Source organism: Roseobacter weihaiensis (genome assembly GCF_020622345.1).
GTDB lineage: Bacteria > Pseudomonadota > Alphaproteobacteria > Rhodobacterales > Rhodobacteraceae > Roseobacter > Roseobacter weihaiensis.
The window spans coordinates 1-226,117 of the sequence record NZ_JACNMO010000003.1; the positions used below are offsets into that span (position 1 = coordinate 1).

Genomic DNA, 226,117 nt, shown 5'->3' on the forward strand with positions numbered 1-226,117 from the left:
CGAACAGGCGATTGACGACTTCGTCGACCACTACAATCACCGCCGCTATCACGAAAGCCTCGGCAATCTGACACCCGCCGATGTCTACTTCGGTCGCAGCGAAGGCATTCTAAAGGAAAGGAGAAAAACCAAGGAAAGAACATTGAAACAGCGACGCTTGCTCAATCTCGGGCGCGCCGCATAAGATCACAATCGATGAGCCAGGCCGTCCTCAACGCAGTCAGCTCAATCGGACCACTTCATTTGATGACGGACACGTGTCGGTGGAAAGGGGGGGTGTTGGTCCCCGGAATAGAACCACAGTTCAATCCAAGTCTCTCTCTTCAAGCTCCTTAATTCTGACCCGGCTGGTTCAGCGCCAAGAGACAAAACTGATGCGCTCGCTTGATTGCGCCTTCTGGTGACATGCGGCTCGGGTTCATACAACACTCAAGCCACAGCCCGTCGATCACGGCCTGAACGGCATCTGCAAGAACCGGCAAATCTTTTCTGTCACCAAGATGAAACCGCATCATATCCGTCAGATGTCGGTGAAACCCCAGATTGGTTTCAGCCTGTACCTCTGCAAACTCCGCAGTCGTGAGAACAGCGCCCCAAAACGCGACAAGGACGCGCATCTGATGCACATCGCGCAAGTCCTCGGGAAAGAACGCCTTAAGCGTCCGCATCAGATCATCCGCGAGTGATCGGTTCTCCGACATCATGCTTTTTGACATGCGCGACAGGGCCAGAGTGTTCAGGCTGCGGTAGCACTCCGCCAGCAGCTTATTCTTGTTGCCGAAATGATGCCGGACCAGCCCGGGTGTCACTCCCGCATATTCTGCGATACGGCGCACCGATGAACCGGCAATGCCGTTTTCGGCAACGCAGTCGATAGCCCCCTGGACGAGCCGCGTCTTTCCGTCAGCATTGACGTCCATTTTCGATGAATCATTCATCGCTTTGATCTCCGGCTCCCGTGTTCGCCCACCAGGACGCTTGCAATCTCGCAGACTATACACTTGTATAGTAGCGAAACCCGCTGTTGTTGATAGCGCGCTCAAACCGCCTGACCGGTTCCGAAATGACATGACGACATCATCCTATGCAATTGAATTGCGGCAACTTCGAAAGTCGTTCGGGTCTGTTGAAGTGCTGAAAGATGTTTCGCTCGCGGCGCGAAAGGGAGAGGTTATTTCGCTGATCGGATCAAGTGGATCAGGCAAAAGCACGCTGTTGCGCTGTATTAACCTACTTGAGAATCCGACCGCAGGCGAAATCCTTTTGAACGGTGAGACGTTGCTGCTGCGCAAAGGAAAGAGCGGCCTCGAAGCAGCGAACAGACGGCAGGCAGAGCGTTTTCGCAGTAAGCTGGGCATGGTGTTTCAATCGTTCAATCTGTGGCAGCACATGACCGTCCTGCAAAATGTCATGGAGGGGCCGGTGCGTGTCCTGAAGCGGACCAAAGCGGACGTACACAAGGAGGCTGTCGCACTTCTGGAACGTGTCGGGCTGGGCGAGAAACTTTATGCCTATCCGTCGCAAATGTCGGGCGGGCAACAGCAGCGTGCCGCGATTGCGCGGGCTCTCGCAATGCAACCGGATGTCATGCTGTTTGACGAACCGACATCAGCGCTTGACCCCGAACTTGTCGGCGAGGTTCTGCAGGTCATCCGCGCCCTTGCCGATGAGGGCCGCACCATGTTGTTGGTCACGCACGAGATGCGTTTCGCGCGCGAGGTATCTGACCGCGTGATTTACCTGCACAATGGTCAGATCGAAGAAGAAGGCACACCAGACCAGCTTTTCGGGAACCCCAAAAGTGACCGATGTAGGACGTTTGTCAGCTCAATTCATTCATAAAACCAACCGGGAGAGACCTATGAAAAACTTGATCAAAACGACGATTGCGACAGCCGCAATCGTACTAACCACAACGGTGGCGAATGCCGACGTCAAGATCGGCATCGCAGCGGAGCCATATCCCCCGTTCTCTGAAAAGGGCGCAGACGGGACATGGCAGGGCTGGGAGATTGAAATCATCGGCGCTGTCTGTGCCGCGATGGAAGAAGAGTGCGAGATCGTTCCCGTGGCGTGGGACGGTATCATTCCCGCGCTGCTGGCCGAGAAGTTCGATGTGATCATGGCCTCGATGTCGATCACTGAAGAGCGGATGAAAACCATCGACTTTTCAGATCGCTACTACAACACCCCTGCGGTCATCATCGGGCCGGAGGGGTCTGACATCTCGGGTGATCCAGCGAGCCTTGACGGCAAGATCGTTGGCGTTCAGGTGGCCACGACCCACGCCAATTATGTTGATGCCTATTTCGCCGAAACCGCAGAGGTGAAGACTTATTCGACTTTTGATGAACATAACCAAGACCTGTTTGCAGGCCGCGTGGATGCGGTTGTCGCCGACAGCCTTGCGATGCAGGCTTTCTTGTCCAGCGATCAAGGCGACGGCTTTGAGATCAAAGGGGAACTGAACGATGCGGCCATCTTTGGCCCCGGTGTCGGCGGCGGCATGCGTAAGGGCGAGACAGAACTTGCTGAAAAACTGAACGCCGCAATCGCGCAAATCCGTGCGGATGGGACCTATGATGAAATCTCATCCAGGTACTTTGACTTCGACATCTATGGCGGCGAATAAGATATCCTGATTGGTGCCGGGCCATTCCGGCACCACTTGCATGCCGCATCCATGGAAAACGCACTTGACCTGCTTGCTTTGCAGCCGCCCGGATGGGGCGGTAACCTGTTGCGCGGGCTTCTTTCGACGATTCAGATAGCACTTGGAGCCTATGCCCTTGGGCTTTGCATTGGGTTTTGCGGCGCACTTGGCAAGCTTTATGGCGGGCCAGTGCTGCGCTGGTCCTTGGAGTTCTACACAACGCTGATCCGTGCCGTTCCGGAACTGATCCTGATTTTGCTGTTGTATTACGCGGGCACGGATCTTTTGAACACAGTCCGCGGCAGCATGGGATGGGACCGTGTGGACATTGATGGCCTCTGGGCCGGTATCTACGTCATCGGTTTTGTCCAGGGAGCCTATTCCACCGAAGTATTTCGCGGCGCAATGCGGGCCGTGTCAAATGACCAGGTCGAAGCGGCCAAATCAGTGGGGATGTCACCGGTCATGATGCACCGCCGGATCATCATTCCGCTGATGTTGCCCTTCGCTTTGCCCGGGCTTGCGAACCTTTGGCTGATCACCACAAAAGACACCGCCCTCCTGGCGGTTGTCGGCTTTAGCGAACTGGCGCTGGAAACGCGGCAGGCCGCCGGGGCCACAAAGGAATATCTGTTGTTCTTCCTTGCAGCCGGCACCCTTTATCTGCTGCTAACACTGGTATCAAACCTGTTGTTCGGCTTGCTTGAAAAACGCCTGCGCCGGGGCGAGGCACGGGTGACCTGATGGTTTGGGACTGGTTACCCGAATATGCGCCACGGTTTGTCGAAGGCATTTCGATCACCCTGCAATTGTTGGGGCTATCAATCTTTTTCGGCATGATGCTCGCGATTCCGATTGGTCTGGTGCAAGTGACGGGTCCCTGGCCGTTGGCATGGCTGGCCCGCGCTTTTTGCACGGTTATTCGGGGCACACCGCTGCTAATCCAGCTTTGGCTCATTTATTACGGTCTGGGGTCACTGTTCCCCTTTATCCCCGGCATCCGGGAAAGCATGTTCTGGCCCATCCTGCGCGATGCCTTCCCCTATGCGGTCTTTGCCTTCACGCTCAGCGTTGCGGGCTATGAGGGCGAGATCATGCGCGGTGCGTTCAAAGGCGTCCCCAAAGGCGAGCTTGAGGCGGCCCGCGCGATTGGCATGACGCCCTTTCAGGTGCTGCGCCGGGTCTGGTTGCCCCGCGCCCTGCAGAACGTATTTCCGACCTTGGCAGGCGAGTTCATCCTGACGCTAAAGGCCACGCCGCTGGCTGCCACCATTACCGTGTTCGAAGTTTACGGGATCGGCACAATCGTCCGGCAGGAAACCTACCGCATTTACGAGCCGCTCTTGTTCGTCGCGGCGATCTACGTGTTCCTGACGATCTGCCTTGTCGTTTTTTTCCGCTTTCTCGAAAACCGGCGCGCGCTTCCGCGCATCTGATCCTCATCCTAAATACACAGGCCACCGACATGACTGCAAAAAGCTACACTTTCTCACATGCGATCTGCCGTGCACCCTCCCGCAGCAGTTCTGATGGATTGCGCGCTGTTGATACCGGGGCGCCTGATCTGGCGGTGTTTGAACAGCAGCACGCCGATTATGTGGCAGCCTTGCGCACGACCGGGGCCACCGTCACCGTGCTTGACGCGATGGAGGCATATCCGGATTCCGTTTTTGTAGAGGATGCCGCATTGTGCCTGCGCGAAGGCGCGGTGATCATGCGGCCCGGCGCGCCCACCCGTTTGGGCGAAGCGGCAGAAATGATCCCGCATCTTACCGCGCTCTATCAAGAGGTGCTGCAGGTCGAAGGGCCCGGGTTTGTCGAGGGCGGTGACATCCTGACGACAGAGCGTGAGATCCTTGTGGGATTGTCGGCGCGCACCGACCACGCGGGAGTGGAAGAACTCCGCCAACTGGTTGACCGCTGGGGCTACACCGTGCGAATCGTGGAAACACCACCAAACGTGCTGCATTTCAAGACCGATTGCTCCTTGCTGGATGAAGACACGGTTTTGGCCACAAAACGACTGGACGCATCGGGCTGTTTTGAAGGGTACAAAGTGATCCACACTGCAGAGGGGGAAGAGGCCTGCGCAAACGCCATCCGGTTCAACGAACTTGTCGTAATGCCCGCAGGCTTTCCCAAGACACGAGATGTTTTGGCCACAGCAGGCTACACCATCCGCGAGGTCGGCAATACCGAAGCGGCCAAACTTGACGGGGGGATGTCCTGCCTGTCGCTGCGCTTCACCCCCAGATGAAAAGCGTTCTGCCGGATATCGCAGCTTTTGCAGATGAGATGACCGCGTGGCGCAGGCATCTGCACCAACATCCGGAACTGGACCTTGCCTGTCACGCGACCGCGGCCTTCGTGGCCGAACGCATGACCGAATTTGGCGTTGATCACATCCATACAGGCTTTGCGCAAACCGGGATCGTCGCGATCATCGAGGGCCGCGGTGCCGGCCTCACAATCGGCCTGCGCGCCGATATGGACGCGCTTCCGATTATTGAGGCGACAGGGGCACAATGGCAGTCAAAGACCACCGGCATCATGCCTGCCTGCGGTCACGACGATCACACCACTATGTTGCTTGGAGCAGCACGATATCTGTGCCAGACAAGGAATTTCTCAGGTCGCGTTGTGTTGATTTTTCAACCCGGAGAAGAGCTGAGTGGCGGCGGCCAGATCATGGTCGCACATGGCATCTTTGACCGGTTCGATATTGCCGAGATCTATGCCCTGCACACCCTGCCCGGAGAGACGGCGGGCACCTTTCACACACGCCCCGGTCCGTTTTTGGCATCAGTCGATGATTTTTCCTTTACGATCACAGGCCGCAGCGGTCACGTCGCCTACCCAGCGCTGTGTCGCAACCCGATCAACCACTTTGGTGCTGTGATCGCTGGCGTCGCCAGTATTTAACACCTGCTCAACGCACAGCAGCGCTTGGGCGTGATGGCGGTGACAGTGGCACAGGCGGGCAATGCAACCAATGTGGTGCCGGATCAGGCGGTTTTGAGCGGGTCCGTCAGAACCTTATCGGCTGCGTTTCGTCATCAGGCCGAAGAGCGCCTGATGACATTGGCTGCCGAGGCGCCAGAGGGGCTGAGCGTCGCGATGCAGTATACGCGCTACTATCCGCCCCTCGTCAATGATGATGCCGCCACCGCATTTGCCTGCAAAACAGCAGCCGGGCTCACCGGGGACACACGGGTCGATGGACAGTCCGCACCCCATTTTGTCGCAGAGGATTTTTCCTATATGCTGCGAGCATGCAAGGGCTGTTTCCTGTTTTTGGGCCAAGGCGATGGCCCCGCGCTACATAACGACAGGTTCGATTTAAACGATGCTATTGCGCCAGCCGGAGCATCGTTTTTTGCAAAACTGGTTGAGGACCGTCTCAACCGTTGATGAAAAATAACGACATTCTACGCCGCCCAAAAACTGCGTGGCACATAACAAGGAGGAAACCAGATGTGTGATGTTTGTGTGATGAACGCCGTGAAGGACAAAATGCTCTCACGACGCAGCTTTTTCAAAGGCACGGCAGCGGCGGGTGCGGCGGCTGTGACCGGATCGGCACTGGCAACACCGGCCATGGCCGCAGGCCACGGCGCGGTCGAGGACATGACCCATACGCTGCATGAAGACTTCCCAACCTACTTTGGCGAAAGTCAGTTTTCGCGCGAGCAGATCTACACCTATGCCGAGCACGCGTTCAATCTGTTTCAATACACCGTTAACGAACATACCGGTACGCATATCGACGCGCCGCTTCACTTTTCCGAAGATGGCACCTCGGTCGACGAAATCCCGCTTTCGTCGCTGATTGCGCCGCTATGTGTTGTCGATATTGCCGCCCGCGCGGCGGAAGACGCGGACACCCAGGTGACACCCGATGATCTCAAGACATGGATCGCGGCAAACGGTGATATTCCAGATGGGGCCTGCGTGGCGATGCATTCCGGCTGGGCACCCAAGGTGGACACCGACGGGTTCCGCAACTTTGACGGGCAGGCACAGCATTATCCCGGCTTCCATATCGAAGCGGCGCAGATGCTCCTGGAAACCGGCGCGCAGTCCATTGCGGTGGATACGCTTTCGCTTGACCACGGGATGTCAGCGGATTTCGCCACTCATTATGCCTGGTTGCCGACAGGGCGCTTTGGTATCGAAAACATCGCGAACCTCGACAAGGTTCCTGCGGCGGGTGCAACACTTGTCATCGGCGCGCCAAAATATCGGGGCGGCACTGGCGGCCCTGCACGCATTTTTGCGATGGTCTGAATAGAAACGGAGGCTCCTCATTGCCACGGAGCCTCCTACCTCGATGCTGGCCCGGTGCGACGGGGTTGCATCTGCAAGCAAAACAGCACCTTACCTTGCCGGCTTTCGGAGACGTGGAATTTCGGGCTGCATCTCGTCCAGCGCGGTGACGGTTTCAGTTGTCAGCGGGCCATTCCAAGGTGCGCCATCATTTTCGATGTGAATCGCTGTGAGACCGGTGGGATCGATATTTGTGTTCAACCCAATACGTATCACCTGTTTCACAAGTTCCCGTCCCACATGGCAGAGGCAAGAAGCGTTTCCTTTGCATGGCGCAGGTGGACGTTCATCGCGGCTTGGGCGGCCATGGGATCTTGTGCTTCCAGAGCGGAAATAATATCGAGATGTTGGATCACCGCGTGATGATTGCGCTCCAGCTCGTCCTGTTTTCGCCATCTGTAGTGGTAATGGAAAACCAGCGAGATCAGTTCGAAGAAATCCCGTACAAAGCGGTTCCCGAAGGCATCAATCCAAACCCTGTGGAACTTTTCATCAAGCCGGGGAAACAAGACATAGTCGGATGCGATGTTATCGAGGATAGCCTCGTGTTCCGCCCTCTGCTGGATCGCAAGCTGGTGCGCCTTGGGGCCGGATCTGAGGAACGCATCGAATGCAGCGCGTTCAAACATTTCGCGCACCGTGAACAGTTCTTCGGCAAAATCACGGGTAAAGCCGTGCAGGACCCAATGGCGGTTTGTCTTCTTTTCGATCAAACCAAAGCGGGAGAACCGGATCAAAAACTCACGCACAGCGGTTGAGCTGACGCTGAATGTCTTGGCCAACTCGGTCTCGCGCAAGGTGGTGCCGGGGTTCAATTCCCCTGCAAAGACATGTTCCATGAACATCGACGGTATCTTTTCGGCGACGGATTCGGTTTCGTCAGCCGGGAAGTATTCAGCCTTTCGGGGCTTGCGCAACACGGTTTTCGACCGCCCTGACCATGCGATGATGCCCGCGTCCTGCAACCCATTCAAAATGCTGCGTACGGTTGTGCGGCTGACAGCCCACTGCTTTGCCAAGGCAACTTCGGTTGGCAGTTCGCGCCGGATCTCGCCCGACACGATCATATCGAGCGCGCGGTTATAGCTTTCCTTATAGGTGCTGCTATGGCGCGACATCGTTCAAACCATCCCCTACATCACGCCAAACTTTTCAAACGCCTCCTGCGTGCTCATACCGGCCCTGATGGCCGTGGCAACAGCGTTTTCGGTGGCGACCTTTTCGTGAGCTGCGGCAATCACCTCGCCCTCGACAGCCTGCGGGACAATCAAGACGCCCTCCTCATCGGCCACGATCAGGTCGCCGTTGTGGATCAGTACCTGACCGATCTGGAGCGGCATCCGGTAGTCGATCACCTTGCCGCGCACCCCCTGATCCTGTGCATAAGCGCCGCGCGAAAAGACAGGAAAGCCAAGCTGCCGGATCTCGGGCGTGTCGCGGACATACCCATCAAGGATCGCGCCTGCGGCCTTCAGATACATGGCGCGCGTGGACATTAATCCCCCCCACAAGGCGCAGTTCAGTGCAGTGCCGGTGGTGATGTAGATCTCATCGGCTTTCAGATCGTCGAGCGCTTCGAACATCATACCGAAGGGTTTGTGGGATAAAGGGCCACGTCCTGTTCCCTCGGGATAGGGCGTTTCCAATACCGGCATCGCGCGCCCCACGATGCGGGTGCCTGCGACAAGTGGTGCGATACCGGGGGGCAGAAACTGATGCCGGTGACCCATCCGGTCAAGGATGTCGCCAATGACGGCTGTAAACAGCGTCTCGCGGATGTGTTCGAAATCAAGTGCCATGCGGCGTCCTCCCTAAAAGCCGGTCGCGCCACCACCGTCGACCAGTACGACCTGTCCGGTGATGTATTTCGCGGCGGGTGACGCCAGAAACGCGCAGCACCATCCGATATCATCCGTCTCACCCAGATAGCCCATTGGTATCCGGCTCATGATCTTGTCCTTACGGGCCGGATCACCCTTGGTGGCATTGCGGAAAATGTCGGTGTCGATCCAACCGGGTGCGACGCCATTCACGCGAATGCCACGCGCGGCGAATTCGGCTGACAGGCCACGCACCACGCCGTTGATCGCGGTTTTTGAAATTGTGTAGCCAGCAACCATCGGCTGACCGATATAGGCCGTCATTGAAGACAAAAACTGGATGTTCCCGTCGCGCCCGTCCGTCAGCATGCGGCGGATCACACAGCGACTCAGCTCAAGCGCGCCGCGTACATGCACGTCAAAGACCTGATCGAATTCGTCGAGGGTTTGGTCCTCAAACGGTTTTTTCAGCGTATTGCCCGCGTTGTTGACCAGAATATCAACAGGGCCAAGGGCGTTTTCAAAAGCAGTGATCTCACCGGTCTTGGTGATGTCGAGCGCTGCTGTCCGGCATCCGTGGCCGATCTCTGTCGCGGCCGCTTCCAGCACATCCAGCCTGCGCCCGGCAATCACGACTTCCGCCCCACTATGCGCAAGACACATGGCAACAGCCTTCCCGATCCCGGTGCCGCCCCCGGTGACGAGCGCCCGTTTGCCGTGCAGGCCATAAACATCTTGCAAACTCATGTGGCCCCTTCCATGTCGATCATGATTTTGAACACCGCGTCCCGGTGATCGCGCCAATAGTCAAAGGCCTGGTCCGCATCCGCCCAGGGCATCACGCGCGTGATCAATTGGTCAGAAATAGCCGGGGTCGCTTCCAGATAGGCGATCACCGCCTCGAAATCGCTGCGAACAGCGTTACGCGACCCGAAGATATCCAGCTCCTTTAGATTGAAAAGCTTGGTGTCATAGCTGACCTCGGACTTTGCGTAGCCCACGTACACGATTCGGCCTGCAAACGGGGCAAGATCTACCGCCGCGCGAAAGGTCTCGGGGGCGCCGACCGCTTCGACAATCACATCCGGTCCGGTGTTGTCTGTCAGTGCCGCGATATCTGCGGCCAGATCACCGGCGTCCGGCGACAGCACGGCCTCGACACCGAGCGCCTGCAGGGTCTTTGTTTTCCGGGCGGACACTTCGCTGACGATCACCCGTGCGCCGCGCGCTTTTGCGCCCAGAATGGCCCCGACACCGATCATGCCCCCGCCCAACACCAGCACGGTGTCATAAGCGGTGACATGTCCTCGCGCAACGGCGTGAAAGCCGACGGACAGCGGCTCTACCAGCGCCATCTGGCGCGGCGTGAGCGTATCGTTCAGGATCAGGCGATCCGTTTTCAGAACGATCTGCTTGCGCAAGCCACCGTCCTGCTGCACGCCCAGCGTCTTGTTTTGCTGGCAGGCATTCACCCGTCCCTTGCGGCAGGCGGTGCAGGACCCACAGGTGGTATAGGGGATCACGATCGCGCGTTGACCAATGGCAAATTCCGGGGCCACGTCCGTGCCGCAAGCGGCGATGGTCCCGCCAATTTCGTGGCCCGGAATGCGTGGCAAAGCCACAAGCGGGTTCAAACCCTCAAAGGTATTCAGATCACTTCCGCACAGGCCGACGAAAGCCACATCGAACAGCACTTCGCCTGATCCGGGGACCAGATCCTCGGTGTCCTGAAAGGCCGTGTGGCCAACTTTATCGATAACGAGGGCGCGCATAAATTTTCCCGGCAGCGGTGCGGCAGGCGGAACGATCCCGCCTGCCAGGTCTGGCTTACTTGTACTCAGCCACGTTGGCATCGGTGATCAGAATGCCATCAATCGGGACCACCGCGGGGGCCTCTTCCCCTTTGATGATGTTGAGAAGGTTCTGCACGGATTCCACGCCCATGCGGGTGTTGTCCTGCTTGATGGTCGCGGCCTGCTCGCCCTCTTCGATGGCAACGAGGTTGGCGGGGTTGCCGTCAAAGCCCACGATGACCAGATCGTCCAACTTGCCCAGTGCCTTGGAGGCGGACACCGCCGCAAGCGCGCCCGGGTCCCAGGCCGAGAAGATCGCCTTGATGTCGGGGTTTGACTGCAGGAAGTTCGTCGTTGTTTCAAACGCACAGGCATCCTGCCAATCGCAGATCTGGAAGATGACTTCATGGCCAGCCGCCTCTGCTGCTGTCAGCACACCGTCGCGCCGGGCATTGCCCGTCTGGTGACCGGCAGAGCCGCCCAGGATCAGCACAGTGCCCTCACCTTGCAACTGCTCAACAATATACTCGCCCGCGACACCCGCCGCAGCAAGGTTATCCGTCTGGACAAGGCTGGAGATATGCGAATGGTCGATGCCTGTATCCACGGCAACAACCGGAATGCCCTTTGCGGCAGCGTTATCGAGTGACGCGTCAAACGCGCGGTTATCGACCGACCCGATGATGATCCCGTCCACGCCCATATCAATCGCGCGATCCACGGCGTCCTTTTGCGCGGCAGAGTCAGGCGATGACGCCGTCATGTCGATAAATGCGACCCCTTGCGCCTCGGCCTCGGCGGCGGCGGCAGTCGCGACACCGATCCAGAATGTGTTGTCCGTGGAATAGCCGGTGTAGGCGATCCGCATGTCTTCGGCGTAGGCCGCGCTGGCAAGGCAGATGGCGGTGGCGGTCGCAAGGACGGCGGTTTTCAGTTTCAATGTCATATTTCCCTCCCTTGGGGTCTTAGGTGGCCCTTTGGGGCCATTGGTTGCGCGGCACAAGTCACCGCGTCGAACGTCGCCAGACATCCCAATAGACGGCGACAATGATGATCGCCCCGATTGCAATGCGCTGGTATGAGGTGCCGACGCCCATATAGGACAGACCGACAATGATGGTTTGCATGATGAACATGCCCAAAAGCGTCTTGCCGACGCCGCCGCGTCCGCCAAACAGGCTGGTGCCGCCGATCACAACTGCGGCGATGGCGTAAAGCTCGTAGCTCTGGCCGCGCGCTGGCATTGCAAAGTTCAGCTTTGCAACCTCCACGATTGCCGCCAACCCGGCCAGCAGACCGCCCAGCATGTAATAATAGATGCGGCTCTTGGCGACTGGCACACCGGAGAGGCGCGCGACCTCTTCGTTGCCGCCGATCGCAAAGGCACGGCTGCCAAGGCGTGTCTTGGTCAGGAACAGCCCTGTCAGGAGTGCGACGGCAAACATAATCAGCATCGGGACAGTGTTCCCTGTCCCCAGAAATTTGAAACTTTCGGGAAACCGCGACAGGTCGCGCCCACTTGCTAGGATTTCCGCCAACCCCTTGTAAGCCGTCAGCCCGCCCAGTGTGACGATAAACGCAGGCACTTTGGTCAGGACCTGTATGGTGCCATTCAACGCGCCAAGAGCGGCCCCCATACCCAATCCCAGCCCGACCGCCAGGACAGGCGGCAAACCCCATTCAGCCATGAAAATCCCAACCGTCACACCGACAACCGCAAAGATTGAGCCGACAGACAGGTCCAACCCGCCAGAGATCAGGACGATAGTTGTTCCGCAGGCCAGAATCGCGAGGATTGAGGCCTGACCAAAGATCGACAGTAGCGTGTCAAAGCTGCGAAAGGGTTCTGACATCAGAAAAAAGAACCCGTAGATCAGCGCCAATGCGGCCAGCACCTGCCAGATTTGCATGAAGTTGTGTTTTAGCACGTCCAGCGCACCGGCAGAGCTGCCCGGACTGGATACGGCGGTTTGGCTATCGGCTTGGCTCATGCGGTGGCCCCCGCATCGGTGGCCCCGGTGATCAGACCCACAAGCGCGTCGCCGTCCACGTCTTTCACGTCACACACAGCGACCAATTTGCCCAGCCGCAAAACCATCACCCGGTCGCAATAGTTCAGCACATGCTGCATGTTGTGGGTGATCATGATCACCGACAGACCGTGATCCTTCAGCGACCGCACCAAATCCATCGCCATCTTGCTTTCGCGCACACCCAGGGCCGCTGTCGGCTCATCCAGAATGGCAACGCGCTTGCCGAACATCACGGTCTTGGACAGGGCGACAGCCTGGCGCTGCCCGCCCGAAAACGCTTGTGCCTCACGGTAAATGTCGGCAATCCTGACATCAAGCTTGCTGAACAAGTCGCGGATCTCGCCATCCATCTTCTTGAAGTCCAGCACACCAAACCAGCGGCCCAACCAATCGTCGCGCAGGATTTCGCGGCCCAAGAATACGTTCTTCGTGATCGAGATTTCGTTCACCAGCGCAAGGTCCTGATACACCGTTTCGATCCCGGCGGCCTTGGCGTCGGTCGGCGTGTCGATCTGGGTCTCGACCCCGTCGAATTTCACCACGCCGGCGGTCTTGGGGATGGCCCCTGTCAGCGCTTTGATCAGGGTGGATTTGCCCGCACCATTGTCACCCACAACGGCCAGTACCTCGCCCTCATGCAATGTCAGGTCGACATCATCAAGCGCGACAATACCGCCATAATGCTTTGAAATTCCTTGTGCTTCCAGCACTAGCGGGCGCTGTACACTGTCCCCTTGAGGTGTCATTGGCTGCCAGTCCTCCCCGACTTCTGCTTAATATGCGTAAAAAACATTTCCTGTTGCCGTCAATTGTTTTTTTTGCAAGATGTACATTTAAAGGGAGGATGAAGTGATGGCAGAAACTGCGAAACTGCTGCATTTACACGCCAGAGACAACATCGCGGTGCTGGCGCAGGACACTGCTGCAGGGGCAGTTGCAGCGCTTGGCACGGCGCAATTTCGCATCGTGGCAGACCTTTCCATGGGCCACAAAATCGCGATCCACCCGATCCCCGCGGGGGCAGACATCCTCAAATACGGCTGCCCGATCGGCTTTGCCGCGCAAGACATCGCGGCGGGCGAGCACGTGCATCTGCATAATCTGACGAGCCGCTACACTGTCATCGAAGATATGGAAGCGGCGGGAACATGAAGGGGTGGCAACGCAGCGACGGCCGCAAGGGTATCCGCAATACAATCCTCGTCGCCTATACCGTCGAATGTGCGCACCACGTCTGCACAAAGATCGTACAGGATTGCGCGGATCAGGACGCACAGGTCATTGGTTTTTCTGGCTGCTTTCCCAGCCCCTACGGTCAGGATATGATGGCGGCCCTGTGCACCCATCCCAACGTGGGTGCCGTGCAGCTTGTTTCGCTTGGCTGCGAGAACTTCCGCAAAACGGACCTGGTGCGCGCAATCGAAGCCACCGGTCGCCCCGTCAATCTGATCACGATTCAGGATGCAGGCGGCACCCGCGCTGCCATCGCCGCGGGCAACGCATGGGTCCGCGCACAACGCAAAGTGTTGGATGCACTGCCGACGGTCCCGATGTCCCCTTCCGAGCTGGTGATCGGTACCATTTGCGGCGGTTCCGACGCGACATCGGGCCTGACCGGCAATCCGGCAGCGGGTCGCGCCTTTGACCGTTTCGTGGCCGAAGGGGCAACTTGCATTTTTGAAGAAACCGGTGAACTAATCGGCTGCGAAAGCGTCATGGCCACCCGCGCCGCGACGCCTGCACTCAAAGAAGAATTGGTCTCTACCGTTGAGAAAGCGGCACGCTACTACGCCGCGATGGGCTATGGCTCCTTCTCGCAAGGCAACGCCACGGGCGGGTTATCTACCATCGAGGAAAAGTCACTCGGCGCCTATGCCAAATCCGGGGACAGCAAGATCAACGGTATCGTCAGGCCCGCCGAAAAGCCTGCTGCTGGTGGCCTCTACCTGCTCGACGTGGTGCCGGAGGGGCCTCCCAAGTTCGGCTTTCCCAACATCAACGACACTGCAGAGATTATCGAGCTTATCTCCTGCGGCGCACATGCGGTTATCTTCGTCACCGGGCGCGGATCTGTGGTGGGTTCGGCCATTTCGCCGGTGCTGAAGGTCTGCGCCAACCCGCAGACCTATGCGTGCATGGCCGACGACATGGACGTGAACGCGGGCCGTATCCTGGACGGGGCCGCAACGCTTGATGAGGTCGGCGATGAGATCTACCAAAAACTGATCGCCCTCGGCGCGGGCGGCACCACCGCCTCCGAAGACCTCGGGCATCAGGAATTTGTGCTGACATATAAAAACACCACGCGGCCCGAACCCGGCTGCCATACCGCAGCCTGAGGTCCCGATGATCCTGACACCAGACCACACACTCTCCTTTGGCACCGCCAGCATCGGCGGTCTTTACAAACCAGTCTCATCCGATGAGGCCCACGCAGTGCTACAAAGCGCATGGGACGCGGGCATCCGCTATTTTGATACGGCCCCCCACTACGGCAACGGATCATCCGAACACAGGGTGGGGGATTTTCTGCGCGACAAATCCGGCTGGGTGCTGTCAACCAAGGTGGGCCGTGTCCTGACGCCGGACGCCAACCCACCGGACGCAATCAACGGTTTTTACAGCGCCCTGCCCTTCAAACAGCACTTCGATTTCACTTACGACGCGATCATGCGATCGGTCGAGGACAGCTTTCAGCGGCTGGGCCTCAACCGGATCGACATTCTTTACGTGCACGACATCGGCGATTCCGGCGCGGGGACAGATACCATCGAACACCGCGCTCAATTGCGCGACAGCGGCGAGCGGGCGCTGCGCGACCTCAAGCAACAGGGTGTCATCTCGGCCGTGGGCCTTGGCGTGAATACTGTTGAGATCTGCGAAGAATTGCTGGGCGAGATCGAGATTGACCTGATCCTGCTTGCGGGGCGTTACACACTTCTCGAACAGACCGCGCGCGACTGGCTGTTCCCGCTGCTTGACCAACAAGGGGCGAAACTGGTGATCGGCGGCGTCTTTAATTCCGGCATCCTGGCAACAGGCCCTGTCGAAGGGGCGCGATATAACTACGCTCCGGCGCCGAAAGCCATCATGGAGCGCACCGCCAAGATAGCCACGATCTGTGCCCGCCACGATGTGCCCATGGCCGCCGCCGCGATCCAATACCCGGCGCAAAGTGATCATGTCGTCTCTACCCTGATTGGCACATCGAAGCCCAGCTCGCTCTTGCGCAATGTCGCGCAGTTCCGGGCGGACCTTCCTGCCGCCATCTGGGATGACCTGCGCAACGCGGGCATCATCGCATGAGCCGGGCATGATCATCGACGCGCATCAGCATTTTTGGACCCTCGCGCGCGGTGATTACGCGTGGCCAAATGAGACGGTCGCACCGATCTTTCGTGACTTTACGCCAGACGACCTGTACCCGCTCCTCAAACAGGCAGGTGTGGAAAAGACAATCCTGGTACAGGCGACCGACACAGTCGCCGAAACCGAATTCCTGCTCACCATCGCGGCCCAAACCGACTTTGTCGCAGGCGTCGTCGGCTGGGTTGATCTGACCGCGCCAGATGCCATTGCAACCATCGACCGCCTGCGCCGCAATCCGATGCTAAAGGGCCTCCGGCCGATGTTGCAAAGCATCCCGGACACCGACTGGATCCTGCAGGACGCGGCCCAGCCCGCGCTCGCCCATATGGCAGCGGTCGATCTGTCATTTGACGCGCTGATCCAGCCACGCCACCTGTCCGTGATTGCAAAACTGGCGCAGCGCTATCCCAGTCTGGGTATCGTGGTTGACCATATCGCAAAACCGCAAATTGGGGCTGGGCAGGGATCGGACCAGACCTTTCAAGACGGGATCAGGCAGGTTGCATCCTGTGAAAACGTCCTGTGCAAGCTTTCGGGGATGGTGACAGAGGCCGGGCCGGATTGGACGCCCACAGACCTGACCCCCTATGCGCAAACTATCATTGATCGCTTTGGAGCCGAACGTGTGATGTTCGGCAGCGATTGGCCGGTGGTCAATTTGGCCGGCGACTATGGGAAATGGATCAGCTACGTGCAGGCTTTACTCGCGCCCCTCCGGGCCAGCGCAAGGCACAATATCCTCGCGGGAACCGCCCAACGGTTCTACCGCGTCTAAACACCAACGGAGGCACATATGGCAGAACGCATGGGCATGGTCATCGGGCTGAAACCGGAAACTATTTTAGAATACAAGGCGCTGCATGCTGACGTCTGGCCTGCCGTCCTTGACCGGCTGCGCAAATCCAACATCACGAATTACTCGATCTATCTGCGCGAGCCTGAGAATATCATGTTCAGCTATTGGGAATACACAGGCACCGATTTTCAGGCCGACATGGACGCCATTGCCGCTGACGACACGACCAAGGAATGGTGGAAAGTCTGCGGACCTATGCAAGAACCCTTACCCACACGCGCTGACGGGGAATGGTGGGCCAGCATGGAGGAAGTGTTCCACCTCGATTAAGGCACGTTACACTCGTTGGCCAAATGCTAGACGGGACTGTTGCATTAACAGCGCGTAGTTGAACATCTCCGGGTTTTGCCCATGCGGTCACGCGGCGGCGTTGAACAGCCGAAGGAGGAATTCGATCTCGCCTCGGACCCCTGGTTGCTTGTGATGAATATGGCCGCGTTTGATGGTTCGGATGGTTTCTATCCCTGCGAGGGTCGCTTTGGCTGGTCGCAGAGATCTCAAGCTCTGGCGGTATCCGAGCAGCCGTTTCATCGCGGCATGGTCGCTTTCGATAAGGTTGTTGCGCCACTTTCGGTCGATATGCCGGATGCTTTCGACATGCGGGTCATACCGATGATTGATGTCCCGGATGACGCATCGATAGGCATGGGCTTTAGCCGTGCAAATCGTGACCGGGCGGTGCAGCCGCACACGCTCAATCGCCTTGTTTAGAAACGCCTTAGCGGCCTTGGCATCTCGCCGAGCTGTGAGCCGGGAAGCGACCATTTGCCCATTTGCGTCGATGGCTCGCCATAGGGAGCGCTATTTTCCGCCCACGCGGATGTAAGTCTCGCCCCTCGCCCGGCAGGACATTGCTCACAATGCCCAAGAGGGGGCATGCCAATTGATACTGGCACGCCGCAGGTGTTTCTCGGTCCGCCTGGCCAGCTGTGGCGCGCACTTCTGGACCCAGCGGAAGACTGTCGATCGGTCAACCGTGATACCGCGCTCTTCCAGCAAATCAGCGACATCCTGGTAGGACAAGGGATAGCGCAGGGACCAGAGCAGAGGATGATCTCACGCGGGAAACGAGGAGGCTTGAACGGCGACTTATGCGGCACAAGCAACCCCAAAGGTGGCCAAATGGCCCGGTCAATGCAACAGTCCATTCGGGCCTGAGACAGCGGCAATCGCGGAGTAACTGACAAGACCGCCCGCCAGGGTCAATACCTTCGGGAAATGCCTACTTCACCTCGGCGATCGTCGTTGCTGCCAGCCTCTCGATCAGGCTCCGCTCAATGTCTTCCATGACCGAAGACACCTTACGATGCAGCGCATGCTCTACTGAGCAGTTTGGCGCATCTTCCTCCGCCATCGTTGCGATCAAGCTTTCATCTAGCGCAAGGTAGACATCGGCCAGTGTGATGTCCTGCGGCGGTCGCGCCAGCCGCCAGCCGCCGGAATGGCCCTTTTCCGCATCCAGCAGTCCGGCCTTTCGCAACCGACCGAGGACACGTCGCACGACAACCGGATTGGTTCCTGCATGCTCGGCAATATCGGCAGACGTGCGCATGCGATCAGGGTCCCCTGCCATATGGCCAAGCGTATGGAGCGCCAGGGACAGTCGGCTGTTGCGTTTCATAGGCGAGACTCCTCCATCCTGGCGTCAAGTAACAATTCCGGTTGCGAATATCTAGTAACTTCATTAGTTACTTGTTTTGAGCAGAATCGAACTCGGGGCCTTTCTATGCAGGATGTCACAGTCATTGGGGGTAGTTTCGCCGGTTTGACGGCTGCTTTGCAACTGGGTCGCGCCAGCCGGACCGTTAGCGTGATCGATGCCGGTGCTCCGCGCAACCGGACATCGCCAGCAGCACATGGTGTGCCGGGCTGGGACGGGACAGCGCCAGCCGATATCCTTGATGGGTTTGGGAAAGACGCAAGCGCCTACTCCACGGTTGAATTCCTGTCGGACACGGTGGTCGGTGTTTCGGTAGAACAAGACGGCTTTGTCGTGTCTCTTGCCACGCACGCACCGCTCAAGACCCGCCGCGTTCTTCTGGCTCATGGTGTTGTCGATACGCTTCCCGACCTTCCAGGCATCGCCGAGGTCTGGGGAAAGACCCTTCTGCATTGCCCCTATTGCCACGGGTTCGAAGTTCGGAACCGTCCGTTGGCTGTCCTGGCCAATCACGCGATGTCAGGTCATCAAGCCCAGCTTCTGCACGCTGATTGGAGCAGCGATGTCACGGTTCTGACCGGCACCCAAAGCAGCTTCGATCCGTCAGATTTCGCACGCGACGGCTTCAAGATGGAAACGCGACCTGTCATCGGTCTGTCGCAGGCGGGTGACGGGATTTCGGTCAGCTTCGAAGGTGGCTCTTCCACCGAATTCGCAGCAGTCTTTACGGCGCCCCTGGTAAGTCTGTCCGGCACGCCCGCGGAGATGCTGCGTTGCGCCACGACAGAGGGTCCGCTCGGCCCCTTTTTGCAGGTCGGCCCGATGGGCCAGACCTCCGTGCCGGGCGTCTTTGCGGCAGGTGACTGCGCAAGACCCGCACATAACGTGACTTCCGCGATCGGCGACGGGGCAATGGCTGGAATCGGCTGCCACCAATCGCTGGTCTTTCCCGGCATGATCCAACCAATTGAGGCAGCCGCATGACCGATACCCGCCTTCCCGTCACTGTGCTGTCCGGTTTTCTCGGGGCTGGAAAAACCACGCTTCTCAACCGGGTCCTGAACAATCGCGATGGCCGTCGTGTCGCCGTCATCGTGAATGACATGTCCGAGGTGAACATCGACGCCGATCTGGTGCGGGCCGATACCGAGCTCAGCCGAACCGACGAGACGCTTGTCGAGATGTCGAACGGCTGCATCTGCTGCACGCTGCGCGATGACCTTCTGGATGAGGTCCGACGCTTGGCAACCGAAGGCCGCTTCGACTATTTGCTGATTGAGTCCACCGGGATTTCAGAACCGCTGCCCGTGGCGGCAACCTTTGATTTTCGTGACGCGTTTGGGGATGGCCTGTCGGATGTCTCTCGCCTCGATACGATGGTGACGGTCGTCGATGCCGCGAACCTGCTCAATGACTATGCCAGCCATGATTTCCTGCGCGACCGCGGTGAAACCATGGGCGAGGAGGACGACCGCACGCTGGTGCATCTACTGACCGACCAGATCGAGTTCGCCGATGTCGTGGTCCTGAATAAGGTGACCGATGCCGGACCCGAGAAGGTCGCCGCCGCACGCAAAATCATCCGCAGCCTGAATGCCGATGCGCAGATCATCGAAACCGATCACTCTGAGGTCGACGCCGCCAAAGTCCTCGACACCGGGTTGTTCGACTTTGAAAAAGCGCATGAGCACCCGATGTGGGCCAAGGAGCTGTATGGCTTTGCAGATCATACGCCCGAAACCGAAGAATACGGCGTGGCGTCATATGTCTACCGGGCGCGCCTTCCCTTTATTCCTGAGAAAATCCTCGACGTCCTGAATGGCGATCTGCCCGGCGTGATCCGGGCCAAGGGGCATTTTTGGATCGCCACCCGCCCCGGTTGGGTCGCCGAGTTTTCGCTGGCCGGTGCACTCTCCAGCGTGAAACCGCTTGGCACCTGGTGGGCCTCGGTCCCAAAGGATCGCTGGCCCGAGCATGAAAGTGCAAAAGCCTACATGCAGGCCCACTGGCAAGAACCCTGGGGTGATCGTCGGCAGGAGCTGGTCTTTATCGGTGCCGGTATTGACTGGCCTGCGCTAGAGGCGCGGCTGGATGCCTGTCTGATCCCCGCCTTGGCCGCAACGGGACCGGAAGATCTGCCGAACTATCCTGACCCTTTCCCGGTCTGGCGGCGCGCGGAAGAAGCCGCATGACGCTGGGGCGCGATATGCTCCGGGACGCTGCGATTGGTGTGGCCGTCGCCGACAGGCCTGAAAACCTGACAGCCTTTCGCAGGCCGGGCTGCGTTGCTGCCATTTGGCGGCAACGTCCTGAATCCGGCTTTCAGTCCTGGGTCGATGCGCTTGCCCCTGCAAATCTTCCGAAAGGACGGTTTGTCTTGCGGCCTGACGCCATCCGACATGCGCTGATCCAGCTCTGCGAGATTGCAGACACGCCGAAAGAATCCAAACGTGAACGGCTGATTGATAATGCAACGACCCTGGCTCATGTTTTTGTGAGGCTGATGAACGCGCAGTATCTCCTCCTGCGGCTGCAAGCGATCACGACCAATGCCTGCCGCAAGCTCCACATCGACGAGATAACAGTGCGGCTGGTCTGTACCTATCGCGGGCAAGGCACGCAATACGGCATCTCGACCGATGCCCCGGAAGGCGAGCTGTGAGCCGCAATCTCGGAACAACGTCTTTGCGCCGCAAGCGCCGGTCCGCTGATCCCATGCGCAGTTTTGACGCCTTGCCCGCCCCCTTGCGCCAGTGGCTGGCGCAAGCAACGCTGCCCTGGTCACCCGCCTCGGTGCGTCGGGTCTGGAACCGCGCCCGGGAAAACGGCCTCAATGCCGAGGACGCGCTTTCGCTTTTGTCACGGGCCGAAGCACGCTCGCTCGCGCGAGACTGCTTTGCGACACCCAATCAGCTATCAACGAACAACTAAAGGAACACGTATGTCTCTGTTCACCCGAATTGCTGCCGCCGCGCTGATTGCGCTTGGCACAACGCTACCCGCCGCTGCGCAAGAAGAGACGCTGACCATCTCCGTCACCTTCGGGCCAACCGCCGAGGTCCCTGATCCGCGCGCGGGTTATAACGGTTGGATGTCGAACCAGACCGGCGTGACCGAAACGCTGATGGGCATCGACTATGATCTCAACCTCTATCCCCGATTGGCTGAAGGCATCGAGCAAGTCGGTCCAACGACATGGCGTTTGACGCTGCGCGACGGTCTAACGTTCCACGACGGCACTCCCGTGACAGCGCAAGCCGTCATTGACGCAATTTCACCGATCTCGGACGAGAGCCACCCGGCCCATAACGCCCGCATCGCCAATGTACTCGACCTGGCGGGCATGTCCACCGACGGCAACCAGGTTGTGGTGTTCGAGACGAACAGCCCGAACGCTGCTTTCCAATGGAGCCTCTCTGATCCGGGCGTTGCCATTCTGGGTGCGTCGTCAGACGCCTTCCCGATCAATGCGACCGGCCCCTACATCTTCCGCGAGGCCGTGCCGGAGCAACTTTACCGCGTCGAGGCAAACCCGAACTATCGTCTTGGCACACCCGGCTTTGACGAAATCCGGGTCGTTGCCGCGCCAGACCCCGCCACGGCCGCACTGGCCTTTGAAGCAGGTGATGTCGACATGGTCATCAACTACCCGGAAAGCGACTTCGAACGCATTCAGGATACCGGCGCACTCGGGTTCAGTGCCCCCACGGCCCGGCTTTATTTCTATTCCATGAACACGGCCTCGGGTCCGCTTGCCAATCCGTTGATCCGGCAGGCGGTTTCGATGGCCATCGACCGCGAAGGCATCGTTGATGCCGTTCTGTCCGGTGTGGGCGGTGTCCCTGCCGGCACCATCTATCCTGCGGGCAAAAGCTGGGCGGCTGACATTGCGCCTGTTTATGATCCCGCCCGCGCAGAGGAACTGCTGGCAGAGGCCGGCGCAGTCAAGGAAGGCGGCAGGTGGACGCTTGACGGCGCGCCGCTTGAGATCGAGATCCTGACCTATTCCTCGCGCGCCGCACTGCCGCTGACCGCTGAGATCACCCAAGCCTTTTTGCAGCAGATCGGCATCACGGCGACCGTCCGCGTTGGCGAGTACGCCGCCAGCAACGACGCTTTGATGGCAGGCGATGGGGACATGTTCCTGCAAGCCTGGGTGATGCTGCCACAAGGCGATCCTGCCTCGATACTCGGGTTCCTGCTCGCCAGCGATGGCGGATCGAACGCTAGCCGCTACGCGAACCCTGCGATGGATCAACTGCTTGTCCAGGGTCAGACGACCTTTGATCAGGCAGAGCGCGAGGCGATCTATGACGAGGTCCAGCAGATCATCGCCACGGATGTGCCGCTCATCCCTGTGTTCCATGTCAGTCAGGCCAATGTGGCGCGGGCGGGCCTGACCGGGTACGCAGTACATCCGACAGAAACCTACTGGATCACACACGAGACAGCCTTCAGCGAATGACGATTATCGCCACCGGCCTGAGTGCTGCGCGCTCGGGCCGCATCATCCTTCATACCACGGACGTGGAGATCAGGCGCGGCGAGCGCATCGGGCTTGTCGGCGCTTCCGGCTCCGGTAAATCGACCCTGGGTCATGCGCTGATCGACAGCTTGCGTGCCCAAGGTGCAAGCGTTGCCCATGTGCCGCAAAGTCCCGATGAAGCGCTGGACCCGCTGCGCTCCATGGCGTTCCACTGGCGTGAGGCGGAACAGGCCTTGGGTCTGGCGTTAGACCCCTCACGAAAGCAGAAACTATTCGCAGCCCTGCGGATCGAAGACGGTGATTTGCGCAAGCGGCCCTGGGGCTGGAGTCGGGGCATGCAGCAACGCTTTGTTATTGCCATGGCCCTGATCGGAACGCCCGATTTGCTGGTGATGGACGAGCCGACGTCGGCGCTGGATCCGGTTGTGGCAGCAGGCATGATGGATCTTCTCGACCGCTATCTGTCCGATCGACGGACGGCTTTGTTGCTGATAACCCACGACCTTGGCCTTGCCGCCGCCCGCGTCTTGCGTCTGATGGTGATGGCGGAGGGTCGCATCGTGGAGGACGCGCCGACGCCGGACCTTCTGAGGGTGCCAAGAACCGAAGCAGCTCGCTCCCTTTGCGCCCACCGGAATTGGCTTGCGCTGCCATGCTGACCGTTGACGGCATTTCGGTCGCGCGCGGTCGGACCGACGTGCTGAGGGACATTTCGTTCACCCTGGCACCCGGCCGCACGCTCGCTGTCGTCGGCGAAAGCGGGGCGGGCAAGTCGACACTCATTGCGGCAGTCCTTGGGCTCGTGGCACTTTCTAAAGGCGACATCACCTGGATGAACCGCCCGGTCCGTCATTGTCGCCCAGCACTGGTCATGCAGGAGCCGCGAAGCGCCTTCAATCCCGCACTCACCCTGCACCGCTCGGTCATGGAACCCTTGCGGGCAGGCCGGTTACCCGGTGATCCCGTGCGCTTGACACGTCTCTGCGACGGGCTGGAACTCTTGCCCGATCTTCTGGAGCGCCGACCCTCCGAAGTTTCCATAGGTCAGGCACAACGCATAGGCATCCTGCGCGCTCTGATCGCCACCCCCCCACTGGTTCTGTTCGACGAGCCATTGTCTGCGCTGGATGCCGTGACGCAGAAACACACCGCGCGTCTGATCGCGGATCTGCAACGCGAAGAAGGCTTTGCCGCACTGATCGTAACGCATGATCTGGGTTACGCAGCGGCCTATGCCGATGAGATTGCCGTGCTGCAAGCCGGGCAAATCGCGGAAATGGGACCTGCGCAGGACTTCGTGACCTCACCCAAAACCGCCTACGGCTTGACCCTGCGCGAGGCGGCCTTTGCCCTTGGGGCATTGGAACATGTCGCGTGATGCGGGTCATCCTGAGCCTCTTGCTTCGTGCAGCTGTCGTCCTCGCGGGCACCGCGCTTGCAACCTTCACGCTTCTTTGGCATGCGCCCGGCGATCCCGCCTTGGCCATTGCACTGGCGCGCTTTCGATCGGTTGTCCCTGACGCCGTGATCGAACAGGTCAGGGTCGAGGCCGGGTTCGATGCGGGCTTCTGGCCCGCTTTCCTGTCCTGGCTCGGCCCGATCCTGTTGGGTGATTTCGGGCAGTCCTCTGTCACGGGGCGCGATGTCTGGCCAGAATTGGTAACGGCGATGTCATACACGTTCCCGCTGGCGCTGAGCGGTCTGGCCATCGGCGTGGCCTTGTCGATCCCCCTGGCGCTGCTCGCCACCCGGCACCCTGGCGGATGGCTCGACCGTTTCGCTGTGGCGCTGGCCTCCATCGGCGTGGCCATTCCGCAATTCTGGTTGGGGCTGCTGCTGATCCTGCTCTTTGCGGTTCAGCTGGGCTGGCTGCCAGCCATGGGGGCACGCACCCCGACACATCTGATCCTTCCCGCGCTCACACTTGGTCTTACTGTTTCCGCGTCCCTCACCCGTATCCTGCGCTCAGGTATCCTGGAGGCGCGCGGGCGCCCCTTTCTGCCTGCTTTCAGGCGGCGTGGGGTGTCTGAGGCACATCTTACCCGTAACCACATCGCACCCCATGCGGCCATTCCCGTGGTGACTGTCTTTGGTCTGGAATTGGCGTTCCTGCTCGAAGGCGTGGTGATGGTCGAGGTCATCTTCGCCCGTCCGGGTCTCGGCATCTTCCTTGTGGGCGCAATCGAAGCGCGCGATTTCCCGAAGGTACAGGCTGTGGTGATCCTCGCTGCGCTGCTCTTCGTCACTGTCAACCTGCTGATCGACCTGCTCTATCAGGTCATCGATCCGCGGATCGGAGACCGGGATGCGTAGTGTGATTGTCCTGGCGGGGGTTTTCGTCGCTCTGGCGGTATGCGGACCACTTGTGGCGCCGCATGACCCGACAGCGATCAACATTGCCCAGAGACTGAGCCCACCGGGCCCGGATTGGATCTTGGGCACAGATGCTCTCGGACGGGACATTCTTTCGCGCCTTCTGCACGGCGCGCGCTGGTCGCTTGGTCTTGCGTTTCTGATCTCGGTCATCGGGCTGTGCATGGGCACGCTGATGGGTCTCCTCGCAGCCCAAGGTGGCAAGCTGGCAGACTGGATCGTGATGCGCACGACAGACACGTTCCTCGCCTTTCCCGATCTTGTTGCAGCCGTCGTGATCGCTGGCGTCCTCGGCGCAGGCACCGGCAGCTTGATCTTTGCGCTGACCGTGACAGGCTGGATGCGCTATGCGCGGGTGGTCCGTGGTATCGGGCTGTCCCTGCAAACCCGAGGCTATGTCGTGCAGGCAAAGCTGGCCGGGCTTTCGCCCCTGGCCATCGCAAGGTGGCACTATCTGCCCGCGCTCATGCCGTCCCTCACCGTCGTCTGGACCGGCATGTTTGCCCGTGCGATCCTTGGCATCTCCGCGCTTGGCTTCCTTGGGTTTGGCGTACAGCCTCCGATGCCGGAATGGGGCACGATGCTGCTGGATGCGCGCATCCACATGCGCTCCACGCCCTTACAGATGATCTGGCCCGGACTGGCGGTTGTGATCTGCGTGTTGGCGATCAACCTGGCCGGAGACGCCTTGCGCGACAGGCTGGCGGGTCAGGAAGAACAGGCATGACGGCGGACCGCCCAACACTGGCGATCACTTTGCGCGTTCTGTCAGGCATGCTCTTCACGGGTATGGTGATCTGTGTCAAAGCGGTCAGCGAAACGGTGCCTCTGGGCCAGACGGTGTTTTACCGATCCTTCTTTGCGCTCATCCCCTTGGTAATCTTTCTGGCACTCCGCCGCGAATTCCCCGGTGGTCTGCGCACCGGACGACCGGTGGGCCATCTCGTCAGGTCCACCTTCGGTGCGCTGGCCATGTTCACATCCTTTGCTTCGGTGGCGCTGCTGCCCTTGGCGGAAGCGGTTCTGCTTGCCCAACTGGCTCCCGTTCTGACAGCCCTCGCCGCCGTTGTGTTCCTGTCCGAGCGCCTGACCCGGTGGCGCGTCGCTGCGCTGGCGTTCGGCTTTTGCGGCGTGATGGTGTTGGTCTGGCCCGACCTCGGTGGCGGAGCATTTGACGCCGGACGCCTCATTGGGATCGGTCTGGGGCTTCTCACGGCAGTGTTGACCGCCTTTGCCCTCATCATGGTGCGCAGCCTGAGCCACACCGAAAGCCCCGGGGCCATTGCTTTCTATTTCGTCGTAGCATCCATGATTGGAGGCCTGCTGACCTTGCCCTGGGGCTGGCCGGTGCTCAATGCACCTACCTTGTCGCTATTGGTGCTAGCCGGGTTGTTCGGCGGTTTTGCACACATCGCAATGACCCTGTCGTTCCGATACGCCGAAGCCTCCTATCTGGCCCCCTTCGAATACATCACTCTTGCTTGGCCAATCCTCGCAGATCTGTTGATCTTCGACCTGCCCTTGTCGACCAGCTTCCTTCTGGCCCTACCCCTCGTGCTGGGCGGTGCTGTTCTGGCGGCAGCCGAGCGCAGGAATCCGGTCAGAGCACAGCGGTGAGAACGTGACGTATAGAGGTCTGATAATCATCACCGGGCCCGGCGGCGGATCTTTATGCGGTTTTCAACCGCGATGCCCTTTTTCGCTAAGATCACGTGAACGGTTGAATATGGCCCCATATAACAGGACATCGCTCTTTAGTTCTCCCAAATCCTGGATTGCGCCACCAGCTTTCATTTTGATATATCATGTTGTTTTTCTTGTCTGGTCAGGTACGCAAGCGCAGAATCCAATACTCGAAACCTAAGCCCATCTCAAATGCATCTATGTGTCATTATTCGACTCTTGTTCGCTTTGCCCTTCGAAATAGGCCAGCAACCTGCGCAAAAGGTCCGGATCCGAGAATTCTTGAGCAACATCTGCTTCCTGTCCTGCGCCGATGCGGTAGATGGCGATGACAAACCAGATGCCGAAAACAAAGATGATACCAGCCCAGAGGGCCTCGGCCCCGGCGATTGGCGCGACGGACGTGACGTCGGCAAGGCTGTTATCCCATTCGTTCACGGGACCTATGGACATGATCTAGGGCCTTTCCTGGAATTCTTCACGGACATAACGGTCTTCGCGCATATAGGCTGCGCTTGTCGTGTCCTCGACGTCCCGCAGCACCTCTAGATCGTGACCTACCAATTCCAGAGTACGATCAATGCGGAGGCCACCGGCATAGCGCAGAATGCGCGCCGCAATGTTGCCGGGAATGAAGCCAAGCACCCAGAACAAGATCATCGCTGCGGTGGTGTTGCCGAAGGGGTTGATATGCACATACGCTGGCACAGTTGAGACCGGGATGCCCCAGAGAAGTATTCCGGAAATGACCAGCCCCCAGAAACCGGAAAAGCCGAACAGAGCCACCGAGCCCGTCACATCGTCGAGGTTGAACTTGCGCTCGAGCCAATCCCGTGCGTTGCCGCAGACCCAGGCAAAGAACATGGCCAGAAGGACGGTTTGCAAGGGATTGAAGAAATCCGACGCCGGCAGGGTGCCGATCACGCTGGCGATGGTGAGGGTCATCGTTCGGGTGATATCGGCATGGGTCAGGATGGAGCCGATCATCAGGCCGCCCATCACGGCGGCGATAAGGTTGAGTACCTGACCAGCGGGATCGGTGGGGGCACCATAGACGGTGGCGGCTACATATTGCGTCACTTCGCCAAGCTGAACCGGGGCGGCCAGTTCGACTGAAGCCAGGATCATGCCGATGAGGCCCAACAGGAACAGCGTATGCCCAGCCAGAACGAGGCCCGCGCTGTTGGGGCCGATGCCATGGGTCTGCCCGCTGTCATCCACGCTTGCTATTCTCGGCCCGAGGATACGTAGCACCCCCAGCGCAAAACCGCCCGCCAACGTGGCGATCGTGGTGGCACCAACCGGGTCATGATAGCCCATTAGGGCAACCATCCAGCCACGTTCTGACCAGCCCCAGCCCACCGCCAGAGAACCGCAGAAGCCTGACAGAAGGGTCGCCAGCAACAGCAGACCACCGATCTTGATCCGCTCCAATACGGCCCCGGCCAGAATTACGCAGGCCAGCCATCCAAGCAGGACGAAGCGGATAAAATCCTGAGTGTCAGTGCTGAAGGCACCACTTTCAGTCTGGTGAAACCCTGGCCCCAGCCTGTCGCCCCAAGGCGCGGCATGCCATGCTGACTGGAATCCGCCAGTAAAGCCTGGCCCAGATGCAAAAGCGAAGGAAAACATCCAGCCGAAAAGGTAGCTGACCACGAAGACGAACGGGAACAGCAAAACCGACGCGCCGAGATTGGCAAAGCGGTTGCGGAAGCGGCCACAGCCCATCGTCACCAGGCTGAGACCCAGCGGGGCCATGAGCGCCAGCACCAGAGCCAGGATGCCGATCCCTTCGACAAGCAGTATACGCGTTGCAGCGATCTCGTTGTCCATAGCGGCCTACCCGTTGTTCCTTGCCGTGCCAAAGGGCGTCTTCTTGGGGTTGCGCAGGCGTTGATACTCGCGGAAGTCGAACCGTTCCTCGCCGCCCTCGGCCCCGTCTTCCCAGCGACTGCGCGGGCGCCAGCGGAAGATGTCATCGACCAGCCCAACGAGGCCACGTGGCAGAAAGATCATAACCAGCAGGATGATGAGCGACAGGCCCGCCACTCGAATCTGGCCGAAATCGCGTAAGGTGGTATCCACCAGCATCAGCGCACCCGCCCCCAGGATCGGCCCCCATTTGGTGCCGCGCCCGCCCACCACCATCATCGACAGCAGGAAGAGCAGCAGGGTGGTCGACAGCATATCGGGCCCGATGGTGCGCTGCACTCCGGCATAGACCCCTCCTGCCAGCCCGGTAAAAATCCCTGACAGGGCAAAAACAAGAAGCTGGCTGCGTACGCGGTCCACGCCACGTGCCTCGGCGCAAATCTGATTGTCCCGCAAGGCGCGGAAGGTGGCCCCGAGCGGTCCATAGATAATGAAGAGCGAAAACAGCATGCCCAGGATCAGCAGAACAAGGCTCAGATAGTAATCGCCCCAAATCCGGTACTTGAAGCCAAGCAGATCCCTGAAGCCGAAATCGCCGTATTGAATCAGCCCCTTGGAGCCGCCAGTGAAATTCAGGCAAAGCCTGCCCTGGTATATGAAGCATTCCACATCCGTGATGATCAGCGAGTACATCACCTGCGCGATGGCCAGGGTCATGATCGCCACGTAAGGCCCGCGCAGGCGCAGGTTGGCCGCACCGATGAGCAGGCTGGCAATCACTGCGGCCAGCGCACCGATCGGCAGGGCGGCCCAGAGGTTCCAGCCTGCGTAAAGCCCCATCATGCCCGTCGCGTAGCCGCCAACAGCAAACACCGCCATGTGAGCCAGCGAATAGACGCCCGCCACGCCAAAGACGAGGTTCCACTGTGTGACCACTGCCGCCCAGATGAAGAAAAGGGTGATCTGCGACAGAACGTAATTGCCCGGATCGAAAAGCGGGATCAGCACCGCGATGGTGACAAAACCGAGGCCGATCCAGAAATCGCGCCAGATCTCGCGCCGCTTGGCCTGTTTTGCAGAGCTGCTCATACCCTGTCCACCGTTGCTTTGCCGAAGAGCCCGTTCGGACGGATGATCAGCACCACGATCACCAGGCCCAGCATCGCCGGAAACCCGTAGCGCTGGCCGAATATGTACTGCACGGCGACCTCAAAGAGTCCCAAGACGAAGGCCATAAAGATGGCACCCCGCAGATTGCCCAGACCGGCAATGATGCAGATCACCAGCGCCTTAATCGTCGTGTCGAACCCGACCGAGGGGAAAAGCTGTGTCGCGCCCGTCACCAGCACACCCGACACCGCAGCAATGCCGCCCGCCAGCATCATCGCCTTGGCAAAAGCGCTGCGCGTGTTCACACCCATCAAGCGCGAGGCGGTCTGCTGCTGCGAGATGGCGCGGATCACGATGCCAAGCTTGGTGTGGGTAACGATGTAGAACACGACGATCAGCAGGATGATCGCGATCACAACGGTCAGGATCGTCTGATAGGGCAGAACGACGTCACCAATCCTCAAGCCACCCGACAACGCGAAGGGCTGGCGTTTGGCCGACGGCCCGGCGATGTTCAGTAACCCATTTTCCACAAGGGCCGCAATGGCGACCGTGGCGATGATGATATCGACACCGAATTCCTTGCGCTCGAACATCCAGCGCACCACAAGGTGATACATCAGGTAGCCGCTCAGCATGCCCCCAGCCAGCGCCAGTGGCAGCACGAAAATCCAGCTCGCGCCCAGCACCGTCATGCACCAATAGGCCAGATAGCCACCAATGGCGATGAACCCGCCATGGGCGAGGTTCATCATGCCCATCGTGCCCCAGAGCAGCGACAGGGCGATCGTTCCCACGGCATACATAGCCCCAAGGGACAGGCCGCTGATAAGGATTTGCAGGAAGATGTCCATGGATCAGGTTCCCAGATAGGTGGCGATCAGATCGCTGTTGCGGCTTAGCTCGCCCGGGGTGCCGTTCCAGACAAATTCTCCGTTATCCATCAGATAGATGTGGTCGGCGATCCCTTGCAGCCTGACGGGGTTTTCCTCGACAATCAGCAAAGTTGGCGAGACGCTGCGCAGCTTGGCGAGCACGTCATAGACCATGTCGATCACCTTGGGGGCCAGCCCCAGCGATGGCTCGTCGATCAGCACGACTTGGCCCTCGCTCATCAACCCACGTCCGATCCCCAGCATCCGCCGCTCGCCCCCCGACAGGGTCCGGGCGATCTGCGGGCGGCGTTCGGCCAGACGCGGAAAGAGGTCATAGACCCGCTCCAGCCGGCGCTCAATTTCGCTGCGGCCTTGCGCCAGATATCCACCCATGAAGAGGTTTTCCTCGACAGTCATATCGGGAAACACCAAATCGCCCTGCGGGATCTGCACCAGCCCCTGTTCCACACGGCCATGGGCGGACAGACCGTCCATCGAAATGCCACCCATAAAAACCTGCCCCGAGGTGACCGGCACCAACCCGGACAGCACCTTCAAAAGGGTCGATTTGCCATGCCCGTTCGGCCCGATGATGCCGACAACCTGGCCTTCCTCGATGTCGAGAGAGACATTGTGGAGCACCTGCCTGCGCCCGTATCCGGCGGTCAGATTCGAGACCTGCATCGCATGGGTCATTGTGCCTGCCCCCCATCAGGGTTCGGCGATCTGTTCAATGCGATGTCCCACATCAAGGCTGCGCGGAGCGCTTTTAGGTCTTCGTCGCTGAGCGACTGGCCATCCTGCGCATCGATCAGGCGGCGGGCGGCGGTTTCGATGAGATCGGCGCGGCGTTGTTCAAGACCTTTCAGGGCCTCGGGCTTCGGCGGTTTGACCCGTGTCTCGTGAGCCTCGTCCAGCATCCGTTCCAAGAGCTCGAAATGCTGCTTCAGCGGCGCTCCCTTGGCCCGGGCCTCCAGCAGCCCACGCGCGGCCCGGGACACCCGGGTGGATTTCTCTTCCGCCGACCGGGCCTCCAGCAACTTTTGCAGGCTCAGATAGTCAATTGGGTAGAGCTTGCCGCTGCGATGCATTCGTAAGACCTGACGCGCGGCCTTGGTCACATCGTCGGACCACTTGTCGCTGATCTCGTCCTCACCGGGGTCGGTGAGCACGGTGTCTATGGCTTCTGCGTCCTGCCCATTCCCTTTTTTCTTGTATTGCGCTGAGGCCCCGTGGCCCAAATAGACCTCAACCACCTTAGTGTCCTCGGTCAGCCCTTCGGCGCTGCCCTGATAGAGCTTCTCGCCGTAATTCATGATCATGACTTCATCAGAGAGGCCAATGAGGAACCGCATCACATGTTCGATCAGGATCACCGACATGCCGCGGGTCTCGGTCAGGTGGCCGATCAGATTTTCGACATGGCCAATCTCGCGTGGGATCAAGCCACCCACGGGTTCGTCAAGCAGCAAGAGCTTCGGTCGCGTTGCGATGGCCGAGGCGATCATCAGCAGCTTCTGCTCCATCAGGGTCAGAGAGGATACGATGGCGCCCTGCCGGTCCTGCAACCCCACAAGTTCAAGCGCCTCAAATGCATCGTGTTGTTCGCCCTGACGAAACACCACTGAGGGGATTTCATGAGGGTCATGACCGTGATGAGTGGAGATCAGCACATTCTCCAGCACGGTCATCGTCTCAAACGCGGCGTTCAGCTGAAAGGTGCGGGCGATCCCGGCATGGCAAATCTCATGCGGTTTCTTCTGGGTGATCACCTGCCCGTCAAACAGGATTTCGCCGCTATTCGCGGGCTGCACGCCGGAAATGACATCGAACATCGTTGTCTTGCCCGCGCCATTCGGCCCGCCGATCCCAAACACCGTGCCGGGGGAGATGTCAAAACTCATCTTGTTGACGGCAACAAGGGCCCCGAAAGACTTGGTCACACGCCGCACAGACAACAGCGCTGGCGCGCTGCCGTCGTCTGACGTGGTGGCCACCCTGTGCAGCGACAGGTTGGCAAGTCCTTTCCGGGGCCATGGCATGTTTGCGTATCCCCCAGCCCTTAGGTGAACCAGGGCGGCAGAATGAAATTGCCGTCTGTATAGGGTTCGGGATAGATCACCACCGGCGGTTTGGTCTTGTCCTGGATCTGCTGATGCAGATGCGGGTGGCCGAGCGACGGATCGCGCGTGTAAGTGGGATAGGGAAGCGTCGCCTGGAACTCGGGGTGGTACCAGTAGGATCCGGTCGGCCCGCGGAACGTGAACCGCTTAAGCGCCCAGGCGATCTTGCGGTTCTGATCGTAATTGCCCGGCTCGCCCGTGCCCCCGGCCACGGCAGCTGCCATCGCGTAGTGATGCATCGGACCGTAGGAAAGCGCTCCGGGCTGCGGATCACTGTCCTCACCGTATTTGGCCGCATGCGCCTCTACATAGGGCTTCGCAAAATCATCCGGCAGCAGACCGTCGACCGACCCCGTCAAGGCCCCGACCGAGGCGTCGCCCGCAATGTCGCGGAAGTCTTTCTGCAGCGCGCCATACTGGTAATAGAACAGACTGTTGGTCGGGTTTTCCACGAATTGCAGCTGACATTGCGCGATATCACCGGCAAAGAAATGCGTATTGGCAATCGCCGCCGGATCGACCTGACGGACCTTGGCCAGAACCGGACCCCATTCGGTCGTGGGGGTCTGGACAACCTCGGAAAACGCTACCTCGAAGCCTTTCTCGACAGCGGCTTCCTTCATCGCATCGGCAATCACGATCGAATAGGGAATCGAGCCAACGATGATCGCAATCTTGTTGTTGGGCGGTGTCCATACGCCCGCATCCCGCAGATCGGCCAGCATGGTGATGTAGCCGCCACCATACCAGTATTCCGCAGGGTCAGCCATGAAACAACCGAAATAGCGGTCAGGATCAGAGGCGACCGTTTCATGATGTTGGATTGCCGTGTTTACATGCATGTAGATGATGCCCGCATCGGCAATCGGTTCGTACTCGGCATCGTTTGGTCCGATATTGTAGCCATTGATAATGGCATGGACCTCGTGGCGGTCGATCAGGAAGTTCGCTGCGGCGACAACCTCGGAGGCGCTCATATTCTTGGTGTCCACGTAATGCGGTTCAAGCGGGCGACCCAGAATGCCGCCGTAATCGTTGATCTCTTCAATCGCCAGTTCAACGCCGCGCTTGTATCCCTGCCCGTCAGTGGCTGCCGCGCCTGTCAGCGGATACATCGATCCGATCGGGATGGGCTCGTTTGATTGCGCTTTGGCTTGGCTATTCATCAGCGCCAGCGCGCCCATGCCCAGAACACTGCCGCCGCCCAATTTCAGCAGATTTCGGCGCGCATCGTCGAAGAGCTCATTGCCGTCCGAGGTTTCAGCAAGCCTGGCCTTGCCGTCCTTAGTCGCCGCCAGCTCCGCCGTGTTGTGAGACCGATTGACCTTTGGCCAAAGTGGGTTCGTCATTTTCCTTCCTCCTTGTTGCTGGCCGCCTTTTTGCTGGTGGCCTGAGTATTGAGAGCGGTCGGGTCACCCGCCGCCTCTTTTTGTGTCTGTCCTGTCTGCTGGTTCTTCTTGGGCCTGGCAGACCGGGAAAATCCGGACAAGCGGGCATTGTACTCCCGCTCAAGCGCGATGGTTTCGGCGGTCCGGCGTTCGACCGGATTGCCGACCGGCATTTCGCCCGCAAGCCGGATCGCACCGGGGTTCTGCAGGCGCAGCTCGGCAGCCTTGTTCACGGCCTCATCCTCGGTCTCGAAGACCAGATCCGAAAAGAGCTGCAGCGGATGTACCGTGTCAGCCCGCAGCTGGCCCACCGCCCAGGCGATTTTCTCCTGCACGCAGACCACCACGTACCACCCCTTGACAGCACCCGGACGATATCCGTTCAGCTTGTAGAGCACCTGAGCGAAGTCGGCGAAATCACCGAGCCCGACCGGCATGCAGGCCTCGGCGCTTTCCATGGCGTTGGGGTCCACCTCGTCCGAGCGGACCCAGATTTGGCTGCCCTCGGGGAAGGATCCGGCGCTGGTCAGATCGAATGCCCCTTTGCCCTTATAGGCATGGTGCACCCACCAGAATTCGTCTTTGGTAGCGTTCAAATCCTTGACCAGCAGGTCCTTGGGGCGGACGGTCTTGTCGGGTTGGTTTGGGGTTGCACTCATGGCAAGGGCCCTTCCTTCACGAACCCGTCGATCACGTTTTCCATAATCTGCGAGACGTTGTTGTCGTAATTATTGTGACTGAGAGAGCCACACCAGGTCATTGATCCAACAGAGAAAACGGCACCGTCATTGGGCGTTTTATAATACACGATGTCGGCACGAGTATTGGGGTTATTCTCACCCGTCCCGGCTGAGAAATAGCCGCGTGCGTGGAAGGTTGATTCCTCAGACACAGTCACGAACATGTCGTTATGCCCTTCGGAATGCGCCAGCAGATAGGCACGATGCGGTGTGCCCAACTCAATATCGTAGCGGTCAAGCTCCAGTCCGGCCGCCCCGTCCCCGATCAAGCCGAAGTTCCCGATGGGTTCGTCGAGGCCGACGCCTTCCATAATCCACGAACACTCGGGCAATTCACTGTCGGGCGCACGCCGGTAATAGGACGAGTAGGTCAACCCGAAGCTGGTGAAGGACACGCCCAGGAGCTTGGACATGGCGCGCCCGCGCACCCGCCACAGCCCGCCGTGTTTGCCGTCAAAGGCGTTGCAGTACTCACCCGGCGCGATGGTCCAGGCGCGGGTGCCATTGTCGCCCTTGCGTACCTCGATGATGTTGGAATTGTCGGGATGGGCTGCGGTGATCCAGTAGAACCCGTTCGCAGCCAGATACATGAAGCGGCCCCCCTGCATCTGATAGTCGTGGTAGGCGTCCATCATCTGTTCGGTGGGGTATTCGGGGTGGTGCGGTGTCATCACCACCCGATACTTGTTCAAAAGCTCCACACCTTCGGCCTGCAGGTCCTGATCGCAATGGATATCGACCGGGTAATCCTTCTGATCCAGCCAATCGACCAAATGCAGATCCGCATTCAACTGCCACAGGGAGGGGGACAGAATGTGAATGTATTTGGGCCGCATGTTCAGAATTGGCCGAAGGCGTGAAGAGACGTTGACACCCCACCCGTCACGATAATGTGCATAGGTGCCAAGGCCATAGCCTTTCTCCTGATTGAGCAGCAGGTCTTCGGGCTGCAAGAGCGGCACGCGGCCCGTAAGAAGTTGGGCAATCACCGAGTTCACAGACAGGTTGTCATTGGCATAGGCCATATAGCTGAAGGTCGGGATGATCAGGGCGATCTTGGCACCCGACCCCTCTTTCGGCGGACGCACGAAGAAGGGGATGTAATCCTCGGTCTCGGGGCTGGCGATCCGGTTGACGCGCATCCGGGCGGCATAAACGCCACTGGGCAGCCCTTGCGGCACGGTGAAGGCAAAGGATTCTTCCCACCGGGCATCATCAACGCTTTCGTCGTGGAAATGGATGGCGCCGAATTCCTGCGGACCATGTTTGAAACTCATGTAATCCGAGGACCAGTTGAACCCAGTCACCCCGCGCACCGGCATGTTGATGCCCTGCCCGTGTTGCAGGCAGAGGCTCTTGTCGATGATCGTGGGCGAGGCGGCATTTTCCGATATATTGGCCGCAAAGTCCCAGGCACCGATCACCGCCGCACGCAACTCATTACCGACATTCTCCAGACCTGGCGCACCCAACAGCAACTCGATCTCCGCATCGCTCAGCGCGCGTTTGGCCAGTTTGGGCCGTTCAATCTTGCCGTTGAAATTCAACGTGTTGACCGGAATTTCAATCGGCTCATGCACGTCCTTGAAATGCGCACCACCAATGAACCGGCCCGAACGGGCCTTTTGACTGGCCGCCGCCATCAGGAAGGGTGCGTCATTGGCCGCGGGCCCGCCCATATGCGACGAGCCGCGATAGGCGCCTTGCGTGTCGTCCAGCGGATGCAGCATCGACATGCCATGCCCGCCATTCGTGTTGGTGAGATAGGGCCGCTGCGCGACGCGCACTTCGCCTGTCCTGGCATCGTAAGTCGCCGACACCTTATACCAGACCTTGCGGAACAGCGGTTTGCCGGTTGAGAATTCCTCAACCCGACCCGTGCCATGGCCGATGCGCAGGCTCAGCTCGCCATGTTCGTTGATGAAGAGGCCATAACCCGTCTGCGCCGCGTCATCCCATTTCGACAGGATCGCCTGAGGACCCACCTCGACCCCTTCGATGTCCACATAGGGCGTGGTGGGATAGATATAGGCGCAAAGCGTAAAGCTGCTGACGTTCAGGATCTCGTTATGCGGCACCAGGATATAGCTGCCGGCATGCATCGGCTGGTTCTTGCCGGGATACATGTCGCTGACATGGGTATGGATCAGCTCTTCCTTATAGCCTGGTCCTTCAGGGTTGGTGTCGCCATGGATCAGGCGAACGATGTCGGCCTGAAACGGCTCGTTGTACTCCGAATGTACGTGAAACCGGATGGTCTCGCCCGGGCGGGCGGAAAACCGGTCTGAATAGCCGGTGATCTGCAGCAGATGGTCTTGAACGTCTTGTGTCACTTTGACTTCCTGTAATCTTGTCGTGCGGGGGGCCGCCGATCACATTTCGATGCCGTAACCGGCCAGAAAAACTTCGAGCCGCTTGAGAAAGATTGCGTGTTCCGCATCCTCTCGGGTTGGGTAGGTTTCAGCCGATATCTCGACACGCCCGCCGCGCTGGCCGGGCAGGAAGCCGATGGCGTATTCTTCCCACGGTTTGACTTCGACGATGGTGTGTTTGCCCCGCATCGGCACGGTTCTGAGCTTGTCGATCAACTTGGTGAGCACATCGGAATACATCGGCGCAGGCTCCCCCGGTTGGGTGGCGGCGTAGACCGGCAGCGCACGGTGTTCGGCGATGATGGCGGCCCGCCCTTCCGGGTCGAGAAGCGTCGGCAGCACATACATCCGCATGTCGTAATCATCGACCGCCGCGAAACCATAGTTTCCCTGCAGGGCCGTCTTGGGGTCTTTGTGCTTTCGTGCCATGCTCGTGCTCCTGAAGCGCATCCGGTTAAGTTCTGCTCTCCCCCGGAAAGCTATCTAGCTGATTTCAAATACGTTTCTTAGGACCAATTGGTTTGCCTGATGCCAGTGACGACTTGCCCGAAACCAGGCTTGTCAAGGTTTCGCTACCCTGGACCAGGCCTACCTCTTGGATCAGGCTGTCCAGGATCGGCGCATGGGTGCGGTAGCGCAGCGCACCTGACACCGCCCGGTCCACCAGATTGCCATCGTCACCCCCGGCGGGCCGACCCGCACCTGATCCGTCATCGCCATTACCGGATGTGGTGCTTTCACCATTGAGCCCGCCCACATCGATGATCTTGATGCCGTCGATGTTCTCGATTGGTTTGACGCTTTCGCGAATGATGTCCGGCAGCGCCTTGATCGTGTCGAGCTTGACCTGCATGTCAACCTGCTCGGAAGATAGGATATTGGCAGCTTCGTTGATCCGCTGTCGGCCTTCGGCTTCGGCCAGACGCCGAACACGCTCGGCAGCGGCCTCGGCATTGGCAATGACTTCCTTGGCGCTGGCCAGGTCCTGCGCGGCGAGCTTCTCAGCTTGTGCCGCGATCTTCGTGGCAATGGCCTTCTCCTGCGCGACGCGCTGTGATTTCAGCTCAGCCACCGCTTTCTCGCGCTCGGCCCGCGCCACCTCGCGGGCAGTATCGACCTGCTCCTCGGCGGTGGCTGCCTTGGCCTCGGCCGAGCGTGTGGCCTCCGAGACCTTGGCGCGTTCCTGCTGCTTGGCCAGCAGAGCGATCTCGCGTTCCTGCTCGGCGATTTTGAGGGCGCGCTGACGGTCAATCTCCATCACTTCTAGTGTCTTCGACTTCTCAAGCTCGGCTTCACGGAGAGTGCGTTCGGTGGCGATCCGTTCCATCGAAACGGTCTGCTCTGATGCCAGGCGCAGCTTCTCGACAGTCTCGGTCTCAGCGATTTCCGCTTCGGAGGATTGCCGCGTGCTTTCCGCCTGCGCCTTGGCGATGTCGGCCGCTTGGGAGGCGCGGCGCTGCGCGATCTCATAATCGGTCTGCATCCGCGCGTATTCGGACTGACGCTTAACCTCCAGGCTCTTCTCTTCCGCCGCCAGGTTGGTCTGTTCGATCTTCAACTCGGACGCGCGTTCGATCTCATTGCGGGTTTTGCGGCTTTCCTCGGTTTCCCGGGTGATCTTGATCAGGCCTTCGGCGTCAAACGTGTTGTTGGGGTCGAAATACTGCTTCTCGGTCTGATCCATGTTGGAGAGGGAAACGGATTCCAGCTCCAAACCGTTCATCGTGACCGCACCGTGGATCATCTCGGCCACCCGATCAGTAAAACCCTTTGCATCGGAATGCAGCTCGTCCAGCGTCATCTCCGCAGTGGCGGCGCGCATGGCATCCACGAATTTACCGCTCATCAGCTCCTGAATGGATTGCGGATTAAGCGTGCGCGGGCCGAGGGTCTGTGCGGCCAATGCAACGCCTTCCCTGGTCCCGGCGACACGGACGTAGAACGCGGTTTCTATGTCCACGCGCATCTTGTCTTTGGTGACGAGCCCCTTCTCGCGGGCGCGCTCCACGACGAGCCGCAGTGTGGACATGTTCACTGGCGTGGTTTGATGGATGATCGGGATGGCCAGCGCGCCACCGGTCAGAACGATCCGCTCACCGCCAAAACCGGTTCTGACAAAGGCCACGTCTTTGGAACTGCGCTGATAGAATTTGGCATAGATCACGATGAGGATCAAAAGGATGACCAGTCCGATGAGGACCATGTTTGCCGTGATCATAAGTTTTCCCCGTTGTTTTTGCCGCGCGGTGCGTCCGTTGGCCACACCAGATTTGCGGATGAGCCCAACGATTCGAGTTATGAAATTTTGTTTACTATGAGTAATCATTTTGACTAGTCAAGCGCGATAAAGTGACGCGAAACCTTGAAAGCGTGTCAAATTCGAGGAATTTTCCGTTCGAAAGTGCTTAGTTATAGCGATTTAAACTAAACAATACGTGGTGTCGAAAGTTGCCGGCTAACTTGCTTCCGGTTGCCGGAATGCCCAAATCAACTTAGAAACACGGAAAATGTCAGTTTGTAGTAATCGAGAGCGGGTTCATGAAAATTCTCTTTGCGGATGACCATTGGATCGTTCGGGCGTCTCTGCGGCATGTTTTTGAACGCCTTGGCATCAAGCTCGAAGCGTTGGAGGCGGGCAGCTATCAGGAGGCCATGGAGCTGCTTGAGGCAGAGGCCTCGGTCGGGCTCGTTGTCGTTGACCTGATCATGCCCGGGTTTCATGACTTTGAGGGTTTACAGGTGCTTCGGGCAACCTACCCCGAGATTCCCGTCATCGTTCTATCGGTTCATGAAGACCGTAAATCCGTTATGCGCTGCATCGAGCTTGGCGTGGTTGGATATGTGCCCAAAACCACAGATGCCAAGGAGCTGTCCCGTGCGTTTGAGCGGGTACTGGCAGGCGATGTTTACTTCCCGCGCGATATCCTCGCCCGCGATATTCCGGTCGAGGTTGAAGGGGCCGCAGCGTCAATCCAGGACCGGGTGGGTGTGGACTGGAAAGTTCTGACCAGCCGCGAAAAAGAAGTGATGTCCTGGCTGGGGCGCGGCATGTCTGACGCCAAGATCGCCGATATCCTACGGCTCAGCCCGAACACGGTGCGCGTTCATGTGAAGAACATCATGAAGAAGCTTGGCCTGTCTGACCGCGCGGAGACAATCCACTTCGCCGTTACGAATGTCCGGAACCTTCTGCCGGATAACGCGGAGTGAACGCGCCGGAAGGGAACAGTATGGCATTTGAAATCCCGGTTACGCCAAACACGGATCGCTATGCCATCGCTGCGGGCCTGCTGAATTGCTTTTCCTACGCGGTTCAATTCAGGAATGACGCGCCCACACTGATCTGGCATTCCGGCACATTGAGCAACCTGACAGTGCCACCCATCGTGCTGCACGCCAATCCAAACAACACGATCAAAATTGCCGATGCCGACGTAAAGCGGTTCGAAGACCATATCGACCGACTGACAACGGGCAATAAATCCGAAGTTGAGTACCGCCTGATCCTGGCCGATGGCAGTTTGCTCTGGTTAAGAGAGGCGGCCACGCCCATTCACGGCCCCCAGGGCAACGTGATGGAGATCGTCGGCTCCATTCAGGACATCTCCAAGACACGGGCGCCGGCAGGCGGCGGCACTGATGAGGGTCTTTTCCGCAAGGCTTTCCACCAGTCAGAGTTTGGTCTAGCGATCTGGGATGCCGAGGACTGCCTCGTGACGTGGAATCCCAAATTCGAAGAGCATTTCCTGGCAGTGGCAGCCATCCTCTCGCCGGGTATGACAAGCGAGGCGTTCTTCGATGCGCTTGCGGCGAACAAGGAGATATACTCAGGCAGTGAGCCCGAACTTTGGGCGAAGCAGCAGCTATCTGCCCATCGCGGAGGCCGCTCTTCCGAGTTGACCCTGCCGGACGGGCGTTTTTTCGCAATGAACGAAAGACCGATTGCGCGCGTCGGCTGCGTCACAATCGTCAATGACGTATCCTCGCAAAGACGGGGTGAACGGGCACTGCAACAAGCACGGGAATTGGCGGAACTGGCCAATGCCACCAAGTCCCGTTTTTTGCGCGCGGCCAACCATGATTTGCGCCAGCCTTTGGCGACCATCAAGATCCTGACCTACAACTGCATCGAGGAAGAGGATATCAGCAAGACACAGGAGATGCTGCATGCGATTGATGTCTCCACCAGCATCATGGAAGATATTCTGAGCGTCTTGCTGCAGGTGGGCCAACTTGACGCGGGCAAGGTCGTGCCTATGGTAACCAATTTCCAGATCGCACCCTTTCTGGAGCGGGTTCGTACGCAATTCGAGTCTCAAGCCAGAGAGAAGGGCCTTGAGCTCCGCATCATTTCAAATCAGGCAACCATCCAGAGCGACCACGCCATGCTGGAACGGATCGTCAGCAATTTCGTGGCCAATGCGATCCGCTACACCGCTCAAGGCAGAATTCTCGTCGGCTGCCGCAAGCGGGGCAACACGCTGCGGATCGAGGTGCATGACACGGGCTGCGGGATAAAACGCGAAAACCTCAGCAGTATCTTTGAGGAGTTCTTTCAGGTCAGGGCCAGGGAGGAATCCAAGAAGATGGGTCTTGGGCTGGGCCTGAACATTGCCGCACGCATGGCACAGATGTTAGAGCATAAGATTTCCGTGGACTCAGTGCCTGGCAAAGGGTCGGTGTTCTCGATCGATGTCCCACTCGGCAATGTCTGGCAAAGCGATATCGGTGTGCCCGAAGTGTCCGAGGCGATTGGTGGCCAGTTCGCGGGCATTTGCGCCATCGTACTGGAAGACGATGACATCCTGCGCGGCACCATCAGCACGCTGCTGGAGCGCTGGGGTATAGAGGTCACCAGCACGGAAAGCCGCGCCGCATTTGACCGGCTTGTCGTCGACACAAAGTTAGAGGCCGACATCCTCCTGGCCGATTACAGGCTTGGCGTTAGCGACACCGGCACACAAGCCGCGAAAGACCTGTCGCAGCTCTATGGACGCCCGGTTCCGACGGTGATCATGACCGCCGATACCGACCCCAAACTGGTTGAGGAGATCAAGGCAGACGGCTTTCCGCTCCTGATCAAACCCATCAGCCCACCGCAGTTACGCGTACTGATGCACAACCTGCTGTTCGAACCCGACCTGCTCAACATACAAGGCTCCTGATGTCCCAGAATCCCCCGATACCCATCGGTTCCATGTTGCCTCTGTCCGGGCCATCCGCTGCGGACGGGGGCGAGTTCCATCACGGCACCCGGCTCGCCGTTGAAGAGGTCAATGCAAGCGGTGGCATCTGTGGTCGGCAGATTGAGTTGATCCCCATCGATACCTGCACGCAGACAGCCGGAGAGGTTATTTCGGCCGCCCAAAAGCTCATTCACGAGCACGGCGTGCACGCCATCATCAACGGCTACAATATCGGCCCACAAAACTCGGAATACGACCTGATAGCCGATGCAGGCATCATCTATATTCACCACAACACATCGCTTCAGCATCACGATACCGTCGCGAGTGATCCGGACCGCTATTTCGGCTGTTTCATGGGAGATCCCGCCGACTACTGGTATGGTCAGGGCTTCATCAAGTTCATCTCATGGCTACGCGACACCGGCGGCTGGACACCGCACAACAACCGGCTGGCGATCATCTCGGGTTCCAAGCCTTACTCCATCGTGGTGGCCAATGCGATGAAGTCGGTGGCCAAGGATTTCGGCTGGAACCTGGTTTTCGGCCCCGAGATTGTTCAGACGCCCACAACCAATTGGCGCGATGTACTTAACAGGGTGCGCCCGCTCGATCCCGCGGTTTTGGCGAACACGCATTTCTATGCGGTGGATCTGGCCGCCTTTCAAAAGCAATTCATGGAAAGCCCAATGAACGCGCTGGTCTATCTGCAATATGGCGCGATGCACCAGACCTTTCGCGAGATGACCGAGAAGGACGGCGAAGGCATCGTCGTGGGCACGGTCATCGGCCTGCTTGATGATGAGGCCGGTCGCGCTTTTGCCGCGCGTTACCATGCGAGGTTCGGCGAGAATTCCACGCCGTTCGTGGGGTGCCTTCCCTATAGCTCGGTGCATCACTACGCGATGGCTGCGTCGTTGGCGGGCGGCACAGGCGGCCCTGGTGATTTCGACCAGAACCGTCGCATCGCGGCCAAGCTGCATGACACCATTTATCGCAGCGTCGCAGGCACGATCAATTACCATCCGGTCTGGCAATCAGCGATCCCGTTTCCTGATGCAACATCGGACCCGTCTCTGGGTGTCCCCCATCTGTTCTATCAGATCCAGGATCACAAGGCCCCTCTGACACTGATCGCACCGGAGCCCTACAACAAAGGGAGATACAAGGCACCACCGTGGATGTTGAGCGTCGCGCGAACCGACGGCAGCTGAAAGCGAAGCCATCTCCGATGGGTAAAGAAACAAAATCCAGTTTTGTCGAAGCTGTATCTTGTCCTGAACATATTGATGGCCGAATTGGCAGCCTCACTATAAGACGCCTATGTGGGCGTTATACTGGTGACATCAGTCTGAATGAAGCCGCCGTCACTTTTGGTGTCCAGGTTCCCGAACCAGATCGCCGGGAGAGGCCGTCGCTCAAATCCATTTCTTTGTAAGCTGGCCCGCCTCGCGGTTTATCTCCATCCGCACCGAACCGCCGCAGGTCAGTGCTGCCGCGTCACAGTTGAACGCCTTTGGTCAACGCCCCATCAATCACCAGGTTGGTTCCCGTCGTAAAGCTGGAACAGGGCGCCGAGAGGAAGGCGACGCCGGTGGCGACCTCCTCGGGCGTGCCCATGCGACCCATGGGGTTCAGCGACATGGCTTCGGCAAAAAGCTCCGGATTGCCTTCCTCAATCTGCGCCCAGATGCCGCCGGGGAAATAGGTGTTACCGGGGGAGACGGTATTGGCCCGAATGCCCTGCCCCGCCAGCTTGTAGGCCAGACCCTGCGCGTAATGCACCAGCGCGCCCTTGAACGCGCCGTAGGCCGGGCCGGTGAAGTCGATCTCGCGCCCCGAGACCGACGAGATCAGCGTGATCGCCGCGTGATCGGATTGCTCCAGCCAGGGCATCGCCGCGTTCACCAGCCGCACGGAATGCATCATGTCCGTCTCGAACCCCGCCTGCCAGGCGGCCTCGTCATCGCTGACGGCGAGTGCCGAGACATTGGCGATCACGATGTCGATGCCCCCCAGCGCCGCTGCGCTGTCGCTGACCCAGGCCTCCAGCGCATCCTTGTCGGCCACATCCACCGGTGCCCCAAAGCAAGCAGTGCCATGGGTTTTAAGGCTCTCGACCACCGTGTCAATCTCGGCCGCCTTGCGCGCGCAGATCGATACATTTGCGCCCTCGCGCGCCATCAGGTCGGCGCAACGCTGCCCGATGCCCTTGCTGCCGCCGGTGATGAGGACATTCAGCCCCTTCAGTCCCAGATCCATTGTCGTCTCCTCTTCAAACCAGATAGCGTTTCAGGATCGAGGCCCCGACCGAGTACTTCGGATCGACCATATTGCCCAGGCGCACCTTGCCGCACATGGTCAGCAGCATATAGGCATCCTCCTGCGATTGGCCGGTCTGCGCCGCGACCCATCGTACCAACTCCCGGTAGGCGATGCGCGAGGCATCCTCCAGCGGGCGGGCGCTGCCGATGAACATCATCGCCTCTTCCGTCTCCAGTTGCGGCCAGGTATTGCCATATTCCTTGATGAGGTCGATCTGCAAGACCACCGTGGCCGGAATCTCCAATGCAACCCCACAGAGCTCGCCATCTCCCTGGATCGCATGGCAATCGCCCACGTAGAGGTAGCCGCCGGGCGTGTTCACCGGCAGGTAGATGATCGCCCCCGGCGCCACATCCGGCAGGTCCATGTTGCCGCCGTAGTAGTCGGGCTGCAGCGAGGAGATCGCCTCGATCTCGGACGCTGTTCCGATGGTGCCGATGAAGGGTTCGTAGGGCAGCGTCAGCGTATCGGACCAGTGCACGCCTGCGTCATCGACCACGACCTTCTTTACGATCTCCGGCAAAGGGGCGTTCAGCATCGCGGTCTGGCCGGTGGAGACAAGCCCGCCGAATTCCGGGATCAGGCAGGTGGTGCCCACCGGCTGCGGCCCGCGCGGACTGACGGAGATGATCCGTACCGCCAGCGCGTCGCCCTTTTCCGCGCCGCGCACATGAATGGGTCCCGACTGCGGATTGAGGAAGGGAAACTGCAAAATGTCGGACGGTTTATCAGCTTCACTGCGGATCTTGCCTTCAAAGGCGTCATGGGTTTCCACCGTGACAACGGCACCGGGATCGATCTCCAGCACCGGATCGGCATAGGGGCCGTAGACATAGTGAAACGTCTTCTGATCTTCGATTGTCAGGCTGTGCGCCGCCCCGGCAACCCCTGCCGCGACGCCCTTTTGGCCCATGATCGAGTGTTTAAGCCAGTCCATAGGCCCGCCTCTCCTGCTTGGTCATCATACCATCATACGCCTGCGAATTGCGCCCGTCGACAGGACCATCGCCGCGCGGCGATCTCTCGCGCGCTCTCACCCGGGCTCCATGGGAAAACGTTCCCCCGCCAAAGGCGCCCGATCGGGCAGCCATGTTTCGTGAATGTAGGACCATGCAACACCAAGCGGCGCCGCGTCATCGGCCGTATAGAGCGCCGTTGACAGCCTGGCAGAGCTCTGATCGCCCAGATCATGCCATTCCTCGTAGCTGACCAGCGCGTGGTCCTCCCACTGCTGCAGTACGACGGTATTTTCGACGCGGATCACGAAGGCATCGCCTTGTTCTGCTAACACGCCGTGCGTGGCTTCGAACTCGCTGAGCAGTGCGGCACGTTCCGTGACGGTGCCAAGCGGGCTGACAACGCGGCAAGGGTCGGCCAAAGCGTCGGCAAAAGGCGCAAAACCCTGCGCGGTGCGTGGCAGTGTGCCCCGCAACCAGTCCTGCAAAAAGACGTGCAGCCGGCTGGCCTCCTCGACGCAGCGCCCGGCGAAATCATCCATGGCCCGTGACCTCGCGACAGGTATGTAGCACCGCTTCGCCCTCGATCAGCGCCTCGGCCCGGGCAAAGAACCGCGCGACGGCCTCCGATCCATTGTGAAGATCCTTGGCGGCTTCCGTCGCGAAACGCTCGTAGGTGGTGAAAACAGCGGGGTCATCGAGGCTCTGTGACACATGGAATCCAATCGTATCCGGCTCATGATCTATCACATGGGCCGCCACGTCGAGCAGGGCGTCGCGCAACCCGTTCTCCTGCCCCGCTTTCGCGCGGATGATGGCCGTGATGGTGATCATAAGGGATCTCTGCCGGTGCCGGAACGGAGCCAACCACCGTGGTGGCCAGCCCCTCGGTCCTTCTCTTATTGCGCGGGCGTCAGTTCCGGCTCTGCGGCGGCGGGTTTTGCCACCGTGCCCGTCCAGTCCACCGTCGCTTCAAAGGCGGCCGCAGCAGCATAGATCGTGCTTTCGGTGTAATCCGCGCCGGTCAGCATCAGCCCCACGGGAAGACCATCGACCTGACCACAGGGGATCGACATCGACGGATGGCCTGTCACATCGAACTGTGACGTGTTGGCGATCATCTCGAAAGCCCGGGCAATCACTTCGGCGATGGGCGCGCCCGGTTCGGGCAGTTTCGAGGCGGTGATCGGCAGGGTTGGCATCAGCAGCAGATCATAGTCGGCAAAGACCGCATCATAGGCGGCCTTGACTTTGCGCGAGAGATTCTGCGCCTTGGCATAATAGCGGCCATTGTAGTGGTCGATGCCGTATTGGCCGATCAGCATGCAGATCTTGAGGCTTTCGGACAGATCATCCGCCTTGCCGCGCCAGTTCGCGTGGAAATCCATAAGGCCCACGTCATAGGCGCCCTTCCAGTTCATGCCCATGCCGTTGCCCTGCATCATCTGCCATTGCAGACCTTCGATGGCAATCGGGCCCCAGACCGCAGCGGCGAGCAGATGTTCGGGGACCGAGATTTCCTCGACAGTGGCGCCGAGCCCGCGGTAGGTCTCTGCGGCTTCCTTTACCGCATCCGCCACACCCGGCATCATGTTGCCTGCAACGAACCCCTCCTTCAGCACGCCGATCTTCATGCCCGAGACCCCGCGGTCCAGCGCATCGGTGTAGCTGTCGACCTTGGGCGCATACTGGCGCGGGTCCAGCCCGTCGGCCCCGGCCAGCACCTCCAGCATCAGCGCGTTGTCGGCAACGGACATCGTCATCGGGCCTGTGTGATCGATGGTGCTCTCGATGGGCATCACACCGGTATAGGGCACCAGCCCATGGGTCGCCTTCATTCCGGCGATGCCACAGTAGGAGGCAGGCATGCGAATCGAGCCGCCCTGATCGCCGCCGATGGCCATATCGACCTCGCCCGCGGCCACCAGCGCCGCGCTCCCCGAAGACGAGCCGCCCGCCGAATAGCCCATCCGCCGCGGGTTATGCACCATCGAGGGTTTCGAAGTATGGCTGCCGCCCGACAGGCAGAAGTATTCGCAGACCGCCTTGCCCGTGATGGTGGCCCCTGCGTCCAGCATCCGTGTGACGATGGTCGCATCCGCCACCGGCACGAAACCTTCGAGCGTTGAGGCGCCGTTCGTCATCGGCACGCCCGCCAGCGCCACATTGTCCTTCAGTGCCACCGTCTTGCCCTTGAGCTTGCCCTCGGGCGCGCCTTTTACCTCGACCTTGCGCGCCCAGGCGCCATAGGGGTTTTCACCCGCTCCGGGCGCATAGCCTGACGTGCGCGGGTAAGCGACCGGCGGGGTGAAATCGGGTTCGGCATCGATGACATCATAGGCATCGAGGTTGGGCTGCATCAGCGTGTGATACTCCTCCGCCTCGGCTCGGGTCAGGTTCATCCCCAGCCCCGTCGCTATCTCGAGAAGTTTTTCAACGCTTGGTCTTGTGATGGACATGGATCGTCTCCTCTGGATCGGTTTCGGTGTGGTGCAGCGCATCTCCCGCTGCGGATGGGTTGGGTTCAGGCCGTTGTCATGCCAACGAATTCGGCCACGGTTTCAGGGTTCTTGAGGTCTTGCGGCGACAGCTCGCCCGTGATTGCGCCCTTCTGGATGATCAGCACACGGCCTGACAAAGCAGCGATAAAATCGAGGTTCTGCTCCACCAGCACCAGCGACAGACCGCGTGCGCGAAGGGCTTTGAGCGTGTCCACGATCTCTTCCAGGATCGAGGGCTGAATGCCTTCCGTCGGCTCATCCAGCAGCATCAGCTTGGGCCGGGCGCAGAGACACCGTGCCAGCGCCAGCAATTGCTGCTCACCTCCCGAAAGCGCGCCGCCACGCCGGTCGAGCAGCCTTTGCAGACGCGGAAACAGGCTCAGGATGTCATCGAGCAGTGCGGCATCCTCCGCCGCACTACCCGCCATGCCCATGCGCAGGTTTTCATGCACGCTCAGATCGGGAAAGATCTGCCGCCCCTGCGGCACCAGCCCCAGACCGGCCAGCGCGCGTTTATGCGGTGGCAGATGCGTGATGTCCTGACCGCCAAAGCGGACGGTCCCGCCCGTTGCGGGCAGATGCCCCATCAAGGTCTTCATCAGGGTGGTCTTGCCCATGCCGTTGTGTCCGAGGATCCCGAGGAATTCGCCTTCGGCCACGCCGAGCGTGACGCCCGCGAGGATCGGGATGCGGCCATAGCCAGAGCGGAGCGCATCGACTTCCAAAATCATGCCGCCAACCCCTTGCCCAGATAGACGTCGCGCACCCGGGCGTCTTCGAGAACGCGGGCCACATCGTCTTCGATCAGAACCGCGCCCTGATGCAGCACGGTCACTGTCCTCGCGATCATCTTGATGAACTGCATGTCATGCTCGACCACGATAAGCGCGCGGGATTTGTTGATCTCCAGGATCAGCTCTGCCGTCCGTTCCACCTCCTCATGGGTCATGCCCGCCGCCGGTTCGTCCAGCAGGATCAGCTCCGGCTCCCCTGCCAGAACGGTGCCGATCTCGACCCACTGCCGCTGCCCATGTGCCAGTTGGCCGACCTCTTTAGTCGCAATGCCGGTCAAGCGCAGTTGGGTCAGGATCTGATCGGTCAGTTCGGTGGCAAAGGCGGGCGTATGCTTGTGGCGCGCCGCAATCCACAGGTTTTCATGCACGGTCATCGCGTTGAACACATTGGGCACCTGGGTTTTGATGCCCACCCCCTGCCGTGCTATTTCATGCGGTCGCGCGCCGGAGATGTCCTGACCACGCAGATGCACATGGCCTTCGGTCGGCGGCAACTGCCCTGTCAGAAGCTTGAAGAACGTGGATTTGCCTGCTCCGTTCGGCCCGATCAGGCAGCGCAGTTCCGCCTCCTTCAGCACAAAATCCACCCGATCGACGGCGGTGACACCGCCAAAGCGGATGGTGAGACCGCTGGTCTGCAGCAAAGGCGCGCTCATGTTTTCACCTTTACGCGGGTCTCGGGTGGCGCTGCTTCGGTTCGCGCAAGACGTGACAGGGCCAGACCGCGCAGGGTCGGGGCGATGCCTTTGGGCACCAGCAGTACAAAGACGATCAGGATGGCGCCGAGGATGAAATTGGCGTCCAACGCCTGCTGCGCGCCGATCTCCGTGACCATCCATTGCAGGAGCAGGCAACCGATGACCGGTCCGATGAGGGTGCCGCGCCCCCCGATGATGACCCAGATGATGATCTGTGCGGAGAGCCCGAGGGCAAAGATCGTCGGGCTGACAAAAGCGCCCCAGTTCACGTAGAGCGCCCCGGCAAAGCCTGCGATGGCCCCGCCGATCATGAAGGTGATCAGCTTGTAGATGCGCGGGTCGTAGCCCAGTAGGGCGGCGCGCGTCTCGTTCTCACGGATGGCGATGATGATGCGGCCGAATGAGCTGGCAATGAGCACCCTCAGACCGAGGTAGACGAGGATCAACGCGATCCCAGTGACCATCCAGGCCTGTTCCGGCGTCAGGATATAGCCCGGGTTGCCCGGCAGGTTGAAAGTGGGCACCCCCGGCATCCCGTTGAAACCGCCAAGACGTGCATCCCCGATCTTATAGAAGTCTCCGGCGGTCGAGTTCACCAGATTGAACAAGATGAGCGAGACCGTGAGTGTGATGACACCCAGATAGACGTCGCTGATCCCGCCGTAGATCATGAAATACCCCAGAAGTGCGGCAAAGACGACGGGCACCAGAATGGCCAGCAGGATCGCGGGCGTACTGTCCCCGAAGTTGATCGCCGACACCGCATAGGCATAAGCCCCCAAGCCAAAGAACGACGTTTGTCCAAAGCACAGGATGCCGCCATAGCCCCAGATGAACCCCAGGCTGAGCGCCAGCACGGCCATGGCCGCAAAGACTGTCAGTTGCATGATCTGAAAGAGATCGACGAAGAAGGGGGCCACGATTATGGCCACTGCCGCGATGGCAGACCCAATGAGCGCCCCTGTCATGCCGTTGAGTATCTGCATTCACAAACGTCCTTTGAAAAACCGGCCCGCAATGCCGGTGGGCAGCATGCGGATCAGGACCACCGCGGCGACGAAGAGGATGACTTCGCCAAAGACGGGGGTGGTGAGGAAGGCCGCGATCTGGTTGATGAACCCGAAAAGGCCCGAGGCCGAGATCAGCCCCCAGAGCAGCGATGTGCCGCCGCCGACCACGGTGATAAAGGCCTTGGCGATATAGGCCGCCCCCATGGTCGGCACGACGCCTGCTACGGGTGCCAGCAGGCCACCGGCGAGCCCGGACATCGCCGCGCCCGCGCCGAAGGTGGCCATATAGACGCGCGCGGGGTTGACGCCCAGCGTCGCGGCCATCTCGGGGTTTTGCATGACCGCGCGCGCGATGAGCCCGGCCCGCGTGTACCGCATCACGCCAAACACCGCTGTCATGAGAAATATCGCCATCAGCGCCAGAAACGGCGTGTAGAGGCTCGATTGATAGGCGCCGACCTGAAATCCGCCCAGAGGCGAGGACACCCCCACGATCGTGTTGCCGAAGATCATCGTGGTGCCGCCGACGATCACGAGGCTGAGGCCCCATGTCGCGAGCATCGTATCGACCAGCCTGCCGTAAAGAAACTGGATCAGACAGCGTTCGACGATCACCCCGACAAGACCCACGAACACCGGTGCGATGACCAGCATCGCAAACCAGATGTTCACCCCCGCCGAGACCGACAGAACGGTGGCATAGGCCCCAAGCATGAGGAATTCCCCATGCGCGAGGTTGATGATTTTCATCATGCCGAAGATCACCGCGAGACCGGCGCTGATCAGCACCAGAGATGCAATGCCGCTGATGACGTCCAATCCGACGATGATCGCGATGTCCATGACCGGCTCCTCAGATGTCGATGATATAGTGGGTCGTGTCGTTGGGGTTGGCTTCGAGGTCGCAGACCGCGGCCGTGTCGAGCGGTTGTTGCTGCTCGAAAGTCTCCAGCACGTTCCAGGCCCGGTTTTCGACCTCTGCGAGGAACGTATTGCGGGTCACATGGTGGGTTTTCGGATCGACGACGACCTTGCCACTCGGCCCGTCGAACGACAGCCCCGTCTCCAACGCTTCGATGACTTCCATCCGGTCGACCGAGCCCGCCATCTTGACCCCTTCGGCCCAGAGGTGCACGCCCTCGTAGCTTGCTGCGGCCAATTCGCTGACATACGGCGTCTGGGCCCCATGGCGGTCCTTGATCGCCTTTACGAAAGCCTGGCTTGCCGGGGTCTGCAGCTCTTCGAAATAGCCATAGCTGCCCAGCACGCCCCTGCTCTCTGCATCCTCCAGCGTTGCAGGCTCGTTGACCAGGCCAAAGGTTGTTGAGGCAATCGGGATTTCGTCCTTCAGACCCGCCGCCGCCCACTGGCGATAAAACGCGGTGTGGTTTCCGCCCACCATCGCCGACAACAGCAAGTCAGGGCCTGCTGCCTGAATCCGCGAGATAGAGGGCCCGAAGTTGGTCACGTCCAGCGGGAAGAAATCGGTCGAGAGCACTTCGCCGCCGTTGTCTTCCACGTATTTGCGCATCCATTTCGCGGTGATCTGGCCGTAGTTGTAATCCGCCGCGATGATATAGGCCTTCTTGCCCCAGAGGTTCATGGCGTAAGGCACCAGCTTTTCGACCGTCTGGGCCGGGGTCGTGCCGGTATTGAACGTGTTTCGGTCGCAGACGCCGCCCTCGTAGAGCGTGTTGTAGAAGTAGAGGGTCCGGAACCGACTGAAGATCGGACGGATCGCTTCGCGCGACGCGGAGGTGATGCCACCATGGATGACATCCACCTTGTCGCGCACCGCAAGCTGCTGGGCGAATTGCGAGTAGAGCTGGATGTTGGATTGCGTGTCGTAGTTGATCAGCTCGACCTCACGCCCCAGCAATCCACCCGCAGCGTTGATCTCCTCTACCGCCAGCATGATGGCATAGACCATGGGCTCGCCGGTGGCCGCCAGCGGCCCGGCAAGATCATGCAGGCTGCCCAGCTTGATCGGCCCGTCCTGTGCCTGCGCCATGCTGCCGATGAGCGAAGGCGCCGCAAGTGCGACCGAGCCCGCGGCAGAATTCCGGATAAATTTACGGCGTGAGAGTGTCATCTGTGTTTCCCTTTGGTTGGTCAGTGTCTCTTTGTCTGCTGAGACTGTTCTATGGTGGATCTGCCGCCTGCACCGGGAGCAGACCCGTTGGCGCAGGACAGTTTCAGCGGCGGTGTCACTCCGCCGTCATTTTTTCAAAGGAGAGTTGTTCCACCGCGGCAGCGGCCCGGTAGAGCGTTTTTTCCTCCAGCTTGCGCCCGATGAACATCGCGCCGATGGGCCGCCCGTCATTGGTGGTGCCCGCAGGGACCGAAATGCTCGGGTGCCCTGTGGCGCAGGAGGGCGAGGTATTCGGGATCATCGCAAAGGCGCGCTCGACAACCGTCTCGCGGCTGGCCTCCGGACCGGGCAGTGGTGTGGTCGCCATCGGCGTTGTCGGCATCAGCAGGACATCGAATTTGGTAAGCAGATTATCATAGGCCGCCGTGAGCAGACGATTGAGGTTCTGGGCCTTACCGTAGTAGCGCCCCTTGTGGCGTGAAGACATGTAATGCCCCATCAAAAGGCCCAGCTTCAGCGTCTCCGACATCTCATTGGCCTGCGCTTTCCAATGCGATTGCTTGTCCAGCAGGCTTTCCAGGAACACGCCCTTCATATTGGTACCGTAGGCGTTCTGCCGCATCATCAACTCGGTGGCGCCCTCCAGGAAGATCGGCGTCCAAATGGCCGCGCCCGCCGCGTGCAGCGGCATGGATACCTCTTCGACTTCGGCACCCTGCGCCCCGAGCCGGTCGGCCACTTCATGAATGCGGGCATCCACTTCCGCCTCGCCGCCCGGATGGCCAAGGCCTTCGGACACCACCCCGATCTTGAGGCCGCGCGTGGGCATCCCCACCCCGTCGGAGTAGGTTTGGCTGGGCGCACCGGTCTGGCGCGGATCAAGCCCGTCTGGGCCTGCCATGACCTCCAGCATCAGCGCGTTCTCTGCCACCGTCCGCGTGATCGGTCCCGCGTGGTCGACGGTCAGCTCGACCGGAAAGATGCCGGTGTAAGGAACCAGCCCGTGGGTTGGCTTCATCCCCACGACACCGCAGAAAGACGCCGGTATCCGGATCGAGCCGCCCTGATCGCCGCCGGTTGCCATGTCAACGATCCCAGCCGCAACCAGAACCGCAGAGCCCGACGACGAACCGCCGGCATTGTGGCCGGGCACAACCGGGTTTTCCACCGGCCCGCTGGCCGAGGTGTGGCTGCCCCCGGAGGCGCAATAGTATTCGCAGACCGCTTTGCCGTGAATGTCCGCGCCCGCCTCCAGCAGGCGGGTGACAATGGTTGCATCGGTTTCGGGCACATAGCCTTGCAGGATGTTCGCGCCATTTTCCATCGTCACACCAGCAACATTCACATTATCCTTGATGGCCACTGTCTTGCCCGAAAGCTTGCCAGTTGGCGCGCCCTTGATCTCTGTTTTCACGACCCAGGCGTTAAAAGGATTGTCCTCAGGGTTAGGCCTGACGCCCCGCGACCGCTTGTATTTGACCTCTGGCAGTGGAGCGTCCATCCCGTCCACAAGATCGTAGGCGTCAAAAAGCCCCGCCATGAGGCCCAGAAAAGAGGCACTATCCTCCGCACTCAACGCGAGACCCAGCTCGGCCCCCGCTGCGCGCACCGCTGCCGCGTCCGGACGGTCTATCATCCCAATGGCCCCCATCATTTCAGCCCCGCCCAGGCATGCGTCCTTGGCGGCTCAATCCGTTGTCACTGCGTTCAAATGATAAGCATCTGACGCGCAATACTTTGACTTAACTAAGTAAAATGAAACAGTCGCATCTTGTAGCGCAACTTCTGTCTCATGCACTCCCGCTGTCCAGAAACAACTATTAAATGAAATTAGTTGAATTGGAAACTTAATTTTGGTTAACCTTTGAAAGGCGCAGCCGCAACAGATCGAGAGCAGAAAATTTGGGATTCTTGTCTGCGCAGCGGAAAAGTGCCCGATATTTAATCAGTCATCCCGCCGGTTCAGACCCCATTCTGCCGACCGGGTAACGTGCACCGGATTTGGCTGAATGATCCGATGCGACGACAACATCGCTGACGGCAATCGCGGAACTGGCAAGGCAATGGACCACCCGCAGGACAAGGAGAAAAGACGATGCCTCATGACCACTCTCACCCGCACAACAAACCGCTGTCGGATGTCGAACTGCGGGTAAAGGCTCTGGAATCCGTCCTGACGGAGAAGAAGCTGATCGACCCCGAAGCGATCGACCTGATTGTCGAAACCTACGAGACCAAGATCGGCCCGCGCAACGGGGCGCGCGTCGTTGCCAAGGCCTGGACCGACCCGGCCTATAAGGCGCGTCTGCTGAGCGATGCCACCGCGGCAATCAGCGAGCTTGGCTTTTCCGGTGTGCAGGGCGAGGACATGGTCGTGGTGGAGAATACCGAGGCTGTGCACAACATCGTCGTCTGCACTTTGTGTTCCTGCTATCCGTGGCCCACGCTGGGTCTGCCGCCGGTGTGGTACAAGGCCGCCCCCTACCGCGCGAAGGTGGTGAAGGACCCGCGCGGGGTGCTGGAAGAGTTCGGTGTCAGCCTGCCCGACGAGACCGAAATCCGGATATGGGACAGCAATGCGGAGCTGCGCTACCTGGTGCTGCCGAAACGACCCGATGGCACCGATGATATGTCTGAGGCGCAACTGGCCGAGATCGTCACCCGTGATGCGATGATCGGCACCGATGTGCTGGCGGCACATTGAACGCTGTAATCTGACAGAAAGGACGACCGCATGAACAGCATACATGATCTGGGGGGCATGGATGGTCTTGGCCCGATCAACCCTGCAAAGGACGAGCCCTGTTTCAAGGATGACTGGGAAAGGCGGATGTTCGGCCTTTTCGTTTCCTGTTTTGCGGGCGGGCATTACAATGTGGACGAGTTTCGCCATGCGATCGAACGCATGGATCCCGCCCACTATCTGGAGACGAGCTACTACGAACATTGGCTGGCGTCGCTGGAAACGCTGCTGACGGAGAAGGGCGTGGTGACACGCGAAGAACTGGTTGCACGCAAGAAACACATCGCGATGGAGGACGCCTGATGCCCACACTGACCCCAGACATCGTGCCGGGCCTGATCGCCACAGGGGCTTCGGCCCGGCTGGACGAGGATGTCGCAGCAAAGTTCAGCGTCGGCGACGCGGTGGAGATGAAGAACATCAACCCGGTGACCCATACGCGCCTGCCGCGCTATGTGCGTGGCAAGAAAGGCGTCGTGGAGCGGGACCATGGCGTCTTTGCCTTCCCCGACACCGGCGCCCACGGGCTGGGGCACAAGGCGCAGCATGTCTATTCGGTGAAATTCTCGTTTCGGGAGCTTTGGGGCGAGGATCACGCAGAGAACATGTACCTCTATATCGACATGTTCGACGATTACATGAAGCCCGCGTTATGAACGATCAGATCAAAGGTTATGACCTCAAACGCACCCCACACCTGCCCCATGACAAAGGCGGGCCTGTCTTCAACGCACCATGGGAGGCGAAGGCCTTTGCGATAACGGTCGATCTGCACAAACGCGGTGTCTTCGCGTGGTTAGACTGGTGCAAGACCCTGTCGGAGGAGATCAGGCTGGCGCAGGCGGCGGGCGATCCCGATCTGGGCGACACCTATTACAAGCATTGGCTCAGCGCGCTGGAAAAGCTGCTCACGGAAAAGAAGGTGACCAATGCGCAAAGCCTGCTGGCGGCAAAGGAAGACTGGCGCGCGGCCGATGAGCACCGCGGCTTTGGCGAGGCGCCGGTACTTGTGAAAGGTGCTGCTGGCGCTGGGACGTGAGTATCCCAGGAGGCGTCACCGCAGGTCCAGCCGGAGCAGCGGCAGATCGCACAAACAGCATCTTGATCGGACTGGATCAACGTGTCTGATGACACGGGCGACAGGCGCAATCACACCAGGCATGCAACCCTACGCAAGCGTATCCAGTGCCTCTCGCAGGAGCTGCGCTTTTTCAAAACCGATTGTCTCGATGATCCAGTCATTCTGCGCTTCGACATGGAGCGCGATCTTGTCGGCAAGCGTGACCCCCAGATCGGTCAGCGCCAATTGAACGCGCCTTTGGTCCTCTGCAGAGAGCTGACGCTGGACCAGCCCGTCCGCCACCATGCGATCTACAAGTTTGGTCAGTGTCGGCGGATTCATCAAAACAATTTCAGCCAGCTCACGCATTGTGGTACCCTGAGAGGCACGCAATGACTGCAGCACACGCCAGGTTTCGACCTGCACGTTCAGCGCTTTGAGATTCTGGCTCAATTCGATGTGAAGTTTTCGATGGGCCGCAGCAAGTGCATAAGAAATATACGAATCTACTGTTTTTTGAGGCTCTGACATCCGACGACCGACAGTTCAATGGTAAAAAAAGTTGACGTTTCGGACACCAAGTACCACCGTCTTTGGATTAAAACTAGAAGAGAAAACGGATCGATGGCTTCGACGCACATTCATCTTTGGCGAAGTGAGGATGCGGCCTCTTTTCCATATGGCAGACCGGATGCGGGACCAGGTGCAAATGCCGGTCAGCCCTACCGCGTCGCACTGTTGATCCCGATGTGCGGGGCGGCGGGCATGTGGGCACCGTCCTGCATTGCCAGTGCTGAGGTGGCGCTGAACGAGCTCAATGCGAGTACAGGCATCAGTGGACGTCCTGTAGAGGTCGTGGTGATCGATGCGGCCCTAGAAGCGGAAACACCCGTCGAAACCCTGATCGGCGATCTGATTTCGCAGGGCCGGGTCGACGCCATCGTGGGCATGCACATCAGCGCGGTGCGGCAAAAGATCATCGGGACCGTCCGGGGCAGAATACCGTTCATCTACACCCCGCTTTACGAAGGCGGCGAGGCCTCACCGGGCGTCTTTACAATCGGCGACATGCCCGCCCGGCAGCTTGGCCCGGCCATCGGATACATGAGCCGAAGGTTCCGGCTCAAGAAATGGGCCCTGATCGGCAATGACTATATCTGGCCACGGGTCTCGCACGCCTACGCCAAGATACAGCTGCGCCGGCATCATCGCGAGCTGGTTTTCGAAACCTACCTGCCCTTCAACTCCAACAGGATTGAAGATGCGGTGGAGACAATCGGCAAATCGGGCGCGGATGCGGTTCTGATTTCGCTGGTGGGTCAGGACGCAGTTGCGTTCAACCGCATCTTTGGCGCGATGAAGCTGCATTCCACCACGTTCCGTCTGTCCTGCGCCATCGAAGAGAACGGCCTGCTGGCCAGCGGCGAACAAAATCTGGATCGGCTCTTTTCCTCAGCCTCCTATTTTGCCGGTTTGGACACGCCAGGCAATGCGGAGTTTCGGGAAAAGTACCACAGCCTGCATCAGGAGCGCGCGCCGATGCTGAACGCCCTGGGCCAGTCCACCTATGAGGGGCTGCATTTCCTGGCCAGCCTGGTCGGCCAACCTCAACAGGACTGGCGGGCCCGGAGGATGCCGTCATCGCGTCCCATCGCTTACAAGAGCGCACGGCGCGGGCTGTACGTGACGAATGCCGATAACAAATCTCCCGTCTTCGTCGCGCGCGCCAATGGGTTTGTCTTCGATGATCTGCAAAGGCTGCCCTGACCGGGCGCGTGATCGGTCTGCTTCCTCACTCAGCGTCGAAGCTGACATCTCGAAGCCGCCCTTGTTCGGAGCACCTGTTGGAGAGCATCGCACCGTCATCAAGGTCGGCCGCGAAGAACGCGGCCTTGGCCATCGCTCGCCGCAGGCTGAGGCTGGGTTTTGGCGTTCTCTTACTGGATCACCATTTTGGCCTGCATATCGACCGCCGTTTTGCCTGAACCTTGCACAGCACAAAAACCTGACCAAGGACCAGCACCGAGGGCATCATGGCAAGTGCAGCGAAAAGACTCGCGAGCTTGCTGGAAAAGCTGAAGGCTCTACAATAAAAGGGGGCTGTCGCAATCAGTTCCAATGACCTGTCGCACAACACGTCGCTCTTCGAGACCAAGGCGATGATCGCTCAGGGGCGTCGGCTGGAGATCAGAAACCGACTGCGCCTGTTTGGAGCCGAAGATGTCTTGATCCTGGTGCCGGAAGCTCTCTTAAAACCATCCAACGGAGGCGCGGACGGTTCTGGCAATCATGCCATACGCGTCCCAACTGCTCGGCAAACTATTGGTTCGATAACACAGCAAGACCATCGGCCCATTATCTGACAAAGGACAGGGTGCTTCAGAGCCCGGCCGTCATTATGTGTTAGTCGTACATCTCCTGCAAAGCCTTGTAAGCAGAATCTGCAACAACATCGGTACGAGACGAGATGCATTGCGTCATGCGTTGGCCGCGTTCGTCTTCGGTGCCGAGGATAAGTCGCGCTGCCAAGCGATCCGCCACGATCCGGCCCACAAGATCGCGGGCATCTTCATCTGTTCGAATGCCTTCGCCGACAATCAAATGCGTGCCCACTGTGTCTGGATGCATGATTGTGCGAAACATCTGCCAGCGTGGGCTATGCTCTGACACGGGCCAAATTGTCGTAACCAGGACATGCAACTGTCTCCATGCTTCCTGGCCAAGATCCCGTTTCCAACGCAACAATGCCGTCATACAGGCGTCTATTTGCAGCTTTGCGGCGATGTCCATAGCATCGCGGATCGCGGGACGGACAGCACGTGCGTAGCTTTCAAGACTTTCTGCGGTTGGATTGCCGTTTGACAACGTATTCTGAGTGAATTCATCTGACATACTAAGGATTCTGCGGCTGATGTCGTCGACGGGGTCGGTCTTGCTCGACCGCATTGGCAGCTTTTCCAAAGCACCGGCAATCTGTTCACCAAACGAAGCCAGCTTTGGTGCCCAGGTACGTGCCCCGTGTTCAGAAAAGTATGGGCTCAGTATACTAAAGAGACCGAGCGGAATGTGTGACAAACATTTCAAACGTTCGTACTCGCGCGGCGTGGGCTGTATCGTGTGTGTTTCGCCCGTCTCAAGATACAGCGTATAGATACCTCCAAGTCCTTGGCGCCCGACGTCAAGTCGGTCTTTTTCCGGTTGCGTATCGCGTGCGACGATCAAGGGATAAACGTTGCGCCCGACCTTGCGAATGTTCGCCGCATATTCGCGACGCATCGTTCGATGAATATCCACAATACCGTCATGAAGCGCTTGGTCCTGATTTCCCGCATGGGCGCACGGAACCAAGAGATCTGCCACCGACGTCCGGTGAAGGTTTGCCGCCGCCTTGAACGTTTCGCCATCGTCAAATGACCAAAGTTCTTTGTTCTTTGCATGAGGCATCTTGTTGGTTCCTTTGTTGAGTGTCCAAAATCATACCGATTGCGGAGGCGCGGCGTCGGGTTGAATGGCAGACCTGGGTGTCTTCACGTGCTTCAATTTCGGCAAACCGTTGAACCTCCTCGGCAAAAATGGATTTATGGACATTCGCGGTTTTTCTCCGAGCGCATTTGCAACAACCAGTTCGCCGCACAGCGGGGCCGATACGATACCCGTCCTGAATCCGCCTGTTGCATAGTGAAAGTTGGCGATTTCCGGTGACTGTCCAAGGACCGGCAATTCGTCAGGTGTACCAGGCCGCAACCCGGACCAGGTGCGTTTGATGTTCACGCGTTCGAGTGCCGGAATGGCACGTATCGCTCCGCGCGCAAGGTCAGTCAGCATCTCATAGTTGACGCCCGTATCGAACCCCACCATTTCGGTTGTACTGCCGATAAGAACCTCACCGTGGGCCTTCTGCAAAATGTAGCAATCCACCGTGCTGATATTCGACTTAAGCTTATCCTGTAGCGTTTCGGTCCCGATGATTTGTCCACGTACCGGAACAAGTGGAATGTCTTGATCTATCATATTGGCGAGCTTGGCCGCCCATGCACCTGCAGCATTGATCACCAGTCCACTACAGAAAACGCCCTGTGTCGTTGCAACTCCCGTAATCTTACCGTCGGCCATCAAAAGGTCGGTCACATGTGTGTCGCCTGCAAACCTGGCACCCAGATTTATCGCAGCTCGTTTAAGGGCCTCGTTCAAGAACAACGGGTTGACCTGATTGTCGCCGGGGAAATGCACGGCACCCAGAACATCGTCGGTAATATGCGGATCATGCGCCAATACACGTTGCCGATCCCACTCTTCGGCAAGTGCTTGGTCGCGCCCCAGCCAATCGAGAATGGACTGCGCATGCCGTCGTTGTCTGCCGTTGTAGAGCAGATAGAGCAGGCCCGTTCCCACTTCCGCTTCGATATCCATCCCTGTCTGCAGCAAGAGTTCAGGCGCCAGCTCAGCAAACATCTTGTTGCTTGCCTTTAGAAGATGCATGAACAGACGGGGGACCGGCTCAGGCTCGGTGGATGACACTTCATCAGCGTTGTGGAAAATCACTCCGCACCCAAGCCCGACGGATTCTCCAATCGCCCACAAACCACCCGCAGACGCCGCTGTCGCCTTTCCCGGCTTGGACGCGTCGATCAAGGTGACCGAACAGCCACGCTTGGCGAATGAATATGCGACGCTTGTTCCGTAAACGCCGGCACCGATCACCAAGACATCCGACGTCTTTTTCATCCGGATACCGCCGCCTTTTTAGCAAGGGCTCCCAGAGAAATCGGACGGATCGGATTTCGCACGCTTATGGGGCCTACCTCCTTCATGGCGCGCTCGGTCAGCCGGGCAATTTGACGCGAGGCGGATGGCCAACAGAACTTTGCTTGGCAAGGGCCCATACCCAGCCGGGTCGCTGACTTCAGTGTTCTAAAGTCCGTGCCGCCTTGCTCAATCCCGGTTCGAACCTCTTTCCACATAAGCTCTTCACATCTGCAGACGATCGTATCGTCCGTCACCAGATCCAACAAACCAGCGCGCGGGTAAGAGATCTGATTTATGGCGGCGCCGAAGGTATGAACCCTTCGGAGCGCCCGACCAAGGCGACGTGACACACCTTCGAGACAGGCATCTGAACAGGCCCCAAGCGCGTGGGCAGCTGCATTTCCGGCCAGCTTTCCTTCGAGGATCGCGGCAGAAGCACCCGAGACACCGGCACCATCCCCCACTGCAAAAACATCCCGCCGGCTTGTGCGCAATTGGTCGTCTCGCTCCGGATGCCATCCGCCTCGCATTTCGCAAAACCGCATTTTGCACCCAAATATCTGGAACAGGTCAGTGCGCGGCATAAGACCATAACTGATACAAAGCGCATCTGCATTGATCGTTTCGGTGCGCGATAGATCAGGGCGCCAAGACGCATCAACGGGGGCGTGGCTAATGCCGGTGAGCCTTTGATCTCCATGCGCCGATACAACCATGCGCCCATAGCGCATCTTTACACCCGTTCGCTTCAGCGTTCCAAAATACTTCATGCCTTCGAGAGTTTTTTGCGGAGCCTGCCACGCCCGCAGCGGCAGCATCATCCAGGACCTCCGCGACGCGGCCTGGAACACAGACACGACCTGATGACCAAGCTTTGCCATCTGGGCTGCAACGGCGAGAAGCAAGGGACCAGACCCCGCCAAGACAATCCTGCGACCCGGGGCAACCCCGGTCATTTTCAGAAGGGCCTGTGCACCCCCCGCGGTCATAACTCCGGGCAGCGTCCATCCGGGAAAAGGTGGTACATATTCCTGCGCGCCCGGTGCCAGAATGATCTGCTTTGCTGTCAGTATCGTAGAGGCATCGCCATCACTCACACAGACCCTCTTGCGATCAAACACACCCCAGACCGAGGTGTTCGTGCGCACATCGATAAGGTTGCGATTGGCGACCAGATCCCGCCTGATCCTTTCACCATCCGGATCGGGCCCGGGCGCATTTGGGGACCTTGGCGCACGATGAATCTGCCCGCCCGGCATGTCGCCCTCTTCGATCAGAACAGATGAAATGCCGTGACCCGCAGCTGCGATTGCCGCGCTTGCCCCGGCCGGGCCTCCACCGACAACAAGCAGATCTGTGGTCTCTTCACTCACGGGAAGGAACCAACTGCGCGTCACCGTCCTGCGTTTCTATTATCATTCCTTCCTGTACTTCCGTAATGCAGGCCCGCCTGTTCGAGATACCATCTATTTTCACCACGCAATCAAAGCAGCTTCCTATTCCACAAAAGAGAGATCTGCCGGTGGAAAACCGGGAAGTCCGCCTGAATTGAACATGGTCAATTTCCAAAAGAGCGGCCGCGACCGTATACCCTGAACCAGTTTTAACTCGCCGTGAATCTACAGAAATCGAAACAAAGGCATCGGCCATAGCGTGCAACATTCCACCTCGGTCATCTGCGCATACGCCTAAGCTGTATGATATTGGGCTATAGTGTGACGTTTCAAGGAACGACTCGGTCGCGGTGCGTCAAAAAATTCTCCTTAAGCGGGAATTTGCCCAATCTCACACTCAACCTGTCCAGCTACGCTTCGATAACTTATACTGTCGTCGACATGATTGAAGGCCGCATCCTGAATGACAGCGTGACGGAGCCTTGGAACCACCGAAGTCGCGGATCGGATGGAGGTCTAACGCCAATGACAAGAGCCTTGATTTCGCCCGAAGAACTCAAAGCAGCGCTCGGGCATGACATCGTTGTAATCGATACACGCAGTCCTGACGACTATGCAGAAAAGCATATACCGGGTGCTGTTAACATGCACGAGATATTCACTTTTCTGGCCACATCGACCCCGGAAGGCATGCAGGAGTTGGCTGACAGGTTTTCAGCGGCGTTTGGGGCCGCAGGCCTTGACGGAAAAAAAATGGCCGTTGTTTACGAACAGTCCATGGACACCGGCTTTGGGCAGTCCTGTCGTGGTTATTTCTTGTTGGACTACCTCGGCTATCCCTCAATTCGTGTACTCCACGGCGGATTGAAAGCATGGGAGGCCAAAGGCTATCCGGTCACTCAAGATCAACCGGAGATTGAGGCGGTTGAGTATCATGCCAGTGCGAACGCGACCAAGACAATGCTGACGAAGGATGACGTGAAATCTGCTCTGGGTCGCTCGGATATTGCTCTTTTGGATGTGCGTGATGTTGACGAATGGATTGGCGACAGCTCTTCCCCCTATGGCAAGGATTTCTGTCCGCGAAAAGGGCGCATTCCCGGCGCAAAGTGGATCGAGTGGTACCGGATGATGAAGCCAACAGAAACAGGGCCGATGATTAAATCACCGGATGAAATCCTGGCAGAGTGTGCATCTGTTGGCATTGCAAAGGAAACGCCGGTTTACATCTATTGTTTCAAAGGTGCGCGTGCTGCAAATACTTTCCTCGCTCTCAAAGAAGCGGGGCTGCCGGACGTGCAGATTTATTTTGGCTCCTGGAATGAATGGTCCCGTGATTTCGACCTGCCCATAGAAGAGGGCCTGCCATTTGACACATAGCGTGTAACCGCGACAGCCTTCGGGACGGGATCGTGGCGTGAACCTCCCAGCAGCAAAAAAGACCTAAGGCAAATGCCTGTCGGGGTGCTCAGGATGCAAGGATGTCGCTTTTGTCCCCAATGGCCCGTTCTGCAACGTGCTGTCCCCCATCAAGAGGGCGGAAATCTGGAAAGTTCGTCCCGGACCCATCTGCGCCCGCCAACTCGCTGGTCGTATCGAAGATGACAAAGGCCCCTGTTTCAAAAGTATCGGATCAAGGCCAACGGTGTCGACCCGCCCGCGGCCCTTTGCTTTCCTGCCACACGAAAGAAAGCCGAGGCGCAGAGGTTGGAAACCTCCGGCCGGCTTCGTACGTTGGACCGGTAACAACATCGAAAGACGGCCATGGACCTGAATGCAGATTTTTCAAAGCGCGCGCTTGTGCACACGGCACAGCTTGACTGGCAGGCCTCGCCCATGCCGGGCGTGGACCGCCGGATGCTCGACCGGATCGGAGGCGAGGTGGCGCGTGCCACCAGCATCGTGCGCTATGCCCCGCAAAGCCATTTTTCTGAGCACACCCACGCGGGCGGCGAAGAATTTATCGTGCTTGAGGGCGTTTTCTCGGATGACCACGGCGACTTTCCCGCCGGATCCTACGTGCGCAATCCGCCGACTTCCGCCCATACCCCCCGGTCAGAGGAAGGCTGCACGATCTTTGTCAAGCTTTGGCAGTTCCAGCCCGACGACCGCACGCATGTGGTGATCGACATGACAAAGATGGAGTATCTGCCGGATGTGACGCGCCCCGGCATCGACGTCATGCCGCTCTTTCAGGATGCCTTTGAAACCGTGCGGGCAGAGCGGTGGGCTGCGAATACTGACGTGACACTTGCGCTGCCCGAAGGGGGTGAGTTTCTGGTGTTGGACGGCGATGTGACAGAAGGTGGCGATGTGTTGCAACGCGGTTCATGGCTGCGGTTGCCTGTGGGCAGTACTCTCAACGCTCGGGCGGGCCGTCAGGGGGTCACACTCTGGGTCAAATTGCGGCATATCCCCCATGCCAAACCCCCTGGCCCATGAGAGCTCGGTCATATGAACCCCGGCTCGGCAGGAACGGGACGCCTGGCCATTCCGTTTCCGGTGTTGGCATGGTCTGAGCCAGGCGAAAGCAGGTTGCGGCCTTTACGGGCTGCTTTCGACAGACAGCGCAGAGGTGAGCGCGGGATAGAGCGCGAGATAGCGTGCATAGATCTCTTCGTAGGCACGCACAGCCGCCGGATTAGGGTCAATCACCCGGCCCGGTCTGATCATCGCCGCAATCCCGTCATCGATGCTGTCAAATCGTCCGGCACCATGGGCCGCAAGGATGGCCGAGCCCAGCGAAGGCCCGTCGGTTGATGCAGGAATACGCACCGGAATGCCCGCCGTGTCGGCGTGTATCTGCATAAAAAGATCCGAATTTGTGGCACCGCCTCCGGCGATCATTTCCGTCACCTGATACCCCCCTTTGGCGAAGGCATCGAGAATTGCGCGGGTGCCCATTGAAATACCCTCCATGACCGCGCGGAAAACGTGGTGCGGCTCATGCGCAAGGGTCAGGCCGGTGATTGCCCCGCGTGAGAGCGCATCGGTATAGGGCGTGCGGTTGCCCTGGAAGTGGTCTTGCACGATCAGCCCCTCAGCCCCGGGTGGCAAGGCTGCCGCTTTATGGTTCATCTCGTCAAGGTCGAACGCATCACCGACAAACCGTTTCAGCCAGTTGATGATCGACCCGGTCGAGGTCTGGCCTCCTTCGATGATATAACGGTCCGGATACACGATGTCGGCATAAGCTCCCCAGATACCCGGGGCATGGAAAGGTTGTTCTGTCACCCCGAATTGCAGGTGTGACGACCCGGTGATCAGGCAAAGCTGCCCGGGTCGGGATACGCCCAGACCGATCATCCCGATCAGCGCATCAGCCCCGCCCTGCACCAGCAGGGTCCGGGGTGTCAGCCCAAGCGCCTCTGCCGCCTGCGCAGTCAGCGGTCCGACAACCTCGCCCGGTGCAGCGATGCGCGCGGGCCATTTCCCGACCAGATCGGGCATACCCAATTTGTCCACAAGGCGGTCCGCCCAGCCGCCATCTCGGTTCGCATAATGCCAGCGCAACCCGACATTATTCAGGGACGCGCAGCGCTCGCCCGTCAGGCGCAGTGTCAGGTAATCCTGATACTCGCAGATCGTCTCCGCCGCGTCGTAAACCTCGGGCTCGTTGTTCTTGATCCAGAGTGCCTTGGGGATCATCCATTCGGCAGAGACCGGTCCGGCCCCATCCGCGTTGAGCTTCAGCCGCGTGTCGCCTGTCGCCAGAACGGCTTCGGCTTCCCTGTCCGCCCGCACATCCATCCACATGATCGCGGGCCGCAGGGGTCTGTCGGCCTTGTCCAGCGCAACCACGGTACAACAGGTCGTGGCACAGGCCATCGCTTCGATCTGGTCGTCCGACAGGCCAGCCTCTGCCAGACATGCGCGGGTCGCCTTGCAAAGGCTCTCCCACCAGTCATCGGAGTTCTGCTCGGCCCGCGCACCGGGGGAGAACATTGTCTCATAGGCCTCTGCGTGTGACGCAATGCAGCTGCCATTCAGATCATAGATGCGGGCCCGCAGGCTTTCGGTGCCGCCATCGACTGCCAAAACATAAGACATTGTCCCATCCTCCCGTTGGGTCTTTTAGGGGGCTGCGACGATGTCCGCCACCACGTCGGCGGCGTCCCAGTGTGGCATGTGCCCCGCCGCTACCATGTGACAGGCAACATGGGGCGGCAAGTGAAAGACATGATCGCGCGGGATGACCTGGTCATTCAACCCAAAGATCGCCGTCACCGGTATCTTGCCCGCCAGCGCCAAAAGCGGGGCAAGGGTGTCGATGCCTTGCACATTACCCTGAACCGTGGTGGCGGCAAGGGATGACAAGCGACCGGCAACCAGACCTTCTGCCATTGCGCTCAAGGCGTCTGCATCAAGCTGGGATGCCTTTGGGCCCAGCATCCGCATGAGATGCGCCAGTGCACCCCGATTGGGGCCCTGCGCCATACCCCGCACAAAACTGCCATTGATCTCGGGCCCGCATCCCGCTGGCGCGAGCAAGGTCAGGCGGGCGGTTTTGAGAGGCGCGCGCAGGGCGGCCTGCGTGGCGAGATAGGCACCAAGGGAATGGCCAATCAGGTGAACAGGCTCCGGCTGGTTCTCCAGCTCGCCCACAAGCCAATCCACAAGGGTCTCAACATCCGGTGCATCGGCAGCATTACGTCCATGGCCGGGCAGATCCGGTGCGACGGAGGCCATCCCCTTGCGTTGCAGGACGGCCCGCAGCGCCGCCCAGTTCGAGCCTAATCCTGCAAATCCGTGCACGAAATACGCAGCCAGAGATGCCGTGGCCGGTCTGCTGCGACCGGATACATGCAGACGGACATCGGCAGCCTCGATCCGCCCACGCCGCCCGGTTCCGCTGATGTCATCGAGCGAGATACCATTTGTCTTGGCGATCCGCCGTGCCAAGGGGGTGGCGCGCGGCGTGGCGGCGCGGGGGGCGGGCTGCGCGGTCGTGACGGTGCTCTGTGCAGGAACATTTTCGACAGCGGCCTCGGCGGTCTCTTCACCCTTGATCCCGTCCCACAGATCATCTGTCTCGATCATGGCAATGGGGGCGCCGACCTCAACCACGTCACCGGGGCGAACGAGGGTTTCGCGTAAGGTGCCATCCCCCAAGGCAGGATATTCAACAAGGGTTTTATCCGTCTCGACTTCCACCAGAGGATCACCGCGTTTGAAACTCTGGCCGGGTTTGACCAGCCATTCGGCAATGGTGCCTTCTTCCATGGTTTCACCAAGGCGCGGCATCGGCAAGGTGAGCGTTGTCATGGAAACATCTTTCGTGCGGTTTCGGCAATAAGCTCGGGCGTGGGCACGGAGTTCTGTTCCAACAGAGGCGATACCGAGATCGGGATATCCTCTCCGGCCACCCGGACCACCGGATCTTCCAGAAAGTCGAAACACTCCTCCGTGATGCGGGCGGCCAGTTCGGCAGCGACGCCACATGTCATCACCCCTTCGGAGACGACCATCGCGCGCCCGGCGTCTTCAACAAGGGGGCGGATCGTGTCGAAGTCCAGCGGATTCAGGGTGCGCAGATCGAGGACCGCCGCATTGATCCCGTGTTCAGAGTGCAACGTCTGTGCCGCCACCAGCGCATGATGGACTTGCCGGGAATAGGTGACGATCACCAAATCCGCTCCCGCGCGCAGCAGGTTGGCTTGGCCCCATGCGACAGGTTCAGCATCCGCGTCCACCGTGCCCTTCATGGTATAAAGACCCTTATGCTCAATAAAAACAACGGGATCAGGCTGTTGCAGTGATTGCCGCAACAGATGGTAGGCGTCTTCGACTGTCGCGGGCATGGCCAGCCGCAGGCCCGGTGTGTGCATGACGTAGGCCTCGAGGCTCTGGCTGTGCTGCGCGCCTGCAGACCGGCCGGTTCCGCCTTGTGTACGCAGCACCATGGGCACGCCGATCTGACCTCCGAACATATATCGGATCTTGGCAGCTTGGTTGGCAAGCTGGTCCATCGTCATGCCAATGAAATCGACATACATCAGTTCAGCGACCGGACGCAGGCCCGTCATGGCAGCGCCCACGGCGGTCCCGACAATCGCGGCCTCCGAGATCGGTGTGTCGATCACGCGATCGGCGCCAAACTCTTTGATGAGGTCCTTGGTCACCCCGTAAGCACCGCCGTACCGCCCGACCTCCTCTCCCAAAAGGATAACAGTGTCATCGGTTTGCATGGCTTCATGTAACGCCAGGCGCAGCGCGTCGCGGTAGGTTGTCTCTTGCAAAGCCATCGCCCTCAGCCCTGCGCCAGAATGCGGTCAAGCCGGGTGCGCACCGGTTCCGGCTCCGGTTCGGTCGGAGCATAGACGTCGCGAAACATCGATTGCATCTGTGGCTCCTCCCCGGCGATGGCAAAGTCGATGGCGGCATCCATTTCCCTGGCAATCTCATCATCCAGCGCGTCGAGCTCTGCCGTGTCCATCAACCCGGTGGTCAGCAGTTTTTCACGCGCCTGCAGCACCGGGTCCTTCTTGCGGCCCTCCTCCTCTTCTAACTCCTCACGGTAAGGGGATTTGTCTTTGCGGGCGTGACCGTAAAAGCGATAACAATCAATCGCGAGGAACGCGGGCGTACCGCCGCGCGCCTGCTCCATCAGGTCCGTGGCAGCCTCGACGACATCTTCGACCTCGAGCCCGTCGACGGTCCGCGCCGCCAGACCAAAGGCTGCTGCCCGTTCATGCAGGTCGGGGTTTGCGGTGGCCTGATCGATGCGCGTGCCCATACCGTATTGGTTGTTGATGCACACAAACATGACGGGCAGCTTCCACAGGGCCGCCATGTTCATGCTTTCATAAAGAATACCCTGCCCCGTCGCGCCATCACCAAAGAACGCGACCGATACGGCACCGCTTTTCTGATGACGCGCGGACAATCCAGCACCCACGACCGCCGGAATGCCACCGCCCACGATGGCATTTGCCCCAAGGTGCCCCAGCCCCATGTCGGCGATGTGCATGGAGCCGCCCTTGCCATGGCAATACCCGGTGTCCTTGCCCGCAATCTCGGCCATCATGCGGTCGGGATCGGCCCCGCGCGCCAGAAAAATGCCGTGGCCGCGATGATGCGTGGTGAAGGTATCACCATCGCGCATCCGGGCACAGACACCGACGGCTGCACTTTCCTCTCCGATCGACAGATGCAGCATGGACCCAGCGGACTGGCCACGCACAAAAAGCTCTCCGACCCGTTCTTCAAAGGTACGCACCCGGCGCATCTCTTGGTAGAGCTGTGGCAATGTCGTGTTCTTCATGATCCGCGCATCCCTTGTTTTAGATCAGCCCGTACTGCCGCGCCTTGTTGCGCAGAAAGGGCAGGCCGTTATCCATCACCTCAGCCTCACCCGACGCAACAGGCCGCCAGACCGACAGGCCGTTGGCGATTTCGGGCGGCATGTTGATAAAGCTCTCCATGGCAAGCCCGCCAGTAAAGCCAACCGCCCGCAAGGCGCCAAAAACCTCATCCCAGCCGACAGTGCCCGCCCCTGGCGTACCGCGGTCGGATTCCGACAGATGGATATAGCGCAGGTGATCGCGGGCATCGATGATGCCCTGGGCCATGCCCTTTTCCTCGATATTCATGTGATAGGTATCGAGATGAACGAACATGTTATCCGCGCCGATGCGCTCGATCATCTCAACCGCCTGCCATCCGGTGTTCAGCAGGTGCGTCTCGTACCGGTTCACCGGTTCGATCCCGAACGCCAGACCAAGTGTCCTGGCGTGCTGCGCCGCGCGGCTCAAGGCATGCGCAACGTTATCCAGTTCCGCTTGCGTCGGTGGCTGGCCGGAGCGTTCGCCGATCCCGCCGTAAACCACGCCGGACAGCGCCTCCGCCCCAATGGCTGCAGATTTATCCAACGCGGCACACAGAAACTCTGTCGCGCCCTCCGGATTGCGGGAGGCCCAGACCTCCTGCGGCAAACCAAGGGAGCAAACGGACCGCATTTGCGCCGCCTCAAGTGTTTTGCGGCTGTGTGCCGCATCCACGCGCGGTGGGTCAAGCAATGCGATTTCCAGAAAATCCATGCCGTAAGACACGGCCTTGGCAACCGCTTTTTCACAGCCCGCCCTGTCCCAAGACATGGTCCACATGCTGGTGTGCACGCCAAAACCTTCCATCTATACCCCCTGTTTTTCGCTGGCTGACAAAAGCGCAGTCGCAAGCCCTTCGTCGACCATGAGCCGCTTTACGAAGCCAGCGCGCAAAACCGCGAGAGTGGCTGCCAGTTTGCCCGTGCCGCCGGCCAACAGCACGGTGTCGGTATCCGCCATGTCGGCCGGTTGCACACAGGGCGTCGAGCGGTTGAGCTCAATATCCGCGACCGTGCCGTCTGCCTTGTAGAATATTCCACAGCAATCACCGACCACATCCGCGTCGCGCAGCTGCTGGATCTGATCGGGGCTGAAAATGTTGCTGTCAAATAGAATGGCGCCCTCGCGACATTCACCAACGCTCATGAGAGCGTGATCAGCCCGGCGTGCGACATCCATCGCCTCGCGCACCAGACGTTGCGACATGATCCCATCACAGGCGACCGCACTGTCGGTCACAAAGGGCGCGGGCATCAGAATGGCGCGCCCCCCGGTTTGCGCGGCAAGCCGGACACAAACATCCCCGGGCGCCGTGTGCGACGCATAGGTAACCGACCCCATAAGCGACACGAAGGTCAGCCCGCTGTTCTTGGTCCTTGTCAGGTTATCCGCCATTGCCGACAGCGTGCGGCCCCATCCGACACCGACGGTCAATGCCTGCGCCGTCTTGCCGATTCGTGTCAGATAGCCGCTGGCCAGGACTGCCACGGCATTGCGCGCCAATGCTTCGTCTTCATCTCCGGTGCCGGTGGGGGCGACCTGAACCTCTTGCAGGCCAAAGGTGTCACTCAGCCGGTCAGCCAGCGCAAGCGTGCGCGAGGTCCGGTGTTCCACGGTTATCCGCACCAACCCCTGTTCGCGCGCGTCGGCCAGCATCCGCAGCACTTTGAACCGTGAAATCCCCAGCCGTTCACTGACATCCTGCTGACTGAGATTGCCAACGTAATAGAGCCACGCCGCCTGCGCAATGTTATCATCCGCCTCGGGTTTTTGCATAAACATTGGGCGCTCTGTTCCTTTTTGAGGCATGTGACAAAACGGCTTGACCGAGCGACATACGCTTATATAGTCACATTCGTGTAGTCAATGCACAAGTGTGAAGACGGCCTGTTCCAAGGGGGAATACCCTTTCCGACGGACAGTGCGTACGCAGGAATGTCACGCGGGCGACATCGTCCAATGCGCCCCGGAAAATGACCCGCAAATGCGGGCGTAGGGAGGAAACAGAATGAAGACACGTACGAAATTAATGGCAGGTGCTGCGCTGATCGCGTCATCGCTGACGGCTACGCAGGCCGTGGCGGACGGTCACGCCAAAGACATTGCGACAGTTGTGAAAATCGCAGGCATCCAGTGGTTCAACCGCATGGAAGAGGGTGTCAACAAATTCGCCAGCGAAACCGGCATGAACGCCTTTCAAGTCGGCCCGGCGCAAGCCGACCCGCAACAGCAGGTGGCCTTGATCGAAGATATGATCGCCCAGGGTGTTGATGCGCTCGCCGTTGTTCCCATGTCCCCCGAGGCGCTTGAACCGGTGCTGGGCCGCGCGATGGAAGCGGGCATTACGGTCATCACGCACGAGGCCGCAGCCCAACAGAACACCAGCTATGACCTCGAGGCATTCGTCAACGAGGACTTCGGGGCCAACCTGATGGAGCAACTCGCGGCTTGTATGGGCGGCGAAGGTGAATACGCCGTGTTCGTGGGTTCGCTGACCTCGCAGACCCACAATCAGTGGGTTGATGGCGCCATTGCGCATCAAGAAGCGAACTATCCGGACATGACGCTTGTCGGGGACAAGAACGAAACCTTCGACGATGCAGAGCAGGCCTACACCAAGGCGCAGGAAGTGCTGCGTGCATTCCCGGACATCAAGGGGATGCAGGGCTCGGCTTCGACTGACGTGGCGGGCATTGGCCGCGCAATCGAAGAGCGTGGCATGGAAAACGCCACCTGTGTGTTTGGCACCTCCCTGCCCTCCATTGCGGGACAGTATCTTGAAACCGGCGCCGTCGATGGGATCGGCTTCTGGGACCCGGCCGTTGCGGGTGAGGCGATGAACAAGCTCGCTGTGATGGTCATGGACGGCCAGACGGTTACAGATGGCATGGATCTCGGCCTGCCCGGCTATGAGGAAATCTCGCTCGATGGCAAGGTGATCTACGGCCAGGCGTGGGTCAATGTGAACAAGGACAATATGGGCGATTACCCGTTCTGATCCTTTCTTTCTGCGGAGCAGTTTCTGGACTGCTCCGCGCCTTCTTTGCTTCTCAATACAAGTTGGTTGTTCATGTCCTCAGAACGTGACGCCGCGTTTATCGATCTGCGGGCCATAACCAAACGCTACGCAGGTGTGACCGCGCTCCAGGATGTTGATTTCACCGTTCAGCCGGGCGAAGCGGTCTGCCTTGCCGGCGAAAACGGGTCCGGCAAATCGACCCTCATCAAGATCATCTCGGGGGTTGAGCCCGCCACCGAGGGCACCATTCGCATCGCGGGGCAGGAGCATGCGGTTCTCAACCCGCGTATCTCGGCCGCTGCCGGGGTCATGGTGATTTTTCAGGACTTCTCGCTTTTCCCCAACCTCAGCGTTGCGGAGAATATCGCCTTTGCCACCCAGCTGTCGACGCGCGAACGGTTTTTCAAACCGGCCGCCACGCGACAGATTGCGCGCAAGGCGCTGGACCGGATCGGGGTTGAGATCGACCTTGATGCCCGGGTCGAAACGCTGCCCGTGGCGCAGAAACAACTGGTCGCGATCTGCCGCGCTCTGGCCTCCGAAGCGCAGTTGATCATCATGGACGAACCCACCACCGCGCTCACTGAAAAAGAGGTGCGGCGCCTGCAGGGCATCATTCGGATGCTCAAGGAAGAGGGCGTGGCCGTGATCTTTGTCAGCCACAAGCTGGCCGAGGTGCTGGACGTGTCTGAGAAGGTCGTCGTCCTGCGCAACGGCAAGAAGGTTGCCGAAGGCCCTGCATCAGAGTTCAATACGCAATCTCTCACTTACCACATGACAGGCCGGGACGTGCCCGATGTGACGCCTCGTACAAGGCGGGCCGACGCAGAAACACTGATGCATGTGAACGGGCTGAGCAAAGCAGGCTCGTTTGAAGACATCAACTTCGAGCTGAAGTCGGGCGAAGTGATGGGCATCACGGGCTTGCTGGGCTGCGGGCGGACCTCGGTCGCCAAAGCGCTCTTTGGTCTTGTCGCCCCGGATCGGGGCACCATTACGCTGGCAGGGCAAACCGTGCCGACCGGGGATCCCCAAGCTGCATCGCGGGCGCGCATCGGCTATGTCCCCGAAGACCGTCTGACCGAAGGGCTGTTCCTCAGCCAGTCCATTCTGCGCAACGTTGCCATCGGACGGCTTGATGCGCACACCAGTGGCGGGTTTCTGAACATGAATGGTCTGCTGGCCGAAGCAACCGAGTGGTTGCAGAGGCTCAAGGTCAAAGCCCCTGATGTCCAGGCGCCGGTGCAGTCCCTGTCAGGCGGTAACCAGCAGCGTGTCGCCCTTGCCCGATGGCTGTCCCGTGCACCGCGTGTCCTGATATTGAACGGTCCGAGCGTGGGGGTCGATGTCGGATCAAAGGCCGATATTCACGACATCATCCGCGATCTGGCCAGCCAGGGTATTGGGATCATCCTGATCTCGGACGACCTGCCCGAACTTCTTGCCACCTGTCACCGCATCCTCGTCATGCGCGATGGCCGGATCACCGATACGCTCGAAGGCGGCACGGTGACCGAAGAGGAACTTGCCCACAGGTTGGCGTCATGAAGCGTTGGCTGCCCAAGGATTTCTGGACCCGGAACGAGACACTGGTGGCTGGTGTCATCGTACTTTTCTGTATCATCGCGACCTTGTCGGACCCGCGCTTCCTGACCATCACCACCGTGTCTGACCTGCTGCGGGCGGCAATCGTTATCGGTATTCTCGCCGTTGGCGCAATGCTGGTGCTTGTGTCTGGCGGGATTGATGTCAGTTTCACGGCCATCGCTGTGTTTGCAATGTACACGTCCACGGTGCTGTCGCTGGCCATCTGGCCCGATATGCCCTGGCCGCTGATTTTTGTGATTGCTGTCTGTCTTGGGGCTTTGCTTGGGGCCATAAACGGGTTTTTCATTGCGTTTCTGAAACTGCCCACGCTGATCGTGACCCTTGGGACCCTGTCCGTGTTTCGGGGTTTCCTGCTGACCTTCATCGGGTCGCAGCGCATTTCAGATCTGCCGCCTGCCATGCGCGACTTTTCTCGCGGGGTTCTGGCACGCGGCACGACGGAGGCCGGAAACTTCTACTCGATTCCCTGGGCCGCACTGGCGCTGCTCTTTGTGATCGTGCTGACCTGGTTCATCCTGCACAAGACCATGCTGGGCCGGTCGATATACGCCATCGGCGGCTCGGTCGAAAGCGCGCGGCGTGTGGGCGTCAACGTCAAGTGGACACAGTTCTTTGTCTACGTCTATGTCGGGGCACTGGCCGGGCTGGCCGGGATTATCCATGGATCGGTGGGCCGTATGGCAGATCCCTTTTCGCTTGTCGGGCTGGAACTGTCGGTGATCGCTGCCGTCGTGCTGGGCGGGGCGCGTCTGATCGGCGGGTACGGAACACTGACGGGGACGCTTTTGGGTGTCGCGCTGATCGTGATCGTGCAGAACAGCCTCATCGTGGTCGGTATTCCGACCACATGGCAGTCCGTCACCATCGGCCTTTTGATCCTGCTGGGCACCGGCGTTCCCGCCTACCGGGCCAAACAAGAAGCCGCACGCGCGGGGTAAGGGTGTCATGTCAAACCAAACCATCATGAAAAACGTCACCTCGGCTCCGGAATTCCGGCTGCTTGTGATCGCCATATCGGTCTTTGTTCTGATGTCGGTGCTGTCGCCGGACCGGTTCCTGTCGTCGCAAAACCTGACCTCGATGGCCTTCCAATTCCCCGAATTCGCGATACTCGCCCTGGCGATGACACTTGCAATGATGACGGGGGGCATCGATCTGTCCGTTGTCGGCATCGCGAACCTGTCTGCTGTGGTTGCAGCCGTCATCCTGACGACCTTCACCGATCCGGCCATGCCCGCAGCGCAATCTGCCCTTTGGCTGACACTTGCAGTTGTGGCGGCCCTTTGCGTCGGCGCGCTCGCGGGGGTGACGAACGGTGCGTTGATCGCATTCTTCGGCCTGCCTCCGATCCTTGCGACCGTGGGCTCCGGGCTTGTTTTCACAGGCTTTGCCATTGCAATGACCGGCGGGAGCGCGGTGATGGGCTTTCCCGGTACGGTCGCGCTGATTGGCAATGCACAGATCTTTGGTCTCCCGGTCCCTCTGATCTTGTTTGCGATTCTCGCCGTCGTTCTGCACCTCATCCTGACCCGCACGGCCTTTGGCCTGCGCGTGACGATGTACGGAGCCAATCCCTTGGCCGCTCTCTATGCGGCGGTCGATATCAACCGCATGCTGCTCAAGGTATATGTCATCGCTGGCATGTTTTCTTCCGTCGCGGGGCTCATCATCATGAGCCGCGCGAATTCGGCCAAAGCCGACTACGGGTCCTCTTACCTGCTGTTGGCCGTCCTGATTGCCGTGCTTGGCGGCGTAAACCCCTATGGCGGCTACGGACGCGTCATCGGCGTGGTGCTGGCCGTGTTGTCGATGCAATTCCTGTCGAGCGGGCTGAACATGCTGCAGGTCTCAAACTTTGCGCGCGAATTGATTTGGGGCGCGCTGCTGATCTTTGTCATGGTCATCAACACCCAAGCCCTCGCGAGCCTGCGCGACGGCTTTGGCAAGACGGTGAAATAACCAACACACCTCAATGGGGAGGAAAACGCGATGAAGAAGATTCTCAACAAGACAGACGCCTATGTCGATGAGATGCTCGAAGGTTTCGTGGCCGCGCATCCCGAGTATTATCGCCTGCACGGCGACAGCGGCAAAGTGATTGCGCGGGCCGAAGCTGGCAAGCAAGGCAAGGTAGGCATCGTCACGGGCGGCGGGTCGGGTCACCTGCCCGTCTTCACCGGTTACGTCGGCACCGGGCTGCTCGACGCCTGCGCCATCGGGGATGTCTTTGCCTCGCCCTCCGCCGAACAGATGGCCGATGCGATACGCGCGGCGGACAGCGGGGCAGGTGTGCTGCGGCTATACGGGAATTACGGCGGCGATGTCATGAACTTCGACATGGCCGGAGAGTTGGTCGAGTTCGAGGATATCACCTGCTCCACCGTGCTGCTGGCCGATGATGTGGCCTCTGCCCCGCCCGAGGAGCATGAGAAACGCCGCGGTGTCGCGGGGATGGTCTATGCGTTCAAGATCGCCGGGGCCGCCGCCGAAGAAGGGCGCGACTTAGACGGTGTGACCGCTGCCGCGCAGAAGGCCGCGGATGCCTGCCGGTCCATCGGCGCGGCCTTGTCGCCCTGCACCGTACCGCAGGCCGGCAAGCCCACCTTCGAGATTGCGGAGGACGAGATGGAAATGGGCATGGGCATCCACGGCGAGCCCGGCGTCTGGCGCGGCAAGTTGCGCCAGGCGGATGAGATCGCGGGGGAGATGATGGACCGTCTGCTTGACGATATGCCTCTGACCAAAGGCGACCGCGTGTCGGTCATGGTCAACTCACTTGGGGCAACACCACCCGAAGAGCTCTACATCCTCTACCGGATCGTCAAGGCACGGCTGGAGGGTCTGGGCGCCAGCATCGTCATGCCGCTGGTCGGTCGCTATGCCACCTCCATGGAAATGGCTGGGGTGTCCTTTACCCTGTGCAAGTTGGACGAGGAGCTTGAAACACTGTTGCAAGCCCCCTGCGATTGCGCGTTCTGGAGGGTTGGATGACCCTCACCCGTGACACCCTCCTGGCCGCAATTGACCGCATTGCACAGGCCATGGAACGCGACTTTGAAATGCTCAATGCTGCCGACGGTGCGCTGGGGGATGGCGATCTGGGCGTGACCATGACCCGCGGTATGCGCGCGATTACAGAGATGAAGGACGACCTGCCAGCGGACATCGGCATGGCGCTCTTTCAATGCGCGCAGGCGTTCACCAAATCCTCCGGTTCGTCCTACGGTACGCTGCTGGCCACTGGTCTGATGAGCGCCGCGAAGGCTTTGCGGGGGCAAGAAAACATCGCCTCTTCGGACCTGGCAGGCCTGATCGCGGGCGCGCGCGACAAGATGCAGGATCGCGGCAAAGCCGAGCTTGGCGGTAAGACGGTGCTGGACAGTCTGGACTTCCTCGCCAAGGCGCTGCCCGGTGCGGACGACAAAGCCGCCGCCGCCGCGCAAGCGGTGGACAACGCGCTGGAGGAGTTCCGCGACAGGCCCGCGACCGTGGGCCGGGCGCGCATCTTTGCGGAAAAGAGTGTCGGCCTCGATGATCCGGGCATGCTGGCGATGCAGTCGGTGGTCAAGGCCGCCGTGCAGAGCTGAGCGCGGCGGCGACAGCTTTCATACGCCCACCGCCGGAGGGCATCAAAGCGGCCCCGACCCTCAGATCAACGTATCCTCCCCGCCGTAGTGACGGTCGGGGTAATCCGCGTGCAGCGCCTGATCCGCCGCGCCAAAGCGCGGTCGGGCAAAGTTGTGCTGATGCCAATAAGGGTAGATCAGCGGCAGCCGGCTGACATCGTTCAGACGGGTCAGCTCCTCCTTCGACAAGACCAGATCAACCGAGCGGAAGTTGCGCTCAAACTGTGCGACGTCGCGCCCGCCGACAACCAGCGATGCGACCGCAGGCCGGGTCAGCAGCCACGCCAAAGCAACCTGTGCCGCCTCGACCTCATGGGCTTGCGCAATCTCAACCAGCGTATCAACGATGGACCACAGCCGCTCGGTGTCGCGGATCGGAGGCTCGTCCCAGCCCTGCGCCTGTCGCGACCCCTCTGGCGGGTTGGCCCCGCGACGGTGTTTCCCGGTCAGCAACCCCGCGGCCAGAGGTGACCAGACCAGCACACCCAACCCCTGATCGACAGAGAGGGGAAGTAATTCATACTCGGCCTCCCGGGCCTCAAGCGTGTAGTGGATCTGCTGCGTGGCAAAGCGGCTGGCGGGGCTGGGCGCGGCGGCCAGTGATTTCATCACATGCCACGCGGAGTAGTTTGAACATCCCGCATAGCGCACCTTGCCCTGCCGGATCAGCGTCTCCAGCGCTTCCATCTTTTCTTCCACCGGGGTCAGGCCGTCCCATTCGTGCATATAGTATATGTCGATGTGATCGGTCCGCAGCCGCTTGAGCGAGCGTTCGCATTCACGGATCAGATGCCAGCGGGACACGCCTTCGTCGTTTGGGCCGTCGCCGATCCGCATCCGCGCCTTTGAGGTCACAAGGATATCCTCGTACCGGCCTTCCAGCACCTCACCCAGGATCTCTTCCGACAGGCCCGTGGAGTACATATTTGCCGTATCAAACAGGTTCACCCCGTGATCGATGCAGGTATCGACCAGCTGCCGGGCATCGCTGACGCTCTGACTTGCAGCCCGGCCAAAGGCACCCCGCCCGCCAAACGTAAACGTGCCCATTGTCAGGGCAGAGATCTTCAGCCCCGTGCGTCCCAGAGTGCGGTAGTACATGGCGGTTCCTTCCTTATTTATGTGTCAACGGCCGGGCGGGGCCCATAGCTCTCGAATGCGACCAGAACCTCGGCAATCTCGGCATCGGTCAGCAGATGCGCCTGCCCGCCGATGCTGCTGAAGAGGTAGGTGCGGGCCAGCACCTCCAGTTCTTCCAGACGCCAGCGCGCCTTGTCCAGCGTTTCCCCCAGAACGGTCGCACCGTGGTTGGCCATCAGGCAGCCGTGCCGGTCCGCCATGATCCGTGCGAGGTTCGCACAAAGCTCCGGGCTGCCAAAGAGCGCGTAATCCGCCAGCGGCACGTCGCTGCCGCCGAACGCGGCGATCATGTAATGACAGGCCGGGATCGCCCGCCGCTGCACCGCAAGGATGCTGCAATAGGGCGGATGCGCATGCAACACGACAGGCATATCGGGCCGTGCCCGATGCAGCCCCTGGTGGAACGGCCATTCCGAGGACGGGCGGGCGCCCTCCTCAGACGGCATCCCCTCCAGCGGGATCAGAACCATCGCATCCGGGGTCAGCGCCTCATAGGCGACACCGGAGGGCGTAATGAGGATGCCGGCGTCGGTGCGTATGGAAATGTTGCCTGAGGTGCCCTGGTTGAGATGGCGCGCGTTCATCCAAAGACAGGCGTCGATGAGGGCTTGCCGGGTCTCATCGGTATCCGGCAAAGCGACCGCGGGGAAGGGAGTTTCTTTCATCAGACCATCTCCAACAGATCTTGGGCCAGGCGTGTACTGGTGGCCAGATGCGTCACGAACCCCCCCATGATCGCGGCATGTGCCGGGAGCGCCCGGCCGGGGCCTGCGGCCACCAGCAAGGCCATGTCCTTGCCGCGCATCTGATTCAGCGAGACGCCGATCATCCGATCTTCGATGGCGGCCACGACAGGGCGGCCTGCGCCGTCAATCAGCCGCGCACAGATCACGCCTTCTGCGCCCGCTTCACGGTAGGTGGCAATGCTGGCCGCATCAAGGATCCCGCTGCGCACGATGTGGGCGTCAGCGTCGCAGGTGCCACAGGCCAGCACCGTCTTGTTACAGGTCGCAAGCGCCTCGAGTTGTGCGGCCACCACCGCCTCGGCACAGAGCGCATCGCGCAATTCCTTGCTCGACAAGAGCAGCGGCACGTGCAGGTTGATGCACTGCCCGCCAAGCCTTTGCGCCAGCATGGCGGTACAGGTCTCCGCGGCAAAGCCAAGAGCGGCCGGACGCGAGCCCAGCAGCTGGATCACCGTGAGGTCGGAAATCGGATGATTGGGGACCTGCTGCGCCATCTGGTACACTGTCGCGCCCCAGGAGACCCCCAGCGTGTCGCCCGGCTCCAACAGCCGGGGCAGCCAGTCTGCGGCTGCGCGGGTGACGCGCGCGCCACTGCCGGTATCGGTCGGATCATCCGGCACGACAAGAGCCCCCGCCAGACCGTAAGCCGCGCAGAGCTCTGCCGCGAGGCGATGGCCGCGAAACACGTCGCTGTCCAGATGAACACGCACCCAGCCCCGACTGCGCGCCTCGTTGAGGTAGTTGACCACCGACGCCCGGCTGATCTGCATCCGCGCCGCGATGTCGGTCTGGTTCAGCCCATCGTGATAGTAGAGCCACGCCGCCTCGACATAAGGCGCGTCGTCACGGGGCGGCAGCCGGGAGGTCTCTGCCGGTCCGGCACGGACATTGCCAAGAGGGCTGGCAGGCACGCCCCGCCTACCCGTCTGCCGCGCGGGCGCGTTCGGGGAACAGCTCCGCCAGCCCCGCTTCGGAGGCGTCGCACACGCCGCGTTCGGTGATAAGTCCGGTCACCAAACGGTTGGGCGTGACATCAAATGCGGGATTGCCGCCACCGGTGCCGTCGGGGGTGACCTGCACCGCACCGATGGTCCCCGCATCTGCGACGCCCTGAATATGCGTGACCTCGCGCGCATCGCGTTCCTCAATCGGAATTTCGGCCACGCCATCGCTGACGGTCCAGTCAATGGTGGGTGACGGCAGCGCCACATAGAAGGGCACCCCGCTGTCCTGCGCCGCCAGGGCCTTGAGATAGGTGCCGATCTTGTTGCACACATCGCCCCGCCGCGTGGTCCGGTCAGTGCCGGTGATGACCATATCCACCATGCCGTGCTGCATCAGATGCCCGCCGGCATTGTCGGTGATATAGGTGTGACCGACGCCGTGGCTGCCCAATTCCCACGCCGTCAGGGCCCCCTGATTGCGCGGGCGCGTTTCATCCACCCAAACATGCAGCGGAATGCCAGCGTCATGGGCTTGATACATGGGGCTGGTCGCCGTGCCCCAATCAACGGTCGCCAGCCAACCGGCGTTGCAGTGGGTCAGCAGACGCACCGGCTCGCCCGCGGGTTTCTTGGCCGCGATCTCGCGGATCAGGGCCAGACCGTTCTCGCCGATCCGGCGGTTGATCTCAACATCCTCATCGGCAATCTCATGCGCCAGGCCAAGCGCTGCAGCGGCGCGGTCGGCCTCTGGCAAAGGGCGCAGCGCCGCGCGGCAGCGATCCAGCGCCCACCGCAGATTGATCGCGGTAGGGCGGGTCTTTTCAAGGAAGGCCCAGGCCGCATCCATATTGGCATCGGACGCATCCTCGGCCATCGCCCGCGCCATCCCGTACGCCGCCGTCGCGCCAATCAGAGGGGCTCCCCGCACGCGCATCTCGTAAATCGCATCCGCAAAATCCTGCATCGACTGCACCGGGATCACACGAAAATCATGCGGCAGCCAGCGTTGATCAATAATTTCCAGGACGTCTTTGTCTGCGTTCCACCACAAAGAGCGATAGGGCGTGCCATTGATCTTCATAAGATGTCCTTTCCATTGAAATCACGGGCCATCGCGCAAACCATGCCCACATCCGAAAGCGTCCCAGCCTGGTGAATTAAGGCAGCCCCCATCATCAGATTGCGCGCTTCCAGCCGGGCGCGCACCGCAGTATCCGCAATATCCTCAAAATCCGCGTTATGCGCCAGGGACAGGCACCGGCGGTGCATCTCGATCCCGCAAAAGCTCCAGGCATCGCACCAGATTTCGTTCAGCATCGCATCGCAGGCCAGGGTGCTGTCATGGCCCTGATCTTCGAACAAAGATGCTGGGTAAAGGATACCAGTGCGTTCGCTCTGCCACAGGGCGCGGAATTCAACCTCAAATCGGGTGCAGGTGTCTGTGATGACCCTCAGAATCCAGTTCTGATAGGTCTCCAGATCGTCGCCCCGATGCGCGGGCTGGCTGAAATACGCCATCAGGAAGTTTGCGCAGAGCATGCCGACATCAAAGCCAATCGGCCCGTATTGCGCGAATTCCGGATCAATCACGCGGCTGTCGCGCGCAGTGGACATGATCGAGCCCGAATGCAGATCGCCATGCAGCATTGTCTGGGTGTTCGAGGTAAACCGTTGCAGCGCCTGCTGCACGCGCACCTTCAGGCCGACATCTGCGCGCAGTTGCGCCACCACCGGGTCAAGACCATTGGTGTGGTTGTTCATTTCGGCCTCATAATAAGGATCCGTGAACACCAATCCTTCGGTGATCGCGGGGATTTCCACGTTGCCGGCAAAAAGCGCGACATCCGCCTTCTTGTCCGCACTTCGCATCGACAGTTCCGACCCGCGAAAAGCGGTCCGCGCGCAGTAGCGCCCCAGAAAATCCGCCAGCCCTTCGACCTGCTCGCCTGCAATCAGCTTGCGGCGCAGGATCACATGCGGCGCAAAGAACTCCATCACGATCAGCGCCTGCGTTTCATCGAAATGGAACACCTCCGGCACAGCTCCCGGCGCGCGGGCCGCCTGCCGGGTGAGCGCGTGATATTCAAAGAACGCGCGATAAAGCGGCAAGGGCCAACTGTCGCCCACGAGCCGCACATAGGGCAGCGCCTGTTTCACGATCACAGTGCCGTCCGGGCCGCTGACGATGAACACGAGATTGAGATTGCCGTCGCCGACCTCCCTGACGCGCCAGACCGTGCTGTCCGGCCCCACCTGCGCGACCAGGGCCGCGACCCCCGCAAGGCGGGCGGGCAGGCTTTCAACCGTCAAGGCCTCGTATTCCGATCCTGCACGCATGGGCAACGCTCCGGTCCCTGTTTGACACTTGTCCCTTTGGGTAGCTTCCAGAATACACATATGTCAAACTGTTTGACAAAAGTATTTAAGCCCGCCTACCGTCACGACAGTCTGGGGGAGGAACCGGGTGTCTGACGCTGCGCTCCATGTGAGCGGTTTGAAAAAATCATTTGGCAGGAACCGGGTTTTGCGCGGCGTTGACGTCACGCTTGCACCAGGCAGTGTGACCGTGCTGATGGGCGCGAACGGGGCTGGCAAATCAACGCTGGTCAAAGCCATTTGCGGGCATCACCGGGCGGACGGTGGGCAGATGACCCTCGCGGGACGGCCCTTTGACCCGGCGGATGTGGCCGATGCCATCAGCCGCGGCGTAGTAACCGTGCACCAGTCCATTGATGATGGCGTGATCCCCGACCTTGATGTGGCCAATAACCTGATGCTCGACCGGCTTGTGGACGGCCAAGACGGGCTGTTTGTGCGCGACCGCCGTCTGCGGGCCGAGGCCAGCAAGGTCGCCGCCGAAATGGGTCTTACGGTGAACATGCGCACGCGGGTGAGCGATCTGCCGGTGGCCGACCGTCAGATGATCGCCATCGCGCGGGCGATGGTTCGGGCGCCCAAGGTTCTGATCCTCGATGAGCCGACCTCCTCGCTGTCCGCGACCGAAGCCGCGCGACTCTTTGACCTGATTGACCGGCTGCGCGCGCAGGGTGTTGCGATCCTTTATATCTCACACCGGATGTCTGATATCCGCCGAGTCGCAGAGCGTATCGTGGTGATGCGCGACGGTGCGATCTCGGGGGTTTTCGACACCCGACCGCTGGACTATGAGGCGGCCGTCACGGCCATGCTGGGACACCGGATGAACGAGGTCGATATCCGTCAGCGGACCGGCACGACCCCCTTGCTGGAGCTCACCGAGTTGCAGATCCGGGAAGGCGCCGCACCCATCACCCTGACCGTGCGTGACGGCGAAGTCGTGGCCTTTGTCGGACTTCTCGGCAGTGGCAAAAGCCGGCTCGCCGACATCCTGTCTGGCCTTTCGCACCCACTGGGCGGCATCATGCGGATCAACGGCACCCGCTATGCGCCACGCTCGGTCGAGGAAGCCGTGGGCAAGGCTGTGTTCCTGTCACCGAAGGATCGCGGCACCAACGCCGTCATCCCCGGTTTTGACATCGCCGACAATATGACCCTCCCGTTCCTGCGGGGTGTCAGCCTGGGCCCTTTCCTCAGCACCCGCCGACAGCACAAGCGCACAGGCGATATGGTGGAGCGGGTCGGGATCGTATGCCAATCGGTCCGCGACGGGATCGGGACCTTGTCGGGCGGAAACCAGCAGAAGGTAATGATCGCCCGCTGGCTTTTGGAACCGGCGCAGGTTCTGCTGCTGGATGAACCGTTTCAGGGCGTCGACATCGGCGCAAGACGTGATATCGGGCGGCATATCCGGGCCACGGCGCAGGGACGCGCCACGCTCGTTTTCCTTGCCGAGATCGACGAGGCGCTGGAGATCGCGGACCGGATTGTCGTGATGAACGAAGGCACCATCGTCGGTGAGCATATCAGCGATGCCATCAACCTTGCAGCCCTTGTCGCCGATATCACTGGCCCCGACGGGCCTGAGACGGGCCTGCATCCATGAATGACAAGATCCTCAACTTTGCCGTCCGCTACGGGTTTCTGATCCTGCTGGTGGGCCTGATTGTCTACTTCAGCCTCGCGGCGCCGGGGTTCTTCGGCCCGCTGTCCGCCGCGTTCGTACTGCAATCGGTGGCCGTCACCGGCATTCTCGCGCTTGGGGTCACCTGTACGCTGGTGGTGGACGGTTTCGATCTTTCCATCGGCGCGGTCGCTACCTCGGCGCTGATGCTGTCTGCCTATTCGATGGTGATCCTTGAACACCCCACTATTGTGGCGGTGCTCCTGTGCCTTGGCATGGGCGCGCTCGTGGGGCTGCTCAACGGGCTTTTGATCGTCAAGTTCCGGGTGCCAGACCTGCTGGCCACGCTTGGCATGATGTTCCTGCTCATTGGCGTGCAGCGCATCCCCACGCAGGGCAATTCCATCGCCACCGGCATGACGCTGTCCGATGGCACTGTCGCCGAAGGCACCTTTTCGGCGGCATTCCTCTGGCTGGGCCGCCACCGGTTCGATGTGTTTATCGAACGGCTGCTGCCCATGCCGGTCGTGATTTTTGTGGTGATCGCGGTTGTGATCTGGCTCTTTCTCGGCTTCACCCGCCACGGACGGCTGATGTACGCCATCGGATCCAACGCCCGTGCCGCCAGCCTCGTCGGCACACCGGTGAACCGCTACAAGATCGCGGCCTACATGATTTCCGGGGTCACAGCCTCGATCGGTGGCATCCTGCTGGCGGCCCGCCTTGGGCGCGGTGATATCGCCAGCGGCAACAACCTGCTGCTCGACAGTGTCGCCGCCGCCCTGATCGGGTTTGCGGTGCTGGGAGCGGCCCGGCCCAATGCGTTTGGCACCGCCATCGGCGCGCTGTTTGTCGGCATCCTGTTGCAGGGCATGACCATGATGAACGCACCCTACTACACCCAGGACTTCGTCAAGGGTGCGGTGCTTGTCGCCGCCCTCGTGTTCACGTTTTACCTATCTTCGCGCCGGTCCGGCGCGGGGCATTGATCATCAGCGACTGGGAGGAATCGACATGCTGAGACGTTATTTCATCACCCTTACAGGGGCTGCGGGCCTTGCCCTTGGCGCGGGGGCGGCGATTGCGCAGGAGGCCCCGGCCCCTTTTGACGCGCCCCAAGACGTGACCATCGCGCTGGTGCGCTATTTGTCAACCGGCGACTTCTTTCAGGCCTATCTCTCGGGTGTGGAGACGCAGGCCGAGGCGCTTGGTGTCAACCTGCGGGTGCTGGACAGCCGGCAGGACGCCGCCTTGCAGGCCGACATGGTGGATCAGGCGATTGCCCTTGGTGTCGATGGCATCATCATTCAGCACGGGCTGACCGAATCGATGCGCGATGCGGCACAACGCGCAGTGGATGCGGGGATCGAGGTGGTGGCCTTTGACGTGAACGTCGAAAACGATGCGATCCCGCAGATCGAACAATCCGACTATCTTCTGGGCAAGCTCGCGCTGGAACAGGCCATTGCGGACAATGGCGAAAGCTTTGCAGCAGGCTATGTCTACGTTCCGGGCATCGCACCGCTCGACCGTCGTCACGTGGCCTGGGAAGAGGTCAAGACCGCCCATCCCGGCATCACCGAGGCCGCGCGGATCGGCACGCTCGACAACCCGATTGCCAATGCCAACGCCAACCAGGCACGTGCAGCCTTGCAAGCCAACCCCACCATTTCGGTCTTTTTTGCGCCCTATAACGAGTTTGCCAAAGGCGTGAAGATTGCAGCGGATGAGGTGGGGATGAGCGCGGACATGAGCATCTATTCGGCCGATATCTCCACCGCGGACATCGCCCTCATGCGCGAACCGGGCAGCGCATGGAAGGCAACGGTTGCAACAAACCCGGCTGTCGTGGGCGAGGTATCCGTGCGCGCATTGGCGTTGATGCTGGCGGGCCAAGATCCCGGTGCATCGGTGATCGTCCCACCAACGCTGATCACGCAGGCTTTCTTGAATGACCAGGACATCCGCAACATGGAAGACCTGGGCGAGAAGATGCCGCAATTCCAGCATGCGGATGTCGCCATGGCCGACTGGATCGCGCTGCCCTCCCGTTGATGTTTCCGCGTGCGCCCTGCCACGGCGCGCGCCCCCACCCCCAAGCGGAGTGACGCATATGCTGATCGGAATAGATCCTCGCACCACGCCAGAGCTTTTGTCGGCCCTGGCTCGCATGGGTCACGGCGACGAAATTGTGATCGCCGACGCCAACTATCCCGCAACATGGTCTGCCGCCGGTTGCGTGATAACAGATGTGATCCAATATCCCGGCCATACGGCACAGCAGGTGGCAGACATCATCACGGCACTGATGCCGCTTGATGACTTCCACAGCCACTCTGTCCTTCGGATGGAGATTGACGATGCGCCCGATGAGATGGCCACCCCGCATCAGGAAGTGTGGGACGTTGTGAGCCCGCGCCTGCCCGAAGGCGGCATTCTGGCAAGCCTTGAGCGTCAGGCATTTTACAAGCGCGCAGGCCACAGCTTTGCCGTGGTACACTGCGGTGAAGCGCGCGCCTTTGGGTGTTTCATCCTGCGCAAAGGTGTGATCCCCTGATGACGCGCAACGGGGCCAATCGACTGTGCGGCGCTTGGCTGATCTACGTCTAAGCAACGAAAGGTCCTTTGCGGGCCTTGAGCGGCATCTGCACAGATAATCGCCAAGCAGAATGCTTTCGTATCACTTCTCACCTTGAAATTCCTTTCTGGTAGCGCGATACCCTCAAAAATGTCGTAAAAATGCGCAATAGCGGCGCTATTGCGCTGCAATCGGGGCGAGGAAGATTTTGTCAGGCATCGAAACGATTCCAGCGCAGCTCGTGCAAGCGCTGCATGAGCATTCCGAAAAACCGGCGTTGCTTGATCGTGAGATCACTTTGACATACGGGCAGTTGGCCGATTTCATTACCCGGCTTCAGACGTATCTTACCTCTGATGGACCGGTCGCTGTATATGGCAGGCCATCTGCTGTCTTCGCCGCTGCGGCAACGACCTGTGTCGTATCCGGGCGTCCGTTTGTGCATCTCGATCCGGCAATGCCGACTGAGGTGCTGGCCAATATCATTCTCGAGCTTGGTATCGGTGTTGTTCTTCTGTCCGAACCCCCGCAGCAGGGGCAATTGCCCCCTGCCTGTGTCTGCGTTGATGTCCAGACGGTGTTGGCTTCATCGCAAGACCAGCCGAAACGGCCACTGGCCCCGGCCCCGGTATTGCCGGATGATATCATTTACATCGTCGCCACTTCCGGCACGACCGGCAAGCCAAAGTGTATTCCGGTCACGCATCAGGCCGCCTGTTTGTCTTATGACTGGCGCGATGCCTACACGCCTTATGACCCCAGCAAGACAGTTGGCGTCTATATCTTTGCAATCTGGGAGATGTTCCGCCCGCTGCGGGGCGGGGCGGTGGTTTGCTTCCCTGAATTCGGCGAATTGATGAATCCGCGCGCCCTGCTCAAGTTCTGGCAGCGTCACACCGTGACCGAAATGCTCTTCACACCGTCAGCCTTTGAAAAGACATTGCAGGCCCTGCCTGCATCGGCCCTGCAGAACCTTCCGGTGCAGCGCATCATCCTGAACGGAGAAGTCGTGAGCGACGAACTGGTGGCGGCAATGCATGAAAAGCTGCCGCATGTGGCCGTATGGAACCTCTACAGCATCTGCGAGACCCACGACATTGCGATGACACCCGTCTCCTCGCACCGGGAGAGCGCTGGCGCGGTTGGTGTTCCGATGCCCTATCTCAAAGCCGTGGTGTTGGACGATCATGACCAGCCTTGCCCCCCGGGTCAGCCCGGCCTGCTGCACTTTGAAGGGTCTCGCATGTTGGGGCCCGGCTATATCAACCGCCCCGAGGAAACGGCACTTCGGTTCCGCGACCTAGCAGTCGCAGGTCAGCAGATGCGGCTCTATGATACCGGGGACCAGGGTTTCGTGGATCGCGCGGGTGCGGTGCATGTGATGGGACGCGTCGCGCATATGCTGAAGCTGCGCGGCCACAGCATTCAAACGCAGGGGCTGACAGCCTCTCTGCATGGTTTCATCGGGTTCACGCAATCCGTACCGTGGATCCAGGAGGTAGACGGTCAGGGCAAAGTCCTCGTTCTCTATTATCTGGCCGACGAAATGCAAATGGCGCAAAACCAACGCGATTGGGGGCTGACCCCAGGCCAGATGCGCATGCCCCCTGCCCTCTCCAAAGCACTGCGGGCGGAATTGCCATCCTATTGCATCCCCAGTTATCTGGTACAGCTGGACGAGATGCCGATCAACGCGGTTTCTGGCAAATGCGATTTCAAACGCTTGCCAAAGATTAAGGCAACCTCCGCAAATACCACCCCTGCAACAGCTTCTTTGCCCACGCTCGCGCTGAGCGCAGAGGCAATGGGTCGGGGGGTCGCAGATATTGATCCCTCCCTTTCTTTTCATGACCAGGGCGGCGATTCATTGATGGCCGTCAATCTGCTGCTGGCGCTTGAGGCCACCTATGGTCGCCGTGTGGATTTCGACTTTGCACTGAACGTCCCCTTGGGGCGGTTGCATGACATCCTGACAAATACGACCATTGCACCCCACGACAGCGCCGTTTTTGACCGCAAGGGTATTTTGCTCACCGGAGCGACAGGGTTTCTTGGCCGTCGTGTGTTGGCTGCTGCCGCACAGCACCTGCCCGTTGATGAGGTGATTTATTGCGTGATCCGCGAAAAGCGCAGAACACCCCTGAAACGCCTCATGGCCCTCGCAACCGCGCAGGGCGTGGAACCGGACCGCCTGGTTCTCATTCCCGGCTCCATGGATGATGCAAGGTTTGGCCTGGACGGCAAGAGCTACCGGTCGCTGGCTTCCTGTGTCACGACAGTGATCCATTGTGCGGCCATGGTGAACCTCGCGGTAGATCGGACACATATGGAGGTTTGGGCGCAGGCGGGCATCACCAACATCTTGCAATTCTGCCGGGACGCCGAGGCGGATTTGCGGTTCACGTCCTCCTCCGCCGTCTTTCCCGAGGTCGGTGGCCCGCACGCCGAAGGGCCCACATCCGCTTTTGAGATATGTTCCGGCTATGGGGCGGCAAAAATCGAGGCCGAACACCGGATTGCGCGGTCCGGTGTGCCCGCCCATATCGTGCGCTTGCCCTCGCTTTATGACCTGTCCGCACCCAACACCAAGGATATCTATGAAATCATCATGGGGGCGTGCCTGAAGATGAATGCAATCCCGCAGGGCATGACCTTTCGGATGGTAGAGGCGCAGGCGGCCGCAGCCTTCCTTGTAGGTCTGCCAGAGCCAGAGGGCACACAGTATTTCAACTTTACCCCGAACGTCTTTGCGACACCTGATGTCATGCCAAAGGGGATGGTGACGCTCTCGCAGGACAGTTGGCTGAGAGAAGCGCCGCTGACAGAGGCAGAGCGGGCACTGATTGCCGCAGATCAAGACGTGCTGCGCGCAACCGCCCTATTTGACCACGGCGCTGCGCAAACCGCTTGGCAACAGATCACCGGTCGTGCCTTTTCTACCACCTCCGATCCAGCCGCATTGCTGCAGCAGAGGTTGACGCCGCCTGCAACCGCTGCGTGAGCCTTACCAATTGGTGGCGGCGTTCACCTTTATATCTTCCATGGTGATCGCCCGGCCAGCATCACTGACAAGAAAAGCGATGAGCTCCGCAATCTCTGACGGCTGAACAAGCGCCCCCTGTGGATTGGAGCTTTCGTATCGTGCTTGAATTTCCGCACGGGGCAATCCTGTCTCGATCGTTTCCTGATCCACAAAGGATTTCAGCATCTCGGTTTCAACCCAGGTCGGGCTGATGCTCACACAGGTGATGCCATAGGCCGCGCCTTCAAGGCTGACACAGCGCCCCAGCCCCAATAACCCGGCCTTGGACGTGCAATAGGCCACGTTGTTCTCAAGACCCTCATGCGCGGCAGTCGAGGCCAGGTTGATGATCCGCCCCCACTCCTGCGCCTTCATCAGAGGCATCACAGCCCGGATCATTTTGAAGCTCCCGGTCAGATTGGTGTCGATGGTATCGTCCCAAAGCGCGTCAGGATGGTCGATCACCGGCGCCTCATCATAGACACCGGCAGTGTTTATCAGAATATCAACACTGCCATGTTTTTTCGCGACATTCTCAACAAACTCGGCGACACTCGCGCTGTCGCGCACATCCAGTTTTGCCACATCAACCTGCTTGCCAAGCCTGGCGTGCAAATCGGCAACAGCCTTCGGATCACCGCCGCGTCGGGCGCCGATGCAAACGGTTGTCCCCGCAACAAGCAAACGCTGGGCAGTGGCAAGGCCCATGCCCGACAGACCGCCCGTGATAATTGCAACTTTTGTCATTTTCTCCAGCCTGTGCCCTGCTTCCTCGGATATCAGCCTTATGAACCAAAAGAAGCGCGCTGTGCAATTCATCGACGACTGAAGGTTCACATGTGATGGATTGTCGCAGAATCAGGGCCAGAATGAGCTGCGGACGATCGATGCAGACCGGGGAATCCCTCAGCCAATCTACGGGTGGATCAGGCATTCCGAAATGGCGCGGTCTGAACTGGCATAGGTGCAGGCCAGAGTGCAACCATGGGGACGATCAAGGCCGCCCCTAGGAGTTGGGTAAAAGGAGAATGGAATACGGCCCCCCTGAGTTTTGCCCATTCCCTGCGCTTTCCGAGGTCGTGGAGTGGAATGGGCAATGTCATTTGTCGCGGCAGCGGCATCAAGATAAGTGTTCCGCACATGCACCGAAAATGTCGTCCCAGTTCTCTATGTTGAAATGACCCTTGTCCTGAACCAGATGTAACTCGGCACCGGGGATAGTGTTTTTCAGAAGCTGTCCCATCCTGTTTGAAACGAAGATGTCGTCTTTGCCAAGCCAGATGTATGTTGGCACCGCGACATCGGCGATATCGAAGTCCCAGGCGCCAAAGCAGATCGACGCTTCGTGGGCCGCACCTCGGCTGCCTTGCCGAAATGCTGCCTGCTCCATTTGGCGGAAGTGACGCAGAAAGGCATCATTTTCCAGGCACGCCTTATCCGCATCAGAGACAGCTGCTTTCATGATCTTGAAGAAAAGTGACGGCCAATAGAGGGCTCCCCATCCCATCGGCGCGAAGGCCGTGCGCATGATCCATGGCATACGCCGGGATACTCTGGCATAGAACCGGTCAAGTGGGTTCAGATCCGCCATGATTTCGGGGGATGCGACGGGCCCCCAAGGTCCCAGGGCGCCGATAAACCGCAAGCGGTCGGGTGCGATGCAGGCACCACAAGCAAAAAGATGGGGGCCGGCGCCCGAATGCCCCGCAACGCCGAACGTGTCAAAATCCAGCGCGTCCGCCAATCGCGAAACATCCTTTGGCCAGTCTCCGAAGACGCGGCCGCGCTGGAAGCTTGAATACCCATATCCCGGTCGATCGGTTGCGATCAGGCGAAGGCCATGTTTACACGCAGCCGCATGCGCAAATGCACCCTCCAACCGGCTGCTTGGCGTGCCGTGGAAATAAAACGTTGGGAACCCGCCCGGATCGCCCCAGTCCATGTATGCCAGATGCCGCCCATCCGGCAATTCAAACAGGGAATGCGCCGCGATTTGGTCGAGGGATGGGATAGGTGGCAAAACGGATGTCATAGAGGCTCCTTCAGCATATCTGCGGTGTTAACAACCGGCGGGGGCGCAATGGGACTGGCTGACGCTATTGCGAACCGGCGTCGCGGGCAACCAAGGCACCGGCGACAGACCCGCATTGACCCCGATCAAGGACTGCAGTGAAAGAGCCCCCTTAGGTCCGCGCCATCCACCGACCCTGTCCGCTTTGACGTGAAGATGATCGGCCATTGCGGTCGTCACCGCCCGGCCTTGGGTCCGCAGCTCCCAACCAAACCACCAACCAGATGATCCAGCAGAGCCTGCGTTGACGGTTTCGTCACTGAAGAGTGTTCATCGACATCGCGGGTCTTAACAGCCACCAGGCCGCAGATCAGCGAAATCATGGCAAGGTCAACGCTGCCCTTTATGCTCTGTCGCGGGGTGTCTGGAAAGAATACCTGCAGATTGTCCAGCAACTCTTCTGCATCGCGCATCAGGTTCGCTTCGAACCGGCGCACAAGAGTGTCCGCCTCGCCCAACAGGATGCGGGACAGGACACGCAGACCGTCATTTCCCCATTCCGGATAGCGTCGCTCCATCATCAGGGTTGGCAGAAAGGCACGCGCCATTTCAGCTTCGAGCCCCGCAGACGGTCGAAGGACGACACCAAGGTCCCGCACCTCTGCCTCGGACACATCGTCGCAAATCGCATCGGAAATGCGATCGAGGACGGCGCGCAGCAGCCCCTCGCGATCTGTGAAGTGATAGTGGACCGCAGCCGTGTTCCGCGCGCCCGCCTGTTGCGCCACGGCGCGCATGGACAGCCCATGTATCCCTTGGGTGGCAAAAAGCGATGTCGCTGCATCCAGCAACCGGGTGCGGGTGTCGCTTTCCTGCGATGGTTCGGACCGGCTCTCTCTCATTGGTCTTCACTCGCCTTTGATTGTTCAACGGTGCTTCATTCCCTACAGTTGGTCGGTCGATAAACACAATTATTAAGGCGGAACGGCCTGGTTCTCTCGAACGGACCCAGACGGAGCCGTTTTACGCAGCCCAATCAGCCAGGATAATAAGCCTGCGCCAAAGGCGACGAAGTCAGCGGCCCCCCAAAGAAACGCGGCATCGTCTGCCCCACCCTCCGAAGCGCCCAGGGTGATCAACCTGGTGGCATCACCCAGACCGACCGTGGCACGGACAAGCGGAACAGCCCGCCCGCTGGGGTCTGCGTGGGCGATCTCGGCGGTTGACAGGATCAGCCCAAGGTTCCAGCAGAACGACAGCGCGACGATACAAAGGACCAACAGAAACGGCCCCGCTTGCGCCAATCCCATTTGAGGGGCGAAGATCTTGCCATAGGCTTTTTCCGTATGGCGGCTGCTTGCCGCACAATAGAAGACTGCTGAATTCGCAAGGCTCCCGCCGACGCCCGCAACCAGCAAGAGGCCGCCCCATGCCTCAAAGCCGCCTGTCAACAGCATGACCGGCAAGATGAACAGCAAAATCAGGCCCAACGTCATGGCGGCACGTGTGTTGGTCCGGGAAATCCTCATTGGCTCGAAATGACCGTCAGTCCAAAGCCAAGAAACTGCATTTCGGCCACTTCGGCGACGACTTGGGCGGGCAGTCCCGCATGTTGCATCAGATATCCATTGGGCACAGACATAATGTTAAAACCCAGCGATACCACGGCTGAAGTCGATGCCAATCGGTTGATGGACGTCCCGTTGAAATCACGAATGCGGTCGATTTTCTGATACCGCTGTCTCAAATCCCGGCAAGGGTCTGGTCGGGTGCGCACTACCTGCATTCTGCGCCAAGTTCAGGCTGTCGATTGTCCCCAAACGCCGCGATCACCTCATCGGCCGCCCGTCGACCAGAGCGGATCGCACCCTCCACATAGCCCGACCATATCTCTGACGTCTCGGTGCCTGCCCAGTGCACCCGTCCAAAGGGCTGCCGCAGATATGGTCCATACTTCGTGAGCGTCCCTGGCGGCATGTATGCGCCGTAGCACCCGCTGGAATAGGTCTCGTCCATCCAGTTCCGCTCAACCACGTCGATCGGCCGGGCGGCCTGAGGTCCAAATGCCTCTGTTACCGTGTGGACGGCTTCGGCGCGGCGGTCCTCCGGTGTGGCGTCCCCCCATTCGATGGCTGCCTGCGCATCGAAGAACCCGGCCAGAAACCCATGTAATGTGCCCGGTGGTGTCACATCGAAAACGGGGGCAAATGCCTGCGACGTATCGACAACAGAGCCATTGAGCCCACTATCGCGCCAGAATGGCCGCTCGTAAGCAAGCCAGACCTTGATGCAGGCTCCCATGACTTGCCTTTTTAAAAGCGCACGCCGTGGCAGTGGCTGCACGGGCGAAAACGCGATGGCATTCGTTTGCGCGGGCGGCGTCGCAACAATCACGCGGCGAGCCTTGTGGGTCTGGCCGCTTTTTGTCCTTACGGTGACCATGGCATCCTGCTGATCGATCCTGTCCACCGGGCACCCCATCTTGACAGGGTGCGGTAACTCCCCGGCCAAGTGCTGCGCAATCTGGTGCAGGCTTCCGACAAAAAGGTGGTTCTGTGCACCACCGGGACCGGCTTTGATCAGCACCTCCAGCCCGCCTGCCGACTTAAGATAGAACAGGAAGAATAAGAGCGACAGGTCATCGGGCTCACAACAAAACACGCTGCGCACGATGAAGTGAAACAGCTTTCTGACGCGCCCGTTGCGGACATGAACACCGGACCATTGCGCGACTGTCATGGCATCCAATTGCGCCGCTCCCGACGACATCCATGGCGTTGCGGGATCAATGCGGGCGCACAGGCGATCCAACTTATGTACAAGCAGGCCCAGATGTATCTTGGAAATCAGACCAATTCTGGTCTCAAAGGCTTCTCCGTCGAATACGGTATTCAAGCCATCGAAACGCCCGATGCTCCGACCCTCCAGATATGTCGGATAGGTCTCAACCCCGAACGCGCGGCCCAGCTCAAGCAGGGCGGTCTGGGTTGGACCAACCCACATGCCACCGAGGTCGATGACCTCGCCAGCAAGAGTACCGGCCTCGGTCCGGCCGCCAACGCGATCCCGCGCTTCGAGGACGAGAACATTGTGGCCCTTTGCCAGCGTTTGCGCCGCCGACAGACCGGCAAAGCCGGCCCCAACAACAATGCAATCAAAGACATGTGGCCGTCTCATCGTTCAACCCCGCCGATCAAAACGAGGCATCAAGCAAATGACACAGATCCGCGGCAAGATAGGCCGCCGCGACCGAGGTCATTCCCGTTGGATCGAAGAGCGGATTGACCTCCACCAGGTCCGCACCGACAAGGTTGATCCCCTCCAGCGCCTTCAGCAGGCGGCGTACGTCCGCCGTTGTCGGGCCGCCAGGGACAGGTGTGCCTGTGCCCGGCGCGCAGGACGGGTCCAGGGCGTCGATATCAAGCGTCAGGTAGACCGGGGCGCCGTCGATACGCGCCTTGATCCGTTCTGCCAGCGCTTCGGGCGTCATGTCCAGCGCATCGTTTGCATGAACGATGTCATATCCACCCTTTGGACTGAGGGGTTGCGACGTGCGAATGTAGGCCTGTGTTGAGCGGGCGGGATCGACCTGTCCGTCTTCCACCAGAGCCGTCGCAAACACGCCGTGGTTGTACATTCGGGCACCGCTTTCATCCCGGACGTCATAACTGTCTTGATGTGAGTCCAGATGCACGAGCGCCACAGGCCCATGTGTTTTTGCCACGCCCCTTACCAACCCGATGGGCAGCGTATGATCCCCACCCAGCGTCAGAATGCGCGCGCCCGCTGCATTGATTTCGGTAGAGACCTGCTCGGTCAGCTCCAGAATCATGTCCATCACACCGGTGCCCGGAAAGGGTGTGACATCGCCAAAGTCGATGATACGATGCCTGTCCCCCAGCATGGTCGTCCAGGGATAGACTGGTGGGAATTCAGTGGCGTAATACGATTGTTCGCGAATTGCGCGCGGGCCATAGCGCGTGCCAGGCCGGTTGGTGACACCTGCGTCGAACGGCACACCCATCACGACGATATCGCCGGGCTGAACATCACGCGTGTATGGTGCTTTCATGAAAGTCGAGAGGCCAGCAAAAGGCAGGTATCCTTCGAGGATGTCCAACGCATCCGTCTCTGGATTGCCGCCTCGCTGATTGGCGATCAATTTCACGATATCCATCATCTTCCTCCTTGGCGGTCACATCAGCTGTTTTGCGGATGGCGGATTTCACGATACCTTGAAGTCAGATTAAAGCAATTGCTTTATTTCTACCCATCACGCGCTGCGCTCGCCCGCTGGACAAGACAGCACCCACAGACCCCGGGGTTCGGTGCGGCATTCCCGTTCAATCCAACAGCTCAGAAGCAGCGCAGAAAAGTCGACCCGATGTTCGCACATCTCAAACGCATCCTTGGTGTCGTGGTCACGCTATTCTTGGGACTCTTTTGAGCTGGCATTCGCTTTACTCATTTTTGGTAACGTTATTCATGAGGTAGAATAAAAATTACACATTACTCTCAGGTAGCACACATTCAGATCGGGGAGTGAACATTGCCTCCAAGATCTACGGCCATCGCCATTTCCCACCGGAAGAATGCAACTTTACCGTCGGCGAGGGCCTGCAAGCAGGCGATACGTATACGGAGGCTCCGCTACGCCCCCCTGATGGTGAAACGGTTCACTTGTCGGACTACCTGAACGACAAGCCATCAGTGCTGGAGACTGGCAGAATGACCTGCCCGATGTATGCGCAAAGCGCAGGTTGTTGGTGAGTGCGTGGTGACTACCAGTCCGTTTTCAACCTGCGGCAAGATAACATCGCTCAGAGTTCAAATGAGCTTTTCTCACATTTGAGGATCCAAGTGAGCGTCAGATACGTTGAGCTGTAATAATTTTGGCAAAGCAGGTCAGCGCGCGTTGAACCCGACCTAACCGGGCCGTCGCATCAGCGCCGCAGGGATGCCCGATCAAGAGCAACATCAGCCCCGGAAGGGCGACGCGGAAAATCTATCACACGCCCTGGTCGCCCAACGACAGCAATACCAAGATCGACACCAAAAGGGCGAGCGCTGGTTCTGCGACGAAGGCGAGGCACGCCAGGCGGGATGGGTCGCGGTGGCTTCAAGGTAGAGAAGTGTAAAGGGCCGGTTTGAGCCCACTTCGACCGATGCTGCACATTGAACGAAGGGCCGCTATGATGAAATTAAGGGCAATATACTTAACAGAACTGGGAAAAGTAATCCATCGCGTGACCTGCCCCGCGAGGCTCCTTCGTACATAGCGCGAGTTTGCGGTTTTGAGATTCATATTCCTCGGCTTCGCTTTGGGCAAGCTCCGCATCTTTGGCACCTTGGCCAAGACCCGAATTACACCATCCAAACCAGTACCAACGAGGCCAGAGTGCTCACGGAGCCCGTCTCCGGCACGCCCAACTTCAGAGTCGTCTGCTTTAGCATGCTCCTCATTCATGATCCGGTCCTTTCCAAACAAAGTAGCTATGGTAAAATCCAATAGATATAATGGGCGAAAAAACGACTGTTCCAACTGCGGCTGCAGGCCAGGCGCGTAGATGAGAATAGTGTTCGAACCAGAGAAATACTACCGCAGCAAGAACCCCCAATGCTGCAGAAAACACAGGCCAACAGGCGACCTTAAGCTCGAAGTCGTAAGGATGCTTGCGCTTTTCTTTTGGCGGCAAGCCACCCCGCCGTCTCATCTCCTTCCAGTAGGGCCAAAAAATTTGCCTGAGGTAGAGATCGAGAGGACAAAAGAAGGGTCCAATAATCAAGGCCGCAACCGCACGGTTATAGCCGACGGAAAAGACGGGAGGCTCTATCACATAGAGATAATAGCAGAGCGATAGATGCATGATTGAATATGCTGCAGCCCAAAAAAGATAGCGGCGCTTGCTGGACAAGACTTGCGGCGACAATTCTTCATCGGGAATATCAGAAAGTATCAATACTGCACTCGAAATATATGCAGAAGCTGATTTTGTACAAAAGAGCGTTGCTGTTTTTGGGTCGCATTTTCTGCTTCCATGATAGCACTCACTTCGGTCACGCGGCCAAATTTGAGCTTAGGACTGCTATAGGTTTTAATCAACGAAGAATAGGCAAGACCACAATAAGTGGGTCTTTTATGTGGGGATTACCTTGAACCAGGGGACCTTCCTAGAAAGCTCCCTTCATCCCGGACTGCCGCCAGTTAGCACAATGCGCCAATCTATAGACCTTGGGTGGAGTGGCCACCAAAAATTCCCCAATTAATTCAGTAATCGAGAATTTCGCACATCACTGAGGTTTAAAAGCCGTCGCGCAAATTATTAAACATGTGAAAGCAGACACTGTTTGATCCATGGCGCATGACCGAAAGGTCTGAGCTTTGTGGCTGCTGGATTCGTGCCATCCGACGCCAAATCTGACGAAGAGGAAAGCGCGGGCGGTTTTCGGTGCTATGGGGATTGTGGCTCAGGGCTTGAGCGATCGATGCGCCGGGTTGCAAATCCTATGACGTTGAGTAGCGCGAGGGGAAAGGCACATGGCTAAAAAACGCTTCGAGAACGCTGGGCACAGTTTCACAGTTCACCATGATCGCGACCGAAGGATCGCTGCTCGGCTCGACGAGTAGGAGAGAGAGAGACGAAACCCGCGTTCAGTCCGGCGTGCAACAACACACTGTGCTTTGCGACAAAGATGCCGCGCGCAACATATACATCCGCCTCGTCTGGACCCCGCAAGGTCGAATTCAATATGGCCAGCGGGTTCAAAAGTCGCTCGTCCTTAAGGTCGGCGTAATCGCGTTCGACACATCTTCGACCAAGAGTTGCAAGGCGCTCGTTCCACCACCGGGATAGGATGGACGCGCATTCCCCCCTCGAGGGTGTCGATCAGGCCGGCCACTGGCTCGCCGCACCGATGTCCCCGGGAAACCGGGACCGGTGGTTCCGCTGGCGTGTGAAAACAACATGATAAGTATGACCCGATCCGCGTGGGGCCCGGCCAATTGCCAGCGTTTCGGTTGCGCATTTACGGGGCGGTCCAGTTCGAGCAGTCCGCGTCTGCGCGCGACAGCACCGCCAGGGCATTTGCCGTCCTGCTGATCGACGCAGCCCGGAAATAAATGTCCTCATGCACGGGTGCGCCACCCGGTGTCACGTGGCCGAAGCGCCGCGACACCCCGATCTGCCCCGCCCTTCCGTGTGCGATCGCGTCGCGGCACTCCTTACATGATCGAAACAAGAGGTGAAGGTCTCGGGCCGTGATTTCATGGCTTGGCGTCTCCAATGCTGGTTTTGAGCAATGCATTACGCCCGCAGCCGGTCTGCCCCAATGGTTCACAGCGGGCGGACTGTCCTCGCCTATCGGAGGAGCGGTTTTGCCGGTGCAATGGCCTTTTGGTGTCGAGCAACTTATCGTAACACTCCCCAAGTTTTTCTGAACCGGAACAGAGCTCCTCTGTCTAGAAGGGATTGCCTACAGTGCTATATTACACCATATCGGGGGCGCGTTCTGACAATCCGCTGCTGTTTTTGCACGCGGGCAACTACTCTGGAACGATGTGGCACGACATCGCAGCGCGCGTGTCGAACCACCATTGCATCTTCGTCGACCTGCCAGGCCACGGTTACTCGCGCGAGATCGACTTGACCTCTCTGGACCAGGCAGCGGATGCAGTCGCTCGCGTCATCGAACAAGACTTCGGTGGCGGCCCTGTCAATCTCGTCGGACTCTCGTTCGGCGGCTATGTCGGACTGATACTGATGGCGCGGCATCCACACCTGATCCGACGGTCGATGCTTAGCGGGATCCACCTCGGCGCGATACCGAATGCCAAGGCCATGAACCTGGTCGCGGGACTGATGTCGCCATTGATCCGCCTCGGCTGGGTCCGCCGGAAACTTGCAGAACCTCTGGGCATCACAGACGCATCGATAATCGATCGCACGGACGGTCGGGCAAACCTGACGCCCCGCACGATGCGTGCCGTTCTCCGGCTGGTATCGGTGTTCGATGTGCAGGATGAACTGCCCTCAATCGAAGTGCCGACCCTGATGATCGCCGGGGGCAACGAACATGCCACCATCATCGACTCGCTGCGGACATTCCAAGCGGCGATGCCAGCCTGCACGGCGCGCACGGTTCCGGGAATGGGACATGCCTGGTGCAACGAAGACCCGCAGCTTTTCGCGCAAACCCTGCAGATGTGGTGTGACGGCAGCGCGCTTTCGGACCGGCTGAATGCTGTCTAGCCATGCCTCAAGGGTCTCGCGAAAGGAGATCGACCTGGCCCGGCCAAAGCGCATCGCAACGGCGCGCGCAGGTCACGTTTAGGGAAACTGGAAAACTCATTCTCGAACACCTCGACGCGTTGGAGATCGACATTCCACAGGTCTTTGGCGCTTATGCGCACCGACGCTGACAGGGTAACGCAGTCTCAGCATCTCGGTCTTAATCCTCAAGGTAATGGTTGGCCAAGTGTCGGCCCGGCGTTTCGAGCAATCAGTTGATGCCCGACCTCGGCTTTGACCAGCAGCAAGACGACCATTCCGAATCCTCGCTCTCAATAGGAAATTGAGAGCGGTTTTCAGTCGATTTGATCCGGCCGCACCGACCTATCTGTGACGCCGTGCGGCTGAGGCGTCAAGCCTTGCGTCAGTTTGCCATCCCATCATCAATGGCGTTGAAATCACCAAATCTGGTTGTGGCATTACTGCCTGTGGTGCGTGCACGGTTCGACTATCCTCAGCGTTCGTGCGTGGTCCCCGTCGGGTAAGAGAGTGTTTATAGCTCATCTTCCCCTCACGCGACGATCAGTGCGCCTTGGCTTTTCAGCGCCTTAATTTGATCCTGCGAGTATCCATGCTCTGCCAGAATCTCTTGCCCGTGCTGGCCGAGGGTCGGGGCCGGGCGCACAACACCGCCGGGGGTTTCACTGAACTTTACCGGGAGCCCAATAGCCTTGACCGGGCCGGCAACAGGATGGTCGGTTTCCACAATCATGTCCCGCGCAAGGGCCTGCGGGTCGCGGTGCATCTGGCAAATGTCCATAACAGGTCCGGCTGGCAGACCGGCAGCGTCCATGCAGGCGATCCAGTCATCGGTATCGCGGTGCTCAAGGTGACTTTCGAGGATCGGCACAAGTGCTGCGAGGTTGTTCATCCGGTCGAGGTTGCTGCCAAATCGCGGGTCCTCGTCAAGCTCTGGCGCGTCGATCACGTCAAGCAGCCGCAGCCAATTGCGCTGGTTGGCAGCGCCAATATTGATCCAGCCGTCGCGGGTGCGAAAGGACTGGTAAGGCGCATTGAGCGGATGGGCCGACCCCATCGCCCCGGGTGCCTGTCCCGTGGCAAACGCGATGGCAGATTGCCAATAGGTCAGCGAAATGCCCGCCTCAAACAAAGAAGTGTCAACCATCTGTCCTTCGCCCGTTGCCTGCGCGCGCGAATAGGCCGCGACACAGCCCAAGGCGGCGAGGAACCCCGCGGTTATGTCTGCAATCGGCGCACCCGGCTTGACAGGGGGCCGTCCCGGCCCTTCGCCCGTAATCGACATCAAGCCCGACATCCCCTGAGCGATCAGGTCGAACCCGCCGCGTTCGGCGTAGGGCCCGGTTCGGCCAAACCCGGAGACGGCGCAATAGACCAGCTTTGGATTGCTTTTGCGCAAGGTTTCATAGCCAAGGCCAAGCCGCCCCATCGTGTCGTGGCGATAGTTCTCGATCACCACATCGGCGCTGTCGAGCATCGTGCGGAGCACCGTGATGGCGTCCGGGTCCTTGAGGTTCAGCGCAATGCCCCGCTTGTTTCGGTTCATCATCATGAAGGCGGCGCTTTCGCCTTCGATATCCGGCGGCAGGAAACGGCGGCTATCGTCGCCATCGGGTTTTTCCACCTTGGTGACGTCTGCGCCCATGTCGGCCAGCATCATGCCACAGGCCGGACCGGCCATGATATGCGCCAGTTCGATCACTTTCATCCCGGTCAAGGGGCCTTGTGGTTTCACGTGCCGCTCCATTCAGGTTTGGCTTTGGCAAGGAATGCCTCCAGACCGTGTTTGAAATCGTTGCTCATGTAGCACATGGCAATGAGGTCGCTGTCTTCGACCGCGAGGGCCTCTCGATTGCGTCGCATCGCCTCTTTTGTCGCGCGGAGCGTCAGCGGTGCCATGCCCGCCAGATGTTGTGCCAATGCGTCAGCGCGTTGCATCAAAGTTTTTTCGTCCGGCAACACCTCAGAGACCAATCCCCCAGCCAACGCTTCCTCCGCGCCCATGAGCCTTGCGGTAAAGATCATCTCGCGCACACGTCCTGCCCCGATCAACTCGCTCAGGCGGGCGAGATTTCCGGCATTCAGACAGTTGCCCAGGGTTCGGGCGATGGGAAAGCCAAATTTGAGCTGCGCACTGGCGATCCGGATATCACAAGCCGCAGCGATAGACGCGCCGCCACCGGTACAGGCCCCATTCACCGCCGCAACAGTCGGCACAGGGCACTGGTCCACCGCCCTCAGCACACGGGTGATCTCCTCCTCGTAATCTAAAGCATCCTGAGCTGTTTTGAACGCGCGAAACTGTGTCATGTCAGTGGCGGCTGCGAAGGCCTTGCCCCCCGCGCCGGCAAGGACCATCGCCCGGACCGAACCGTCCGTTGGAACACCGGCGCAAAGCTTGGCCAGTTCTTCGTACATCGCAAAGGTTAGCGCGTTGCGGGCCTCGGGCCGGTTGAAGGTGACCCAAAGCGTTTGGCCACGCAGGTGAGAGGTGATTTCGCTGGTCATGGATCGTATTCCTCCAAAATCGGGTGCGGTAGGGTCATGCTCGGACCTCGCAATGAAAACTGAGTGGATTGTTTTGCCTTGGGACACAGGACACGGATCCTGCGGGGTCGCCTGACGTCCAACCTTAAAATCGGGATGTCAGCTTTCGGCCATGTCACCCGGCGCAGGGTCGAGCGCCCGGATATGGGCCGCGTATTTGTTCATCATGTGAGTCTTCATGAGCTGACCCAAGCCGGTCGCGTCCCGGTCGCGCAGCTTCTCCATCATTTGCTCGTGTTCCTGGATCGCCTGCGCCCAGCGTTCATCTGACAGGTTGACCATGAAACGGGCACGGCGCACCCGCACGGCAAGCATGCGGTGGTGCGCTTCGAGGATTTCGTTCTGCGCCCCTTCAATCAGAGCGTTGTGAATATCCTGATTGGCTTTGAAATACACTTTTCGATCCCGCGAAATGAACGCTTTCACCATTGCATCATGCCGTTTCTCGATCCGCGCGATCCCCGCACCGCTGAGGTTCTGACACGCTAATTCACCTGCAAGCTGTTCCAGCACAGCGATAACAGGAAAGGTATTCTCAAGCTCCTCGCGCGTTACCTGCGCAACACGCGCGCCCCGATTTGCCTGCAGGACGACCAGACCCTCCGAGGCAAGCACCTTGAGGGCCTCGCGCAGTGGCGTCCGAGAGACGCCGAAGGCTTCGCACAGGTCTTTCTCGGGTACTTTCTCGCCCGGCTTCAGAGCGTCTTCGACCACGAGATTGCGCAGGCGTTCCACGAGCTCTTCGTGCAGGGTTGGGCGATTGATGCTTTTTGTCAGGTTCATATGCGTATCCTATCCATCAAGTGCCTGATCCAGCAAGCGCGCAACGTGCAGGGCGCGCCGTGGTGTGCCATCTGCGATCTGATGACGGCATGATGTGCCATCCGCAACCACAAACGCGTCCTCGGGAGCTGCTTCAAGTGCCGGGAAGAGATCGAGGTTCGCCATCTTGAGCGAAACGTCGATGGTATCCGGTGCATACCCGAATGCACCCGCCATGCCACAACAGCTGCTTTCAATCATATGGACCTGCGCATCGGGGATGCGCTTGAGCAGATCCAGCATCGGCGTCACAGCATCATGCGCTTTCTGGTGACAGTGACCGTGCACATAGATCGGCCGGTCCAACGATGTGAGCGGAAGATCCGCTTGTGTGGCGAGGAATTCCTCAAACGTGCAGGTAGCTTTGGCCAAGGCCTCTGCGTCGGGTCCGGGACAGAGCGCAAGGAATTCGTCCCGAAAGGTCAGGATCGAAGACGGCTCCAGACCCACCACCGGAGCACCCTGCGCGACAGCGGCCCGCGTCGCATCGATGACGCGCTGTGCTTCGCGGCGGGCCTCGTCAACGCGCCCGGTCGCCAAGAGCGTGCGCCCGCAATCCAGCGCTTTGCCGCTGCCGTCTTTCGCCACGGCCACCCGCACCCCCCCTGCACGCAGCACGCGCAGGGCAGCACGGAGGTTTTCCGGCTCGAAATAGCGATTGAAAACATCCGCGAAGAGCAGAAGATAGGGGTTGGCGTCCTGCGCCTCATCATCGCGGAAGGGGTCAGACGACCACACCGGCAAATCGCGGCGGTGAGACACGCCCGTGAGGCCTTCTGTCAGTTTCCGCAGCGGTCCGATCTTGTTGCGCAGGTTCAGGACCCACGCGAGCTTGGCCGCTTTGGGTGCGTAGCGCGGCAAATACCCGACCAGTTTGTCGGCAAGGCTCAGTCCCTTTTTCTTGCGCCGCGCGGCCAGCACCTCAATCTTCATGCGTGCCATATCGACGCCGGTGGGGCATTCGCGGCGGCATCCCTTACAGGACACACAGTACTTCATGGTGTCTGCCATCGCATCAGACGTCAGCCCACCGGGCATTTGTCCACTGATCGCAAAGCGCAGCGTATTGGCGCGTCCCCGCGTGGCGTCCCGTTCGTTTCGCGTGGCCCGGAAGGACGGACACATCACACCGCCCTTGAGTTTGCGGCACGCCCCGTTGTTGTTGCACATCTCGACGGCGCCCTGGAACCCACCCGCAGCCCCAGGCCACGCCGACCAGTCGAGCGCGGTTTCAAACTCGGGCACCTCGTATTTCGGGCCGTAGCGAAAAACACGGCGGTCATCCATCGCGGGCGCATGCACGATCTTGCCAGGGTTCATCAGGCCATCTGGGTCGAAGCGTGCCTTGACCTCTTCAAAAGCCTTGACAATGCGCGGCCCAAACATCCTTTCGTGAAATTCGGAGCGCACGATGCCATCGCCATGTTCGCCGGAATGCGACCCTTTGTACTTTTTGACCAGATCGAACGCTTCTTCGGCGATAGAGCGCATCGTTTTGACATCCTTGTCCTGCCGCATGTTGAGGACAGGGCGCACGTGCAGACAACCGACCGAGGCATGGGCGTACCACGTCCCTTTCGTGCCGTGGCGCGCAAAGATGTCGGTCAGCCCTTGGGTGTACTGCGCCAAATCAGGCAGCGCGACAGCACAGTCTTCGACAAAAGAAATCGGTTTGCCCGCTTGTTTCATCGACATCATCACGTTGAGACCGGATTTGCGGTATTCGGCGATAGCGCCTTGCAGCCCGTTGTCGGTGACCGGGACCACGCCTCCCCAGGTTGTGCCGGTTCCAGTGAAGGCAAAGCCCAGATCGCCCATCAACTGGGACAGCTCGGCCAGTTTGGCGACATTCGCGTCGGCACTGCCTTCGGCAAACTCAACGAGCAAGAGGGCTGCGGGGTCACCCTTTACAAAGGCTTCGATGGTTTTGCGAAACAGTGGAATATCGCGCCCAAGTGCCACCATCGTGTCGTCGATCAATTCCACCGCCTGCGGGTTCAGCGTGACGAGATGCTGGGCGGCATCCATCGCTGCGTAAAAAGTCGGGAAATGGCAGACACCGGTGACTTTCTCACCAGGAAGATGGGCAAGGTTCAGTTCAAGCTCGGTGAAATAGGCCAGCGTGCCTTCGGAGCCCACCAACAGGTGTGCCATATTCACATCGTTGCCGGCCAACGCGTCGATATTGTAGCCGCCCACACGGCGCTGTACGCTGGGAAAACGCGCGTCAATCTCGCCAGCCTCGCGTTGCCCCAGCGCCCGCATGTCCGAAACAAGATGAGCATAGGCACCCGGCTCCGGATCGGCACCGTTGAACCGCGCCTTTGTCCCATCGGGCAGAATGGCCGAGATGGCCCGGACATTGTCGCGCATGATACCATAGCGAAGGGATTTCCCGCCCGAGGAATTGTTCGCAGCCATGCCGCCCAGCGTGCAGCGTGAGGCGGTGGACGGGTCCACCGGGAACCACAAACCGTGCGGCTTCAGCGCGCGGTTCAATTCGTCCAGCACAAGGCCCGGCTCCACGCAAGCGGTCAGACTGTCTGTGTCGACGTTCAGAATTCCATTCAGATACCGCGTGTTGTCGAACACCACAGCGCGGTTGACCGTCTGGCCGCATTGCGACGTGCCGCCGCCACGCGGAAGGACCGGAATCTCCTCCTCGCGAGCGACCTGCATGGCCGCCTGGATATCGTCTTCGGAGCGGGGAACAACCACTGCTTCGGGAATTATCTGGTAGATCGATGCGTCCGTGGCGTAGCGGCCCCGCGCGGCGGCATCGCTCATTACGTCGCCTCGGACCGCAGCGCGCAGGCGGCCGGAAAGTCGTGCATTCTCACGCATGAATGTCCCTACCCTCTCCCGTTTTTCGTTTCGAAGCACTGACGTGAAATTTTTTAGTTGACTGAATTATGAATTCATAATTACGTTTTGACAACATCTAATCGCGCCAACCAGACGGCGCTTGTGGGAGGAATAGTTTCGATGCGCCAGGCTGGCAGACACTTCTTGCAGATACCGGGACCGAGTGCCGTGCCCGACCGCATTCTCAAGGCCATTGGTCAGCAGACCATCGACCATCGCGGCCCGGATTTCGCCGCTGTGGGCAAGAAGGCGCTCGATGGGATGAAATCCATCTTCAAGACCGAGCAGCATGTCTTCATCTTCCCCGCATCCGGGACCGGTGCATGGGAGGCTGCGCTGGTAAACAGCGTCTCACCTGGCGACAAAGTTCTGATGTTTGAAACCGGGCACTTTGCGGCGCTCTGGAGTAAGATGGCGCGCAAGATTGGGTTGGAACCGGAGTTTCTGGAAGGGGATTGGCGCGGTGGCGCTGAGCCGGACCGCATCGAAGCGCGCCTGCGCGAGGATAAGAAACACGAGATCAAGGCGGTCTGCGTGGTGCATAATGAGACGTCGACCGGGTCGGTTTCATCGATTTCGGACGTGCGCAAGGCCATTGATACCGCGGGACATCCGGCACTTCTGATGGTTGACAGCATTTCGGGGCTGGCATCCATCGATTTCCGGTTTGACGAATGGGGCGTGGACGTCTGTGTCTCCGGGTCACAGAAAGGTTTGATGCTGCCGCCCGGATTGAGCTTTAACGCCGTCAGCGAAAAGGCGCTGGAACACGCCAAATCCGTCACCATGCCCCGCAGCTACTGGGATTGGCAGGACATGGTTGGGCCGAACGAGACTGGGTATTTCCCCTACACGCCCGGCACCAACTTGCTCTACGGTCTGAATGAGGCCGTTGATATGCTGCATGAAGAAGGGCTTGACAATGTATTTGCCCGGCACGCCAGGCACGGCGCCGCAACACGGGCAGCGGTTCGGGCCTGGGGGCTTGAAGTGCTCTGCGCGCGGCAAGGCGAGGAATCGGGCGTCCTGACCGCCGTTCTGATGCCGCAGGGCCATTCGGCAGACGCGTTTCGCGCGACAACGCTCAAGCATTACGACATCTCGCTTGGAAACGGGCTGTCCAAGGTCGCCGACAAGGTGTTCCGCATCGGTCATCTGGGCGATTTCAATGACCTGATGCTGATGGCCACGCTGTCCGGAGTCGAAATGGGCCTCGCAAAAGCGGGCATTCCGCATCAGCGTGGCGGCGCACAGGCCGCGATGGAACATCTCAAAGACACGATAGACGAGCGGGTAGCCGCTGAATGATGCCCGGGAGGGGGCGTAAAGGGAGGAAGAACCATGAAACTCAAAGCAACTATTCTCGCCAGCGTTGCGGCCATTGCGATGCCGCTTGCGGCAACGGCGACGGACATGACACTGCGCTTCGGGCATGTCGGTAATCCGGGGTCACTGTTTGAAGCATCGGCAGACGCCTTTGCTCAATGTGCAAACGGCAAACTGGGCGACCGGGCCGAGGTCCAGACCTTTGGCGCAAGCCAGTTGGGCAAGGACCGCGAGCTGCTGCAGAAACTCAAACTCGGCCAGGTCGATTTCTCGCTGCCGTCGTCCGTGATGTCCTCGGTCGCGCCGGAATTCGGTGTGTTCGAGATGCCCTATATCGTGCAGGATCGCGATCATATGCGCCGCATTCAGGCAGAGCTGGGCGATGTGTTCCAAGACGCAGCACTGCGCGAAGGCTACCGGATCATCGGGTATTTCGAAAACGGCTTCCGGCACATCACCAACAACATCCGGCCCATTACCACTCCGGCAGACCTTGAGGGCGTCAAACTGCGGACACCAAACGGTGAATGGCGGGTTAAGATGTTCCAGCTCTACGGAGCCAATCCGACGCCGATGGCGTTTTCCGAAGTGTTCACGGCGTTGCAGACCAAGGTGATCGATGGCCAGGAAAACCCCTACGCCCAGATCGCATCAGCCAAGTTTCAGGAAGTGCAGGAATATCTGTCGATTACGGGTCATGTCTACACACCCGGTTATGTGCTGGTGGCCGAAAACCAGTGGCAAAAGCTTCCCGAAGATATGCGCGCTGACCTTGAGGCCTGCGGATCCGAGACGCAGGATTTTGTCTACGAACACGCGGCAAAGCTTGAAACGGAGTTGCTCGACGTGATCCGCGAAGCGGGTGTCGCTGTCAACGAGGCCGACAATGCGGCCTTCATCGAGGCCTCCGCCCCTATCTATGAAGAGTTCGCCAGCACCGTTGACGGCGGGGCCGAGCTTATCGAGCGCATTCAGAACCTCGCATCGGGATCCTGACCCACTCGGCAGGGGGCCAATCAGGGTCCCCTGCCTTTCGGAACTCAACCGTGACACCGTCTTAGCATGTCACCTGGACCGATGTCCGGCGGGGAATTCTTATGCTCACATCACTGCGCAATTTCTTTGAGGTCATCCTGGAGTACTTCGTGATCTTCCTCATGGTGATCCTGACAACCATCGTTGTCGTGGCCGTCATCTACCGGCTGCTGGGGTCCAGCCTGGCCTGGTATGATGAGATCGCGGCCATCCTTCTGGCATGGATCACATATTACGGCTCTGCTCTGGCGGTACTGCGGCGGCGTCACATCGGCTTTGACAGCGTGCTTTTGTCGATCCCCATGCCCACGCGCATGTGGGCCGTCGCCCTTGCAGAGGCGACTACGGCCGGGTTTTTCATCCTGCTGGCATGGGCCGGGTACACGGTGATGACCATCCTTGGTGGGATGTCCCTTGTATCGCTGACCTGGGTCCCGGTGAGCGTCACTCAATCCGTGATCCCCATCGGAGCGACGCTGTTTGTCATCTGTCAGATACTGAGCTTGCCCGATTACTGGCGCAAAACCGCAGAGGGCGTGTCGCTTGAACACGCTGAAATCGAAGAAGAAGTCGAAACAGAAATGAAGAAAGCGGGGAACGCCTGATGTTGATGCTGGGTATCTTCATCGCCATGGTCGCGATGATCTGTCTGAACGTACCGATTGGCGTCGCCCTGGCTGTCTCAGCAATCGGCGGCCTGCTGGTGCTCGAGGGCACTGGGTCGTTGGTGAACGTGGCACTCGACATGTATGGCGGGGCGACCAAATTCTCACTGATCGCAATCCCGATGTTCGTCTTGGCCGGTGCGATCATGAACGCGGGTGGGATCACCGACCGGCTGATCAACTTCGTGGCCGCCTTGATCGGTTTCATTCGCGGTGGTCTGGCCCATGTGAACATCGGTGTTTCGCTTTTCTTTGCCGAAATCTCGGGCTCTGCCGTGGCCGACGTGGCGGCAATGGGGTCTGTGATGATCCCGCAGATGAAAAAGCGCGGCTACTCCGGGGCGTTTGCGGCGGCGGTGACCTCCTCATCGGCATCTTTGGCGATTATCATTCCGCCGTCGATCCCCATGATCCTCTATGCGACGTCGGCCAATGTGTCTGTCGAGCAGTTGTTCGTGGCGGGTATCGTTCCGGGCCTGCTTGGCGCCGCAGGCCTGATGGGCGTCGCCTATTTCTTTGCGGTCAAATATGATCTGCCGCGTGAAGAGGCGTTTTCGGGCCGCAAACTTTGGACAGCTTTCGTCGATGCGCTTCCGACGTTCGCACTCCCGATCATCATTCTGGGCGGCATCTTTGGTGGCTATGTCACGGCAACCGAAGCCGCGGGCCTTGCCGTTCTTGCGGCAATCGCGATCAGCTTGTGGTACCGGCAGGTCGATTTGAGGCACCTGCAACGTTCCATGCTCGATGGCGGGATGCAAACCGCGGTGGTGATGCTGCTTGTGGCGGCATCGGTCGTGATGGGCGGTTTCCTGACCCGGGCGCAATACCCTCAGGAACTTGCCGCTGGCATCCTCAGCATCACCGAAAACAAGTGGCTCATCCTGCTGATCCTGAACTTCTTCTTCCTGGTGATCGGCTTTTTCCTGCACTCTGCCGCCGCGATCATCCTGGTGGTGCCGATCGTGATCCCGCTGATCGATGCTGTTGGCATCAACCCGATCCACTTCGGCCTCGTCGTTACGCTGAACCTCGCAATTGGTCAGCAGACCCCGCCGGTGGCCAGCGTGCTCATCACGGCCTGCGCAGTGGCACGGGCCAATATCTGGGACGTGACAAAGGTGAACGTATACTTCATCGCGGTCCTTCTAACCGTGCTACTGATGTGTACCTACATCCCGGCGATCCCGCTGTTTCTTGTGGATTACTTCTACAACTAACCACCCTGGCCTGCCCGTCACTCCCGCGGGCGGGCCACTTAACGACTGAAAGACACACCATGAACCTCGACCTTGCCAACGCCCTCATCTCTGCCGCACTGAACCATCGCCGCGCGCACGGAATGAGACCGCTCACAATTGCAGTGATTGATGCAGGCGGGCATTTGGTGGCCTTGCAGCGCGAGGACGGCACCAGCAATCTCCGCGCTGAGATTGCCCAAGGGAAAGCCAAAGGGGCCGTCGCAATGGGCCTGGGCTCACGCGCACTCTACAACCGCGCACAGGAGCAGCCATATTTTATCAACGCGATGAATGCGCTGAACGGAGGAAGCCTCGTCCCAGTTCCCGGCGGTGTCTTGATCCTGCGCGAGGTTATGCTGATCGGGGGGATCGGAATCACCGGCGACAGCTCAGACAATGACGAAGCCTGCGCGATGGCTGCCATCGAAGCGCAGGGATTGGTCGCCGAGCCCGGATAAAGCCGCTTTTGGTCTGTAACGGGGCGGCCTGATTGACAGTCAACCTGGGCCGGAGGCCTGCAGAGTTGAGGCTCCACATTCCACTATTGACGTTGCGCACGAGAAGGCCGTATGGAACTGAGATCCGGGTGACACGGAACCTGTCGTTGCCGGACGGCTCACCAAAAACGGAGAGACCTATAATTTCAACTATGGTGCCAGCTATCTGGATCGTAAGAATGTAATACCGGTTTACGCACCTGAGCTTCCGCTGCGCCGCGGTCTGATCGAGCCAATCACCGGTCTTTCAATGGCTAGCTGCATCCGCGATGGCTCACCGGACGCCTGGGGCAGCCGAGTTCTTATCAACCGACTTGTTGGCGGCAAGGCGAGCGAAGCGGACGCCCTCGGAATTTCTGAGCTCACCTATCTTCTTGAATCAGGCTCGGACCGGACCGGCGCACTCGGTTTTCAGGAAAGCGCATCTGAATATGTTCCTCGCCTTAGCAATGAGACAAACCTCCAAAACTTGCACCGCAACAGCTCCCAAGCGGCAAAAGGCGCCAGCCATCAGGGGGCATCTGAATGAAAACATTTGCACGCCTGCACAGTTTGGGTTCCAGTCTGCGCAGTTCGGCGCTTCGACGGGCCGAGCCCTGGGCAACAATCCCCATAGCAACGAAATCCGCCCTCGCTTTCCTCCTTGTCAGATTTATAGCCACTGGATGGTACGCAGCCAGCAGCCACAAACCTCAGACGAAGTGGTCGTTTTGAATCGTGGCACGAAAGTCCACTTTGCGCGGCTCGCGACCTCAGCTCAGAGCAGATAAGGTGAGACGCGGTCGGTCGCTTGCGCGAAAACGACTTGGATCAAATCGGTATTTGGACGTTCGTATGCGTTGCCACTGTCAGCGCATCGGCGGCAGTTGAATCTAAACTGGCTGCGCGGCGCACACCAGCAGGGCTCCATCGCTCTACTTCGACGGCAGCCAAAGTGCCAACTGCGGAAAGGCTATGAGCAGTGTCACCAGCAGGAGCGAGCAAAAGATGAATGGAAATGCAGAGCTGTAGATCTCGCGCATCGTTGTGCCCGGCGGAGCGACGCCTTTCATCACAAACAGCAGCAACCCGAAGGGCGGTGTTGTAAAGCTGATCTCCAGCGCGAGGAGCATGATCAGCCCGAACCAGATCAGATCGAAGCCAAGTGTCTGTGCCAGCGGGAAAAAGATTGGTACCGTCAGAAGCATGATCGAAATCTGTTCCATGAACATGCCCAGCAGGAGAAGCACTGCGAACATGACCAATAGCATCACCAGAGGTGCCAGTTCGAACGAGATCGCCCAATTTACCAATCCGCGCGAGGCGCCAGAGAAGGCGAGCAGTTGGCTGAAGGTGGCCGAGCCGAACACGATGAGATAGGCCATCAGCGTGACACGCAGAGCGCCTGTGATGGACTTGCGCATGGCCTCGGAAGTCAGGCAGCGGAAGACAGCGGCCAGAATCATCACGCCTAGCGCACCAAAGGCGGCTGCCTCGGACGGGGTGACGATGCCGCGGATCATCATGATGATGATGACCACCATCACGCCGACCATGGGCACGACCTCGGTCAGGAAAAGGCCGAGTTTACTGGCGAACGACATGGGCGGCACGTCGTACGCAGGGGCGGCGGAAGGATCGCGTTTGGTCTGAAGCCAGATTGTGGCGATATAGAAAATGGCCAGTATCAGCCCTGGGATGACGCCCGCGATCAAAAGTCCGGCGACGTCGATTTGCGCCAGTGTTGCCAAAAGCACCGCAAGGGCCGAGGGCGGGATGATGATGGCGAGACCGCCGGTGCCGAGGATGGGACCGATGCTCATGTGGGATTTGTAGCCGCGCCTTTGCATCTCGGGCACCATCAGCGAGCCGAGGAGTGCGGTTGAGCCCATCGAGGACCCCGAGAGGGTCGAAAAGGCAGTGCCGCCCAGCACCGTGACATAGCTCAGCCGTCCCGGCAGGCGGCCCAGCAGCTTGTCGATGGCGTTGAACATGCGCCCGCCAAGGCCGGTGTGGAAGAAGATCTCACCCATCAGCAAAAACAGCGGGATCGGCATCAGCGCGTATTTCGTCAGCGCACCCCAGCCGTTGTTCAGCAGTGTCGAGACGCCGCGCTCGCCCCCCATGAACACCCATGCGCCGATAATGTTTGCGGCCAAGAAAGCCAGCGCCACCGGCATGCCCGCGGCCATCAGGAACAAGATTGCGCCCAGCAGGAGCGCGAGCGCCTCGAACCACTCCACTATTCGTGTATCCCTGCTTCGCCGCTGTGCATAAGTTTTTCGCCGAAGACGAAGCGCGAGAACTCGAACGCCATCATGCCGAAGCAAAGCGGGAAGGTCACCGTCAACAGCCAGCGCGGATAGTAGTAGGCGCGGACGTCGTAGTCGGCGCGTTCGATGTTGGTCAGCATGAGTTCGGCGCCTTTCCAGGCCAGGATCGCCGAGACGACGACGCAGGCAAACGCCACGGTGCGGCTGACCACCGCTCGCGCGCCGTCTGGCAAAGCGGCGGTGACCAGTTCGATGTGAACGTGTCCCTTTTCACGAACTAGCCAAGGCGCGCCGAGCATTGTCATGTAGAGAATCCCGTATTCGGCGGAGGTGAAAAGCCAGGCGAAGGGCTGAATCCCGGCGTTGCGCATAGCGACCGATAGGATCACCGAAACCATCAACCAAACCAGCGTCGCTCCGGCCACGAAGGCCATCGCATAGAGCAATGCTGTGTATGCTCGCGAGAGAGTTTGCACTCGGCTGTCCCTTCGTCGCTGGACCCGAGCGGTGTGTGACCGCTCCGATGGAGGCCCCGGATCAGGTCCGGGCAGCCTCGCGTTACTGCGCGGCTTCGAGATCGTAGAATAGCTCGATCAGCTTGTCATAGTTGCCAAGCCCGCCGGGCTGGCCTTCCATGACTTCGCGCATCCGCTCCCACGTCTTTTCGCGTGCAGCGGCAAGGTAGTTGGCCCTGGCGTCGCCTTCCAGTTCGATGGCGGTCATGCCAGCGGCGTCAAGGGCGGCGAAGTCGGCGTCTTTCTTGGCCTGGAGCGCCTCGACCGAGTCCTTCTCGTGCTGGATCGCAACATCCTGAAGAATGGTTTTTGCCTCATCGCTGAGAGAATTCCATCGTTCGAGATTCACGATCACGCCAAGGTCGGTCGAGAAGAAGCAGGGCTCGATCCTGTAGTTCAGGAATTCGTTCCACTTCAGATCAATCAGCCCAATTTGGGTCCAGCCTGTGGCGTCCACCACCCCGCGCTGTAGGGCCGAGTAGACCTCGCCTGTCGGCAGGTCGATCACCTGCGCGCCGAGGTAGTTGGTGAAGAATGCATTGTAGACGGCATTGCCGCGTAGTTTCAGGCCCTCGACCTCGAGGTTTCCGTTGGCGTCGAAGGTCGGTTCGTTCCGGGTCCAGAGGTTGTAGCAGACTCCCGAATCCATCCAGCCGAGATACTTCAAACCCATCTTTTCCTGGTGGATCTGGTCAATCAATTCCGTGCCGCCATTCTGGCGGGTTTCGACCGCCGTCAGGTTGGAGGTCACAAGCGCGTCCTTTTCAGGCAGGGCGGCGGCATAAAAGGACCCCGGTGTGTAAACCATGTCCACGATGCCGTCGCGCACCGCGTCGGGCTGCTGGAACATGCCGATGGCTTCCGGGCCACCGCGCACGTCGATCTGGATAAAGCCTTCGCCTGCCGCGTTTACCTTGTCGACGAAGCTGAGAAAGCTTTGGGTGTAAATAAGGGTCTCGGGGAAGGCGTGAACCGCCGAAATGGTCTCTTCGGCTTTGGCCGCGCCTCCGAGAGCAAGTGCGGCAGCGAGGATGCCGCCCTGTGTGTAGTGTCTCATTCAGTCTTCCTCCACGTTGCGAGGCCGCTTTTGCCTTTGCCCCAATTTTGTTGCGGCACCCACCCGGGATGCTCTTGGTTTGCGCCCCCCTTGAGGCGCGGTTCAATCCGATGCCGTTGGGAAGACCCATGGCTCAGAGAAAGCTCGGCAGGCCGCGAAGGCCGCGATTTTGTCCGCGTGCTGGCGGGTCAGGTCGATGTCGTCCCAGCCGTTGATCAGTTTCGTGCGCCAGCTTTCGTCAACATCAAATGGAAAGGTCCGGTCATCGAGTGCGATGGTGCGGGTGTTGAGGTCTATGGTGATCTCTGCTGGTTCGGCCGCCAAAAATGCGGCCAGTTCGGCCTGGGCGTCGTCAGACACCCGCGCCGGGAGAAGGCCGTTGTTGACGGCGTTGGCCGCAAAGATGTCGCCAAAGCTGGGCGCGATCACGGCGCGGAAGCCAGCGTCGAACAGCGCATAAACCGCCGCTTCGCGCGATGAGCCGGTGCCGAAGTTGCGACCGGCCACCAGTATCGAAACGTCCCGGTGGCGGTTGAGGGGGAATTCCGGATCACTCCGCAGATCGTGCAGCAGGAATTGGCCGTAGCCCTCAGCTCGGGGCGTCGACATGAAGCGCGCCGGGATCAGCTGGTCGGTGTCAATATTGTCGAGCCCCAAATGCACCGCGCGGCCTTGATGTATTGTCCATCCCGCCATCACGCCGCCCTCTCGCCAAGAAATCGGCGTACATCGATAATCGTTCCAGTCAGTGCCGCTGCTGCAACCATGGCAGGCGACATCAGATGTGTGCGCGCGCCCGGGCCCTGTCGGCCCCGGAAGTTGCGGTTGGTAGAACTGGCGCAGCGCTTGCCTGCGGCCACCAGGTCACCGTTCATGCCAACGCACATGGAGCAGCCCGAGGCGGCCCAGGTCAGCCCGGCAGTCTTGAAAACATCGTCGAGGCCCTCTTGCTCGGCCTGTGCTTTGACTTGTGCCGAGCCGGGGGCCACTAGCCCCGGCACCTTGGCGCGCTGACCGGCCAGAACGGCAGCAGCGGCGCGCAAGTCCTCGATACGCCCGTTGGTGCAAGAGCCGATGAAGACCTGATCTATGGGTGTGCCTTCAAGCGGGCGACCCGGCTGCAACCCCATATAGTCAAGCGCGGCATCAATGGCCTTGGCTTTCTCTGGTGCCACCGCAGTGGGGTCGGGGAGTGTTGCGGTGACCGGCAGAGCCTGCTCAGGGCTTGTGCCCCAGGTGACAGTTGGGGCGATCTCGGCCGCGTCGAAGGTGACGTCTCGGTCGAAAATGGCACCCTCGTCGCTGGCGAGGGTCGACCAAGTGGTGACGGCTGCCTCCCAATCTAAATCGGGCGCGAAAGGACGCTCTTTCAAGTAGTCGAAAGTCGTTGCATCGGGCGCGATCATTCCCAGCCGCGCGCCCCCTTCTATGGAGAGATTGCACAGCGTCATGCGCCCTTCCATCGACAGCGCCTGAACAGCAGACCCGGCGTATTCGACCGCGTGTCCCTGAGCGCCGCCGGTGCCCAAGGCAGCGATCCAATTTAACGCGATGTCTTTGGCGGTTACACCCGGACCAAGGGTGCCGTTCAACGTGATCCGCATGGTTCTGGGCTTGCGTTGCCAGACCGTCTGAGTCGCCAGGACATGCGCGACTTCGGTCGCTCCAATACCAAACGCCAAGGCACCAAAGGCGCCATGGGTTGAGGTGTGGCTGTCACCGCAATTGATCAGCAAGCCTGGCAGCGTCAACCCTTGCTCGGGGCCAATTACGTGCACGATGCCCTGATCCTGATCGTGAAGATCGAATAACCGCAAACGATGCGCCTGCGCGTTTTTGCGCAAAGTGTCGATCATTCCGGCTATCTTCGGATCGGCAATTCTCGCCCTGTCGCGCGTCGGGGCATAATGATCGACCACGGCGAAGGTCAGGTCGGGGCGGGCGACCTGCAGGTCACGATCAGTCAACTTGGCGAAGGCATGGTGCGAGCCCTCGTGCACCAGATGCCGATCCACCCACAGAAGCGAAATGCCGTCCTCGCGGCACAGAATCTCATGCGCGCGCCAAAGCTTGTCGAGCATAGTCCGGCGCTTGCTCATCCCGCGGCTCCCGCCTGACCGATGGCCGGTTCCCAATGTCGCGCGCGGCCTTCACCGACGCGCGCCAAGGGCATCTCAAGCCGAAACATGTCAGGCCGGTAGAGCGCGGCGAGGTACTCAACCCCATTGCCTTGCTCATCCCGGACCACGCGCTTGAGCGACAGCAGCGCCGAGCCAACCGCAACACCTAGCGCTTCCGCAACATCGGGCGCGGCCAACGTGGCTGACACCGATTGATGCGCTTCCTTGATCTGCACGCCGCTCCGCTCGAGCAGTTTGAAAAGCGGCGTAGTAGCCAGATCGTGCTCGGAATAGTTTTGCGCAATGCGCGCAGGTACATAGGTCGTCAGATGCGAGAAAGGCACGCCATCGGCCAACCGAACCCGGACGGCGATCTGCACTTTCTCTGCTCTGTCCAAACCTATCGATGCGGCGACCACATCAGGGGCGTGGTCGTAGGAAAAGGACAGAAGCTGGGCCGTGGTCGACTGCCCCATCTCGACCAGTTGCGGCATCAGCGTGTTGAAGTCCATCGCGGCCCGGCGACCAGCTTGCCGGCTGCGGCGCACGGTTGTGCCACTGCCTGCACGGCGTTCAATCAGACCAGATTGTGACAGCGCATCCAGGGCGCGGCGTACGGTGACACGGGACACGCCGAAGCTGACGGCCAGCTTCTGTTCGCCGGGAAGCGACTCGCCATCGGCCAACCGACCTTCGGTGATCTGATCGCGCAACGACAGATAGACGCGCTGCGCCTTGGCGCCTTCGGGCAAGGTCGGTGTTACGATTGCGTCCATCGATTCCCTCATTCGGAGCAAAGCAGAGCCTAGTGATACCCCTAGAAAATGCAAGAGATTGTACTTCATTTCGACGATGATTCTGCTTAACAATGAAACACAATTGTTATTACAGATAATACAAATGAATGGAGAGTGTACCGTGCCAATCGTCGAGCTGCATGTAATCGAAGGCTATTCTCCGAAAGAAAAACAACGGCTTGGCGCAGCGCTGACCGAGGCGGTGCGATTCGTGGTGCCCGCGGCAGCCGAGCTGGTGACAGTGCTGATCCACGACCTTCCTGCACAGGATTACTACCGCGGTGGGACCACGCGCAGCCCGGCCCCCGCGCGATCGGATCCGGCCCAACTCGTGCGCGATTTCCTTACCGCGATGGAGGCGCGCGACCTTGCTCGCGCTCAGTCTATGCTGGGTGAAGGCTTCATGATGGCCTTTCCCGGTTCAGGTCCGATGACCTCGTTGCAGGAACTGATCAACTGGGCCAAGCCTCGGTACAATCACGTCGCCAAAACCTATCAAGGCTTCGAGGCGATGCAGGGGCTCGGTGATGTTGCGGTCGTCTATTGCCGCGGCACCTTGTCGGGTGAATGGCCCGACGGTTCCCCTTTTGACGGCATCCGCTTTATTGACCGGTTCGAGGTCATGGACGGGCGCATCACTCGCCAAGAGGTCTGGAACGACATTGCAGAATTAAAGGCGCGCAAATGACCGAAATCGACCCGATCACGCTGTCGGTTCTTGCCGGCCGAATGGAACAGATCGCCGACGAGATGGATGCCACGCTGTTCCGCGCGGCCTTTAACCCGATCATCGCCGAGGCGCATGACGCCAGCCACGGGCTGTATCACGCCACCACTGGCGACACCTTGGTGCAGGGTAAATCCGGCCTGCCGATCTTCGTCGGTGTGATGTCGTTCGCGGTGAAAGCGGTAATCGAAAAAGCCGCCGCTGACGGCGATCTGGAAAACGGTGACATCTACATCTTCAACGATGCACACATCGGCGGCACACATCTAAGCGACATGCGCCTGGTACGACCCTACTTCCACAACGGTAAGCTGTTCTGTTTCCTCGCGTCGGTTGGCCATTGGCACGATGTCGGCGGCGCGGTACCCGGCAATTACAATCCGGGCGCGACCGAGGTGTTTCAGGAGGCCTTCGTGCTGCCGCCCGTGAAACTGGCACGGAAGGGGACCGTCAATCAGGACATCATCGACATTCTCTTGCGCAATACCCGGTTGCCGCAATCGGCGATGGGAGACCTGAATGGCCAGCTTGGCGCGCTTGATCTGGGTGTCCAGCGGATGGATGAGTTGCTGACCGAATATGGCGGCGATACGATTACGGCCGCACTTGAAGCTTTGGGCAACCGGGCCGAAGCATTGATGCGGGCCGAACTGGCCGAGCTGCCGGACGGACGATGGGAGGCCGAGGATTTCCTCGACAACGACGGTATCATCGATGAAGCACTGAAGATCCGGGTGGCTTTGGAGATCAAAGACGACCGGATGGTGCTGGATTTTTCGGGTTCTTCGCCGCAATGCGCGGGGCCGGTCAACATCGCGCTGCCCACCACGGCCGCGGCGGCCTATGTCGCCATCAAGCATGTGTTCCCAGCCCTTCCCGCCAACGCGGGCGTAATGCGCCCCATTGAGGTGATCGTGCCTGAAGGGTCGCTTCTTTCCGCCGAGTTTCCCGCTCCGACGGGCGGCTACACTGAGACCATCCTGCGCATGATCGACGTGGTCTTTTCGGCCTTCGCGCAAGCTGCGCCAGACCGGGTTGTGGCCAATGCTTACGGCACGATCAATGCGCTTTCGATTGCAGGAAAGCGGTCGGACGGCACGGCTTGGGTCATGTTTTCGTTCTACGGTGGCGGACACGGCGGTTCGGTCGAAAGCGATGGGTTGAACCACGGCAATGCGCCAATCTCGACGGCGACCATTCCGCCGATGGAGATCCTTGAAGCGGCTTATCCGGTAATGTTCCGCACCTGGGCTTTACGGCCCGATTCGGGCGGTGCAGGCGCGCACCGTGGCGGGATGGGTGCCGTCTATGAGATTGAAGTGCTTGAGGAAAATGGTGCGGAGGCATTTCTCTTCGGCGAGCGCGGGCGGTTTGCTCCGAAAGGGATTGTCGAGGGTGGCGATGGAGCCATGAACCATTTCACCTTTGAACAATCGGACGGTTGGCAAGCACCGCCGTTGGCCTCGAAAATGCGCGGGATCAAGCTGACACAAGGGCAGGCGGTGCGGCTGGAAACACCGGGCGGCGGCGGATACGGCCCGGCGGCGGCACGCGAGGCGCGCGCGGTGGCACGGGATGTTGCGCGTGGTCTGGTCAGCGCCGATCAGGCCGACACCGACTATGGAACCGCCTGGCGCGAGGTGACGGTATGAGCGGGCAAATGATCGGCGTCGATGTCGGTGGTACGTTTACGGACGTCTTCGTGCTGAACGAGGCCGCCGGCTCGGCCAGCGTTGCCAAAGTGCCCACGACCCGACCCGACCAGTCGGTTGGGTTTCTTGACGGCATCGGGCGCGAGGTCGACACACTTAGCGAGGTGGCGGTGGTCGTTCATGGCACGACGGCCGGAACGAACGCCCTGCTGGAGCGCAAGGGTGCCAAGACCGGTGTCATCTGCACCGCGGGGTTGCGCGACGTTCTGGAAATGCGCCGCCGCGACCGGCCTCGCACCTGGGGGCTACGCGGCGATTTCGAACCGGTCGTTGACCGGCGTGACCGGCTGGAAGTGCAAGAGCGCACACTGGCCGATGGCAGCATTCGCACGCCGGTCGATCTTGACGCCGTGCGCATGGCAGCTCGGCAGTTGTGCGATCAGGGTTGCAAGGCCGTCGCGGTGCTGTTCGCCAATGCCTATGCCAATCCGGAAAATGAGGCTGCCGCCGTGGCCGCTGTGCGCGAGGTCTGGCCCAATCCGCATGTCTCTGCGTCTTCCGAGATATTGCCCGAGATACGCGAGTTCGAGCGGTTCTCGACCACTGCGCTGAATGCCTATTTGCAACCCGAAGTTTCGGGCTATCTGGGACGTCTGGAAACGGCCCTGACCGAAGGCGGGTTCGACGGCGAGTTCATGATCGTGCAGTCAAACGGCGGCGTGATGACGGTGGATACTGCCTGTCGCCTGCCGGTGCGCACCGCCTTGTCCGGCCCGGCTGCGGGCGTGATTGCGGCGGGATATATCGCCGGTGTCGCGGGCTTTGATAACGTCATCACCGGCGATATGGGCGGCACCAGTTTCGACGTGTCCCTGATCGCGGGCGGGCAATCCATTCTGTCGCCTCAAACCTCGATCGATTTCGGCATGGTGGTCCGCAACCCGATGATCGAGATTACCACCATCGGAGCGGGCGGTGGCTCGATCGCCTGGGTCGACAAGGGAGGGCTTTTGAACATCGGCCCCGAAAGCGCCGGGTCTGATCCCGGCCCTGTGGCCTACGGGCTGGGCAATGACCGGCCGACGGTGACGGACGCAAATGTGGTGCTGGGCCGGATTGATCCCGATAACCCCATTGGCGGCAAACTTGACCGGCTGGATATCGAAGCCGCCGGGCGGGCCATCGACGCCCATGTGGGCGCGCCGCTGGGCCTCGACACGGTCGCAGCGGCCGAGGCCATTCTGCGGGTCGCCAATTCGCGGATGGCCGGTGCAATCCGGCTCGTGTCCATCGAACGGGGCTTCGATCCAAAGCGTTTTGCCTTCATGCCATTCGGCGGTGGCGGCGCGCTGCATGCAGGCGCGATGTTGGCCGAGGTCGGGATCGCGCGCGCGATTGTGCCTCGCTATCCCGGCGTTACCTCTGCCATGGGCTGCGTGATCGCCGACATGCGGCAGGACTTCGTGCAGACCGTCAACACGCTGGTCGACACGCTGGATGAAGCCGCATTGGGTGACTTCATGCAGGCTAATACCGATGACGGGATGGCACTGCTGGAAGCCTCCCGCACCAGTTTTGAGGCACGCGAGGCGTCGTTCACGCTCGATATGGCCTATGTCGGGCAAACGCACACCGTGTCGGTGCCGCTTGATGTCACGATGGTGGACGACAAGGTAACGCCGCCCTCTAAGGCCGAGATCGAGGTGGCGTTCGACACTACCTATCAGGCCACCTTTGGGCGGCTTCTTCAGAACGGCACGCGGCGGATATTGAATCTGCGCACTGCGGTCACCGGCAAACGGCCCAAGTTCGATCTGGCCACGCTAGCACCAGGTACCACTGGAAGCGTCGCTCCAACCGCCACCCGGAAAGTTCACTTCGGCAACGTCTGGCTTGAGACCGCTATCCATGATCGGCTGTCGCTGCCCGTCGGCGCCGTGATCAACGGTCCGGCCATTCTAACCCAACCCGACACAACGGTGCTGATTGAACCGGGCCTCGCCGGAAAGGTCGACCGTTTTGGCAACACCATCATCGAACCGGTGGAGGGAGACGCATGAGCGATCCGACCACTTGGGACCTGTCGCGCACAGCGCTTTTGACAATCGACCTGCAAAACGACTTTCTGCATCCGGAGTGTGCTTATGGACGCGCTGGCCAAACCGACGAGGCGATCACGGCGCTTCCCGACCGCATCGCACCGCTTGCTGCCGCCTTGCGCACGCGGGGCGGGCGGTATTTCTCTGCACAGTTCACGCTTGTACCCGACCGCGACGGAGAGCCATTGATCGCGCCTCATCTGAAAACCCTGCGCCCGTTTCTGGGCCGGGGGGATTTTGTTCCGGGTGGCTTCGGGCACTCTTTGGTGGATACGCTGGCTCCTGCAGACTTCACCATTGAAAAGGTGGCCTATTCGGCCTTCTACCAAACCCGACTGGAGTACATCATGCGTGCAACCGGGATCGAAACCCTGATCGTCGGCGGCATTGTGACAAACGGGGGCGTCGCTTCGACGCTCAGGGACGCGCATCTGCGCAACATCGATACCGTGATGCTCACCGATGGCTGCGCGGCCTTTCGTCAAGAAGTCCATGATGCAACGCTGCTCTCTCTCGGCACGGTCACGCATCAGATGAGCTGCGCTGATGCTTTGAGCTGGTTGGAGGCCGCGACATGACATTGCGCGCCCGGCTCGCGCAAAAGGAAATCCTGGTCGCCCCTGGCGTCTACGACGGGTTGACAGCAACGCTGGCCGAGGCGGCGGGGTTTCAGGCGCTCTATCTGTCGGGGGCGGCGGTGGCCTATACTCGACTGGGGCGCCCCGACATCGGGCTCAGCACTATGTCGGAAATGGCCGACACCATGGCGCTGATCGCCGACCGCGTCGAGCTGCCGGTGATCATCGACGCCGATACCGGCTTTGGCAACGCATTGAACGCGCAACGCACAATGCGGGTCTACGAGCGCGCCGGTGCCGCGGCCTTGCAGGTCGAAGACCAAAGCCATCCGAAGCGCTGCGGGCATCTGACAGACAAGTCCCTGATCCCCGCGACCGAGATGGTAGGCAAGATCGCTGCGATGGCCGACGCACGCGCTCGCGACACCTTGATCATCGCACGCACCGACGCGATCGCCGTCGAGGGGATTTCCGCCGCTATGGATCGGGCCGAGGCCTATATTGAGGCAGGTGCGGATGTGCTGTTCATCGAGGCACCCCAGACCCGCGCGCAACTGGAGGACGTCGCCAAGACCTTCGCCGTACGCATCCCGCTGCTGGCGAACATGGTCGAAGGCGGTGCAACCCCGATCACTGGATCGGATGATCTGGAAAGCCTGGGCTTTTCCATCGTGATCTTTCCCGGCGGCATCGTCCGGGCGCTCGCCCGCACTGGCGAAGCCTACTATCAAAGCCTCGCCGCCCACGGCTCAAACACGCGGTTCCAGGACCGGATGTTCGATTTCGACGGGTTGAACGAAGCTATCGGCACCACCGAGATGCTGACCCTCGGCAAACGCTATGACGGCAACTGACGTCAGCGTCTCGGCACCTCCTGACCGTTTCGACCTATCGGTCGAGACACTGATCATCGGTGCGGGCGCCTGCGGGTTGGTCGCTGCCCTTTCAGCTGTGGAGACAGGCCGAGAGGTGCTGGTGGTCGAGGCCGACGAGGTGCCACGCGGCTCGACGGCATTGTCAGCGGGACTGATCCCGGCGGCTGGTACAAGGGTTCAACGTGCCGCCGGCATCGACGATACACCCGAGAGGTTCGCCGCCGACATCCAGGCCAAGGCGCATGGCGAGAACGACCCCTCACTGGCCGAACTGCTGGCCCATGGCGCAGCAGAGGTCATCGACTGGCTAAGCGACACCCACCACCTGCCGTTTTCCGTTGTGACCGATTTCGACTATCCCGGCCATTCCCGTCACCGAATGCACGGATTGCCCAGCCGCTCAGGCACGGAACTGATCGACGCGCTGCGTAGTGCTGCCGAAACCGCAGGGATCGATATCGTCTGTGAAAGCCGTGCGACAACGCTTTACCATGCCGAAGACCGGATCGCCGGTGTTGGCGTCACCCGCCCCGACGGCGGGGTCGAGACCATAGGATGCGACCGGCTGATCCTCGCTTGCAACGGGTTCGGCGGCAATCGCGACCTCGTCGCACAACACATGCCGGACATCTCCGAGGCGGTTTGGTTCGGTCATGACGGCAACCGCGGCGAGGCCGTGCTTTGGGCGGACGCCATCGGAGCCAAGACCCGGCACCTCGGGGCCTATCAGGGGCACGGAAATGTCGCGCATCCACATGGCATCCTGATCACATGGGCAGTGATCACCCAAGGCGGGATACAGGTGAACCACTACGGTGAGAGGTTTTGGAACGAAGCGCAGGGTTATTCGGAAGCGGCGCGTGCCGTGCTGGCCCAACCCGGCGGCGAAGCTTTCGCGATCTTCGACGAACGCATCGCCGGGATCGCGCGACAATTCGAAGACTTCAAGCGCGCAGAGGCCGCTGGAGCGGTACGGACCGACGACACAATCGAGGGCCTCGCTCGGGTGTTCGGATTGCCGCCCACTGCACTTGGCGAGACACTCGCCCAAATTCCATGGGGCCAAATAGACGAATTTGGCCGCCGCTTCGAAGGTCCGCCTCTATGCGCAAGATTCTGCGGGGTTCGTGTGACCGGAGCGTTGTTTCACACCCAAGGCGGGCTTTGCGTCGACGCTGACGCCCGCGTGCTGCGTCCCGACGGAGGCGCGTTTTCCAATCTCTTTGCGGGTGGTGGCGCGGCCTGCGGCGTTTCAGGCAGCGCTGACAGCGGCTATTTGTCGGGTAACGGTCTTTTGGCAGCGGCTGTTTTGGGCCGAATTGCCGGCCGATCCAACTAGAACGGCACACTTGGAGTAATTCGGGCGGATACTGCCCTTGGCATGAACTTCCTCCATGAAGCTGTCCGTTGCCAACAAGGAGTCAGATTGATCAGCTTTGGGCATTCCTTTTTTGGCACCAACAGCATCTGAGTATGGCTCCTGCATTGCGAGCGTTTTTTTGATTTCTGCGGTGACTTTCGTCAGTACTGTGGTCTGTTCCCACTGCCCGGTAGTTGATTGCAAAGCAATCAATGAAAGGGGCCTGTTTGTGCGGTGGTGTTCCGCTGGCCCTCTCTGTCGGGACATCGCTGCGCAATACCCTGCCGGGCAGTGGATGAGGTCCGCAAGCGAGGTTCCAATCGGCTTATCGACCTTGGGGGCCGCCGCTGACATTCCCGGAGTGTCCTTGCTCTTGGTTGACTTAATCCGCATCATCCCTTCAACGTCTTTCATTTCTCCGCAGTGCGCGTGGTCAGAACGCTGGCTCCTGGTATTCCTGTTTCTTTGTGAGCATCTCCCAGATGATCCTGGCTGCCTTGTTGGACATCGCTGTTGCTGCCGACCGGAATGGTTTGTCCGCGATGATCTATCGCGGCCCAAAGATCCGCCTTTTCAGACGAACGCTTTGCCATGACAGCGCGCGAGGTCATGCTGACCACCAGAAGCTTCCGGATATAGCGATCGCCTTTCTTCGTGATCTTGCCCAGACGCTCTTTGCCGCCACTCGATTTGTTGAGTGGCGGCAGTCCAAGCCATGCGGCTAGATCGCGCCCTTTGCGGAACTGATGTGCGTCACCAATCGTGGCGACGACCGCTGAGGCCGTGATCGGTCCAATTCCCGGCATGCGCATCAACCTGCGCGCATCAAAACTTAGCATGGCATGTTGTTCGATCATCTTGCAACAGCCATCGATGCGTTCGTTCAAGCCGATGAATTGATAGCACTGCATGCCAAGCATGCCGTTTGCGATCTCTGGCATTTTGGGATGATCTCCAGCCAGATGACGCTTTGCAAACGCCGTCACTGCTTCAATCCCAATGGGCAGGATGTGCCCGAACTCGCGCAACAGACTGCCGGTCAGTGATCCAGGCCAACGGTCTTTACTGTCATTGGGTAGCTCCTTTCCGAGCAGTCGATGAAAACTGCACTTTGGCAAACTCGATGACGGTGGAAAAGGACACATCCAACTCATCCGCTTTGGTCAAAATGGCCGAACGGCCCGCAGCAAACTGGTGCGTGCCCGCCTGATCGGCTTTGCCGGGCAGGAGCCCGGTGAAGAGCAAACCGCCGACCTGCAGTCCTGTTCAAGTTCACCGGAGGACTGGTTTAAGCCCCGAAATTAAGTCATCATATCGACGTGAACGGGATAACCAGCGGGTTTGAAGCTCGAAAAAACGAACTATCTGGTTTAGTTGAACTGTTTGATATCGGAAAAGGCTATTTCATGACCTCTGTTTTCGCCCAGAAGGGCATTTTTTCCGTTATATCGGCCTGTGTCTCCCTCGCGGCCCCAACGGCTGCAGTGTCCCAAGGCGGGCCAGCGGCGGTGGGAGTCGAAACGGTTCAGATACAAACGGTTGCAGAAACTGTTCCGCTTTTTGCCGAGGTTGTCACCTCGCGGGAAGGGACGATTGCCAGCCGGATCGCAGGGACGGTCGGCGAGGTTTTGGTCCTGGAAGGGGCCATCGTCGAGAAGGGAGATGTGCTGGCCAGGCTCGATACCGAACTGCTGGAGATTCTCGCCCGCCAGGCCGACGCCCAGCTGGCCGAAGCACAGGCCGGGATCACGATTGCCGAATCGAACCTGAACCGCGCGACAAACGCTTTGGCAAGAATCGAAGGGCTGCGCGATACGGCGTCCTTTTCGATCAGCCGTTTTGATGATGCGCAAAGCGATTATTTCCAGGCCGAAGGCACGCTTGCCGAAGCGCAGGCCCGCGTCAAAACCGCGGAAGCCGCCTTGGCCGAGGCCCGCTACCAGTTGGACCGCGCCGAGATCATAGCCCCCTTCCCCGGCATCGTACTGGAAGTCACGACCAATCCGGGTGAATTCATCAGCTCCGGCGCACCGGTCGTATCCTTGCTGGACACGCAATCCATCGAGATCGAAGCCAGTGTGCCCTCGCGTTTTGTCAGCGTTCTCGAACCGGGGCTGGCCGTAGAAGGCTACACCGAGACGGACGAGACCATGGCATTGGAGGTCAGGGTCTTGCTGCCCGTCGAAAACACCGCGACACGCACCCGGCCTGTGCGCTTTGTCTCAGAGCAATTGGCCGACTTGAATGCGCTGGCCATCGGCCAGTCGATCACCGTCAACATCCCGATCAGCGTCCCCAGAGAGGTCTTGTCGGTGCCCAAGGACGCATTGGTTCAGGCGCGCGGCGGCTGGACGGTCTTTGTCGCAGCAGACGGCACGGCCCAGCCCCGCACGGTTGAGATCGGGGTGGCCCTCGGGGACCGGTTTGAAGTGCTCAGCGGGCTGGCCGATGGCGATGTTGTCGTGACCCGTGGCAACGAACGGCTGCGCCCGGGGCAGGAAATCGCCCCCATGACCGCGAGCAACTAGGAGGCAACGACCATGGATATCATCCGCTTTGCGATCGACCGCCCGATTGCCGTCGTTGCCGCCGTTATCATGGCGGTCCTTTTCGGCCTGATCGCCGTCAGCCGCATTCCAATTCAGCTTGCACCCGATGTGCGCAAACCTGTCGTCGTGATCACAACCGACTGGCCCGGGGCCGCCCCTTCCGAGGTGGAGCGCGAGATCATAAACCCGCAGGAAGAGGCCCTGCGCGGCCTTGAAGGGCTCGACATCATGACATCGCGGGCCCAGACCGGCGAGGCGGAGGTCACATTGGAATTCGGTGTCGGCACCGACATGAGCCAGTCCCTGTTGCTGGTGTCAAACCGGCTCGACCGGGTCGGGGACTATCCCGATGAGGCAGGCGAACCCTCACTGGATACCTCCGGCTCCGATGACAGCCCGATCGCCTGGGTGCTGCTGACCGCGCAAGAGGGCAACACACGGCCCATGCCGACCTATGGCGATTTCGTCTCCGATGTCATCCAGGACCGGATTGAACGGATCGAAGGGGTCTCTGCCGTCAATGTCTTTGGCGGTGTGACCCGCGAACTGCAGGTCGTGGTCGATCCCCGGCGGCTGTCGCGGTTCGACCTGACGGTGCCCGAGGTGGTCCGCATTCTGCGCGACGAAAACATCTCCCTCTCCGCAGGGGATGTCGAGGAAGGCAAGCGCCGCTATGTGGTCCGCGCCGAAGGCAACCTCAACACCGTCGCCGCCATCGAAGAGGTGGTCTTGCGCTCTGGCACGGGCACAGGCGGCTCCGGTCGTGTGCGTGTGGGTGATATCGCAGATGTGGGTTTCGCCTTTGCCGACCCCACAAGCCGGCTGCGGTTCCGCGGGGAAGCCGGGCTCGCATTCAACATCGTCCGCGAACCGGGGGCCAATGTGATCGAGACGATGGCGCGTGTGCAGGATGTGCTGGCAGAACTTGCCGAAGGTCCTGTGGCCGAGGCCGGTTTGAACATGCGACAAGCCTATGACGAGACGATCTATATCAACGGTGCGATCGATCTGGTGACACAGAACATCTGGATCGGCGGGGCCTTGGCCGCCGCCGTGCTGCTGGCTTTTCTGCGCAGTCCGCGCGCGACACTTGTCGTGTCGCTTGCCATACCGGTCAGCATTGTGGCGACCTTCGTGGCGATGGCCGCAACGGGGCGGACGCTCAATGTGATCTCGCTGGCGGGGATCGCCTTTGCCGTGGGCATGATCGTGGATGCCGCCATCGTTGTGCTGGAAAACATCTACCGGCTGCGGGAGGAGGGCAAATCGCGACGCGACGCGGCCTATTTGGGGGCCAAACAGGTCTGGGGGGCCATTCTGGTCTCTGCGCTGACAACGGTTCTGGTCTTTGTACCGATCCTCATCATGCAGCTTGAGGCCGGACAGCTCTTTCGCGACATCGCGGTGGCGATCTCCGTCTCGGTGCTGCTGTCGCTGGTCGTGGCGGTCACCGTGATCCCCGCGCTTGCCAGCCGCTTGCTCACCAGTGGAGAGCAAAAGAAGATCAACATCTGGGGCCTCGATCATCTGGCGCGCGGTTTCCATCGTCTCGTGATGTCCTATGTGCGGATGACGGTCCGCTTTCGCACCCTGGGCATCTTGATGGTGGCCGCCATTGCCGGAGGGGCTGCGATTGCCACGGTGACCTTCCTGCCGCGGCTGGAGTATCTGCCGGAGGGCAACCGCAACCTCGTCTTTGGGCTCATCATCCCGCCGCCGGGTTATAACCTCGACACAACCCAGACCATCGCCGAACGGATCGAGACCGTCGCAACTCCCTTGTGGGAAGCAGCCCCCGAAACCCAGACCGAGGACGGCACGCCGACAATTGATAACTTCTTCTTTGTCGCCACGCCCGGCAACAGCTTTGTCGGCGCCTCGGCAATGGATGGTACCCGTGCCGGTGACCTGATCCCGGTTCTGTCGCAGCCGATCTTTGCCGAACCCGGCACCTTTGGCTTCATGACGCAACCCTCGCTCTTTGGGCGGGGCGTGGGCGGCGGACGTACGATCGAGCTGAATATCTCCGGGCAGGATCTTGACGAAATCCTCTCGGTCGCGGGGCAGGCCGCCGGGGTGATCTCGCAACTGCTGCCACGCGCCGAAGGTCATCAGTTCCGCCCGATCCCCGGCCTTGAACTCGGCGCGCCCGAGGTGCGTCTCGTGCCCGACCGCCTGCGGCTGGCCGATGCGGGGCTGACGGCCTCGGATCTGGCCACCACTGTCGATGCCTTCAACGACGGGCTGCGGATCGCCGAAATCACCGTTGGCGCGGAACGGATCAACCTGATGCTCAAGGGGGACCCCGGGCTGCGGTTCCAGCAGCGCACGCAGGACATCGGGCATTATCCCGTGGTGACCCCCTCGGGTCAGATCATACCCGTCTCCGCGCTGGCCAATGTGGTGGTGACCGCCGGCCCCACAGAGATACGTCACCGGGACCGGCTGCGCACCATCACGCTCGAGATACGCCCCTCCGACGCCCTGCCCCTCGAAGCCGCCGTTGAGCTTTTGGAGCAGGAGGTCGTGGCCCCCCTGCAAGAGCGTGGCCTGCCCAATGGCGTGCGGGTCACCGTCTCCGGCACGGCCGATCAGCTCAGCCAGACCTGGGAGGCCATTCAGATCAACCTCGCGGTCGCCCTCATCATCGTGTTCCTGGTCATGGCGATCCTGTTTGAGAGCTTTGTGTTGCCCCTGGTCATTCTGATCTCCGTACCGGTGGCCGCGGCGGGGGGTGTGGGAGGGCTGGCCTTGCTGAATACTTTCCAGACCCAACCGCTCGATATGCTGACATTGCTGGGCTTCATCATCCTTGTGGGGATCGTCGTCAACAACGCGATCCTGATCGTACACCAGACGCTCTATCATCTGCGCGATGAAGGCATGGCACCGATTGACGCCATCGAAGAGGCCACCCGCAACCGCATCCGCCCGATTTTCATGTCAACGCTCACCTCCGTCTGCGGCATGCTGCCGCTGGTGGTTTTCCCGGGCGAAGGATCAGAACTTTACCGCGGGCTCGGCGCGGTCGTTGTGGGCGGGCTGTCGATGTCGGCGTTCCTCACCCTGCTGACCGTGCCGCCGCTGCTGCGGCTCTGCGTCCGCTCGCCTGCCGCAAAGGAGGCCGCTGTCGTCGCAGGCACCCCCGCGCAGTGATTATCTGCGCCAGTGCGTGGGCACAATGATGAGCGCCCCGATGGAGGCTGCAATCGCGTTGAACCCCGGCCGGGCAAAGCCGATCCCGAACATCAGCGTCACAAAGTAGAACAGGAAAGCGCCGCCGATACAGATGATGATGCTTTGCAGATAGCCATTATGGGTAAATTTTGTCTTTTCCGACAGATACCCAACGATCCCGGCGATGACGACTGTTCCGATCAGGCTTGGAAACATCAGCTTTTCCCTTCGAATTTGGTGCCTTCGGTCAGCGGCCAGCCGTTGAGAAAGGTTGCGGCGTCCTGCGCGCCCTTGCCTGCGCGCTGCAAGCGGAGCAGTTCCACCGCGCCCTCACCACACACCACCCTGAGCGGGTTGAGAAGGACCGTGCCCGGTGCGCCCGCACCGGTGCTGAGCCGGGATGCCAGAATCTTGATCCGCGTGCCCCCCTGCATGCTCCAGGCACCGGGAAAGGGCGAGAGACCCCGAATGTGCCGGTCAACCTGCCGCGCAGGCGCGCGCCAGTCTATCTGTGCTTCGGACTTGTCGATCTTGTCGGCATAGGTGACGCCTGTCTCGGGCTGATCCACCGGCACCTGCTGCCCCAATTGCGCCAGGGCCTCGACAATCTGTTGCGCGCCCAACCGGCTCAGCCGGTCGTGCAGTGCGCCGGTTGTCTCCTCCGGCCCGATGTCGAGCGCTGCCCGGCGAAGCACCGGCCCGGTATCCAGTCCAGCCTCCATCTGCATGATGCAAATCCCGGTCTGAGCGTCCCCTGCCATGATCGCCCGGTGAATGGGCGCGGCCCCCCGCCAGCGCGGCAGCAGGCTGGCGTGGATGTTCAGGCACCCGTGCCGGGGGGCATCGAGGATCGCTTGCGGCAGGATCAGACCATAGGCCACGACGACTGCAACATCCGCCTGCAAGTCGGCAAACTCGGCCTGCGCCTGGGGGGATTTCAGCGAAGCCGGAGATCGCACAGGCAACCCCAGAGCCTCGGCGCAGCTTTGCACAGGCGTGGGGCGCTCCTTCTTGCCACGGCCCGCAGGCCGCGGGGGCTGGCAATAGACGCAAGCGATCTGATGCCCCTCCGCCACCAGCGCCTCCAGTATCGGCACGGAAAATTCCGGTGTGCCCATGAAGACTAAACGCATTTTGCTCCCCTTGCGGTCCGTAAGGCCTGCCGACCCGCTCACGACATCACCTTGCGGGCCCGGCGCAACAGCATGTCCCGTTTTACCTTGCTGAGACGGTCAAAATACATCCGCCCTGCCAGATGGTCGATCTGATGCTGCACGCTGGTAGCCTCCAGCCCGACAAAATCGCGCGTCAGATAGGCCCCTGTTTCGTCCATAAACCGCACCGACACAGCCCGGGGGCGTTTGATCTTGGCAGATACACCCGGCAGATTCGGGCTCGCCTCTTCATGCGCGTTCAGGATTGCCGAAGCCTCTATGATCTCCGGGTTTGCCATCCGAATACGCCGGTCACGTTTGTCCGAGGCATCGACAACCGCAAGGCGTAACATCACGCCGATCTGCGGCGCGGCCAGACCGACGCCCGGCATCGCATCCATCGTGTCGATCATATCTGTCCAGAGCGCGCGGATCTCGTCGGTCACCTCGGGCACGTCGTCTGCTGCGGTGCGCAGGCGCGCGTCGGGCCATCTCAGACAGGGGCGGACGGTCAAGCCTGCGCCTCGCTCTCGTCCCTGAGCACGCGCGCGCGGGTGTTCTGCGGGAGATGGTCCAACGTCACGATACCCTCCAGATGGTCGATCTCATGCTGAATGCAGACCGCGGCAATCCCCTCAAAGCTCTGCGCCTGCGGCTGACCCCCAAGGTCCGTCCAGCGCAGATCAATCCGGTCGGGTCGGGACACCTCGGCGGCAACCCCCGGGATCGACAGGCAGACCTCGGGTTGCGTGACCATCCGGTCGCTCGTCCCGGCAATCTGCGGGTTTACAAAGACCATCGGATCACGCGCCGCCTCCTTCCATTGGATATCCAACACAAAAAGGCGGCGCAGCACACCGACCTGAGGCGCCGCCAACCCGCGGCCAGATGCGGCATACATGGTCTCCAGCATATCATCCGCCAGACGTTCGATTTCAGGCGTGATGTCGTTGACGGGGTCACAGGCCACGCGCAGTCGCGGGTCAGGCCACTTCACGATCTCCCGCAGGCTCATGCGCGGGCAAGCTCGCGCTTGAGCTTGACCATCTTGCGGGTGATCATCTGCCGCCGCAGAGGTTTGAGATAGTCAATAAAAAGCTTGCCCTCCAGATGATCGATCTCATGCTGCGCACAGGTCGCCCAGAGGCCGGTGAACACCTCGGACTGCTCGGTCCCGTCCCGGGTCATCCAGCGCACTTCCACCTCGGACGGGCGCGTGACATCAGCGAACTGTTCCGGGATCGACAGGCAGCCCTCCTCGTAGACGCTGGTCTCGTCGGAGGCGGCAACGACCTCCGGGTTGAACATCACCAGCGGGCGCGGAGCTTCGCCTTTTTCCTTGATGCAGTCCATAACCACCAGCCGTTGCAAGACGCCGACCTGAGGAGCCGCCAGCCCGATGCCGGGCGCCTCATACATCGTCGCCAGCATGTCATCGGCAAGCTGGCGCAAATCATCCGTGATATCCGCAACGGGAGAGGCCACTTTCTTCAGCCGGGGATCGGGGTGCAAAAGGATATTCCGTTTCATAGGGTTCATTTAGGTCATGCACCCTTCCGGTGCAACAGAACTTGGGCTTGCCCCTGCCGTGTTTCCAGATAGCTTTCAGCTCAGTCAAAGCGCAGGAGAGGCCCCATGTCATTCAACGATCCCATAGACCGCCGCGGCACGCAGAGCTCCAAGTGGGATATGATGGAGGAACTCTACGACGTCCCCGCCGAGGACGGGTTGGCGATGTGGACCGCCGACAGCGACTATCCCACGGCCCCCTGCGTGATCGACGCCCTGCGCAAAGCGGCGGATCATGGGGTCTTTGGCTATATGCCGATCTACGACGAATACCTTCAGGCGGTGCAATGGTGGATGAAAACACGCCATAACTGGGAAATCGACACCTCCTGGATTCTGACCTCTCAGGGCCTCGGCAACGCCATCGCACTCTGTCTGGATGTCTGGACCGATCCGGGGGCAAGGGTTGTGACCTTCAACCCGGTCTATCACGAGTTCCGCGTGAAAGCGGAAAAGGCCGGGCGCTCGGTCGTCGCCTGCCCGCTCAAGCGCGAGGGATCGCAATATGTCTTGGACCTGGAGGACGCCCAATCGCGGCTGGACGGGTCAGAGCAGATGCTGATCTGGTGCTCACCCCAAAACCCGTCGGGCCGCGTCTGGACAGCCGACGAGTTGCGGGCGGTTGCGGATTTTGCGGTGCGCAATGATCTGATCCTGGTGTCGGACGAGATACATCACGATCTGGTCTTTCCGGGCGCGACCTTTGTCCCGATGCATATCGCGGCCCCGGAGATCACGGACCGTCTGGTGCTGCTGACAGCCGCCTCCAAGACCTTCAACATCGCCGGGCAACGCACCGGGAACATGATAATTCCCGATCCCAAGCTTCGTTCGGATATGCAAAAACGGCTGAACGCGCTGGATTACAAACCTGCGGGTCTCAGCTTGCGTATGATCACGGCCGCCTACTCCCCGGAAGGGGCGGACTGGGCGGATGCGCAGATCGCGCACCTTGACGAGAACCGCAAACTCTTTGATGCGGCCATCGCAGACATCCCCGGGGCGGCCTCGATGCCGCTGCAGGCCACCTATCTCGCCTGGGTGGACTTTTCGGGCACCGGCATGCGCTTTGAAGAGATATCGCATCGGGTACGCAAGGTGGCCCGCATTGCCCCCAGCAGCGGGCCTGACTTCGGACCCGGGGGCGAAACCTGCCTGCGCTTCAATCTGGCGACCCAGCGCGCCCGCGTCGAAGAAGCCTGCACGCGGCTCAAAGACGCCTTCAGCGATCTGCAGTAGCGCCGCGCGTATCCTCGATCAGAGCGGTGGGCGCACTGTCGAGACGCTCAAAATCAACGGCGGGCTTTTCCGCCACCGCGGTGGCGCGCTTGAATTCGAAGCGGCGCTCGCCTGCCTCTTCTTCGCTGGTGACAATCAGACACTGGAAAAGATGTATGCTGCCATCATAGAGATCGACAAACCCCCGCAACGCAGGCGCATCCGCCTCCATGGCGAACCCTGTCTTCCACATCCGCAAGACCGGTTTGATCTGCCCGTCCACTGTCACACGCAACCGAGAGGACTTTCTCATCCCCTCCACACGCGCCCGATCCAGACCATCCTGAATCTCCTTGGAAAAAACCGTTTCCACGATACCAAACTCCTGTCATCGACAGTGCTAGGAGTGACCTGAATCCGGTAAAATGCAAGTTAAGTTTTTATGTCATGCAGAAAACCGCTGTGCACCAACGCAGCCTGTCTGCGCGCAGATTGCTCTGGGCTTGCAGTAACCGGATATTTAAGCAGGCGCAGAACAATAAGGAGCTTGGGCATGGGATTGCTGGTAGACGGGGTCTGGCAGGATCAGTGGTACGACACAGAATCAACGGGCGGAAAATTCAAGCGGCAGGATGCGAAATTCCGCAACTGGATCACCCCGGACGGGGCGGCAGGGCCTACCGGTGACGCTGGCTTTACACCCGATTCGGGCCGGTATCACCTCTATGTCAGCTATGCCTGCCCCTGGGCGCACCGTGCTTTGATTTTTCGCCACCTCAAAGGGCTTGAGGATCATATCACCCTCTCAGTCGTTCATCCCGACATGCTGCAGGACGGCTGGACCTTCGAGACAGACAAGAAGGGGGCAACGGGAGACACACTCTACGGGTCACGGTTCGCACGTGAAATCTACACCCGCGCCGATCCGACGTTCACCGGACGGGTCACGGTGCCGATCCTTTGGGACAAAGTGCGCGAAACGATCGTTTCAAACGAAAGCTCCGAAATCATCCGGATGTTCAACAACGCCTTCGATGAGCTGACCGGGAATACCGACGATTATTGGCCCGCACCCCTGCGCGAGGCCATCGCCCCCATCAACGACCGGATTTACGACACGCTGAACAACGGAGTCTACAAAGCCGGTTTTGCCACAACGCAGACTGCCTATGACGCCGCGATTGGTCCGCTGTTTGACACGCTCGACTGCCTGGAGACGCGCCTTGCGCAGAACCGCTACCTGATAGGCGACCCTCTGACAGAGGCGGATTGGCGGCTTTTCACCACGTTGGTCCGTTTTGATCCGGTCTATCATCTGCATTTCAAATGCAACCGAAAGCGGATCATCGACTACCCCAATATCTGGGCTTATACCCGTGCGCTTTTCCAGCAAGAGGGCATCGCGGAAACCGTCAATTTCGATCACATCGTGCGCCATTACCATTACAGCCATGACAGCATCAATCCGCAGCGGATCATCCCGACAAATCCTCAGCTTGATTTCAACGCCCCCCACGGGCGTGACTGATCCCTGCCGCCTGCCACGCGCAGCAGACGCTGTCTTGGATCAGAGCGCACCTGCGGGGCCGACTTCCTCCGCCGGGCCGTAGTGCTCCACCATGGCGGCCAGGTCCTCTGGCGGGGTCGCACTCTGGACAAAGGCACAGGCATTCGGCGCGAACGAAAAGATCGAACCGTCGGAGAAGAAAGTTGTGTTCGTGACGAAGATGACTCGCGCGTCCGGCAGGCGGTAACTCGCATAGTCCGCGACCGCCAGCGCCGAGCCTTCGGCGAGCATCAGATCAAGAATAATTATGTCTGTCGGGGTCGCGCTCAGATGCGCAATTGCACCGTCTTGCCCACGCGCCCTCGATACGGTCATCCCCATGCGCTGGAGATGCCTTTGCCATATATTCGCAAGACCATTCTCGCTTTCGACGATCAGGACTTTCATGGACCTCCATTCCGGTAAGTACACCAAAATATGTGAAATATGCTATCCTTGGTGTTCCTCAAAGATTAAGAAAGCGTTAAAGCCTCGCCAGCAATCTTAATCGTTCCGTTCAGACTTGAATAACCGGCTAATTTCCGCTTTCAGCAACGGACAGAAACGCGGATTTGCGCCGAATAAGCATGGATTAGGTTTATTGTTGACAGGACAGGAACGCGATCACGGGGGCGGCATCGATGCCGCTTGTGCCCGGTACGGGGGCAGCCGAATCGGCTGGGCCGACCTTTCCACCGGCATAAACCCGCACCCCTATCCGATACCTTCCGTGCCTCAGGAGGCCTGGACAGCGCTCCCCGATCAGACGGCGCTGGCACAGCTGATAGCCGCCGCACGCACGTGCTGGAACGTCCCGGACGGCGCTGCGATTATGGCAGCCTCCGGCGCTTCCGCTCTGATTGCACAGATCCCAGGTCTGATCGCAAAGGGCCGTGTGACGATCCCCGGCCCGACCTATAACGAACACGCGGCGGCCTTCCGAGCCTATGGCTGGGAGATCGCCGATACCGGTGCCGCGCAGGCCCAAGTCATTGTGCATCCGAACAATCCGGATGGCAGGGTCTGGACCACGCAGTCTCTGCCGGTGCCGGACGCTGATCTGACCGTGATCGATGAAAGCTTTTGCGATACTCTCCCCGCGCAATCCTTGATAGCGGCGAGTAAGGAAAAAGGAACGCTGGTGCTGAAGAGCTTTGGGAAATTCTGGGGGCTTGCCGGTCTGCGGCTGGGCTTTGCGATCGGTGATCCGACGCTCATCGCCCGGCTTCGCGACCGTCTTGGGCCCTGGGCGGTGGCCGGGCCCGCGCTGACCATCGGGGCCGCCGCGCTGCGCGATCATGCTTGGGCAGAGCAAACACGCCGTCGACTGACTGAGGACAGCGCCCGGCTTGACCGCCTGATGCAGCGGGCGGGAGCGGATCCCCTGGGCGGGACCACCCTCTTTCGGCTTTACCGCGTGGAGGACGCCGCAGCCTGGCAAGACCGGCTGGCGCGGCACCACATCTGGTCACGCTGCTTTCCCTACGATGCACAGTGGCTGCGCCTGGGGCTGCCACATACGCTGCATTGGCCCCGGCTCGAAGCCGCCCTGGCATGAACATTGCGTTGGTGCTGGTCTGTGCCATGCTGCTTGATGCAGCCTTGGGCGAGCCGCGATGGCTGTGGTCGCGCGTGCCGCATCCGGCGGTCTTGATGGGGCGCCTGATCGGATGGTTGGACCGGTCCTTTAACATCGGCACGGAGCGGCGTGCCAAAGGCGTGGCCTGCCTGAGCGCTGCTGTCGCGCTGGCCGTGATGCTTGGCATCGCCATCGGGGCCTTGGGCCCTGTGGCAGAGATCATCGTTGCGGCGATCCTTCTGGCCCAGCGTTCGCTTGTCGAACATGTCACCGCGGTGGCCGACGGGTTGTGCCGCTCTGTCGCGGATGGTCGGACAGCCGTCGCGATGATCGTCAGCCGTGACACATCGGACATGGACGAGAGCCAAACCGCGCGGGCGGCCATCGAAAGCGCGGCAGAGAACCTGTCGGACGGGGTCATCGCCCCCGCTTTCTGGCTGTTGATCGGCGGGCTGCCGGGCCTTTTGGCCTATAAGATGGTCAATACCGCTGACAGCATGATCGGATACCGCACCCCACGGCACGAGGCCTTTGGCTGGGCCGCTGCCCGTACCGATGATCTGCTCAACCTGGTGCCCGCCCGTCTGACAGCCGCGCTGATCGCGCTGCCGGCAAAGCAGTTCGACGCCGCCGCACTCCGCGCGGATGCGGGGCTGCACCGGTCCCCCAACGCAGGCTGGCCCGAAGCGGCGATGTCCCGCGCTCTGGGGATCGCCCTGTCCGGTCCGCGCACCTACAACGGGCGCTTGCAGGATTTTCCGTGGGTCAATGCAGCAGGGCGGCGCAATCTGACCGCCGTAGACATTGACGAAACTATTGTCATGCTATGGAAGGCCTGGGCGCTCATGCTGGTGGTATCTGCGCTTTTTGGAATGTTGTTTCTTTAACCCTGCGGGAGACCCCGATGCGTCTGTCTGTTTTTCTTTTTTCTCTTGGTCTGCTGACCGCTCCAACGCTGGCTCTGGCAGCCTGCGGCGGCAATTTCCAAAGCTTTGTTCAAGGTATGAAGGCGGAAGCCGTGCAAAAGGGGCACGCCCCGGCGGCGGTTGATCGCTTTTTCTCAGGCGTGCAGCAAAGTGAGAGCGTGCTGCGCGCAGACCGCAGCCAAGGCGTCTTTCAAAAACCGTTTCTGGATTTTTCGCGCAACCTGATCTCCGACAGTCGCATGCGGAAAGGCCAGCAACTGGGCCGCGACTATGACGCGGTTTTTGATCTGATTGACCGACGCTACGGCGTGGATCGCGGTGTCCTGCTGGCCTTCTGGGCGTTCGAGACGGATTACGGCGGCTTTCAGGGCGATTTCAACACCGCCAACGCGCTGGTGACGCTGGCACATGATTGCCGCAGACCCAACCTTTTCCGTCCACAGGTCTTTGCCGCTATTGAGCTTTACGAGCGGGGCGAATTTGATCCGCGCACCACGACCGGGGCCTGGGCCGGAGAAATTGGCATGGTTCAGATGCTGCCACGCGATATCCTCGAACACGGTCAGGACGCGGATGGGGATGGCCAGGTGCGCCTCAAGACATCTGCTCCGGACGCGCTTGTCTCGGGGGCAGCCATGCTGGCCGGCTTTGGCTGGCGACCGGGCGAGCCTTGGTTGCAGGAAGTGCGCATGCCACAAGATTTTGACTGGTCCCAGACCGGTATTCACACCACAAAACCGGTGCGGGAATGGGCCGCTTTGGGAGTTAGCCCCCGCAACGGGTCGCTGCACCAGGGTGTCGCGGCCTCGATCATCCTGCCGCAGGGCCACAAGGGGCCCACTTTCATCACCTATCCCAATTTCAACGTCTATTTCGACTGGAACCAAAGCTTTACCTATGTGGTCACAGCCGCCTATTTCGGGACCCTGCTGGAGGGCGCGCCCGCCATGCAGCGTGGCAACCCTGATACTGGCCTGAGCGGCGATCAGATGAAAACCCTGCAAACCAAACTGCAGGCCCGAGGTCATGACGTAGGCAAAATCGACGGCATACTGGGCGCGCGCACCCGGATCGCCGTGCAAAAAGAACAGCAGCGGCTGGGCCTGCCCGCCGATGCATGGCCAACGCCTGCACTGCTCAACAGCCTTTGACGTGCTCGGTATTTACCACTTTTTAGCCGTTTACACTTAGCTTTCTGGTCGAAACTTACATTCAGGTTAGTTTTACTTCTCGACCTCGCAGGGCTGCGCGCTTTGCGAGGTCAGTTTTTTCCCGTCGATCTGATGGGAAATCGCAAGCCGTCCTGCGTGAGTAAAACAAAGCGCGTGCCGCTTTGCACATACCTGTCACATCGCCCGAAACCATTGCGATACTGAATACAGACCGTCCCATCCTCTGCGATACGGTAGCTGCCAAAGGCGGCCTCGCCGGAAGCATAGGTATAGGAATACGACCCTCCAGCCGCATATCTGGATTGACCGTCATCGTAAAAGACAATTGTCTGACCGGTCGTCAAGGTCTCTACCTCGTCCCGCGTCAGCACCCGGTCGGTCTCACGCAGCGCCCAATCCGCGGCGAACGCGGGCATCGCGACACAAAGGGCCGCCAAAGACATCAAGAATTTCATGGGTTTGATTATAGCGGCGCAGGCCACAAAGTCGCGACACGAATGGGTGATCCGCAGCCTCAGGCCACCAGCGTCTCGGCCTTCTTCAGATCGACAGAGACAAGCTGGCTCACGCCCTGCTCCGCCATGGTGACGCCAAAGAGCCGGTCCATCCGCGCCATCGTCACCGCGTGGTGCGTAATGATGAGAAACCGCGTCTCGGTCTGGCGGCACATCTCGTCCAGCAGATCGCAAAACCGCGTGACATTCGCATCATCCAGCGGCGCATCGACCTCATCAAGCACGCAGATCGGGGCCGGATTGGCCAGGAAAACCGCAAAGATCAGCGCCATCGCGGTCAGGGTCTGCTCCCCCCCCGACAGCAGGCTGAGGGTGGAGAGCTTCTTGCCCGGCGGCTGACACATGATCTCAAGACCTGCCTCCAGCGGATCGTCGCTTTCGACCATCACCAGATTGGCTTCACCGCCACCAAAGAGATGCGTGAAAAGCATTGAAAAGTTGGAATTGACCTGCTCAAAGGCCGTCAGCAACCGCTCGCGCCCTTCCCGGTTGAGGCTGGCGATGCCGCCGCGCAGGGTCTTGATCGCTTCCTCCAGATCGGCCTTTTCCTGTGCGAGGGTGTCGTGCTCTTCCTGCACCTCCTTGGCGTCCTCTTCGGCCCGCAAATTGACCGCCCCCAAAGCATCGCGCTGCCGTTTGAGCCGGTTCACATCCGCTTCCAGTGCTTCCGCGCGCGGCATCTCCTCAGGCACCACATCAAGCTGCGCGAGCAACTGACTGGGCGTGACCTGGCTTTCATCCGCAATCCGTTCCGCCGCCAACGCCACGGTCTCCCTGGCCGCATCACAGCGGGCCTCGGCGCGCGCACGGGCCTCGCGGGCCTCTGACGCCTGCCGCTCGGCATCCCGTTCCGCAACCGTCGCCTCGCGCAGGGCCGCTTCGCCCTTTGACAGCGTATCAGCGCTTTCCGCCTTGCGGGCCTCCGCGGCCTCGATCGCCTCGCTCAACTCCGCCCGCTTTGCCGCGATCTCTTCGGGGGCGGCACTGGCCTCCTTGAGCTCCGTTTCCGCCGCCGCCTTGCGCTCCACCAGCTCAGCACTCCGCTTTTCAGCAGTTTCGAGCCGATGCCGCCAGCCGCTGATCTCCTTGATAACCTCCTGCGCCCGCTTGGCGCGCGCCTCTCCTTCGCGGCGCAGTTCGTCATGGGCAGACCGGCGGCTCATCATCGTGATACGAGAGGCTTCAACCGCCATGCGGACCGCTTCGACCTGCGCGCGGGCCTCCGCCAGATCGCCCAGTTCTGCCAGCGCGCGTTCTGCTTCTTTGAGGCGGGTGCGGGCCCCCATTGCCTCTTCTTCATGGCGTGTCACGGCCAGACCCAGCGATTCCAGCCGCCCCTCCGCGAGGTTGCGATCCGCTTCTGCCCGGCTCAGCGCGCGCCCGGCTTCCGCAACCAGACGATCCGCCGCGCGCCGGGCATCCCGCGCCAGGGCATCGGCCTTGGTCAGCTCTGTGAGCTGTGCTGTCAGCGCCTCATGCGCCGCCTGTGCCCCTGCGGCCTTTTGTGTGGCTTGCTCCAGCGCCTGTTTCAATTCTTCAAGCCGATTAAGCTGCTGCAGCCGCAAAGCCGCAGCCGACGGCGCATCCTCGGCCCAGGCGCGATAGCCGTCCCAGCGCCACAGATCCCCTTCGGTCGACACCAGCCGCTGACCGGGCTTCAGCGCCTGTTGCAATCGGGACCCTTCATCCGGATCCACAAGGCCGATCTGGCTCATCCGCCGCTCAAGGACATCCGGCACCGAGACATGCAACGTCAGCGCCGTGACACCTGCGGGCAGGTCCTGCGCGGTCTCATAGCTTGGCAGCAGCGCCCAGCCCGACGGGCCATCCGCATCCACCTGCGGGGCACGCAGATCATCAGCGAGCGCCGCCCCAAGCGCCTTTTCAAACCCATGGCCGACCTGCAGCCGATCCAGGATCTGTCCCCCTTCGGCTGTGTCGCGCTCCAACAGCTTGGCCAGGGCGCCCGCCTCGGCCCGCAACGCGTTCATCTCGCCTTCGGCCTCCGAACGATGAGCCCGCGCCTCGGCTTCAAGTGCCTGAGTGTCGGCCCGCGCCTCATCCGCATCAACAAGCGCCTTGTCGGCCTCGGCAGCGGCAGCCACAGCGACCGCTTCGGCCTTTTGCGCCGCCTCGAAATCCGTCGCGGCCTTCACCAGAGCCGCCTTGGACGTGACAACCGCGTCGCGTGCTTTGGTTGCTTCGGCATCGGCTTTGGCCTGCGTCTTCTGGCTATCCTCCAGCAGCCGCTGCGCAGACCCGTGCCGGGCCGCAAGCCGCGCCACATCTTCGGTCTGCTGAGACATCTCCCCCTCTCGGGTCTGCAAGACGGCTGCCGCCTCCCGGGAGGCGGCAGCCGCCTCGGCCAGTGCTTCGTCATGACCCTCAGCCGCCTTCTCAAGCTCGCGCCCTTCCCAGGCGAGGCGGTCAATGGTCTCTCCCGCGTCGCGGTTCAACCCACCCTCCCGGTCGATATCCCGCGCAAGCTGTGCAATCCTGCCTGTCAGCGTTTCGATCAGGGCCTGCGCGCGGGCTTCCTGATCGCTGAGCGTATCGTGCTGGACCGCAAGGCGCTGGACAACTGCCGCAGCGATGGCCTCTTCCTCGCGCAGGGGCGGCAAAGCATCTTCCGCTGCCGCGCGTGCCTTGGCGGCCTGCCGCACGATACTTTCGGCCTGAGCGGCAGCGGTGATCTGCTTGCGCAGGGCTTCCTCAGCCTCGGCGCGCGCCTCGTCCGCCTCGCGCCAGCGCCGGTAGAGCAGCATGCCCTCGACCCGCCGCAGATCATTGCCGATCTCCCGGTACCGGGCCGCTTGCCGCGCCTGACGGGCCAGTTGCGCCAGCTGCCCTGCCAGCTGTTCGATCACATCATCAACACGCGCCAGATTTGTCTCGGCGCCCTTGAGCTTGAGCTCGGCCTCATGGCGGCGCTGGTAGAGCCCCGAGATCCCGGCCGCTTCTTCCAGGATACGGCGGCGGCTCTTGGGTTTTGCATTGATAAGCTCCGCAATCTGACCTTGACGGACAAGGGCTGGCGAATGCGCGCCGGTCGATGCATCGGCAAACAGCATCTGCACGTCGCGGGCCCGCACGTCCTTGGCACCGACCTTGTAGGCACTGCCCACATCCCGCGTGATCCGCCGCACGATCTCAAGCGCATCACTGTCGTTGAAGCCTGCCGGGGCCAGACGCTCGGTGTTATCGATATGGAGTGCGACCTCGGCGAAGTTGCGCGCGGGTCGGGTGGCGGCCCCGGCAAAAATCACGTCTTCCATGCCCCCGCCCCGCATCGCCGTGGGGCGATTTTCTCCCATCACCCAGCGCAGGGCCTCCAGCAGGTTGGATTTACCGCACCCGTTTGGTCCGACAACGCCGGTCAGCCCGTCCGCGATGATAAGATCGGTGGGGTCCACGAAGCTTTTAAAGCCGGTCAGTCTGAGTTTTGAAAAGCGCAAGTCGGGTGTTCCAGTGATTCCCAGAGGTGTCCAACGTGGCGGTCGAGCCCCTATGGTGTCAACAGTATCGCACCACAATCTGCGCCACACCTCTAGTTATCCACAAGATATTGACGCCCGAAGGGGCAACCAACCGCGACTTCCTGATGTCGAAAAGCAATTGCGGGTCGTTGGAAGTGGTCATATATTTTGACCAATAGGAGAGATAAATGCCCTTTCGCCCTGTCACATCCGAAAAGCTTTCTGTCGCCGTCGTGCGCCAGATCGAGGCGCTTGTCCTGCGGGGCATCCTGCGGCCCGGCGAACGCCTGCCGTCTGAGCGGGAGCTGGCCGAGCGGCTCAGCGTATCGCGCCCGATCCTGCGCGAGGCAATCGGCTTGCTGCAAGAACAAGGGTTGCTGAGCACCAGAGCAGGCGCGGGGGTCTATGTCGCCGATGTTCTGGGGTCCGCATTCTCCCCTGCGCTGGTGGATCTCTTTGGTCGCCATGAGGAAGCGGTTTTCGACTACCTGTCGTTTCGGCGCGATATGGAAGGGCTGGCGGCGGAAAGGGCCGCTGAGCTCGCCTCCAGCACGGATTTGAAGGTCGTGCAGGCGTTGATGAACAAGATGGAAGTGGCCAATGGCAAACGCAATCCCGAGGAAGAGGCGCGGCTTGATGCTGAATTTCACATGTCGATCATTGAAGCGAGCCACAATGTGGTGATGCTGCACATGATGCGCTCAATGTACCAGCTGCTCCGCGAGGGGGTTTTCTACAACCGGCAGGTCATGTTCAAACAGCGCATCACGCGCAGCCTGTTGCTGGACCAGCATCGTCAGATCAATACGGCCTTGCAGGCCCGAGACGGTGCGGGCGCGCGGGCGGCGGTCGAGGCGCATCTGAACTACATCGAGGCGTGCCTGCGCAATGAAGCCAAGGCAGCCCAGCATGAAGAGGTCGCGCAACAGCGGCTTGACCATGCCGTGCAGGACCGTTGAGACCTTGAGATCAGCCAAACCTGCCGGCGACGAACGCCCGCGCGTCTGCGTCCTGGGCGGCTGAAAAAAGAAACTCGGTCGGGGCCAGTTCGCGCAGCTCACCCAGGTGGAAGTAAGCCACACGGTCCGCAATCCGTTTCGCCTGCATCATCGAATGGGTGATGATGACAACCGCATGATCGTCGCGCAAGCTCAGCAACAGCTCTTCGATCTTTGCGGTCGCGACCGGGTCGATGGAGCCTGTCGGCTCATCCATCAGCAGGATCTCGGGTTTTGTCGAGAGCGCCCGCGCAATACAAAGCCTCTGTTGCTGCCCACCGGAAAGGTCATGGCCGGATTTTTTATGCAGATGATCCTTCACCTCCTCCCACAGATGCGCCCGGCGCAGACAGTGCTCCACATGCGCAGCCATTTCCTTGCGGTTCCGCATCAGGCCGTGAATGCGGGCACCATAGGCCACGTTTTCATAGATCGAGGCCGCAAAGGGGTTCGGTTTCTGCGCCACCCAGCCAAAGCGCCGACGGTGCACGGGCGGGTCAATGTCGGGGCTGTTGATATCTTGGCCATGCATGATGATCTGACCGTCGATACGCACCCCATGTGTTTCATCATGCATCCGGTTCAGGCACTTGAGCGCCGTCGACTTCCCACAGCCTGAGGGACCAATGAAAGCGAGGATTTCCTGGTCGTAGAGATCAAAGCTTACATCCCGCAGCGCCTGTTTCTCACCGTAGTGCAGCGTCAGATTGCGGACCGACAAAAACGGCTGCGCGTTTCGCAAGGAAGCTGTATGGCCAGCAGGCTTTGGGGCATAGGTGTCATCAAACATCGCGGTGTCTCCATCGGCAAAGGGTCAAGCATTCGGACCCAGAGTGCGGAGAGGCATGGTTGCAGAACTTGATCTGACCCCGCTTTTTGAAATTGTCACAAAAATTTCACACTGGATTGACGCAAAAACCCGACCAGATGGCCGGGTTTTTCAGCATTTGATCCTGTGAGGCGCTGGTCAGTGCAGCTTGGCCTCTACGTCCTGAATCGAGGCATCGATCAGGCTGTTGGCCTCGGCCGCCGTCATCTTGTCGGCGATGACAGCACGCGCCGCAGCAATGGCGATGGTCACGGATTGGTCCTGCACTTCCTTGATGGCAGCGGATTGAGCGTTCGTGATCTGGTCTTCCGCAGCGGCAATGCGGCGCACCAGCGACACTTCCAGATCCGCGCGGGCCTGATCTGCGGCGATCTGCGCCTCTTCCTTGGCGGCGGCGACGATCCTGTCTGCCTGTTCCTGCACTTCGCGATGCTTGCGTTCGTAGCTGGCCAGAAGGCTCTGCGCTTCCTCGCGCAGCGCGCGCGCTTCGTCCAGTTCGGAGCGTATGCCATCGGCGCGCTGATCCAGCATCCCCATGACAAGCCCGGGCACTTTGAAGTAGATCAGGATGCCAATAAAGACGATGAGGCCCAGAAGGACGACAAAATCGGTGTTTTTCAGCGAAAAGAACGGGCCGTCTGCGGCGAGCGCCGGCGTGGCGGCCATGCCGGCCAGGACCAAAGTCGCGATGCGGGGGAAACGAAGCATTGGCGTTATCCTTTCAATTGCGCGGTCACAGCAGCATCGACGGTCTTTGCATCCGCCTTACCGCCCATGGCTGCCACGATTTCCTGCGCGGTGTCTTTCGCCACTTGCTGAACCGCTTCCGCGGCCCCCGCCCGTATCTCGGCAATTGCCTTTTCGGATTCGGCCGCTTTTGCCGCGATCTCTGCATCGGCCTTTGCGATTGCGGCATCCAGATCACTCTGAATTTCCGCCTTGGCTTCTGCAACAATCCGGTGTGCTTCGGTGCGGGCGTCGGCCAACGCCTTGTCGTAGGCAGCCTCGGCCTCCTGCGCCTTGGCCTTCATGTCTTCGGCAGCCGCGATGTCATTCGTGATCGTGCCCTGCCGTTCCGCCAGAATGGCCGCAATGCGCGGCAGTGCCACTTTCGACAGGATCATGTAGATAACCACAAGCGTGACCACCAACCAGAAAATCTGGTTCCCCCACGTCGAAAAATCGAGCTGCGGCATGCCGGGGCTCGAGGCTGCGACATCAGCGCCAGTTGTTTCAGTTGCCATTCTACTCTCCTGCAAGAAACGGGCTGCGGTGGAAGCGGGTTGTTACATTCGGGCCGCGCAAGGATATGCGCCGCCCGACCGTAAGGATCGTTGTCTGTCTTTAGGTCTTAGACAGCGAACATCAGCAGCAGGGCGACGAGGAATGCGAAGATCCCCAGCGCTTCTGCAAAAGCGATACCGATGAAGAGTGTTGCTGTCTGGCTGGCTGCCGCGGAGGGGTTGCGCAGGGCGCCTGCCAGATAGTTGCCGGCCACGTTGCCGACCCCGATGGCTGCAGCGCCAGAACCGATTGCCGCCAGACCTGCGCCGATGTGTGCGAGTTCGCCTTCCATGTGAATTCTCCTTACGATTGGAAGTTGAGGATGCGGACGGGTTTGAAAATCGCCCGAATTAGTGATGCGGATGAAGTGCGTCCTTGAGGTAGACGCATGTCAGAATGGTAAAGACGTAAGCCTGAATAAAGGACACGAGGACCTCCAGACCGTACATTGCGGTGATGCCCAGAACAGCCACGGGGCTGACAGCAGCAATCGCGGCAAATCCTGCGAACACCTTGATGACCGCGTGGCCCGCCATGACGTTGCCCGCCAGACGAATGGAGTGGCTCACCGGGCGCACGAAGTAGGAGATAATTTCGATGATCGCCAGCACGGGGCGCAGCGCGAGGGGGGCGGACGCAACCCAGAACAGGCCCAGGAAAGCTGCGCCGTTTTTGACAAAGCCCAACACCGTCACGGTGATGAACACGGCCATCGCCAGCACAACAGTCACGGCAAAATGCGAGGTCGGCGTGAAGGCTGTGGGGATCAGGCCGAGGAAGTTGGCGCAGACGATGAACATGAAGAGCGTCATGATATAGGGGAAATACCGCAGGCCTTCCTTGCCGCAGATGTCCTCCACCATCTTGTAGATAAACCCGTACGCCAGTTCGGCCACCGACTGCGAACGCGACGGTACGATGGACCGCTTTTGGCTGCCAACAACGAGCAACAGTATGACGGCGAAGATTGCAAGGCCCATCCACAATGCGGTGTTGGTGGGCGTATACCAGGCAATCTCACCACCAAAGAGAGACTGGATCTCAAATTGCTCCATCGGCTTGAAAACCAAGCCACCGTCTGCGTCTGTCGCCATCTCAAGGCCCCTCGTCTCGATCCTCGGCCTCTTCGGCCAATTTCTTTTCCTGGATTTCCTTGGCGGAGCGGAGCATCGTCTTTACCCCGGCCGCCAGACCCAGCATCGTAAACAGCACCAGAAAAATGGGTATCGTTCCGAGCAGAACATCCAACCCGTATCCAATGCCAAAACCGATCCCAAGACCGGCCACAAGTTCGATCACCATCCGCCAGGCCAACTGCGCCTGAGAATAATGCTCATCCGTTCGGGGGCCCGGCTCTTGCGCCTTTTTCGCGGCTGCAATCTTTTCCTCAAGCTGCTTGATGCGCTGCTGTTGGTCAGGATCTTTCACACGTAAACTACCCCCCATGGAGTTGTGACGTTGCTACGGCGCAGCACGGCGCGAGTCAACCGGGTTCAAGCGCTGGAAAAATGCCAACCAAACGGTTGATTTTAAGTCATTAAACATGAATTCGCGATTGGCAAGTCACCGTGCCGCAGGGCGGAAACAGGATGGTCTGCACGCAAAAGCTTATTCAACCATCTGGTTGACGATTATACGGCAACTGTGCAGAGGCTGTCACATGACACGTGATCTGGACCAGGTATTTGCGGCACTGGCCGACCCGACACGCCGGGCCATTCTTACCATGTTGCTCGAAGATGACATGGCCGTCACCGACGTGGCGGAGCCGTTTGAGATGTCGCTTGCGGCGGTCTCAAAACACTTGGGTGTTTTGACAGCCGCGGGCCTTATCAGCCAGGAAAAGCACGGCCGCGTGAAATGGTGCAAGCTGGAGCCAGACGCATTGCGGGCCGCCTCCGTCTGGATGCAGGGTTTTGGACAGTTTGAGCCGGTTAATCTGGATGCTTTTGAAAGGTTTCTCGCCACCGAACTGCCCGACGCATCCGGCGGCGATCGCTAGGGGCGTCTATGCGATGCCAACGAAGCTCAGGATCGCCATGACCACCACCACGAGGCCCACAAGATAAATGATGCTGCGCATTTCGGTCTCCTTTGCATGTTGCGTCAGGTGATGAACGCGCAAAAGGCTGCGATGTTCCCGATCAGGGCTTTTCCTCGTCCCGCAGCAAAAGACCCAAGGCGATGATCGTCAGGACGACACCGCCAAAGATCACGGTGGCGGGCAGACCCTTGCCAAAAGCGATTTCCCACAGGATGACCCAACTGGGGACCAGATAAGTATAGGCCATGACCTTGGCTGATGGCAGCCTCAACGTAGCCGTCTGGAGAAGCAGGATGGTTGCAGCCGAGGCAAAGACCGCCACATAGCCCAGCGTGATCCAGACCAGGGCTGGCATGCCCCCCCAAGGCGTTACAATCAGATCGCGCCATCCAAAGACCGTCAGCAGAACACCACCCCCCACCAATGTGCCAAAGGCAAAGATCAGCACGGGCTCTCCGCGGTTCAGTTTTCGCACCATCGGGGTGTAGAGAGCATGGCAGATGCAGCCGGCGAAGTAGATCATTTCGCCTCGTCCGACCTCAAAGGCACGCAAGGCTGCGAGATCTGCTCTGAAAATCACCCACAACGCTCCGAGGCCTCCGATCACCAACGCCACGGCCATGCGCGGCGTCATTCGCTGACGTAACAAGGCCCACCCAAATCCGGCGGTGAGCAGCGGTGTGAGCGTAAAGACCGCCGCGGCACTCACCGGCGGCGCGGTTTTCAGCCCCTCGAACATCAGCACGAAATACGCGCCGAACAGACCGCCGAGCACCGCATAGCGCCAGAGCGCCCGAAAGGCGCTCAGCGGGAACCCGGTCGTAAAGATCACCAGCAAACCGATGACTGCCGCAGCCACCCAGAACCGCACCGCGTTCAGGGCCGCCGGGGCAATGTCGTTTGCCACCTGTGCCCCGAGCGAAAAAGACCCGGCCACCAGAGCTGAAAACATCAGCATCGCCGCGTGGCCTTGTGCATGAGGCGTCATGTGTCCCAGTCTTTTGCCGCCGCTTTGAGAAAGTTGAGGAAGGTTTGCACCTTGGTCGTGCGGTGCAGATCAACATGGGTCACCAACCACAAGGGCCCGCTCCAAACCTCCTGTTCGGGATGGACCTCTTGGAGTTCGGGATGCGCCTGCGCCTCGAAAACGGGCAAAAAACCGATACCCGCGCCTGCAATGATTGCCGCGCGCAAAGCACGGGTATCGGTACTGCGAAACACGAGGGTCGATACAGGCGCATGCTGGCGCAGCCATTTTTCAAACGGCGCACGGCTGTCATCTGCGTCATGCGCGACAAAGCGGTGGTCCTTGAAGCTGTCGACCCCATCGGGTTTGCCGTGTTTCTCAATATACCGGGCGCTGGCATAGAGCCCCATCCGGTGGGTATGGAAGGTCTGAACAACGTTGTCGGGCTGCGCGGGCACCGTGCCCGCGCGGATGGCCACATGCGCCTCGCCATACTCAAGACGAAACAAGCGCTCTCCGGTCAGATAGCGGACCACCACGTCCGGGTAGGCCTCCTGAAAAGCCACCAGTATCGGTGCCATGCGGGGTGCCAGATCAATCAGCGACGTGACGACCAGATCGCCGGAAACCTCGTTGCCGCGACCTTTGATGCGTCCGGCCAGCTGGTTGAACTGGTCGTCAGTGGCCTGTGCGACCCGCAAAAGATCCCGCCCCGCTTCGGTCGCGGTATACCCGCGCGCGTGACGCTGAAAGAGTTTGACACCCAGTCGCCCCTCCAACGCATCAATGTGCCGGATGACAGTGGCATGGTGTACCCCCAAGACGTCAGCAGCCCCGCTGACCGTGCCCATACGCGCCACCTGAAAGGCCGTTTTAATCTCGTCCCAATTGTCCATGAAGGCCTCGTTTCGATGACCGCTGGCCAGCAGCGCAATATCTGCATTCATGCACAGTAGCCGTTCGCCTGGCAATATTGAGTTTTTATTTGTTGTGCTCAACTCTGATGTCAGCACTGCAAACCAACGTTCTGAAGGGTCTTCAAATGACAGATACGGTACTGCTTATCAATTCATCCGCCCGGCAGACGGGCTCAACCTCTCGTGACCTGACAGCCCGGATTGCCAAAAGGCTCGGCGGGACCATCCTTGAACGCGACCTGGCGGAGCCCGTCCCGCAGATTGATGAAAACTGGGTCGCGGCAAGCTTCACGCCCGCAGATCAACGCACCGCGGCACAAAGCGCCGCACTCGATCTCTCCGATGCTCTGGTGGCGGAGGTCAAGGCCGCCGACACCTTGGTGATCGGGATGCCGATCTACAACTTCGGCGTCCCGGCCGCACTGAAGGCCTGGATCGACCAGGTTGCGCGGGCGGGCGTGACATTTGACTATACGGACAAAGGGCCGGTTGGGTTGCTTGAGGGCAAGCGTGCCATCATTGCGGCGTCCTCGGGCGGGACAGCGGTCGGATCGGATATCGATTTTGCCACAGGCTATCTGCGCCATTTTCTGGGCTTCATCGGCATTCATGACGTCGAGATAGTTGCAGCAGACCAGATGATGCTGGATGCCGACACCGCTCTTGGCAAAGCAACGGCGCAGATCGACGCTCTGGCCGCCTGAAGACAGACCGAGCCGTTTCTCAAAACAAGTTTCGCGGCGCGTCAAAAACCAGTCGCGCCGCTTCCCTTGACCCGAATGCGCCTTACGGCTGCCAGATTTCGGGTGTCCACTGGCGTGCATGAAAATTCGCGAGATGTCAGCCGACCGACTGATGATGGAGACACGACCCAAATGGGTGCCAACGGTGCTTTGTGTGCTGTTGATGCTGAGTTGCGGCGGTTATCTCTACCACTTTTTCTTTGCTCAGGCATCGCCCCGTCTGGGGCTGTTTTTTATTGTCCTTCCTGCTGATACTATACCTTGGCAGTTCGAAAGGGATGTTTGACCGTGATGCATTCATTTTTGACCGCAGGTCGAACCAAATCCACTACGAACGCAGGAAACACGGGAAGCTGGCGTTCCAACGTACGATACCGCTAGCCTCTATCGAAAAGGCTGTTGTTGATGTCGATCAGGGCAAACCGCTGGATTTGCAACCAAAACTTTGGTACCGGATCAAACTTGCTCCCAAGTCCCAATTGGACGACCCACTTACGTCGCTCTACCGGTACAACTTGAAACAGGATCAGGCCGTCAACACCATCAACGCATGGCTTGACTCGCCCCGGCCCGCCGCTTAAGTGCAGGTCGAATTCCGGAAGCTTCAGCCTTCCGGTCCCGACACTCTTCGGGATCGCCCTCCGTCAGCGCGTTGCGCCCACGGGGGCGTTTGACGTTTGAGAATTTGAGGCAGGGTGCTTATCTCCGAGGTATCCCGCAACCGACATGAAGGGGGCCATGGCCCATGTTTGAAAACCTGTCCGAACGCCTGTCCGGCGTCTTTGACCGCCTGACAAAGCAGGGCGCTCTCTCCGAGGAAGACGTGAAAACCGCGCTGCGCGAAGTGCGTGTGGCGCTGCTTGAGGCGGATGTCTCGCTGCCGGTAGCGCGCGATTTCGTCAAGGTCGTGCAGGACAAGGCGACAGGTCAAGCGGTCACCAAATCCATCACGCCCGGCCAGCAGGTCGTCAAGATCGTACATGACGCGCTGATCGATGTGCTCAAAGGTGAGGGCGAGCCGGGATCGCTCAAGATCGACAACCCGCCAGCGCCGATCCTGATGGTCGGGCTGCAGGGGTCGGGCAAGACCACGACAACCGCAAAGCTGGCCAAACGCCTGACGGAGCGGGACGGCAAACGCGTGCTGATGGCTTCCCTCGACGTCAACCGCCCCGCCGCGATGGAGCAGCTGGCAATCCTGGGCACCCAGATCAGCGTCGACACCCTGCCCATCGTCAAGGGCGAAGACCCCGTTGCCATCGCCAAACGCGCCAAGACGCAGGCCTCTCTGGGCGGCTATGATGTCTACATGCTGGACACCGCCGGGCGTCTGTCCATCGACGAGGAACTGATGCGCCAGGTCGAAGCGGTGCGCGATGTCACGACCCCGCGCGAGACGCTTCTGGTCGTCGACGGGCTCACCGGGCAGGACGCGGTGCACACGGCGGAGAACTTCGACGAGCGCATCGGCATCTCCGGGGTCGTGCTGACCCGGATGGACGGTGACGGGCGCGGTGGGGCAGCGCTGTCGATGCGCGCGGTGACGGGCAAGCCGATCAAATACGTGGGTCTTGGCGAAAAGATGGACGCGCTTGAGACGTTCGAGCCGGACCGCGTGGCAGGCCGCATCCTCGGCATGGGCGACATCGTGGCGCTGGTCGAAAAGGCGCAGGAAACGCTCGAGATTGAGCAATCCGAAAAGATGGTCAAACGCATGATGAAGGGTCATTTCTCGATGAATGACCTGCGCATGCAACTTGAGCAGATGCAGAAGATGGGTGGCATGCAGGGCATGATGGGGATGATGCCCGGCATGAACAAGATGGCCAAACAGGTCGAGGAGGCGGGCTTTGACGACAGCATCCTGAAACGGCAGATCGCGCTGATCCAGTCGATGACAAAGAAAGAGCGCGCCAACCCGCAAATCCTTCAAGCCAGCCGCAAGAAGCGTATCGCCAAGGGCGCGGGCCTTGAGGTGTCCGAGCTCAACAAGCTCCTGAAGATGCACCGCCAGATGGGCGACATGATGAAAAAGATGGGTAAGATGGGCAAGGGCGGCATGCTCAAACAGGCCATGAAGGGCATGTTCGGCAAAGGTGGCCCCTCCCCCGAAGAGATGGCCGCAGGCATGGACCCCAAGGCGCTGGAAGCCGCCGCCAAGCAGATGGGCGGCAAACTGCCCGGCGGTTTGGGCGGGATGGGCGGCGGCGGCATGGCGCTGCCCCCGGGCCTCAGCGGGTTCGGGAAGAAAAAATGATCACCTGTTTTCTGAAATACGAAATCGACCCGGCCAAGGTGGGTGACTTTGAAATCTACGCCAAGGCGTGGATTCACAACATCAACCGGATGGGCGGTACCCATCACGGCTATTGGCTGCCCTCCGAAGGACCGTCTGATCTGGCGTGGTGCGCTTTCAGCTTTCCCTCGCTGGCCGCTTATGAGGCCTACCGGGTGGAGATGGAAACGGATCCGGCCTGCATCGCCGCCTACGATCATTCCGCCCGCACCAAATGCATCCGCCGCTGGGACCGCCATTTCACCCGGCCCGTGCTGCAGGGGGAAAGCCCCGCCGATCTGGGCCTGATGTGACGTGACCAAAATCCCCACCATACTGACGGATCGTCTGGTCCTGCGTGAACCTGAGCCTCAGGATTTTGAGGCTTACGCAGCCTTCATGGCTGACGCGCGCAGTGTGATGAACGGCGGACCGCTGGACCGCCCTGCCGCCTGGGGCAGTTTCGCACGCGAGATCGGACACTGGACCTTGCGCGGTTACGGGCTGATGACATTGGTCGACAAGGCCAGCGGTGCGATTGCCGGACAGGTGGGCTTCTGGAACCCCGAGGGCTGGCTTGAGGTGGAGTTGGGCTGGCGGGTTTTCGAAGGTTTCGAAGGAAAGGGTCTGGCATTCGAGGCAGCAGTGGCCGTCCGTGACTTTGCATATGACACGCTGGCCTGGCGCCCGCTGATCAGCGTGATCGGCCCCGAGAATGATCGATCGCTGCGTCTGGCAAAGCGTCTGGGGGCCCGCCTGGAGCGGGACGACTGGCAGACGCCTGCGGGCAAACCTGCGCTGATTTACCGCCATCCGTCTGCGGGCGCACTCGCGAACGCCCGTGAGGAGGCGCACGCATGACCGACATCCCCGTCATTGAAACAACCCGCCTCAGCCTGCGCGGGCCGGAGCCGGAGGATTACCCCGACTTCAAGGCGACCTTCACCAGCTACCGCGCGCGCTTCATGGGCGGGCCACTCAATGCCTATGAGGCCTGGATGCTCTATGCCGCTGAGATCGGCCACTGGCAGATCCGCGGCTACGGCATGTGGATGATCCACGACCGGCAAACCGACGAAACCTACGGCATGGCGGGCGGCTGGAAGCCCGCCAAATGGCCCGAACCCGAGATCGCCTGGGTGATCTGGCCCGACAGGAACGGCAAGGGCTACGCGCTGGAGGCCACCCATGCGGTGCGCGACTACCTTTATGCGCAGTGCGGCTGGGATACGGCGGTCAGCTACATCGACCCCAAGAACCTCGACAGTATCCGGCTGGCGGAACGTCTGGGCGCGGTCAAGGATCACGAGGCCGCCACCATCGACGGCAACGATGCGGTCTACCGGCACCCCACTTCCGAGGCCCTGAGCGGCACACAGTTGGCGCATGGGATTGAGATGGAGATCGGTCACTACGCTGACCCGCTTTTTAAGCCGAAAGGATGGGCCCTTGACTGATACCACGACCCGCGCCGCAGAGCTGCTGAAAGAGCACCGCGCCTCGATCGACCGTCTCGATGCGATTCTCGTCTATACGTTGGGCGAGCGGTTCAAACACACGCAGGCTGTGGGGAAACTCAAAGCCAGCCACGACCTTCCCCCGTCCGATCCCGCGCGCGAAGTAGCACAGATCGAACGGCTCGAAGATTTGGCGGACCGGGCCGATCTGGACCCCGAATTCGCCAAGAAGTTTCTCAACTTCATCATCGCTGAGGTTATTCAGCACCACAAACAACACCAATCATAGGGGCGCTGTGCCCCGACACTCAAAAAAGGAAACGACACCATGGCTATGAAAATCCGTCTCGCCCGCGGCGGCTCCAAAAAACGCCCCTTCTACCGTATCGTTGCAGCAGACAGCCGCATGCCGCGCGACGGCCGCTTTATTGAAAAGCTGGGCACCTATAACCCGCTCTTGCCAAAGGACAGCGAAGAGCGCGTGAAAATGGATGTCGAGCGTGTGCAGCACTGGCTGGGACAGGGCGCACAGCCCACCGACCGTGTGGCGCGCATGCTCGAAGCGGCTGGGCTGAAAGAGAAAGCCGTCCGCAACAACCCCAACAAGGGCACACCGGGCAAGAAAGCGCAGGAGCGCGCCGAAGAGAAAGCCTCCAAGGCCGCCGAAGCCTCCGCCCCCGCCGAAGAAGCCCCGGCGGAAGAAACCGCAGAATAACCTGCGACATGGCACGCAACCGGCCTTTCGAGCGGTTGCGTGAAATCCAAAAACCCGGCTCAGCGGATGGTGAGCCGGGGTCCTTTCTGACAAAGGCGGGGCCGCGCCGGTGTTCAAACCCATCAGACTGCTTATCGTGATCCTGATCGCCTTTATGGCGGGGCTGCTGTTTGAGCGTAACAACACATCGGAACGGTGCGCGACCGCAGGGGGGACAATGGACGCCGGTTTGTGCAGGGGGGCTTCATGAAGGACGGTAAAATCTGTGTCGGGGCCATTGGGGGCGCGTATGGTGTGCGCGGCGAGCTGCGCGTCAAAAGCTTTTGTGCCGTGCCCGAAGACATCGAAGCCTATAGCCCCCTGACCTCCGAAGATGGTCAGCAGGTCTTTCACCTCGCTCTGGTCCGGCAGATCAAGAACGGGTTTGCCGCCCGCATCGTCGAGGTGGCCACAAAGGAACAGGCAGATGCGTTGAAAGGCACACAACTCTTTGCGCAGCGTGGGCAATTGCCGTCTCTACCTGATGATGAGTACTACCACACCGACCTGATCGGGCTGGCCGTACTCGACACGGGTGGCGAAGAATTGGGGACCGTGAAATCCGTGCAGGACCATGGCGCGGGTGACATCCTCGAGGTCCAGCGCCCCGCCTCGTCCGAGACGGTGCTTTTGCCCTTTACACTGGCCGCGGTTCCGACGGTCGATCTGGCTGCGGGTCGTATCATTGCCGACCCGCCTGACGGTCTTTTCTGAGATGACAGGGCCCGCAAAGAGCCATGGGCGCAAAACCATCCGCCCCACGCTGAAACCTCAATCACTGATGGAGGAAGGCCCGGAACTGGCGGCGGCCTGGCAGGCGCGGGTGATTACCCTCTTTCCCGAGGCGTTTCCCGGTGTGCTGGGACTGTCCCTGACCGGCAAGGCCCTGCAAGAGGGGCGTTGGCAGTTGCACACCCACGACCTGCGCACGTTCGGCATCGGCAAGCACCGCAACGTCGACGATACCCCCGCGGGCGGTGGCGCAGGCATGGTGCTGCGCGCCGATGTGGTCGGCCCGGCCATCGAGGCCGCACAGAGCTTTGCGCGCGGCAGCTGGCCGGTGCTCTACATGTCCCCGCGCGGGCGGCGGTTCGACCAGCACATGGCGCGCGATCTGGCCCGCTGCGACGGCGTGACCGTTCTGTGTGGCCGCTTCGAAGGTGTCGACGAACGGGTGCTCGACCGCTACGAGGTGACCGAAGTGTCCATGGGCGATTATGTTCTGACGGGTGGAGAGATTGCTGCCCAGGCGCTGCTGGATGCCACCGTTCGGTTGCTGCCGGGGGTCTTGGGAAATGTGCAAAGTACCGTTGAGGAAAGCCACAGCAGCGGCCTTTTGGAGCATCCGCAATATACCCGCCCCGCGACATGGGAAGGTCGTGATATCCCTGAGGTTCTGACGTCCGGCAACCACGCAGAGATTGCCAAATGGCGCCGCACCCAGTCGGAAGACCTTACAAAAAAACGCCGGCCTGACCTTTGGGCCACAAGATCTTCTGAGGATTGATGTCCCTGCCGGGGCCTCAGACATCGCCGCGCTTTTGCCCCAATTGGAATTTCATTTGACTAAATTTCGTCAAAATTTCCCGCCAGAGTGGTCAGCGGGGGCGTTTTGTGGGGAAAATAAGATGTTGAAATTCCTAGGGTCACTTGGCAACCAAGAGCCACAGCCCGCGAAACTGGTTGAGCCTGCGCGCTACACCCGCGGCGCCAACAATCACAAACGCGTCTCATCCCTGGGTCTGGAGACCAACGCTGAACCCTCAGATCCTCAGGTGCCGGTGGGCGCTCATCGTCCGATCACCCGGGCTGCCGTGACGCAAAAACCGCGCTTTGACGATAGCGCCCATCTGCACGCTGACACCCGCATCCCTGTCTCCACGCTACGTAAGGCACTGCCCAAACGCTTTGCCCAGATGAAATCACGCTCCAAAGAGCTGGCCTTTTATTAGAATTGGAGTTCTGGGCCGAATGACCCGCCTCGGATCACGTTCTACGGCTAAAGAATTATTAAGAAAACCATGCCAGTTTGGAGGGCAATGGTCCGATGTTACGTCTGACGATCAATGTATTGCTGAACGACCATCTCAAGGTATCCCCGCGCGCAAGGAGGTCACAGACTTGGGAGATACCGAATTTCAAGAATTCCTCGATGCGATTTCGACCTGTTTCATTGACCGCGACTTTGCGACCTGGCGAGACCGGGTAATTTATCCTTTTACGCTAATAACCGCTGCGGGACCTGTGCTCATTCGCGATGAAGATGAGCTTCGTGAAAATTTCAATCTGTACCTGCAAGCCTGCGAGGCCATGCATCTCGATAAAATCTACCGCAGACCCGTCGCGTTGGAGGCCTGCAGCGATGGCACGTGGATTGGAACTTATGAAACCAACCTGCTCAGCCGGGGCGTACGCGCGGCGGAACCCTATGTTTCCTCAGCACTGCTGCGTGAAAGTGATGGGCGGTTCAAGATGATGTCGATCATGAATGCCCGTGGCCACCATGACTGGACCGGCAAACAGCCCGGCTGATATGCGAGATCGACCCCTTGCTGCGTAAATCACCCGGACCGCGAGATCGGGATGGTATCTTAAAACCAACAAAAAAGGCGACCCTGCTGGCCGCCTTCTCCGCTGCGTTCTTGACGCGTGATCAGGTTGCGGCTTTTCGGCGGCGCATAATGCCAAAACCCGCTAATGCTGCCGCCATTAACGGCAAAGACGCCGGCAATGGCACGGGCGTGATCGCCTCACCGGTAACGACAACGTCGTCGATCTTGAACCCTTCGGAAGACGCGCTGACATCTGACCAGAACATGAGATTGAACAGGGCGCCATCAGCAGCCGATCCGAGCGACACGGTTTCCGAGAAAGTTGTCGTGGTCTCGCTGCCATTCGAGAAAACCTCGGTCCAGGCGTTTTGATCTGTCAGAGCAGGGGCAGGATCGAACGCCCAGGACAGATACAAATCATCACTGGCTTCATTCCCGAAAAACGCTCTCCAGGTGAACGAAACCGTGATATTTTTGAACCCGGTTGCATCAATCACTGCACTGGCAGCGGCAGCATCAGGATTACCAAAAAGCGTATCCCGCAATCTCAGTGTATTTCCTCTGACGCGCACGTCATTGCTGTCATCTTCCAGCTCTGACCAGCCGTTGCCAACCGAATTGCTGTTGGCCCGGTTGAAGTCATCTTCAAAAAGGACGGTCGAGGCGGCCGCAGCCCCCACAAGAAGGGCGTTTCCAAGAACAAACGCGGCGACAGGTTTCAAAAGTCTTTTCATGGTAAACATGACCTCAATAATTTAACGTTATAGTAACTTAGAGCGTGAATGCTCCAAAAATTGGACTAAACCGGGGCATTCCCGCCGTAATCCGACGTGATGCCTAGCACCACCCGATGCCGCTGAACAGCAAAAACATGCCGGCCGGTCATTTTTTGTTAACTTTTAAGAACTGCTCCCAATCAGTGTCTTGGGCTTGATCTGGCAGGATTTTCCGCCTAGAACGCCCAAGTCTGGAATCGCACAAGCGACGCCGGACCATTTCGGCATTCGAAATGTCTTCACAAGGAATGATGTTTGTATTCTCCCGGCGGGCGCGACATGCGGACCCGATCTCAGACCGGAAGCTCTGAAACGCGCAAAACTTCGTGGGCTAACCACGAGCATCATAGGAGACGATCAGATGGATCTGATTGCACAACTTGAAGCGGAACAAGTCGCCGCTCTGGGGAAAGATATCCCCGACTTCCGCGCCGGTGACACCATCCGCGTCGGATTCAAAGTGACCGAAGGCACCCGCACCCGTGTGCAGAACTACGAAGGTGTGTGCATCGCACGTAACAACGGCCATGGGATTGCCGGATCCTTCACCGTTCGCAAAATATCGTTTGGCGAAGGCGTAGAGCGTGTGTTCCCGCTGCATTCCACCAACATCGACAGCATCACCGTGGTCCGCCGCGGTCGCGTGCGTCGCGCCAAGCTTTATTATCTGCGCAGCCGCCGTGGTAAATCCGCGCGAATTGCAGAAAACGCAAACTACAAGCCCAAATCTGGCGCCAGCGCATAAGGACCGGACCGATGAAAGCAGATACACACCCCGATTATCACCTCATCGACGTCAAGATGACTGACGGTACGATCGTTCAGATGAAATCCACCTGGGGCAAGGAAGGCGACCAGCTGTCGCTCGACATCGACCCCTCCGCGCACCCTGCGTGGACAGGCGGGTCGTCGCGCCTGCTCGACACCGGCGGACGCGTCTCCAAGTTCAAGAACAAATACGCGGGCCTTGGTTTCTAAAGCCACCGCTCTTTGCAATGCCGGGAAAAGCCGCACACTCTTGGGCGCGGCTTTTTCGATCTGATGCGTGCGAGGCCGGCGGGGTTATACCAGCCCGGAAAACAGCACGCGCAGGTCCGATTGCCGTTGCACCTGCAGCTTTTCGAGGATGTTGCGGATCGTCCAGCGCACCGTGCTCAGCGCACGGCCTCGCTGCGCGGCGATCTGTGCTGCCGTTGCGCCGTCCGCCACCGCGCAGGCGATTGCAGCTTCGGTCGGGGTCAGGCCAAAGACTTCAGCCACCGTGGCAGGATCGAGCGTCACCGCCGGGGTCAAAACCCGCAGGAACAGCGTCAGATGCGGCCAGTCCGCACCGATCAGCGCCAAGGGAGGCGCAACCGCGGGCACAACTGTCAGCACAAGTATCGCACGGGACCCCTCTCCCTCCAAACGCATCGGCTGACAAGCATGGCCATCCAACACGCTTTGGTACTTCCCTTCGAGCTGGGCCGTCTGTGACACAGACGCCAATTTGACCCGTCCCCGCAAGATATCGATGCCAGACGCGGCTCCCAGCAACGCCTCTGCCGCAGGCGTCGCGCGAAAAACACGCCCGGTTTTGCCAAGATAGATCGCCGCTGTTTGAGTGTTTACGGCGGGCGGAGCGGATAAATAAGTTGTCAGGTAATGTTCTCGCAGCCCCATGATCGTCATCACATGGCGATGCGTCTCATACCAAAGCGCTGTTTCCGCGCCGGAATAGACACCCTGGCGTTCGGGGCGGAACGCAGTCGTGCAGACCACCGTCGTTGGGGATACCGCCGTCATGATGCCGATGCCATGCTGGGCATCGTGTTGCCGGAGCCACTCGTTGTAGATCGAGGACGTCTTGCGTTCCCGATCCGAAAAAAGCTGGCTCTGATGCCAAATCTGGTTGCGGGGTGCCGCAAGCCCGCGAGGCACACGTACGTCGCGCGCAGCCCATTCCTCGCGGTAGATTTGGTCCACATCGCTGGCCCCGCTGCCGATCCCTTCTATGGGGCAGCCAGCCTCCGTATCGAAGGCGAGGACGTGCAGAAAAGACGAATGCACATGCCGCTGAAGACCGGTCAAGGCCGCGCCAAAGGCCTTGTCATCAAAAGCACTCGCATAAAGCGTACTTAAATCCGCATGATAACTCAAAAACCCAATGCCCCTTCCCTGAAGGCCACCGAAATATCCATCCGTCCCCTCAATTCTGATGGGGACAAAACATCCCCCGATGTCAGACGCTGAAACGGGAGGCTGATCTTCCACAAAAAATTTACACCACCGCAAAGCATAAAGGACAAAACGATCATGACAAAAAGCTTTCTTACCCGTTCAGGCATCTTGCCCGTCGCAGGGGTGCTGGCCTTGTCGCTGGCGACAGCCGCCCATGCCGACAGCTCAAACAGGGTTGAATTCAAGAACAGGGTCAGCATCAAAGTCGGCCAGGCCATGGTCTTTCACGGCCTGCGGGGGGCCTGTGGGAAACTGCCGGATCAGGGCCAGATGAAAAGATCGCTGGAGCGCTACAATGCGGAACTGACCACCGGCAGGCTGCAATACGGTAAACCCGGTGTGCGTCGCAGCGGGCAGTGCAACGGCAACACACCCGTGATGGAGACGCTCTTTGTGGCCACCACACCAGGGCGCGAAAAGATCGAGATCTACGGCGACATGGTGACCTTTATCGTCAGATAGCCGCGCCAGAGAGATATCGTCTCCGGCACTCCCTTCTCTCACTCCACAACGCCCCGGAATCCCGCGCAGCCGGGTCCCGGACAAACCGGAATGACATAAAGGCAGCAGTCGTTCCGGTTTGTGAGAAACAGGCTCTAACACGCAGCATCTTGCCTTCACTTAACCACAATCCGCTCATATAGTGCCGCCAACAAGGCCGCTTGAAACGGTCGCGGCAAAGGATCGGGCGAATGGCGCATATCATTGTTGTGGGGAACGAAAAGGGTGGCGCGGGCAAATCTACCGTTTCAATGCATGTCGCGACCGCTCTGGCGCGGATGGGCCACAAGGTCAGCGCCCTTGATCTGGACCTGAGACAACGCACCTTTGGGCGGTATACGGAAAACCGCGCGGCGTTCTTGAAAAAGGCAGCACTTGACCTCGCGAGCCCTCATACTCACTCCCTGCCGGAAATCGCGCCGGAAACGCTCAAGCCGGGTGAGAATATCTATGACCATCGCCTGTCCGCCGCCGTCGCAGAGCTTGAAGCCGACAATGACTTTATTCTCATTGACTGCCCGGGGTCGCACACCCGGCTGAGCCAGGTCGCCCACAGCCTTGCCGACACGCTTATCACGCCGCTCAACGACAGTTTCGTGGATTTCGATCTGCTGGCACGGACCGATGCCATGGGCGACGAGATACTGGGGCCGTCCGTCTACTCGGAAATGGTCTGGAACGCGCGGCAATTGCGCGCGCAGGCCGGTCTGACGCCGATTGACTGGATTGTTGTGCGCAACCGCATGGGCGCCCAGCGGATGGTCAACAAGGAAAAGATGGAGCGCGCGATCAAGAATCTATCCAAACGGATTGGTTTTCGCATCGCGCCGGGGTTTTCCGAACGTGTCGTCTTTCGCGAATTGTTCCCCCGCGGCCTGACGCTGCTGGACCTCAAAGACATTGGTGTCAAACAGCTCAATATCTCTAACGTGGCCGCTCGCCAGGAGCTGCGCGATCTGATGAAAGCGTTGAAGCTGCCCGGTGTGAACATCGATTTCTGATACCGCCACGACGGGGGCCTTGACCTGCGCACAACACATTCCCCACCGGGATCAAATGCGCGCAACGGGCCCGGCCTTGGTAAGTTTTTTCAATGCGCGCCGTAGCACGACAGGCTCAGTTTGAGTCAGTTTTTCGGCCAGCGTCGCATCATGGGTTTCAGCAACCTGAGCGAGATCCTCATAGGCCGCCCGGCCCACCACTTTGAGCTCCAGATGCTCTATCCGGCGGTCGGCGAAGCGACGACCGGGCAGCCGCTGCAAAGTCACGGCTGATCTTGGTCTTGTGAAGGCCGGCCGCCTGCCCGATCTGTCCCGCGGTCATTCGCCCCCGTAAAGCCCAGATGGAACAGCCCGCAGAAGTCTGCATAGGGGCCTTACGGGAAGCAGTTGAGGGCACCGCCCTTATCGCGCCCGCGCCCCAGAATAAACGACCGTGGTGTTACCGCATACCGCCATCGATCAAGCATTCGCACCGCCACACAAAGATCGACCTGCCCTGTAGGAAATCAGCGCTACATACCGATCCCGATGTCATGTCACTGGGCCAGGATCGCGGGGACCCGCCCGGATCAACCGCGCATCTGGCCGACGGGCATGCGCACCATGACCACAGCGGGCAATCTGAACACCCAGAAGGGTACGGCCTCTCATATTCGCCACCCAGAACATTCATAACAGCTCATTTGTTCCACTGACAGCGACCTGCTGGTTGTCCCGCAGGAGGGGCAGTTGCGCTTGGACGTGGTGCCTGGCATGGCAATTATGCGCCCTGCAAATACGATCTGCGCAGCTATTGCCCGGCAGGGCAAACATCGACTTTGTGCTCTATCTTGAGCGCCGGATGATTGCCGAAGACACGTTTCGCCCGCCATGGTGTCACAAGAAGATCATGTCGGAGTTGATGGGTAATATCTATGGCCAATATGACGCGAAACCGCAGGGTTTTGTCCCCGACGGTATCAGCCTGCAGAACATGATGCTGCCGCACGGCCCCCTCAAAGCCGAAAAGCTCGACAATACCATGTCGTTCATGTTCGAGACACGCCTCCTCCAGCATCTGACGCGCCTTGCAGCGGTGGAAGCGCCCCCTCAAGACGACTACATAGAGCCTTGGGACAGCCTTGAGAAACAGTTCGATGGCACTCCCGGCAAGAAATAGGACCCCGGCATGAGCGAAGCTTTTCTCGAACTTCTTTTTTGGATCGTCGTCTTTGTCGTCTTCTTTTATGGTTTCAAATGGCTGCAAAACCGCAAGAAGGCAAAGCGCGACAACGACAGAGGGCCCACCGACAAATGACCAAGGGGGGAGGGCCACGAGGGGCAAAAAACTGTGCGGGCGCTGCCGCGCGGGTCCGCAGCCAGACCATAGAGATCTTACGAGGCCCATTATGACCAAATACGGCCCTTCCCGATCAGAGTTGAAATTCCGCCTCTGGGTCTCTGTCGCGGGGCTGGCGATGCTGGTTGGCGCCTTGCTGTTTCGGGGGCTGCCAACAGGGCCCGCAATGTTCGAAATCGTCGGGATCACCGGCGCATTTTTCGGCGGCACCTTGTTATGGACATTGCGCCAGCTTCGGAAGCATGGCGATCGCGAAGATCACTGATGACAGGGGCCGTTCTGAAGTTACCGGGTCTCGGCTTCGATGGCCCATCGCGTGCCGGCTACCCTCCGGGCAGCAGGCTGGACTTTCCGCTGCAACGCCTCGAAACCGGCGCAAGCTTTCAAGCTTTTGTGTCTTGCGCCCCTCCCAAGATGGGCTTGACGCCATGCGCTCGAGTGTTTGAGTATTACGTCGTCCCCCTCAGGGGTTCATTTGAAAAGCAGGCCAACTGCACCATCTTGCTGACGTAAGACGCGGCCTTGCGCGCCCTTTGCCAGCGCGTGCCAACAGAGAGGAAGAACATGACATTTTTCACCCGTACCGGAAAACCGGTACCGCAGTCCGTTGTGAAATCGGCGGCGAAAGTCGGAACAGATCCGATCAATCGTCGCGAGTTTCTGGCAACGGCAAGCGCCTTTGGCGCCACATCCGCGACGGCCTATGCCATGCTTGGCCTATCCGCGCCGGCTGCGAAAGCTGCCGCACATCAGGAAGGCGGCGTCGTGCGCATCCAACAAGAAGTGCGCGCCCTGAAAGACCCCCGCACCTACGACTGGCCGCAGATTGCAAACTTTTCGCGCGGCTGGCTGGAATACCTGGTGATCTATGAGAATGACGGCACCTTTACCCCTGCCTTGCTTGAGAGCTGGGAAATCAATGACGACGCCACCGAGTATACCCTCAATGTGCGCCGGAACGTGAAGTGGAACAACGGCGATGACTTCACCGCCGAGGACGTTGCCCGCAATATCGCAGGTTGGTGCGACAAGGGCCTCGAAGGCAACTCCATGGCAGGTCGTTTCAGCACGCTGATCGACGACACAACCGGGCAAGCCATCGATGGTGCGATCACGGTGGTGGATACCCACACCGTCAAACTGTCACTGCCGCGCCCTGATATCTCGCTGATCCCCGGCATGGCGGATTATCCTGCGGCCATCACCCCCGCCGGCTTCGACGCAAACACCATGCTCGAAAATCCGGTGGGCACCGGCGCTTACCTGCCGGACTCTCTCGAAGTTGGCGTCAAAAGCGTTCTGGTCAAGAACACCGAGCATACCTGGTGGGGGACGGAAGTCTTTGGCGGGCCCTTCATCGACAGTCTGGAATACATTGACTACGGTACCGACCCGTCCGCCTTTGTGGCGGCCGCGGAGGCGGAAGAAATCGACGGGCTCTATTCCATCGAGGGCGATTTCATCGACATCTTCAACACGCTCGACGGCTGGCAGGAGAACTCCATCGCCACGGCCGCGACCATCGTGATCCGACCCAACCAGTTGGCGGAAATTGATGGCCAGAAACCCTATGAAGACAAACGTGTGCGTCAGGCGCTTGCCATGGCTGTCGACAATGCGATCCTGCTGGAGCTGGGCTTCGGCGGGCGCGGGCTGGAGGCGGAAAACCATCACGTTGGCCCGATGCATCCCGATTACGCAGAGTTACCGCCGCGCACCGTTGACCCTGCCGCGGCCAAAGCGCTGATGGACGAGGCCGGCATGGGCGATTACGAACATGAGCTCATCTCCATCGACGATGGTTGGCGCCGGGATACCACGGATGCGGTCGCCGCGCAGCTGCGGGATGCCGGCATTTCGGTCAAGCGCACGATCCTGCCGGGATCGACGTTCTGGAACGATTGGGCGAAGTATCCTTTCTCTTCAACCGACTGGGCACACCGCCCGCTTGGTGTGCAGGTCTGGGCACTGGCCTACCGTTCCGGCGAAGCGTGGAATGAATTTGGCTGGGCCAACGCGGAATTCGACGGCATGCTCAACACCGCGCTGGCGACAGCGGATGTGGACGAGCGCCGGACCCTGATGAAGGACATGCAGGCGCTCATTCAGGAAGAGGGGGTCACGATCCAGCCCTATTGGCGGTCACTCTACAACTTTACCCGCGAGGGACTTGTTGGCGCAGAGCACCACATCACCAATGAATTCCACCCGACCCGTATGGCCTGGACCTGAACTTGTGACGTTGAGAGGGCCGCGCGTCTTGCGCGGCCCTCTTTCATAAAGCCCTGCATTTGCAATGATCTGATCAAAACGACCGAGCGTTTCGTATGGATCGCGGAAACACTGCGCAGCCTGATTGCGCCGCAGCATTGCCGTACACCGGGCGCGTTCAGTCGAAACCGAGAAGCTCAGCGAGAAGCTGTCGAAACCCTCAGCACGGTTTCCGGCAGAAACGCCAGCTCAACCAGTTCCCGGCACAGTCCTTTGCAATCCCTGCACCCGATGCAATTGCTGCGCGGCAAAACTGCGGTTGTTTTCGTCTGGGGCTGCATGTGATCCTCCTAAAGCCATGTCTATATCGACACCATACCCCCAATAGCATAGCAGCAGACCTGACCCGCATTGATGCAGATCAAGATATCGGCAAAGTGCGGGAGATAAGGGGCTTAAAGCCGGGGCGTGCGGTACATCGCATCTTTGGCAATCAGCCGTGCCTCACTGACCTGCGACAGCATATCCGGCACGTAGAGACCCAACACGGTCCGATCGGAGGGGCAGCGCGACAGATGTGTCTCGACCATATCACACAACCGCCAGGCCGCACGGGGTTGCCGCATCAGAACCTTCAGCCGCGCATTGGCAAGCTGTATCAGTGCGAGAACCATGTCGCGTTCAGAGCTGGGATCCCTTGTCTGCATCCAGACCGCTTCGAGTACCTCGTGACACTCCCAGAAGAACCCCGCATCGAAATAGGTGCGCCCGGCGATGAAAGCATCGGTGCGATGCAGTTGATGGGGGGGGATATCCGGCCTCACGGACGCCTTTATATCGTCAAACCACGTTGGCGCATGCCTTGGACTGAAGCCCGGCACATAGACATGGGGTGGTAAGGGAATTTCACGCAGGGTGTCAGGCATGGTATTTGCAGGACTGTCCAAATGGTTTTGCCTGCGCATATTGCCAGACAGTTCGACGCCCGCCGACCGGATGGTGTGCCTCATGATAAGCTTTCTGCCCTGCCTCCCGTCGGCAAAAAACACATATGTCAGTGGCAGCACGGGCCATGCTGTTCACGAATCCCTCCCAAGATTCTGCGGACGTCGCAGAACACATCCTGCATTAACCGGCGCAAGTGGCAAGTTTTTCCGCTGGGCGCAGATCGCTTTTTACGCTTCTCGGGATAAATCCTGCTCTCTAAACGGGAATGAGAAACAGGGTAATTGCCGGAAACATGACCAGCAGAACAACCCGCAGGATGTCGGACCCGACAAAGAACATCACCGCCTTGTAGGTTTGCGAGATTGGCGTGTCACGGTCCATGGCGTTGATAATAAAAAGATTCATCCCGACAGGTGGTGTAATCAGCCCAACCTCGACCACGATCAGAACGAGAATGCCGAACCAGATCGCCACATGTTCCGGTGACATCCCAAAGTCCATCGCAGAGATCACCGGGAAAAAGATCGGCACCGTCAGCAGGATCATCGACAGGCTGTCCATCAGGCAGCCAAAGACCAGATAGAAAAGCAGGATGACGGAAAGCACCAAGAACGGGCTGAACGCCTGTCCCAGCACCCAGTCTGCCATGAACTGCGGCACGCCCGACAACGCCAGAAAGCCGTTGTAAAAGCTTGCCCCCAGAACGATGAAGAAAATCATCGCCGTGGTCCGTCCCGTCCCCAGCAGGCATTCCTTGAAAACCGGCCAGTTCAGGCTGCCCGAGAGCAGGGCCACCAACCCGGTGCCGGCCGCCCCGATGGCAGCCCCTTCGGTCGGCGTAAACCAGCCCAGGTAAATGCCCCCCACCACGACAGCAAAGATCACCAGCACGGGCCAGGTCGCCCCCAGCGCGCGCCACCTCTGCGCCATCGGGACCGGGGCGCGCGTGCCTGCAGCATCCGGGTAGAGCCGTACATAGATCGAAATGGTGAGCATATACCCGATGGCTGCCAGAATACCGGGGATGAAAGCGGCCAGAAAGAGCTTTGCGATGTTTTGCTCGGTGATGATCGCATAGATCACCAGAATGACCGACGGCGGAATGAGGATGCCCAGCGTGCCCCCGGCGGCCAGCGTCGCGGTGGAAAAGCCACCAGAATAGCCGTAGCGGCGCAGTTCCGGCAGGGCAACCTTTGACATGGTTGCCGCCGTGGCCAGCGAAGAGCCGCAGATCGCCCCGAAACCCGCGCAGGCCCCAACCGCGGCCATCGCGACGCCGCCGCGGCGATGACCCAGACAGCTCTCTGCCGCCTTGAAGAGCGCCTGTGACAGGCCCGACAGTGTTGCGAACTGCCCCATCAGCAAGAACAGCGGAATGATGGTCAGCGAATAGCTGGAAAAGGTCGTGTAGGTTTCCGACTTCAGCTTGGCCAGCAGCGGTGTCGGATTGCCGTTCATCGCATAGTACCAGCCCCCAAAACCGCACAGCAGCATGGCCAGACCGATGGGGGCCCGCAAAAAGACCATGCCGAGCAGCACCAGAAAGGACCAGAAGCCAAGCTCCAGCCGGCTCATGTCGGCGAAGGGCAGCAGATCGAGAAACGCGCTCATCCGAGGATCAGACCTGCGGCAGGAGGGCCTGGCCCGTCATGCTTTCCCTGATCCGCATGACAGCACAGTAGAGGGCAACGATGCAGGTGACGACCGATGCGGCAAAGCTCGCGGCATAGGCCCACCAGACCGGGAACTGCAAAAAGAACGTGGTCTCTCCATTCCCGTAATAGCGCTGCACGCCACCAAAAAGCTGCACGCTGATCAGGATGAGCGCCGCGGTCAGCACAACCTCCCAAAAGGCCATCAGCAACCGCGTGACGCGCTGTGGCAGGAGCGAGGTAAAGACATCCACCGTGGCGTGGCTGGTATAGAGCTGACAGACCGGGAAAAATGAAAAGATGGCAAAGGCAACACCGGCCTCAAGCAGCTCGTAGCTGCCGTTGATCTCGCCCAGACCGACGTCCAGCAACCGCTGCGTCAGGCTACCCATCACATCTGCAGCGAAATCAGTATGCAGCACATCGCTGAGCGTTCTGCCGATGATCGACGCGGTTGTCAGCACAATCAGCGCAATCAGCACAAACCCCCCGACAATCGCCGTGCTGCGCGCCAGCCGTTTTATCGCATGGTGCATGCCTGTCTCCGGGGTGTGCAACGCCGCCGCCGCGCGATATGTTTTGCACCGCGAGGCCGCGCATGATTGGTTTACTCGGTGTATTGGTCGATCAGGCTGCGCGCTTCATCAATCAGCGCTTGTCCGTCGATGCCTTTTTCAGACATCTCTGCAACCCATTCGGCATAGATCGGATCCGCAACCGCGCGCCAGGCCTGCGCCTCTTCTTCGGTAAGGGTGACGATATTGTTACCCCGCTCTTGTGCAATCGCGCGCGCCGGGGCGTCGTTGTCCTCCATCACGCCCCCGGCAAAGACCGAAAACTCAAGGCCCGAGTTATCGTCAATCACCTGACGCAAGTCTTCCGGCAGGCCGTCGTAACGGTCCTTGTTCATCGCCAGCACAAAGGTCAGCACGTAAAGCGCATTGCCGGTGAATTCGGTGTGGTTGTCGACCAGCTCGGGGATTTTCAAGGCCGTGGTGACTTCCCACGGGATCGTGGTGCCATCGATTACCCCTTTGGACAGGCCTTCGGGCACCGCAGGGACAGGCATGCCCACAGGGGCTGCGCCAACCTTTTCCAGCAAAGAATTCACCAACCGCGAGCCGCCCCTTACCTTCATCCCCGCCATGTCCTCGGGGGTGCGGATTTCCTTGTTGGCATGGATAATCCCCGGTCCGTGAACCCAGGTGCCCAGGATCTCCACATCCTTGAAGTCGCTGTTTTTCATGTGCGTCTCGAACATTTCCCAATAGGCACGCGAGGTGGCGCGGGCATTGGTCATCATGAAGGGCAGCTCGAAAACCTCGGTTTGCGGGAAGCGGCCAGGGGTATAGCCCACAACCGTCCAGATAACATCAGCGACCCCGTCAATGGCCTGATCCATCAGTTCGGGCGGGCGGCCACCAAGCTGCATGGAGGCAAAGCGATCAATCTTGATGCGACCGTCGCTGGCCTCTTCGACGTTATCGGCCCAGACGTCCAAAATCAGCTTGGGCACATTGGCCTGTGCCGGCAGGAACTGGTGCAGGGTCAGGGTGACCTCTTGTGCAGCGGCTGGTCCGGCCCCAAACCCAAATGCGAGCGCTGCAGCCCCCGCCATGTTCAAAAAACCCTTGCGCGATATGGTCATCTGGTTTCTCCCCCAAGAACCCGCCTGCGATGCAGACAAGGCCGCCTTTGCGTTAATAAACTCGCTAAAGTGCTAAGGCAGATCAGGGGGATTGTCACCCGTATTTCTGCCCGCGCGCGCAAGGCGCAAAGGCCTGCCACACCGGGGGGGGGTAAGCACTCTGAAGCAGGCGGAAATGGTGGCGTTAGGTGGACTTGAACCACCGACCTAACGATTATGAGTCGTTCGCTCTAACCAACTGAGCTATAACGCCATCGGGCCGTGACCTATTGCAGCCCGCCCGGCCCGTCAAGCCAGAATCAGCGATTACGGCCCGCGCACCGCGTCAATCATGCGCTGCACGTTGTCAGGGTCCGCGTCAGGCGTGATACCATGCCCAAGGTTGAAGATATGCGGCCCGCCGGAGAAGGCTTTTACAATCGCGCGCGCCTCATCGACCAGCGCCTGCCCGCCGGTCACCATGTGGCTTGAGGCGAGATTGCCCTGCACGCAGCCATCAACCTGAACATTGGACGCGGCCCAATCGGCGCTCACCGAGTTATCAAGGGCCACACAGTCGACACCAGTTGTCTTGGCAAAACCGATATAGCCGTCGCCCGCCTCACGCGGAAAGCCGATCACCGGGATATCGGGGTGCTGTGCTTTCAGCGCTGCCGTGATTTCGCGCGCGGGTGCTATGGCGTACTTCTGAAAATCCTCCCCTTTGAGCGACCCCGCCCAGCTGTCAAATATCTTGACCACCTCTGCCCCCGCCTCGATCTGCTTGGACAAATAGGCGATGGTGCCCGCGGTAATGCGCGCCAGCAAGGCCTCGAACAATGCCCGGTTCTCGTCTTTCAGCGCATGGGCCGGGCCCTGGTCCGGGGTGCCGCGCCCCGCGATCATGTAGGTGGCGACAGTCCAGGGGGCGCCCGCAAAACCAATCAGCGTCGTCTCGGGCGGCAGCTCACAGCGCAAGATGCGCACCGTCTCGTAGATCGGGTTCAGTGTCGCGTCGATCTCCTCGACCGGTTTGAGTTTATCAAAATCCGCCTGCGTGGTGATCGTGGAAAGACGTGGACCCTCCCCCGTGACAAACCACAAATCCGCCCCCAGCGCCTGCGGCAGCAGCAGAATATCCGCAAAGAGGATCGCGGCGTCAAAGCCATAACGGCGAATGGGCTGCAAGGTGACCTCTGCCGCCAGTTCGGGGTTATAGCATAGCGATAGAAAGTCGCCTGCTTCGGCGCGGGTAGCACGATATTCCGGCAGATACCGGCCGGCCTGACGCATCATCCAGATCGGAGGGGTGGGGAGTGTTTCGCCTGCCAGGGCGCGCAGGATGGTTTTTGTAGGGGCCATGGTCGTCCTCTTGGGTGTCAGATGACTTCGTCTCCGCCCACAGCTTCGTTGTCAAGTGACAGACGGGTTGTCAGGATAAATTGACGCGCATAAAGATGTGCCCATGACAGTGACGCTTCCGACCCCCGACTCGCCCCTCAAAATAGGCACCCGTGGCTCTCCCCTAGCGATGGCCCAGGCCTATGAAACCCGCGGCAGACTGATGCAAGCCTTTGATCTGCCTGAAGAAGCTTTCAGCATCGTGGTTATCAAGGTCACCGGGGACGCCATTCAGGATCGCCCCTTGAAAGACATCGGCGGCAAGGGGCTTTTCACCCGTGAAATCGAAGAAGACCTGCTGTCAGAAAAAATTGACATCGCCGTGCATTCGATGAAGGACATGCCGACCATTCAACCGGACGGGCTGATCCTTGATACCTATCTGCCACGCGAAGATGTGCGCGATGCTTTCGTCTCGCCCACCCTTACCGATCTGGCCGATCTGGCAAAGGGGGCGGTTGTTGGCACCTCCAGCCTGCGACGCCGGGCGCAATTGCTGAACCGGCGGCCAGACCTGCATGTGGTGGAATTTCGCGGCAACGTGCAGACCCGGCTGAAAAAGCTCAGCGAAGGTGTGGCGGAATGTACGTTTCTGGCGGCGGCCGGGCTCAACCGGCTCAAGATGAGCGATGTCCCCGCGACCCCTATTGACGCGGACGATATGCTGCCAGCCATTGCGCAAGGGGCCATCGGGATCGAACGGCGCATCGCGGATGAGAATACCGCCCGGATGCTGGCCGCCATCCACGATACCGAGACCGGCCAGCGGCTTGCGGCAGAGCGCAGCTTGCTGCTGACCCTCGACGGGTCCTGCGAAACCCCGATTGCGGGGCTGGCGGAGCTTAAGGGCGGTCAACTCCACCTGCGGGGAGAGGTCTTGCGGCCAGACGGATCAGAAGCGCTGGCCGGGGAGCGGACCGGGGCCATCCGCGACGGCGTCACGATGGGGCGCGATCTGGCGGAGGAACTTTTGCAACGGGCCGGCCCCGATTTCTTTGACTGGCACTAGGGGCCGCGCGCTTTAGATCCATTTTGCCAGGGGTGGCAGGCTCATCAGTACCGCATTGGCGTCATGGCCTGTTTCCAGGCCAAACTTCGTCCCGCGGTCGTAGACGAGGTTGTATTCGGCATAGAGCCCGCGATGGACCAGTTGCGCCTCTTTATCCGCGTCATCCCACGGCTGTACGCGCCGTTTGCGCACCAGTGGCAGGAAGGCCGGCAGAAACGCACGCCCGATATCCTGGGTCAGCGCAAAATCCGCCTCCCACGCACCGGTGCAATGATCGTCCATGAAAATGCCGCCGACACCGCGCGCCCGGTTGCGGTGCGGGATATAGAAATACTCATCCGCCCAGTCCTTGAGGCGCGGATAAAGGGCCTCCCCGTGCGGGTCGAGCTTGTCTTGCTGTTGGGCATGAAAATGCGCGGTATCCTCATCGTATTCGATGCAGGGGTTCAGGTCCGATCCACCGCCGAACCACCAGGCATGTGGCGTCCAGAACATGCGGGTGTTCATATGGACGGCAGGCACGTGCGGGTTCTGCATATGCGCCACCAGGCTGATGCCCGAAGCCCAGAACCGCGGGTCCTCCTTCATCCCCGGAATGCCTTTGCGTGCGGCCATGGCCATCTGCGCCCGCTCGCCCAGCGTGCCATAGACCGTCGAGACATTGACACCCACCTTCTCGAACACGCGCCCGCCCCGCATCACACTCATCAGACCGCCGCCCGCATCCGAGCCGTCCTCGCTTTGTCGATTGGTGTTGGTCACCTCGAAAACAGCAGGGGCCGCGTCTGAGAGGGGGCCAGTGTCGTGATCCTGCTCCAGCGTTTCAAAAGCTGCGACAATCTCGTCGCGCAAGGTTCTGAACCACGCCGAGGCACGGGTTTTTTCGGTCTCAAAGTCTTGGGTCATTCGCCAGCCTGATGTGTCAATTTTGTCTGACACCCTGTCTAAACTGCTTTGGGATGTCAGTCCAAGCGCAATTGTCAGTGCGCAGGCACCGTGACCGCATCCAGCAGACTGCGGCCGCCATCGACCGTTATCACCTCGCCTGTCATGAAGCCTGAACTTTCGGCCGCCAGAAATTGCACGGTTTCCGTCAATTCCGCCGGGCCTGCGATCCGCCCAAGAGGGGTGTGGGCGCGGATGTCGTCCCGCCACTCGCTGTGTTCGATCATAGAGGATTTGAGCGATGCGCTCATGACCGAGCCGAAAGCGACGGCATTGACACGGATACGCTCTGGCGCCAGCGCCAGCGCCATGGAGCGGGTCATCTGTTCGAGGGCCGCCGACGCGATGGAATATCCCATCAACTCAGGCCGCGTCTGACGGGCCGCGATAGAGCTCAGGTTGATGACCGACCCCAGTTGGCCCTCGGATTGATCGGCGCCCTGCTTTATCATCCGCTTGGCCACCTGTTGGGTCAGATGTAGCGCCGTCATCAGGTTTTGCTCCAGCAACACCGCAACAGAGGTATCCTCGACATTCAGCGCGTCTGTCTCGATCACTTGACGCGAGGCATTGACCAGAATATCGACCGTGTCGAACCCGTCGATCGTGGCAGAAACAAGATTGGCGATGGTCAGACGCTGGCGCAGGTCGCCCGCGAAATACCGCAGGTTGCCATCGTCGGTCTGGGCCCCCCACTCCTCGAACAGCTTCTTTTCATCCATGTCGGCGCACATCACGTTCGCCCCGCGATCCGCGAACTGTCGGGCAATCGCAAGGCCGATGCCATTGGCTGCCCCGGTGACAATCGCGGTCTTACCATTGATGGAAAAAGACATGTGTTTCCTTTCTCAGGCCCACCCGCCGCTACGGTCGCGCGGGGTGTTTCGGTCGGGTTGCGTGCAACAGTTTAAAGCGCGCATCGCCCCCGACTTCAAAGACATTTGCAAAATGCGACATCAATGTTTGTTCATAAGGAAGGTGCCGGTTGGCCACCATCCAGAGCTGACCGGACGGCGAGAGGGCCCGTGCGGCGGCCTGAACGAACCCCTGCCCAAGGGTTGGCTCTGCGGCTCTTGTGGTGTGGAAGGGCGGGTTCATGATGACCGCATCCAGCTTCTTCTCGGGTCTCCAGGTCGTGGCATCGGCCCAGTGGAACACCGCACGCGGGTCGGTCACATTTCGGCGGGCACATTCAAGCGCCATATGCCCCGCTTCGACCAGATGGACCGCCGACACCTCCGCCCGCGTGAGAATATGGGCGGACAAGAACCCCCAACCTGCCCCGAAATCCGCGATCTCTTTCCCAAGGTTTTCGGGCAAGGCCGCCGCCAGCAGATCGGAGGCCGGATCAATCGCGTCCGCAGAAAACACCCCCGGCGCGGTCCAAAAGCCTCCGGCCGTCAACGCGGGCCCGGTCCGCCAGTCGTCGAAAACGGATGCGCTGTCCGCGCTGCACCAGAAAAGCTTGCCGTGGGCCTTGGCAATCGGCCCGAAAATATCAATCCGTTTGCGTATCTCGCGCAACAGGCTGTCAACGCCGTCGGTCTTCTGACCATCGATGACAAGGGAGCCTTCCGATTTTTCCATCGCTTCAGCGATCAGGGCGCGGGCCTCTGCCTTGGCCCTTGGCAGACACACAATCGCGGCGCCAACCCGGCGGTTCAGTTCTGTCACACAATCGAACCCGCGCGCGCACCACGCATCATGGGCGGGCTTGAACCCTTCGATGATAAGACAGCGATCCTGCGGCAGCACGGACAGCTCAGCGTCCTGAGGCGGCTTGAAAACAGCAATCGCCCCGTCGTCAGGCAGAACGAAACCACCCCCGTCAAGGGCCAGGGCAAGCCGGGCGTCGATCACCTGATTATTCTTCTTTTTCCATCGTGCATTGCAGCGGGTGCTGATGACGGCGTGCAAAATCCATCACCTGCGCCACCTTTGTCTCGGCGATCTCGTGGCTGAAAACCCCCACTACGGCGACACCCTTCTTGTGCACCGTCAGCATGATCTCGAAGGCCTGCGCGTGGTTCAGTCCAAAAAAGCGCTCCAAGACATGGACGACAAATTCCATGGGTGTGAAATCATCGTTCAACAACAAAACCTTGTAAAGCGGCGGCCGCTTTGTCTTGGGCTTTGTTGCCGTCAGGATGGAGGTATCGCCATCATCCTCTGAACGATCTGACATCATAGGGGCGTCGCGGTGCATTGCTGCTCCTGCTTTTCTGGTGTGCGCTGAGTCCTTGATGGGTCTATATAACCTGTCTGACAATTTAGAAAAGGGGTCACGAGGATGCACCGGCATCTCACGACCGTTGCCTTTGGTGCAGATGACACGCTGTGGGACAATGAATGGTCTTTGCGGATGACACAGGCGCATTTTGCCGGGCTGCTCTCCTCCTGCACCGATCCCACCGGTCTGATGCAACGCTCGTTGTCGCTGCACGCAGGAGCCTGGGGCACTACGGACCCGGCATCAAGGGCTTTACCCTCCCGATGATCGAAACCGCCATTGCGGGCGCCGGGTCACCGGGGGCAGTGATTTCTCAGATTTTGGATGCAGACCACGAGATGCTGCGCCTCCTGCCGATCTGCTACCGCCGGTGCGGGACGCTGTTGAATCCGCCAAGCAAACGCACTGTATCCTGCTGGTCCCAAGAAGAGACTTACCCGGTCAGGAATGTAAGCTGACGTAATGCCGGGGATGCCAAGAGATAAGATGTGATTCCCATGATTGAAGCCGGAGGCTGGGGTGTTTTCGTACCGCATGGAATCGCGTGGGATTTGGGCAAAGCCGTCAGCCCCGAAAGCCATCCACACTATCGGCAGATCAAGAATTCGGGTGGTCTGAGCGCTTTAATGCAAGAAATCAGCTAAAAACTGAGGGCAAATTGCATCAACTTTAAGTTTCATCGAACATTAACGCCTAGGCCTTAATTCAATGGTTTATCGAGTCCGAAAGCTATGTTAGCCTCTTGGTTAATAAAGCCAGTCGGAAAAATTCGACGGCATGAGGCAGAAAAGGCGGAAATCATGAAGGTACGGCGTAATTGGCCGGCCCGGTACGGGCTATTTGCATTCGCAGCTTTGTGGATGATTGTTATCTTACCTCTCAGCGCAGCAGCGGCGCCCTACGCGGCGGTCGTGATTGATGCGCGGAGCGGCGAGGTCTTGCATTCCCGCAACGCCGATACACGACTGCACCCGGCGTCTCTGACCAAAATGATGACGCTCTACATCGCCTTTCAGGCGGTTGAACAGGGGGAGATATCGCTCGACACCCGCGTCAAGATTTCCCGCTTCGCCGCGTCAGAGCCGCCTTCCAAGCTGGGCCTCAAATCGGGTCAGCGCATTGCCTTCCGCTATCTTATCCGTGCCGCTGCGATCAAATCCGCCAATGATGCCGCCACTGCCATCGGAGAAGCGCTGGAAGGATCCGAAGCGGCTTTCGCACGTCGTATGAACCGCACTGCCAAGGCATTGGGAATGACGAGCACGACCTTCAAGAACGCACACGGTCTGACCGAGAATGGCCATATGTCCACGGCCCGCGACATGACCATTCTGGGGCGCCACGTGCTCTATGACTATCCGGAGTATTACAACCTGTTTTCCCGCCGGTCGACCGATGCCGGTGTGCGCAACGTGGCAAATACCAACCGCCGCCTGTTGTCAGCCTATCGTGGCGCGGACGGGATCAAAACAGGCTACACACGTGCGGCAGGTTTCAACCTCGTCGCCTCGGCGGAACGGGGGCAGGAGCGGATCATCGCAACCGTCTTTGGCGGCACATCCACGACAGCGCGGAACGCGCGGGTGGCAGAGCTGCTGGACATGGGTTTCAAACGCGCACCGACCCGCGTAGCCCTCCGCAGACCCTCCAAGCCCTCCTATATCGCCTCCAGCGGCAAGGGTCAGCGGGTTGGTGAAATGCTGACCGCCAGCCTGCGTCCCCAGCTGCGCCCCGGTGCAGAAACTGTCGTGGCTGAGGTCAATGCGGCGGATATCGTGGCAGCCGTGGCAGAGGCCCAAGCGACCGATGTCTCTGTTGTTGCTCAGGCAAGTACCAGCGGGGTGCTTGCAACAGATATCACCTCGGCCCTGATCGCAGCACAGGAAAGCGCGCCCGACCCCGCCATAACAGCCGGTGCGGTCGCCCCGGTATCAATCCGGCCGGCGCTGAGGCCAACCGGCCTGGTAAACGCAGCGGTCGCGGTGCCGGAACAGAACGAAGTGGTGACACGGCTCTCAACGTCAGGTGGACATCAGTGGGGTGTCAATGTCGGACAGTTCGGCAGCCGCTATCTGGCGGAGCGGGCCTTGCTCACAACAGCGCTCACAGAGATGGAAACACTCGACGGCACACTCCGCAAGGTGGTCAAGCGCAACACCGGGTTTGATGCGAACTTCCTTGGCATGAGCAGGGACGCCGCAAATCTGGCGTGCCGTCGTCTCGAGGCCCGGAACATCAACTGCGAGACTGTCGGGCCGTCCTGAGGCGAGAGACCTAGTCGCTTTTGGGTTTGTCGTCCCAGTCGCTGCTGAGAATGCGGCGGCTGTCCCCTTCGGGATCTTCATACTGCCGGCTGCGCAAGGTATAGATAAATCCCGCCAGTCCGAGCCCCCCAAGGATCAGTGATATCGGGATGAGATATGCCAATACGTTCATGACCGCCCCCTTATCCGCAGCGCGTTCAAAGATACCGTCAGCGAGGAGGTCGACATGGCCAAGGCCGCAATAAGCGGTGTCGCCATACCGGCTACGGCCAAGGGCACCGCGATGACATTGTAAACAGTTGCGATCTGGAAGTTTTCCCGAATACGCTTTGTCGCCTTTCGGGCTGTCGCCAAAGCGTCGGCAATGGGCTCCAGATCCCGGCCCAGCAACACGATATCAGACGCGGCCCTCGCGGCATCCAGCGCTTGTGCCGGGCTGATGGAAACATGTGCCGCCGCCAGCGCGCCGGTGTCGTTCAACCCATCGCCCACCATCAGCACGCATCTCCCCTGCCCGGTCAGGCTTTGGACGTAGGCCACTTTTTCTGCGGGGAGCTTCTGGGCGGCATAGGTGTAGATACCAAGCTGTGCGGCGGTCCGGGCGACCGGCGCTTCGCGATCTCCCGAGAGCAGCACAACATCGACATTCTCCTGTTTGAGCGCTGCGATGAGATCGGACGCACCGGGGCGTGGCGTATCCTCGAACGCGATCAGGCGCGCAGGCCCCTGCCCGCTGTCCAGAACCGTGCAAAGCCCGTCGTGATCAAAGCGCGCGCCGATCCATTCTGGACGACCGAGCCGGACCGCAACCCCGTCCAGCTCAGCTTCGGTGCCATAGCCCGGACGCTCCTGCAAATTCAAAAGCGCATGCGGTTCAAGCGAGTCCGCCCGCCCGCAAGCGGTAATCGCCTGCGCCAGCGGATGCGCAGATCCCTGAGCCAACGCATAGGCCAGCTTTTGCTCGCCCTTCGTCAGATCGCCCCAGTTTGTAACCCGCGGGGTGCCCATGGTCACCGTACCGGTCTTGTCGAAGACAACGGTGTCGACCTCGGCCAGCCGCTCCAGAGCGGTCGCGTTCTTTATCAGGAGGCCCTTGCCAAAGAGCCTGCCAGAGGCCGCCGTTGTCACCGCCGGCACCGCCAGACCCAGCGCACAGGGACAGGTGATAATCAACACCGCCGCCGCGATGTTGAGAGACACGCGCATATCGCCCGACCACAAAAGCCAGCCCAGAAAGGCAAGTGCGGAGAGGATATGAACACCCGGTGCGTAAAGCTTGGCCGCCCTGTCAGCCAGCGAAGTATAGCGCGACCGACCGCTTTCCGCGACCGCGACAAGGGCTGCGAGCTGATGGAGCGACGTATCGGTCCCGACAGCGGTGGCCTGCAGCGTCAACGGCCCTGTCAGGTTCACTTCACCGGCGCTAATGCTGTGACCTTTGGTGCGGGTCACGGGCATCGTCTCGCCGGTCAGGGCAGATCGGTCCACCTCTGACGCACCTTCGGTGATGACCCCGTCAACGGGCGCACGCGCGCCCGGTTTGACCAGAACATGTTCCCCGATGCGCAGCGTGCTCACCGCGACTTCGGTGGGGGCGCCGTCGGTCACGCGCCACGCACGCGGCACTTCGAGCGCGGTGAGTTCTTCGGCTGCCGACCGCGCGGCGGAGCGCGCGCGCGCATCCAGCCAGCGCCCCGCGAGCAGGAAAAAGGTGAGAGTCAGAGCCGCATCGAAATAGGCATGTTTACCAGACAGACCTGTCTCCCAGAGGGAGGTGACAACCGCGAGTACGATCGCCAGGGTAATCGGGACGTCCATGTTGAGACGCCCGGCGCGCAGCGCGGCCCAGGCGTTGCGGAAAAATGGTTGCGCTGAAAAAGCCAGCGCTGGCAGGGTGATCGCCGCCGAAATCCAGTGGAACATATCGCGCGTCGCATCTGTCGCCCCGGACCAGACCGCAACCGACAGCAGCATCACATTCATGGCGGCAAAGCCGGCCACAGCCAGGCGCATCAGGATGTCGCGACCAGCGGCGTCCGTCTCGGTCTGGTTCAGCGCGCCAATGTCCAGCTCATGCGCCTCGAAGCCCGCATCGATCACCAGATCAGCGAGCTCCTGCGCGCTGACCTCGGGGGCTGCATCAATCATCACGCGCTTGCGCGTCAGGTTCACGCGTGCAGCCCGCACGCCGGGATGCGCCCCGAGGCTGGTTTCAACCTTGGCAATACAGGCCTGACAGTGGATTGTCGGCAACGACAACGCCAGCTGTGCGTCCGGCAGGGGCACCTCAATCCGCTCGGCCGGGGTCGCAATGCACCCCGGACAACTCGCAGGACTATTGGTGCTCAGGGTTGTCATGAACGCTCCTTGGCCACATGCAGGATGACCCTTTGGCGAAAGACAGTGCCGTCCTCGGCTTCGGCAACCATGCGGATGTTCCAGTTGCCCGGCGACAGGACTGCCGGAGCCACGTAGTGCTGGCCATCGTACTTGAAGTCAGGCGAGGTGTCATCCCGGACATGGGTCGCCCGGCCCAGCGTCGCATCCAGCTTGGCGACTTCAACCGGGTCGCCCTGCGCATCGGTAACCGAGAGCATCACCTGCCCGTCACGTGCTTGGGCCAGAACCGACCAGCCCAGAGACTGCTGCGCTTCGCGGTTCTTGTCGAAGTGCTGGCTCGCGACATAAGAGTTCTTGACCTCCAGCCCCGGAAAGGTGCTGACCGCGTTGAACGCAAGTGTGAGGTTCACGGTGATGATAACTGTGAAAGCGCAGATGAAAATCGTCGCCACATGGCGCCCGGTCAAAGGTTTCGTCATCATTGTTGTCCCTTTCCTGTAAAGCTGCTGTCTTTGTAAGCGCGGTCACCATTGCTGAGATCCTCGATCCAGAACCGGATGTCTGTCCGCTCCGCCTCCGCAGGGGAGGAGTTTGGCGGCGCGATGACGTAGACCCGCTGCAGATGCGACGCATCCGCTGCGACAGACACGGACGCGTAGGGCGTACCTTCAAGCTGGATGCGGACGGCCGGATCGCCCTGCACCGCGATGCGGAAGAGCCGTTCGTCGTTATTCTTGTTGCGCAACCGGATGTCGTAGGTATTGCGGATAGAGCCGTCGGACATGGTCACAAAGGTCGGGTTGCGCACGGGGGCAACCGTTACCTCGATATCGGCACGGATAAAGAGGGCGACCATCAAGGCGACCCCCACCCCGCCCCAAAGCGCGGTGTAAAGCAGGGTCCTCGGGCGGAAGATATGCTTCCAGATGGCTCGCGGCTTGTTTCCTGCACGCTCAAGTTTTTCATCCGAGAGGGCGATGTAGTCGATCAGGCCGCGCGGTTTGCCAATCCGCTCCATCACGTCATCGCAGGCGTCGATGCAAAGCGCGCAGGTGATGCATTCAAGCTGCTGGCCATCGCGGATATCGATCCCCATCGGGCAAACATTCACGCAGGCCATGCAGTCGATGCAGTCGCCCATGGGTTCGGACTTGGCCTCCTCGGAGTGCTTGCGCGGCTCCCCGCGCCACTCGCGGTAGGCCACGGTCAGCGTGTCCTCATCCATCATCGCCGCCTGGATACGTGGCCAGGGGCAGGCGTAGATGCAAATCTGCTCGCGCGCAAACCCCCCAAAGCCGAATGTGGTCGCGGTCAGGATGGCAACCGTGATGTAAGCCACCGCGGCAGCCTGCCCGGTAAAGAGGTCGACAAAGAGTGTTGGCGCATCAGCAAAGTAGAAAACCCAAGCCCCGCCCGTGGCCACCGAGATCAGCAACCAGAGCGTCCATTTGGTCAACCGCAAGCGGACTTTGCGAAAATCGGTTTTTTCCTGCCGGTGCAGGCGCAGACGGGCGTTCCTGTCACCTTCGACCCAGCGTTCCACCAGAATGAACAGATCTGTCCACACGGTCTGGGGGCAAGCATAGCCGCACCACACGCGCCCCAGCGCCGAGGTAAAGAGAAAAAGCCCCAGCCCTGCCATGATCAGCAGACCCGCGACAAAGTAGAACTCGTGGCTCCAGATATCGATCCAGAAGAAGTAGAAACGCCGGTTGGCCAAATCAAGCAGCACTGCCTGATTGGGCAGGTCAGGCCCTCTGTCCCAGCGCAACCAGGGCACCACATAGTAGATGCCCAGTGTCACGATCAGGATAATCCATTTCAGATTGCGAAACGGACCAGACACGCGGCGCGGGAAAATTGGCTCGCGCGCAGCGTAAAGGCTTGGCGGTGTGGCTTGGTCAGACACGGGGGAGGCACTCCGGTTACAGGTCACGGGCACAGTACTTAAACTGCAACAGGCGCGGCATTGATGTGCATCAAAAATCCGCGCCTGTTTGTCGTGACGTGGGGTTATTTTATTCGCCGCCGCCCAGCTGATGCACGTAGACGGCCACTGCCCGTATCTCTGCCTCCGTCAGGCGCTGTGTCCAAGGTGGCATGACGCCATAGCGACTGTAAGTCACAGTCTCCATCAGCGCGTCGTAGTCACCCCCATAGAGCCAGATCGCATCCGCAAGATTCGGGGCCCCCTGTTCGCGGTCGCCCAGACCCTGTTCCCCATGACACGCACTGCAGTTATCGAGGAAAAGCTCACTGCCTGCAGCCACTTGCGTTGGATCCATCGGTGTCGCACCAGACAGGTCCATCACGTAGTTGACGACCTGTGTGATTTCCTCCGGCTCCAGAATGTCGCCAAAGGCGGGCATCTCCGAGTAGCGCGCATCCGGGTCATCCTCGTTGCGGATACCATGGGCAATGGTCGCGTGGATGTTCTCGATGTCGCCGCCCCAGAGCCAGTCATCATCCAGCAGGTTGGGATAGCCGACAAAGCCGGCCGCACCGGACCCGTGACACTGCGCACACCATGTCCGAAACACCGCAGCGCCCGCGGATGTGGCATAGCCGTTCAACTCGGGGTTTGCCGCAATCTCGGTCAACTCGACGGAGGCAAGCTGCGCATTGATGCCTTCGTTGGCGGTTTCAACGGCTGCGATTTCTTGGGCCACCTCACCCCGTGTGGAATACCCCAGCAAGCCAGCCGTCGCGGAAGATACCAGCGGCCAGGCGGGATAGGCAATCGTATAACCAACGCCCCAGATGATTGTCAGGTAAAAGCACCACAGCCACCAGCGCGGCATCGGGTTGTCAAATTCTTCAATGCCATCCCAACTATGGCCAGTTGTATTTGGGTCGCCCTCTTGTTTCGGTGGGACTTTGGTCATTTCTTTGCCTCCTCTTTCGGGGCGGGTCGTTCATCGTTTCGGAAGATCATGTTGGCGGCCTCGGAGTGGATTTTGCTGCTGCCGGGTCGGATGACCCAGAACCAGACACCCACAAAGATGATAAAGAGCAACAAGAGCATCCAGCTGTCTGCAAATTCGCGAAGGAATGTATAGGTTTCCATGTTGTAACCTCCTTAGCGGTTTGCATCTGGGGTAAAGGTCGAGAAGTCGACCAAGGTACCCAGCATTTGCAGATAAGCGATCAGCGCGTCAGCTTCAGAGATGCCCGGCTGGCCATCAAAGTTGCGCACCTGCGCGCCTGGATACCGCTCCACCAAGGCGTCCCAGTCGCTGTCGGGATCGGCCTGCGCGCGGAAGTCCGCCTCGGCGGCTGCGATCATTTCGTCTGTGTAAGGCACACCAACGAACCTGTGCGTGGACATCAGATCCGCAACGTACTCAGGCTCGATGAGCGTGCGCTCCAGAAAGCCGTATTTGGGCATGATCGATTCAGGCACCACCGACTGTGGATCACGCAGGTGATCGATGTGCCAGTCGTCCGAATACCGCCCCCCAACGCGGGCAAGGTCAGGCCCTGTCCGCTTTGATCCCCATTGGAAAGGGTGATCGTACATGGATTCGGCTGCCAGTGAATAGTGACCATAGCGTTCCACTTCGTCGCGCATCGGACGGATCATCTGGCTGTGACAGACATAGCACCCTTCGCGGATGTAGATGTCCCGACCGGTCAGTTCCAGCGGCGAATAGGGCCGCATGCCTTCAACCTTTTCGATGGTGTTTTCGAGGTAGAACAGAGGGGTGATCTGCACCAGCCCCCCAATGCTCACCACCAGAAAGCTCAGGACCAAAAGCAACGTCGCATTGGTTTCAATGAACTTGTGTTTTGCGAGGATCGACATGTTCTGATCCCTCCTTATTCAGCAGGGACAGCTGTGCCGAGCGGCGCTTTTGCGGGCGCAGCCTTCACAGTCATCCAAAGGTTGTAGCACATGATGAGGGCACCGCCGAGGAACAGAACGCCCCCGAGACCCCGCACAACATACATCGGGAACTTGGCGCTGACGGTGTCAGCGAAAGAGTTCACCAGGAAACCATTGGCATCCACTTCGCGCCACATCAGGCCTTCCATGATGCCGGTGACCCACATCGAGGCCGCGTAGAGCACGATGCCGATGGTGGCGAGCCAGAAATGCCAGCTGACAAGGCTGAGCGAGTAGAGACGCTCACGCTTCCACAGGACCGGCACCAGATAGTAGAGCGCGCCGAATGTAATCAGCCCGTTCCAGCCAAGCGCACCCGAGTGCACGTGCCCGATGGTCCAGTCGGTGTAATGCGACAGCGAGTTCACCGCACGGATCGACATCATCGGACCTTCAAAGGTGGACATGCCGTAGAAGGCCAGCGACGTCACCATCATCCGCAGAACGGGGTCGGTGCGCAGTTTGTCCCAGGCGCCTTGCAGCGTCATCAGACCGTTGATCATACCTCCCCAGCTGGGCATCCACAGGACGATCGAGAAGACCATGCCAAGGGTCGATGCCCAGTCCGGCAGAGCGGTGTAATGCAAGTGGTGCGGACCCGCCCAGATATAAAGGAAGATTAGCGCCCAGAAGTGGATGATGGAGAGCTTGTACGAGAACACCGGCCGTTCAGCCTGCTTGGGCACAAAGTAGTACATCATGCCCAGGAACCCGGCCGTCAGGAAGAATCCCACCGCGTTGTGACCATACCACCACTGCACCATCGCATCCTGCACGCCAGAGAAGACCTGCACCGATTTGCTGCCCCAGATCGAGACCGGGATGGAGATATTGTTGACCACATGCAGCATCGCCACGGTGACGATGAAGGCCAGCAAGAACCAGTTTGCCACGTAGATATGCGGCTCCTTGCGCCGGATGATCGTGCCGAGGAACGTGGCCAGGAACGCCAGCCAGACAATGGTCAGCCAGAGATCGACGTACCATTCCGGTTCGGCATATTCCTTGGATTGCGTCCCGCCCAGGAGGTACCCGGTGGCCGCCAGAACGATAAAGAGCTGGTAACCCCAAAAGACGAACCACCCCAGGTTCCCGCCCCAAAGCCGCGCTGCCGAGGTACGCTGCACGATAAAGAACGAGCTTGCTATCAAGGCGTTACCCCCGAAGGCAAAGATCACCGCAGAGGTGTGCAGCGGCCGCAGCCGCCCGAAGTTCGCGTAGCCTTCCGCCCATTCGAAGTTCAGTACCGGGAAAGCAAGCTGGAAGGCGATGACGACACCAACCAAAAACCCCACCACACCCCAGAAAGCCGTGGCAATGACCCCCGCCCGAACGACGCTGTCAAAGTATTCATCCATGGGGATCGGTTTGGCGGGTTCATCCGTGTTGCGCAGCGTGACCAGAAACAGGCCGCCCGCAACAAGCATGAAGATAATCATATGGAGCTGATACGCCAGATCGCGGGCATAGCTCGCCGCGATCATCGCAAACAGCGTGACGAGCCCCAACCCGACAAGCTTTGCGTAGTTTAATGTTCCGGTATTCATCTGTCCGGTATCCCTTCCATCTCGGCTTTCGCGCAGACGGACTCCGCCCACGCAAATCATTCGTTATGGAGGGCTTTGTCGCGCAGAGGCCCTTTTGGTTCCTTGATCTGCATCAAGAGCACCGGCAATTTTGGATGACGAAGATCAAGGGAACGCCCGTTTATGCGCGGTAGAATGACGCATATCTGCAGATACAAGAGGTTGTGACCATGGCCTACAAGTCAATCTTTACTCCCCTGACAGACTTTGACGGTGTATCTCCGGCGCTGGCGCTGGCGGTGGCCTTTACCGAAGCGCAGGATGCGCACCTCGACGTTCTGTGTCTTGGGCTGGACCGGACGCAAAACACGTTTTACGAGATGGGATCGAACGCCGTGGTGATGCATGCCGCGATCGAACAAGCCCATGAGCGCGCGGGCGAGATCAATCAGGCGGTGCGCGCCTATCTTGAAGGCAGCAGCCTGCGGTGGGAGGTTATCAACGGCATCTCGGCCAGTGCCGGTGTCGGACGCACCGTGGCCACGCAGGCCCGATTTGCCGATCTGGCCGTCGTGGGCTTGCCCTATGGCGACAACAAGCGTCATGAGGAAACACTCGTGCTGGAAGGGCTGCTCTTTGAGGCGGATTGCCCCACGATTATTGTCCCCGAAGGAGAGGTGACCGCGCGCCCCGAAAGCATCGTCATTGGCTGGAACGAAAGTGCCGAGGCGGTGCGCGCCGTCCGGGCGGCCCTGCCCTTCTTGCAAGCCGCCGAAACGGTTCATATCGCCATCATCGACCCGCCGGAGATGGGGCCGGAACGGTCTGACCCCGGCGGCGGGCTGGCCGTTTATCTGGCGCGCCACGGGGTGCGTTGTGACATTCAGGTCCTGGCACGCGGCGGCTACAAAGTGAGCGAACGGCTCTCGCAGCACGTCACCGAGACCGGTTCAGATCTGTTGGTGATGGGCGGATATGGCCACTCGCGTTTCCGCGAAGCGATTCTGGGTGGGGCCACCCGCGACATGCTCGAGCACAGCAAGGTGCCAGTGCTCATGGCACACTGACGCAGGCAGGCGATGGTGGCCTCAGCTTAGGAAGCCGCCATCGCTGTCATCGCCGGCCTCGTCCATCAGCCGGTCCATGTCAGGCACGATGATGCGCCGTTTGCCATCAAGGATAATCACATCATCCTTTTTCAGCGCGGACATCTGTCTGCTGACTGTTTCGAGCGTCAAACCCAGATAGTCCGACATCGCTTCGCGGGTCAGCGGCAGGTCAAAGGCCAGACTGTTCTGTTCGGCGTTTTTGGCCAGAATGGCATCGCGGCGCGCGATGATGGCCAGAAGGCTGGCGATCTTTTCCCGCGCGGTCTTGCGCCCCAACACCAACATCCATTCGCGCGCAGCGTCCAACTCATCCAATGTCATCTCGAGCAGACGGTGTGCGATATGCGGCGTGGAGCTTATCATCTGCTCAAAGGGCTTGCGCCGGAAACAGCACATCACAAGGTCGCATGTCGCCGTGACAGTATAGGTTGCAGCCTCGCGGCCCGGGCGGCCGACAAAGTCCGAGGGCAGCAACAGGCCCACCATCTGCGTCCGACCGTCCTCCATCGTCTGGGTCAGGGACGCGACGCCAGAGACAACAGAGGCCACGAAATCCATCCTGTCACCGGCCCACATGATCGTCTGTCCGGCGGCAAAGCTGCGGTAGTATTTGATGTCCTCCAGCAGCGCCAGCTCTGCCGTATCGCACCGTGCGCACACCGCCCGGTGCCGTATCGGACAGTCCGAACAGTCTTTCATGTCGGGCACCATCATGTCTTGCATCAAAAAGTCTCCGCCCTTGATCCATGTCAAGGATGTCAAACCGCCGAAAACCTATCAAGTCCTCATGAGCATGACATCCAAACTCGCCAGAATGGGACTCTTTGACGCGAAAGTACCGCGTTACACGAGCTATCCAACTGCACCTCAGTTCTCCGGTGACACCACCAGCGCAGACGCACAAAAATGGATCTCCGAAATACCGTCCGGCAGTCGCATTTCGCTGTATCTGCACATTCCGTTCTGTCGACGGTTGTGCTGGTTCTGCGCCTGCCGCACTCAAGGCACATCCAGTAATGACCCAGTCATCGCCTATCTGTCCACACTAAAAGACGAAATTGGCCTGTTGGCCGCGCTTTTACCCCCCGATGTGAGCCTCAGCCGCATCCACTGGGGTGGCGGCACGCCGACGTTGCTCGATGCGGCGATGATCACCGATCTGGCCGGGACAATTGCCGAGATGGCCCCTCTCGCACCAGGCGGAGAGTTCTCGGTAGAGATCGACCCGAATGAGATCGACCAACCCCGCGTCGATGCCCTTGCGGCAGCAGGGATGACCCGCGCCTCCATCGGCGTGCAGGATTTTGACGAGGAAATCCAAACCACGATTGGTCGGTTGCAAAGCTTTGATGTCACGCAGAACGCCGCCACTATGCTGCGCGCGGCGGGCATCGGGTCGCTGAATGCGGATATCCTCTTTGGTCTGCCGCATCAGACCACCGAAAAGATTGCTGCCAGCGTGCAAAAACTGCTGACGCTCAGCCCCGACCGCGTGGCGCTTTACGGCTATGCGCACGTGCCTTGGATGGCGCGGCGACAGTCGCTGATCCCCTCCGACGCCCTGCCCGCGCCCGAGGACCGGCTCAAGCTCTTTGAGACCGCGCGACAGCTTTTTGAATGGGACGGCTACCGGCAGATCGGGATCGATCATTTTGCGGTGCCCCATGATCCGCTGGCGATTGCAGAGCAGACGGGCCAGCTGCGCCGCAACTTTCAGGGCTATACGGATGAGCCCGCCGACGTCCTGATCGGCCTTGGCGCATCCTCCATCTCGCGGTTCCCGCAGGGCTATGCGCAGAACAACCCGGCGACCTCCGGCTACACCAAAGCGATCCGCGCAGGCACGCTGGCCACCGCCCGCGGGCATGCCTTCACCGCCGAAGACCTCCTGCGCGCCCGCCTGATCGAGGCCATCATGTGCGATTTCGAGGTTCAGATCGGTGAGCTGATCGAACGGTTCCCCGACCGCGAAGCCCATATTCTGGCCCTGCTGAGGGGAGCCTCGGACTTCTTTGGCGACATCGTGCAAATGGATGCCAACCGCTTCCATATTCTGCCCGAAGGCCGCCCGCTGACGCGCATCATTGCCCGGCACTTCGATGCCTATGACATGGCCAGCGCGGGGCATGCCTCGGCCATCTGAGGTTCAGGTGGCGGCGGCCAGCAGACTGCGCGTGTACTCATGCGCGGGCGCGTCGAAAATTTGATCGACCGGCCCGGTTTCGACCACATCGCCGCTTTTCATGACCATCACCTGGTGCGACATGGCCCGCACCACGCGCAGATCGTGGCTGATAAAGATGTAGGCCAACCCATATTTCTTCTGAAGATGCCTGAGCAGATCGACGATCTGCACTTGAACTGTCATGTCCAGTGCCGATGTCGGCTCGTCCAGCACCAGCAGGCGCGGGCGCAGCACCATCGCACGGGCGATTGCAATCCGCTGCCGCTGCCCGCCCGAGAACTCATGCGGGTAGCGGTCCATCGTGGCCGGATCGAGGCCCACCTCCTCCATCACTTCCTGCACCAGCGTGCGCTGGTCCCGTTCAGGATCGACTTTGTGAATGCCTAGACCTTCGGAGATGATCTGCGCGCAGGTCATCCGCGGGCTCAACGAGCCGAACGGGTCCTGAAACACGATCTGCATGTCCTTGCGCAGGCTTCGCAGCTGACGTGTGGACCAGCGGCGCACATCCTGGCCCGCAAAGGTGATCTGCCCTTCGGAGGCGATCAGGCGCATCAGGGCCAGTGCCATCGTCGTCTTGCCCGACCCGCTCTCGCCGACCACACCAATGGTCTCGCCCGACCGCACCGTCAGCGTGGCGTCATTCACCGCCTTCACGTGGCCGACCGTGCGCCGCAAGAGCCCCGCCGTGATCGGGAACCAGACCTTGAGGTTCTCGGTACGCGCCACGACCTCGGCCTGAAGCGGCACGGCGGTCGGGGCACCCGACGGCTCCGCCCCCAGCAGTTTTTTGGTGTAGGGGTGCTGCGGGTTGGCGAATATCTCTTGTGTCGGGCCTGCCTCCACGATCTCGCCCTGCTGCATCACGCAGACCCGGTCCGCAATGCGGCGTACGATGCCCAGATCATGGGTGATGAACAAAAGCCCCATGCCCATGCGGTCCTTGAGGTCTTTCAGCAGGTCGAGAATCTGGGCCTGGATCGTGACATCCAGCGCCGTTGTGGGCTCATCCGCGATCAGCACATCGGGTTTGTTTGCCAGCGCCATCGCGATCATCACCCGCTGCCGCTGCCCGCCGGAGAGCTGATGCGGATAGCTTGTGAGCCGGGTCGCCGCATCCCGGATGCCCACCTGCTCCAGCAGTTCAAGAATACGCGCACGTGCCTGCGCGCCGACCACACCCTGATGCAGCGCGAGGCTTTCGCCCAGTTGCTTTTCAATGGTGTGCAGCGGGTTCAGCGATGTCATCGGCTCCTGGAAGATAAAGCTGATGTCATTGCCGCGTACCTTGCGCAGCAACGCCTCATCCGCACCGATCATCTGTTGACCGTCATAGGTCACGGACCCGGAAATCTCGGCGCTATCGCCCAGCAACGATACCGTCGACAGCGCTGAGACGGATTTGCCCGATCCGGATTCGCCCACCAGCGCCACCGTCTCACCGCGTTCAACGGAGAAGCTGACACCTTTGACCGCCTGCGTCAGCCTGCCGTCCTGCCGAAAGCCGACACTCAGGTCCTTGACCTCGAGAAGTGCGCTCATGTGAAAGTCTTTCTGGGATCGAAGGCGTCGCGGATGCCCTCAAAGATAAAGATCAGCAGCGACAGCATGATCGCAAAGGTGAAAAACGCGGTGAAGGCAAGCCAGGGCGCCTGCAGGTTCTGCTTGGCCTGCAAGGTCAGCTCGCCCAGCGAGGGCGCGGAGGACGGCAGGCCAAAGCCCAGAAAATCAAGCCCCGCCAGTGTGCCGATTGTGCCGGTCACAAGGAACGGCAGCATGGTCAGCGTGGCCACCATGGCGTTGGGCAGCATATGACGGAACATGATCGTCAGGTTACTGACCCCCAGGGCCCGGGCCGCCCGCACATACTCCAGATTACGCGCGCGCAGGAATTCGGCGCGCACCACCCCCACCAGAGACATCCAGCCAAAGAGCACCATCAGGAAGACCAGCAGCCAAAAGCCCCGTCCGAGGATCGCAAAGAGGATGATGATGACGTAAAGCTGCGGGGTGGAGGACCAGATCTCGATGATCCGCTGAAAGATCAGGTCGGTCTTTCCGCCGAAAAAGCCCTGCACCGCCCCGGCAATGATCCCGATCAGGCTGGACAGGCCGGTCACCACCAAGGTGAAGAAGATCGATAATCGAAATCCGTGCACCACACGGGCCATCACATCGCGCTTGGTGCCATCCGTGCCCAGCAGGTTTTCCCCGTTGGGCGGCAGCGGCGCGGCCCCCGGTCGGTCCACCGCAGTGTCGTAAGAATAGGGGATCAACGGCCAGATGGCCCAGCCCTTTTCGATTTCGCTACCGTCCACAAGGCCGTCCTGGGCGTCTTCGAAATAACCCTCCGGGTCATCGAAACACTGCTCAAGGCCACCGGTTTCAATCAGGCATTTGACCTCCGGATCGCGGTAGACGGCTTCTGTCTGAAAGTCGCCGCCAAAGGCGGTCTCGGGATAAAAGTTCCAGATCGGCGTGTAGTATTCGCCCCGGTATTGGACCAGGATCGGTTTGTCATAGGCGATAAATTCCGCGAAAAGGGACAGGCCGAAGAGGATCGAGAAAATCCAAAGCGACCAGTAGGCGCGCCGGTTGCGCCTGAAATTGCGCCAGCGGCGCTGATTGAGCGGCGACAGCCAGCCGCGCTTGGGCTCGGGTGCCTCGGCGGGCGGCGCATCGAGGTCTGGTGCCTGATCGGGGATCGGGTCGGTGACGGCCATGCGCTACCCCTCCCGCCGCTCGAAATCGATCCGCGGATCGACCAGCACATACATCAGGTCCGACAGCAGCGCCACGACTAGCCCAATGAGGCCGAAGATGAAGAGCGTGCCAAAGACGATCGGATAGTCCCGCGCCACCGCCGCCTCGAACCCCAGACGCCCCAGGCCGTCCAGGCTGAAGATCGTCTCGATAATGAGCGAGCTGCCAAAGAACACCCCGATAAACACCGCCGGGAAACCCGCAATCACGATCAGCATCGCATTGCGGAACACATGTCCGTAAAGCACCTTGCGCTCTGAAAGCCCCTTGGCGCGGGCGGTTATCACATAGTGTTTCTTGATCTCGTCCAGAAAGCTGTTCTTGGTCAGCAGCGTCAGCGTGGCAAAGGCCGAAATCGTCGAGGCCAGCACCGGCAGGGTAATGTGCCAGAAATAATCAACAACCTTGCCCCATGTGCTGAGCTGGTCAAAGTTATCGCTGGTCAGTCCCCGCAGCGGGAAGATTTGCAAGTAAGACCCCCCCGCAAAGAGCACAAGCAAGAGGATCGCAAACAGGAACCCCGGAATCGCATAGGCCGCGATGATCGCCCCGGATGTCCAGGTGTCAAAACGGGTGCCATCCTTGACCGCCTTGCGGATGCCCAGCGGGATCGAGACCAGATAGGCAATCAGCGTGGACCAAAGGCCCAGCGAGATTGACACCGGCAGCTTTTCCTTGATCAAGTCGAGCACGGAGATCGACCGGAAATAGCTCTCGCCGAAGTCAAAGCGCATGTAGTTCCAGATCATGTTCAGGAACCGCTCGACAGGCGGTTTGTCAAAGCCGAACTCTGCTTCCAGTTCCGCAATGAATTCCGGCGGCAGTCCCCTTGCACCGAGATATTGGCTGTCGTTTGTGGACAGGTCAGAGTTGCCCGCGTCATTGCCAGGACCAGCAAAGCCACCGAAAACATCCCCGCCACCCTGCGCACGAGCAATTGCCTGCTCTACCGGTCCACCGGGTACGAACTGCACCAAGGCAAAGTTAATCAACATGATCCCCAAGAGCGTCGGGACGATCAGCAAAAGCCGTCTGACAATATAGGCGCCCACAGCGTTACCTCAGCGCTCCGGCAGCGCGCAAGGCATCCGCCTTGTCTTGATTGTACCACCAGAAATCCAGCTGGCCTAAAGCAAATGGGGGGATTTCGTCCGGATGTTCGTACTTATCATAATAGGCGACCCAGAAGCTGTCGTTGTACCATGCGGGGATCATAAAGAATTCATAGCGCAAGGCTCGATCCAGAGCCCTCAGCGTCACGTCAGTCTCTTCCTTGGTGTCCATGCGTTGGGACGCTTCAATGATCTCATCCACCAGCGGACTCGCCAATCCAGCAGGGTTGAACACAGAAAACTCGGAAGCCTCGGAGCCAAAGAACTGTTGCAGGCCTCCGCCAGTGCTCAGGAAGGGGATGTATTGGTCAAAAACCATGTCATAGTCCCGATCCCTCTCTCGGCTTGTGTATTGCGATGCGTCCACAGCCTCAAGCACGGTTTCGATCCCCATGGCTTGCAAGTTGGACATGAAATTCTCAACCACAGCACGCAGTGTTGATGAGCCTGCAGAATTGACCAGAAACGTAATTTTCAAGGCCTGTCCATTTGCATCCTTGCGTTTGCCATCCGCTCCTACGGGCCACCCGGCCTCATCCAGCAGCTTCATTGCTTGTCGAAGGTTGCGCCGGTCCAGTAGCCTGCTGGCGTCCGAGGTATGCGGCATCCGCGCCTCGGATGTCAGCATTTCCTCGGGTACGAGATCTCCCAGCGTTTCCAGAAACGCAAGTTCTGCGCCCTCTGGTTTCCCCACGGCCATCAGGTCAGTGCCCTGATTGAAAGATGCGCGCGGCTTGAACAGCCCAAACTGAAGTGATTCATTGGTCCACTCGAAATTAAACCCCAAGGCTACCGCTTCCCGCACGCGGCGATCCTTGAAAATCTCCCGTCCAAGATTGAATACAAACCCCGTTGGTATCGGCGGTGAGCCATCGGGCAGTTCCTTTTTAACAATCTGGCCGTTGTTCACCTTCGGAAAGTCGTAAGCCGAAGCCCATTGCCTTGAATTGCCTTCGGTACGGAAGGTGTATTCACCTGCCTTAAATGCTTCGAAAGCAGCGTTTTCATCTCCAAAATACTCTACTCGAATTCTGTCGAAATTGTTCCTGCCGACATTAAACGGCAGGTCTTTTCCCCAATAGTCCGGGTTCTTCTTGTAAACGATCCGACGATTTACATCGATGCTCTCGATCATGTACGGACCCGAGCCCGGAGATATCTCGAGGCGACTTTCATCAAGGCGCGCGCCCGTTTCTTCGTACCACGCTTTCGAAAAAATCGTCATCCCCCCCACAACCTCTATCAGACTGCGGCGCGAAATACCCGGTGTGAAGGAGTATTTGATGGTGTGATCGTCAATGACTTCAATATCTGTAATCCGTTTGCTGACGGCATCTGCATAAGACCTGAGACCCTGATCCAGGATAAGTTGTTGGCTGAACGCAACATCGTGGGCGGTCAACGGCGTTCCATCTGAGAAGCGAGCTTCTGGTCGAAGATAAAAGATGACCCAGTTTCGGCCTTTGTCATATTCGAGGCGTTCCGCAACCAATCCATAGTATTCGGCATAGACATCCGCGGGTGCCACGGCACCTCCGGTCCCCTCTCCCAAGAGACTTTCATACATGATCGTGCTCAGGGCACCGGCACGACCCTTGCGCGTGAAAGGGTTCATGGAATCAAATGTTCCAAGCGCGGAAAATGATATTTCTCCGCCTTTCGGCGCGTCAGGATTAACGTAGTTGAAATGTGGATAGTCTTCCGGATAGGTCAGATCGCCGTAAAACGAGTATCCGTGGCTGACGATTGTATCCTCCTGCGCGCGGCTCGCAGAGGCCCAGATCAGGACGAATGCAAACGTCAGCAGGCCGAGACTGAGACAGACCAATCGCCGGTTGTTCTGCCCCGTTTCGGTCCGAACCCGCGGATCTGCCATCTGAAAGTCCTCCTATATCGCGTCGACTGTTTCGACTTTATCCACCAGATGTAAGCTAATGGGAGGCCGGGCCAAGAGACAAGTTGCGAAATTGTGATCGTGGGCTTTGACCCCCAAAAAAAGCCACGTGCTTTGACACACGTGGCTTTTGTACTCTGATTTAGGGCCCTATCAGTCGTCGAGACTGTCGAGGTAGGCGATCACCTCCGCGCGCTCTTCGATGTCACGCAGGCCCGCAAATCCCATGGATGTGCCCGGCGCGTAAGAAGACGGTCTTTCGAGGAAATCGCTCAGGTTTTGCGGGGTCCAGGCCCCTTCCATCGATGCAAGGGTGTCCGAGTAGCCAAACCCTTCGGCGGCGGCCTTTTCGCGACCGACGACGCCATAAAGGTGAGGGCCTGCGCCGTTTTCGCCTTCAACCAGCTGATGGCAGGCCGAACATTTGCGGAAAACGCGCGCGCCCGCTTCAACACTGGCGGACGCCAGAATGGTCTCGAAATCAACTTCTTCGACTTCTGCAACATCATCCGCGCCTTCGACCTCGATGACATAGGCTTGCTCTCCATGGCTTTCGACATGGTAAAGTTCTTCGGCAGCCCATTTGCCCAGAAGGAATACCAGCAACGCGCCACAAATGCCGCCGGCTGCTTTCGTGAAGGTCATTGTATCGAACATGGCTAAGGTCCATTGCTAAGTGTTTGGGGCTATCTACGTCTTCACCTTGGCCGTGGCAAGGTGTAGTTACCGCGACGAAACGCCTCTTTTTATCTACAGAAGTCTTAGGAAAACGTAATGATAGCCCAATCCGACGCTCGTATCGCCTTTCAGGGAGAGTTGGGGGCCTATGGCCATGAGGCCTGTCGCAAGGCCCGACCTGACATGACACCGGTGCCCTGTGCCAGTTTCGAGGATGCGATTGCGGCCGTGCGCAAAGGCGACGCTGAACTTGCGATGCTGCCGGTTGAGAATTCGACCTATGGGCGTGTTGCAGACATTCATTCGCTCTTGCCCAAGTCGGGATTGCACATCATCGAGGAATCATTCGTGCGGGTGCATATCAATCTGCTGGGGGTGCCGGGCGTCTCTCTTGCAGATATCAAAGCCGCCAAGAGCCACACCGTCCTGTTGGGGCAATGCCGCAGCTTTCTGGCGCAGCACGGCATTTCCCGCATCACAGGCGCGGATACCGCGGGCTCCGCCAAGGAAGTGGCCGCAGCAGGCGATCCGCAAACAGCCGCGCTGGCCAGCGAACTGGCCGGAGAGATTTACGGCCTCGACCTTCTGGCGCGCCATATCGAGGACGAGGGCAACAACACGACCCGGTTTCTGCTGATGTCCCCGGACGCAGATCACAGCCGACGCGGCGCCGGTGTCATGATGACGAGCTTTGTCTTTGAGGTTCGCAACATTCCTGCAGCCCTTTACAAGGCGATGGGTGGATTTGCGACGAACGGGATCAACATGACCAAGCTGGAAAGCTACATGGTCGGCGGGTCCTTCACGGCGACACAGTTTTATGCGGATATCGAAGGCCACCCGGAAGACCCCGGTGTGCAGCGCGCGCTCGAAGAGCTCGACTACTTCACCAATATGGTGGAGATTTTGGGCGTCTATCCCGCAGACCCCGGACGCAACTAGGTGCTTTGGCGGCGGTGATCCTCGATCTCGGCCACCATCTGTGCGATGCGGGCTTTGTATTTCTGATCCAGCGAGGATTTCGTCAGCTTAAGCGACTGGATCAGCAAGCGTGCCCTGAGGGTCTCCGGGCGCAATTCGATCGCGACCAGCATCCGCGTGCGGCTGCGGGCCAGGGCAAAAAGCTCGCAAGTGATATGGCCGGTGATATTACGGGACCTCAGATCGACGATGATGTCCGTCGGTCGATCAAACCTGACGATCTCCATGACGGCGTCACGCTCTTTGCCGCGCACCATGAAGCTGACATCCCAAACCGTGCCCAGCCCGTAAGGCGACAGCGCATCTGCCAACCGGACCTTGGCACCGCGCTGCCGGGCAGCGTTTTCGTGCTGCTCAAACGATAACAGGCGATCAAAAACACGTTCGATTGGTGCCTCTATGTCTTCACGGGTTGAAAACTTCACACCACAGCCTTTCCATGGGCGCGGGTCCGATGCATCTGGACGGGATCAGTCAAGCGTATCTGCCAGCCAGTTGTTCAACAGAAAATGCGCGATGGCCCCTTTTCGCGCGGGTAGAATCGACGGGTGGTTGCCGGACATCGCTGTCATCATATCTTCGCGCGTTACCCACATCGCATCTTCGATCTCCACGGGGTCGATATTCAGATCCTCGCTCAGCGCCTCACCGGTACAGCCAAACATCAGGGACGCCGGGAACGGCCAGGGCTGACTGGCAAGATAGCGCACCCGGCCCACGTGAACACCCACTTCTTCGAAGATCTCGCGCCGGACGGCCGCTTCGAGCGTCTCACCCGGTTCGACAAATCCAGCCAACAACGAATACATACCGTCCGGCCAGCCGGGCGACCGACCAACCAGCACCGAATTGCCGCGCGTGACAAGCATGATGACAACGGGATCCGTTCTGGGGAAATGGCCCGCGTTGCAGGCCGGACAGCGACGCTGCCAGCCCGCCTGCACGATCACCGAGGCGATGCCGCAGCAGGCACAAAACCCATGTGTCTGGTGCCACCCGAAGACGGCCTTGCCGGTCGCGGCAAGCTCGGCATCGCGCGGTGTCAGCCACGTCATGACGCGTCGAAGTTCTGCGAACGCCATCTCGTCCGGCAGTTTTGGATGGTGCTGCTCTGTCGGGTCAAGAAAGCCGCCAAGCGCAGTTTCGTCCAACGCGTCCGGCATCCAGGCTGAAAGGTCATAGGCAAACCGCGCGGCCCCGTCCTCGCGTCCCAGCAAAATGGGATCGGGCGCGGCCTCTGCCAAGACCGGGTGATCCATCGGCAGGCGCACAAGCTGCACGGGCTCAGTCATCGACAAAAGCGGTTTGCCCCGCCAGAACAGGATTGCGCGGCTTGCGTCACTCCGCAAGGCGGCGCGGATCGCTGTCTCGTCCGTGCGCATGTCGCTGGCCCGATCCAACCCGGAACCACCGAAGGTGACCGTTTCTGAATGCTTCATGACTATCCCGTTCTTAAAGTGCAGAGCATTTGCACGCAGCACATCAGAGCGCAAGATGCGGCCCTCTTTGTTCTGCGCAAGGCTTGCCAACTCTTGCGTGATCTGATGAAACTGAAATCAGCCTTTAGTTGTTTCATTCGCAAGATTTAAGAGGAAGACATACCCCAAGCCCCCACCTCCCGAAACGCACAGCTTCGTATTCTGGCCACGAGCGATCTGCACATGCAGATGATGGCTTTTGACTACGTCAAAGGCATGTCGAACGGTGGTGGCAGCCTGGCAAAGCTCGCCAGCCTGATCGCAGAGGCACGCGCAGAGATCACGTCGCGGCATGGGGCCTGCCTGCTCTTTGACAACGGAGATACGTTTCAGGGTAACCCGATCACAGAATTCATTGTCCGAAACGGATGCCAGCAGGTACACCCGATCGTCGCCTGTATGAACGCGCTACAATACGATGCCGGCGGGTTGGGAAACCATGATTTTGACCATGGGCTGGATGCGCTCGCAAGCTGGCTCACAGAGCACAAAATGCCCGTGGTCTGTACAAACGTCATGTCCGCGAGTTTGCCCGATGTCTGCCCCGACCTGATGCTGGAGCGCGCGGTGACCTTTGCCGACGGCACCGCAGACACCATCCGCATCGGCGTTCTGTCCAGCCTGCCGGACAAAACGGCTCTGTGGAGCAGACACCACGTCCAGGACCGCGCCAACATCTGTCCACCACTGCCCAAGCTCAAAACGGCCGCGGCAACGTTGCGGGCGCAAGGCGCCGATCTGATCGTTGTCTTGGCGCATATGGGGTTGGCGTTGTTCGACGAAGGACCGGAGGCGCAGAACCAGATCAGCGACGTCGCCCGGATCGAGGATGTGGATGTCGTGATCGGCGGCCATACCCATCTGCGGTTTCCCGGACCGGACCATTCAGGCGTGGCCGAGGCCGACTGCAACCTTGGGACCGTCCACGGAACACCGGTTGTGCAACCCGGAGCGTCGGCATCCGATCTGGGGGTGATCGACCTGTATCTTGGAAAGCCCGAAGGGAGTGCGGCCTGGCAAGTTACATCGGCAACATCAAAGCTGGTGCCGGTGACAAAAAACACGCCGGAATGTCCCGAGATCCTCAAGATCGCGCAAGACGCGCATTCTGCAACAATGCAGTATCTCGCCGAGCCGGTTGCGACGATGGACAAAAGCATCCACAGCTTCTTTGCTCTGGCCCAGCCCAGCCCTGTCCCCGCCCTTCTGGCCGCCGCCAAACGCCGGACGATTGCCGAGGTCATTGCGGATACGGCCGACAGCAACCTGCCCCTTGTCGCTGTGGCCTCTGCACAGCTGACCGGTGGGTTTGACGGGCCGGACAACTTTCTGGCGTTGTCAAAAGGGGTCTTGCAGCGGCGACACATCGCGGGCCTGAACCCTTATGCAAACCATGTCTGGGCGGTTAAAACCACCGGCGCGCAGCTTTTGGACTGGCTCGAACGGTCGGCGCTGATCTTTAACACCCTTGCGGCAAATGCACCGGATCAATTGCTGGTCGATCCGCGCATCCCGGGTTTTCGCTACGATGCCATCTACGGTCTGACCTATACGGTCGATCCGCGCCAACCCCCGCGCTTTGACATCTCCGGCAAAGTAATTGCCAGCAACAAGGGACGCATCCGGGACATCCGGTATCACGGCAAGCCGATTTCATGGGAGCAGGAATTCATCGTCGCCACGACCGATCATCGGGCCGGGGGTGGTGGCGTTTACAAAACCTTCTCCAGCCAGGAAATCGTCATGCAGGGGCATGCGCCCTTGCAGGAGGCTGTACTCGCCTATCTGCAATCGCCGGATCGTCAGAGTGCGCAGGCTGCTCCGCCGTGGTCCTTTCCACATCCTATGAACCGAACCGCGATCCTGCACACAGCGCCCGAAGCCTGCGACTATCTCGACGAAATTGCCCATTTAAACCCGGAACAGTGCGGCGAAACACCTGACGGATTTTTGCGGCTGCGGTTGCACCTCTGATACGCGCTGACTTGCATCGCCTTGCAAGCTTGCCTATATGCGGTTCTGAGAGGTTGGCGCGGGCGAGCGCCTCGCCAACCCGGTCAGATCCGGAAGGAAGCAGCCGTAACGAGCCCCGCTTGGGTCGTTGTCCAGCCTCTCACCTCCCACTCTGCCGACAGGACAAGTAAAAGCTGGCCGATCAAAACGGTGCAGACGGGCGGTCGATATCCCCAGCATCATAGACAGAGACGTCCCAACCAGATGGCAGGCTCAAAGGCAAAAAGAACGACCGACCCTTTGACCTCTCGGGGCTATTCTTTTCCGGGCGGCGTTGTCCTTGCGGGTCCCGCGGCTTAGTCTATCCCCTGACGTTCCGATTCCGTTCCGACAAGGCAACACATGTCAGACACACCACATCCCCCGGATCAGGCCCCCTACCAGGTTCTTGCGCGCAAATACCGCCCCGAGACCTTTGCCGATCTTGTGGGTCAGGACGCCATGGTCCGCACCCTGAAGAACGCCTTCGAGGCAGACCGGATCGCGCAGGCATTCATCATGACCGGCATCCGGGGCACGGGCAAAACCACGACGGCCCGGATCATCGCCAAGGGGATGAACTGCATCGGCGCGGACGGGACGGGCGGACCCACGACAGAGCCGTGCGGCAGCTGCGAGCATTGCACCGCCATCATGGAGGGCCGTCATGTTGACGTCATGGAAATGGACGCGGCCTCGAATACCGGCGTGGCCAATATCCGCGAGATCATCGATTCCGTACACTACCGGGCGGCCTCGGCGCGCTACAAGGTCTACATCATCGATGAAGTGCACATGCTGTCGACGGGCGCGTTCAACGCGTTGCTCAAAACGCTCGAAGAACCCCCCGCCCATGTGAAATTCATCTTTGCCACCACCGAGATCCGCAAGGTGCCGGTGACCGTTCTGTCGCGATGCCAGCGCTTTGACCTGCGCCGGATCGAGCCCGAGGTGATGATGGCCTTGATGCGAAAAATCGCCAGTGCAGAGGGTGCCGAGATTGCCGAAGACGCGCTGGCGCTGATCGCCCGCGCCGCCGAAGGCTCCGCGCGGGACGCCACGTCCCTGCTCGATCAGGCGATCAGCCACGGGGCCGGCGAGACAACGGCACTGCAGGTCCGGGCCATGCTGGGGCTGGCGGATCGGGGGCGGGTTCTGGATCTGTTTGACATGGTGCTGCGTGGCGAGGCGGCGGCGGCGCTGACCGAGCTTTCCGCCCAATACGCGGAAGGCGCAGACCCGATGGCCGTGCTGCGCGATCTGGCCGAAATCACCCATTGGGTCTCCGTGGTCAAGATCACGCCGGAGGCCGCCGAAGACCCGACCGTCTCCCCCGATGAGCGCCGCCGGGGGCTTGAGATGGCCAAAGCCTTGCCAATGCGGGTGCTGACAAGGTTGTGGCAAATGCTGCTCAAGGCGCTTGATGAGGTCGCCAGCGCGCCCAATGCGATGATGGCCGCCGAGATGGCCATTATCCGGCTGACCCATGTGGCCGACCTGCCCAGCCCCGAGGAACTGGTGCGCAAGCTGCAAGGGACGACGCCCCCTGCCGCGTCCGGCACATCCGGCACCGGGGGGACCCCCGTGCAGAGCACGGGGACGCGTGCCGCGGGCGGGGGGGCCTCGGCTGTCGCCTCGGCCCGCACGACCAAACCGACAGGCGCCGGACCGGCGACCGCGCTGGCGCAGGATGTTGAGGCCGCTTTGGCCCGGTTTCCGAGTTTCGATCATGTCGTCGACCTCATCCGCGCAAACCGCGACGTCAAACTGTTGGTCGAGGTAGAGACCTGCGTCAGGCTGGCGCAATACCGGCCTGGCCGGATCGAATTTGCCCCCACCGAAAATGCCCCGCGCGACCTGGCGCAACGGCTTGGACAACGCCTGCAGCATTGGACCGGCAATCGCTGGGCGGTGACCGTTGTCAGTGAAAGCGACGCCGAAACCATTGCAGAAGTGCGCGATGCAGCAGACATCGCCCTGAAGAACGCAGCACTGGACCATCCCCTGCTGAAAGCGGTGCTCACGCAGTTTCCCAAGGCGCGGATCACCGCGATCCGCACCCCCGAACAGATCGAGGCCGCCGCCGTGGCCGAGGCTTTGCCCGAGGTTGAAGACGAATGGGACCCCTTCGAGGACGGATGACACCCCTTGCGAGCCCCCCGCAAAACCCGCATATCAACGAGAACGGACAGGAAAAGGACAGCTCAGATGCTCAAAGGATTAGGCTCTCTCGGCGATATGGCCGGGATGATGAAAAAAGCGCAGGAAATGCAGACCAAGATGGCGCAAATGCAGGAAGAAATGCAGAGCATCATGGTCGAAGGCGCGTCAGGTGCCGGGCTTGTGAAGGCGACCTGCAGCGCCAAGGGCGAGTTGAAGGCGCTGGATATCGACCCCTCGATCTTTAACAGCGACGACAAGGAAGTGGTCGAGGACCTGATCCTCGCCGCCATCAAGGACGCCCAGAGCAAAGCCGCAGAGCGCGCGCAGGAGGAAATGGCCAAGCTCACCGAAGGCATGGGCCTGCCGGCAGATATGAAGCTGCCGTTCTGAACGGTGCAAGCATTTTGTCTGACGGGGGCCGGGGGCGGAGATGTGTCCGGCGCGGGCGTCAGATGAGGCGGGCCCCTTGAGCAGCACCAAAGACATTGACGCCCTGATTGATTTGATGGCCAAGCTGCCGGGGCTGGGGCCACGCTCCGCCCGGCGGGCAGTGCTGCATCTCATTCGCAAACGCAGCCTGCTGCTGATGCCGCTGGCTGACACGCTGGCCACGGTCGCGGAAACCGCCCGCGAATGTCTGAACTGCGGCAACGTCGGCACCACCGATATCTGTGACATCTGCACGTCTGAAAAGCGCGCCAACGGAGAGCTCTGCGTGGTCGAGGACGTCGCTGACCTGTGGGCGATGGAGCGATCAGGCGTCTTCAAGGGGCGCTACCATGTGCTCGGCGGGACCCTTTCAGCGCTGGACGCGGTAGGGCCGCAAGAGTTGCGCATCCCGCGTTTGCTGGACCGGGTGCCAGCCGAAGGGATCGCGGAGGTGATCCTCGCGCTCAACGCCACGATCGACGGGCAAACCACCGCTCATTACATTGCAGACCAGCTGGAGGGTCAGGTGCGGCTGACCTCTCTGGCACAGGGTGTCCCGATCGGCGGGGAGCTTGACTATCTCGACGATGGCACAATCACCGCTGCGATGCGCGCCCGCAAAACGCTCTGATCCTGTCAGTCGCAGGCGGCATCCACGATAATCTCGACCTTGAGTTCCGGGCGGGCCAGCTTTGCCTCACCGCAAGCCCTTGCCGGTGCATGCCCTTCCGGCACCCAGGCATTCCAGACCTCGTTCAAACCGGCAAAATCGCTCATATCCGCAAGCCAGATCGTCGCCCGCAGCATCTTTTCCCGCGACGACCCTGCCTTGAGCAACAGCGCATCCAGCCGGCGCAGGCACTCAGCCGTCTGATCCTGGATGGTCTCACCTTCGCCCACCTGTCCGGTGATGTAGGCGACACCGCCATATTTGACGATCTTGGACGATCTGACGCCCGTTTCTATCCGCTCAATCATGACGGCCCCTCTGGTTTCATCTCAGACGGTACAAGCACCGATCCAGGCACAAATGACAAGAGTGAGCACCAAAGAAAAACCCCGGCGCTGCGGCACCGGGGGTTGAAACAGCAGGTCTGAGGCAAAGGTCAGCGCGCGTCTTTTGCCTCTTCCTCTTCCTCGTCGTCATGGGTGCCATCGGGCAGGTTAAAGAAGCTGTCGGCATCGGAGAAATCACCGGCAGAAGCCTCTTCGGTCTCCTCTATTGTTTCCCCGGACAGTGTGAAAGTCTCCAACCCTTCGATGGCGGTTGGAATCTTGGGCTCCGCCTCCATGCCAAGGCTCTGTTCGGTGCTGACCAGTTTGCGGCGTTCGTCATCGCTCATCACCGGGGCATCCGCCGCTTTCTTGGCAGCCGCTTTCTGCACAACGGCATCCAATTCGGACTGCTTGCAAAGGCCAAGCGCCACAGGGTCAATCGGCTGGATGTTCGCGATGTTCCAGTGCGTCCGCTCGCGGATCGCCTGAATGGTCGGCTTGGTAGTGCCGACCAGCTTGCTGATCTGCCCATCCGTCAACTCGGGGTGGAATTTCACCAGCCACAGGATCGATGCGGGACGGTCCTGACGCTTGCTGAGCGGGGTATAGCGGGGTCCACGGCGTTTTTCCTCGCCCTGCGCTGCCGCGTTGAATTTCAGCTTGAGCTTGTGCAACGGGTTGTTTTGCGCCGTGTCAATCTCTTCCTGGGTCAACTGGTTGTTGGCAATCGGGTCAAAACCCTTGACCCCTTGTGCGACGTCCCCATCGGCGATGCCCTGCACTTCCAGCTCGTGCATGCCGACGAAATCGGCGATCTGCTTGAAGCTGAGGGTCGTGTTATCCACCAGCCAGACAGCGGTGGCCTTGGCCATAATCGGTTTTGCCATTGCAGTGCTCCTATCACAATCTCTTTCCCCACATCTTTCCCATCGCCTTGAAGGGCGGTCCCGAAGGTCTGGGACGGTTTCCATTGTTGGGGAACTTGCAGGGTATATAGTCGCGCAGGTCAGATAAGGAAAGCCCCAATGCGCCGGCTGATTTCATGCCTCTTGCTCGCCCTGCCCACTCTGGCGCCAGCCGACAGGGCAGGCAGCTTCGACTATTACGTCCTGTCGCTGAGCTGGTCGCCGAACTGGTGTGCTCTGGAAGGCGACGCACGCGGCTCCGATCAATGCGATGCCCGCCATGACCACGGCTGGATCCTGCATGGCCTCTGGCCGCAGTACGAACGTGGCTATCCTGCAGACTGCCAGACCGTCGAACCCGCGCCCTCGCGCCGGATGACATCAGAGATGGCCGACATCATGGGCACCTCCGGGCTGGCCTGGCACCAGTGGCGCAAACACGGCACCTGCAGCGGCCTGTCAGCTGAGGAGTATTACGGGCTGTCACGCCGCGCCTATACCGGCATCACCAGGCCAAAGATCCTACGGCAGCTGACAGACCCGGTGCGCATCGCCCCCAAGGTGATCGAAGAGGCGTTCCTGGCAGAGAACACCGGCCTGAGCGCCGACCAGATCACCATCACCTGCAAAGACGGCCACATCCAGGAAGCCCGCATCTGCCTGACCAAAGACCTCGCCCCCCGACGCTGCGGCGCTGACGTTTTACGGGATTGCAGCGCCGCTTCAGCCCTCTTTACACCCGTCCGGTAGCCGTTAAAGCGTCAGGATCGTGCTGCCGGTGGTTTGACGCGCCTCCAGCGCCTCATGCGCGGCGGCCACATCGGCAAGCGCAAAGCGCTGGTCGATCCGGATTTTGACGTCCCCGTTTGATACTTTTCCAAAGAGCTGCCGCGCCATCGCCTGGCAGGTGTCGTGATCGGCGATGTGGGTGAAGAGCGTCGGCCGCGTGATCTTGAGCGACCCTTTCTGCCCCAGCAGCCCGACCGAAAACGGCGGCACCGCGCCCGAGGCATTGCCAAAAGAGATCATCATTCCCAAGGGTTTCAGACTATCCAGCGACCCCTCGAATGTATCGGCCCCCACCGCATCCATCACCACATCGACGCCCGCACCGCCCGTCAGTTCCTTTACCCGCGCGGCGAAATCATCCCTGCGGTAGTTGATGCAATGAGACGCGCCGTGCTCAACCGCGAGCTGACATTTTTCGTCTGTCCCCGCCGTGCCGATGAGCGTGACCCCCTCAGAACGCGCCCATTGGCAGGCAATCAGGCCAACACCCCCGGCGGCGGCATGGAACAAAACCGTATCGCCTGGCCCAAGCGGCGTCGTGCGGTGAAAGAGATACTGGACCGTCAGCCCCTTGAGCATCATCGCCGCCGCCTCGTCAAAGGAGATATCCTCGGGCAAAGGGCAGACCTGTGCGGCTGGCATGACACGCGCCTCGGCATAAGCGCCCGGCGGGGCTGCGGCATAGGCGGCGCGGTCCCCGACCTTCAGATGCGTGACCCCGGCGCCCACGGCCTCGATCACGCCCGCGGCCTCCATGCCCAGGGCATGCGGCAGCGTCAGCGGATACATCCCCATCCGCTGATAAACATCGATGAAATTCAACCCGCAAGCCCTTTGCGCGATCCGCACTTCTCCCGGACCCGGATCACCGACGGGCCGGTCCACCAACCTGAGCGCGTCTGGGCCGCCCGCCTCTTCTATGATAACCGTCTGCGCCATCTTTTTATCCCTATGTTGTTGTTCGTCAGGTCTCAGCCGGTTTGACCAACCTTCAAGACAATCTTGCCGATATGGTTTGAGCTTTCCATCCGCGCATGGGCTTTGGCAGCCTCATCGAGGTCAAAGGTCTGATCCATCACTGGTGCGACACTCCCGGCAGAGAGCAAGGGCCAGACCGCTTCGCGTAAATCCTGGGCGATGCGCGCCTTGGCCAGATCGCTTTGCGGGCGCAGGGTACTCCCGGTCATGGTCAGGCGACGGGTCATCAGCATGGCAAAGTTGACCTCAACCTTCGCCCCGCCCAGAAAGGCGATCTGCACCAGACGGCCCTCCTCTGACAGCGCCTTGAGATTGCGGGGGATGTAGTCGCCGCCGACCATGTCGAGGATCAGATCCGCGCCTCCTGCCTCTTTCAGGATGCCGACGAAGTCCTCTTCACGGTAGTTGATCGCGCGTTCCGCCCCGAGATCGAGGCAGGCCGCGCATTTTTCCGCAGAGCCCGCCGTGGCAAAGACCCGCGCGCCAAAGGCCTTGGCCAATTGAATGGCTGTCGTGCCGATGCCGGAGGAGCCGCCATGCACCAGAAACCGCTCGCCCGCCTTTAGCCCGCCCCGGCCAAACACGTTCGACCAGACGGTAAAGAAAGTCTCCGGCAGGCAAGCCGCCTCGCGCAGCCCCAGTCCGTCCGGGACCGGCAGGCAGTGGGCCGCCGGGGTCGCCACATATTCCGCGTAACCGCCGCCGGGCAACAGCGCGCAGACCAGATCGCCCAGTGCCAAACCTTGCGCGCCGGGGCCGATGGCAACGACCTCACCCGATGCTTCAAGCCCGGGCAGATCGCTGGCGGTCGGGGGCGGCGCATAGAGCCCTGCCCGTTGCAAAGCGTCAGGCCGGTTCACTCCCGCCCAGGCCACTTTGATGACGACCTGCCCATGACCCGGCTCCGGACGCGGACGCCGGGTCGGTTTCAGCACCTCCGGGCCACCGGCTTCGGTGATCTCGATCGCGCGCATCATCTGGGTCATGGCTCAGGTCCTATCGGTTTGTCTGAAGCCACCATAGACATGCGCCCAACGGGTGCAACGCCTTCAGTCGCGCGGGGCGGTCCAACTGCCGGGCAAGTCCATCTTTGGCATCCGCGCCGGGGCCTTGATCCGACCGAGCAGCCAGTTGGGACCGGTCATCAGCCGGCTCAGCACCGGGCTCTGCCGGGCGCGGGCCTTGATCGTCTCGATGCGCATCACATCTTCGATCCGCCGGTCCAGAAAAGCCCATGTCGCCATGTGATCGGGGCTGTCATCGCCCAGCCAGTACAGCACGGTAGCCGAATAAACCCCCGATAGCGTGGCGCGTTTGGTGTACCAGTTGATATCGTCCGACGTGTCGCCCAGCGCTGTCCAGATCTCGTCACAGGTCCCCCAGACCAGCTTGGCCCCGTCTGCGGCATACATCGGCAGGGCAAAAAGCGTGGTGCCCCGCCGCACGGCTTCCTTGTCCTCAACCACTTCAAGGCGCAGGCGCACCGCCGTCGCGATCTTGTCCCGAAACTTCATCTCGCTCATGTCGGTGGTCTTCAAACGCGCCAGCATTTCCGCGTCCCCGGCCTTGTGAAAGGCAATCGCCAGATCGACAGCGCCTCTGGGGCAGACCGCACGAGCAACCGAAGCGGACAGTTCTGTGTCACGCACGGCCGCCCGAAACGTTGTCTCGGACCAGCCATCGAAAGGCACATGGTTCAGCGCGGCCTGCAACAGGTCGTTCTTTGCGGTCTCGTAGGGGACGGTCATGCTGTGGCTCCTTGGGTTGATGTCTGTTCTGACTGGACAAGATAGGTCTTGCTTGCTATATGCCCACTTCCTGCAAATCCTTGCAACTCAACTTAGAAAGGTGGTGAAAACCACATGCAGGTTAGTGTTCGTGACAATAATGTCGATCAGGCCCTCCGTGCCCTGAAGAAAAAGCTGCAGCGCGAAGGTGTCTTCCGCGAGATGAAGCTCAAGCAACATTTCGAGAAGCCGTCCGAGAAAAAAGCGCGCGAGAAAGCTGAAGCGATCCGCCGTGCCCGCAAGCTGGCACGCAAAAAGGCCCAACGCGAAGGGATGCTGTAAACCATCCTCGCCATCAGGTTTTTTGTGAATACAGACCCCCGTGCGGATTGCCCGTGCGGGGTTTTTCGTTCCGGCACTGGCGATTTACACAGCATAATCCTCGCAATTTCCCGCTGACCCGCGACCGGGCCGGGACGCGGCATTTTCTCGCCGTCTCACGCGCGGCATTCGGGCTTATCCTTGCTGAGACGGGCGGCAACTGCAACCGGGCCTACCCAAGCCCCACGCCAGATCCTAGCGGTCATCAGGTCGACAACAATCAACTAGGAGACTGATATGTCACGCGCAAGCGACTTGGAACAGCAGATGCTGGAGCTGATCAACGAGGAACGGACATCACAGGGTCTGAACACTGTGGCGCTGGAAGTCCGCCTGAACGAGAGCAGCGAGGATCACAGCCAGTGGATGTTGGATCAGGACCAGTTTTCCCATACAGGCGTCAACGGCAGCAGCGCCGGTGACCGCATGCGAGACGCTGATTTTGATTTCGAAGGGGCTTGGTCCTGGGGCGAAAACATCGCCTATCAGAGCGAACGCGGCGCGCCCGGACTGTCCGATGACGTTGTCGATCTGCACAACAGTCTGATGGACAGCCCCGGCCATCGCGCCAATATCCTGAACCCGGATTACGAAGTGATCGGTCTCGGTATCGAGGTGGGCGATTTCGACGGATTCGAGGCCGTCATGGTCACGCAGAATTTCGCCAGCACGGATGGAGAAGTGCAGCTCGACCAGGAAGGTCCAATGGCGCCCGATGCTGACACCGAAATGCCTGCAGAGGACCCGGACCTTTTGGCCGAGATATCCGAAGAACCCGTCGCAGGCTCCCCCAACGACCCACAAACCGAAGGGGACACGGTACCAGATACCCCGCAAACCGACCCTGAAACCCCTGCCGATACCGGGCCCGAAGAGAGCCCGTTTGCCCAATTGCAGGCGCTGTTAGCCGGGTTTGAGGCCTCCCTGGTCGACGACACCCTTGTTTTCAACTGGGAGGACGATGAAGGCGAAAACCAAACCGCCACATTTGATGTCGATGCGTTCTTTGCCGAGTTCATGACACCACCTGAGAGCGAGGCCGGTAAAGATCAGACGGAAGACGACCTGGTCTTCCCTCAGGAACAGGCCGCTGACGAGGGCGAGCCGGGCTTCGTGTTGATCGACGCCTGGGACACTATCGCCTGACCTGGAGCCTGCGGCCCGCCCCCTCGCCCCCCGGAGGGGACGGGCTTTTCGTCAGGCGTGACCTGACCCTCAGGTAACCGGCAAGGCCGTCGTCTTGAACACCGTCCTGAGCGCAAAACTCGACTGCATCTGCCCGACCCCCGGCAGACGCGCCAGATATTGCCGGTGGATGCGGGCGAAATCTTCGGTGTTTTCCGCAACAACCTTGAGCAGGTAATCCGCCGATCCCGCCATCAGGTGACATTCCAGCACGTCGGGGATACGCCGCACGGCCTTTTCAAAGGCATCCAGTACTTCGTCAGCCTGTCCCTGCAAGGTAATCTCCACGAAAACGGTGGTCGGCACCCCCATCTTGCGCGCATCCAAAAGGGCGACGTAGTCCCGGATATAGCCGTCTTTCTCAAGCCGCTGGACCCGCCGGTGACAGGCTGAAGGCGAGAGGTTCACCGCCTCGCTCAGGTCTGCGTTGGACAGCCGGCCCTTGCGCTGAAGCGCCGTCAGAATGCGCTTGTCCGTTGTGTCGAGGCTCATAGCCGCAAGTTCCTCCTGATCTGGCTGCAAATGACGATGAATTCTTCGATATACGGCATTCCGCGTGACATGTATTTCGTCTGCAATTGCAAAAGCAAGGGCCTATGCTGCGCCTAACAGTTTTAGCGGCGGAGGATGCCATCATGATTATCGGTTGCCCGAAAGAGATCAAACCGCAGGAATTTCGGGTCGGAATGACCCCGAATGCCGCACAAGAGGCCGTAGCCCACGGGCACAAGGTGCTGATCGAAACCGCCGCAGGTGCAGGGGCGGGATTTGAGGACAGCGATTATGTGGCGGCAGGCGCGCAGATCGCGGCCACCGCGCAAGAGGTCTTTGCCACCGCCGAGATGATCGTCAAGGTCAAGGAGCCGCAGGCGGTGGAGCGCAAGATGCTGCGCGAGGGGCAGGTGCTCTTTACCTACCTGCACCTTGCCCCCGATCCCGCGCAGACCCATGACCTGATCGCATCAGGGGCGACCTGCATCGCCTATGAAACGGTTACCGACGACCGGGGTGGCCTGCCCCTTCTGGCCCCGATGTCAGAGGTCGCGGGTCGCCTGGCCCCGCAGGTGGGGGCCTGGACCTTGCAGAAAGCCAACGGCGGGCGCGGCGTGCTGATGGGCGGTGTCCCCGGCGTTGGTCCCGCGCGGGTTGTGGTGATCGGCGGGGGCGTGGTCGGCACCCACGCGGCCCGAATTGCCGCAGGTATGGGCGCGGATGTGACCGTGCTCGACCGGTCACTGGCCCGGTTGCGGTATCTTGATGATGTCTTTGCCGGCACGTTCAAGACCTCCTATGCCTCGGCAGGCAATACCGCCGAACTGGCGCAAACCGCGGATATGATCGTCGGGGCCGTGTTGATCCCGGGGGCTGCCGCCCCGAAACTCATCAGCCGTGCCCAGCTGGCAGATCTGAAACCCGGCGCCGCCCTTGTGGACGTGGCCATTGACCAGGGCGGCTGTTTCGAGACGTCCAGGGCGACCACGCATCAGGACCCGATCTATGACGTCGACGGCATCATGCACTACTGTGTGGCCAATATGCCGGGGGCCGTGGCGCGCACCTCAACGATTGCCCTTGGAAATGCGACGATGCCCTTCATGCTCGCGCTGGCAGATAAAGGCTGGCGGCAGGCCTGCGCCGATGATCCACACCTGATGAACGGGTTGAACGTGCACGCGGGCCAGCTCACCTACGATGCGGTGGGCAAGGCTTTGGGGATCAATGTCGTTTCGCCCGCCGCGGTGCTCAAGCAATAACGGCACCGGCTGCGCCTACTGCCAGCGGGTAAAGGGCACCTCGGCCTGACCTTCGGTTTCGGGCTGAAGTGTCGCACAGGACAGGCCGCCGCCTGCCGCCACACAGGCGATATCGCGGCGGTGGATATAGCCGCCATCGCTGCAGGCCAGATTGCCGCCTTCGCCCAGAATCAGCCGTGCGGGACTGTCGATGCGGGCCTCGACCGGCCCCTCGCAGGTGGACCCGTCATCGCCCTGCATGATCTGCTTGCCACGCCCCTGAGTGTCAAAGCACATGCTCCAGGTGGGGTAGGAAATCACCTTACCGGTATCCACGTCGCGGGTCCGGTAGCTGCTGCCCAGCGACCAGCAGCCGTAAAGGGCTTCCAGATCGCCGCCCTCAAGCGCCATCCGGGTGATCGGCGCGGTGGAAGATGGCGGTATCGCGTCGCACTGACGCGCGGCCAACACGCGCTCGTTGCGCAGAATCTCAGCCCTCAGCCCGGCGCGGCGAGCCTCCAGTGCCACCAACTCGGCCTGCAACGCAAGTTCCGCTTCTGTCGGACAGCCATTGAGGGCGGACAGAAAATCCGACCGGACCGCACAGCTTTGCAGGGCAGCGTAGCCCGCCGCCCCACTGGCCGCGACCAGAACCGCAGCGCCGAGAATGGAAAAGACTTTCAGCACAGGCGTCATGGAGCTTCTTTCTCACTTGCCACAAAAGACGGTATGGCATCCGCCGACAGATCGACCCCCGATGGCGTAAACCAATTGGACAAATGTCCCCCCAGAGGCCATTCTGACCAGAGCAACCTAAGCGGATTTTCATGGATGCGTAAACATTTAACGGCGCTCTTTGCGGTTTTTACCCTTTTGCTGGGTGCGATGGCGGCACAGGCAGATCAAAAGCGCGTTTTGTGGTGGGATGGCTCGCCCCCTTATGACGGGGCCACCAACCGCCAGGACCGCGAAGCCATGGCCCGCTACATTGGCAGCTTTAACGGCGGCGCGGATTACAGCGTCACCTTTCAGCATTCGACGCGCCGGGGCGATCTGGCCGCGGCCCTTGCAGGGGCGTCCTATGATATCCTCGTGCTCGATGTCACAACGACCTCGGCCAATTTCACCAATGCGGACCTGAATGCATTGCGCGGCCATTATCAGAGCGGCAAGCGTGCGCTGATGCTCGATGGCACGCTCTGGGTGCGCAATGCCCGGCCCGGCCCGATGACGCTCTTTCCCGGCCCCAATGGGGCGAGCGCGGCCCTGCTGATGAACCAGATGCAGGCGCTCGCGGATGCAGGCGGTGGCATTCTGATCGGCACCGATCACACCGAATTTCAGGTCGGCGCCAACCAGTTGCTGGGAGCCATCCTGCCACAGGCCCGGTTTTCCGGCAGAACCAACCCGTCGCGCGATGGAGCATTTCTGGGCAACAGCCTGCTGAATGCCGCCGTAGCGGTCAAACCTTTCGATATCCTGCGCCACTGGGAGGAAATCCCCAGTCAGGCCGAAGTGCCGGTGGGCCAGTTTACCGATTTCACAGGCGCGCCGGTCACGCTGCACGCCCTTGTCGAGACCTCCGACAAACCGGGCGGGCGGGCAAAGCGCCCCTATATCTCGGCCAGTTTCGACCCCGGCGAGGGCCGCACGGCCATTGACAGCCAGGTCGACCCGGAACCGGTCAAAGACTACATGCCAACCCGCAAAAGCTTAGGAAACTGATGCACATGACGATCCGGTTTCTCGCGGCCTTGAGCTTTGTCTGGTGCGGTTTGCTGTCCGATGCCGCCCTTGCGGAGCCGATGCGGGTGCTGTGGTGGGACGTCACCGTCAACGACCCCGGTAATGAGCCTGCGTTGCGGCGCGAAATGGCGGAGTATCTCGGCAGGCTTGATGAGGGGGGCCGCTATTCGGTGGTTTACAAATATGAGCCCCGGCGCGGTGCCTTCGCCCGGCACATGGCGACAACGCCCGGATATCAGCTTATCGTCCTGACGGCTGCAAACAGGGACCGGATCTTCAATGATGACGATCTGGCGGCCTTCCAAAGCTTTTACGCCAGCGGTTCCAAAGCGCTGATGCTGGATGGCACGCTGCCTATCCGCAATGTGTCGGCACGGCGGCTCACCCAGTGGCCGGGGGTCAATAACTCCTCTGCGAACCTGCTGGAAAACCAGCTTGACGCCTTGCGTCAGGCGGGGGGCGGGCTGCTGATCGGAACAGATCACAACATCTTTCAGGTGCCGGCCAACACGGTCCTTGCGGCGATCCTCCCCCAGGCGCAATTCAGCCGCAGCACCGACCCCTCACGGGATGGCGCGTTCTTTGGCGATCTACTGCTGGCCGGAAGGGAGCCCGTCAAACCCCTGGACATTCTGCGGCACTGGGAGACGATTCCCAATCAGGGTCAGGCCCCGGTGGGCCGTTTCGTCGATTTCACAGGGCAGCCGGTAACGCTCTATGCGCTGGTCGAAGCCTCGGACAAGCCGGGAGGCGGCGAGCGCAGACCCTATATCTCTGCCACCATCGATCCGGGGACGGAGCGTTTTGACATCGCCTCCGATGTGACACCGGAAATAGACCGGATGCCGACACGTAAAAGCCTGCCCGCCAATTGACCCCACCTATTGAACCGCCAGGGCCAGAAGCTCTTGCGGGCTCATGTCGGGCTGGTCGCGGTAAGTTTCGAGATCGCGCCAGAACAGCCGCAGCATCTCCAGAAACTGGGTTTGCTGCGCCTCGATCAGGTCCTGCGACAGGGTCTGGTAGGCGCTGTCGAGCAGCGCACCTTCCACATCCCCGGTCAAGGTCTCCAACGCAGCGCGATAGGACAGCAGATAGGTGGCCTGCCCGGCCCTGAGCTGACCCAACCGCTCCAGACTGCCGCGGAAAGCGGTCATCAACTGCAGGCGTTGATCGCCCACCGCAATCGCTGTCTGATCCCGCAAGGACCGGATGCGCAGATCAAGCTGCTGGATGGTGCGGGTGTCCTCGATCAGTGTCTCCACAAAGGCCGCCCCGCTGATCAACGTGGATTTGGCCGCCTGCCGGGTCGAGCTTTCGGCGGCTTCCTGCGCCACCCGGAAACTGAGTTGCAGATCGCTGAGCGCCTGTTTGCGGCGCGGATCGATCTCCTCTGCCAGCAAGGCCGCAAGGGCGGTCAGCGGCTCGGCGCTCTGCGAGGCTTCATCCGTCTCCACCCGGTCCAACCAGCCATCCCGAATGGCGTCATAGGCCGCATCGGTGACGATATGCGCCCCGATCACCGGACGCAGGCCAAAGAACTCCCCACTTTGCGCGACCCCTGAGCGGGGGTTGAACATCGGATACTCGCGGCGCTGCGCGGAATAGATATTCTCCGCCGTGGTATCGATGGAGCCACCCCGTGTGACGATCCCGCCTGCCTGCCCGTGCCGGCGCCCGACGGCATTGAGGCGGAACGGCTCCAGCATCAGCTCTTCGGCGTTGCCGTAGATATCGAACAGGCCGACAGGATTGGCCGCCCGCAGACCGACCGGGCGCAGCTTGCCGCGCCCCTGTCCGGCGGCCTGAAAATGCGCGTAATCGCCCAGCGTGCCCTGATCGAAAAACCGGCGGCCCGGAAACAGCGTCGGATCGATCCGCGCCCCGCCGCGCGCGGCATATTCCCATTCCACCTCCGTGGGCAGGCGCACAAAGCCGGTGCGCGTGCCTTGCGACGGCAACGCGTCGCCCGCGTTCTGCATCAGCCATTCGGTCATCACACGGGTCAGATCCACCGCCTCAAACCAGCTCAGCCCGCCTTGAGCAAAGCGGTCTTTGCGCGAAAACCCCGCAGCGCAGTCACCTGTCAGGGCGCGGTATTGCGCCACGTTCATCTCGTAGCGCGCGATGTAGAAATGTGAGCCTTCGTCGGTGGTGAAAGCACCGCGCAGAAAAGCCGGGGTCAGGTAGTCCGAAAAGCCGGTGCCTTCTTCGGATTGACCGATCCGGAAAGGCCGGTCGTCGATGGGATCAGAGATATCGACAGGCACCCCCACCCGCTGAAAGGCCATCCCGCCGCCACAGGGCAGCGGCAGGATCAGGTCAGCCCCACCGGCCGGATCAATCAGCTCATTGTCCCAGGGGGCGGGGGTTCCCGTGTCTTGCGCCAGCCCCCCACCTGCCAGGCTCAGAAATGCGAGAGCGCAGAGTATCCGTCTCATGTCGCCCCTTCCCGCAAGACCGTTGCCGGGTCGATCCCGAGGGCGGCCCGCGCGGCAAAGAGCGAGGAGGCGACCACAAACAGCATCACCAGCACAACGATCACAGCCCCCTGCGCCCCGGTCATCTGAACAAGGCCGCCCACGGCAAGACCTGTCTCAAAAAGCTGCTCTGCAATCAGGCTCGCCAGCCCCAGAAGCGCAAACGACACGATCAGCGCCAGCGCCGCCGAGACCAGTGCCTGTATCAGCGGAAAAAGCCAGAGACGCTGCCCTCCCAACCCCATCAGCGCCAGCGACGCGAGCACCTGCCGCTTGCGCTGCACCTCGCCCCAAAAGCCAAAGACCAGCGCCGCCGCCAGGCCAAGGCTCGCCACGGAGGCCGTCAGCAAAAGCGCCAGGTTGAGGTTGCGGCCCAGATTGAGCACCCCCTGCACCTCTGCCGTGCGGGCTTCGGTGCGGATGCCGAAATGGGCCTCGATCCGGTTCTGCAACGGCGCGAGGTCTTCAAGCCCGCGCGCATAGACCCGCAGCCCTTCGAAAACAGCCGCGCGCTGCGCAAAGGAGCGGCCCTCGGTAATGCCGTGCTCGGGCAAGGCATAGGCGTCGTAAAAGGCCTCGACCAGATCGAGCACCTCGATCTGCGCCAGAACCGCGCGGCCCGATACCCCGCCAGGTGGCAAAACCGAAGCCACCGCAAGCTGGACCCGCAGTTGCCGGGGGCGGTCCTCGGCCTGCGTGATGACATCGATGCGGTCGCCGGTGCTGATCTGCAACTGCTCCGCCAATTGCGCGCTGACCGCCGCACTGCTGGCATTGAGTTGAACGCCCTCTGGCAGGTTCGGATCCCCTGCCCCGCTGGGGATCAGGATCGCATCGCGCTTTTGCCGCCCGCCGTCCAGCCGCACGTTCACGAAATCAAACTGGCTGCGGGTCTTCAGCGTCACGAAGCCCGCCTCCGGCCAGCCGCGCACCAGTTCAGCATCGGCAGTCGTAAAGGTCGTGTTGCCGGAGGTGTCGATCTGCAAACTGCGCGGGTTGCTCAGCAACTGCCCAATGAGCGCGTTGTAGACACCATTCTTGACCCCGAAAAGCACCAGTAAGGGCACCAGAACCCCTGCCAGCACGGCGATGTTGCAGATCAGATGGACCTTCTGGAAAAAGAGGTCCCGCAAGGCAAGGCGGAGGATCAGCATCACCCCGACACCTCCTGTGGCGCGCTCGCGGTTTTCTGCGCCTCAAGCGGGACAAGCGTGCTCACGACATTCGGGTCATGCGGAGCCGAGGTGATCTGCAAGGCCATCCGCCGCATCGCAAAGTGCGACAGTGTCGGAAAGTCGTGGCTCGACAGCAGCGTTGCCGTCCCCCCGGCCTGCGCCGCCTCGATCAGCAGCCCCATCGCGGCCTGTGCGTTTTCAGGGTCAAGCGCGGCGGTGGGCTCATCGGCGATGACACAAAACGGGCGGTGCGCGAGGGCGCGCGCAATGGCAACCCGCTGGCGCTGGCCGATCGACAGGGCCCCCGGACGCAGATGCGCGATCTGCGACAGCCCCAATTCCCCCAGCAAAGCACTGGCCCAATCCGGGTCCGGGCGCTTCGCAATTCTCTGACTGATCTCGACATTCTCTGCCACGGTCAGAAACGGCAGCAACCCGCCCGCCTGCGGGACAAAGCCGAAAAACCGCGCCCGCGCCTGCGCACAGAGCGCAATGGCGTTCGGGGCTTTCCAGAAGCTGTCAAAAGCCTGCGGGGCACCGGTTTCTCCCGCAAGTGGTTCGGCCCGGTACCGGCCCGCATCGGGCGCGCGCAACATGCCCAAAAGCTCAAGCAGGAGCGTCTTGCCGGTCCCCGAAGGCCCCGTCAGCCCGATCACCTCGCCCGCCGCAATCGACCACTTGCCGGCCCGCAAGGTAAAGCGCCGTTCCGCGTCCCCCAGCGTGACTGTCAGATCGTCGATGGACAGGACATAGGCCATCCGCGCGCCTCAGGGCAACACGTCAAAGGGCATGGCAAAGACCAGCTCGCCATCCGTCGCCCCCTCGTGCAGCGCCGTCCAGACCTGCGGATCAAAGAGCCATTTGCGGTATTGGGTCAGTTTCTGGCGCATGCCGTCGATGATCGACCGGCGCAGCATCGCACTTTGGGCCCAGCGGTCTTCGGTCATCTGCAACAGCTGACTGCGGTAGGGCAGCTGTTCGAGGTATTCCAGCGCGCCACCCAGCGTCTCGGCTTCGGTGTTCAGGCGGCGGTCCGGGTTGGTCGCCATATCCGCGATCACCCCCCGGACCTGCGTGAAGAAATTCAGCGCATCATCGCCACCCTGGCTCTGCTCGCCCAACCGGATCAGATTGTCGAGCAGTTCCGCCATCGTCGCCATCTCGTTCTTGGTGATCAGCAGGCGCGGCTCAACCGCCAGGGATTGCGGAGCCTCTACGGCCTTGTCGCTGATCCACCCGCGGATCACGTCCGGCGCTTGTGTGCCCCTTTGGGTACCGAGGTACGCCAGCCGCATGGCGCGTCCCAGCGCCACGAGGTCTTCGCCCGCCTCATCCGCACTCAGGAAAGTGTCCTCGCCCCGCGCGATCCGCACGTGATCGGTGATGGCCGTGACCAGACGGGTCGCAACACCTTCAAAGGCTTCCTCCGAGCCGCCCTCGATGGGGAAGTAATACTGCCGCCCGGCAAAGGTCGATAGCGCCCGGTACTGGCTTTCTGCGTAAGCGTGGTTTGCCTCGCCCCCGGTCGGGGTTTTCAAATGCAGGGTCATTGTGACGATGTTTTTGCCTTCCGCATCCGCCTGCAATTCCTGCACTCCGATGGGGGAGCGCGCATTGGGATCGCGCGGGTCCTTGGGGCCTGCGTCCGTGACGAGGATGATATAGCGCGCATCGATGGGGTCACCCGCGCCCTCCTGCTGCCAGTCAATCCGGTCGATCGCATCTTCGACACCGGCGAGGCTGTCCTCATTGAAGCCCGGCGAATTGGCGGTGGCCACGCGGGCATTGCCGATGGCCGCGATCACCTCGGACTGGTCGTCGCGCCGCTTGATATCCGCCAGCACCCGCGTGCGATACTCCAGCGCCGGAACCGCGTCGGTGTTATCACGAAACCCGATGGCGCCAAAGTTCACCAGCTTGCCGATCTCGGTGCCAGCGATGCGCTCAACGGTGTTTTTCAGCACCTTCTGCGTCCGCGCGATATAGGTTTCCATCGACTGGGTTGTATCGAGCACAAAGACGATGCCCACATCGAATGCCGCTGTGTCCTGGCCGGTGGTGTCCTGAACCTTGTTTTGCGTCTGCAAGGGCACCGAAGCCACCTCCATCAACAGGATGTCTTCGTAGTTCAGCGGATGCAGGTCTTCCACGAAATCGAGGATCGGCATAACATAGAGATCTTCGCGAATGTTGACGTATTCCTCAGGCTCCACCGAGACAACGCCGCGGTCACCCTGCGAGATGCCCGCAGTGGCCTCTGCCAAAAGGCGCTCTTGTATCTGTGGCAGTGCCTCGTGGTTCAACAGCCAGCGCAGGTCTTCTTCGGAGCTGAACATCAACTGCCGCTCGCGCCCTGCCCCGTTGGTGAAGGCCCCGACGATGTTCTGCTTCCACTCCACCACATCCTCGGTCTTGACCCAGCCGGTCGGGTCACGGCTGACCGACGGGCCGATCTGTTTCCAGGCACCGGTGTCCGCAAAGACATAGAAGGGCTGAAAGGCCGGTATCTGATCCACAACGGGCCCGTCTGCCGCCCCGTGCAACGTTGCCGCCGGGCGGGTCAGAACACGCTGGAACACCGTCTGGGTGCCCTCCACCAGCAAGGGCTGGGCTGCAAGAGACGACCCCCAAAAAGCCACAGCAGCCACCAGCAGTGAAAAAGCCCGCAAAATCATACCGATCTCCTTACTGGCCACAATAGTCTGCCACGGCCCCTTTGACCAATGTGTCCGTCATGCCAGCCATCCGCGCGCAAAGGGCTGCCAGTTTATCGGGCGCTTCCTGCGATCCGGCCTCTAGGGCGCGGGCGTAATACTCCGCCGCCGTGGCAGGGACGTCGGCAAAGGTCAGACCGATCTGATCTTCGATGACGGGATCGGTCGACTGGCCGTCATAGACCGTCCCAAAGAGCAACAGAGCCTCCGCATCACCCGCCGCCGCCGCGCGCTCCACCAGACCCAGAGCGGCATCCGCGCTGGCAGAACTGCCACAACCGCGCAGAGCGGTGGCCTGGGCGGCAAAGCTCTCCAACCCCTGCAAGGCGTCGATACCACAGGGATCCGCGGGCGCTTCGGCCACGGGGTCGGGCGTGACCACAGAGGCCGCAGGCGCCGCCACGGGTGTGGGGTCAGCTTCATTCAAGAACCAATAGGCAATCCCCGCCGCAAGCAGCACCATTGCCACGAGGCCGATCCACATGCCTGTCTTGCTGCCCGCCGGTTCCTCCACAGCCGCATCGGTCTGATCCATGGGTTCGGGGTCGGTGACAACGTCCGGCGCATCCGGTTCTGGTTCCGGCTCGGGCATTTTCGCGGTCAGCGTCCCCTGCACCGGCGCGTCTTTGAGAGCGGCTCCCATGATCCCGCCGATCCTGGCCGCGCCCGGTGCGGGCACGATCTCATCCGGCCAACTCACATCCTGTGAGGTATCGCCCACCAAAAGCTTGACGTTGGCGTATTCCTCGATCTGGTTGACGATTTCCGGCCCGATCACCACCCGCACCTGACCGCTCTCGCGCAGAACCGCATAGGGGCCGAACATCACCTTGGTGGCCTGCCAGCCTGATTCCCCCAGATAGCGTTCGGAGTAGTTGTCAAAGACCGCCACCTGCGTGGTCTCCCCCGCGAGGCTCTCGTCGGAGAGGGACAATTCTGCGTATCCGCCACGCGGGTGAGCCGGATCGGGTCTGATTGAAATCACGTGCATCCCTCCTGCAGATCAATGGGGCCTCAGGCCGCCTGATCGGTCTCCAAAGCGCCGACGACCCGACCGATGGCCATATTCTGTTCGATGTTGATCTCGCCCGCGTCGCCATCCTTGGCGTTGCCCACAAAAAGCGCCTCGAGCATGTAGACCCAATCGGTCCAGGTGGCCTCCGCCGCCGCGCGCTGCTCTTGAGGCAGATCGAACGCGGTGTCCGAGGCCGCACGGGGCGCAAAGGCCATCCGGGTGCTGCCGTCAGGCAGTTCGATGGTCGGTCGGTCCTTGTCAGGAAGCCTCTCAGCCCCGAGGGTAAAGACAAACTGGTTGATCGTCTCGGCACAGACAATGGCGGCAGGCGGAGCCTGTTTGTCGACGGTCAGCCCGTAATCAATGGCTTTCAGCAAGCTCTTCATATCCTCAACGACATGCGTGCGCCGGAACCCATGCACCAGTTCGCGCATCAGATCGGCCGCCGCCTCGGCGTTCATGCTGAAGGCTGCCAGCCGGTCAACATCCTCACGCAGCGCCGACAGGTGTTCGATCCAGATATCGATCGCGGTGTTGGCCTGAAACTCTTCGGAGGTCATGGTCCGGATCTTGCTGGCCGCGGTGGCGGTGGCATCGGCGCTGGTCTCTGTCCCTGCCGCTAGAGGCGCAGCCGCACCGGGACGGGCCGGTCTGCCGGGGCGCGACGGGCGTGCCACACCACCAGGCCGGGCGGGCGCGGCAGGGCGCGCAGAGTTGCCCGCCTCCAAACCAGAGGCCCCGACCGCCTGGCTGATCCGAATGGAGCTTGGCACCCGCGCGATACGGTCCTCAATTGCGTCCTGATCCACGCAGAGCGCGTTGATGAACGCCCCAAACCGATGGCTTTGCAGCGTCAGTTCCAGACAGTCGATGATCTCTGCCGCCGCGACCTGCTTTTCCTCGATCCGCGTCTCGATATCGTCAGAGACATAAAGATCACGCAATTCCCCCAGGACATCATTGGTCATCTTGTCAAGCTGCGCAGAGATCTGCGCCAGCTTGCTTTCGGGTTTACAAACCTTGGTCAGCTCCTGCGTGAGATATCCCACACCGCCGTCGTTGAGCGTCAGCGCCGCATCCCAGGCCACCTCGGGCTCTTTGAAATGTGCTTTGACCGTGTCGGTCGACAGGCAGCCCTCTTTCAGCTCGGCAACACGCTCAAGCTTTTCGGGGCGGATTTCCTTTTCGGTCTCGTCGCCGTTGTAATTGATCAGCCCTTCGACAAAGTAGTTCGGATTGCGCAGCCAATAACAGTTCTGAAAGGGATGCCCCGGCGTCCATTTATGCACCCAACTGTCGCGCAGCTTGCCAAAGGCTTTGAGCAGGGAGGCATCCATGCGGCGCTCGAACCGTTCCGTCGCCGAACCGCCCGAGGCGCTTTCGCCCAAGTGTTTGTCGAACTTCGTCATCACGAAAAACAGGATACAGTCGTTCTTGGCGCGTTCCTGCGGGGTGGCCCCATGGGTCATGGAAATCCAGTTTTCCACCAGCCCCGGCAGGCTCACGGTGTCCATATTGCTGTCCGGCACGCAGAGCAGCATCGAGGTGATCTCCTGATTGGCCACGTAGCGGTCAAAAAGATAGGCGACCTTGCCGCGCAGCAGCATGTTGGTCACGCCTTCCTCGGGGTTTTCCAGCGTCTTGCTCAGCGGCAGTTCAAAGCGGTTGCGCGCGCCGGGAAAATCCAGAAGGTCGGTTTCCCCGAAGAAATCTGAGGGCTGCTCGGCCATGGGAAAGACCAGCTCCGCCGCCAGCGCGCAGACCACGGCGCGGTTCATCTGGGCGACCTTGCCACCGGGTGTGCGGATGGGCAGCAGATCCTCGTTTTCCGGTTTGAAGAGCCCGCTCAGCGTGTTCACATCGATGATCGAGGTCTCACGCGGTTGCAGCGCTTCAAGTGGCGCATAGACCTCGTCGGCATTGCCAATCAGCGTCAGCGCCGAGGCGAGCTTGATGTAGAGATCTGTCAGCGGCTGATACCCGCCCCAGAGGATAGACAAAAACGCCCCCCTGTCCGCCACGGACATCCGGGGGGCCAGGCTTGCGGCCTCGTCCCAGAACCCGCGCAGGTGGCTTGCATAGGCCACTTTGCCAAAGGTGTTTTCGACGTATTCGGCAATCTCGTAGATTTCCTCGAACGACAACCCCGGCACATCGCCGGCCCCCGCTTTGCCGGTGTGTTCGGCAAAATGCGCCTTGAGATCGCCAGGCTCCGGCGGGGCCTCAGACTGATCGCCATCCTCGAAAAAGCTGTTGATGATGGTGCGCGCGATATCCGCCTCGCTCAGCAGGTTGAGCTGGATGGGAAAACCGTCCGGTGTCGCCGTCTTGGTCATCGTGAACCGCGTCACAAGGCCGGTGGATTCGCCATCCCCCGCCGGGTTGACCTGGCTGATGTAATCCAGGCGCCCGCCGGGTCCGTTGAAATCTGCCGCCAGCCGACCGTCCTGCGGGCGCGCCAGAACAGAGACCAGAAACGACTTGCCCGCCTGACTGGGGCCAAACACACTCACCGACATGTTGGTGCGCGCGGATTTGCCCAGCCGTTCGGCACGGCGCGCGCTTTTGCGCAGCAGCTTGGTCAGGGTCTTGTGCTTGGGCCCGACGGTTTCGGCGTTTTGATCGTGATTGACCCAATCCAGCGCGTCCCGCGTCAGCCGCGCGACCTCGACACATCTGTCGGACAAAGCATTCTGTTCAGTCATCGCTACACACCGTTCCTTGGTCTTCCGTTTCCGCACTCATATTCTATAGACCCCGGTATCGATCCAGTAGTCATCGTCAAACCCAAGGGTCTGAAGTTTCAACGACAGATCGCTTGGTTTCATCTCATCACCTTCACCGTCCAGCAGCTCGCTGATCTTGAAGGCTTCGCGCAGGCTTTCGCGGCGCAGCTTGGCCACGGAGGTTTGCGCCTCGTCATCATCGCCTTCGTCCTTTTCAAGCGTGACCTGAATGGGGGAGGGGCGTTGCTGCGCGCCGGTGTTGGCGAAGTCGAGCCGGAAAAGCGGCGTGGTGGTCCAGCGTTCCAGATCAAGTTGCCGCGCGCCGATGTGCACGGGCGAGAACATCTGCAACGTGGCGGTCTGATCGCCTGACCGGCCCTTTTTGTCGAGGTCGATGTCGGAAAACAGCACCCGTTCGCGCAGGATCTGTCCGTTGCGGTCCATCTCACCGATGAAGCGCGCGGTGGAGCGCATCTGGAAAGCCTCCGTTGTCACCTTGAAGTTCGGGATGCGGCTCTCTGACAGGGTGATCAGCATGCCCCCGACCGCCACCGTGGATTTCGGATCGCCAATGCGCTGCGTGATCGGATCACGGAAGGGATACCAGCGCCCGGTCTTGTACTTGTGCATCGAGATCAGGCGATGTGGCGGCACCACCAGCATCTCTTCGACAATCGAGCGCACCGCAGGCAAGCGCGAGGGCCGCCCCGTCAGCAGCACGATGTCACAGCCCAGATGGTCGATGACCTCGCACATGTTGCTGAGCACCTTCTGGAACACCTCGCGGCTGATCGCGTCGACATCTTCACGCGACGTGCTGAGGACCATATCCGCCAGCCGCCAGCCCTCCGCA

The 226,117-nt window shown here is 60.2% G+C and carries 227 protein-coding genes, 1 tRNA gene, 1 other RNA gene and 5 pseudogenes (1 of these 234 cut by a window edge); 105 read left to right on the top strand and 129 right to left on the bottom strand.

Annotation, left to right across the window (positions count from 1 at the left end; translation table 11 throughout):
* Positions 1-184 (top strand): integrase core domain-containing protein (locus H7847_RS04195; RefSeq protein ID WP_227268138.1); only part of this gene is annotated, 184 nt, incomplete at its 5' end.
* Positions 185-332: 148 nt separating this feature from the next.
* Here H7847_RS04195 and H7847_RS04200 read toward each other — a convergent pair.
* On the bottom strand, positions 333-938 hold the full coding sequence (locus tag H7847_RS04200; RefSeq protein WP_227268139.1) for a TetR/AcrR family transcriptional regulator: 606 nt from the start codon (positions 936-938) through the stop codon (positions 333-335).
* 130 nt (positions 939-1,068) lie between these two features.
* On the opposite strand from H7847_RS04200, the gene H7847_RS04205 reads away from it, so the two are divergent.
* The 8 genes from H7847_RS04205 to H7847_RS04235 all read left to right on the top strand — a co-directional run bounded on the left by H7847_RS04205 (position 1,069) and on the right by H7847_RS04235 (position 6,940).
* Positions 1,069-1,842, top strand: a complete 774-nt coding sequence (locus H7847_RS04205) for an ABC transporter ATP-binding protein (RefSeq protein ID WP_227268140.1) — start codon at positions 1,069-1,071, stop codon at positions 1,840-1,842.
* Between the two features lie 19 nt (positions 1,843-1,861).
* Entirely contained in the window at positions 1,862-2,632 is a 771-nt protein-coding gene (locus H7847_RS04210) for a transporter substrate-binding domain-containing protein (protein WP_227268141.1), read from the top strand.
* A gap of 51 nt (positions 2,633-2,683) precedes the next feature.
* Positions 2,684-3,397, top strand: coding sequence for an ABC transporter permease (locus tag H7847_RS04215; RefSeq protein ID WP_227268142.1), 714 nt, complete (start codon positions 2,684-2,686; stop codon positions 3,395-3,397).
* Entirely contained in the window at positions 3,397-4,089 is a 693-nt protein-coding gene (locus H7847_RS04220; RefSeq protein ID WP_227268143.1) for an ABC transporter permease, read from the top strand. The genes H7847_RS04215 and H7847_RS04220 overlap by 1 nt, the downstream gene beginning before the upstream one ends.
* A gap of 29 nt (positions 4,090-4,118) precedes the next feature.
* Complete coding sequence (locus H7847_RS04225; protein WP_227268144.1) at positions 4,119-4,910, top strand: dimethylarginine dimethylaminohydrolase family protein; 792 nt, start codon at positions 4,119-4,121, stop codon at positions 4,908-4,910.
* Positions 4,907-5,575 (top strand): amidohydrolase, encoded by a 669-nt coding sequence (locus tag H7847_RS26955; protein WP_319799747.1) that lies wholly within the window; start codon positions 4,907-4,909, stop codon positions 5,573-5,575. Before H7847_RS04225 ends, H7847_RS26955 begins: the two co-directional genes overlap by 4 nt.
* 33 nt (positions 5,576-5,608) lie before the next feature.
* Positions 5,609-6,064 (top strand): M20/M25/M40 family metallo-hydrolase, encoded by a 456-nt coding sequence (locus H7847_RS26960; protein WP_319799751.1) that lies wholly within the window; start codon positions 5,609-5,611, stop codon positions 6,062-6,064.
* A gap of 63 nt (positions 6,065-6,127) precedes the next feature.
* Positions 6,128-6,940 carry a cyclase family protein gene (locus tag H7847_RS04235; RefSeq protein WP_227268145.1) on the top strand — a complete coding sequence of 271 codons (813 nt, stop codon included), beginning with the start codon at positions 6,128-6,130 and terminating at the stop codon, positions 6,938-6,940.
* Positions 6,941-7,200: 260 nt separating this feature from the next.
* On the opposite strand, the gene H7847_RS04240 is transcribed toward H7847_RS04235, so the two are convergent.
* The 7 genes from H7847_RS04240 to H7847_RS04270 are packed head-to-tail and all read right to left on the bottom strand — an operon-like array spanning position 7,201 to position 13,371.
* On the bottom strand, positions 7,201-8,097 hold the full coding sequence (locus H7847_RS04240; RefSeq protein WP_227268146.1) for a GntR family transcriptional regulator: 897 nt from the start codon (positions 8,095-8,097) through the stop codon (positions 7,201-7,203).
* A 15-nt stretch (positions 8,098-8,112) separates the two neighbouring features.
* Positions 8,113-8,778: an RraA family protein gene (locus H7847_RS04245; protein WP_227268147.1), complete on the bottom strand. Its 666-nt coding sequence runs from the start codon at positions 8,776-8,778 to the stop codon at positions 8,113-8,115.
* Positions 8,779-8,790: 12 nt separating this feature from the next.
* Positions 8,791-9,546 carry an SDR family NAD(P)-dependent oxidoreductase gene (locus H7847_RS04250; protein WP_227268148.1) on the bottom strand — a complete coding sequence of 252 codons (756 nt, stop codon included), beginning with the start codon at positions 9,544-9,546 and terminating at the stop codon, positions 8,791-8,793.
* Positions 9,543-10,571, bottom strand: a complete 1,029-nt coding sequence (locus H7847_RS04255; protein WP_227268149.1) for a zinc-binding alcohol dehydrogenase family protein — start codon at positions 10,569-10,571, stop codon at positions 9,543-9,545. Before H7847_RS04255 ends, H7847_RS04250 begins: the two co-directional genes overlap by 4 nt.
* Positions 10,572-10,626: 55 nt before the next feature.
* Complete coding sequence (locus H7847_RS04260; protein ID WP_227268150.1) at positions 10,627-11,538, bottom strand: sugar ABC transporter substrate-binding protein; 912 nt, start codon at positions 11,536-11,538, stop codon at positions 10,627-10,629.
* Positions 11,539-11,596: 58 nt separating this feature from the next.
* A complete protein-coding gene (locus tag H7847_RS04265) occupies positions 11,597-12,583 on the bottom strand; it encodes an ABC transporter permease (RefSeq protein ID WP_227268151.1) in 987 nt (328 codons plus the stop codon).
* The gene (locus H7847_RS04270) at positions 12,580-13,371 is read right to left on the bottom strand and encodes an ATP-binding cassette domain-containing protein (protein ID WP_227268152.1); all 792 of its coding nucleotides are present in this window, start codon (positions 13,369-13,371) and stop codon (positions 12,580-12,582) included. Before H7847_RS04270 ends, H7847_RS04265 begins: the two co-directional genes overlap by 4 nt.
* A 106-nt stretch (positions 13,372-13,477) precedes the next feature.
* Between H7847_RS04270 and H7847_RS04275 the strand changes: the two genes are divergently transcribed.
* From H7847_RS04275 to H7847_RS04295, 5 genes are read left to right on the top strand one after another with little or no spacing between them, the layout of a single operon-like run.
* Positions 13,478-13,777, top strand: coding sequence for a UxaA family hydrolase (locus H7847_RS04275; protein ID WP_227268153.1), 300 nt, complete (start codon positions 13,478-13,480; stop codon positions 13,775-13,777).
* A complete protein-coding gene (locus H7847_RS04280; protein WP_227268154.1) occupies positions 13,774-14,964 on the top strand; it encodes a UxaA family hydrolase in 1,191 nt (396 codons plus the stop codon). The genes H7847_RS04275 and H7847_RS04280 overlap by 4 nt, the downstream gene beginning before the upstream one ends.
* 7 nt (positions 14,965-14,971) lie before the next feature.
* On the top strand, positions 14,972-15,931 hold the full coding sequence (locus H7847_RS04285) for an aldo/keto reductase (protein WP_227268155.1): 960 nt from the start codon (positions 14,972-14,974) through the stop codon (positions 15,929-15,931).
* Positions 15,932-15,938: 7 nt separating this feature from the next.
* Positions 15,939-16,769, top strand: a complete 831-nt coding sequence (locus H7847_RS04290; RefSeq protein ID WP_227268156.1) for an amidohydrolase family protein — start codon at positions 15,939-15,941, stop codon at positions 16,767-16,769.
* Positions 16,770-16,787: 18 nt separating this feature from the next.
* Positions 16,788-17,120 carry an L-rhamnose mutarotase gene (locus tag H7847_RS04295; RefSeq protein ID WP_227268157.1) on the top strand — a complete coding sequence of 111 codons (333 nt, stop codon included), beginning with the start codon at positions 16,788-16,790 and terminating at the stop codon, positions 17,118-17,120.
* An 87-nt stretch (positions 17,121-17,207) separates the two neighbouring features.
* On the opposite strand, the pseudogene H7847_RS27350 reads toward H7847_RS04295, so the two are convergent.
* A pseudogene (locus H7847_RS27350) lies at positions 17,208-17,950 on the bottom strand (IS6 family transposase).
* A 122-nt stretch (positions 17,951-18,072) separates the two neighbouring features.
* Positions 18,073-18,471 (bottom strand): RrF2 family transcriptional regulator, encoded by a 399-nt coding sequence (locus H7847_RS04305; RefSeq protein WP_227268158.1) that lies wholly within the window; start codon positions 18,469-18,471, stop codon positions 18,073-18,075.
* A gap of 105 nt (positions 18,472-18,576) precedes the next feature.
* On the opposite strand from H7847_RS04305, the gene H7847_RS04310 reads away from it, so the two are divergent.
* Genes H7847_RS04310 through H7847_RS04355 form a run of 10 tightly spaced genes read left to right on the top strand, consistent with a single transcriptional unit; the run spans position 18,577 to position 26,986 of the window.
* Positions 18,577-19,494 carry an NAD(P)/FAD-dependent oxidoreductase gene (locus H7847_RS04310; protein ID WP_227268159.1) on the top strand — a complete coding sequence of 306 codons (918 nt, stop codon included), beginning with the start codon at positions 18,577-18,579 and terminating at the stop codon, positions 19,492-19,494.
* On the top strand, positions 19,491-20,702 hold the full coding sequence (locus tag H7847_RS04315) for a GTP-binding protein (protein WP_227268160.1): 1,212 nt from the start codon (positions 19,491-19,493) through the stop codon (positions 20,700-20,702). Before H7847_RS04310 ends, H7847_RS04315 begins: the two co-directional genes overlap by 4 nt.
* On the top strand, positions 20,699-21,172 hold the full coding sequence (locus tag H7847_RS04320) for a DUF1826 domain-containing protein (protein WP_227268161.1): 474 nt from the start codon (positions 20,699-20,701) through the stop codon (positions 21,170-21,172). Before H7847_RS04315 ends, H7847_RS04320 begins: the two co-directional genes overlap by 4 nt.
* Positions 21,169-21,441, top strand: coding sequence for a DUF6525 family protein (locus H7847_RS04325; protein WP_227268162.1), 273 nt, complete (start codon positions 21,169-21,171; stop codon positions 21,439-21,441). Before H7847_RS04320 ends, H7847_RS04325 begins: the two co-directional genes overlap by 4 nt.
* A gap of 10 nt (positions 21,442-21,451) precedes the next feature.
* Complete coding sequence (locus H7847_RS04330; protein ID WP_227268163.1) at positions 21,452-22,975, top strand: ABC transporter substrate-binding protein; 1,524 nt, start codon at positions 21,452-21,454, stop codon at positions 22,973-22,975.
* On the top strand, positions 22,972-23,655 hold the full coding sequence (locus H7847_RS04335) for an ATP-binding cassette domain-containing protein (RefSeq protein ID WP_227268164.1): 684 nt from the start codon (positions 22,972-22,974) through the stop codon (positions 23,653-23,655). The genes H7847_RS04330 and H7847_RS04335 overlap by 4 nt, the downstream gene beginning before the upstream one ends.
* On the top strand, positions 23,649-24,374 hold the full coding sequence (locus tag H7847_RS04340) for an ABC transporter ATP-binding protein (RefSeq protein ID WP_227268165.1): 726 nt from the start codon (positions 23,649-23,651) through the stop codon (positions 24,372-24,374). The genes H7847_RS04335 and H7847_RS04340 overlap by 7 nt, the downstream gene beginning before the upstream one ends.
* Entirely contained in the window at positions 24,374-25,309 is a 936-nt protein-coding gene (locus H7847_RS04345; RefSeq protein WP_227268435.1) for an ABC transporter permease, read from the top strand. Before H7847_RS04340 ends, H7847_RS04345 begins: the two co-directional genes overlap by 1 nt.
* Complete coding sequence (locus tag H7847_RS04350; protein WP_227268166.1) at positions 25,302-26,096, top strand: ABC transporter permease; 795 nt, start codon at positions 25,302-25,304, stop codon at positions 26,094-26,096. Before H7847_RS04345 ends, H7847_RS04350 begins: the two co-directional genes overlap by 8 nt.
* On the top strand, positions 26,093-26,986 hold the full coding sequence (locus H7847_RS04355; RefSeq protein WP_227268167.1) for a DMT family transporter: 894 nt from the start codon (positions 26,093-26,095) through the stop codon (positions 26,984-26,986). The genes H7847_RS04350 and H7847_RS04355 overlap by 4 nt, the downstream gene beginning before the upstream one ends.
* Positions 26,987-27,250: 264 nt before the next feature.
* Here H7847_RS04355 and H7847_RS04360 read toward each other — a convergent pair whose 3' ends face one another.
* The 11 genes from H7847_RS04360 to H7847_RS04410 form a co-directional block, all read right to left on the bottom strand.
* Entirely contained in the window at positions 27,251-27,505 is a 255-nt protein-coding gene (locus H7847_RS04360; protein WP_227268168.1) for a hypothetical protein, read from the bottom strand.
* 3 nt (positions 27,506-27,508) lie between these two features.
* Positions 27,509-28,885, bottom strand: coding sequence for a hypothetical protein (locus H7847_RS04365; protein ID WP_227268169.1), 1,377 nt, complete (start codon positions 28,883-28,885; stop codon positions 27,509-27,511).
* Positions 28,886-28,891: 6 nt separating this feature from the next.
* Entirely contained in the window at positions 28,892-30,013 is a 1,122-nt protein-coding gene (locus H7847_RS04370) for a branched-chain amino acid ABC transporter permease (protein WP_227268170.1), read from the bottom strand.
* Positions 30,010-30,888, bottom strand: a complete 879-nt coding sequence (locus H7847_RS04375; protein ID WP_227268171.1) for a branched-chain amino acid ABC transporter permease — start codon at positions 30,886-30,888, stop codon at positions 30,010-30,012. The genes H7847_RS04370 and H7847_RS04375 overlap by 4 nt, the downstream gene beginning before the upstream one ends.
* Positions 30,889-30,891: 3 nt before the next feature.
* Positions 30,892-31,605, bottom strand: a complete 714-nt coding sequence (locus H7847_RS04380) for an ABC transporter ATP-binding protein (protein ID WP_227268172.1) — start codon at positions 31,603-31,605, stop codon at positions 30,892-30,894.
* The gene (locus tag H7847_RS04385) at positions 31,602-32,951 is read right to left on the bottom strand and encodes an ABC transporter ATP-binding protein (RefSeq protein WP_227268173.1); all 1,350 of its coding nucleotides are present in this window, start codon (positions 32,949-32,951) and stop codon (positions 31,602-31,604) included. Before H7847_RS04385 ends, H7847_RS04380 begins: the two co-directional genes overlap by 4 nt.
* A 20-nt stretch (positions 32,952-32,971) precedes the next feature.
* Positions 32,972-34,381: an ABC transporter substrate-binding protein gene (locus tag H7847_RS04390; protein ID WP_227268174.1), complete on the bottom strand. Its 1,410-nt coding sequence runs from the start codon at positions 34,379-34,381 to the stop codon at positions 32,972-32,974.
* Positions 34,378-35,079, bottom strand: coding sequence for a hypothetical protein (locus H7847_RS04395; protein WP_227268175.1), 702 nt, complete (start codon positions 35,077-35,079; stop codon positions 34,378-34,380). The genes H7847_RS04390 and H7847_RS04395 overlap by 4 nt, the downstream gene beginning before the upstream one ends.
* Positions 35,076-37,493 carry a LamG domain-containing protein gene (locus H7847_RS04400; protein WP_227268176.1) on the bottom strand — a complete coding sequence of 806 codons (2,418 nt, stop codon included), beginning with the start codon at positions 37,491-37,493 and terminating at the stop codon, positions 35,076-35,078. Before H7847_RS04400 ends, H7847_RS04395 begins: the two co-directional genes overlap by 4 nt.
* 39 nt (positions 37,494-37,532) lie before the next feature.
* Positions 37,533-37,961 (bottom strand): hypothetical protein, encoded by a 429-nt coding sequence (locus H7847_RS04405; protein WP_227268177.1) that lies wholly within the window; start codon positions 37,959-37,961, stop codon positions 37,533-37,535.
* Between the two features lie 64 nt (positions 37,962-38,025).
* Positions 38,026-39,750, bottom strand: a complete 1,725-nt coding sequence (locus tag H7847_RS04410; RefSeq protein ID WP_227268178.1) for a flotillin family protein — start codon at positions 39,748-39,750, stop codon at positions 38,026-38,028.
* 320 nt (positions 39,751-40,070) lie between these two features.
* Here H7847_RS04410 and H7847_RS04415 point away from each other — a divergent pair, with 320 nt between their 5' ends.
* The 3 genes from H7847_RS04415 to H7847_RS04425 are packed head-to-tail and all read left to right on the top strand — an operon-like array spanning position 40,071 to position 43,932.
* Complete coding sequence (locus tag H7847_RS04415; protein ID WP_227268179.1) at positions 40,071-40,742, top strand: response regulator transcription factor; 672 nt, start codon at positions 40,071-40,073, stop codon at positions 40,740-40,742.
* 20 nt (positions 40,743-40,762) lie between these two features.
* Entirely contained in the window at positions 40,763-42,697 is a 1,935-nt protein-coding gene (locus tag H7847_RS04420; RefSeq protein ID WP_227268180.1) for an ATP-binding protein, read from the top strand.
* A complete protein-coding gene (locus H7847_RS04425) occupies positions 42,697-43,932 on the top strand; it encodes an ABC transporter substrate-binding protein (RefSeq protein ID WP_227268181.1) in 1,236 nt (411 codons plus the stop codon). The genes H7847_RS04420 and H7847_RS04425 overlap by 1 nt, the downstream gene beginning before the upstream one ends.
* 286 nt (positions 43,933-44,218) lie before the next feature.
* Here H7847_RS04425 and H7847_RS04430 read toward each other — a convergent pair whose 3' ends face one another.
* The 11 genes from H7847_RS04430 to H7847_RS04480 all read right to left on the bottom strand — a co-directional run bounded on the left by H7847_RS04430 (position 44,219) and on the right by H7847_RS04480 (position 54,730).
* Positions 44,219-44,980, bottom strand: a complete 762-nt coding sequence (locus tag H7847_RS04430) for an SDR family NAD(P)-dependent oxidoreductase (RefSeq protein WP_227268182.1) — start codon at positions 44,978-44,980, stop codon at positions 44,219-44,221.
* Positions 44,981-44,993: 13 nt separating this feature from the next.
* Positions 44,994-45,980 carry an acetamidase/formamidase family protein gene (locus H7847_RS04435; RefSeq protein ID WP_227268183.1) on the bottom strand — a complete coding sequence of 329 codons (987 nt, stop codon included), beginning with the start codon at positions 45,978-45,980 and terminating at the stop codon, positions 44,994-44,996.
* 96 nt (positions 45,981-46,076) lie between these two features.
* Positions 46,077-46,541, bottom strand: a complete 465-nt coding sequence (locus H7847_RS04440; RefSeq protein WP_227268184.1) for a hypothetical protein — start codon at positions 46,539-46,541, stop codon at positions 46,077-46,079.
* Entirely contained in the window at positions 46,534-46,833 is a 300-nt protein-coding gene (locus H7847_RS04445) for a putative quinol monooxygenase (protein WP_227268185.1), read from the bottom strand. Before H7847_RS04445 ends, H7847_RS04440 begins: the two co-directional genes overlap by 8 nt.
* A 65-nt stretch (positions 46,834-46,898) precedes the next feature.
* The gene (locus H7847_RS04450) at positions 46,899-48,458 is read right to left on the bottom strand and encodes an amidase (protein WP_227268186.1); all 1,560 of its coding nucleotides are present in this window, start codon (positions 48,456-48,458) and stop codon (positions 46,899-46,901) included.
* A 65-nt stretch (positions 48,459-48,523) separates the two neighbouring features.
* Positions 48,524-49,231 (bottom strand): ABC transporter ATP-binding protein, encoded by a 708-nt coding sequence (locus tag H7847_RS04455; RefSeq protein ID WP_227268187.1) that lies wholly within the window; start codon positions 49,229-49,231, stop codon positions 48,524-48,526.
* Positions 49,228-49,950 (bottom strand): ATP-binding cassette domain-containing protein, encoded by a 723-nt coding sequence (locus H7847_RS04460; protein WP_227268188.1) that lies wholly within the window; start codon positions 49,948-49,950, stop codon positions 49,228-49,230. The genes H7847_RS04455 and H7847_RS04460 overlap by 4 nt, the downstream gene beginning before the upstream one ends.
* Positions 49,947-50,978 (bottom strand): branched-chain amino acid ABC transporter permease, encoded by a 1,032-nt coding sequence (locus H7847_RS04465; RefSeq protein ID WP_227268189.1) that lies wholly within the window; start codon positions 50,976-50,978, stop codon positions 49,947-49,949. Before H7847_RS04465 ends, H7847_RS04460 begins: the two co-directional genes overlap by 4 nt.
* Entirely contained in the window at positions 50,979-51,845 is an 867-nt protein-coding gene (locus tag H7847_RS04470; RefSeq protein ID WP_227268190.1) for an ABC transporter permease subunit, read from the bottom strand.
* 10 nt (positions 51,846-51,855) lie between these two features.
* On the bottom strand, positions 51,856-53,094 hold the full coding sequence (locus H7847_RS04475; protein ID WP_227268191.1) for an urea ABC transporter substrate-binding protein: 1,239 nt from the start codon (positions 53,092-53,094) through the stop codon (positions 51,856-51,858).
* 115 nt (positions 53,095-53,209) lie between these two features.
* Complete coding sequence (locus H7847_RS04480; RefSeq protein WP_227268192.1) at positions 53,210-54,730, bottom strand: amidase; 1,521 nt, start codon at positions 54,728-54,730, stop codon at positions 53,210-53,212.
* 459 nt (positions 54,731-55,189) lie between these two features.
* On the opposite strand from H7847_RS04480, the gene nthA reads away from it, so the two are divergent.
* Genes nthA through H7847_RS04495 form a run of 4 tightly spaced genes read left to right on the top strand, consistent with a single transcriptional unit; the run spans position 55,190 to position 56,876 of the window.
* Positions 55,190-55,798 (top strand): nitrile hydratase subunit alpha, encoded by a 609-nt coding sequence (gene nthA / locus H7847_RS04485; protein ID WP_227268193.1) that lies wholly within the window; start codon positions 55,190-55,192, stop codon positions 55,796-55,798.
* Between the two features lie 30 nt (positions 55,799-55,828).
* On the top strand, positions 55,829-56,140 hold the full coding sequence (locus H7847_RS26680; RefSeq protein WP_264479461.1) for a nitrile hydratase subunit beta: 312 nt from the start codon (positions 55,829-55,831) through the stop codon (positions 56,138-56,140).
* Positions 56,140-56,493 carry a nitrile hydratase subunit beta gene (locus tag H7847_RS26685; protein ID WP_264479462.1) on the top strand — a complete coding sequence of 118 codons (354 nt, stop codon included), beginning with the start codon at positions 56,140-56,142 and terminating at the stop codon, positions 56,491-56,493. The genes H7847_RS26680 and H7847_RS26685 overlap by 1 nt, the downstream gene beginning before the upstream one ends.
* Positions 56,490-56,876, top strand: coding sequence for a nitrile hydratase accessory protein (locus H7847_RS04495; protein WP_227268194.1), 387 nt, complete (start codon positions 56,490-56,492; stop codon positions 56,874-56,876). Before H7847_RS26685 ends, H7847_RS04495 begins: the two co-directional genes overlap by 4 nt.
* Before the next feature lie 129 nt (positions 56,877-57,005).
* On the opposite strand, the gene H7847_RS04500 is transcribed toward H7847_RS04495, so the two are convergent.
* Positions 57,006-57,428 (bottom strand): MarR family winged helix-turn-helix transcriptional regulator, encoded by a 423-nt coding sequence (locus H7847_RS04500; protein ID WP_227268195.1) that lies wholly within the window; start codon positions 57,426-57,428, stop codon positions 57,006-57,008.
* Between the two features lie 93 nt (positions 57,429-57,521).
* Between H7847_RS04500 and H7847_RS04505 the strand changes: the two genes are divergently transcribed.
* Positions 57,522-58,664, top strand: coding sequence for a substrate-binding domain-containing protein (locus H7847_RS04505; RefSeq protein ID WP_227268196.1), 1,143 nt, complete (start codon positions 57,522-57,524; stop codon positions 58,662-58,664).
* 636 nt (positions 58,665-59,300) lie between these two features.
* On the opposite strand, the gene H7847_RS04510 is transcribed toward H7847_RS04505, so the two are convergent.
* From H7847_RS04510 to H7847_RS27095, 4 genes are read right to left on the bottom strand one after another with little or no spacing between them, the layout of a single operon-like run.
* The gene (locus tag H7847_RS04510; protein ID WP_227268197.1) at positions 59,301-60,341 is read right to left on the bottom strand and encodes a hypothetical protein; all 1,041 of its coding nucleotides are present in this window, start codon (positions 60,339-60,341) and stop codon (positions 59,301-59,303) included.
* Positions 60,342-60,371: 30 nt separating this feature from the next.
* Positions 60,372-61,622, bottom strand: coding sequence for an NAD(P)/FAD-dependent oxidoreductase (locus H7847_RS04515; protein WP_227268198.1), 1,251 nt, complete (start codon positions 61,620-61,622; stop codon positions 60,372-60,374).
* Positions 61,619-63,040 (bottom strand): FAD/NAD(P)-dependent oxidoreductase, encoded by a 1,422-nt coding sequence (locus H7847_RS04520; RefSeq protein ID WP_319799748.1) that lies wholly within the window; start codon positions 63,038-63,040, stop codon positions 61,619-61,621. Before H7847_RS04520 ends, H7847_RS04515 begins: the two co-directional genes overlap by 4 nt.
* Positions 63,009-63,305 (bottom strand): (2Fe-2S)-binding protein, encoded by a 297-nt coding sequence (locus H7847_RS27095; protein ID WP_406675965.1) that lies wholly within the window; start codon positions 63,303-63,305, stop codon positions 63,009-63,011. The genes H7847_RS04520 and H7847_RS27095 overlap by 32 nt, the downstream gene beginning before the upstream one ends.
* A 257-nt stretch (positions 63,306-63,562) precedes the next feature.
* Between H7847_RS27095 and H7847_RS04530 the strand changes: the two genes are divergently transcribed.
* Together H7847_RS04530 and H7847_RS04535 are read left to right on the top strand one after the other, a co-directional pair.
* Positions 63,563-64,417, top strand: coding sequence for a sulfurtransferase (locus H7847_RS04530; protein ID WP_227268201.1), 855 nt, complete (start codon positions 63,563-63,565; stop codon positions 64,415-64,417).
* 384 nt (positions 64,418-64,801) lie between these two features.
* The gene (locus H7847_RS04535) at positions 64,802-65,479 is read left to right on the top strand and encodes a cupin domain-containing protein (RefSeq protein ID WP_227268202.1); all 678 of its coding nucleotides are present in this window, start codon (positions 64,802-64,804) and stop codon (positions 65,477-65,479) included.
* Positions 65,480-65,581: 102 nt separating this feature from the next.
* Here H7847_RS04535 and H7847_RS04540 read toward each other — a convergent pair whose 3' ends face one another.
* Genes H7847_RS04540 through H7847_RS04565 form a run of 6 tightly spaced genes read right to left on the bottom strand, consistent with a single transcriptional unit; the run spans position 65,582 to position 72,144 of the window.
* Positions 65,582-67,087 (bottom strand): FGGY-family carbohydrate kinase, encoded by a 1,506-nt coding sequence (locus tag H7847_RS04540; protein ID WP_227268203.1) that lies wholly within the window; start codon positions 67,085-67,087, stop codon positions 65,582-65,584.
* A gap of 24 nt (positions 67,088-67,111) precedes the next feature.
* On the bottom strand, positions 67,112-68,302 hold the full coding sequence (locus H7847_RS04545; RefSeq protein WP_227268204.1) for an acetoin dehydrogenase dihydrolipoyllysine-residue acetyltransferase subunit: 1,191 nt from the start codon (positions 68,300-68,302) through the stop codon (positions 67,112-67,114).
* The gene (locus H7847_RS04550; RefSeq protein ID WP_227268205.1) at positions 68,299-69,282 is read right to left on the bottom strand and encodes an alpha-ketoacid dehydrogenase subunit beta; all 984 of its coding nucleotides are present in this window, start codon (positions 69,280-69,282) and stop codon (positions 68,299-68,301) included. The genes H7847_RS04545 and H7847_RS04550 overlap by 4 nt, the downstream gene beginning before the upstream one ends.
* A 5-nt stretch (positions 69,283-69,287) precedes the next feature.
* Positions 69,288-70,301, bottom strand: a complete 1,014-nt coding sequence (locus H7847_RS04555) for a thiamine pyrophosphate-dependent dehydrogenase E1 component subunit alpha (RefSeq protein ID WP_227268206.1) — start codon at positions 70,299-70,301, stop codon at positions 69,288-69,290.
* A 19-nt stretch (positions 70,302-70,320) separates the two neighbouring features.
* Entirely contained in the window at positions 70,321-71,169 is an 849-nt protein-coding gene (locus H7847_RS04560) for a sugar phosphate isomerase/epimerase family protein (protein WP_227268207.1), read from the bottom strand.
* Positions 71,170-72,144: a sugar-binding transcriptional regulator gene (locus H7847_RS04565; protein ID WP_227268208.1), complete on the bottom strand. Its 975-nt coding sequence runs from the start codon at positions 72,142-72,144 to the stop codon at positions 71,170-71,172.
* A 226-nt stretch (positions 72,145-72,370) separates the two neighbouring features.
* On the opposite strand from H7847_RS04565, the gene H7847_RS04570 reads away from it, so the two are divergent.
* The 6 genes from H7847_RS04570 to H7847_RS04595 all read left to right on the top strand — a co-directional run bounded on the left by H7847_RS04570 (position 72,371) and on the right by H7847_RS04595 (position 78,576).
* The gene (locus H7847_RS04570) at positions 72,371-73,360 is read left to right on the top strand and encodes an autoinducer 2 ABC transporter substrate-binding protein (protein ID WP_227268209.1); all 990 of its coding nucleotides are present in this window, start codon (positions 72,371-72,373) and stop codon (positions 73,358-73,360) included.
* A gap of 72 nt (positions 73,361-73,432) precedes the next feature.
* Positions 73,433-74,929, top strand: coding sequence for a sugar ABC transporter ATP-binding protein (locus tag H7847_RS04575; protein ID WP_227268210.1), 1,497 nt, complete (start codon positions 73,433-73,435; stop codon positions 74,927-74,929).
* On the top strand, positions 74,926-75,927 hold the full coding sequence (locus tag H7847_RS04580) for an ABC transporter permease (protein ID WP_227268211.1): 1,002 nt from the start codon (positions 74,926-74,928) through the stop codon (positions 75,925-75,927). Before H7847_RS04575 ends, H7847_RS04580 begins: the two co-directional genes overlap by 4 nt.
* Before the next feature lie 7 nt (positions 75,928-75,934).
* Positions 75,935-76,948 (top strand): ABC transporter permease, encoded by a 1,014-nt coding sequence (locus H7847_RS04585; RefSeq protein WP_227268212.1) that lies wholly within the window; start codon positions 75,935-75,937, stop codon positions 76,946-76,948.
* A 30-nt stretch (positions 76,949-76,978) separates the two neighbouring features.
* The gene (locus tag H7847_RS04590; RefSeq protein WP_227268213.1) at positions 76,979-77,980 is read left to right on the top strand and encodes a dihydroxyacetone kinase subunit DhaK; all 1,002 of its coding nucleotides are present in this window, start codon (positions 76,979-76,981) and stop codon (positions 77,978-77,980) included.
* The gene (locus H7847_RS04595; protein WP_227268214.1) at positions 77,977-78,576 is read left to right on the top strand and encodes a dihydroxyacetone kinase subunit L; all 600 of its coding nucleotides are present in this window, start codon (positions 77,977-77,979) and stop codon (positions 78,574-78,576) included. The genes H7847_RS04590 and H7847_RS04595 overlap by 4 nt, the downstream gene beginning before the upstream one ends.
* A 60-nt stretch (positions 78,577-78,636) precedes the next feature.
* Here H7847_RS04595 and H7847_RS04600 read toward each other — a convergent pair whose 3' ends face one another.
* From H7847_RS04600 to mtnK, 5 genes are read right to left on the bottom strand one after another with little or no spacing between them, the layout of a single operon-like run.
* Positions 78,637-79,716 carry an aldo/keto reductase gene (locus H7847_RS04600; RefSeq protein WP_227268215.1) on the bottom strand — a complete coding sequence of 360 codons (1,080 nt, stop codon included), beginning with the start codon at positions 79,714-79,716 and terminating at the stop codon, positions 78,637-78,639.
* Between the two features lie 17 nt (positions 79,717-79,733).
* Positions 79,734-80,420: a class II aldolase/adducin family protein gene (locus H7847_RS04605; RefSeq protein WP_227268216.1), complete on the bottom strand. Its 687-nt coding sequence runs from the start codon at positions 80,418-80,420 to the stop codon at positions 79,734-79,736.
* Positions 80,420-81,412 carry a sugar-binding transcriptional regulator gene (locus H7847_RS04610; protein ID WP_227268217.1) on the bottom strand — a complete coding sequence of 331 codons (993 nt, stop codon included), beginning with the start codon at positions 81,410-81,412 and terminating at the stop codon, positions 80,420-80,422. Before H7847_RS04610 ends, H7847_RS04605 begins: the two co-directional genes overlap by 1 nt.
* A gap of 7 nt (positions 81,413-81,419) precedes the next feature.
* A complete protein-coding gene (gene mtnA, locus H7847_RS04615) occupies positions 81,420-82,526 on the bottom strand; it encodes an S-methyl-5-thioribose-1-phosphate isomerase (RefSeq protein WP_227268218.1) in 1,107 nt (368 codons plus the stop codon).
* Positions 82,523-83,782 (bottom strand): S-methyl-5-thioribose kinase, encoded by a 1,260-nt coding sequence (mtnK, locus tag H7847_RS04620; protein WP_227268219.1) that lies wholly within the window; start codon positions 83,780-83,782, stop codon positions 82,523-82,525. The genes mtnA and mtnK overlap by 4 nt, the downstream gene beginning before the upstream one ends.
* Before the next feature lie 187 nt (positions 83,783-83,969).
* Here mtnK and H7847_RS04625 point away from each other — a divergent pair, with 187 nt between their 5' ends.
* From H7847_RS04625 to H7847_RS04645, 5 genes are all read left to right on the top strand, one after another.
* Positions 83,970-85,427 carry a sugar ABC transporter ATP-binding protein gene (locus tag H7847_RS04625; RefSeq protein ID WP_227268220.1) on the top strand — a complete coding sequence of 486 codons (1,458 nt, stop codon included), beginning with the start codon at positions 83,970-83,972 and terminating at the stop codon, positions 85,425-85,427.
* Positions 85,424-86,434, top strand: a complete 1,011-nt coding sequence (locus tag H7847_RS04630; protein ID WP_227268221.1) for an ABC transporter permease — start codon at positions 85,424-85,426, stop codon at positions 86,432-86,434. Before H7847_RS04625 ends, H7847_RS04630 begins: the two co-directional genes overlap by 4 nt.
* A 25-nt stretch (positions 86,435-86,459) precedes the next feature.
* A complete protein-coding gene (locus H7847_RS04635; protein WP_227268222.1) occupies positions 86,460-87,500 on the top strand; it encodes a substrate-binding domain-containing protein in 1,041 nt (346 codons plus the stop codon).
* A 58-nt stretch (positions 87,501-87,558) separates the two neighbouring features.
* Complete coding sequence (locus tag H7847_RS04640) at positions 87,559-88,002, top strand: RbsD/FucU family protein (protein WP_227268223.1); 444 nt, start codon at positions 87,559-87,561, stop codon at positions 88,000-88,002.
* 229 nt (positions 88,003-88,231) lie between these two features.
* Positions 88,232-91,024, top strand: coding sequence for an AMP-binding protein (locus tag H7847_RS04645; RefSeq protein WP_227268224.1), 2,793 nt, complete (start codon positions 88,232-88,234; stop codon positions 91,022-91,024).
* A 3-nt stretch (positions 91,025-91,027) separates the two neighbouring features.
* Here H7847_RS04645 and H7847_RS04650 read toward each other — a convergent pair whose 3' ends face one another.
* From H7847_RS04650 to H7847_RS04680, 7 genes are all read right to left on the bottom strand, one after another.
* Positions 91,028-91,792: an SDR family NAD(P)-dependent oxidoreductase gene (locus tag H7847_RS04650; RefSeq protein WP_227268225.1), complete on the bottom strand. Its 765-nt coding sequence runs from the start codon at positions 91,790-91,792 to the stop codon at positions 91,028-91,030.
* 373 nt (positions 91,793-92,165) lie between these two features.
* Positions 92,166-93,077: an alpha/beta fold hydrolase gene (locus tag H7847_RS04655; RefSeq protein WP_319799749.1), complete on the bottom strand. Its 912-nt coding sequence runs from the start codon at positions 93,075-93,077 to the stop codon at positions 92,166-92,168.
* Between the two features lie 215 nt (positions 93,078-93,292).
* A complete protein-coding gene (locus tag H7847_RS04660; RefSeq protein WP_227268226.1) occupies positions 93,293-93,958 on the bottom strand; it encodes a TetR/AcrR family transcriptional regulator in 666 nt (221 codons plus the stop codon).
* A gap of 72 nt (positions 93,959-94,030) precedes the next feature.
* On the bottom strand, positions 94,031-94,585 hold the full coding sequence (locus H7847_RS04665; protein WP_227268227.1) for a hypothetical protein: 555 nt from the start codon (positions 94,583-94,585) through the stop codon (positions 94,031-94,033).
* Positions 94,582-94,833, bottom strand: a complete 252-nt coding sequence (locus tag H7847_RS04670; RefSeq protein WP_227268228.1) for a hypothetical protein — start codon at positions 94,831-94,833, stop codon at positions 94,582-94,584. The genes H7847_RS04665 and H7847_RS04670 overlap by 4 nt, the downstream gene beginning before the upstream one ends.
* On the bottom strand, positions 94,833-96,233 hold the full coding sequence (locus tag H7847_RS04675; RefSeq protein WP_227268229.1) for a flavin monoamine oxidase family protein: 1,401 nt from the start codon (positions 96,231-96,233) through the stop codon (positions 94,833-94,835). The genes H7847_RS04670 and H7847_RS04675 overlap by 1 nt, the downstream gene beginning before the upstream one ends.
* A 16-nt stretch (positions 96,234-96,249) precedes the next feature.
* The gene (locus H7847_RS04680) at positions 96,250-97,233 is read right to left on the bottom strand and encodes an arginase family protein (RefSeq protein ID WP_227268230.1); all 984 of its coding nucleotides are present in this window, start codon (positions 97,231-97,233) and stop codon (positions 96,250-96,252) included.
* A 371-nt stretch (positions 97,234-97,604) separates the two neighbouring features.
* Here H7847_RS04680 and H7847_RS26965 point away from each other — a divergent pair.
* Positions 97,605-97,811, top strand: a pseudogene (locus H7847_RS26965) (redoxin domain-containing protein); the annotation flags it as partial.
* A 704-nt stretch (positions 97,812-98,515) separates the two neighbouring features.
* Here H7847_RS26965 and H7847_RS04685 read toward each other — a convergent pair.
* Positions 98,516-99,016 carry a hypothetical protein gene (locus tag H7847_RS04685; protein WP_227268231.1) on the bottom strand — a complete coding sequence of 167 codons (501 nt, stop codon included), beginning with the start codon at positions 99,014-99,016 and terminating at the stop codon, positions 98,516-98,518.
* A gap of 1,066 nt (positions 99,017-100,082) precedes the next feature.
* Positions 100,083-100,232, bottom strand: a complete 150-nt coding sequence (locus tag H7847_RS04690) for a hypothetical protein (RefSeq protein WP_227268232.1) — start codon at positions 100,230-100,232, stop codon at positions 100,083-100,085.
* Positions 100,233-100,534: 302 nt separating this feature from the next.
* Between H7847_RS04690 and H7847_RS04695 the strand changes: the two genes are divergently transcribed.
* Complete coding sequence (locus H7847_RS04695; protein WP_227268233.1) at positions 100,535-101,305, top strand: alpha/beta fold hydrolase; 771 nt, start codon at positions 100,535-100,537, stop codon at positions 101,303-101,305.
* 550 nt (positions 101,306-101,855) lie between these two features.
* Here the strand turns inward: H7847_RS04695 and H7847_RS04700 are convergent.
* The 4 genes from H7847_RS04700 to H7847_RS04715 all read right to left on the bottom strand — a co-directional run bounded on the left by H7847_RS04700 (position 101,856) and on the right by H7847_RS04715 (position 107,479).
* Positions 101,856-103,058 carry a CaiB/BaiF CoA transferase family protein gene (locus H7847_RS04700; RefSeq protein WP_227268234.1) on the bottom strand — a complete coding sequence of 401 codons (1,203 nt, stop codon included), beginning with the start codon at positions 103,056-103,058 and terminating at the stop codon, positions 101,856-101,858.
* Positions 103,055-103,831, bottom strand: a complete 777-nt coding sequence (locus tag H7847_RS04705) for an enoyl-CoA hydratase/isomerase family protein (RefSeq protein WP_227268235.1) — start codon at positions 103,829-103,831, stop codon at positions 103,055-103,057. Before H7847_RS04705 ends, H7847_RS04700 begins: the two co-directional genes overlap by 4 nt.
* Positions 103,832-103,969: 138 nt before the next feature.
* Entirely contained in the window at positions 103,970-104,653 is a 684-nt protein-coding gene (locus H7847_RS04710) for a GntR family transcriptional regulator (RefSeq protein WP_227268236.1), read from the bottom strand.
* A 9-nt stretch (positions 104,654-104,662) separates the two neighbouring features.
* Entirely contained in the window at positions 104,663-107,479 is a 2,817-nt protein-coding gene (locus H7847_RS04715) for an FAD-binding and (Fe-S)-binding domain-containing protein (protein ID WP_227268237.1), read from the bottom strand.
* A 198-nt stretch (positions 107,480-107,677) separates the two neighbouring features.
* Between H7847_RS04715 and H7847_RS04720 the strand changes: the two genes are divergently transcribed.
* The 6 genes and pseudogenes from H7847_RS04720 to H7847_RS27100 all read left to right on the top strand — a co-directional run.
* Positions 107,678-108,865, top strand: a complete 1,188-nt coding sequence (locus H7847_RS04720) for a pyridoxal-phosphate-dependent aminotransferase family protein (RefSeq protein WP_227268238.1) — start codon at positions 107,678-107,680, stop codon at positions 108,863-108,865.
* 33 nt (positions 108,866-108,898) lie between these two features.
* Positions 108,899-109,879, top strand: a complete 981-nt coding sequence (locus tag H7847_RS04725; RefSeq protein WP_227268239.1) for a TRAP transporter substrate-binding protein — start codon at positions 108,899-108,901, stop codon at positions 109,877-109,879.
* A 101-nt stretch (positions 109,880-109,980) separates the two neighbouring features.
* The gene (locus tag H7847_RS04730; protein ID WP_227268240.1) at positions 109,981-110,523 is read left to right on the top strand and encodes a TRAP transporter small permease; all 543 of its coding nucleotides are present in this window, start codon (positions 109,981-109,983) and stop codon (positions 110,521-110,523) included.
* On the top strand, positions 110,523-111,803 hold the full coding sequence (locus H7847_RS04735; RefSeq protein WP_227268241.1) for a TRAP transporter large permease: 1,281 nt from the start codon (positions 110,523-110,525) through the stop codon (positions 111,801-111,803). Before H7847_RS04730 ends, H7847_RS04735 begins: the two co-directional genes overlap by 1 nt.
* A 59-nt stretch (positions 111,804-111,862) precedes the next feature.
* Positions 111,863-112,282 carry a GlcG/HbpS family heme-binding protein gene (locus H7847_RS04740; protein ID WP_227268242.1) on the top strand — a complete coding sequence of 140 codons (420 nt, stop codon included), beginning with the start codon at positions 111,863-111,865 and terminating at the stop codon, positions 112,280-112,282.
* Between the two features lie 157 nt (positions 112,283-112,439).
* Positions 112,440-112,850: pseudogene (locus tag H7847_RS27100) on the top strand (type II toxin-antitoxin system HipA family toxin); the annotation flags it as partial.
* 385 nt (positions 112,851-113,235) lie between these two features.
* Here H7847_RS27100 and H7847_RS04745 read toward each other — a convergent pair.
* The 6 genes from H7847_RS04745 to H7847_RS04770 all read right to left on the bottom strand — a co-directional run bounded on the left by H7847_RS04745 (position 113,236) and on the right by H7847_RS04770 (position 119,041).
* On the bottom strand, positions 113,236-114,543 hold the full coding sequence (locus H7847_RS04745) for a TRAP transporter large permease (protein WP_227268243.1): 1,308 nt from the start codon (positions 114,541-114,543) through the stop codon (positions 113,236-113,238).
* The gene (locus H7847_RS04750) at positions 114,543-115,007 is read right to left on the bottom strand and encodes a TRAP transporter small permease (protein ID WP_227268437.1); all 465 of its coding nucleotides are present in this window, start codon (positions 115,005-115,007) and stop codon (positions 114,543-114,545) included. The genes H7847_RS04745 and H7847_RS04750 overlap by 1 nt, the downstream gene beginning before the upstream one ends.
* A 124-nt stretch (positions 115,008-115,131) precedes the next feature.
* A complete protein-coding gene (dctP, locus tag H7847_RS04755; RefSeq protein ID WP_227268244.1) occupies positions 115,132-116,145 on the bottom strand; it encodes a TRAP transporter substrate-binding protein DctP in 1,014 nt (337 codons plus the stop codon).
* Positions 116,146-116,247: 102 nt separating this feature from the next.
* Positions 116,248-116,841, bottom strand: coding sequence for a 3-isopropylmalate dehydratase small subunit (leuD, locus tag H7847_RS04760; RefSeq protein ID WP_227268245.1), 594 nt, complete (start codon positions 116,839-116,841; stop codon positions 116,248-116,250).
* Positions 116,841-118,244, bottom strand: a complete 1,404-nt coding sequence (gene leuC / locus H7847_RS04765) for a 3-isopropylmalate dehydratase large subunit (RefSeq protein ID WP_227268246.1) — start codon at positions 118,242-118,244, stop codon at positions 116,841-116,843. Before leuC ends, leuD begins: the two co-directional genes overlap by 1 nt.
* On the bottom strand, positions 118,241-119,041 hold the full coding sequence (locus tag H7847_RS04770; RefSeq protein ID WP_227268247.1) for a GntR family transcriptional regulator: 801 nt from the start codon (positions 119,039-119,041) through the stop codon (positions 118,241-118,243). Before H7847_RS04770 ends, leuC begins: the two co-directional genes overlap by 4 nt.
* Before the next feature lie 58 nt (positions 119,042-119,099).
* Between H7847_RS04770 and H7847_RS04775 the strand changes: the two genes are divergently transcribed.
* Genes H7847_RS04775 through H7847_RS04800 form a run of 6 tightly spaced genes read left to right on the top strand, consistent with a single transcriptional unit; the run spans position 119,100 to position 126,332 of the window.
* On the top strand, positions 119,100-119,750 hold the full coding sequence (locus H7847_RS04775; protein ID WP_264479465.1) for a nuclear transport factor 2 family protein: 651 nt from the start codon (positions 119,100-119,102) through the stop codon (positions 119,748-119,750).
* Positions 119,747-121,441: a hydantoinase B/oxoprolinase family protein gene (locus H7847_RS04780; RefSeq protein ID WP_227268248.1), complete on the top strand. Its 1,695-nt coding sequence runs from the start codon at positions 119,747-119,749 to the stop codon at positions 121,439-121,441. The genes H7847_RS04775 and H7847_RS04780 overlap by 4 nt, the downstream gene beginning before the upstream one ends.
* Complete coding sequence (locus H7847_RS04785; RefSeq protein WP_227268249.1) at positions 121,438-123,501, top strand: hydantoinase/oxoprolinase family protein; 2,064 nt, start codon at positions 121,438-121,440, stop codon at positions 123,499-123,501. The genes H7847_RS04780 and H7847_RS04785 overlap by 4 nt, the downstream gene beginning before the upstream one ends.
* Positions 123,498-124,118 (top strand): cysteine hydrolase family protein, encoded by a 621-nt coding sequence (locus H7847_RS04790; RefSeq protein WP_227268250.1) that lies wholly within the window; start codon positions 123,498-123,500, stop codon positions 124,116-124,118. The genes H7847_RS04785 and H7847_RS04790 overlap by 4 nt, the downstream gene beginning before the upstream one ends.
* Positions 124,115-124,972, top strand: a complete 858-nt coding sequence (locus tag H7847_RS04795) for an isocitrate lyase/PEP mutase family protein (protein ID WP_227268251.1) — start codon at positions 124,115-124,117, stop codon at positions 124,970-124,972. The genes H7847_RS04790 and H7847_RS04795 overlap by 4 nt, the downstream gene beginning before the upstream one ends.
* Complete coding sequence (locus H7847_RS04800; protein ID WP_227268252.1) at positions 124,959-126,332, top strand: FAD-dependent oxidoreductase; 1,374 nt, start codon at positions 124,959-124,961, stop codon at positions 126,330-126,332. The genes H7847_RS04795 and H7847_RS04800 overlap by 14 nt, the downstream gene beginning before the upstream one ends.
* Here the strand turns inward: H7847_RS04800 and H7847_RS04805 are convergent.
* Together H7847_RS04805 and H7847_RS27105 are read right to left on the bottom strand one after the other, a co-directional pair.
* Positions 126,246-126,767, bottom strand: a complete 522-nt coding sequence (locus H7847_RS04805; protein ID WP_227268253.1) for a hypothetical protein — start codon at positions 126,765-126,767, stop codon at positions 126,246-126,248. The genes H7847_RS04800 and H7847_RS04805 overlap by 87 nt on opposite strands.
* 196 nt (positions 126,768-126,963) lie before the next feature.
* Positions 126,964-127,168 (bottom strand): annotated as a pseudogene (locus tag H7847_RS27105) (transposase); the annotation flags it as partial.
* Positions 127,169-127,759: 591 nt separating this feature from the next.
* Here H7847_RS27105 and H7847_RS04815 point away from each other — a divergent pair.
* Entirely contained in the window at positions 127,760-128,881 is a 1,122-nt protein-coding gene (locus tag H7847_RS04815) for an efflux RND transporter periplasmic adaptor subunit (RefSeq protein ID WP_227268255.1), read from the top strand.
* Between the two features lie 12 nt (positions 128,882-128,893).
* Positions 128,894-132,058, top strand: coding sequence for an efflux RND transporter permease subunit (locus H7847_RS04820; RefSeq protein WP_227268256.1), 3,165 nt, complete (start codon positions 128,894-128,896; stop codon positions 132,056-132,058).
* Here H7847_RS04820 and H7847_RS04825 read toward each other — a convergent pair whose 3' ends face one another.
* Genes H7847_RS04825 through def (H7847_RS04845) form a run of 5 tightly spaced genes read right to left on the bottom strand, consistent with a single transcriptional unit; the run spans position 132,059 to position 134,763 of the window.
* Positions 132,059-132,295 carry a hypothetical protein gene (locus H7847_RS04825; RefSeq protein ID WP_227268257.1) on the bottom strand — a complete coding sequence of 79 codons (237 nt, stop codon included), beginning with the start codon at positions 132,293-132,295 and terminating at the stop codon, positions 132,059-132,061.
* The gene (fmt, locus tag H7847_RS04830; protein ID WP_227268258.1) at positions 132,295-133,212 is read right to left on the bottom strand and encodes a methionyl-tRNA formyltransferase; all 918 of its coding nucleotides are present in this window, start codon (positions 133,210-133,212) and stop codon (positions 132,295-132,297) included. The genes H7847_RS04825 and fmt overlap by 1 nt, the downstream gene beginning before the upstream one ends.
* A 38-nt stretch (positions 133,213-133,250) precedes the next feature.
* Complete coding sequence (gene def / locus H7847_RS04835) at positions 133,251-133,748, bottom strand: peptide deformylase (RefSeq protein WP_227268259.1); 498 nt, start codon at positions 133,746-133,748, stop codon at positions 133,251-133,253.
* Positions 133,745-134,248 carry a peptide deformylase gene (gene def / locus H7847_RS04840; protein WP_227268260.1) on the bottom strand — a complete coding sequence of 168 codons (504 nt, stop codon included), beginning with the start codon at positions 134,246-134,248 and terminating at the stop codon, positions 133,745-133,747. The genes def (H7847_RS04835) and def (H7847_RS04840) overlap by 4 nt, the downstream gene beginning before the upstream one ends.
* Complete coding sequence (def, locus tag H7847_RS04845; RefSeq protein WP_227268261.1) at positions 134,245-134,763, bottom strand: peptide deformylase; 519 nt, start codon at positions 134,761-134,763, stop codon at positions 134,245-134,247. The genes def (H7847_RS04840) and def (H7847_RS04845) overlap by 4 nt, the downstream gene beginning before the upstream one ends.
* A 105-nt stretch (positions 134,764-134,868) precedes the next feature.
* On the opposite strand from def (H7847_RS04845), the gene H7847_RS04850 reads away from it, so the two are divergent.
* Complete coding sequence (locus H7847_RS04850) at positions 134,869-136,041, top strand: MalY/PatB family protein (RefSeq protein WP_227268262.1); 1,173 nt, start codon at positions 134,869-134,871, stop codon at positions 136,039-136,041.
* On the opposite strand, the gene H7847_RS04855 is transcribed toward H7847_RS04850, so the two are convergent.
* Positions 136,025-136,393 carry a hypothetical protein gene (locus H7847_RS04855; RefSeq protein ID WP_227268263.1) on the bottom strand — a complete coding sequence of 123 codons (369 nt, stop codon included), beginning with the start codon at positions 136,391-136,393 and terminating at the stop codon, positions 136,025-136,027. The two genes, H7847_RS04850 and H7847_RS04855, sit on opposite strands and share 17 nt — an antisense overlap.
* Before the next feature lie 180 nt (positions 136,394-136,573).
* On the opposite strand from H7847_RS04855, the gene H7847_RS04860 reads away from it, so the two are divergent.
* Complete coding sequence (locus H7847_RS04860) at positions 136,574-137,548, top strand: glutathione S-transferase family protein (protein ID WP_227268264.1); 975 nt, start codon at positions 136,574-136,576, stop codon at positions 137,546-137,548.
* Positions 137,549-137,587: 39 nt separating this feature from the next.
* On the opposite strand, the gene H7847_RS04865 is transcribed toward H7847_RS04860, so the two are convergent.
* Positions 137,588-137,974, bottom strand: a complete 387-nt coding sequence (locus H7847_RS04865) for a response regulator transcription factor (protein WP_227268265.1) — start codon at positions 137,972-137,974, stop codon at positions 137,588-137,590.
* Between the two features lie 196 nt (positions 137,975-138,170).
* Here H7847_RS04865 and cobD point away from each other — a divergent pair, with 196 nt between their 5' ends.
* The 3 genes from cobD to H7847_RS04880 are packed head-to-tail and all read left to right on the top strand — an operon-like array spanning position 138,171 to position 141,222.
* The gene (gene cobD, locus H7847_RS04870) at positions 138,171-139,124 is read left to right on the top strand and encodes a threonine-phosphate decarboxylase CobD (RefSeq protein ID WP_227268266.1); all 954 of its coding nucleotides are present in this window, start codon (positions 138,171-138,173) and stop codon (positions 139,122-139,124) included.
* On the top strand, positions 139,121-140,032 hold the full coding sequence (gene cbiB, locus H7847_RS04875) for an adenosylcobinamide-phosphate synthase CbiB (protein ID WP_227268267.1): 912 nt from the start codon (positions 139,121-139,123) through the stop codon (positions 140,030-140,032). Before cobD ends, cbiB begins: the two co-directional genes overlap by 4 nt.
* Before the next feature lie 17 nt (positions 140,033-140,049).
* Positions 140,050-141,222, top strand: a complete 1,173-nt coding sequence (locus H7847_RS04880) for a lytic murein transglycosylase (RefSeq protein WP_227268268.1) — start codon at positions 140,050-140,052, stop codon at positions 141,220-141,222.
* A 110-nt stretch (positions 141,223-141,332) separates the two neighbouring features.
* On the opposite strand, the gene H7847_RS04885 is transcribed toward H7847_RS04880, so the two are convergent.
* Both H7847_RS04885 and smc read right to left on the bottom strand, forming a co-directional pair.
* Positions 141,333-141,686: a hypothetical protein gene (locus tag H7847_RS04885; protein ID WP_227268269.1), complete on the bottom strand. Its 354-nt coding sequence runs from the start codon at positions 141,684-141,686 to the stop codon at positions 141,333-141,335.
* Between the two features lie 71 nt (positions 141,687-141,757).
* Positions 141,758-145,213, bottom strand: a complete 3,456-nt coding sequence (gene smc / locus H7847_RS04890; protein ID WP_227268270.1) for a chromosome segregation protein SMC — start codon at positions 145,211-145,213, stop codon at positions 141,758-141,760.
* A gap of 209 nt (positions 145,214-145,422) precedes the next feature.
* Between smc and H7847_RS04895 the strand changes: the two genes are divergently transcribed.
* The gene (locus H7847_RS04895; RefSeq protein ID WP_227268271.1) at positions 145,423-146,193 is read left to right on the top strand and encodes a FadR/GntR family transcriptional regulator; all 771 of its coding nucleotides are present in this window, start codon (positions 145,423-145,425) and stop codon (positions 146,191-146,193) included.
* Between the two features lie 10 nt (positions 146,194-146,203).
* Here H7847_RS04895 and H7847_RS04900 read toward each other — a convergent pair whose 3' ends face one another.
* From H7847_RS04900 to H7847_RS04925, 6 genes are all read right to left on the bottom strand, one after another.
* Entirely contained in the window at positions 146,204-147,022 is an 819-nt protein-coding gene (locus tag H7847_RS04900) for a phosphate ABC transporter ATP-binding protein (RefSeq protein ID WP_227268272.1), read from the bottom strand.
* Positions 147,023-147,199: 177 nt separating this feature from the next.
* Positions 147,200-147,769 (bottom strand): F0F1 ATP synthase subunit B, encoded by a 570-nt coding sequence (locus tag H7847_RS04905; RefSeq protein ID WP_227268273.1) that lies wholly within the window; start codon positions 147,767-147,769, stop codon positions 147,200-147,202.
* A gap of 5 nt (positions 147,770-147,774) precedes the next feature.
* Positions 147,775-148,305, bottom strand: a complete 531-nt coding sequence (locus H7847_RS04910) for a F0F1 ATP synthase subunit B' (protein ID WP_227268274.1) — start codon at positions 148,303-148,305, stop codon at positions 147,775-147,777.
* A gap of 107 nt (positions 148,306-148,412) precedes the next feature.
* The gene (locus H7847_RS04915) at positions 148,413-148,637 is read right to left on the bottom strand and encodes a F0F1 ATP synthase subunit C (protein WP_011567586.1); all 225 of its coding nucleotides are present in this window, start codon (positions 148,635-148,637) and stop codon (positions 148,413-148,415) included.
* Positions 148,638-148,695: 58 nt separating this feature from the next.
* Positions 148,696-149,439: a F0F1 ATP synthase subunit A gene (locus H7847_RS04920; protein WP_227268275.1), complete on the bottom strand. Its 744-nt coding sequence runs from the start codon at positions 149,437-149,439 to the stop codon at positions 148,696-148,698.
* Position 149,440: 1 nt separating this feature from the next.
* Positions 149,441-149,773 carry an AtpZ/AtpI family protein gene (locus tag H7847_RS04925; protein ID WP_227268276.1) on the bottom strand — a complete coding sequence of 111 codons (333 nt, stop codon included), beginning with the start codon at positions 149,771-149,773 and terminating at the stop codon, positions 149,441-149,443.
* Between the two features lie 232 nt (positions 149,774-150,005).
* Here H7847_RS04925 and H7847_RS04930 point away from each other — a divergent pair, with 232 nt between their 5' ends.
* Positions 150,006-150,347, top strand: coding sequence for an ArsR/SmtB family transcription factor (locus H7847_RS04930; RefSeq protein WP_227268277.1), 342 nt, complete (start codon positions 150,006-150,008; stop codon positions 150,345-150,347).
* Between the two features lie 142 nt (positions 150,348-150,489).
* On the opposite strand, the gene H7847_RS04935 is transcribed toward H7847_RS04930, so the two are convergent.
* Both H7847_RS04935 and H7847_RS04940 read right to left on the bottom strand, forming a co-directional pair.
* Positions 150,490-151,377: a DMT family transporter gene (locus tag H7847_RS04935; RefSeq protein WP_227268278.1), complete on the bottom strand. Its 888-nt coding sequence runs from the start codon at positions 151,375-151,377 to the stop codon at positions 150,490-150,492.
* Positions 151,374-152,252, bottom strand: coding sequence for a LysR family transcriptional regulator (locus H7847_RS04940; RefSeq protein ID WP_227268439.1), 879 nt, complete (start codon positions 152,250-152,252; stop codon positions 151,374-151,376). The genes H7847_RS04935 and H7847_RS04940 overlap by 4 nt, the downstream gene beginning before the upstream one ends.
* 146 nt (positions 152,253-152,398) lie before the next feature.
* Here H7847_RS04940 and H7847_RS04945 point away from each other — a divergent pair, with 146 nt between their 5' ends.
* The 12 genes from H7847_RS04945 (at position 152,399) to H7847_RS05000 (ending at position 160,034) form a co-directional block, all read left to right on the top strand.
* Positions 152,399-152,977, top strand: a complete 579-nt coding sequence (locus H7847_RS04945) for an FMN-dependent NADH-azoreductase (protein WP_227268279.1) — start codon at positions 152,399-152,401, stop codon at positions 152,975-152,977.
* 317 nt (positions 152,978-153,294) lie between these two features.
* On the top strand, positions 153,295-153,597 hold the full coding sequence (locus H7847_RS04950) for a hypothetical protein (RefSeq protein ID WP_227268280.1): 303 nt from the start codon (positions 153,295-153,297) through the stop codon (positions 153,595-153,597).
* A gap of 164 nt (positions 153,598-153,761) precedes the next feature.
* Complete coding sequence (gene ffh, locus H7847_RS04955) at positions 153,762-155,273, top strand: signal recognition particle protein (RefSeq protein WP_227268281.1); 1,512 nt, start codon at positions 153,762-153,764, stop codon at positions 155,271-155,273.
* A complete protein-coding gene (locus tag H7847_RS04960) occupies positions 155,270-155,605 on the top strand; it encodes an NIPSNAP family protein (protein ID WP_227268282.1) in 336 nt (111 codons plus the stop codon). Before ffh ends, H7847_RS04960 begins: the two co-directional genes overlap by 4 nt.
* Position 155,606: 1 nt before the next feature.
* Positions 155,607-156,152 (top strand): GNAT family N-acetyltransferase, encoded by a 546-nt coding sequence (locus H7847_RS04965; RefSeq protein ID WP_227268283.1) that lies wholly within the window; start codon positions 155,607-155,609, stop codon positions 156,150-156,152.
* Positions 156,149-156,748, top strand: a complete 600-nt coding sequence (locus H7847_RS04970) for a GNAT family N-acetyltransferase (protein WP_227268284.1) — start codon at positions 156,149-156,151, stop codon at positions 156,746-156,748. Before H7847_RS04965 ends, H7847_RS04970 begins: the two co-directional genes overlap by 4 nt.
* Entirely contained in the window at positions 156,741-157,037 is a 297-nt protein-coding gene (locus H7847_RS04975) for a chorismate mutase (RefSeq protein ID WP_227268285.1), read from the top strand. Before H7847_RS04970 ends, H7847_RS04975 begins: the two co-directional genes overlap by 8 nt.
* A gap of 39 nt (positions 157,038-157,076) precedes the next feature.
* Positions 157,077-157,463: a 30S ribosomal protein S16 gene (gene rpsP, locus H7847_RS04980; RefSeq protein WP_227268286.1), complete on the top strand. Its 387-nt coding sequence runs from the start codon at positions 157,077-157,079 to the stop codon at positions 157,461-157,463.
* Positions 157,464-157,709: 246 nt separating this feature from the next.
* Positions 157,710-158,216 carry a ribosome maturation factor RimM gene (rimM, locus tag H7847_RS04985; protein ID WP_227268287.1) on the top strand — a complete coding sequence of 169 codons (507 nt, stop codon included), beginning with the start codon at positions 157,710-157,712 and terminating at the stop codon, positions 158,214-158,216.
* Between the two features lies 1 nt (position 158,217).
* Positions 158,218-159,009 carry a tRNA (guanosine(37)-N1)-methyltransferase TrmD gene (gene trmD / locus H7847_RS04990; RefSeq protein ID WP_227268288.1) on the top strand — a complete coding sequence of 264 codons (792 nt, stop codon included), beginning with the start codon at positions 158,218-158,220 and terminating at the stop codon, positions 159,007-159,009.
* A 121-nt stretch (positions 159,010-159,130) separates the two neighbouring features.
* Entirely contained in the window at positions 159,131-159,454 is a 324-nt protein-coding gene (locus tag H7847_RS04995) for a hypothetical protein (RefSeq protein WP_227268289.1), read from the top strand.
* Positions 159,455-159,623: 169 nt separating this feature from the next.
* On the top strand, positions 159,624-160,034 hold the full coding sequence (locus H7847_RS05000) for a hypothetical protein (RefSeq protein WP_227268290.1): 411 nt from the start codon (positions 159,624-159,626) through the stop codon (positions 160,032-160,034).
* A gap of 121 nt (positions 160,035-160,155) precedes the next feature.
* Here H7847_RS05000 and H7847_RS05005 read toward each other — a convergent pair whose 3' ends face one another.
* On the bottom strand, positions 160,156-160,599 hold the full coding sequence (locus H7847_RS05005; RefSeq protein WP_227268291.1) for a VPLPA-CTERM sorting domain-containing protein: 444 nt from the start codon (positions 160,597-160,599) through the stop codon (positions 160,156-160,158).
* A gap of 592 nt (positions 160,600-161,191) precedes the next feature.
* On the opposite strand from H7847_RS05005, the gene rplS reads away from it, so the two are divergent.
* Together rplS and rpmE are read left to right on the top strand one after the other, a co-directional pair.
* Positions 161,192-161,575, top strand: a complete 384-nt coding sequence (gene rplS / locus H7847_RS05010; RefSeq protein ID WP_227268292.1) for a 50S ribosomal protein L19 — start codon at positions 161,192-161,194, stop codon at positions 161,573-161,575.
* Between the two features lie 11 nt (positions 161,576-161,586).
* Positions 161,587-161,808 (top strand): 50S ribosomal protein L31, encoded by a 222-nt coding sequence (rpmE, locus tag H7847_RS05015; protein ID WP_227268293.1) that lies wholly within the window; start codon positions 161,587-161,589, stop codon positions 161,806-161,808.
* A gap of 84 nt (positions 161,809-161,892) precedes the next feature.
* Here the strand turns inward: rpmE and H7847_RS05020 are convergent, their stop codons facing one another.
* The gene (locus H7847_RS05020; protein WP_227268294.1) at positions 161,893-162,969 is read right to left on the bottom strand and encodes a helix-turn-helix transcriptional regulator; all 1,077 of its coding nucleotides are present in this window, start codon (positions 162,967-162,969) and stop codon (positions 161,893-161,895) included.
* Positions 162,970-163,125: 156 nt separating this feature from the next.
* On the opposite strand from H7847_RS05020, the gene H7847_RS05025 reads away from it, so the two are divergent.
* Positions 163,126-163,512, top strand: a complete 387-nt coding sequence (locus tag H7847_RS05025) for a hypothetical protein (RefSeq protein WP_227268295.1) — start codon at positions 163,126-163,128, stop codon at positions 163,510-163,512.
* A 230-nt stretch (positions 163,513-163,742) separates the two neighbouring features.
* Positions 163,743-164,552, top strand: coding sequence for a division plane positioning ATPase MipZ (locus H7847_RS05030; RefSeq protein WP_227268296.1), 810 nt, complete (start codon positions 163,743-163,745; stop codon positions 164,550-164,552).
* 51 nt (positions 164,553-164,603) lie between these two features.
* On the opposite strand, the gene H7847_RS05035 is transcribed toward H7847_RS05030, so the two are convergent.
* Positions 164,604-164,819, bottom strand: a complete 216-nt coding sequence (locus tag H7847_RS05035; RefSeq protein ID WP_227268297.1) for a hypothetical protein — start codon at positions 164,817-164,819, stop codon at positions 164,604-164,606.
* Positions 164,820-164,893: 74 nt separating this feature from the next.
* Here H7847_RS05035 and H7847_RS05040 point away from each other — a divergent pair.
* The 4 genes and pseudogenes from H7847_RS05040 to H7847_RS05050 form a co-directional block, all read left to right on the top strand.
* Positions 164,894-165,711, top strand: a pseudogene (locus H7847_RS05040) (homogentisate 1,2-dioxygenase domain-containing protein); the annotation flags it as partial.
* 9 nt (positions 165,712-165,720) lie between these two features.
* On the top strand, positions 165,721-165,849 hold the full coding sequence (locus H7847_RS26690) for a hypothetical protein (protein ID WP_264479466.1): 129 nt from the start codon (positions 165,721-165,723) through the stop codon (positions 165,847-165,849).
* A gap of 91 nt (positions 165,850-165,940) precedes the next feature.
* Positions 165,941-166,156 (top strand): hypothetical protein, encoded by a 216-nt coding sequence (locus H7847_RS05045; protein WP_227268298.1) that lies wholly within the window; start codon positions 165,941-165,943, stop codon positions 166,154-166,156.
* Positions 166,157-166,455: 299 nt separating this feature from the next.
* On the top strand, positions 166,456-168,123 hold the full coding sequence (locus H7847_RS05050) for an ABC transporter substrate-binding protein (RefSeq protein ID WP_227268299.1): 1,668 nt from the start codon (positions 166,456-166,458) through the stop codon (positions 168,121-168,123).
* A 434-nt stretch (positions 168,124-168,557) separates the two neighbouring features.
* On the opposite strand, the gene H7847_RS05055 is transcribed toward H7847_RS05050, so the two are convergent.
* The 6 genes from H7847_RS05055 to hemE all read right to left on the bottom strand — a co-directional run bounded on the left by H7847_RS05055 (position 168,558) and on the right by hemE (position 173,691).
* The gene (locus H7847_RS05055) at positions 168,558-169,112 is read right to left on the bottom strand and encodes a DUF309 domain-containing protein (RefSeq protein ID WP_227268300.1); all 555 of its coding nucleotides are present in this window, start codon (positions 169,110-169,112) and stop codon (positions 168,558-168,560) included.
* Positions 169,113-169,305: 193 nt separating this feature from the next.
* Entirely contained in the window at positions 169,306-170,625 is a 1,320-nt protein-coding gene (locus H7847_RS05060; protein ID WP_227268440.1) for a TRAP transporter large permease, read from the bottom strand.
* Positions 170,626-170,668: 43 nt separating this feature from the next.
* Complete coding sequence (locus H7847_RS05065) at positions 170,669-171,238, bottom strand: TRAP transporter small permease (protein ID WP_227268301.1); 570 nt, start codon at positions 171,236-171,238, stop codon at positions 170,669-170,671.
* 71 nt (positions 171,239-171,309) lie between these two features.
* On the bottom strand, positions 171,310-172,350 hold the full coding sequence (locus tag H7847_RS05070) for a TRAP transporter substrate-binding protein (RefSeq protein ID WP_227268302.1): 1,041 nt from the start codon (positions 172,348-172,350) through the stop codon (positions 171,310-171,312).
* A 176-nt stretch (positions 172,351-172,526) separates the two neighbouring features.
* Positions 172,527-172,603 (bottom strand) — tRNA-Met (locus H7847_RS05075).
* 53 nt (positions 172,604-172,656) lie between these two features.
* Positions 172,657-173,691 carry a uroporphyrinogen decarboxylase gene (gene hemE, locus H7847_RS05080; RefSeq protein WP_227268303.1) on the bottom strand — a complete coding sequence of 345 codons (1,035 nt, stop codon included), beginning with the start codon at positions 173,689-173,691 and terminating at the stop codon, positions 172,657-172,659.
* A gap of 103 nt (positions 173,692-173,794) precedes the next feature.
* Here hemE and hemC point away from each other — a divergent pair, with 103 nt between their 5' ends.
* Positions 173,795-174,739: a hydroxymethylbilane synthase gene (hemC, locus tag H7847_RS05085; RefSeq protein ID WP_227268304.1), complete on the top strand. Its 945-nt coding sequence runs from the start codon at positions 173,795-173,797 to the stop codon at positions 174,737-174,739.
* Positions 174,740-174,751: 12 nt separating this feature from the next.
* On the opposite strand, the gene hemF is transcribed toward hemC, so the two are convergent.
* The 4 genes from hemF to clpS all read right to left on the bottom strand — a co-directional run bounded on the left by hemF (position 174,752) and on the right by clpS (position 177,890).
* A complete protein-coding gene (gene hemF / locus H7847_RS05090; RefSeq protein WP_227268305.1) occupies positions 174,752-175,645 on the bottom strand; it encodes an oxygen-dependent coproporphyrinogen oxidase in 894 nt (297 codons plus the stop codon).
* A 74-nt stretch (positions 175,646-175,719) separates the two neighbouring features.
* Positions 175,720-176,520 carry an SDR family NAD(P)-dependent oxidoreductase gene (locus H7847_RS05095; RefSeq protein ID WP_227268306.1) on the bottom strand — a complete coding sequence of 267 codons (801 nt, stop codon included), beginning with the start codon at positions 176,518-176,520 and terminating at the stop codon, positions 175,720-175,722.
* 28 nt (positions 176,521-176,548) lie between these two features.
* Positions 176,549-177,544, bottom strand: coding sequence for a class I SAM-dependent methyltransferase (locus H7847_RS05100; protein WP_227268307.1), 996 nt, complete (start codon positions 177,542-177,544; stop codon positions 176,549-176,551).
* Positions 177,545-177,548: 4 nt separating this feature from the next.
* Complete coding sequence (gene clpS / locus H7847_RS05105) at positions 177,549-177,890, bottom strand: ATP-dependent Clp protease adapter ClpS (RefSeq protein ID WP_227268308.1); 342 nt, start codon at positions 177,888-177,890, stop codon at positions 177,549-177,551.
* Between the two features lie 84 nt (positions 177,891-177,974).
* On the opposite strand from clpS, the gene H7847_RS05110 reads away from it, so the two are divergent.
* Positions 177,975-178,181 carry a hypothetical protein gene (locus H7847_RS05110; RefSeq protein ID WP_227268309.1) on the top strand — a complete coding sequence of 69 codons (207 nt, stop codon included), beginning with the start codon at positions 177,975-177,977 and terminating at the stop codon, positions 178,179-178,181.
* 533 nt (positions 178,182-178,714) lie between these two features.
* Positions 178,715-180,178: a D-alanyl-D-alanine carboxypeptidase family protein gene (locus tag H7847_RS05115; RefSeq protein WP_406675968.1), complete on the top strand. Its 1,464-nt coding sequence runs from the start codon at positions 178,715-178,717 to the stop codon at positions 180,176-180,178.
* A gap of 10 nt (positions 180,179-180,188) precedes the next feature.
* Here H7847_RS05115 and ccoS read toward each other — a convergent pair whose 3' ends face one another.
* From ccoS to ccoN, 8 genes are all read right to left on the bottom strand, one after another.
* Positions 180,189-180,350 (bottom strand): cbb3-type cytochrome oxidase assembly protein CcoS, encoded by a 162-nt coding sequence (ccoS, locus tag H7847_RS05120; RefSeq protein WP_227268311.1) that lies wholly within the window; start codon positions 180,348-180,350, stop codon positions 180,189-180,191.
* Positions 180,347-182,536 (bottom strand): heavy metal translocating P-type ATPase, encoded by a 2,190-nt coding sequence (locus tag H7847_RS05125; RefSeq protein ID WP_227268312.1) that lies wholly within the window; start codon positions 182,534-182,536, stop codon positions 180,347-180,349. The genes ccoS and H7847_RS05125 overlap by 4 nt, the downstream gene beginning before the upstream one ends.
* Positions 182,533-182,997 carry a FixH family protein gene (locus tag H7847_RS05130; RefSeq protein WP_227268313.1) on the bottom strand — a complete coding sequence of 155 codons (465 nt, stop codon included), beginning with the start codon at positions 182,995-182,997 and terminating at the stop codon, positions 182,533-182,535. Before H7847_RS05130 ends, H7847_RS05125 begins: the two co-directional genes overlap by 4 nt.
* Positions 182,997-184,427 (bottom strand): cytochrome c oxidase accessory protein CcoG, encoded by a 1,431-nt coding sequence (ccoG, locus tag H7847_RS05135; RefSeq protein ID WP_227268314.1) that lies wholly within the window; start codon positions 184,425-184,427, stop codon positions 182,997-182,999. Before ccoG ends, H7847_RS05130 begins: the two co-directional genes overlap by 1 nt.
* A gap of 109 nt (positions 184,428-184,536) precedes the next feature.
* A complete protein-coding gene (ccoP, locus tag H7847_RS05140) occupies positions 184,537-185,403 on the bottom strand; it encodes a cytochrome-c oxidase, cbb3-type subunit III (RefSeq protein WP_227268315.1) in 867 nt (288 codons plus the stop codon).
* Positions 185,400-185,585: a cbb3-type cytochrome c oxidase subunit 3 gene (locus H7847_RS05145; RefSeq protein WP_227268316.1), complete on the bottom strand. Its 186-nt coding sequence runs from the start codon at positions 185,583-185,585 to the stop codon at positions 185,400-185,402. The genes ccoP and H7847_RS05145 overlap by 4 nt, the downstream gene beginning before the upstream one ends.
* Positions 185,586-185,597: 12 nt before the next feature.
* Entirely contained in the window at positions 185,598-186,323 is a 726-nt protein-coding gene (gene ccoO, locus H7847_RS05150; protein WP_227268317.1) for a cytochrome-c oxidase, cbb3-type subunit II, read from the bottom strand.
* Between the two features lie 14 nt (positions 186,324-186,337).
* On the bottom strand, positions 186,338-187,951 hold the full coding sequence (gene ccoN / locus H7847_RS05155; protein WP_227268318.1) for a cytochrome-c oxidase, cbb3-type subunit I: 1,614 nt from the start codon (positions 187,949-187,951) through the stop codon (positions 186,338-186,340).
* 209 nt (positions 187,952-188,160) lie between these two features.
* On the opposite strand from ccoN, the gene H7847_RS05160 reads away from it, so the two are divergent.
* Positions 188,161-188,997: a universal stress protein gene (locus tag H7847_RS05160; RefSeq protein WP_227268319.1), complete on the top strand. Its 837-nt coding sequence runs from the start codon at positions 188,161-188,163 to the stop codon at positions 188,995-188,997.
* A 21-nt stretch (positions 188,998-189,018) separates the two neighbouring features.
* On the opposite strand, the gene fnrL is transcribed toward H7847_RS05160, so the two are convergent.
* A complete protein-coding gene (gene fnrL, locus H7847_RS05165) occupies positions 189,019-189,762 on the bottom strand; it encodes a transcriptional regulator FnrL (RefSeq protein ID WP_227268320.1) in 744 nt (247 codons plus the stop codon).
* Positions 189,763-189,826: 64 nt separating this feature from the next.
* Here fnrL and hemN point away from each other — a divergent pair, with 64 nt between their 5' ends.
* On the top strand, positions 189,827-191,182 hold the full coding sequence (hemN, locus tag H7847_RS05170) for an oxygen-independent coproporphyrinogen III oxidase (RefSeq protein ID WP_227268321.1): 1,356 nt from the start codon (positions 189,827-189,829) through the stop codon (positions 191,180-191,182).
* A 3-nt stretch (positions 191,183-191,185) separates the two neighbouring features.
* Here hemN and H7847_RS05175 read toward each other — a convergent pair whose 3' ends face one another.
* The 5 genes from H7847_RS05175 to H7847_RS05195 all read right to left on the bottom strand — a co-directional run bounded on the left by H7847_RS05175 (position 191,186) and on the right by H7847_RS05195 (position 197,650).
* A complete protein-coding gene (locus H7847_RS05175; RefSeq protein WP_227268322.1) occupies positions 191,186-192,766 on the bottom strand; it encodes an ABC transporter ATP-binding protein in 1,581 nt (526 codons plus the stop codon).
* Positions 192,763-193,947, bottom strand: coding sequence for an ABC transporter permease (locus H7847_RS05180; RefSeq protein ID WP_227268323.1), 1,185 nt, complete (start codon positions 193,945-193,947; stop codon positions 192,763-192,765). The genes H7847_RS05175 and H7847_RS05180 overlap by 4 nt, the downstream gene beginning before the upstream one ends.
* Before the next feature lie 3 nt (positions 193,948-193,950).
* Positions 193,951-195,039, bottom strand: coding sequence for a microcin C ABC transporter permease YejB (locus tag H7847_RS05185; protein WP_227268324.1), 1,089 nt, complete (start codon positions 195,037-195,039; stop codon positions 193,951-193,953).
* Positions 195,040-195,043: 4 nt separating this feature from the next.
* On the bottom strand, positions 195,044-196,975 hold the full coding sequence (locus H7847_RS05190) for an extracellular solute-binding protein (RefSeq protein ID WP_227268325.1): 1,932 nt from the start codon (positions 196,973-196,975) through the stop codon (positions 195,044-195,046).
* A 171-nt stretch (positions 196,976-197,146) separates the two neighbouring features.
* A complete protein-coding gene (locus tag H7847_RS05195) occupies positions 197,147-197,650 on the bottom strand; it encodes a c-type cytochrome (protein WP_227268326.1) in 504 nt (167 codons plus the stop codon).
* A gap of 117 nt (positions 197,651-197,767) precedes the next feature.
* Here H7847_RS05195 and H7847_RS05200 point away from each other — a divergent pair, with 117 nt between their 5' ends.
* Positions 197,768-198,613 carry a prephenate dehydratase gene (locus H7847_RS05200; RefSeq protein WP_227268327.1) on the top strand — a complete coding sequence of 282 codons (846 nt, stop codon included), beginning with the start codon at positions 197,768-197,770 and terminating at the stop codon, positions 198,611-198,613.
* On the opposite strand, the gene H7847_RS05205 is transcribed toward H7847_RS05200, so the two are convergent.
* Both H7847_RS05205 and nudC read right to left on the bottom strand, forming a co-directional pair.
* Positions 198,610-199,077, bottom strand: a complete 468-nt coding sequence (locus H7847_RS05205) for an SRPBCC family protein (RefSeq protein ID WP_227268328.1) — start codon at positions 199,075-199,077, stop codon at positions 198,610-198,612. The two genes, H7847_RS05200 and H7847_RS05205, sit on opposite strands and share 4 nt — an antisense overlap.
* Positions 199,078-199,122: 45 nt before the next feature.
* Positions 199,123-200,091: an NAD(+) diphosphatase gene (gene nudC / locus H7847_RS05210; protein ID WP_227268329.1), complete on the bottom strand. Its 969-nt coding sequence runs from the start codon at positions 200,089-200,091 to the stop codon at positions 199,123-199,125.
* 201 nt (positions 200,092-200,292) lie between these two features.
* Between nudC and H7847_RS05215 the strand changes: the two genes are divergently transcribed.
* The 5 genes from H7847_RS05215 (at position 200,293) to recR (ending at position 205,345) form a co-directional block, all read left to right on the top strand.
* Positions 200,293-202,104 (top strand): 5'-nucleotidase C-terminal domain-containing protein, encoded by a 1,812-nt coding sequence (locus tag H7847_RS05215; RefSeq protein WP_227268441.1) that lies wholly within the window; start codon positions 200,293-200,295, stop codon positions 202,102-202,104.
* Between the two features lie 46 nt (positions 202,105-202,150).
* Positions 202,151-202,249: signal recognition particle sRNA small type (gene ffs, locus H7847_RS05220), an RNA gene on the top strand.
* Positions 202,250-202,485: 236 nt separating this feature from the next.
* Positions 202,486-204,264, top strand: a complete 1,779-nt coding sequence (locus H7847_RS05225) for a DNA polymerase III subunit gamma/tau (RefSeq protein ID WP_227268330.1) — start codon at positions 202,486-202,488, stop codon at positions 204,262-204,264.
* A 66-nt stretch (positions 204,265-204,330) separates the two neighbouring features.
* Positions 204,331-204,675 carry a YbaB/EbfC family nucleoid-associated protein gene (locus tag H7847_RS05230; RefSeq protein WP_227268331.1) on the top strand — a complete coding sequence of 115 codons (345 nt, stop codon included), beginning with the start codon at positions 204,331-204,333 and terminating at the stop codon, positions 204,673-204,675.
* Positions 204,676-204,751: 76 nt separating this feature from the next.
* Positions 204,752-205,345: a recombination mediator RecR gene (gene recR, locus H7847_RS05235; protein WP_227268332.1), complete on the top strand. Its 594-nt coding sequence runs from the start codon at positions 204,752-204,754 to the stop codon at positions 205,343-205,345.
* Positions 205,346-205,350: 5 nt separating this feature from the next.
* On the opposite strand, the gene H7847_RS05240 is transcribed toward recR, so the two are convergent.
* Positions 205,351-205,692, bottom strand: coding sequence for a RidA family protein (locus tag H7847_RS05240; RefSeq protein WP_227268333.1), 342 nt, complete (start codon positions 205,690-205,692; stop codon positions 205,351-205,353).
* 128 nt (positions 205,693-205,820) lie between these two features.
* Entirely contained in the window at positions 205,821-206,597 is a 777-nt protein-coding gene (locus H7847_RS05245; RefSeq protein ID WP_227268334.1) for a DUF1013 domain-containing protein, read from the bottom strand.
* 138 nt (positions 206,598-206,735) lie between these two features.
* Here H7847_RS05245 and H7847_RS05250 point away from each other — a divergent pair, with 138 nt between their 5' ends.
* Positions 206,736-207,365, top strand: a complete 630-nt coding sequence (locus tag H7847_RS05250) for a ribonuclease T2 (RefSeq protein ID WP_227268335.1) — start codon at positions 206,736-206,738, stop codon at positions 207,363-207,365.
* Positions 207,366-207,368: 3 nt separating this feature from the next.
* Here H7847_RS05250 and H7847_RS05255 read toward each other — a convergent pair whose 3' ends face one another.
* The 3 genes from H7847_RS05255 to H7847_RS05265 form a co-directional block, all read right to left on the bottom strand.
* Complete coding sequence (locus H7847_RS05255; protein ID WP_227268336.1) at positions 207,369-208,343, bottom strand: quinone oxidoreductase family protein; 975 nt, start codon at positions 208,341-208,343, stop codon at positions 207,369-207,371.
* Positions 208,344-208,375: 32 nt separating this feature from the next.
* Positions 208,376-209,368, bottom strand: coding sequence for an NAD(P)H-quinone oxidoreductase (locus H7847_RS05260; protein ID WP_227268337.1), 993 nt, complete (start codon positions 209,366-209,368; stop codon positions 208,376-208,378).
* 63 nt (positions 209,369-209,431) lie between these two features.
* Complete coding sequence (locus H7847_RS05265) at positions 209,432-210,130, bottom strand: COQ9 family protein (RefSeq protein WP_227268338.1); 699 nt, start codon at positions 210,128-210,130, stop codon at positions 209,432-209,434.
* A 114-nt stretch (positions 210,131-210,244) separates the two neighbouring features.
* Between H7847_RS05265 and rpsU the strand changes: the two genes are divergently transcribed.
* Both rpsU and H7847_RS05275 read left to right on the top strand, forming a co-directional pair.
* Positions 210,245-210,451, top strand: coding sequence for a 30S ribosomal protein S21 (gene rpsU, locus H7847_RS05270; protein ID WP_008207378.1), 207 nt, complete (start codon positions 210,245-210,247; stop codon positions 210,449-210,451).
* Positions 210,452-210,727: 276 nt separating this feature from the next.
* Positions 210,728-211,636, top strand: a complete 909-nt coding sequence (locus H7847_RS05275; protein WP_227268339.1) for a CAP domain-containing protein — start codon at positions 210,728-210,730, stop codon at positions 211,634-211,636.
* A gap of 69 nt (positions 211,637-211,705) precedes the next feature.
* Here H7847_RS05275 and H7847_RS05280 read toward each other — a convergent pair whose 3' ends face one another.
* On the bottom strand, positions 211,706-212,167 hold the full coding sequence (locus tag H7847_RS05280) for an Lrp/AsnC family transcriptional regulator (protein ID WP_227268340.1): 462 nt from the start codon (positions 212,165-212,167) through the stop codon (positions 211,706-211,708).
* Between the two features lie 143 nt (positions 212,168-212,310).
* On the opposite strand from H7847_RS05280, the gene ald reads away from it, so the two are divergent.
* Complete coding sequence (gene ald / locus H7847_RS05285; RefSeq protein ID WP_227268341.1) at positions 212,311-213,429, top strand: alanine dehydrogenase; 1,119 nt, start codon at positions 212,311-212,313, stop codon at positions 213,427-213,429.
* Between the two features lie 15 nt (positions 213,430-213,444).
* Here the strand turns inward: ald and H7847_RS05290 are convergent, their stop codons facing one another.
* Complete coding sequence (locus H7847_RS05290; RefSeq protein WP_227268342.1) at positions 213,445-214,104, bottom strand: hypothetical protein; 660 nt, start codon at positions 214,102-214,104, stop codon at positions 213,445-213,447.
* A gap of 135 nt (positions 214,105-214,239) precedes the next feature.
* Between H7847_RS05290 and H7847_RS05295 the strand changes: the two genes are divergently transcribed.
* Both H7847_RS05295 and H7847_RS05300 read left to right on the top strand, forming a co-directional pair.
* The gene (locus H7847_RS05295; protein ID WP_227268343.1) at positions 214,240-215,133 is read left to right on the top strand and encodes a hypothetical protein; all 894 of its coding nucleotides are present in this window, start codon (positions 214,240-214,242) and stop codon (positions 215,131-215,133) included.
* A 5-nt stretch (positions 215,134-215,138) separates the two neighbouring features.
* A complete protein-coding gene (locus H7847_RS05300) occupies positions 215,139-216,029 on the top strand; it encodes a hypothetical protein (protein WP_227268344.1) in 891 nt (296 codons plus the stop codon).
* Positions 216,030-216,035: 6 nt separating this feature from the next.
* Here H7847_RS05300 and H7847_RS05305 read toward each other — a convergent pair whose 3' ends face one another.
* The 7 genes in view from H7847_RS05305 to H7847_RS05335 are tightly spaced (at most 36 nt apart) and all read right to left on the bottom strand, a layout consistent with a single transcriptional unit that may run on beyond the window.
* The gene (locus H7847_RS05305; protein WP_227268345.1) at positions 216,036-217,595 is read right to left on the bottom strand and encodes an SUMF1/EgtB/PvdO family nonheme iron enzyme; all 1,560 of its coding nucleotides are present in this window, start codon (positions 217,593-217,595) and stop codon (positions 216,036-216,038) included.
* The gene (locus H7847_RS05310) at positions 217,592-218,788 is read right to left on the bottom strand and encodes an ABC transporter permease family protein (protein ID WP_227268442.1); all 1,197 of its coding nucleotides are present in this window, start codon (positions 218,786-218,788) and stop codon (positions 217,592-217,594) included. The genes H7847_RS05305 and H7847_RS05310 overlap by 4 nt, the downstream gene beginning before the upstream one ends.
* Complete coding sequence (locus H7847_RS05315; protein ID WP_227268346.1) at positions 218,788-219,567, bottom strand: ABC transporter ATP-binding protein; 780 nt, start codon at positions 219,565-219,567, stop codon at positions 218,788-218,790. Before H7847_RS05315 ends, H7847_RS05310 begins: the two co-directional genes overlap by 1 nt.
* Before the next feature lie 9 nt (positions 219,568-219,576).
* Positions 219,577-221,484, bottom strand: a complete 1,908-nt coding sequence (locus H7847_RS05320; protein ID WP_227268347.1) for a vWA domain-containing protein — start codon at positions 221,482-221,484, stop codon at positions 219,577-219,579.
* A gap of 10 nt (positions 221,485-221,494) precedes the next feature.
* Complete coding sequence (locus tag H7847_RS05325; RefSeq protein WP_227268348.1) at positions 221,495-222,508, bottom strand: flagellar basal body-associated FliL family protein; 1,014 nt, start codon at positions 222,506-222,508, stop codon at positions 221,495-221,497.
* 29 nt (positions 222,509-222,537) lie between these two features.
* Positions 222,538-225,243 carry a putative virulence factor gene (locus H7847_RS05330; RefSeq protein WP_227268349.1) on the bottom strand — a complete coding sequence of 902 codons (2,706 nt, stop codon included), beginning with the start codon at positions 225,241-225,243 and terminating at the stop codon, positions 222,538-222,540.
* A 36-nt stretch (positions 225,244-225,279) separates the two neighbouring features.
* Positions 225,280-226,117: the 3' end of a virulence factor SrfB gene (locus H7847_RS05335; protein ID WP_227268350.1), read on the bottom strand. Its footprint extends 2,267 nt past the window's final position; 838 of the gene's 3,105 nt are visible here — the last part of the coding sequence; its start codon lies off the right edge, out of view; it ends in the stop codon at positions 225,280-225,282.

Excerpts from the sequence above, each read along its gene's own strand:
- H7847_RS04885 (WP_227268269.1), bottom strand. The coding sequence starts at position 141,686 with ATGTCTTTGGCGGCCCTTTGTGTCGCGATGCCCGCGTTCGCCGCGGAT.
- H7847_RS26685 (WP_264479462.1), top strand. The coding sequence starts at position 56,140 with ATGCCCACACTGACCCCAGACATCGTGCCGGGCCTGATCGCCACAGGG.
- H7847_RS04790 (WP_227268250.1), top strand. The coding sequence starts at position 123,498 with ATGAGCGATCCGACCACTTGGGACCTGTCGCGCACAGCGCTTTTGACA.
- H7847_RS04900 (WP_227268272.1), bottom strand. The coding sequence starts at position 147,022 with ATGTTTGATGACACCTATGCCCCAAAGCCTGCTGGCCATACAGCTTCC.
- leuD (WP_227268245.1), bottom strand. The coding sequence starts at position 116,841 with ATGGCGGGATGGACAATACATCAAGGCCGCGCGGTGCATTTGGGGCTC.
- H7847_RS04345 (WP_227268435.1), top strand. The coding sequence starts at position 24,374 with ATGCGGGTCATCCTGAGCCTCTTGCTTCGTGCAGCTGTCGTCCTCGCG.
- H7847_RS05250 (WP_227268335.1), top strand. The coding sequence starts at position 206,736 with ATGCGCCGGCTGATTTCATGCCTCTTGCTCGCCCTGCCCACTCTGGCG.
- H7847_RS04375 (WP_227268171.1), bottom strand. The coding sequence starts at position 30,888 with ATGGACATCTTCCTGCAAATCCTTATCAGCGGCCTGTCCCTTGGGGCT.
- hemN (WP_227268321.1), top strand. The coding sequence starts at position 189,827 with ATGAGCATGACATCCAAACTCGCCAGAATGGGACTCTTTGACGCGAAA.
- H7847_RS04995 (WP_227268289.1), top strand. The coding sequence starts at position 159,131 with ATGTTGAAATTCCTAGGGTCACTTGGCAACCAAGAGCCACAGCCCGCG.
- H7847_RS05180 (WP_227268323.1), bottom strand. The coding sequence starts at position 193,947 with ATGGCCGTCACCGACCCGATCCCCGATCAGGCACCAGACCTCGATGCG.
- H7847_RS04665 (WP_227268227.1), bottom strand. The coding sequence starts at position 94,585 with ATGAGGATTTCCCGGACCAACACACGTGCCGCCATGACGTTGGGCCTG.
- H7847_RS04590 (WP_227268213.1), top strand. The coding sequence starts at position 76,979 with ATGAAGAAGATTCTCAACAAGACAGACGCCTATGTCGATGAGATGCTC.
- dctP (WP_227268244.1), bottom strand. The coding sequence starts at position 116,145 with ATGAGACACTACACACAGGGCGGCATCCTCGCTGCCGCACTTGCTCTC.
- H7847_RS04825 (WP_227268257.1), bottom strand. The coding sequence starts at position 132,295 with ATGTTTCCAAGCCTGATCGGAACAGTCGTCATCGCCGGGATCGTTGGG.
- H7847_RS05050 (WP_227268299.1), top strand. The coding sequence starts at position 166,456 with ATGACATTTTTCACCCGTACCGGAAAACCGGTACCGCAGTCCGTTGTG.
- H7847_RS05045 (WP_227268298.1), top strand. The coding sequence starts at position 165,941 with ATGACCAAATACGGCCCTTCCCGATCAGAGTTGAAATTCCGCCTCTGG.
- rimM (WP_227268287.1), top strand. The coding sequence starts at position 157,710 with ATGAAGGACGGTAAAATCTGTGTCGGGGCCATTGGGGGCGCGTATGGT.
- H7847_RS04505 (WP_227268196.1), top strand. The coding sequence starts at position 57,522 with ATGGCTTCGACGCACATTCATCTTTGGCGAAGTGAGGATGCGGCCTCT.
- H7847_RS05070 (WP_227268302.1), bottom strand. The coding sequence starts at position 172,350 with ATGACCATATCGCGCAAGGGTTTTTTGAACATGGCGGGGGCTGCAGCG.
- H7847_RS04450 (WP_227268186.1), bottom strand. The coding sequence starts at position 48,458 with ATGTCCATCACAAGACCAAGCGTTGAAAAACTTCTCGAGATAGCGACG.
- H7847_RS04410 (WP_227268178.1), bottom strand. The coding sequence starts at position 39,750 with ATGATCACGGCAAACATGGTCCTCATCGGACTGGTCATCCTTTTGATC.
- H7847_RS05305 (WP_227268345.1), bottom strand. The coding sequence starts at position 217,595 with ATGAGACGGATACTCTGCGCTCTCGCATTTCTGAGCCTGGCAGGTGGG.
- H7847_RS05175 (WP_227268322.1), bottom strand. The coding sequence starts at position 192,766 with ATGAGCGCACTTCTCGAGGTCAAGGACCTGAGTGTCGGCTTTCGGCAG.
- ffh (WP_227268281.1), top strand. The coding sequence starts at position 153,762 with ATGTTTGAAAACCTGTCCGAACGCCTGTCCGGCGTCTTTGACCGCCTG.
- H7847_RS04540 (WP_227268203.1), bottom strand. The coding sequence starts at position 67,087 with ATGTCTTATGTTTTGGCAGTCGATGGCGGCACCGAAAGCCTGCGGGCC.
- H7847_RS04910 (WP_227268274.1), bottom strand. The coding sequence starts at position 148,305 with ATGGCAACTGAAACAACTGGCGCTGATGTCGCAGCCTCGAGCCCCGGC.
- H7847_RS05200 (WP_227268327.1), top strand. The coding sequence starts at position 197,768 with ATGATAGCCCAATCCGACGCTCGTATCGCCTTTCAGGGAGAGTTGGGG.
- H7847_RS05310 (WP_227268442.1), bottom strand. The coding sequence starts at position 218,788 with ATGCTGATCCTCCGCCTTGCCTTGCGGGACCTCTTTTTCCAGAAGGTC.
- H7847_RS04595 (WP_227268214.1), top strand. The coding sequence starts at position 77,977 with ATGACCCTCACCCGTGACACCCTCCTGGCCGCAATTGACCGCATTGCA.
- H7847_RS04715 (WP_227268237.1), bottom strand. The coding sequence starts at position 107,479 with ATGAGCGATGCCGCCGCGCGGGGCCGCTACGCCACGGACGCATCGATC.
- H7847_RS04455 (WP_227268187.1), bottom strand. The coding sequence starts at position 49,231 with ATGATTTTGGAAGTCGATGCGCTCCGCTCTGGCTATGGCCGCATCCCG.
- H7847_RS04335 (WP_227268164.1), top strand. The coding sequence starts at position 22,972 with ATGACGATTATCGCCACCGGCCTGAGTGCTGCGCGCTCGGGCCGCATC.
- H7847_RS04270 (WP_227268152.1), bottom strand. The coding sequence starts at position 13,371 with ATGACACCTCAAGGGGACAGTGTACAGCGCCCGCTAGTGCTGGAAGCA.
- rpsU (WP_008207378.1), top strand. The coding sequence starts at position 210,245 with ATGCAGGTTAGTGTTCGTGACAATAATGTCGATCAGGCCCTCCGTGCC.
- H7847_RS05315 (WP_227268346.1), bottom strand. The coding sequence starts at position 219,567 with ATGGCCTATGTCCTGTCCATCGACGATCTGACAGTCACGCTGGGGGAC.
- clpS (WP_227268308.1), bottom strand. The coding sequence starts at position 177,890 with ATGCACCGCGACGCCCCTATGATGTCAGATCGTTCAGAGGATGATGGC.
- H7847_RS04380 (WP_227268172.1), bottom strand. The coding sequence starts at position 31,605 with ATGACCCATGCGATGCAGGTCTCGAATCTGACCGCCGGATACGGGCGC.
- rplS (WP_227268292.1), top strand. The coding sequence starts at position 161,192 with ATGGATCTGATTGCACAACTTGAAGCGGAACAAGTCGCCGCTCTGGGG.
- H7847_RS05145 (WP_227268316.1), bottom strand. The coding sequence starts at position 185,585 with ATGGAAACCTATACATTCCTTCGCGAATTTGCAGACAGCTGGATGCTC.
- mtnA (WP_227268218.1), bottom strand. The coding sequence starts at position 82,526 with ATGAAGATCAATGGCACGCCCTATCGCTCTTTGTGGTGGAACGCAGAC.
- H7847_RS05190 (WP_227268325.1), bottom strand. The coding sequence starts at position 196,975 with ATGGCAGATCCGCGGGTTCGGACCGAAACGGGGCAGAACAACCGGCGA.
- H7847_RS04255 (WP_227268149.1), bottom strand. The coding sequence starts at position 10,571 with ATGCGCGCCCTCGTTATCGATAAAGTTGGCCACACGGCCTTTCAGGAC.
- H7847_RS05065 (WP_227268301.1), bottom strand. The coding sequence starts at position 171,238 with ATGCACCATGCGATAAAACGGCTGGCGCGCAGCACGGCGATTGTCGGG.
- H7847_RS04580 (WP_227268211.1), top strand. The coding sequence starts at position 74,926 with ATGAAGCGTTGGCTGCCCAAGGATTTCTGGACCCGGAACGAGACACTG.
- H7847_RS04680 (WP_227268230.1), bottom strand. The coding sequence starts at position 97,233 with ATGGATATCGTGAAATTGATCGCCAATCAGCGAGGCGGCAATCCAGAG.
- H7847_RS04495 (WP_227268194.1), top strand. The coding sequence starts at position 56,490 with ATGAACGATCAGATCAAAGGTTATGACCTCAAACGCACCCCACACCTG.
- H7847_RS05275 (WP_227268339.1), top strand. The coding sequence starts at position 210,728 with ATGTCACGCGCAAGCGACTTGGAACAGCAGATGCTGGAGCTGATCAAC.
- H7847_RS04225 (WP_227268144.1), top strand. The coding sequence starts at position 4,119 with ATGACTGCAAAAAGCTACACTTTCTCACATGCGATCTGCCGTGCACCC.
- H7847_RS04710 (WP_227268236.1), bottom strand. The coding sequence starts at position 104,653 with ATGAACCTGACAAAAAGCATCAATCGCCCAACCCTGCACGAAGAGCTC.
- H7847_RS04905 (WP_227268273.1), bottom strand. The coding sequence starts at position 147,769 with ATGCTTCGTTTCCCCCGCATCGCGACTTTGGTCCTGGCCGGCATGGCC.
- H7847_RS04735 (WP_227268241.1), top strand. The coding sequence starts at position 110,523 with ATGTTGATGCTGGGTATCTTCATCGCCATGGTCGCGATGATCTGTCTG.
- H7847_RS04310 (WP_227268159.1), top strand. The coding sequence starts at position 18,577 with ATGCAGGATGTCACAGTCATTGGGGGTAGTTTCGCCGGTTTGACGGCT.
- H7847_RS04725 (WP_227268239.1), top strand. The coding sequence starts at position 108,899 with ATGAAACTCAAAGCAACTATTCTCGCCAGCGTTGCGGCCATTGCGATG.
- H7847_RS04280 (WP_227268154.1), top strand. The coding sequence starts at position 13,774 with ATGAAGGGGTGGCAACGCAGCGACGGCCGCAAGGGTATCCGCAATACA.
- H7847_RS05240 (WP_227268333.1), bottom strand. The coding sequence starts at position 205,692 with ATGATTGAGCGGATAGAAACGGGCGTCAGATCGTCCAAGATCGTCAAA.
- H7847_RS05095 (WP_227268306.1), bottom strand. The coding sequence starts at position 176,520 with ATGTCTTTTTCCATCAATGGTAAGACCGCGATTGTCACCGGGGCAGCC.
- H7847_RS05300 (WP_227268344.1), top strand. The coding sequence starts at position 215,139 with ATGACGATCCGGTTTCTCGCGGCCTTGAGCTTTGTCTGGTGCGGTTTG.
- nthA (WP_227268193.1), top strand. The coding sequence starts at position 55,190 with ATGCCTCATGACCACTCTCACCCGCACAACAAACCGCTGTCGGATGTC.
- H7847_RS04730 (WP_227268240.1), top strand. The coding sequence starts at position 109,981 with ATGCTCACATCACTGCGCAATTTCTTTGAGGTCATCCTGGAGTACTTC.
- H7847_RS04560 (WP_227268207.1), bottom strand. The coding sequence starts at position 71,169 with ATGGAAGGTTTTGGCGTGCACACCAGCATGTGGACCATGTCTTGGGAC.
- H7847_RS04945 (WP_227268279.1), top strand. The coding sequence starts at position 152,399 with ATGACAGATACGGTACTGCTTATCAATTCATCCGCCCGGCAGACGGGC.
- H7847_RS04860 (WP_227268264.1), top strand. The coding sequence starts at position 136,574 with ATGGGATTGCTGGTAGACGGGGTCTGGCAGGATCAGTGGTACGACACA.
- H7847_RS04800 (WP_227268252.1), top strand. The coding sequence starts at position 124,959 with ATGACGGCAACTGACGTCAGCGTCTCGGCACCTCCTGACCGTTTCGAC.
- H7847_RS04290 (WP_227268156.1), top strand. The coding sequence starts at position 15,939 with ATGATCATCGACGCGCATCAGCATTTTTGGACCCTCGCGCGCGGTGAT.
- H7847_RS05295 (WP_227268343.1), top strand. The coding sequence starts at position 214,240 with ATGCGTAAACATTTAACGGCGCTCTTTGCGGTTTTTACCCTTTTGCTG.
- H7847_RS04545 (WP_227268204.1), bottom strand. The coding sequence starts at position 68,302 with ATGACAACGCTCACCTTGCCGATGCCGCGCCTTGGTGAAACCATGGAA.
- H7847_RS04425 (WP_227268181.1), top strand. The coding sequence starts at position 42,697 with ATGTCCCAGAATCCCCCGATACCCATCGGTTCCATGTTGCCTCTGTCC.
- H7847_RS05115 (WP_406675968.1), top strand. The coding sequence starts at position 178,715 with ATGAAGGTACGGCGTAATTGGCCGGCCCGGTACGGGCTATTTGCATTC.
- hemE (WP_227268303.1), bottom strand. The coding sequence starts at position 173,691 with ATGGCCCCTACAAAAACCATCCTGCGCGCCCTGGCAGGCGAAACACTC.
- H7847_RS04250 (WP_227268148.1), bottom strand. The coding sequence starts at position 9,546 with ATGAGTTTGCAAGATGTTTATGGCCTGCACGGCAAACGGGCGCTCGTC.
- H7847_RS04805 (WP_227268253.1), bottom strand. The coding sequence starts at position 126,767 with ATGAAAGACGTTGAAGGGATGATGCGGATTAAGTCAACCAAGAGCAAG.
- H7847_RS04220 (WP_227268143.1), top strand. The coding sequence starts at position 3,397 with ATGGTTTGGGACTGGTTACCCGAATATGCGCCACGGTTTGTCGAAGGC.
- H7847_RS04340 (WP_227268165.1), top strand. The coding sequence starts at position 23,649 with ATGCTGACCGTTGACGGCATTTCGGTCGCGCGCGGTCGGACCGACGTG.
- H7847_RS04445 (WP_227268185.1), bottom strand. The coding sequence starts at position 46,833 with ATGATCACCATCACGGCCATCATCCGCGCGAAAGCGGGGCAGGAGAAC.
- H7847_RS04935 (WP_227268278.1), bottom strand. The coding sequence starts at position 151,377 with ATGACGCCTCATGCACAAGGCCACGCGGCGATGCTGATGTTTTCAGCT.
- H7847_RS04740 (WP_227268242.1), top strand. The coding sequence starts at position 111,863 with ATGAACCTCGACCTTGCCAACGCCCTCATCTCTGCCGCACTGAACCAT.
- H7847_RS26680 (WP_264479461.1), top strand. The coding sequence starts at position 55,829 with ATGAACAGCATACATGATCTGGGGGGCATGGATGGTCTTGGCCCGATC.
- H7847_RS04360 (WP_227268168.1), bottom strand. The coding sequence starts at position 27,505 with ATGTCCATAGGTCCCGTGAACGAATGGGATAACAGCCTTGCCGACGTC.
- H7847_RS05330 (WP_227268349.1), bottom strand. The coding sequence starts at position 225,243 with ATGACTGAACAGAATGCTTTGTCCGACAGATGTGTCGAGGTCGCGCGG.
- def (WP_227268260.1), bottom strand. The coding sequence starts at position 134,248 with ATGAGCCTGCGGGAGATCGTGAAGTGGCCTGACCCGCGACTGCGCGTG.
- H7847_RS04605 (WP_227268216.1), bottom strand. The coding sequence starts at position 80,420 with ATGAAAGAAACTCCCTTCCCCGCGGTCGCTTTGCCGGATACCGATGAG.
- H7847_RS04370 (WP_227268170.1), bottom strand. The coding sequence starts at position 30,013 with ATGAGCAGCTCTGCAAAACAGGCCAAGCGGCGCGAGATCTGGCGCGAT.
- H7847_RS04285 (WP_227268155.1), top strand. The coding sequence starts at position 14,972 with ATGATCCTGACACCAGACCACACACTCTCCTTTGGCACCGCCAGCATC.
- nudC (WP_227268329.1), bottom strand. The coding sequence starts at position 200,091 with ATGAAGCATTCAGAAACGGTCACCTTCGGTGGTTCCGGGTTGGATCGG.
- H7847_RS05265 (WP_227268338.1), bottom strand. The coding sequence starts at position 210,130 with ATGACCGTCCCCTACGAGACCGCAAAGAACGACCTGTTGCAGGCCGCG.
- H7847_RS05025 (WP_227268295.1), top strand. The coding sequence starts at position 163,126 with ATGACAAAAAGCTTTCTTACCCGTTCAGGCATCTTGCCCGTCGCAGGG.
- H7847_RS04770 (WP_227268247.1), bottom strand. The coding sequence starts at position 119,041 with ATGGACGCAATCGTAACACCGACCTTGCCCGAAGGCGCCAAGGCGCAG.
- H7847_RS04820 (WP_227268256.1), top strand. The coding sequence starts at position 128,894 with ATGGATATCATCCGCTTTGCGATCGACCGCCCGATTGCCGTCGTTGCC.
- H7847_RS05110 (WP_227268309.1), top strand. The coding sequence starts at position 177,975 with ATGCACCGGCATCTCACGACCGTTGCCTTTGGTGCAGATGACACGCTG.
- mtnK (WP_227268219.1), bottom strand. The coding sequence starts at position 83,782 with ATGCGTGCAGGATCGGAATACGAGGCCTTGACGGTTGAAAGCCTGCCC.
- H7847_RS04750 (WP_227268437.1), bottom strand. The coding sequence starts at position 115,007 with ATGGCCTTCGTGGCCGGAGCGACGCTGGTTTGGTTGATGGTTTCGGTG.
- H7847_RS05130 (WP_227268313.1), bottom strand. The coding sequence starts at position 182,997 with ATGACGAAACCTTTGACCGGGCGCCATGTGGCGACGATTTTCATCTGC.
- H7847_RS05030 (WP_227268296.1), top strand. The coding sequence starts at position 163,743 with ATGGCGCATATCATTGTTGTGGGGAACGAAAAGGGTGGCGCGGGCAAA.
- H7847_RS05255 (WP_227268336.1), bottom strand. The coding sequence starts at position 208,343 with ATGGCGCAGACGGTTATCATAGAAGAGGCGGGCGGCCCAGACGCGCTC.
- H7847_RS05280 (WP_227268340.1), bottom strand. The coding sequence starts at position 212,167 with ATGAGCCTCGACACAACGGACAAGCGCATTCTGACGGCGCTTCAGCGC.
- H7847_RS04470 (WP_227268190.1), bottom strand. The coding sequence starts at position 51,845 with ATGGACATCGCGATCATCGTCGGATTGGACGTCATCAGCGGCATTGCA.
- H7847_RS04295 (WP_227268157.1), top strand. The coding sequence starts at position 16,788 with ATGGCAGAACGCATGGGCATGGTCATCGGGCTGAAACCGGAAACTATT.
- H7847_RS04780 (WP_227268248.1), top strand. The coding sequence starts at position 119,747 with ATGACCGAAATCGACCCGATCACGCTGTCGGTTCTTGCCGGCCGAATG.
- H7847_RS04630 (WP_227268221.1), top strand. The coding sequence starts at position 85,424 with ATGAATGACAAGATCCTCAACTTTGCCGTCCGCTACGGGTTTCTGATC.
- H7847_RS04650 (WP_227268225.1), bottom strand. The coding sequence starts at position 91,792 with ATGACAAAAGTTGCAATTATCACGGGCGGTCTGTCGGGCATGGGCCTT.
- H7847_RS04655 (WP_319799749.1), bottom strand. The coding sequence starts at position 93,077 with ATGACATCCGTTTTGCCACCTATCCCATCCCTCGACCAAATCGCGGCG.
- hemC (WP_227268304.1), top strand. The coding sequence starts at position 173,795 with ATGACAGTGACGCTTCCGACCCCCGACTCGCCCCTCAAAATAGGCACC.
- H7847_RS04420 (WP_227268180.1), top strand. The coding sequence starts at position 40,763 with ATGGCATTTGAAATCCCGGTTACGCCAAACACGGATCGCTATGCCATC.
- ccoS (WP_227268311.1), bottom strand. The coding sequence starts at position 180,350 with ATGAACGTATTGGCATATCTCATCCCGATATCACTGATCCTTGGGGGG.
- H7847_RS04235 (WP_227268145.1), top strand. The coding sequence starts at position 6,128 with ATGTGTGATGTTTGTGTGATGAACGCCGTGAAGGACAAAATGCTCTCA.
- H7847_RS04215 (WP_227268142.1), top strand. The coding sequence starts at position 2,684 with ATGGAAAACGCACTTGACCTGCTTGCTTTGCAGCCGCCCGGATGGGGC.
- H7847_RS05125 (WP_227268312.1), bottom strand. The coding sequence starts at position 182,536 with ATGACAACCCTGAGCACCAATAGTCCTGCGAGTTGTCCGGGGTGCATT.
- H7847_RS04240 (WP_227268146.1), bottom strand. The coding sequence starts at position 8,097 with ATGTCGCGCCATAGCAGCACCTATAAGGAAAGCTATAACCGCGCGCTC.
- H7847_RS04600 (WP_227268215.1), bottom strand. The coding sequence starts at position 79,716 with ATGTACTACCGCACTCTGGGACGCACGGGGCTGAAGATCTCTGCCCTG.
- H7847_RS04350 (WP_227268166.1), top strand. The coding sequence starts at position 25,302 with ATGCGTAGTGTGATTGTCCTGGCGGGGGTTTTCGTCGCTCTGGCGGTA.
- H7847_RS04720 (WP_227268238.1), top strand. The coding sequence starts at position 107,678 with ATGCGCCAGGCTGGCAGACACTTCTTGCAGATACCGGGACCGAGTGCC.
- H7847_RS04640 (WP_227268223.1), top strand. The coding sequence starts at position 87,559 with ATGCTGATCGGAATAGATCCTCGCACCACGCCAGAGCTTTTGTCGGCC.
- leuC (WP_227268246.1), bottom strand. The coding sequence starts at position 118,244 with ATGAGCAAGCGCCGGACTATGCTCGACAAGCTTTGGCGCGCGCATGAG.
- H7847_RS05260 (WP_227268337.1), bottom strand. The coding sequence starts at position 209,368 with ATGACCCAGATGATGCGCGCGATCGAGATCACCGAAGCCGGTGGCCCG.
- H7847_RS26690 (WP_264479466.1), top strand. The coding sequence starts at position 165,721 with ATGAGCGAAGCTTTTCTCGAACTTCTTTTTTGGATCGTCGTCTTTGTC.
- H7847_RS04970 (WP_227268284.1), top strand. The coding sequence starts at position 156,149 with ATGACCGACATCCCCGTCATTGAAACAACCCGCCTCAGCCTGCGCGGG.
- H7847_RS04570 (WP_227268209.1), top strand. The coding sequence starts at position 72,371 with ATGAAGACACGTACGAAATTAATGGCAGGTGCTGCGCTGATCGCGTCA.
- H7847_RS05160 (WP_227268319.1), top strand. The coding sequence starts at position 188,161 with ATGGCCTACAAGTCAATCTTTACTCCCCTGACAGACTTTGACGGTGTA.
- H7847_RS04200 (WP_227268139.1), bottom strand. The coding sequence starts at position 938 with ATGAATGATTCATCGAAAATGGACGTCAATGCTGACGGAAAGACGCGG.
- fmt (WP_227268258.1), bottom strand. The coding sequence starts at position 133,212 with ATGCGTTTAGTCTTCATGGGCACACCGGAATTTTCCGTGCCGATACTG.
- H7847_RS04585 (WP_227268212.1), top strand. The coding sequence starts at position 75,935 with ATGTCAAACCAAACCATCATGAAAAACGTCACCTCGGCTCCGGAATTC.
- H7847_RS04940 (WP_227268439.1), bottom strand. The coding sequence starts at position 152,252 with ATGGACAATTGGGACGAGATTAAAACGGCCTTTCAGGTGGCGCGTATG.
- H7847_RS04960 (WP_227268282.1), top strand. The coding sequence starts at position 155,270 with ATGATCACCTGTTTTCTGAAATACGAAATCGACCCGGCCAAGGTGGGT.
- def (WP_227268261.1), bottom strand. The coding sequence starts at position 134,763 with ATGAAACGGAATATCCTTTTGCACCCCGATCCCCGGCTGAAGAAAGTG.
- H7847_RS04395 (WP_227268175.1), bottom strand. The coding sequence starts at position 35,079 with ATGAGTGCAACCCCAAACCAACCCGACAAGACCGTCCGCCCCAAGGAC.
- ccoN (WP_227268318.1), bottom strand. The coding sequence starts at position 187,951 with ATGAATACCGGAACATTAAACTACGCAAAGCTTGTCGGGTTGGGGCTC.
- H7847_RS04355 (WP_227268167.1), top strand. The coding sequence starts at position 26,093 with ATGACGGCGGACCGCCCAACACTGGCGATCACTTTGCGCGTTCTGTCA.
- rpsP (WP_227268286.1), top strand. The coding sequence starts at position 157,077 with ATGGCTATGAAAATCCGTCTCGCCCGCGGCGGCTCCAAAAAACGCCCC.
- H7847_RS27095 (WP_406675965.1), bottom strand. The coding sequence starts at position 63,305 with ATGTTGCACGCTATGGCCGATGCCTTTGTTTCGATTTCTGTAGATTCA.
- H7847_RS04330 (WP_227268163.1), top strand. The coding sequence starts at position 21,452 with ATGTCTCTGTTCACCCGAATTGCTGCCGCCGCGCTGATTGCGCTTGGC.
- ccoO (WP_227268317.1), bottom strand. The coding sequence starts at position 186,323 with ATGTCGATCCTCGCAAAACACAAGTTCATTGAAACCAATGCGACGTTG.
- H7847_RS26960 (WP_319799751.1), top strand. The coding sequence starts at position 5,609 with ATGGCGGTGACAGTGGCACAGGCGGGCAATGCAACCAATGTGGTGCCG.
- ccoP (WP_227268315.1), bottom strand. The coding sequence starts at position 185,403 with ATGACCAAAGTCCCACCGAAACAAGAGGGCGACCCAAATACAACTGGC.
- rpmE (WP_227268293.1), top strand. The coding sequence starts at position 161,587 with ATGAAAGCAGATACACACCCCGATTATCACCTCATCGACGTCAAGATG.
- H7847_RS05245 (WP_227268334.1), bottom strand. The coding sequence starts at position 206,597 with ATGGCAAAACCGATTATGGCCAAGGCCACCGCTGTCTGGCTGGTGGAT.
- H7847_RS04575 (WP_227268210.1), top strand. The coding sequence starts at position 73,433 with ATGTCCTCAGAACGTGACGCCGCGTTTATCGATCTGCGGGCCATAACC.
- H7847_RS26955 (WP_319799747.1), top strand. The coding sequence starts at position 4,907 with ATGAAAAGCGTTCTGCCGGATATCGCAGCTTTTGCAGATGAGATGACC.
- H7847_RS04795 (WP_227268251.1), top strand. The coding sequence starts at position 124,115 with ATGACATTGCGCGCCCGGCTCGCGCAAAAGGAAATCCTGGTCGCCCCT.
- H7847_RS04785 (WP_227268249.1), top strand. The coding sequence starts at position 121,438 with ATGAGCGGGCAAATGATCGGCGTCGATGTCGGTGGTACGTTTACGGAC.
- H7847_RS04815 (WP_227268255.1), top strand. The coding sequence starts at position 127,760 with ATGACCTCTGTTTTCGCCCAGAAGGGCATTTTTTCCGTTATATCGGCC.
- H7847_RS04320 (WP_227268161.1), top strand. The coding sequence starts at position 20,699 with ATGACGCTGGGGCGCGATATGCTCCGGGACGCTGCGATTGGTGTGGCC.
- trmD (WP_227268288.1), top strand. The coding sequence starts at position 158,218 with ATGACAGGGCCCGCAAAGAGCCATGGGCGCAAAACCATCCGCCCCACG.
- H7847_RS04660 (WP_227268226.1), bottom strand. The coding sequence starts at position 93,958 with ATGAGAGAGAGCCGGTCCGAACCATCGCAGGAAAGCGACACCCGCACC.
- H7847_RS04915 (WP_011567586.1), bottom strand. The coding sequence starts at position 148,637 with ATGGAAGGCGAACTCGCACACATCGGCGCAGGTCTGGCGGCAATCGGT.
- H7847_RS04210 (WP_227268141.1), top strand. The coding sequence starts at position 1,862 with ATGAAAAACTTGATCAAAACGACGATTGCGACAGCCGCAATCGTACTA.
- H7847_RS04565 (WP_227268208.1), bottom strand. The coding sequence starts at position 72,144 with ATGTTTATGCAAAAACCCGAGGCGGATGATAACATTGCGCAGGCGGCG.
- H7847_RS05195 (WP_227268326.1), bottom strand. The coding sequence starts at position 197,650 with ATGTTCGATACAATGACCTTCACGAAAGCAGCCGGCGGCATTTGTGGC.
- H7847_RS04205 (WP_227268140.1), top strand. The coding sequence starts at position 1,069 with ATGACGACATCATCCTATGCAATTGAATTGCGGCAACTTCGAAAGTCG.
- H7847_RS04260 (WP_227268150.1), bottom strand. The coding sequence starts at position 11,538 with ATGACATTGAAACTGAAAACCGCCGTCCTTGCGACCGCCACCGCCATC.
- H7847_RS05055 (WP_227268300.1), bottom strand. The coding sequence starts at position 169,112 with ATGAGGCACACCATCCGGTCGGCGGGCGTCGAACTGTCTGGCAATATG.
- H7847_RS04530 (WP_227268201.1), top strand. The coding sequence starts at position 63,563 with ATGACAAGAGCCTTGATTTCGCCCGAAGAACTCAAAGCAGCGCTCGGG.
- H7847_RS04430 (WP_227268182.1), bottom strand. The coding sequence starts at position 44,980 with ATGGATCTGGGACTGAAGGGGCTGAATGTCCTCATCACCGGCGGCAGC.
- H7847_RS04675 (WP_227268229.1), bottom strand. The coding sequence starts at position 96,233 with ATGAGACGGCCACATGTCTTTGATTGCATTGTTGTTGGGGCCGGCTTT.
- H7847_RS05225 (WP_227268330.1), top strand. The coding sequence starts at position 202,486 with ATGTCAGACACACCACATCCCCCGGATCAGGCCCCCTACCAGGTTCTT.
- H7847_RS04930 (WP_227268277.1), top strand. The coding sequence starts at position 150,006 with ATGACACGTGATCTGGACCAGGTATTTGCGGCACTGGCCGACCCGACA.
- H7847_RS04865 (WP_227268265.1), bottom strand. The coding sequence starts at position 137,974 with ATGAAAGTCCTGATCGTCGAAAGCGAGAATGGTCTTGCGAATATATGG.
- H7847_RS04460 (WP_227268188.1), bottom strand. The coding sequence starts at position 49,950 with ATGAGCGCGCCTTTGCTGCAGACCAGCGGTCTCACCATCCGCTTTGGC.
- H7847_RS04550 (WP_227268205.1), bottom strand. The coding sequence starts at position 69,282 with ATGGCTTTGCAAGAGACAACCTACCGCGACGCGCTGCGCCTGGCGTTA.
- H7847_RS04245 (WP_227268147.1), bottom strand. The coding sequence starts at position 8,778 with ATGGCACTTGATTTCGAACACATCCGCGAGACGCTGTTTACAGCCGTC.
- hemF (WP_227268305.1), bottom strand. The coding sequence starts at position 175,645 with ATGACCCAAGACTTTGAGACCGAAAAAACCCGTGCCTCGGCGTGGTTC.
- H7847_RS04895 (WP_227268271.1), top strand. The coding sequence starts at position 145,423 with ATGCCCTTTCGCCCTGTCACATCCGAAAAGCTTTCTGTCGCCGTCGTG.
- ald (WP_227268341.1), top strand. The coding sequence starts at position 212,311 with ATGATTATCGGTTGCCCGAAAGAGATCAAACCGCAGGAATTTCGGGTC.
- H7847_RS04265 (WP_227268151.1), bottom strand. The coding sequence starts at position 12,583 with ATGAGCCAAGCCGATAGCCAAACCGCCGTATCCAGTCCGGGCAGCTCT.
- H7847_RS04850 (WP_227268262.1), top strand. The coding sequence starts at position 134,869 with ATGTCATTCAACGATCCCATAGACCGCCGCGGCACGCAGAGCTCCAAG.
- H7847_RS04385 (WP_227268173.1), bottom strand. The coding sequence starts at position 32,951 with ATGCCATGGCCCCGGAAAGGACTTGCCAACCTGTCGCTGCACAGGGTG.
- H7847_RS04515 (WP_227268198.1), bottom strand. The coding sequence starts at position 61,622 with ATGAAAAAGACGTCGGATGTCTTGGTGATCGGTGCCGGCGTTTACGGA.
- H7847_RS04480 (WP_227268192.1), bottom strand. The coding sequence starts at position 54,730 with ATGATAGACCGTCCGGACGCGGCAGCGGTGCGCGCAGCGGGGGCCGAG.
- H7847_RS04275 (WP_227268153.1), top strand. The coding sequence starts at position 13,478 with ATGGCAGAAACTGCGAAACTGCTGCATTTACACGCCAGAGACAACATC.
- fnrL (WP_227268320.1), bottom strand. The coding sequence starts at position 189,762 with ATGCAAGACATGATGGTGCCCGACATGAAAGACTGTTCGGACTGTCCG.
- H7847_RS04440 (WP_227268184.1), bottom strand. The coding sequence starts at position 46,541 with ATGGATGATTTCGCCGGGCGCTGCGTCGAGGAGGCCAGCCGGCTGCAC.
- H7847_RS04705 (WP_227268235.1), bottom strand. The coding sequence starts at position 103,831 with ATGACCAGCGAAATCACCTCTCACCTGCGTGGCCAAACGCTTTGGGTC.
- H7847_RS04920 (WP_227268275.1), bottom strand. The coding sequence starts at position 149,439 with ATGGCGACAGACGCAGACGGTGGCTTGGTTTTCAAGCCGATGGAGCAA.
- H7847_RS04305 (WP_227268158.1), bottom strand. The coding sequence starts at position 18,471 with ATGAAACGCAACAGCCGACTGTCCCTGGCGCTCCATACGCTTGGCCAT.
- H7847_RS04535 (WP_227268202.1), top strand. The coding sequence starts at position 64,802 with ATGGACCTGAATGCAGATTTTTCAAAGCGCGCGCTTGTGCACACGGCA.
- H7847_RS04435 (WP_227268183.1), bottom strand. The coding sequence starts at position 45,980 with ATGGACTGGCTTAAACACTCGATCATGGGCCAAAAGGGCGTCGCGGCA.
- H7847_RS04465 (WP_227268189.1), bottom strand. The coding sequence starts at position 50,978 with ATGCAGATACTCAACGGCATGACAGGGGCGCTCATTGGGTCTGCCATC.
- H7847_RS04555 (WP_227268206.1), bottom strand. The coding sequence starts at position 70,301 with ATGAAGAACACGACATTGCCACAGCTCTACCAAGAGATGCGCCGGGTG.
- H7847_RS04405 (WP_227268177.1), bottom strand. The coding sequence starts at position 37,961 with ATGGCACGAAAGCACAAAGACCCCAAGACGGCCCTGCAGGGAAACTAT.
- H7847_RS04415 (WP_227268179.1), top strand. The coding sequence starts at position 40,071 with ATGAAAATTCTCTTTGCGGATGACCATTGGATCGTTCGGGCGTCTCTG.
- H7847_RS04880 (WP_227268268.1), top strand. The coding sequence starts at position 140,050 with ATGCGTCTGTCTGTTTTTCTTTTTTCTCTTGGTCTGCTGACCGCTCCA.
- H7847_RS05060 (WP_227268440.1), bottom strand. The coding sequence starts at position 170,625 with ATGAGCCGGCTGGAGCTTGGCTTCTGGTCCTTTCTGGTGCTGCTCGGC.
- H7847_RS04500 (WP_227268195.1), bottom strand. The coding sequence starts at position 57,428 with ATGTCAGAGCCTCAAAAAACAGTAGATTCGTATATTTCTTATGCACTT.
- H7847_RS04390 (WP_227268174.1), bottom strand. The coding sequence starts at position 34,381 with ATGACGAACCCACTTTGGCCAAAGGTCAATCGGTCTCACAACACGGCG.
- H7847_RS04950 (WP_227268280.1), top strand. The coding sequence starts at position 153,295 with ATGTTTGACCGTGATGCATTCATTTTTGACCGCAGGTCGAACCAAATC.
- H7847_RS04315 (WP_227268160.1), top strand. The coding sequence starts at position 19,491 with ATGACCGATACCCGCCTTCCCGTCACTGTGCTGTCCGGTTTTCTCGGG.
- H7847_RS05320 (WP_227268347.1), bottom strand. The coding sequence starts at position 221,484 with ATGATTTTGCGGGCTTTTTCACTGCTGGTGGCTGCTGTGGCTTTTTGG.
- H7847_RS04635 (WP_227268222.1), top strand. The coding sequence starts at position 86,460 with ATGCTGAGACGTTATTTCATCACCCTTACAGGGGCTGCGGGCCTTGCC.
- H7847_RS05290 (WP_227268342.1), bottom strand. The coding sequence starts at position 214,104 with ATGACGCCTGTGCTGAAAGTCTTTTCCATTCTCGGCGCTGCGGTTCTG.
- H7847_RS04365 (WP_227268169.1), bottom strand. The coding sequence starts at position 28,885 with ATGGACAACGAGATCGCTGCAACGCGTATACTGCTTGTCGAAGGGATC.
- H7847_RS04475 (WP_227268191.1), bottom strand. The coding sequence starts at position 53,094 with ATGACACTCTCACGCCGTAAATTTATCCGGAATTCTGCCGCGGGCTCG.
- cbiB (WP_227268267.1), top strand. The coding sequence starts at position 139,121 with ATGAACATTGCGTTGGTGCTGGTCTGTGCCATGCTGCTTGATGCAGCC.
- H7847_RS05230 (WP_227268331.1), top strand. The coding sequence starts at position 204,331 with ATGCTCAAAGGATTAGGCTCTCTCGGCGATATGGCCGGGATGATGAAA.
- H7847_RS04510 (WP_227268197.1), bottom strand. The coding sequence starts at position 60,341 with ATGCCTCATGCAAAGAACAAAGAACTTTGGTCATTTGACGATGGCGAA.